The organism is Streptomyces sp. NPDC086989 (assembly GCF_044745505.1).
Classification (GTDB): Bacteria; Actinomycetota; Actinomycetes; order Streptomycetales; family Streptomycetaceae; genus Streptomyces.
In genome coordinates this window covers 1-221974 of record NZ_JBIVAL010000006.1, presented here as the reverse complement: position 1 = coordinate 221974, position 221974 = coordinate 1, and the positions used below count along the sequence as shown (strand labels likewise).

Genomic DNA, 221974 nt, shown 5'->3' with positions numbered 1-221974 from the left:
CGTGCCGGGGGATGCCGTCGGCGTACCCGGCGGGGATGAGGGCGAGGTTCGTCTCGGCCTCGGTGACGTAGTGGTGTCCGTAGCTCACCCCGTGGCCCGGGGGCACGGTCTTGACCAGGGCGACGGACGCCTTGAGGGTCATCGCGGGCCGCAGGCCGAGCTCCTCGGAGGTGCCGAGCTCGGGGGCCGGGGACACGCCGTAGAGGGCGAGGCCGCAGCGCACGAGGTCGTAGTGGCTCTCCGGCAGGGTCAGGGTCGCGGGCGAGTTGGCGATGTGCCGGACCTCGGGCTCCACGCCCTCCTTCTCGGCGTACGCCAGCATGTCGCGGAAGGCGGCCAGCTGGAGCGGGACGGAGGGGTGGCCCGGCTCGTCGGCGCAGGCGAAGTGGGACCACAGGCCGGTGATCCGGACGGTGCCCTCGGCCTGGGCGGCGACGGCCGCGCCGACGAGCTCGGCCCAGTCGGCGGGCTGGCAGCCGGCCCGTCCCAGGCCGGTGTCGGCCTTGAGCTGGATCCTGGCCGGGCGGCCGGCGGCGTGCGCGGCCTTGCGGACCTCGTCGAGGGCCCACATCGCGCTGACGGAGATGTCCAGGTCGGCCTCGACGGCCGCCTGCCAGGGCCCGCCGGGGGTCCACAGCCAGCACATGATCCGGCCGCCGATCCCGGCGGCGCGCAGGGCGAGCGCCTCTTCGGGGGTGGCGGTTCCGAGCCAGGTGGCACCGGCGTCCTGCGCCGCGCGGGCGCAGGGGACCGCACCGTGGCCATAGCCGTCCGCCTTGACGACGGCCATCAGCTCGGCACGGGGCGCCCGCGCGCGCAGTGCGCGTACGTTCGCCCGTACGGCGTCAAGATCGATCTCGGCGTACACGCGCGTCGGTGTCTCGTTCATCGCCCCCAGTCTCTCAGAGCCGGGCCGCGCGGCCTGCGCGACCGTCGCCCACACGGGGCATACCGGACTATTTACCCCTGATGGCATATCAATGTCACCTCAGGGACGGCGGATACCGCGCCACGCCTCCGGCAGGGACTCCGCGATCTGCTGGGCGAGCAGCGGTGCCCCGGAGGCCGCCCGGCGCCCCGCCAGACCGTGCAGGTACGCCGCGGCCGAGGCGGCGTCGCGCGCCGGCAGGCCGGAGGCCAGCAGGGAGCCCGCCAGGCCCGACAGGACGTCACCACTGCCCGCCGTCGCCAGCCACGGGGTTCCCGTCGGGTTGACCCGGACGGGGCCGCCGCCGTGCGACACCAGCGTCGTCGAGCCCTTCAGCAGGGCCGTCGCCCCGTACTGCGCCGCCAGGGACCGTACGGACGACAGCCGGGCCGACTCCACCGACTGCCGGTCCACGCCCAACAGCGCCGCCGCCTCCCCCGCGTGCGGGGTGAGCAGGGTCTCGGCCGGCCGGGCCCGCAGCACCCGCGGGTCCAGCCCGCGCAGCCCGTCCGCGTCCACCAGCACCGGCACCGGGTCCGCCAGGGCCTGCCCGACCTCCGCCGCCCGGCCCTCCCCCAGCCCCGGACCGACCACCCACGCCTGCACCCGGCCCCGCCCGATCAGCGTCTCGGGGAACCGCGCCAGCACCGCGTCCGCCGCGGGCCCGACGTAACGCACCGCCCCGGCGCCGCCGCGCAGCGCCCCCGCGACGGCGAGCACCGCCGCGCCCGGGTACTGCACCGAGCCGGCGACGACGCCGACCACGCCCCGCCGGTACTTGTCGCTCGACGCCTCCGGCTCCGGTAGCAGGGCCGCGACGTCGGCGTGCTGCAGCGCCTCCGCGTCCGGCTCCGGCAGCGACAGGCCGATGTCCACCAGGCGCAGCGCGCCCGTGCGCGAGGCCCCCGGGTCGATCAGCAGCCCCGGCTTGTACGCCCCGAACGTCACCGTGACGTCGGCCCGCACCGCGGCCCCGGCCACCTCGCCGGTGTCGGCGTCGACCCCGCTCGGCAGGTCCACCGCGACGACGACGGCGCCGGCCGGGATCCGCTCCACCAGCGCCGCCGCGGCCGGCCGCAGCCCGCCGCGCCCGCCGATGCCGACGAGTCCGTCCAGTACGAGGTCGGCCCGGCCGGGAACGCCCTGCTCCACGCGGCCCCCGGCGGCCAGCAGCGCCCGCAGCCCGCCCGTGTGCACCCGCTCCGGATCCATCGGCACCGCCGTCACCCCGGCGCCGCGCCGGGCCAGCCGGGCCCCCGCGTACAGCGCGTCGCCGCCGTTGTCCCCGGGCCCGACGAGCAGCACCACGCGCGCCCCGTACACCCGGCGCAGCAGCCCCGCGCAGACGGCGGCCAGCCCCGCCGCCGCCCGCTGCATCAGGGCGCCCTCCGGCAGCCGGGCCATCAGCTCCCGCTCGGCGGCCCGTACGGTCTCCACGCTGTAAGCAGTACGCATGGCACCAGCCTGCCCGAAAACCCCGCGGAGGCGGCCTATCCCTCGGCGATCACCACGGCGGAGGCGATGCCCGCGTCGTGGCTCAGCGAGACGTGCCAGGACTTCACGCCCAGCGCCTGCGCCCTGGCCGCGACCGTCCCCGACACCCGCACCCGCGGCTGACCGGTCTCCTCGACGTACACCTCGGCGTCCGTCCACAGCATGCCGCCGGGCGCGCCCAGCGCCTTGGCGAGGGCCTCCTTGGCCGCGAACCGGGCGGCGAGCGAGGCGGTTCCGCGCCGCTCGCCGCTCGGCAGCGTCAGTTCGGAGTCGACGAACAGCCGCTCGGCCAGTTGCGGCGTACGCGCCAGCGACGCCCCGAACCGCTCGATCTCGGCAACATCGATCCCCACACCGATAATCACAACGCCAACTCGCTTCGCTACTCCACGGTCACCGACTTCGCGAGGTTACGCGGTTGGTCCACCTCGTTCCCGCGCGCGGTCGCCAGCTCGCACGCGAAGACCTGCAGCGGCACGGTCGCCACCAGCGGCTGGAGCAGCGTCGGGGTCGCCGGGATCCGGATCAGGTGGTCGGCGTACGGGACGACCGCCTCGTCGCCCTCCTCCGCGATCACGATGGTCCGCGCCCCGCGCGCCCGGATCTCCTGGATGTTCGACACGATCTTGTCGTGCAGCACGGAGCGCCCGCGCGGCGACGGCACGACCACCACCACCGGCAGGTCCTTCTCGATCAGGGCGATCGGGCCGTGCTTGAGCTCGCCCGCGGCGAAGCCCTCGGCGTGCATGTACGCCAGCTCCTTGAGCTTGAGCGCGCCCTCCAGCGCCACCGGGTAGCCCACGTGCCGTCCGAGGAACAGCACGGTGTTCTTCTCGGCGAGGGAGCGCGCGAGTGCGCGTACCGGCTCCATCGTCTCCAGGACGGTGTCCACGGCCGCGGCGATGTCCGACAGCTCGCGGATCACCGCCTGGATCTCGTCGCCCCACTTGGTGCCGCGGACCTGCCCGAGGTACAGGGCGACCAGGTAGCAGGCCACCAGCTGCGTCAGGAACGCCTTGGTCGAGGCGACGGCGACCTCCGGACCGGCGTGCGTGTACAGCACCGCGTCCGATTCGCGCGGGATCGTCGACCCGTTCGTGTTGCAGATGGCCAGCACCCTGGCGCCCTGCTCGCGTGCGTGGCGCAGCGCCATCAGGGTGTCCATGGTCTCGCCGGACTGCGAGATCGCGACCACCAGCGTCCGCTGGTCCAGGATCGGGTCGCGGTAGCGGAACTCGCTCGCCAGCTCCGTCTCGCACGGGATGCGGGTCCAGTGCTCGATGGCCAGTTTCGCGATCATGCCCGCGTGGTACGCCGTACCGCACGCCACGACCACGACCTTGTCGACCTCCCTGAGCACCGAGACGGGGATGCGCACCTCGTCCAGGGACAGCGAGCCGCTCGCGTCGATCCTGCCCAGGAGGGTGTCCGCGACAGCCTTCGGCTGCTCGGCGATCTCCTTGAGCATGAAGTAGTCGTACCCCCCCTTCTCGGCTGCCGAGGCGTCCCAGTCCACGTGGTACGCCCGCACGGTCGCGGGCGCACCGCCGAAGTCGGTCACCGTGACCCCGTCCCGGCGCAGCTCGACGACCTGGTCCTGCCCCAGCTCGATCGCGGACCGGGTGTGGGCGATGAACGCGGCCACGTCCGAGGCGAGGAAGTTCTCCCCCTCCCCGACACCCACGACCAGCGGGGAGTTCCGGCGGGCGCCGACCACGACGTCCGGCGCGTCCGCGTGCACCGCGACCAGGGTGAACGCCCCCTCCAGGCGGCGGCACACCTGCCGCATGGCCTCCGCGAGGTCCCCGCACGCGTCGAAACGCTCGGCCAGCAGGTGGGCGACGACCTCGGTGTCCGTCTCGGACTCCAACCGGTGCCCGCGCTCGGCCAGTTCGGCGCGCAGCGCGGCGAAGTTCTCGATGATGCCGTTGTGCACGACGGCCACCCGGCCCGCGTTGTCGAGGTGCGGGTGGGCGTTGACGTCGGTGGGCCCGCCGTGGGTCGCCCAGCGGGTGTGCCCGAGCCCGGTGGAACCGGCCGGCAGCGGATGCCCGACCAGCTCCTTCTCCAGATTGACCAGTTTTCCGGCCTTCTTGGTGGCGGCGAGCTCCCCGTCGGCGAGCACGGCGACCCCCGCCGAGTCGTAGCCGCGGTACTCCAGCCGCTTGAGTCCGGCGATGACCACATCGAGCGCTGACTGCGCTCCCACGTAACCCACAATTCCGCACATACGGCGCAGCGTACGCCGTGATGGGCCGTCAGTCCGGTACGTGAACAAGACGAAACCCCGCCCCGGCGCATGTGCCGGAGCGGGGTTGACGGCCTATCCGGCCGGACTCAGCCGAGCTTCTTGACCTGGGCGTCGATCACGGTCTTGGGCTGCTCGGCCGTCACGCCGAAGGCGTAGAAGGTGGCCAGGACGTTGCCCTTGCGCGCCATGACGAGTGGTTGACGGACTTCTCGCCGTCGTCCAGGTCCATGGTCAGGGTGAAGGCCGCGGCCTCGTCCCCGGCGGTGACGGCGGCGCCCGGCTTGACGTCGAGGTACTTGACCTTCTCGCCGCCCTCGGTGACCGTGAAGCCGCCGGAGCAGGCCGCGGCCGCGGTCTTGAGGGAGGCGAAGGCCTCCTCGGCGCCCTTCGCGTCGTACGACTCGACGCTGACCAGCGTCTGCGTGGAGCCGAGCGCTTCCAGGCCCGCCTTCAGCTTGTCCTCGGGCGAGGCGTCGGCGGCCGCCTCCTTCGGCTTGGCCTTGGTCGTCGTACGGCCGATGCCGGTCGCGGCGCCCACCTTCTGGCCCGACTGGGCCTGCATCAGCGGCGTGCACTCGGCCTTGTCGACCGTGACCCCGGCCTGGGCGGCCTTGGCGACGCCCTCGGCGGAGACGATCTGGTCCGACAGGTCCGCCTGGGTGACGACCAGGGCCGTGACCTCGGCATCCGTCGTGCCCTTGGCCGCGGGTGCGGCCGGGGCGGAGGCGGCGGCGGACGGCTTGGCGTCGGCCTTCTTGTCGTCCGCCTTGTCGGAGCCGCAGGCGGTGGCCAGCAGGGCCAGGGACGCCGCGGAAGCGGTCAGGACGGTACGGCGGACAAGGGTGCTGCGCACGAAAGGTCTCCCCCGAAAAACACGACGAACGAAAACGGCGGCGCCGGTCCCCGCCGAGCCGCCTCGACCGGCAAATCTACGGTCCGAACCGATCAAGCCCGAACCATTTCCCCCGCGCGCCCCCGATCGTGACCGGGGTGAGATCCACCCGGGCCGGCCCGTCCGGCGCGCAGGCCGCCCGGAGGCGTCAGCCGAGCTTCCCGGCCTGCGCCGCCACGACCTCCTTCGGCTGCTCGGCCGTGGTGCTCGGGCTCTCTCCGACGAAGACCGCGAGGGTGTTGGCCCGGCGCACGACGACGAGCTCCAGTGTCATCCGGCCCGGCGCGGCCCCCTCCGTCTCCATCACCAGCAGGTGCGACTGCGATTCGTCCCCCGCCGCGACCTTCGCGCTGCCCTTCACCTGCGTGTACCCGAGGTTCAGCCCGAGCCCCTCGAAGCCCGAGGGTGTGAAGCCCTGCCTGCAGGCGAGGCCCGCGCGTTCGAAGGACCGGAAGGCCTCCCGCGCGCCCTCGCCGTCGTACGAGTACAGGGACACCTCCGTCTGCGTCACGTTCAGGGCCGCCAGCTCCTTCTCCTCCTCCGTGGCGCCCGAGTACGCGGGCCTCGCCTTGCTGAGGGTCGTGGTGACGGCCGTGCCCGTGGGCGTGCCGATCGGCGCCCCCACCATCGCCCGGAGCCCCGGGAGGCACTCGGACACGTCGCTGACGAGCTTCGCCGCGGCCCCCGCCGCCGCTTTGGCGGCGTCGGCAGCCACGGGCGTGACCGTGAGATCGGGCAGGTCCGCCTGCGTGACGAGGAGGGCGGAGAGCTCGGCGTCCGTCTTCCCCTTGGCCGGCGGGGCCGCCGGAGTCGACGCGGCCGCGGACGGCCCGGCCCCGGCCGTGCCACCAGTGTCGGACCCGCCCGCGTCCGGCCCGCAGGCACCTGCGAGCAGGGCCAGGGACGCGGCCGAGGCGGTCAGGACGGTACGACGGAGCAGCGCAGCGCGCACGGTGTTTTCCCCCCACAGGAAATGAGCGTGTGAAAGGCGGCGCGCGCGACACCTGCAGGGTGCCCCCGCGGGCGCCGCGGTGCTCCCCACAGTACGCAGCGGGTGTGACGGCCCCCGCACGTGACCGACCACACCACCCACAACCGCCGCCGAGCCACGACAATGGCCCTGTGATCACTTCGCCGCCACGAAGCACGCCGGACAGCGCGATGGAGCGCCCCGACCGGCCCGAGCGACCCCACCGCCGGGCCGAGGTCTCCCCGTACGTCGACCTCACCCGCGCCGAGTGGAGCGCGCTGCGCGAGCGCACCCCGCTCCCCCTGACGGCCGACGAGGTCGAGCGGCTGCGCGGTCTCGGCGACGTCATCGACCTCGACGAGGTCCGGGACGTCTACCTCCCGCTCTCCCGCCTCCTCAACCTCTACGTCGGCGCCACCAGCAACCTGCGCGGCACCCTCAACACCTTCCTCGGCGACGCCGGCAACGGACACGGCGCCCAGCAGGGCACCCCCTTCGTCATAGGGGTCGCCGGGTCCGTCGCCGTCGGCAAGTCCACCGTGGCCCGACTGCTCCAGGCGCTGCTGGCCCGCTGGCCGGAGCACCCGCGGGTGGAGCTGGTCACCACCGACGGCTTCCTCTACCCGATGAAGGAGCTCCAGCGGCGCGGGCTGACCTCCCGCAAAGGCTTCCCCGAGTCGTACGACCGGCGCGCGCTCACCCGCTTCGTCGCGGACATCAAGGCGGGCAAGGACGAGGTCAGCGCCCCTGTCTACTCGCACCTGATCTACGACATCGTCCCCGGCGAGAAGCTCGTCGTACGCCGCCCGGACATCCTGATCGTCGAGGGGCTCAACGTGCTCCAGCCGGCCCTGCCCGGCAAGGACGGCCGTACGCGCGTCGCGCTCGCCGACTACTTCGACTTCAGCGTGTACGTGGACGCCCGGCCCGAGGACATCGAGCGCTGGTACCTCAACCGGTTCCGGAAGCTGCGCGAGACCGCCTTCCAGAATCCTTTCTCCTACTTCCGCAAGTACACCCAGGTCTCCGAGGAGGAGGCCATGGAGTACGCGCAGACCATGTGGCGCACGATCAACAAGCCCAACCTCCTGGAGAACGTCGCCCCCACGCGCGGCCGCGCGACGCTCGTCGTGCGCAAGGGCCCGGACCACAAGGTGCAGAAGCTCAGCCTGCGCAAGCTCTGATCCCCTCGCGGCCAGGGTGCGGCCCTGCTGCACCTCCGGCTGATCACCCCGGCCGACCGGACCGAAGCCGTGGTCTCGGCCATCGAATCGACGGTCGGCACCACCCATCCGGTCGTACTGCCGCGGGCCGCCCGCGAACCGCGCGGCGACCTCGTGCTGTGTGACGTGGCCCGGGAGGCCGGGGACGAGCTGCTGCACGCGCTCCGGGAGCTGGGCGTCGAGCGGGACGGCCCGATCGCCGTCGAGAACATCGACCTGTCGCCGTCCCGGACGCAGCCCCGGCACGACCCCGGACGCAGCCCGGGCGCGGCCCCGCGCAGCCCGGGCGCGGCCCCCGGAAACGCGCCGGCCCCGTCCTCCCCGGGCAGCGGGGGGGCGGGGCCGTACGCGGTCCGGGGCCGGGGCCCGGTCTCAGCCGAGGGCCGACTTCACGACGTCCGCGAGACGCCCCGCGACCGCGCGGGCCTGCTCGATGTCGGCGGCCTCGACCATCACCCGTACGAGCGGCTCGGTACCGGACGGACGGAGCAGTACCCGGCCGGTGGTGCCCAGCTCGCGCTCGGCATCGGCGACGGCCGCGGCCAGCTCCGCGGAGGTCTTGACCCGGGACTTGTCCACGTCGGGGACGTTGACCAGCACCTGCGGCAGCCGCTGCATGACACCCGCGAGCTCGGCCAGCGAGCGGCCGGTCGCCGCGACGCGCGCCCCCAGCATCAGGCCGGTGAGCGTGCCGTCGCCGGTGGTGGCGTGGTCGAGGATGATCACGTGCCCGGACTGCTCGCCGCCGAGCGCGTAGCCGTGCTCCTTCATCGACTCCAGGACGTACCGGTCGCCGACGCCGGTCTGCACGACCTCGATGCCCTCGCCCTCCATGGCCAGCTTGAAGCCGAGGTTGGACATCACGGTGCCGACGACGGTGTTGCCGCGCAGGGAGCCCGCCTCGCGCATGGCCAGGGCCAGCACAGCCAGGATCTGGTCGCCGTCGACCTCGGCGCCCGAGGCGTCCACCGCGAGGCAGCGGTCCGCGTCGCCGTCGTGCGCGATGCCGAGGTCGGCGCCGTGCTCGACGACGGCCTGCTTGAGGAGACCCAGGTGCGTGGAGCCGCAGCCGTCGTTGATGTTGAGGCCGTCCGGCTCGGCGCCGATGGTGACGACCTCGGCACCCGCCCGGGTGAAGGCCTCGGGCGAGACGCGGGCGGCCGCTCCGTGCGCCTCATCCAAGACGATCTTGAGCCCGTCGAGGCGGTTGGGGAGGACCCCGATGAGGTGGGCGACGTACTTGTCGAAGCCCTCGTCGTAGTCGGAGACGCGGCCGACGCCGGCGCCGGTCGGGCGGTCCCAGGGGGCGCCGGTGCGGTGCTCGTCGTAGACGGCCTCGATGCGGTCCTCGAGCTCGTCGGCGAGCTTGTGGCCGCCCCGGGCGAAGAACTTGATCCCGTTGTCCGGCATCGCATTGTGGCTGGCCGAGAGCATCACGCCGAGGTCGGCGCCCAGCGCACCGGTGAGATACGCCACCGCCGGGGTGGGCAGCACACCGACGCGCAGGACGTCCACCCCCGCGCTCGCGAGGCCCGCGACGACTGCGGCCTCCAGGAATTCGCCGGAGGCACGGGGGTCGCGCCCGACGACCGCGGTCGCCCGGTGGCCCGCGAAGGTGCCCGCCTCCGCGAGTACGTGGGCGGCCGCCACGGAGAGACCGAGCGCGAGCTCAGCCGTCAGATCCGCATTGGCGACGCCGCGTACACCGTCCGTCCCGAAGAGTTGTCCCACCGTTGTCCTCCCGAGTTCACGCTTCGTTTGTGACCGCTTGTGACATGTATTTGCCGCTTGTGGCGGTAAACGAACCGCCCCGGCAGCACGGAGAGTGCTGCCGGGGCGGTTTGTTGCTGAACAGCAGGCGCAGATTAACGCTTGCTGTACTGCGGAGCCTTACGGGCCTTCTTGAGACCGGCCTTCTTGCGCTCGACCGCACGGTCGTCGCGGGAAAGGAAGCCGGCCTTCTTCAGCGCCGGGCGGTTGTTGTCGACGTCGGCCTCGTTCAGGGCACGGGCCACGCCGAGGCGCAGGGCGCCGGCCTGACCGGAGACGCCGCCACCCGCGATGCGGGCGATGATGTCGTAGCGACCGTCGAGCTCGAGGAGCTTGAACGGCTCGTTGACTTCCTGCTGGTGCACCTTGTTGGGGAAGTAGTCCTCAAGGGTGCGACCGTTGATCTTCCACTTGCCGGTACCCGGAACGATCCGGACGCGGGCGATGGCGTTCTTGCGACGGCCCAGGCCGGCGGCCGGCTGCGGGTCGCCGAAGCGGCCGGCAAGGGACTCGGAGGTGTAGTCGCCCTCGACGACGACCTCAGACTCGGTGGTGTACTCCTCGACGCCCTCGAACTCTTCGACGGGGGTCTCGGCGGTGGTCTCGGCCACGATGCTCCTCAGAATTTTCTACGTCTTAGGGGGTGGCCGGAACTACTGCGCGACCTGGGTGATCTCGAACGGCACCGGCTGCTGGGCAGCGTGGGGGTGCTGGTCGCCCGAGTAGACCTTCAGCTTCGAGAGCATCTGACGGCCCAGGGTGTTCTTGGGGAGCATGCCCTTGACGGCCTTCTCGACGGCCTTCTCCGGGTTGTTCGCCAGGAGGTCGTCGTAGCGCACGGAGCGGAGACCGCCCGGGAAGCCGGAGTGGCGGTACGCCATCTTCTGGGACGCCTTGTTGCCCGACAGGTGCACCTTGTCGGCGTTGATGATGACGACGAAGTCACCCATGTCCATGTGGGGCGCATAGGTCGGCTTGTGCTTGCCCCGCAGGAGGGCAGCGGCCTGGGTCGCCAGACGGCCGAGGACTACGTCCTGGGCGTCGATGACGAGCCACTGGCGCGAGATGTCGCCGGGCTTGGGGCTGAACGTACGCACGCGTATGCCTTCGCTTCTTCAGTGGTGGTATCCCAGGGGCGCAAGCCCCACGGGAAGGTCCTGACAGGGTCACCACGGACGATCACGACAGCCCTCGTTCACATCGGGGACGCAACCCGTGTGAACCGCTGGTCATCGGTCCGGTGGACCGGCGTAAGGCCCTTTCACGTGAGAATGAGAAAGCCAATACGCATAACAAACCAGCAGGATACCCAAGCAGACCCGTACGGGTCAAAACGCGGTCCGCGATGCCGATTCTGCTGGCGTCGCGGCGCACTCCGGTTCGGTCCTGGGTGGGGACCCCGCAGTTGTTACGGGCTCCAGAATAACCCGACCGGAGCGCAGTGCACGACGCGCCAGCATGATCGCCAGTCCGCACAGGGTGGCGCAGTCCTTGAAGGCGCGCCGCTTGTGGGCCAGCTCGGAGGGCCACGGCACCAGCGCCACCTGGGGCGTCAGGGCCAGCCAGAACCAGGGCGAGCGGGGCATCGAGCCCGGCCGCACCGCCGAGGCCAGCAGCAGCGGAAGCACCACCAGCAGGTAGTGGTCGAAGGACGGCCGCGAGACCAGGAATGCGGCGAGCATCACCATGCAGGCGGTCTCCGCGAGCCGCAGCTCTCCCCCGTCCCCGTCCCCCGGGCCGTCCGTACGCCGCCACCGCCGCCACGCCGCGACCAGTCCGCCCAGCGCCCCCGCCCCCGCGAGCAGCACCGCGACGGGCTCCGGCACCCCCAGCCGCGGCAGCACCGCGATCGGCGAGGCGTCCCAGGGCAGCGCGTACGCGTCCTGCCCCTGGAGCAGGAACGGCAGCGTCTTGGTGACGAACAGCGTCGGGCTCGGCATCATCAGCGCCCCGAGCAGGGAGAGGCCGAGCGGCACCAGCACGGCCACGGCCAGTCCGCGCCACCGCCGGGCCAGTACGAAGAGCAGCCCGATCGGCACCAGCATGGGCTTGCAGGCGATGGCCAGCCCCACCACCAGCCCCGCCGCGACCCAGGACCGCCGGTGCGCGAACAGCAGCGCCACGGGCAGCGCGGCCGCCGAGATGGCGGTCCAGTTGCCGATCAGCACGAGGTTCACGTACGGCTTGTAGGCCAGGGCCAGCGCGGCGAACCCGCCGACCGCGAACCGGGAGCGCGCCGGCACCGAGAACAGCCGCAGCGCGGCCCACCAGCCGACGGCCAGCAGGGCGGACATCGCCAGGGGGAGCACCCAGCGCAGCACCGGCTGCGGCAGCAGCGCCTCGGGCACGGCCATGATCACGGCGCTCGGCAGGTAGAGGAACCGCTTGTCCTCGTACGGGGACCCGCCCTCCAGCAGCGTCTGTGCGGCCTTGACCACGAAGGCGTTGTCCGAGCCCCAGTTCTCCCGCAGGCTGGTGGAGACCGCGATGCCGAGCACCACGGCCAGCGCCACCGCGTGCCAGGGCCCGGACGCGGGCCGCAGCAGCCAGTCCACCGGCCGGTGCCCGGCCGAGGGACCCCGTACGGTGTCCCGTCCCCTGAGCCAGTCACCAGGCCGCAGCCGCACAACGCCTCCCGATCACCGCTCGGGGGCACTCCCCCCAGCGCTTCCGCTCGACCCTACGACCGAGGGCCGAAGCCCGCTCAGCGCTTCCGCTCGACCCTGCGTTCGTCCCACACGGGTTCCTGAGTCTCTCGTACGACACCGTCCGAGCCGAAGACCAGGAAACGGTCAAATGTCCGCGCGAACCACCGGTCGTGCGTGACGCACAGCACAGTGCCCTCGTACGACTCCAGGCCCTCCTGGAGCGCCTCCGCGGACTCCAGGTCCAGGTTGTCCGTCGGCTCGTCCAGCAGCAGCGCCGTGGTGCCGGCCAGCTCCAGCAGCAGGATCTGGAACCGCGCCTGCTGGCCGCCCGACAGCTTCTCGAACGGCTGGTCGCCCTGGCGCTCCAGCTCGTAGCGGCGCAGCACGGACATCGCCGCGCCCCGGTCCTTTGCGCACTCGGACCACAGGATGTCGACGAGGGTCCGCCCGAACAGTTCCGGGTGGGCGTGGGTCTGCGCGAAGTGGCCGGGGACCACGCGCGCGCCCAGCTTCCAGGTGCCCGTGTGCTTGACGTCCTCACCGGCCAGCAGCCGCAGGAAGTGCGACTTCCCGGAGCCGTTGGAACCGAGGACGCCGACCCGCTCCCCGTAGAAGACCTCCAGGGAGAACGGCTTCATCAGGCCGGTCAGCTCCAGGTTCTCCACGGTCAGCGCCCGCACGCCGGTCCGCCCGCCCTTGAGCCGCATCCGGATCTCCTGCTCGCGCGGCGGCTCCGGCGGCGGGCCGGCCTCCTCGAACTTCCTCAGCCGGGTCTGCGCGGCCGCGTACCGGGAGGCCATCTCGTGGCTGACCGCGGCCGCCTGCCGCAGCGTGACGACCAGCTTCTTCAGCTGGGCGTGCTTCTCCTCCCAGCGCTTCTTCAGCTCCTCGAAGCGGGCGAAGCGCTCGCGCCGGGCCTCGTGGAAGGTGTCGAAGCCACCGCCGTGCACCCAGACGTCGGAGCCGTCCGGGCCGGGTTCCACCGCCACGATCTTCTGCGCGGCCCGCGACAGCAGCTCCCGGTCGTGGCTGATGAACAACACCGTCTTGCGGGTTGCCCGCAGCTGCTCCTCCAGCCACCGCTTGCCGGGGACGTCCAGGTAGTTGTCGGGCTCGTCGAGCAGCAGCACCTCGTCCGGCCCGCGCAGCAGCGCCTCCAGGACGAGCCGCTTCTGCTCACCGCCGGAGAGCGTGCGCACCTCGCGGAACTGCGCCTTGTCGTACGGGATGGCCAGCGCGGCCATGGTGCAGACGTCCCACAGGGTCTCCGCCTCGTACCCCTGGACGTCCGCCCAGTCGCTGAGCGCCTGCGCGTACGCCATCTGCGCGGCCTCGTCGTCCACCGTCATGATCAGGTGCTCGGCGTGGTCGACGGCCTTGGCGGCCTCCCGGATCCGCGGCTGGGCCACGGACACCAGCAGGTCCCGGACCGTGGTCTCGTCCCGTACGGAGCCCACGAACTGCGACATCACGCCGAGGCCGCCGCTGACGGCGACCGAGCCGCCGTGCGGCTGGAGCTCGCCGGAGATCAGCTTCAGCAACGTGGTCTTGCCGGCCCCGTTCGCCCCGACCAGGGCGACGACCGACCCCTCCCCCACGCGGAAGGAGACGTCGGGGAGCAGGACCCGCCCGTCGGGAAGGTAGTACTCCAGGTGGCTGGCTTCGAGATGTCCCATGCCGGGCATTGTCCAGGCCCGGCGCCCGTCGGCCCAAACGGATTAGCGCGCGGTCAGCAGCAGCCCTTGCCGGGCAGGGTGCGCATGTTCCGCGCCTCCTTGCTGCGGGCGGCCAGCAGCTCGTCCGCCGGGTAGCCGACCTCCTCCAGGGTGAGCCCGTGCGGCTTCACGACGTGCACCGAGGAGTCCCGTACGGCGGCCCGCAGGACCTTCCCCGGCCAGTCGGTGGGCCGGTGGCCGTCGCCGACGTGGAGCAGGGCGCCGACCAACGACCGGACCATGTTGTGGCAGAAGGCGTCGGCCCGGACGGTGGCGGTCACGATCCCGTCCTCGGCGCGCTCCCAGCTGAGCTGCTGGAGGGTGCGGATGGTCGTGGCGCCCTCGCGCTTCTTGCAGTACGCGGCGAAGTCGTGCTCGCCGAGCAGCGGGGCGGCGGCCTCGTTCATGGCGTCCACGTCCAGCGGCCACTGGTGCCACAGCACGTGCCCGCGGCGCAGCGGGTCGACGCCGCCCTGGTGGTCGCCGACGCGGTAGGCGTAGCGGCGCCAGACGGCGGAGAAGCGGGCGTTGAAACCCTCCGGGGCCTCGGCGGCCCTCCACACGCGGACGTCGTGCGGGAGGCGCCCGGCGAGGCGGCGCAGCAGCTTGTCGTGGTGCTCGGCCCACACCTCCTCGGCGATGTCGAACTGGGCGACCTGCCCGCGGGCGTGCACGCCCGCGTCGGTCCGCCCTGCGACGGTCAGCTCGACCGGGTACGGCAGGCGCATCACGGTCTGCAGGGCGGACTCCAGCTCGCCCTGCACGGTCCGCAGCGTCCGCTGCTTCGCCCAGCCGGAGAAGTCCTTGCCGTCGTACGACAGGTCCAGCCGTACCCGGACGTGCCCGGGCTCCACCTCGTCACTCACGTGACAGATCCTCTCAGCTGCGTCTTTTGAACGAATGCAGAACGGGCCCGCCCCGGGAAGGGGCGGGCCCGTTCAGAGCCGATCAAGCAAGCTCGATCCCGGAGCGGGATCAGGCCTCCTTGGTCTCCTCGGCGGCGGGAGCCTCGGCCACGGCCTCGGCGTCCTTGGCGGCGCGCTTGGTGGCGGCCTCGGCCTCACCAGTGGCCTGCTGGGCGACCGTGAGGGCCTCGACCAGCTCGATCACGGCCATCGGGGCGTTGTCGCCACGACGGTTGCCGATCTTGGTGATGCGCGTGTAACCACCGGGGCGGTTCTCGTAGCGCGGGGCGATCTCGGTGAACAGCGTGTGCACGATGCTCTTGTCCGTGATCGTCTGCAGCACCAGGCGACGGTTGTGGATGTCGCCCTTCTTGGCCTTGGTGACCAGACGCTCGGCGTAGGGACGCAGGCGGCGGGCCTTGGCCTCGGTGGTGGTGATGCGGCCGTGCTCGAAGAGCGCCTTCGCGAGGTTCGCGAGAAGGTGCTTCTCGTGCGCGGCGGAGCCGCCCAGACGGGCACCCTTTGCGGGACGCGGCATGGTGTTACTCCTTCATATCTGCACCGGCCGTGTCAGGTACCGGTGTCAGTTCCCCCGGGGCGGCCGCCCCGGGAAAGTCTCTTCTCAGTACTGCTCGGTCTCGACGAAACCGGCGTCCGCGTCGTCGTCGGCGCCGAAGGCGTCGGCGGCGGCGGTCGGGTCGAATCCGGGCGGGCTGTCCTTGAGGGCCAGGCCCATGCCGGCCAGCTTCGCCTTGACCTCGTCGATCGACTTCGCACCGAAGTTGCGGATGTCGAGCAGGTCGGCCTCGGAGCGGGCGACGAGCTCACCCACGGAGTGGATGCCCTCGCGCTTGAGGCAGTTGTACGACCGGACGGTGAGCTCGAGCTCCTCGATCGGCAGCGCCAGGTCGGCGGCCAGGGCGGCGTCCGTCGGGGACGGGCCCATGTCGATGCCCTCGGCGTCGATGTTGAGCTCGCGCGCCAGACCGAACAGCTCGACCAGGGTCTTGCCGGCGGACGCCATGGCGTCGCGCGGGCGCATGGCCTGCTTGGTCTCGACGTCGACGATCAGCTTGTCGAAGTCGGTGCGCTGCTCGACTCGGGTCGCCTCGACCTTGTAGGTGACCTTGAGGACCGGGCTGTAGATGGAGTCGACCGGGATGCGGCCGATCTCCTGGCCCAGCTGCTTGTTCTGGACGGCGGAGACGTAGCCGCGACCGCGCTCGACGGTCAGCTCCATCTCCAGCTTGCCCTTGCCGTTGAGCGTGGCGAGGACCAGGTCCGGGTTGTGCACCTCGACACCGGCCGGGGGCGCGATGTCGGCAGCGGTGACCAGGCCGGGACCCTGCTTGCGCAGGTACATCACGACCGGCTCGTCGTGCTCCGAGGAGACGACCAGCTGCTTGATGTTGAGGATGATGTCGGTGACGTCTTCCTTGACACCGGGCACGGTGGTGAACTCGTGCAGGACGCCGTCCACGCGGATGCTGGTGACAGCGGCACCCGGGATCGAGGACAGGAGCGTGCGGCGCAGCGAGTTGCCGAGGGTGTAGCCGAAGCCCGGCTCCAGCGGCTCGATCACGAACCGCGAGCGGTACTCGTCGACGACCTCTTCGGTCAGCGAAGGACGCTGAGCGATAAGCATGTGTGTTCCTTCAGTCGTGGACGCCCACTATTTGACGCCCGACGGGAAAAGCCAGGTACTGCAAGGGTACGGGCGGCACGTCCCCCCGAAGGGGTTCGTACCGCCCGGACACTCAAAGACGCACAGGTGCGTCCGCTGCGTCAGACGCGGCGGCGCTTCGGCGGGCGGCAGCCGTTGTGCGGGGTGGGGGTGACGTCCTGGATCGAGCCGACCTCGAGGCCGGTGGCCTGGAGGGAGCGGATCGCGGTCTCGCGGCCGGAGCCCGGACCCTTGACGAAGACGTCAACCTTGCGCATGCCGTGCTCCTGCGCGCGGCGGGCGGCCGACTCGGCGGCCATCTGCGCGGCGAAGGGGGTGGACTTGCGCGAGCCCTTGAAGCCGACGTGGCCGGCGGAGGCCCAGGAGATCACGTTGCCCGAGGGGTCGGTGATCGAAACGATGGTGTTGTTGAACGTGCTCTTGATGTGGGCGTGCCCGTGAGCGACGTTCTTCTTTTCCTTGCGGCGCACCTTCTTGGCAGCGCCCTGACGACCCTTGGGGGGCATCTAAATCTCCTACGGGAGGTGGTCGGTCCTACAGCGCAAGACCGCTGAACAGGACTACTTCTTGCCCGGCTTCTTCTTACCGGCGATCGCGCGACGCGGGCCCTTGCGGGTACGCGCGTTCGTGCTGGTGCGCTGACCGTGCACCGGCAGGCCACGACGGTGGCGGATGCCCTGGTAGCACTGGATCTCGATCTTGCGGCGGATGTCGCCCTGGATCTCGCGGCGGAGGTCACCCTCGGTACGGAGGTTGGCGTCCACGTACTCGCGGATCTTGACGAGGTCCTCTTCGGCCAGGTCACGAACGCGGGTGTTCGGGTTCACGCCGGTGGAGGCGAGGATCTCCTTGGACCGGGTGCGCCCGATACCGAAGACGTAGGTGAGTGCGATCTCCACACGCTTTTCGCGCGGGATGTCAACACCGGAAACGCGTGCCATTCAATGGCTCCTGTGTGTTCGGGGGTCTTCCGCAGAACCACTCCCGACCGCCGACCGCCCGAGATGGGAGGTGGTACGTCCGGGTCCCCGGCCCCCGCCGGAGGTGCCGCCGGCCCCGTGGGGCTGGGCGGGTTCTGCGTATGTACGTTTTCTTACGTCGCGCGAAGAACTGCGGAAGGCAGGTCGGTCGGCGTGCGTCAGCCCTGGCGCTGCTTGTGGCGCAGGTTGTCGCAGATGACCATGACCCGACCGTGACGGCGGATCACCTTGCACTTGTCGCAGATCTTCTTGACGCTCGGCTTGACCTTCATGTTGGTGAGGTTCTCCGGGTCAGTGCCACCACCCGCACCGGGACGTCCGCCCAGGCAGGAGTGAGGACAAGATCTACTTGTATCGGTAGACGATCCGGCCACGCGTCAGGTCGTACGGAGACAGCTCCACAACGACCCGGTCATCCGGGAGGATGCGGATGTAGTGCATACGCATCTTGCCGCTGATGTGCGCGAGGACCTTGTGACCGTTCTGCAGTTCCACCTTGAACATCGCGTTCGGGAGGGACTCGATCACGGTGCCCTCGATCTCGATGGCACCTTGCTTCTTGGCCACGCTTCGCCCTTCGAATCGGCTACCTTGATCAGCTCCCTGCTTCGCATGAGGACATGCGGGTGCAAAGGAGCCGACGAGTCAGTCTACGTCAGGGCACCCAGAAAGACGAATCCGGAAAGTTTGCCCATCACCCTAGATCATTAACCGGTGTCGTCCGTCGACCCGGCCCCGGCACACCCGCCAGGTCAGCCCAGCGGGTCCGGGGCCGTCGTCACGCCGTATTCCGCCAGCTTCGCCTTGCCGCAGTCCGGACTGGTCAGGACGATCGGGCCGGCCTCCGTCAGGGCGATCGAGTGCTCCCAGTGCGAGGACCACGTGCCGTCCGTCGTGATGACCGTCCAGTCGTCCGCCAGGACCTCCGTCTGGGGGGTGCCCAGGGAGACCATCGGCTCGATCGCCAGGCAGACGCCCGGAACCAGCTTGATGCCCTTGCCCCGCTTGCGCGAGACGTAGTTCAGCAGGTGCGGGTCCATGTGCATCTCGGAACCGATGCCGTGGCCGCCGTAGTCCTCGATGATCCCGTACTTGCCCGTCGCGGGCCGCGGCTGGCGGCGGATGTAGCCCTCGATCGCCTTGGAGATGTCCACGAGGCGGTTGCCGAGCTTCATGGCGGCGATGCCGGCCCACATCGACTCCTCGGTCACCCGGGAGAGCTCCAGGAGCTCCGGAGCGTGTCCGGTGCCCACGAACGCCGTGTAGGCGGCGTCGCCGTGCCAGCCGTCGACGATCGCACCGGCGTCGATCGAGATGATGTCGCCGTCCTTGAGCACCGTCTTGTCGTCCGGGATGCCGTGGACGACGACCTCGTTCACCGAGGTGCAGATCGTCGCGGGGAAGCCGCCGTAGCCGAGGAAGTTCGACTTCGCCCCGGCATCCGCGATGACCTTGCGGGCCACCATGTCCAGATCCCGCGTCGTGGCGCCCGGCACGGCCGCCTCACGGGTCGCCGCGTGGATCGCGGCGACGACCAGCCCTGCCTCGCGCATCTTCGCGATCTGCTCGGGGGTCTTGATCTGGACCATGGGAAGTGCCTTCCACCTTCGGATCTGCGTAATCAGGTCGTCTCAACAGTACGGCCGCGGGGTCCTGGGGACACCGCGGCCGTACTGCTCGAACAGGGGTACTACTTCTTGAGGGCGTCCATCGCGCGCTGCGTGACGTCCGCGACCTCACCGAGGGCCGGGATCGTCACCAGCAGGCCCTGGGCCTTGTAGTAGTCGATGATCGGCTCGGTCTGCGTGTGGTAGACCTCGAGCCGGTTGCGGACGGTCGCCTCGGAGTCGTCGTCACGCTGGTACAGCTCGCCGCCGCAGGTGTCGCAGACGCCCTCGGTCTTCGGGGCGGCGTACACGACGTGGAAGACGTGCGCGGAGTCGTTGCGGCAGATCCGGCGGCCGGCGATGCGCTTGACCACCTCGTCCTCCTCGACCTCCAGGTCGAGGACGGCGTCGAGCTTCATGCCCGCGGTCTGCAGCATCACGTCCAGCGCCTCGGCCTGCGAGACGTTGCGCGGGAAGCCGTCCAGCAGGAAGCCGTTCACGGCGTCCGGCTGCTCCATCCGGTCCTTGGCCATGCCGATGGTGATCTCGTCGGGGACGAGGTCACCGGCGTCCATGAACGCCTTCGCGCGCTGACCCAGCTCGGTGTTCTGGCTGATGTTGGCCCGGAAGAGGTCGCCCGTGGAGATGTGCGGGATCGACAGGTTCTTCGCAAGGAACGCGGCCTGCGTTCCCTTGCCCGCACCGGGCGGTCCGACGAGGACGATTCGCATCAGCGGAGGAACCCTTCGTAATTGCGCTGCTGGAGCTGGCTCTCGATCTGCTTCACGGTTTCCAGACCCACACCCACGATGATGAGGATGCTCGTCCCGCCGAACGGGAAGTTCTGGTTCGCTCCGAAGCCGGCCAACGCCATCGTCGGCACAAGAGCGATGAGACCCAGGTACAGCGACCCCGGCCAGGTGATCCGGTTGAGCACGTAGCTCAGGTACTCGGCGGTGGGTCGACCGGCACGGATACCCGGGATGAACCCACCATACTTCTTCATGTTGTCTGCAACTTCCTCGGGGTTGAAAGAAATCGCCACGTAGAAGAACGCGAAGAAGACGATCAGGAGGAAGTAGGCGGCGATGTAGTACGGGTGGTCGCCCTTGACGAAGTGCTTCTGGATCCAGGTGGCCCAGCCCGCGGTCGAGCCGCTGAACTGCACGATCAGTGCGGGGATGTACAGCAGCGACGAGGCGAAGATGACCGGGATGACACCGGCCTGGTTCACCTTGAGCGGGATGTACGTCGAGGTGCCCCCGTACGCACGGCGGCCGATCATGCGCTTCGCGTACTGGACCGGAATCCGCCGCTGCGCCTGCTCGACGAAGACCACCAGGGCGACCATCGCCAGGCCGACGAGGATCACCACGCCGAACTCGACCCAGCCGTCGGCGATCTTGCCCTGGAGCTTGATCTGCCACAGCGCGCCGATGAAGCCGGCGGCGATCGAGATGAACATCAGGATCGACATGCCGTTGCCGATGCCGCGGTCGGTCACGAGCTCACCGAGCCACATGACGACGCAGGTACCCGCGGTCATGGTGACGACCATGACGATGGTGGTGAAGATCGACCGGTTCGGGACGATCTGGCTGGCGACCTGGCAGCCCTGGAACAGGGCACCAGTGCGGGCAGTGGCGACGAGGCCGGTGCCCTGCAGGATCGCGAGTGCGACCGTCAGATAGCGCGTGTACTGCGTGATCTTCGCGGTGCCGGACTGACCCTCTTTCTTGAGGTTCTCCAGCTTCGGAATGACCACGGTCAGCAGCTGCAGGATGATGCTCGCCGTGATGTACGGCATGATGCCGAGCGCGAAGATCGTGATCTGCAGCAGCGCACCGCCGCTGAACATGTTGACGAGACCGAAGAGGCTGTTGCTGCTCCCGGCCTGGTCGACACAGATCTGAACGTTCTTGTAGCTCACGCCGGGTACCGGGATGTGGGACCCGAGCCGGAACAGCACGATGATGCCGAGCGTGAAGAGCAGCTTCTTGCGCAGGTCGGGCGTCTTGAACGCCCGGGCGAACGCGGTGAGCACGGTGCCTCCTGCGACCCCCGCGCTACTGCGTCAGAGGTGACGGTCTGAGGGATCGACGAATACGTACAAGCAAAGGTGCAGGCCACCTTACCGGCGACTGCGCCCCCCGTGGAACGACCAACCGGGGATGCCCCATATGTGAGGCATCCCCGGTCGGGTTTTACTCGCTATTTGTCACAAAGTTCGTCTTAGACGAGCTCGGTGACGGTGCCGCCGGCAGCGGCGATCTTCTCCTTGGCGGAGGCGGAGACGGCGTCAACCGAAACCGTCAGCGCCACGGAGATCTCGCCCTGGCCCAGGACCTTGACGAGGCTGTTCTTGCGCACCGCGCCCTTGGCGACCAGGTCGGCCACCGTGACCTCTCCACCCTCGGGGTAGAGAGCGCCGAGCTTGTCCAGGTTGACAACCTGGAACTCGGTGCGGAACGGGTTCTTGAAGCCCTTGAGCTTCGGCAGGCGCATGTGGAGGGGCATCTGCCCACCCTCGAAGCGCTGCGGGATCTGGTAACGGGCCTTCTGGCCCTTCGTACCACGACCGGCCGTCTTACCCTTCGACGCCTCACCACGACCGACACGGGTCTTCGCGGTCTTGGCGCCGGGGGCGGGACGGAGGTTGTGGGCCTTCAGCGGGCTGTTCTCAGCCATGATTAGTCAACCTCCTCAACCGTCACGAGGTGGCGGACGGTGTGCACCATTCCGCGGAACTCGGGGCGGTCCTCCTTGACGACCACGTCGTTCAGGCGCTTGAGCCCGAGCGAACGCAGAGTGTCGCGGTGGTTCTGCTTGCTGCCGATGTACGACTTCGTCTGCGTGATCTTGAGGCGAGCCATTACGCACCCGCCCCAGCACGCGCACGAAGCAGAGCCGCGGGGGCGACGTCCTCGAGGGGCAGACCGCGGCGGGCCGCGATCTCCTCGGGACGCTGCAGGCCCTTGAGGGCCTCCACGGTCGCGTGCACGATGTTGATCGCGTTGTCGGAGCCGAGCGACTTCGACAGGATGTCGTGAACGCCGGCGCACTCCAGAACGGCGCGCACCGGGCCACCGGCGATAACACCGGTACCGGGGGAAGCAGGCTTCAGCAGGACAACGCCGGCCGCCTTCTCGCCCTGGATCGGGTGCGGGATGGTGCCCTGGATGCGCGGAACCTTGAAGAAGTTCTTCTTGGCTTCCTCGACACCCTTGGCAATGGCCGCGGGAACTTCCTTGGCCTTGCCGTAACCGACACCTACGGTGCCGTCACCGTCGCCCACCACGACCAGCGCGGTGAAGCTGAAGCGGCGACCACCCTTGACAACCTTGGCGACGCGGTTGATCGCGACAACGCGCTCAACGTAAGCGGTCTTCTCGGCGGCAGGGCCACCGTCGCGACCCTTCCGGTCCCGCCGCTCGCCGCCACCGGCACCGCTTCCGCGGCGCTGGGGTCCAGCCATTGGATTACCTCTCTCTGTTACGTCCGTGAGTCCCGGAACCGGGGCTTAGAACTTCAGCCCGGCTTCGCGGGCGGCGTCAGCCAGAGCGGCAATGCGCCCGGCGTATCGGTTGCCACCGCGGTCGAACACGACGGTCTCGACACCCGCGGCCTTGGCACGCTCGGCGACGAGCGCGCCGACAGCCTGGGCCTGCGAGCTCTTGTCGCCTTCGCCACCGCGGATCGAAGCGTCCAGGGTCGACGCGGACGCCAGGGTGTGTCCCTGGAGGTCGTCGATGACCTGAGCAACGATGTTGCGGTTGGAACGCGTCACGACGAGGCGCGGACGCTCCGCCGTACCCGAGACGTTCTTGCGGATGCGGATGTGGCGGCGAGCCTTGGCAGCGCGCTTGTACGCGTCGCCCTTGGCGATCTTCACACCGTATGCCATGGCTACTTACCAGCCTTTCCGACCTTGCGGCGGATGACCTCGCCGGCGTACTTGACACCCTTGGCCTTGTACGGGTCGGGCTTCCGCAGCTTGCGGATGTTGGCGGCGACCTCGCCGACCTTCTGCTTGTCGATGCCCTCGACCGAGAACTTGGTGGGCGACTCGACCTTGAACGAGATGCCCTCGGGCGCCTCGATCAGGATCGGGTGGCTGTAACCAAGCTGGAACTCCAGAGCGGAGCCCTTCGCGGCGACGCGGTAACCGACACCGCTGATCTCGAGAGCCTTGACGTACCCCGTGGTCACACCGGTGATCATGTTCGCCACCAGCGTGCGGGACAGGCCGTGCAGGGCCTTGTTCTGACGCTCGTCGTTGGGGCGGGTGACGTTCAGAACGCCGTCCTCACCCTTGACGATCTCGATCGGCGCGGCGACGGTGTGCGAGAGGAGACCCTTGGGGCCCTTCACCGCGACCGTGCGGCCATCGATGGTGACGTCCACACCGGCGGGAACCTGGATGGGGAGCTTGCCGATTCGCGACATTGCTTTTCCTCCGTTCCCGACTACCAGACGTAGGCGAGGACTTCCCCACCTACGCCCTTCTTGCCTGCCTGCTGGCCGGTGAGGAGACCGTGGGACGTGGAGATGATCGCCACGCCCAGGCCGCCGAGCACCTTCGGCAGGTTGGTGGACTTTGCGTACACGCGCAGACCGGGCTTCGAGATCCGCTTGATGCCCGCGATGGAGCGCTCACGGTTCGGCCCGAACTTCAGCTCGAGGACGAGGTTCTTGCCGACCTCGGCGTCCTCGACCTTCCAGCCGGTGATGAAACCCTCCTGCTTGAGGATCTCCGCGATGTGCGACTTGATCTTGCTGTGCGGCATCACGACAGTGTCGTGGTACGCCGAGTTAGCGTTACGCAGACGGGTCAGCATGTCTGCGATCGGGTCAGTCATGGTCATGAAGTGGCCTTCGGCCTCTCTCGCCGGGGTTTCCTGTATGCGCCATCCCTCTCCCCACTCAGTGGCGGGACGGGTGCGGTGCGGGGACCTACGGCGTAGTAAGTCGTTATGGACGGCGGACGCCCAACCCCACAAGCCTACGGCATGCGGAGCAGGGCACCCACCGACCAGATGCTTACCGAGAGTCTCTGGAACTTCCCAAGTCCTTGCGGACGAGGGCGAATTACCAGGAGCTCTTGGTCACGCCCGGCAGCTCGCCACGGTGAGCCATCTCACGAAGGCAGACGCGGCACAGGCCGAACTTGCGGTACACGGAGTGGGGACGACCGCAGCGCTGGCAGCGGGTGTACGCACGCACACCGAACTTGGGCTTGCGGGCAGCCTTCGCGATGAGAGCCTTCTTCGCCATCTCGCTTACGCCTCCTTGAAGGGGAAGCCGAGGTGACGAAGGAGCGCGCGGCCCTCAGCGTCGTTGGTCGCCGTGGTGACCACGGTGATGTCCATACCCCGGGTACGGTCGATCTTGTCCTGGTCGATCTCGTGGAACATGACCTGCTCCGTGAGACCGAAGGTGTAGTTGCCACGGCCGTCGAACTGCTTCGGCGACAGACCACGGAAGTCACGGATACGCGGCAGCGCGAGCGACAGCGTACGGTCCAGGAACTCCCACATGCGGTCACCACGGAGGGTGACGTGGCAGCCGATCGGCTGACCCTCACGCAGCTTGAACTGCGCGATGGACTTGCGGGCCTTCGTGACGGCCGGCTTCTGACCGGTGATCGTCGTCAGGTCGCGGATGGCGCCGTCGATCAGCTTGGAGTCGCGGGCGGCGTCGCCCACACCCATGTTGACCACGATCTTCACGAGACCGGGGATCTGCATGACGTTCTCGTACGAGAACTCCTCACGCAGCTTGCCCGCGATGTCCTCGCGGTACTTCGTCTTGAGACGCGGAGTGGTAGCCATCAGATGTCCTCACCCGTCCGCTTGGCAACGCGGATCTTGTTGCCCTCGTCGTCGAAGCGGAAACCGACGCGGGTAACGACCTTCTGGCCGTCCTTCTCCACAACCAGCTGAACGTTGCTGACGTGGATCGGAGCCTCGGTGATCACGATGCCACCGGCCTGCGAGCCACCAGCGGTCTGACCGGCCTTGGTGTGCTTCTTGACCCGGTTGACACCCTCGACGAGGACACGGTTCTCAGCGGGGATGGCCTGGATGACCTTGCCCTGCTTGCCCTTGTCCTTACCGGTGATGACCTGAACCAGGTCGCCCTTCTTGATCTTCATGCTTACAGCACCTCCGGCGCGAGCGAGATGATCTTCATGAACTTCTTCTCGCGCAGCTCACGGCCCACGGGGCCGAAGATACGGGTGCCGCGAGGGTCGCCGTCGTTCTTGAGAATGACAGCGGCGTTCTCGTCGAAGCGGATGTACGAGCCGTCCTGGCGGCGGCGCTCCTTGACGGTGCGAACGATGACCGCCTTGACGACGTCACCCTTCTTCACGTTGCCACCGGGGATCGCATCCTTGACGGTGGCGACGATGACGTCACCGATGCCCGCGTAGCGGCGACCGGAGCCACCGAGAACACGGATGCAAAGGATCTCCTTGGCACCAGTGTTGTCGGCGACACGCAGTCGCGACTCCTGCTGGATCACGTCTATCTCCTGATTTGTCTGCCGGTTCCCGGCGGGGGCCTCTCACTCCGGAGAGCGGCGGCCCCCACCGAGCCTGGCGGAACGAACCTAAGGGAAACCCCTCAGGTAATTACTTGGCCTTCTCGAGGATCTCGACGATGCGCCAGCGCTTGCTCGCCGACAGCGGACGCGTCTCCATGATGAGGACGCGGTCGCCGACGCCGGCAGCGTTCTGCTCGTCGTGAGCCTTGAGCTTGTTCGTACGGCGGATGACCTTGCCGTACAGCGCGTGCTTCACGCGGTCCTCGACAGCGACGACGACGGTCTTGTCCATCTTGTCGCTGACGACGAGACCCTCACGGGTCTTGCGGAAACCGCGCTCGTTCGTCTCAGTCACGTTGTTCTCGCTCATCAGGCGTTCTCCACCGTCTCGATACCGAGCTCACGCTCGTGCATCAGGGTGTAGATGCGAGCGATGTCCTTACGGACGGACTTGAGCCGGCCGTTGTTCTCCAGCTGACCCGTGGCCGCCTGGAAGCGGAGCTTGAACAGCTCCTCCTTGGCCTCGCGCAGCTTGCCAACGAGCTCCTCGTTGCCGAGCTCACGCAGCTCGGACGCCTTGGTTCCCGTCGCCATCACGACTCACCTGCCTCGCGCCGAACAATCCGGCACTTCATCGGAAGCTTGTGAGCAGCGCGGGTGAGCGCCTCACGAGCAATCTTCTCGTTCGGGTAGGACAGCTCGAACATGACCCGGCCCGGGTGCACGTTCGCGATCCACCACTCGGGAGAACCCTTACCGGAACCCATGCGGGTTTCGGCCGGCTTCTTCGTCAGCGGACGGTCCGGGTAGATGTTGATCCAGACCTTGCCGCCACGCTTGATGTGGCGGGTCATCGCGATACGAGCCGCCTCGATCTGGCGGTTCGTCACGTAGGCGGGGGTGAGCGCCTGGATGCCGTACTCGCCGAACGAGACCTCAGTACCGCCCTTGGCCATACCGCGGCGCTTCGGGTGGTGCTGCTTGCGGTGCTTGACCCTACGAGGGATCAGCATGTCGGTCAGGCCTCCGTTCCGGTGCTCTCAGCCGGAGCGGCGGCGGGGGCGTCGGCCTTGGGGGCCTCGGCACCAGCAGCCTGCTGCGGCTTGCGGCCACCACGGCCGCCGCGCTCGCCACCACGGCCACCACGGCCGGCGGGACGGTCGCCAGCGCCGGCACCACGGGCCGGGCGGTTACCCGCACGGGCCGCAGCGTTCTCGGCGCGAACCTCGGCGATGTTCTTGACGTCGCCCTTGTAGATCCAGACCTTCACGCCGATCCGGCCGAAGGTGGTCTTGGCCTCGAAGAAGCCGTAGTCCACGTTCGCGCGCAGCGTGTGCAGCGGCACACGACCCTCGCGGTAGAACTCGGAGCGGGACATCTCGGCGCCGCCGAGGCGGCCACCGCACTGGATCTTGATGCCCTTGGCGCCGGCCTTCATGGTGCCCTGCATGCTCTTGCGCATGGCACGACGGAAGGAGACGCGGGAGGAGAGCTGCTCGGCAACGGCCTGAGCAACCAGCTGAGCGTCGAGCTCGGGGTTCTTGACCTCGAGGATGTTCAGCTGGACCTGCTTGCCCGTGAGCTTCTCGAGGTCGCCGCGGATGCGGTCGGCCTCGGCGCCACGACGGCCGATGACGATGCCCGGACGAGCGGTGTGGATGTCCACACGCACGCGGTCACGGGTGCGCTCGATCTCAACCTTCGAGATGCCGGCGCGCTCCATGCCGGACGTCATCATCCGACGGATGGCGACGTCTTCCTTGACGTAGTCCTTGTACAGCTTGTCGGCGTACCAACGCGACTTGAAGTCGGTGGTGATGCCGAGCCGGAACCCGTGCGGGTTTACCTTCTGGCCCATTACCGGGAACCTTCCTTGCTGCTGACGACCACGGTGATGTGGCTGGTCCGCTTGCGGATCCGGTAGGCACGGCCCTGGGCACGCGGACGGAACCGCTTCAGGGTCGGGCCCTCGTCCACGTACGCCTCGCTGATGACCAGCGTGGAGGCGTCCGGGTGGTTGTAGTTGTGTGCGGCGTTGGCAATGGCGCTGTCCAGCACCTTGCCAACCGGCACGCTCGCGGCCTGCGGGGCGAAACGCAGGACCGCCTGAGCCTCCGTGGCATCCATGCCACGGATGAGGTCCACCACGCGGCGGGCCTTCATGGGCGTGACGCGGATGTACCGCGCCTGGGCCCTGGCTTCCATGGTTGTCCCTTCGGTGTTAGTCATAGTCGTAACCACCCCGCGATTAGCGGCGCTTCGACTTCCGGTCGTCCTTGACGTGGCCGCGGAAGGTGCGAGTCGGCGAGAACTCGCCGAGCTTGTGGCCGACCATCGACTCGGTGACGAACACCGGGACGTGGGTCTTGCCGTTGTGCACCGCGATGGTGTGACCCAGCATGGCCGGGATGATCATCGAGCGACGGGACCAGGTCTTGATGACGTTCTTGGTACCAGCTTCGTTCTGAGCGTCCACCTTCTTGATGAGGTGTCCGTCGACGAAGGGTCCCTTCTTGAGACTGCGCGGCATCTAAACCCGCTCCTAGCGCTTCTTGTTCGTCTTGCGGCGGCGGACGATGTACTTGCTCGAAGCCTTCTTCGGCGAGCGAGTACGACCCTCCTTCTGACCCCACGGGGAGACCGGGTGGCGACCACCGCTGGTCTTGCCCTCACCACCACCGTGCGGGTGGTCAACCGGGTTCATCGCGACACCGCGGACGGACGGGCGAACGCCCTTCCAGCGCATGCGGCCGGCCTTGCCCCAGTTGATGTTCGACTGCTCGGCGTTGCCGACCTCGCCGACCGTCGCGCGGCAGCGCGCGTCGACCAGGCGGATCTCACCGGACGGCATACGAAGGTGGGCCATGGTGCCCTCCTTCGCCAGCAGCTGCACGGAGGCACCCGCGGAACGGGCGAACTTGGCGCCACCGCCGGGACGGAGCTCGATCGCGTGGATCGTGGTACCGACCGGGATGTTGCGCAGGGCCAGGTTGTTACCGGGCTTGATGTCGGCCGTGGGGCCGTTCTCGATCCGGTCGCCCTGGTTCAGACCGCGGGGAGCGATGATGTAGCGCTTCTCGCCGTCCGCGTAGTGCAGGAGCGCGATGCGCGCAGTGCGGTTGGGGTCGTACTCGATGTGCGCGACCTTGGCCGGCACGCCGTCCTTGTCGTGACGACGGAAGTCGATCACGCGGTAGGCGCGCTTGTGTCCACCACCCTGGTGGCGAACGGTGATCCGACCGGTGTTGTTACGGCCGCCCTTGCTGTGCAGCGGGCGAACCAGCGACTTCTCCGGCGTGGACCGCGTGATCTCGACAAAGTCGGCGACGCTGGAGCCACGACGGCCCGGGGTCGTCGGCTTGTACTTGCGGATACCCATTTCTCAGTCCTCGTCCGATTCCGGACGACTCAGGACTCCGTTAGGAGGCCTGGCCGCCGAAGATGTCGATACGGTCGCCCTCAGCGAGGGTCACGATGGCGCGCTTGGTGTCAGCACGCTTGCCGAAACCGGTCTTGGTGCGCTTGCGCTTACCCTGACGGTTGATCGTGTTGACCCCGGTGACCTTGACCGAGAAGACCGCCTCGACGGCCTGCTTGATCTGGGTCTTGTTGGCGCCGGGCGCGACGATGAACGTGTACTTGTTCTCGTCCAGCAGCGCGTAGCTCTTCTCCGAGACAACCGGCTTGATCAGCAGGTCGCGCGGGTCAGTGAAGGTCTTGCTGGTAACGGTCGCCTCAGACATCAGGCGTCGCTCCCTTCGGTCTCGTCGGCCTTGGGGCCAGACACGAAGGACTCCAGCGCGGCCTGGGTGAAGACCACGTCGTCAGAGACGATCACGTCGTACGTGTTCAGCTGGCCCGGCTCCAGGATGTGAACCTGGGGCAGGTTGCGGGCGGACAGCCACGCGGCCTCGTCGGCACGCTCGACGACCAGGAGCAGGTTCTTGCGCTCCGAGATCTTGCCGAACAGCGTCTTGGCGGCCTTCGTGGAGGCGGCACCCTCGACCACGCCGGTGACGACGTGGATGCGGGAGTGACGCGCACGGTCCGACAGGGCACCGCGGAGGGCGGCGACCTTCATCTTCTTGGGGGTCCGCTGCGAGTAGTCACGCGGCTGCGGGCCGTGGACGACGCCACCGCCGGCGAACTGCGGAGCGCGGGTCGAACCCTGACGGGCGCGGCCGGTGCCCTTCTGGCGGTAAGGCTTCTTGCCACCACCACGGACTTCGCCACGGGTCTTCGTCTTGTGCGTGCCCTGACGGGCAGCGGCCAGCTGAGCGACGACGACCTGGTGGATCAGCGGAACGCTGGTCTTCGCGTCGAAGATCTCCGCGGGGAGCTCGACGGTACCGGCCTTGTCGCCTGCCGGCGAAAGGATGTCAATGGTGCTCATTAACCTCAAGCCCCCTTGGCCGCGGTACGGACCAGGACGAGGCCGCCGTTCGGACCGGGGACTGCGCCCTTGATGAGCAGCAGACCCTTCTCCGCGTCTACCGCGTGGATGGTCAGGTTCTGGGTGGTGACGCGCTCGTTGCCCATACGACCAGCCATGCGCATGCCCTTGAAGACACGCCCAGGGGTGGCGCAGCCACCGATCGAACCGGGGGAGCGGTGCTTGCGCTGCACACCGTGACCGGCGCCGAGGCCCCGGAAGTTGTGCCGCTTCATGACACCGGCGAAGCCCTTGCCCTTGCTGTTGCCCGTGACGTCAACCTTGACGCCGGACTCGAACACCTCGGCAGTGATCTCCTGGCCGAGCGTGTACTCGCTGGCGTCGGAGGTGCGGAGCTCCACCAGGTGGCGGCGGGGGGTCACGTCGGCCTTGGCGAAGTGGCCCTTGAGGGGCTTGTTCACCTTGCGCGGGTCGATCTCGCCGAAGGCGATCTGGACCGACTCGTAGCCGTCGATGTCGTTCGTACGGACCTGGGTAACGACGCAGGGCCCGGCCTTGACGACGGTCACCGGGACGACACGGTTGTTCTCGTCCCAGACCTGGGTCATGCCGAGCTTCTCGCCCAGGACGCCCTTGATCTGCTTTGCCATCTTCTCGACGCCTCTCAGAGCTTGATCTCGATGTCAACGCCGGCCGGAAGGTCCAGGCGCATCAGCGAGTCAACGGTCTTGGGCGTCGGGTCGAGGATGTCGATCAGGCGCTTGTGCGTGCGCATCTCGAAGTGCTCGCGCGAGTCCTTGTACTTGTGCGGCGACTTGATGACGCAGTACACGTTCTTCTCAGTGGGCAGCGGCACCGGGCCTGCGACCGACGCACCAGTGCGGGTCACCGTCTCGACGATCTTCTTCGCCGAGGAGTCGATGACCTCGTGGTCGTAGGCCTTGAGCCGGATGCGGATCTTCTGTCCCGCCATGGCTACTCCGTAGTCCTGTCTGTTGTGGAAACGCTCTGGCCCTCGGTCGGCTGTGGATCCCTCCACCGCTTCTCTCCGACCCACGCGGTCGGGCGTGTCGCACTCCCTCTACAGAAAATTCCCATACGGAAATTCCCTCGTCCAAGGGGGTGCGGTCCCAAGACCGCGGTTCGGGGGAGAAACACCCACCGAGCGCCTGGCAGGCACCGTGCTGACGCTTCCCAGAAGATTCCCGTACGTCCGCCCCATTGCTGCCCCGAGAGGCAGATGAAGGCGACGAGTACTGTGGGACTCGCTTCCGGTCCTCCCGGCGGGAGGCGCGCAGCATCGGCACTCAGCCGAGCAACTTGATTAGTCTGCCATACAAGACACGTACTGCGCCAATCGGGCCGAAGAGAATACCCCTCCACGGTGTGTGGTCAAACCGCGCCGCGCAGCGGGGCGGCCCGGGCCCCCCTTGGGATCCGCCCCGGCCCGCCCCCGGACCCGCGACGGCCTTTCCGCGGCTCCGCGGCGGGCTCCCCGCTCAGGACCGCGAGAGACTGCCGCAGCCCTCCTGCCCCTGGGTGGCGATGGTCTTGCTGCGGTCGTAGGGGTCCACGGGCGTCCCGGAGGGGGTGGGCCCGGCCGGCGCGTCCTCGTCGAACACGGGATGCAGGAAGCCGTCGTGGACGTCGCAGGCGCTGTTGCCGAGGTTGACGTCGGTCCTCTCCAGCCAGAGCCTGCCCGCGGTGGCCTCCCACCTGCGCGGGTCGGCGATCGAGAAGGTCATCTCCCGCCGCACGATGGTGCGCTTGACCTGCTCGGCGCCCGGCCTCGCCTTCACGAACGGGTGGACGAAGGTGTAGTCGACGAGCACGTCGGCCCGGCCGGGCTCCTTCCCGGGTTCCACCCACATCCGGCCGCGGACCTTGACCACGTCGCCCACGGGCTTCAGCTCGGTCGGCCTGGCCCGAGTGAACAGGTGCAGCGGGTCGTTCTCCTTCGTCGGAGCCGTCAGCGACCGCTCCACGCGGCTGAGCTGCTCCGCGGGCTTCGGGTCGAGCAGCGCCAGAGCGGCTCCGGGCCGCTCACCGCGCAGGGTCGCGGGGTCCAGGTTGGCCGTGATCAGGAACTGCCTGACCTTCTCCAGCGCGTCGGCGACCTGCTCCTTGCTCATCCCGCCCACGGCCTCGGCCTCGGGGACCTCGATCCCGGCCGCCCCGTCGGCCCACTGCAGCGCCGGGGAGCCCTTGAAGGGCTCCTTCAGGGTGGGCTCGTCCGGATACAGGGCCGAGGGCGGGGCGCTGGGCCGGGCGGTCTCGGCCGGCAGCGGGGCGCGGGCCCCGTCCTTCTGTGCGGCCTTGCCGGTGATCCGGTCGATGACCAGCTCCGGGCGGACGGCGATCAGCGCGAGGGCGGCGATGAGGACGACGGCCGCCGCGGCCTTGAGGCGCCGCTTGCGCCTCCCCCGCCCTTCCCTCTCCTGCCAGGCCGGACCGGTGCGCCAGCCAGCCGGCCCGGCGGAGTCCTCGCGCAGCCGCGCGGCGACCATCCGCGCCCGGGCGGACGGCTCACGGGGAGCCTGGCCCGCACCCGCCTCGGCCTGCTCCATGAACCGGGCCCACTCCTCGTCGGAGACGGCCGGTATGTCGTCGTTCTCGTTCTTCCCCATGCCCCGCCCCTGGAAGTCCGGAGCCTGCGGGACCGAGGTCCGGCAGGCTCCGGGCCGCCCGATGGATCGGGACGGGCTCCCCGGCCCGTCCCCCGCTGCCGCGTACCGCGGCGGCACCGATGTCGAACGGATCTTACCGACCGGTTCGGCGGGTGGAGCCGGCCGGGAAGGGGGGCGCACTCATCCCGTACCGCCCCTCCTGGCCTTGGCCGCGAGCGCGGCGAACCCGGGGGTGGCCAGCGCCTCGGCGAGCTGCTCGCGCCAGTCGGCGAGCGGCGGCAGGCCCGCCTCCTCCTCCCAGGCCTCGTGCCCGAGCACGCTGAACGCGGGGCGGGCGGCCGGGCGGACGAACGCGGCGGAGGTGGTCGGCCGGATCCGCTCGGGGTCCAGGCCGCTCAGCCGGTACGTCTCGCGCGCCAGCCCCCTCCAGGTGGTCCGCCCGCTCGCGGTGCCGTGGTAAATGCCGCCCATGGCCCAGCCCTTCAGCGCGGCCAGGCCGAGCTCGACCAGCCGGCGGGCCAGTGCGCGGGACCACGTGGGCTGGCCGTGCTGGTCGTCGACGACGTCGAGGCTCTCGCGCCGGGCCGCCAGTTCCAGCATGGTGGCGACGAAGTTCGGGCCGTGCTCGCCGTACAGCCAGGCGGTCCGCACGATGTAGCCGTCCTGCGGCAGCAGTTCTGCGACGGCCTGCTCGCCGAGCAGCTTGGAGCGCCCGTACGCGTTGAGCGGACCGGTCTCGGCGTCCTCGGGGTACGGCTCGGTGGCATCGCCGGGGAGCACGTAGTCGGTGGAGACGTGCAGCAGGCGTACGTGCGCCGCGGCGCACGCCTCGGCGAGGACGCGTACACCCGTGCCGTTGACGGCGGTCGCGGCCTCCTCGGCGGTCTCGGCGCCGTCCACGTCGGTCCAGGCAGCGCAGTTCACGACCACGGTGACGCCCTCGACCGCCGCGCGCACCGCGACCGGGTCGGTGATGTCCAGGTCTGCGCGGCGCAGGCCCACGGCCTCGATCCGGGAGGCCTTCAGGGCGGCCAGGACGTCCTGGCCGAGCATGCCGCCGGCGCCGGTGACGAGCCAGCGGCCGGCGAACGAGTAGGTCCTCACTTCCGCAGGGCCGCCTTCGCCTTCAGCGGCTCCCACCAGGCGCGGTTCTCGCGGTACCACGCGATCGTGGCGGCGATGCCCTCCTCGAAGGTGACCTGCGGGACGTAGCCGAGTTCGGCTCCGATCTTGCCGATGTCGATGGAGTAGCGCAGGTCGTGGCCCTTGCGGTCTTCGACCTGCTCGACCATGTCCCAGCCGAGGCCGGCCGCTTCGAGGAGCACGCCGGTGAGCTCCTTGTTGGTGAGCTCGGTGCCGCCGCCGATGTTGTAGACCTCGCCGGCGCGGCCGCCCCGCATCACCAGGTCGATGCCGCGGCAGTGGTCGGAGACGTGCAGCCAGTCGCGGACGTTGCCGCCGTTGCCGTACAGCGGGACCTTCCTGCCGTCCATCAGGTTCGTGACGAACAGCGGGATGACCTTCTCCGGGAACTGGTGGTGCCCGTAGTTGTTGGAGCAGCGCGTGACGACGACGTCCATGCCGTGCGTCCGGGCGTAGGCCAGGGCCAGCAGATCGGAGGAGGCCTTGGACGCGGAGTACGGGGAGTTCGGGGCCAGCGGCCACTCCTCGGTCCAGGAGCCCTCGCTGATCGAGCCGTACACCTCGTCGGTGGAGATGTGGACGAAGCGGCCGACGCCGTGCTTGCGGGCGGCGTCCAACAGGACCTGCGTGCCGACGACGTTGGTCATCACGAACGGCCCGGCCCCGGCGATCGAGCGGTCCACGTGGGACTCGGCGGCGAAGTGCACCACGACGTCGTGTCCGGGCATGACCCGGTCGACGGCCTCGGCATCGCAGATGTCGCCCCGTACGAACGCATAGCCGGGGTGCCGTGCGACCGGGGCGAGGTTGGCCTCGACACCGGAGTAGGTCAGCTTGTCGAAGACCGTGAGCCGGGCCGACGGGTCTAAGAGGAGCTGTTGGCGAACGAATTCCGAACCTATGAAACCGGCACCGCCGGTGACGAGGATGCGCATGGAACGGGGAGTCTAGCCGCTGGTGCACGACCGTTCAGGGCCGAATCGCACCGCCCCTTCCACGCTCTCGCATACGGTGGCGCCCATGCGAGGAATCCTCTTATCCGGTGGGACCGGATCCCGTCTCTGGCCGCTGACCCGCGCCGTCTCGAAGCAGCTGCTGCCCGTCTTCGACAAGCCGATGATCTACTATCCGCTCTCCACCCTGGTCATGGCCGGGATCAGCGAGATCCTCGTCATCACGACGCCGGAGGACCGTGAGCAGTTCGAGCGGCTGCTCGGCGACGGCTCCCAGTTCGGCATCCGGCTGGAGTACGCGGTGCAGGAGCGCCCCGAGGGCATCGCCCAGGCGCTCGTGCTGGGCGCCGACTTCATCGGCGAGGACTCCGTCGCCCTGATCCTCGGCGACAACATCTTCCACGGCAGCGGCCTCGGCACCCGCCTGGCCGCGCACGCCGGTTCCAGGGGCGGCCGGGTCTTCGCGTATCCGGTGGCCGACCCGACGGCGTACGGCGTGGTCGAGTTCGACGAGAACGGCCAGGCCGTCTCCATCGAGGAGAAGCCGGACAAGCCCAAGTCCCGCTACGCGGTCCCCGGTCTGTACTTCTACGACAACCGCGTCGTCGAGATAGCCCGCAACCTGGTGCCCAGCGCGCGCGGCGAACTGGAGATAACCGCGGTCAACGACGCGTACCTGCAGGCCGGCGAGCTGAACGTGACCGTCCTCGACCGCGGCACCGCCTGGCTGGACACCGGGACGTTCGAGTCCATGGTCCGGGCCTCGGAGTTCGTCCGCGTGATCGAGGAACGCCAGGGCTTCAAGATCGGCTGTATCGAGGAGGCGGCCTGGCGGGCCGGCCTGATCGACTCCGTCCAGCTGCACGAACTGGCCCAGCCGCTGCTCAAGAGCGGTTACGGCGACTACCTGATCGGCCTCCTCGACGAGGAGGGCTCCCGGTGAAGTTCCGCGAGCTCTCCCTCGAGGGCGCATACGAGATCACCCCGCAGCTGCACGGCGACCCGCGGGGCCTGTTCACCGAGTGGTACCGCTTCGACAAGCTGTCCGAGGTCGTCGGCCACCCGCTGAACCTGGCGCAGGCGAACCTCTCGGTGTCCTCGCGCGGCGTGGTCCGCGGCATCCACTTCGCCGACGTACCGCGCGGCCAGGCCAAGTACGTGACCTGCGTGCGCGGCGCCGTGCTCGACGTCGTCGTCGACCTGCGGGTCGGCTCCCCGACCTTCGGGCGCTGGGAGGGCGTCCGCCTCGACGACGTGGACCGCCGTGCGGTCTACCTCCCGGAGGGCATGGGCCACGGCTTCTGCGCCCTGAGCGACGACGCCACGCTTTCGTACCTCTGCTCGGAGACGTACAACCCGACCGGCGAGCACGCGGTTCACCCGCTCGACGCGGATCTGGGCATCGAGTGGCCGGCCGGCGTACCGCTGCTGTCCGCCCGTGACAGGGCGGCGCCCTCGCTGGCCTACGCGCAGGCCTCGGGCCTCCTGCCGGCCTACGCCGCCTGCAGGGAGTTCACCGAGTCCCTGCGCGTGACCGGCTGACGACCGGCTGACGCGCACCCCCGCGGCGTCACGCCCGTACGACGAAGGGCCCCTCCCCCGCCGCCGAAGCGGAAGGGAAGGGGCCCTTCGGTCAAACATGGTGCCCGCTCGCGCGAGCTACCAGGTCAGAACACGAATTACTTCGTGATCTTGGTGACCTGGCCGGCGCCGACGGTGCGACCACCCTCACGGATGGCGAACTTCAGGCCCTCCTCCATGGCGACCGGCTGGATCAGCGCGACCGACATCTCGGTGTTGTCGCCCGGCATGACCATCTCGGTGCCCTGCGGGAGGGTCACGACGCCGGTCACGTCCGTGGTACGGAAGTAGAACTGCGGGCGGTAGTTGTTGAAGAACGGGGTGTGACGGCCACCCTCGTCCTTCGACAGGATGTAGGCCTGGGCCTCGAACTCGGTGTGCGGCGTGACCGAACCGGGCTTGATGATGACCTGGCCGCGCTCGACGTCCTCGCGCTTGATGCCACGGAGGAGCAGACCGACGTTCTCACCGGCCTGGCCCTCGTCGAGCAGCTTGCGGAACATCTCGATACCGGTGACCGTGGTGGTGGTCTTCTCTTCCTTGATACCGATGATGTCGACGGTCTCGTTGACCTTCAGGACACCACGCTCGATACGGCCGGTGACGACCGTACCGCGACCGGTGATCGTGAAGACGTCCTCGACGGGCATGAGGAACGGCTTCTCGGTGTCACGCGGCGGGGTCGGGATGGCCTCGTCGACGGCGGACATGAGGCCGAGGAGCTTCTCGCCCCACTCCTTGTCGCCCTCGAGGGCCTTCAGCGCGGAGACGCGGACGACCGGCAGGTCGTCGCCCGGGAACTCGTACTCGGAGAGCAGCTCACGGACCTCGAGCTCGACGAGCTCCAGGATCTCCTCGTCGTCCACCATGTCGGCCTTGTTGAGGGCGACGACGATGTAGGGGACGCCGACCTGGCGGGCCAGGAGCACGTGCTCCTTGGTCTGCGGCATCGGGCCGTCGGTGGCGGCGACCACGAGGATCGCGCCGTCCATCTGCGCGGCACCGGTGATCATGTTCTTGATGTAGTCCGCGTGACCCGGGCAGTCGACGTGGGCGTAGTGACGCGCCTCGGTCTGGTACTCGACGTGCGCGATGGAGATGGTGATACCGCGCTGGCGCTCCTCAGGAGCCTTGTCGATCTGGTCGAAGGCCGAGGCCTCGTTCAGGTCCGGGTACGCGTCGTGCAGCACCTTGGTAATGGCGGCCGTGAGGGTCGTCTTACCGTGGTCAATGTGACCGATGGTGCCGATGTTGACGTGCGGCTTAGTCCGCTCGAACTTCGCCTTCGCCACGGGGGTCCTCCTGGAGAGTGGTTCTGTACGCCTTACAGATCGGCGCCAGGTGATCTTTGCTGGAAAGCCGGCCGGTCCCCGGGGCAACGGGAGTGTTGCTCCTGTTGCCCCAGAGGCTGCCGGTGACAAGCCTAAAGCGTGTACTCGGAAGAGTTACTCGCCCTTGGCCTTCGCGATGATCTCCTCGGCGACGTTCCGGGGAACCTCGGCGTAGGAGTCGAACTGCATCGAGTAGCTGGCGCGACCCGAGGTCTTGCTGCGGAGGTCGCCGACGTAGCCGAACATCTCCGAAAGCGGCACGAGGCCCTTCACGACGCGAGCGCCGTGACGCTCCTCCATGGCCTGGATCTGGCCACGGCGGGAGTTGATGTCGCCGATGACGTCACCCATGTAGTCCTCGGGCGTGGTGACCTCTACGGCCATCATCGGCTCCATGAGCACGGGGGACGCCTTGCGCGCGGCCTCCTTGAAGGCCTGCGAACCGGCAATCTTGAAGGCGAGCTCGGAGGAGTCGACCTCGTGGTAGCCACCGTCGAGAAGCGTGACGCGGACGCCCGTCATCTCGTAGCCGGCGAGGATGCCGAACTGCATGGCCTCCTGCGCACCGGCGTCGACCGAAGGGATGTACTCCTTCGGCACGCGGCCACCGGTGACCTTGTTCACGAACTCGTACGCCGGGCCGTCGGCCTCGGTGATGGGCTCGATCGCGATCTGCACCTTGGCGAACTGACCGGTACCACCGGTCTGCTTCTTGTGGGTGTAGTCGTGACGCTCCACGGTGCCGCGGATCGTCTCACGGTACGCGACCTGCGGCTTGCCGACGTTGGCCTCGACCTTGAACTCGCGCTTCATACGGTCGACCAGCACCTCGAGGTGCAGCTCGCCCATACCGCCGAGGATGGTCTGGCCCGTCTCCTCGTCCGAGTGAACGTGGAAGGAGGGGTCCTCCTCCGCCAGGCGCTGGATGGCGACACCCAGCTTCTCCTGGTCACCCTTGGACTTGGGCTCGATGGCGACCTGGATGACCGGAGCCGGGAAGTCCATGGACTCCAGGATCACGGGCTGCTTGTCGTCACACAGCGTCTCACCGGTGGTGGTCTGCTTCAGGCCCATGACGGCGACGATGTCACCGGCGCCCACCGCGTCGATCTCTTCACGCTTGTTGGCGTGCATGCGGTAGATCTTGCCGATGCGCTCCTTCTTGCCCTTGACGGAGTTCAGCACCGAGGTGCCGGCCTCCAGGCGGCCCGAGTAAACCCGGACGAAGGTGAGCTTGCCGAGGTGCGGGTCGCTCATGATCTTGAACGCCAGCGCCGCGAGGGGCTCGTCGTCGGACGGCTTGCGCTTCACGACGACCTCGGCGTCGCGGACGTCGTGGCCCTCGATGGCCTCGATGTCCAGCGGCGACGGCAGGTAACGGACGACGGCGTCGAGCAGGGGCTGAACACCCTTGTTCTTGAACGCCGTGCCACAGAACACCGCGGTGATCGTGGGCTCGCCCTTGCCCTTGCCGGAGCCGAGGATGATGCGACGGACGGCGGCGTGCAGCTGCTCCACGGACGGCTCGTCGCCGTTCAGGAAGAGCTCCATGATCTCGTCGTCGTTCTCGGCGACGGTCTCGACCAGCTTGCCGCGCCACTCTTCAGCAGCCTCGGTGTGCGTGGCCGGGATGTCGACGATGTCGTACATCTCGCCCTTGGTCGCCTCGGCGGACCAGACGAACGCCTTCATCGTGACGAGGTCGACGACACCCTGGAAGTCGGCCTCGGCACCGATGGGGAGCTGCATGACGATCGGAACCGCACCGAGGCGGTCCTTGATCATGTCGACGCAGCGGTGGAACTCGGCGCCGGTGCGGTCGAGCTTGTTGACGAAGCAGATGCGCGGCACGCCGTAGCGGTCCGCCTGACGCCAGACGGTCTCGGACTGCGGCTCGACACCGGCGACACCGTCGAAGACGGTGACGGCGCCGTCGAGGACGCGGAGCGAACGCTCCACCTCGACGGTGAAGTCGACGTGACCCGGGGTGTCGATGATGTTGATGGTGTGGTCAACATCTTCGAGCGGCCAGTGGCAGGTCGTAGCGGCAGACGTGATGGTGATACCACGCTCCTGCTCCTGCTCCATCCAGTCCATCGTGGCGGCGCCGTCGTGGACCTCACCGATCTTGTACGACACACCGGTGTAGAACAGGATGCGCTCGGTGGTGGTCGTCTTGCCCGCGTCGATGTGGGCCATGATGCCGATGTTGCGCACCTTGGCCAGGTCAAGCGAAGTGGTAGCCATAAGGCTTCGGTCTTCTCTCGGTCTCGATGTGGGGTGGGACTACCAGCGGTAGTGCGCGAAGGCCTTGTTGGACTCGGCCATCTTGTGCGTGTCCTCGCGCTTCTTGACGGCAGCGCCAAGACCGTTGGAGGCGTCGAGCAGCTCGTTCATGAGGCGCTCGGTCATGGTCTTCTCGCGACGGGCGCGGGAGTAACCCACGAGCCAGCGCAGCGCGAGGGTCGACTGGCGGCCCGGCTTGACCTCGACCGGAACCTGGTAGGTCGCGCCACCGACACGGCGGGACTTGACCTCGAGGGACGGCTTGACGTTCTCCAGCGCGCGCTTCAGCGTGATGACCGGGTCGTTGCCGGTCTTCTCGCGGAGGCCTTCCATGGCACCGTAGACGATGCGCTCGGCGGTGGAGCGCTTGCCGTTCAGGAGGATCTTGTTGATGAGCGAGGTCACCAGAGGAGATGCGTAGACCGGGTCGATGATGACCGGGCGCTTCGGGGCGGGGCCCTTACGAGGCATTCTTACTTCTCCTTCTTGGCGCCGTAGCGGCTGCGGGCCTGCTTGCGGTTCTTGACAGCCTGGGTGTCAAGCGCACCGCGGATGATCTTGTAACGAACACCCGGCAGGTCCTTCACACGGCCACCACGCACGAGCACGATCGAGTGCTCCTGCAGGTTGTGTCCCTCACCCGGAATGTAAGCGGTGACCTCGATGCCGGAGGTCAGACGCACACGCGCGACCTTACGGAGCGCCGAGTTCGGCTTCTTCGGGGTGGTCGTGAACACACGCGTGCAGACGCCACGGCGCTGGGGCGAAGCCTCAAGCGCGGGCGTCTTCGTCTTCTCGACCTTGTCCTGCCGGCCCTTACGGACCAGCTGCTGGATCGTAGGCACTACTTCTCCGGTTTCTGTGTGCCGTGTAGTGAAGCTAACCTGGAACTTTGCCGACCCACGCGGTCGGGTGTGTCGGATCCGGCGCAGCTCCGCGCAAGCACGGAAACGCATGGATCGCGGTGGCCGATCCGGCTCTCGTGCGGTTGATGGACACGCGCGGGAGCCCAGGCACACCCCAGGCACAAGGTCTGAGCGTACCGACCGCATCCCATCCGGTCAAAACAAAGGCGCGGGCGGGACGGCCTCGACATCGCCGCCGGTCATGTGCCGCTTGGGCGAGGCCCCCGTGCGGCCGTGCCGACTCGCGCCTGTGGTAAAGGCGTGCTAAGCGGAGCCGGACGGGGCGTCCGGCCCCGCCAACTACACTGCCTCAGCGATTCACCCCAAACGGCACGAGCATCCACGACCATCAGGGAGCGGGACATTGCGGACGGTCACACCGGAGCCGACGGCGGCGGTCACCCCGGTCCACCCCCCGCCCCGCCCCCGGCGCCCGCGGTTCGCCCGCCTGTACGGGCCCCTGCTGGCGTTCCTCGTCACCTCGGCCGCGTTCTGCTCGGCCTGGGTGGCCCGCGGCACCTTCCCCTTCGGCACCACCGGCCGTGCCCTCAACGACCAGGCCAACCAGTACGTGCCCTTCCACCGCGCGCTGTGGGACCTGGTCCACGGGCAGTCCGCCGGCGACGTCCTGTTCACCTGGCGCGGCGGCTTCGGACAGCAGTTCCTGTCCGACTACTACACCTACCTCGGCAACCCGTTCTCCTGGCTGGCCGTCGTGGTCCCCCGCAACCACGTCGACCTCGCCGTCTTCGCGGTCACCCCGATCACCATGGGCACCGCCGCCGCCGTCATGACGGTCTACCTCGGCAAGCTCCACCCCGGGCCGTGGTGGCAGCGCGGGGTCCTCGGCGCCTGCTACGGCCTGTGCGGCTGGGCCCTCAGCGACGCCTCGTACATCCCCATGTGGCTGTGGGGCCTGGTCGCGCTGCCCCTCCTCGGCATCGCCGTCGAGTGGTGCCTGGAGGAACGCCGCTGGCCGGGGGTGGCGCTGTTCGTCGCGCTCGCCTGGCTCGGCAACTTCTACACCGCGATGATGGCCACGATGGCCGCCTGCGTCCTGCTCGCCATCCGCCTGATCACCCGGGACACGACCGGCCGGCCGGGGGTCCCCAGGGACGTGCTCCGGTGGAGGCTGCGCGCCCTGTGGCGGGCGTCGACCGGCGCCGCGACGGGCATCCTGCTCACCCTCCCCCTCCTGCTGCCGTCGTTCCTCTCCAGCGGCTCCGCCCAGCCCACCCGGGCCGGGGCGTTCGAGCCCGTACGGATCGAGCTCTTCCTGGCCGGGATGCTCCCGGCCACCCACCTGTGGGGCGGCCGGCCGCGGCTGTACGTCGCCTCACTGGGCCTGATCCTCGCCGGATCGTTCCTCTTCAACGCCGCCATCGGCCGTAGGGCCCGCCTGGTGTGGGCGGTGGCGACGCTGCTGGTCGCCGCCTCGTTCCAGTTCCCGCCCACCCAGTACGTATGGCACGGCCTGGCGGTGCCGAACGGCAATCCGTACCGCGAGGCCTTCGTCTTCAGCGGCATGGTGGTGATCCTGGCCTGGCTGGCCCTGGCCCACCGCCCGCGCCCCCTCCACCTGGCCCTGACGGCCGCCCTGCTGGTGGCCGCCACCTTCGCGCTCCGGCACACCGACGACTTCGGCGGCTGGACCTGGCCCGCGGTGCTCGTCGGCGGGGGCGTCTCGCTGCTCGCCCTGGTCCTCCTGGCCCTGGGCGAGAAGCGCCGGCACCTGATCCCCGTGGCCGCCGTCCTCATGGTCGGCGTGGTCCTCGCCGAATCCACCGTGGCCGCCGCCAACGCGGACGCCCGCCGCAGCCGCGAACGCTGGGCCAAGCCGGTCGCCACCTCGAACCGCTCGATCAACGCGCACTTCGACGCCGTCCGGCAGGTGGACGGCTGGCCCGCATACCGGACCGACTCCGGCGCGCCGCAGACCTCGTACAACGACGCCCTGGCCCTGCGCGCCGAGGGACCGCAGTACTACAGCAGCTACCTGCCGGAGGCCACCTACCGGGCCTTGGAGCCCCTCGGCTACGGCTTCAAGAACGACGGCCGGACCTTCTTCGGCGCCGACAGCCCGGTGCTCGACGCGATCTTCTCCATCGGTGCCCGCGTCCGCCCGGGGAGCGCCCCGGACAGCTGGACGGCGACCCGCTTCGCGGCCCCTCCCCTGGTCACGGTCCGCAGCTCCGGCTACACCTCGCCCAACCCGGCCGGCAGCGTCTACGCCCGCCAGGAGAACGTCCTGGGCGCGACCGTCTACCAGGTCCCGCAGGTTACCCGCGCCGGCAGCACCACGGAGCAGACGTACACCGCCCGCTGCACCCCGGGCTCCGAGGCGTACTGGTTCTCCCCCGAGCTCTACGGCACCCTCACCTCCGGCGGCTCGGCCCGCCCCCTGGAGGACCGGATGACCGGAGTCGCCAAGCTCGGCCCGGTCCCCGCGGACGGCACGGTCTCGGTCACGGTGAACACCGGCACGAAGGACGCCACGGCCGGCGAACACCCCGTCGGCTGCCTGGACCGCGCCGCCCTGGACACCGCCATCACCACCCTGAGGTCCACCGGCGCCACGAAGGTCACGGCGGGCGGCCACTCCATCGAGGCCACCCTCCCGAAGGGCGCCACGGGCACGGCGGTCTTCGCGATGACGGCCGTCCCGGGCTGGCAGTGCTCGGCCCCGATCCGCGACTTCCACGGCCTGGTCTCCGTGGACCTCCCCCCGGGCGCCGACAAGGTCTCCTGCACCTTCACCCCCAAGGGCCTCACCCCAGGCCTGGCAGCTGCCGCCCTGGCCCTCCTGACCCTGACGTCGGTAACCCTCACCACCCTCCGCCGCCGCCGCGCCTGACGGCCTCCCCGGGGTTCTGCCCCGGGGAGGCCGCAGCCCGGCGGCCTTGCCGCCCGCCCTGCCGCCCTGCGGTCCCGGGCAACGAAGAAGCCCCCCGCCGCTCCTCTCGGAGCGGCGGGGGGCTTCTTCTTACGAGCTCTTAGCCGTTGTACGGGCCGTAGTCGTAGTCCTCCAGCGGGACAGCCTGGCCGGAGCCGGTGCCGAAGGGCGAGTAGTCGATGTCGTCGTAGCCGACGGCCGAGTACATCGCGGCCTTCGCCTCCTCGGTGGGCTCGACCCGGATGTTGCGGTAGCGGGCGAGGCCCGTACCGGCCGGGATGAGCTTACCGATGATGACGTTCTCCTTGAGGCCGATGAGGCTGTCGGACTTGGCGTTGATCGCCGCATCCGTCAGGACTCGGGTCGTCTCCTGGAAGGAGGCGGCCGACAGCCAGGATTCCGTCGCCAGCGAGGCCTTGGTGATACCCATCAGCTGCGGACGGCCGGAGGCGGGGTGTCCGCCCTCGGTGACCACACGACGGTTCTCGGTCTCGAACTTCGAGCGCTCGACGAGCTCGCCCGGCAGGAGCTCCGCGTCGCCGGACTCGATGATCGTCACGCGGCGCAGCATCTGCCGGATGATGATCTCGATGTGCTTGTCGTGGATCGACACGCCCTGCGAGTTGTAGACCTTCTGGACTTCGCCGACCAGGTGGACCTGGACGGCACGCTGGCCGAGGATGCGCAGCACGTCGTGCGGGTTGGTGGCACCCGCGGTGAGCTTCTGGCCCACCTCGACGTGGTCGCCCTCGTGCACGATGACCTTGGCGCGCTTCGAGATCGGGAACGCCGTCTCGTCGCTGCCGTCGTCGGGCGTGATGACGATCTTCTTCGTCTTCTCGGTCTCCTCGATCCGCACGCGGCCGGCGGCCTCGGAGATCGGGGCGACACCCTTCGGGGTACGGGCCTCGAAGAGCTCGACGACACGCGGCAGACCCTGCGTGATGTCGTCACCGGCCACACCACCGGTGTGGAAGGTACGCATCGTCAGCTGGGTACCGGGCTCACCGATGGACTGGGCGGCGATGATGCCGACCGCCTCACCGATGTCGACCAGCTTGCCGGTGGCGAGCGAGCGTCCGTAGCAGAAGGCACAGGTGCCGACCGCGGACTCACAGGTCAGGACCGAGCGGGTCTTGACCTCCTCGACGCCGTTGGCGACCAGGGCGTCGATCAGGACGTCACCGAGGTCGACGTTGGCCGGCGCGATGACCTTGCCGTCGATGACGACGTCCTCGGCCAGCATGCGGGCGTAGACGGACGTCTCGACGTCGTCGGCCTTGCGCAGCACGCCGTCCTCGCCGCGGACGGCGATCTTCAGCTTCAGGCCGCGCTCGGTGCCGCAGTCCTCCTCGCGGATGATCACGTCCTGCGAGACGTCCACCAGACGACGGGTCAGGTAACCCGAGTCGGCGGTACGCAGGGCGGTGTCCGCCAGACCCTTACGGGCACCGTGCGTGGAGATGAAGTACTCCAGAACGGTGAGGCCCTCACGGAAGGACGCCTTGATCGGACGCGGGATGGTCTCGTTCTTCGCGTTCGACACCAGACCACGCATACCGGCGATCTGTCGCATCTGCATCATGTTTCCTCGGGCACCCGAGTCAACCATCATGAAGATGGGGTTCGTCTTGGGGAAGTTCGCGTTCATCGCCTCGGCAACCTCGTTGGTCGCCTTGGTCCAGATCGCGATGAGCTCCTGCGTGCGCTCGTCCTTGGTGATCAGACCGCGCTCGTACTGCTTCTGGACCTTCTCGTCCATCGCCTCGTAGCCCGCGACGATGGCCTTCTTGGCCTCGGGCACGACGACGTCGGAGATGGCCACGGTGACGCCCGAACGGGTCGCCCAGTGGAAGCCGGCCGCCTTCAGGTTGTCGAGCGTCGCCGCCACGATGACCTTGGGGTAGCGCTCCGCCAGGTCGTTGACGATCTCGGAGAGCTGCTTCTTGCCCACCGAGTAGTCGACGAACGGGTAGTCCTCGGGCAGCAGCTCGTTGAAGAGCGCACGGCCCAGCGAGGTCTTCAGACGGAAGCTGTCGCCCGGCTGGAACTCCTGCTCGCCCTCTTCGGCGACCGGCGGCACCCAGCCGCGCGGCGGGATGGTGCCCACCGGGAAGCGGATGTCGACGGACGACTGCAGCGCGAGCTCGCCGGCGTCGAACGCCATGATCGCCTCGGCCGTGGAGCCGAACGCGCGGCCCTCGCCCTTGGTGTCACGGAGCTCACCGTCGGTGGTCAGGAAGAACAGACCGAGGACCATGTCCTGGGTCGGCATCGTGACCGGACGGCCGTCGGCCGGCTTGAGGATGTTGTTCGAGGACAGCATCAGGATGCGGGCCTCGGCCTGCGCCTCCGCGGAGAGCGGCAGGTGCACGGCCATCTGGTCACCGTCGAAGTCCGCGTTGAACGCGGTGCAGACGAGCGGGTGGATCTGGATGGCCTTGCCTTCGACCAGCTGGGGCTCGAAGGCCTGGATGCCGAGGCGGTGCAGCGTGGGCGCACGGTTCAGGAGGACCGGGTGCTCGGCGATGACCTCTTCGAGCACGTCGTACACGACCGTGCGGCCGCGCTCGACCATGCGCTTCGCCGACTTGATGTTCTGCGCGTGGTTCAGGTCGACCAGGCGCTTCATCACGAACGGCTTGAAGAGCTCCAGCGCCATGGCCTTGGGCAGACCGCACTGGTGCAGCTTCAACTGCGGACCGACGACGATCACGGAACGCGCGGAGTAGTCCACACGCTTGCCGAGGAGGTTCTGACGGAATCGACCCTGCTTGCCCTTGAGCATGTCGCTCAGGGACTTCAGCGGACGGTTGCCGGGGCCCGTCACCGGGCGACCGCGACGGCCGTTGTCGAAGAGGGCGTCGACCGCCTCCTGGAGCATGCGCTTCTCGTTGTTCACGATGATCTCGGGCGCACCGAGGTCGAGAAGGCGCTTCAGGCGGTTGTTGCGGTTGATCACGCGGCGGTACAGGTCGTTCAGGTCGGAGGTCGCGAAGCGGCCACCGTCCAGCTGCACCATCGGACGCAGGTCCGGCGGGATGACCGGCACGCAGTCCAGAACCATGCCCTTGGGGCTGTTGCTGGTCTGCAGGAACGCGGAGACGACCTTGAGGCGCTTGAGCGCACGGGTCTTCTTCTGGCCCTTGCCGGTACGGATGATCTCGCGGAGGCGCTCGGCCTCCTCCTCGAGGTCGAAGGACTCCAGGCGCTTCTGCAGCGCCGCGGCACCCATCGAACCGTCGAAGTACGTACCGAAGCGGTCGCGCAGCTCGCGGTAGAGCAGCTCGTCGCCCTCGAGGTCCTGGACCTTGAGGTTCTTGAAGCGGTTCCACACCTCGTCGAGGCGGTCGATCTCGCGCTGGGCGCGGTCACGGAGCTGCTTCATCTCGCGCTCGGCACCCTCGCGCACCTTGCGGCGCACGTCGGCCTTCGCACCCTCGGCCTCGAGCTCGGCCAGGTCGGTCTCGAGCTTCTTGGCACGGCCTTCGAGGTCCGCGTCACGGCGGTTCTCGATCTGCTGGCGCTCGACGGAGACGTGGGCCTCCAGCGACGGCAGGTCGCGCTGGCGGCGCTCGTCGTCGACGAACGTGATCATGTACGCGGCGAAGTAGATGACCTTCTCGAGGTCCTTCGGCGCGAGGTCCAGCAGGTAGCCCAGGCGCGACGGGACGCCCTTGAAGTACCAGATGTGGGTGACGGGAGCGGCGAGCTCGATGTGGCCCATCCGCTCACGACGCACCTTGGCGCGCGTGACCTCGACGCCACAGCGCTCACAGATGATGCCCTTGAAGCGGACACGCTTGTACTTGCCGCAGTAGCACTCCCAGTCCCGGGTCGGACCGAAGATCTTCTCGCAGAAGAGTCCGTCCTTCTCGGGCTTGAGGGTGCGGTAGTTGATGGTCTCCGGCTTCTTGACCTCGCCGTGCGACCAGGTTCGGATGTCGTCCGCGGTGGCAAGGCCGATCCGCAGCTCGTCGAAGAAGTTGACGTCGAGCACTGTGCGTCAATCCCTCTTTCGGGGTCGAGTCTCAATCATGGTCTGAACGGTCCCGGGGATGACGGGGGGCTCTTGAGCGAGCCCCCCGTCAGGCCCGTCAGACCTCTTCGACGCTGCTCGGCTCGCGCCGGGACAGGTCGATACCGAGCTCCTCCGCCGCGCGGAAGACGTCCTCGTCGGTGTCGCGCATCTCGATGGACATGCCGTCCGAGGACAGCACCTCCACGTTGAGGCAGAGCGACTGCATTTCCTTGATGAGCACCTTGAAGGACTCGGGAATGCCCGGCTCGGGGATGTTCTCGCCCTTGACGATGGCCTCGTAGACCTTCACGCGGCCGGTGACGTCGTCGGACTTGATGGTCAGCAGCTCCTGGAGGGCGTAAGCGGCGCCATAAGCCTCGAGCGCCCACACCTCCATCTCACCGAAGCGCTGGCCACCGAACTGCGCCTTACCACCCAGCGGCTGCTGCGTGATCATCGAGTACGGACCGGTCGACCGCGCGTGGAGCTTGTCGTCGACCAGGTGGTGGAGCTTGAGGATGTACATGTACCCGACCGAGATCGGGTCCGGGAACGGCTCGCCGGAGCGGCCGTCGAACAGGCGCGCCTTGCCGGACGGGAGGACCAGGCGGTCACCGTCGCGGTTCGGGATGGTGTGCTCGAACAGGCCGGCGAGCTCGTCCTCGCGGGCGCCGTCGAACACCGGGGTGGCGACGTTGGTGCCGGGCTCGACGCGGTCGGCGCCGATGGCCTTCAGTCGCTCGGCCCACTCCTCCGCCAGGCCGGAGACGTCCCAGCCGCGGCTGGCGAGCCAGCCGAGGTGGATCTCCAGGACCTGTCCCGGGTTCATTCGGGACGGGACACCCAGCGGGTTCAGGATGATGTCGACCGGGGTGCCGTCCTCCAGGAAGGGCATGTCCTCGATCGGAAGGATCTTGGAGATGACACCCTTGTTGCCGTGGCGGCCGGCGAGCTTGTCACCGTCGGTGATCTTGCGCTTCTGGGCGACGTAGACGCGGACCAGCTGGTTCACGCCCGGAGGAAGCTCGTCGCCCTCCTCGCGGTCGAAGACGCGGACACCGATGACCTTGCCGATCTCACCGTGAGGGACCTTGAGCGAGGTGTCACGCACCTCGCGGGCCTTCTCACCGAAGATCGCGCGGAGCAGGCGCTCCTCCGGGGTCAGCTCGGTCTCACCCTTGGGCGTGACCTTGCCGACCAGGATGTCGCCGGCGACGACGTCCGCACCGATGCGGATGATGCCGCGCTCGTCGAGGTCGGCGAGGACCTCCTCGGAGACGTTCGGGATGTCCCGGGTGATCTCCTCGGGGCCCAGCTTGGTGTCACGGGCGTCGACCTCGTGCTCCTCGATGTGGATCGAGGAGAGGACGTCGTCCTGCACGAGGCGCTGCGACAGGATGATCGCGTCCTCGTAGTTGTGGCCTTCCCACGGCATGAACGCGACGAGCAGGTTCTTGCCGAGGGCCATCTCGCCCTCTTCGGTGGCCGGGCCGTCGGCGAGGACCTGGGCCTCGACGATCCGGTCGCCCTCGTTGACGATCACCTTCTGGTTGACCGAGGTGCCCTGGTTCGAGCGGGAGAACTTGGCGACGCGGTACGTGGTGTACGTGCCGTCGTCGTTGGCGACGGTGATGTAGTCGGCCGAGACCTCCTGGACGACACCGTCCTTCTCCGCCTTGATCGAGTCACCGGCGTCGACCGCACAGCGGTACTCCATGCCGGTGCCGACGAGCGGGGCCTCCGCCTTGATGAGCGGAACGGCCTGGCGCATCATGTTCGCGCCCATGAGGGCACGGTTGGCGTCGTCGTGCTCCAGGAAGGGGATCATCGCGGTCGCGACGGACACCATCTGGCGCGGGGAGACGTCCATGTAGTCGACGTCGCCGCCGGCGATGTAGTCGATCTCGCCGCCACGACGGCGGACCAGGACGCGGTTCTCGGTGAAGCGCATCTCGTCGTTCAGCGCGGCGTTCGCCTGCGCGATGACGAAGCGGTCTTCCTCGTCGGCGGTCAGGTAGTCGACCTCGTCGGTGACGACACCGTCGACGACCTTGCGGTACGGGGTCTCGACGAAGCCGAACGCGTTGACGCGGCCGTAGGAGGCGAGCGAGCCGATCAGACCGATGTTCGGGCCTTCAGGGGTCTCGATCGGGCACATGCGGCCGTAGTGCGACGGGTGCACGTCACGAACCTCGAAGCCGGCCCGCTCACGGGACAGACCACCGGGACCCAGGGCCGAGAGACGACGCTTGTGCGTCAGACCCGACAGCGGGTTGTTCTGGTCCATGAACTGCGACAGCTGGCTGGTGCCGAAGAACTCCTTGATGGAGGCGACGACCGGCCGGATGTTGATCAGGGTCTGCGGCGTGATCGCCTCGACGTCCTGCGTGGTCATGCGCTCGCGGACGACGCGCTCCATACGAGCCAGACCCGTGCGGACCTGGTTCTGGATGAGCTCGCCGACGTTGCGCAGACGACGGTTGCCGAAGTGGTCGATGTCGTCGGTCTCGACGACGATCGAACGGCCCGACTCACCGGTGGTCTCGGTCTCGCCCGCGTGGAGCTTCACGAGGTACTTGATCGTCGCGATGATGTCGTCGGTGGTGAGCACACCGGCGTCGAGCGGCTCGTCGGCGCCGAGCTTCTTGTTCACCTTGTAGCGGCCGACCTTGGCGAGGTCGTAGCGCTTCGGGTTGAAGTAGAGGTTCTCGAGCAGCGTCTGAGCGGCCTCGCGGGTCGGCGGCTCGCCCGGGCGCAGCTTGCGGTAGATGTCGAGCAGCGCGTCGTCCTGGCCCTGGGTGTGGTCCTTCTCCAGGGTGGCGCGCATGGACTCGTACTCGCCGAACTCCTCGAGGATCTGCTCGGTGGTCCAGCCGAGAGCCTTCAGGAGGACGGTGACGGACTGCTTGCGCTTGCGGTCGATGCGGACACCGACCATGTCGCGCTTGTCGACCTCCATCTCCAGCCAGGCACCCCGGGACGGGATGATCTTGGCGGAGAAGATGTCCTTGTCGGACGTCTTGTCGATGGAGGAGTCGAAGTAGACACCGGGGGAACGGACGAGCTGCGACACCACGACACGCTCGGTGCCGTTGATGACGAAGGTGCCCTTGTTGGTCATGAGCGGGAAGTCGCCCATGAAGACCGTCTGAGACTTGATCTCACCGGTCTCGTTGTTCGTGAACTCGGCCGTGACGAAGAGCGGCGCCGCGTACGTGAAGTCGCGCTCCTTGCACTCGTCGACGGAGTTCTTCGCCGGCTCGAACCGGTGGTCGCGGAACGTCAGCGACATGGAACCGGAGAAGTCCTCGATCGGCGAGATCTCCTCGAAGATCTCTTCCAGACCGGACTTGGTGGGAACGTCCTGTCCACTCTCGAGCGCCGACTCGACGCGAGACTTCCAGGCTGCATTGCCGAGCAGCCAGTCAAAGCTCTCGGTCTGCAGCGCCAGGAGGTTCGGAACCTCGAGGGGCTCCTTGATCTTTGCAAAGGAGATGCGCAGCGGGGCGGTGCTGGCACCGGTGTTCGTATTGGTCGAGGCGTTGCGCGAGGCGGCCAAGAGGGGGTCCTTCCGAGGGCTCGGACTCACTACGCGCGTACCGGTCCCAGCTGACACAGAAGACGGCCCGCCTGATTCGGCCTGAAAGGCCTGGTCAGGGCGTATCTATCAAGTGTGCTCGAGCGTGGGCATGCCCCTGGCGACGGGCAGGGGGCAGCTAACAGGCAGCGCAAAGGGTCAGTGTAGCCACTTGGCTCACTGATGTCCAGACCAGGTTTCCGGAAACCGGCAACAGGCCTTCCCCATGTCGTTTAAACCAACCCTGCGACCCTGCGTCCAACACGCGGATCCCGTGGCTCTCGCACACGGAGCGCGTATCAGTACTGCCCTCTTCGTAGTCGATCCATGCCTCGGATCCCCGATCCGAGCCTCGGATCTTCGATCGAACCGATCGATCCCACAACGGGACTGAGAATTGCGCGCCGCGTGCCGTTCGTCAAGGCCCCCTGCTCCGTGCGGATCAGCTCCGGACCCGGCCTCGGGGCAACGATGATCACCCTACTCCCCAACGAGACCAGGGCAAGTCAGGCACTGCGGGTACGCCAAAGGGCGACCACCCTTACGGGTGATCGCCCTTGGTTGGGGCCTCAGGAGGCCCCGGAGGTGTTACTTGACCTCGACGGCCGCACCGGCGCCCTTGAGGGCCTCGGCGGCCTTCTCAGCGGCGTCCTTGGCAACCTTCTCGAGGACGGGCTTCGGCGCACCGTCGACGAGGTCCTTGGCCTCCTTGAGGCCCAGGGAGGTGAGCTCGCGCACGACCTTGATGACCTGGATCTTCTTGTCGCCGGCACCGGTGAGGATGACGTCGAACTCGTCCTTCTCCTCCTCGGCGGCGGCGGCGTCGCCACCACCCTGACCCGGGGCGGCAACGGCGACGGCCGCGGCGGCGGTGACGTCGAACTTCTCCTCGAAGGCCTTAACGAACTCGGAGAGCTCGATGAGGGTCATCTCCTCGAACTGGGCGAGGAGGTCGTCCTGAGAGAGCTTCGCCATGATGGGCGATCCTTCCACTAATTCGGCAGGTGCCGATATGTCTATAGAGGCGGGCGTAACGGCCCGCTACGACCCACGCACTAGGCGGCGTGGATCAGTGCGCGAGCCGAATTACTCGGCACCGCCCTGCTCGGCGAGCTTGACGCGAAGCGCTTCCGCAGTGCGGACGAACTTCGACGGCAGCGCCTGGAAGAGCGAGGCAGCCTGGGACTGCTTGCCCTTGAACGCGCCGGCCAGCTTGCTGAGCAGAACCTCGCGGGACTCGAGGTCCGCAAGCTTCTTGATGTCATCGGCGGAGAGCGCCTTACCATCAAGGACACCCGCCTTGATGATCAGGTTGGGGTTCTCCTTGGCGAAGTCACGCAGGCTCTTCGCCGACTCCACCGGGTCACCGGTGATGAAGGCGACCGCGGTCGGACCAGCGAAGTGCTCGTCCAGCGCGGTGATCCCGGCCTGGTTGGCCGCAATCTTGGTCAGCGTGTTCTTCACCACGGCGTACTGGGCGTTCTCACCGAGGGAGCGACGCAGCGTCTTGAGCTGCGCGACGGTGAGACCCCGGTACTCGGTCAGCACGGCGGCGTTCGAGCTCTGGAACGCGTCCTTGAGCTCGGCTACCGATGCAGCCTTGTTGGGCGTCGGCATGGTGCGTTCGCCTCCTTCCGGGTGATGAGGACCGCTCAGAAGGGGCTGAAAAAACGAAACGCCCCGGCGCAGGCGCCAGGGCGTGGCTCAACCGGAACGAGTTCCGGGAACCTTCCACAGTCACCTACGCGGGTCGCCCGCAATCAGCGGATCCTTCGGCCACCGCACCCTTTCGGACACGGCAACGACCAGCGGTCTTTGGCTTCCTCGGAAGAGTACGTGAACCGGTCGACGCAAGGCAAATCGCCTCGGGAGGGGCGGGGAGCCCCGGGGGTGCCGGGGCTCCCCCGGGGCCCGGGAGGGGCTCAGGAGCCGTCGAGTCCGCCCAGCCCCGCGTCCTTCAGGGTGCGGTCAGCCTGCTTCAGGGTGTCGTCGACGCCCTTGAGCTTGTCGTCGATGCCCTTCATCACGTCGTCGAAGTCGGCGACCTGGTCCGCGGGCGGCGCGGTGACGGGCGCGGTCGTGCCGTAGCCGGAGAACTTCGCCGAGACCTTCGTCGTGCCGTCCTTGGTGCCCTGCACGGATTCGACGCGGACGGGGTAGCCGTCCTTGCCGATCCACAGGTCCACGTCCAGGGTGAGGTAGTCCTTCAGCGCCTCGTGGAGGTACTGCCGGTTCGCGGCCTCCATCACCTTGGTGGACTCGTCCGCCGCGATCAGGTCGGCGTTGGTCAGGCTGCCCTTGAAGTGCCGGGCCTCGCCGCCGTCGGCCTGCTCAGTGCCGACCAGCGTCACCTTCTGCTGGCCCAGGAGGACGGCGAGGTAGTCGGCCGGGTCGTCGTTGAACCGCGAGCGGGCCTTGCCGTCCTTGTTCAGGTTCATCTTCATCCAGGACTTGCCGTCCACGGGCTTGTCCGAGTGGGTGTAGATGACGTCGCCGATCATGACCTGGTTGTCGGAGCCGCCGCCCTTGGCATCGATGCCGGTGCTCGACGGGTACCAGCCCTTGGTCCCCGTGAGCTGCTCGGCCTTGCCGCTGCCCGGGGTGATGGTCATCTGGTACGTGGCGAACCTGGCGGCGACGGTCTTCGCGTAGGACGCCTTCACCGCGTCCGCCGGCGTCTCGGCCTTGGTCCCGGCCGCCGTCCGGCCGCCGGCCCTCCCCCCGGCCTCGTCCGTCCCGCAGGCGGTCAGGCCGCCCACGAGCAGCGCGGCCCCCGCCGCGGCGACTGCGGCGCGGGTCAGTGCAGCCGTGTTCATCGTGTGTCCCCCCATGGATGGTTCTGATGTTGCGTACGGCCTCGCGGCGGGTCAGGCGCCCGCCGCGGCGCCCTTGGCGCCCAGGTCCCTGAGCATCGCGAAGAGGTCGAGGGTCTCGTTCTCGGGCGGGGTCTGCACGGTCGCCGTCGTGGCGTAGTCCGAGTAGACGGCCTCCATGTCGAGGGAGCCCTCGGGCGTGCCGATGGCGACCTTCATGCGGGCCGGGTAGCCGTCCTCGGCGACCCAGACGTCCATGTCGTAGCCCTTGATGCCGGCCTTCCTCATGGCCTCGGTGAGCTTCGCGCGGTCGGCCTCGGGCAGCGCCTTGGAGCCCTCCTTCGCCGCGAGCATCTCCTCGAACGTCAGGGTGCCCTTGTAGTGCCGGGTGTCGGTGCCGCCGGCCCTCTCGGAGCCGACGAGCTTCACGTTGGGCGAGGCGAGCAGCAGGGCCAGCTGCTTGGCGGGGTCCTGGCTCCGGTCCGTCCCGGTCATGCCGCCCATGCCGCCGGCGCCGCCGAGTTTCTTCAGCACCTCGGCGTCTCCCGAGGCCTCGGCCGCGGCCTTCGTGTCGAGCTTCATCCAGCGCTTGCCGTCCATGCCCGCGGACAGCGGCGAGTCGGCCGGCATCTCCATGTACATGACGTCGTTGGACATGACCATGCGCAGGGAGTCGGCACCGGTGCGGCCGAGTCCGCCCTTCATGGTGATGTCCATGACCTGCGGATCCCACCCCTGCACGCCGGTCATCTCGACGCTCTCGCCGCCGAGCGCGCCGGGCATCTTCATCGTCATGTGCACCTTGGCCGACTTGGCGGCCGAGGTCTTCTTGTAGGCCGCGGCGAGGGCCTCGGTGGCGGAACCGCCCGCCACCGGCGCGCCGGGCTGCGCGGACGCCCCGGCCGCCTTGCCGGAGTCGTCCTTCTTGCCGTTCTCGCACGCCGTGGCCCCGCCCGCGAGCAGTACGGCGGCCAGCGCCGCGCCCGCGGCCTTCCTTCGGTATGCAGACATGGAGATCCCCGCCCCTGTGTGATCGCTCGATGTCCCACGACCCTACGTTTGTACGCCGGGCGTTCGCGCGCCGATTACCGCTCAGTACGGCACATGTGGTCCGAAACACGGAAAACGGGCCCCTCGCCGCCCTGTGAAGGGGGCGAGGGGCCCGTTCAGCCACTCAGGTGAGCCGGGGGCTCAGCGGAGCTCAGACAGCGGCCGGGTCTTCCTCGACGAGGAGGTTCCGGGTGCGGTTCGAGTCCAGCTGGATGCCGGGGCCCATCGTGGTGCTCAGGGCGGCCTTCTTGACGTAGCGGCCCTTGGCGGCGGACGGCTTCAGACGAAGGATCTCGTCCAGGGCCGCGCCGTAGTTCTCGACGAGCTGCTCATCGGTGAAGGAGACCTTGCCGATGATGAAGTGCAGGTTCGAGTGCTTGTCGACACGGAACTCGATCTTGCCACCCTTGATCTCGGTGACAGCCTTGGCGACGTCCATGGTGACGGTGCCGGTCTTCGGGTTCGGCATCAGACCACGCGGACCGAGCACGCGGCCGAGGCGGCCGACCTTGCCCATGAGGTCCGGGGTGGCGACAACCGCGTCGAACTCGTTCAGACGGTTGCCCTTGGCGATCTCGTTGATCAGCTCGTCGTCGCCGACGATGTCGGCGCCGGCGGCTTCCGCGGCCGCAGCACGGTCACCGGTCGCGAAGACCAGGACCCGGGCGGTCTTACCGGTGCCGTGCGGGAGGTTCACGGTGCCACGGACCATCTGGTCGGCCTTGCGCGGGTCGACACCCAGGCGGAAGGCGACCTCGACGGTGGCGTCGAACTTGGTCGTGGAGGTCTCCTTGGCGAGACGGACGGCCTCGAGCGGGGCGTACAGCTTCTCCCGGTCGACCTTGGCGTCCGCAGCGCGGAGAGTCTTGCTGCGCTTCACTTCTGCTCCTGTGTTTTGGCTTCAGGCATGGAGTCGTGGTGCGGACCAGCGCTTGGCCCTACCACTTGGTGGTGCTGGGGGGTGGCTGGATCAGCCCTCGACCGTGACGCCCATCGAGCGCGCGGTACCGGCGATGATCTTCATCGCGGCGTCGACGTCGTTGGCGTTGAGGTCGGGCATCTTCAGCTCGGCGATCTCGCGGACCTGGGCGCCGGTGAGCTTGGCGACCTTGGTCTTGTGGGGCTCGCCGGAGCCCTTCTCGATGCCCGCGGCCTTCAGGATGAGGCGCGCGGCCGGCGGAGTCTTGGTGATGAAGGTGAAGGTGCGGTCCTCGTAGACCGTGATCTCCACCGGCACGACCATGCCACGCTGCGACTCGGTCGCGGCGTTGTAGGCCTTGCAGAACTCCATGATGTTGACGCCGTGCTGACCGAGCGCGGGGCCGACCGGCGGAGCCGGGTTGGCCGCACCGGCCTTGATCTGGAGCTTGATAAGCCCCGTGACCTTCTTCTTCTTGGGAGGCATTGCTCTCTCCGGGTCCTAGTGAGAGTTTTTCGCCGCCAATCCGGTCATCCGGATGGAGGCATACCGCACCACGATAACGGGTATCAGGGCGGGGCTGAAAACCGAGCAGGTCAGACCACCCTTTGCGGGGCGATCTGACCTGTCCGGAAGCGTTGTCTCAGAAGATCAGTTCTTCTGGATCTGGTCGAAGCTGAGCTCGACCGGGGTCTCGCGACCGAAGATCTCGACGAGGCCCTTGACCTTCTTCGAGTCGGGGTTGATCTCGTTGATGGTCGCCTGCAGCGTCGCGAACGGGCCGTCGGTGACGGTGACCGAGTCGCCGACCTCGAAGTCCAGGACCTCGATGGTGCGCTTGACCGCGGGGGCCGGCAGACCGGCTTCCTCGGCGGCCTGCTTGGCGGCCTTCTCCTGCGCCTCCGGGGCGAGCATCTTGACGATCTCGTCCAGGGTCAGCGGGTACGGGTCGTACGCGTTGCCGACGAAGCCGGTGACACCGGGCGTGTTGCGGACGACGCCCCAGGACTCGTTCGTCAGATCCATGCGGACGAGAACGTAACCGGGCAGCTTGTTCTGCCGGACGTTCTTGCGCTCGCCGTTCTTGATCTGGACGATCTCTTCCTCGGGCACCTCGGCCTGGTAGATGAACTCCTCGACGTTCAGCGAGACGGCGCGCTGCTCCAGGTTGGCCTTCACGCGCTTCTCGTAGCCCGCGTAGGTGTGGATCACGTACCACTCGCCGGGCAGGACGCGCAGCTCGTCGCGCAGGGCCTGGATGGGGTCGACCGGCTCGGCGGGCTCTGCGTCCTCGTCGGCGGTCTCGACCTCGGCCTCGTCCTCGGCGTCGTCGGCCTCGGCCTCGGCGGCGTCCGCGTCGGCCTCCTCGGCCTCTTCGTCGTCCGCGACCTCGTCAGCCTCGTCCTCGGCGTGCAGCGCGGCCTCCTCGGCGGCGGCACCCGCCTCGGCGTCGGCGAGCTCGGCCTCGTCGGGGTCCACAGCGTCTGCCGCCTCGACGATGTCGAGCGCGTCCTCGACGGACTCGACGGAGTCGGGGCTCGCGTTCAGGTTCGGGTCAGACACGGTGGCTGCTTCTTCCTGGATACAAAAGGTGGTCGAACATGCGAAAACGGGCGGCACCCATCAAGGCGCCGCCCTCCGCGGGGATCAGCCGAAGACGAACTTGATGGCTTCCTGGAATCCATAGTCAATCACGGTCACCAGACCGATCATGATGACGACGAAGACAATCACCACGGTGGTGTACGTCGTGAGCTGATTGCGCGTCGGCCAGACGACCTTGCGGAGCTCCGCGATGATCTGGCGGTAGAACAGCGCGAGCCGGCCCAGAGGACCCTTCTTCCCGCGCTTGCCGCCCTTGCGGGCCTTCTTCTCGCGGGTGTCGTCCTCGGCGTCAGGCATGTCGATGGAGCCCAGGGCGTCCGTCACGTCTCTCACCTGAATCCGGGTCGTGGCCGTAGCCGCGCCCGGTTGCGCCGCACGGCGTTGCATCGAAGTACGTACCTGCGCACACGTCCGAGAAGGAGTGTGGAGCAGGGCCGGAGGGACTCGAACCCCCAACCGCTGGTTTTGGAGACCAGTGCTCTACCAATTGAGCTACGACCCTTTGTTGCGTCCCCAACCTACCGCATCCAGACGGGTGCACGGAGTGCTCGCGCTCTGGAGTGACCGGCGGGGTCCAACGACAGGTGAGTGTACGTGGTCCGGGCCCTGACGTCGAACAGAGCGCATTTTCGGCTGGTCCGTCCGATGACTGAAACGGTGTGCGGCGCCTCTGGGGCGTCTGGGACGATTGGCCGCATGACCTCTGCAACGCCTTCCTCCGAGCGCCGGGTGTCCGCCCGTATCGGCGCCATTTCCGAGTCCGCCACGCTCGCCGTGGACGCCAAGGCCAAGGCCCTCAAGGCCGCCGGGCGCCCGGTGATCGGCTTCGGTGCGGGCGAGCCCGACTTCCCGACCCCGGACTACATCGTCGAGGCCGCGGTCGAGGCCTGCCGCAACCCGAAGTACCACCGCTACACGCCCGCCGGGGGTCTGCCCGAGCTGAAGACGGCGATCGCCGCGAAGACGCTGCGCGACTCGGGCTACGAGGTCGACGCGTCGCAGGTCCTGGTCACCAACGGCGGCAAGCAGGCGATCTACGAGGCGTTCGCCGCCGTCCTCGACCCGGGTGACGAGGTCATCGTCCCGGCCCCGTACTGGACCACCTACCCCGAGTCGATCCGCCTCGCCGGCGGTGTCCCGGTCGAGGTCGTCGCCGACGAGACCACCGGCTACCGCGTGTCCGTCGAGCAGCTGGAGGCCGCCCGCACCGAGCGCACCAAGGTCGTCCTGTTCGTCTCCCCGTCGAACCCGACCGGCGCCGTCTACAGCGAGGCCGACGCGAAGGCGATCGGCGAGTGGGCCGCCGAGCACGGCCTGTGGGTGCTGACGGACGAGATCTACGAGCACCTGGTCTACGGCGACGCGAAGTTCACCTCGCTGCCGGTGCTGGTCCCGGCGCTGCGCGACAAGTGCATCGTCGTCAACGGCGTCGCCAAGACGTACGCGATGACGGGCTGGCGCGTGGGCTGGGTCATCGCCCCGCAGGACGTCATCAAGGCGGCGACCAACCTGCAGTCGCACGCCACCTCCAACGTCTCCAACGTGGCCCAGGTCGCGGCGCTGGCCGCCGTCTCGGGCAACCTGGACGCGGTCGCCGAGATGCGCAAGGCGTTCGACCGCCGTCGCCAGACCATGGTCAAGATGCTGAACGAGATCGACGGCGTGTTCTGCCCGACGCCCGAGGGCGCGTTCTACGCGTACCCGTCGGTCAAGGACCTGCTCGGCAAGGAGATCCGCGGCAAGCGCCCGCAGACCTCCGGCGAGCTCGCCTCGCTGATCCTGGACGAGGCCGAGGTCGCGGTCGTCCCGGGCGAGGCCTTCGGCACCCCCGGTTACCTGCGCCTGTCGTACGCCCTGGGCGACGCGGACCTGGTCGAGGGCGTGTCCCGCATCCAGAAGCTCCTCGCGGAGGCCAAGGCCTAGGCCTGCGGCGGTTGCGCCGGCCCGGAGCGGCGGCACCCCCGAGGGGGCGCCGCCGCTCCGGCGTTTTCGGGTCCGTCCGCCCCGTGCAAACTTTCGCGCAAGCCCCCGATCGGTAAAACCCCCTCCCGCCGGGCGCGGCGGTTTGGCAGGATCACCAGATGGAGCACCCACGCGATCTCACGCTTCTGCCGAAAGCCCATCTCCACCTGCACTTCACAGGCTCGATGCGACCGTCGACCCTGCTGGAGCTCGCCGACAAGTACGGCGTGCGCCTGCCCGACGCGCTGACCGCCGGGGAGCCGCCCAAGCTCCGCGCCACCGACGAGCGCGGCTGGTTCCGCTTCCAGCGGCTGTACGACGCCGCCCGCTCCTGCCTCCGTGAGCCCGAGGACATCCAGCGCCTGGTCCGCGAGGCGGCCGAGGAGGACGTACGGGACGGCAGCGGCTGGCTGGAGATCCAGGTCGATCCCACCTCGTACGCCCCGCTGCTCGGCGGCATGATCCCCGCCGTCGAGATCATCCTGGACGCCGTCGACACGGCGTCGCGTGAGACCGGCCTCGGCATGCGGGTCCTGATCGCCGCCAACCGGATGAAGCACCCGCTCGACGCCCGTACCCTCGCCCGCCTCGCCGTCCGCTACGCCGACCGCGGCATCGTCGGCTTCGGGCTCTCCAACGACGAGCGCCGCGGCATGGCCCGCGACTTCGACCGGGCCTTCGCCATCGCCCGTGAGGGCGGCCTGCTCGCGGCCCCGCACGGCGGGGAGCTGACCGGGCCCGCCTCGGTCCGGGACTGCCTGGACGACCTGCACGCCTCCCGCATCGGCCACGGGGTCCGGGCCGCCGAGGACCCAAGGCTGCTGCAGCGGCTCGCGGACCGGCAGATCACGTGCGAGGTGTGCCCGGCCTCGAACGTCGCGCTCGGGGTCTACGAGCGGCCCGAGGACGTGCCGCTGCGCACGCTCTTCGAGGCCGGGGTGCCGATGGCGCTGGGCGCCGACGACCCGCTGCTGTTCGGGTCCCGGCTGGCGGCGCAGTACGAGATCGCCCGCCGCCACCACGCCTTCACGGACGCGGAGCTCGCCGAGCTGGCCCGGCAGTCGGTGCGCGGTTCTGCGGCGCCGGGGGACGTACAGGACAAGCTGCTGGCCGGGATCGACCACTGGCTGGCCGCCTGACCGGTCGGCCTCGGGCGGTCAGCGGGTGAGCCGCAGGTCGCCTTCCCAGCAGTCGGCGCGGACCCGGTCGCCGTCCGGGAAGCCGATCTCCAGCTGGGTGCGCCCGGTCTCCGGTGCCGCGAACTCGGCCACGGTCGCCACGGTGTCCCCGAGGTGGCGCAGGAACGGGTGGTCGCCGAGGTCCTCGCCGACCTCGATCCGGCCCCACTCCCCCATGTCGTACGGCTCGTGGGGCGGCGCGGACTCGACGATGAGGCACCGGTCGGACCCGGTGCTGATCCTGGTGGAATCGCCCTCGCTGTCGATCAGCCAGACGTCGAGGGGCGCCTCGGAGCGTTCGCCGTCGCAGACGTGCCAGGACGCGACGATCCTGCTGATCGTGCGTCCCACCAGGCGGGTGGGGTCCGTACCGGCCCCGTGCAGTGGACAGAGCATGGCGGCCGGGACTCCTCAGATGCTGACGCCGACCGTCACCGGCTCGTTGACGAGGGTGACGCCGAAGGCCGCGTGGACGCCCGCGACGACCTCGCGGGCCAGGGCGAGGAGGTCCTCGGTGGTGGCCTCGCCGCGGTTGGTCAGCGCGAGGGTGTGCTTGGTGGAGATCCGGGCCGGACCGGTGCCGTAGCCCTTGGTGAAGCCGGCCTTGTCGATCAGCCACGCCGCGCTGGTCTTCGTACGGCCGTCACCGGCGGGGTACGCGGGCGGGGCGGCCTCCGGGCCGAGGCGGTCCTGGACGCGGGTGAGGAAGGCGGAGTACGCCTCGTCGCTCAGGATCGGGTTGTGGAAGAAGGAGCCGGCGGACCAGGTGTCGTGGTCGGCGGGGTCGAGGACCATGCCCTTGCCCGCGCGCAGGCGCAGCACGGTCTCGCGCGCGGCGGCGGCCGGGACGCGGTCGCCGGCCTCGACGCCGAGGGCGCGGGCGGTCTCGGGGTACTTGAGCGGCGCGGACAGGCCGCCCGCGTCCTCCAGGGCGAAGCGGACGCGCAGGACGACGTAGCGGTCGGGCTGGTCCTTGAAGGTGCTGTTGCGGTACCGGAACGCGCACTCGGCGGCGGTCAGCGTGACCGTCTCGCGCCGGGTGCGGTCGTACGCGACGACCTCGGTGATGGTGTCGCAGACCTCCTGGCCGTACGCCCCGACGTTCTGGATCGGGGTGGCACCGGCGGAGCCGGGAATTCCGGCGAGGCATTCGATGCCGGCCAGGCCCGCCTCGACGGTACGGGCCACGGCGTCGCTCCAGTTCTCGCCGGCGGCGAGCTCCAGGGTGGTGCCGTCCAGGTGGAACCCGGTGGTCGCGATGCGCAGGGCGGTGCCCTCAAAGCCGCGGTCGCCGATGACCAGGTTGCTGCCGCCGCCGATGACGAGGAGCGGTGTGCCGCTCTCGTCCGCGGCGCGGACGGCCTCGACCACCTCGGCGTCGGTGGTCGCGGTGACCAGACGGGTGGCGGGGCCACCGAGGCGGAAGGTGGTCAGGGGGGCGAGGGGGGCGTCGTGGAGTTCCTGCACGTGGACAAGAGTACGGTCCGTACCCCTCGCATCCCTGCGGGGCCACGGACCGTACGTCACGGGCGACCCTGCTGTTCGGCCAGCCGGCGCTCGGCCTCGGCCCAGGCGACCGGGAGCGCGGAGGCCGGGGCGGTCCAGAAGGTGAAGGCCGATTCCCGCATGAACGCGGCGGCGGCGCGGGAGCTGGAGCGGTGCGGCTCGCTGCCGGCGAAGCGGTACATCGCGTCGCGGTCCTGCCAGGCGGAGAGGGTCAGGAAGGTCCGGCGGAAGATCCGGGCCCGGAGGGCGACGCCGTGGGCGCCGGGCGCCGAGCGGACCTGGCGGATGATGCCGGGGGCCCTGAGGAAGAACCGGAAGGCTCCGAGGAGGGTCTCGGTCTCGAAGCGGGAGGCCATGACGTAGACCTCGGACCCGGGGGCGGGCGGGGTGGGCGTCGACCAGGGGACGTCGGGCATGGCGGATGTTCCCTTCCGTTCGTGTGCGGAGCCGGGTGGCGGTGCGGTCGCCGCCGGCGTCGCGGGGCCGGGGGCGGTGCCGTCCGCGGGTGTCGCGGAGCCGGGGGCGGTCGGTGGTCAGCGTGCGGCGGCCCTGTCGGCGAGGACGGGGCCGGCAGTGGCGGAGGCGGGGGCCGCGGGGGCGGGTGCCGGGCCCCCGGCGGCCCGCCTGCCCGGCACGAGGAGGGCGAAGGCGGCCGCCACGGCCACCGCGGCGGCGCCGATCCACAGCGCGGGCACGGTCCCGTCGGTGAAGGCCTGCGGGGACTCGTAGCCGCCCTGGGCGGAGAAGACCGAGGCCAGGACGGCGACTCCGAGGGCTCCGCCGACCTCGCGCAGGGCGTTGTTGGCGCCGGAGGCCTTGCCCTGGTCGGCGGGGCGGACGGTGGACATCAGCACGTTGGCGGCGGGGGCGAAGTAGAGGGCCATGCCGATGCCGCTGAGGATGAGCGCGGGCAGCTGGGCGGCGTACGAGACGTCCGCGTCCAGGATCATCGCGAACCAGCCGAGGCCGAGGGCCTGGAACGCCAGTCCGGCGGCGACGACGGGACGGCCGCCGATCCGGTCGGAGAGGATGCCGGCGACGGGGGCGACGATCATCGGCATGCCGGTCCAGGGGAGCATGCGCAGCCCGGCCTCGGTGGGCGAGTAGCCGGCGACGCCCTGGAGGAACTGGCTGAGCAGGAAGATCGAGCCGAACATGCCCAGGTACATCAGCAGGCTGGCCACGTTGATCCCGAGGAAGCCGCGGTGGCGGAAGAGCCGCATGGGAAGCATCGGGTTCGCACTGACGGTGCCGTGCCGGGCGAAGGCGAGGACGAGCAGGCCGCCGAGGATCAGGGAGCCGAGGACGGTCGTACTGGTCCAGCCGTCGGAGTTGGCGTTGACCAGGCCGTAGACGATGCCGAAGAGACCGCCGCTGATCAGGAGGGTGCCGGGGACGTCGAGACGGGCGCCGGGGGCGGTGGACTCGGCGAGGCGCAGACGGGAGAGCGGGATCAGCGCGAGGCCGAGCGGAACGTTCAGCCAGAAGATCCACTGCCAGGAGATGTGCTCGGTGAGGCTGCCGCCGATCAGGGGGCCGCTGGCGACGGCCAGGCCGGTGACGGCTCCGTAGATCCCGAGCGCCATGCCGCGGCGGGCGGCCGGGACGGCGGCCATGAGCAGGGTGAGGGTGAGCGGCATCATGACCGCGGCGCCGACGCCCTGGACGGCGCGGGCGGCGATGAGCGTGTCGATGCCGGGTGAGAGGGCGGCCACGGCGGAGGCGCCGGTGAAGAGGGCGAGACCGCCGATGAAGAACCGCCGACGGCCGAAGCGGTCGCCGAGGGCGGCGCCGAACATGAGGAGGACGGCGAAGGTGAGCGTGTAGGCGTTCACCGTCCACTCCAGGTCCTCCAGCTTGCCGCCGAGGTCCTCGCGGATGGCGGGCAGGGCCGTGGTGACGACGAGGTTGTCGAGGGCGGCCATGAAGCTGGCGGCCCCGGTGAGGACGAGCGCCCAGACGGCGGGCCCGCGCAGCGCACCGCCCTGCGCTTCGCGCGTCGCGCCGGTCGCTCCATGCGCCCCGGTCGCGCTGGTCTCTACGGTCGCGCTGGTCTCTACGGTCTCTCTGGTGCCTTGCGTGCCGTTCACGGTTTCCCCCTGAAGGTGAGAACTGGACTGCTAGTTATCACTTACTAACTTTGCGGCGCATAAAAATGCGCAGCAGCGCAGGGCCCTGATGCCCTACTCCGGTTCCGGCTGCTTCACGACGCGGGCGGACGGGTACAGCGCCTCCCACACCCGGTGCCCGGGCGGAAAACCCATGGCGGCCAGGGTGTTGATCAGCATTCCGTAGGCCATGAAGGTCGTGGTCTCGTGCACGTCTCCACCGAGGGGGACGTGCACGGTGTCCCAGAGCTCCATCCAGCCCTTGCGGACGAGCTCGCCGAGCTGGTGGTCGCCGGCCGCCTCGGCGGCGGCGACGGTGACGTACATCTGGAGCTGCATCTGGAGCTTGTCCGGATCCTCGGCGATGAGCCGGGCGTACGCGTTCGCCATGGCGAGTGTGGCCTCTTCGCCCTCCAGCCCCTCGGCGGCGTCGGCGAAGACCTCGCGGGTGTCCCGCAGGCAGCGCTCGGCGGCGGCGAGGAAGATGGCCGGCTTGTTGGGGAAGAGGCGGAACAGGTACGGCTGCGAAACGCCGACGCGCTTGGCGATGGCCTCGGTGGAGGTCCCGTAGTACCCGCCGCGGGCGAACTCGTGCATCGCCGCGCGGATGACGCTCTCGCGCCGCTCGTCTGCGCTCATCCTTGCCATGCCAGTAAGTTAGTACTCAATCACTAACTAGGTCAACCCCGGCCGGAGCCGTTCCCCGGCGCCGTGGCGGCCGGGGAACGGACGGGGTCAGGCCAGGGTCACCACGGCCCGGGACATGCCCAGGACCTTCTGGCCCGCGCTCATGGCCGTCAGGTCGACCCGCACCCGGTTGTCGTCGAGCTTGGCCGCGACCTTCCCGCTGACCTCGATCACCGCGCCCGTGTCGTCGTTCGGCACGACCACCGGCTTCGTGAACCGCACGCCGTACTCCACGACCGCCCCCGGGTCGCCGACCCAGTCGGTGACGACGCGGACCGCCTCGGCCATCGTGAACATGCCGTGCGCGATGACGTCGGGCAGTCCGACCCCCTTGGCGAACTTCTCGTTCCAGTGGATCGGGTTGAAGTCACCCGAGGCGCCCGCGTACCGCACGAGCGTGGCGCGCGTCACCGGGAAGGACGCCGCCGGCAGCTCGGTACCGACCTCGACGTCGGCGTACTTGATCTGCGCAGTCATCTCAGGCCTCCTCGGGGGCGCGGGAGACGAGCTTCGTCCACGCCGTCACCACGTGCTCGCCGGTCTCGTCGTGGACCTCGCCGCGGATGTCGATGATGTCGTTGCCGGCCATCGACTTCACGGCCTCGATGGTCGAGGTCACCGACAGCCGGTCACCCGCCCGCACGGGCCGCGCGTACGCGAACTTCTGGTCGCCGTGCACGACGCGGCTGTAGTCCAGACCCAGCTGCGGGTCCTCCACGACCTGGCCCGCCGCCGCGAATGTGATCGCAAACACGAAAGTCGGCGGAGCGATCACATCGGGGTGGCCGAACGCCTTGGCGGCGTCGGGGTCGGTGTAGACGGGATTCGCGTCACCCACCGCCACCGCGAATTCGCGGATCTTCTCCCGGCCGACCTCGTACGGATCGGTGGGCGGGTAGCTCCGCCCGACGAAGGACTGGTCGAGCGCCATGGCTCCCTACCTCCTGTTGAAAAAGTCGGTCACATCACGAAAACGATCAGTGAACCGATCGCGGAAACGACACGAGGCCGTCCCCCGATGAAGGGGACGACCTCATGACGGTGCCTGTATTCGAGACTTCGCTGGGGTCAGCGGGTCTCGCGGTGCGCGGTGTGCGAGTTGCAGCGCGGGCAGTGCTTCTTCATCTCCATGCGGTCCGGGTTGTTACGCCGGTTCTTCTTGGTGATGTAGTTCCGCTCCTTGCACTCCACGCAGGCCAGCGTGATCTTCGGGCGGACGTCGGTGGCAGCCACGTGAGTGCTCCTTGACGGACTATGGGACGGATGAACGCATAAAAGAGTAGCCGATCGGGAGACCGACCCCGCAATCGGCTACTGTGGGTAGCGGCGACCGGACTTGAACCGGTGACACAGCGATTATGAGCCGCTTGCTCTACCGACTGAGCTACGCCGCTTTGATGTGATCAGCTCCCCACCCGAGGGTGGGGAACCTCTCTCACCAGAGCCCCAATGCGGAATCGAACCGCAGACCTTCTCCTTACCATGGAGACGCTCTACCGACTGAGCTATTGGGGCGAGCGATGAAGACATTACACGGTTGCCCGCCCATCGCCCAAATCCTTTGCGGGGACTGGCCTCCGAGGGGGTCGGTGCGGCTTTCCGGATCAGGGCCGGGAAGCCCCTGGAGCCCATTTCGGGGCAGATTGTGGCCGGGCTCACACACCTGACGCCCCGTACGGCGCTCCCGGAGCCCTCCGCGACGGCCGGGCCGGGGTCGCGCACGCGGCGGCACCCGCGGGCGGCCCGGGGCACGCCTGCGCGCCGCGGCGCGCAGGCACACACCGGTACGACTATTGCGCTCCTCCGTGAACGGGAGAGCCCCGCACCCTAGGCTCTGAGCACGCTGCGTGATCTTGGGCCGCGGGCCGCGGCCACATGGCCCAGGAACCGCCCGAGCCACCGCAGGAGCGCGATGTCCGACAGCCAGCCGCAGCAGCCGTCCCCCTTCCCGCCGGGCGGCCGTGGCGAGGGCGGCGGCCAGGGGCCGCAGCGCCCCCCGGCCGGCAACCCGAACGCGGCCGCCGCCGAGCCCGCCACCACCCTCCTGCTCGCCGGGGCCCGCCTCACGGACGGCCGCACGGTCGACGTCCGGCTCGGCGGCGGCCGGATCCAGGCCGTCGGCACCGCGGGCAGCCTGCCCTCCCCCGCGCTCAACCGGGTGGACCTGGGCGGCTACCTGCTGCTGCCCGCCCCCGCCGAGCCGCACGCCCACGGGGACACCGCCCTGACCGCCGACGGCGAGGGGCCCGTCTCGTACGCGACCGACGAAGTGCAGCGCCGGGCCACCGAGGCCGCCCTGCTCCAGCTCGGGCACGGCGCGACGGCTGTGCGCTCACACGTCCGGATCGGCGACGTCCACGGCCTCGGGCCCATGGAGGCCGTGCTCCAGGCCCGCCGCTCGCTGCGCGGGCTCACCGACCTGACCGCCGTCGCCGTACCCCGTCTGCTGACGGGCACGGCCGGCGCCGACGGGCTCGCCATGCTGCGGGACGCCGTGAAGATGGGCGCCTCCGTCATCGGCGGCTGCCCGGACCTCGACCCCGACCCGACGGGCTTCCTCGAAGCCGTGCTGGAACTCGCCGCCGAGCACGGCTGCCCCGTCGACCTGCACACGGACGGTGACGATCCCGGCCGCGTGGCCCGGCTCGCGGCGATGGCCGGCGGGCTCCGGCCGGGGGTGACGATCGGCCCCTGCGGCGGGCTGTCGCGGCTCCCGCTGGACGTGGCGAACCGGGCCGCCGACCAGCTGGCCGCGGCCGGCGTACGGGTGACCTGCCTGCCCCAGGGCGACTGCGCGGCCCTGGAGCGGCGCGGCCTGCGCACCGCGCCCGTACGGCTGCTGCGGGCCGCCGGGGTCCGGGTCGCGGCCGGCAGCGGGGCGCTGCGGGACGCCGGGAACCCGGTCGGCCGCGGCGACCCGCTGGAGGCGGCGTACCTGCTGGCGTCCCAGGGCGGGCTGCGCGCGGGCGAGGCCTACGCGTCGGTCAGCGCCTGCGCCCGCGAGGCCATGGGGCTGCCGGAGGTCCGGGTGGAGGCCGGGTTCCCGGCGGAGCTGCTCGCCGTGCGCGGGGACCGGATCGCGGGCGTGCTGTCATTGGCGTACAGCCGGATCGTGATCCACCGCGGCCGGGTGGTAGCCCGGACGAGTGCCGTACGGGAGTACTGCGACTCCGCGGTCGCCGTGGCCCTGGACCTGCCCCGGCAGGGCCGTACGGAACCCGGTCCCTGACCGTTTCGCCCCGTTCGCCGGACCGCCCGGCGGGCCCGTTCGCGGGCGCGGGCGCCCGGCTCGTCGTACGGTCGGGGCATGCGCATCGTCATCGCGGGTGGACACGGTCAGATCGCGCTGCGGCTGGAGCGCCTGCTCGCCGCGCGCGGGTACGAGGTCGCGGGCATCATCCGCGATCCGGAGCAGGGCGACGACCTGCGGGAGGCGGGCGCCGAACCGGTGCTCTGCGACCTGGAGTCGGCGTCGGTCGAGCACGTGGCGGGCATCCTGCACGGCGCGGACGTGGCGGTGTTCGCGGCCGGCGCCGGCCCGGGCAGCGGCGTCGCCCGCAAGGACACCGTGGACCGGGGTGCGGCGGTGCTGTTCGCGGACGCGGCCGAACGGGCCCGGGTGCGGCGCTTCCTGATGGTCTCTTCGATGGGCGCGGACGCCCACCACGAGGGCGATGACGTCTTCGACGTCTACCTGCGCGCCAAGGGCGAGGCCGACGACCACGTCCGCACCCGCCTGGGCCTGGAGTGGACGGTCCTGCGGCCCGGCTCGCTGACCAACGACCCCGGGACGGGGCGGGTGCGGCTGGAGGCGCGGACGGGCCCCGGGACGGTGTCGCGCGACGATGTGGCGGCCGTGCTGGCGGAGCTGATCGAGACCCCGGCGACGGCCGGACTGACGCTGGAGCTGATCGAGGGGTCGACGCCGGTCCCGGTGGCCGTCAAGGGCGTCGCGGGCAACTGAGGAGCCCTCAGAACTCGGCGGTCACCTTGTCGTCGGAGCGCCCGACGGAGTCCTGCTGGTACTGCTCCTCGTAGGCCTGCCGGATGCGCTCGATGCGCGTGCTGCGCTCGTCGGCCTCCTTCTCCGGGTAGAGCAGCACCACCTCGTACGAGGCCTCGCGGATGACCTTGCCGCCCCGCTGCCACTGGCCGCGCCCGTCCAGGAGGGTGAGGCCCTCGGGGAAGGCGGGGGTGACCTCGCGGTCCAGGAACCGCATGAACTCCTGCTCCGCGACGGGGACCCGGCCGCCGGGGCGCTCGGTGCCGAAATAGAGCGTGGTCTCCTGGTAGGGCTCGCCCACGTGGCTGTGCAGTGCGGCCCCGACCAGGGCCGGGATGCTGGCTCCGAGGAGGGCGAGGAGCACGCCCCCGCCGACCTTCCCGCGCGTGTCAGAAGTGAAGTTCACGTCCGGAGAACGAACAGCGGACCAGGACGATGCGGCCGGCCACCGGCCCCGCGCCGAACGGCGGTATGCGGTCCGAACGGCGGTATGCGGGCCGAGGTATACGGGACGAGGTATACGAGAAGACCCCCGTCACTGCGCTTCCGCAGTAACGGGGGTCTCACATCGCGTGGCGGCGCCAGGGTTCGAACCTGGGTAGGCTGAGCCGGCAGATTTACAGTCTGCTCCCTTTGGCCACTCGGGCACACCGCCAAGAGCTGCTGCCATTTTTTCCGCCTTGCGGCGGCGCTCCCTGGCAACGACGTAAACGATACCTGATGCTCGGGGGTGCTTCACCACCGGATTGATCAGCCCTCCGGGTGGGCGCGGTGGCTAGGCTTTGCGGAGCGGTCCGGGGATGTCCGGCCGCGCCCTCCGGGGCAATGACAGCCGACTTCAAGGAGCCACAGCACATGGCCGACTCCAGTTTCGACATCGTCTCGAAGGTCGAGCGGCAGGAGGTCGACAACGCCCTCAACCAGGCCGCCAAGGAACTCTCGCAGCGCTACGACTTCAAGGGCACCGGCGCCACCATCGCCTGGTCCGGCGAGAAGATCCTGATGGAGGCGAACTCCGAGGAGCGCGTCAAGGCCGTCCTCGACGTGTTCGAGACCAAGCTGGTCAAGCGCGGGATCTCGCTGAAGGCGCTCGACGCCGGCGAGCCGCAGCTGTCCGGCAAGGAGTACAAGATCTTCGCCTCCATCGAGGAGGGCATCTCCCAGGAGAACGCCAAGAAGGTCGCGAAGATCATCCGGGACGAGGGTCCCAAGGGCGTCAAGGCTCAGGTGCAGGGCGAGGAGCTGCGCGTCAGCTCCAAGAGCCGTGACGACCTGCAGGCCGTCCAGGCGCTCCTCAAGGGCAAGGACCTGGACTTCGCGATCCAGTTCGTGAACTACCGCTGATCGCGGTCCTCCCCTCCCTGCCGTCCGGCGGCCCGGCGGTCCTTCCCAGGACCGCCGGGCCGCGGCTGTTTCCGGGGGCGTGCACGACATGTGCCCGGCGTGCGCGGCGCATGCGCCTCAGTGGCTCCCGATGACCACTTGGGCAGCGCTACGCGCGCCCACCACCCTGGGGACATCCATCACCGCAGGACAGGGGAGGTTCTCGGATGTCCGGTGCCGACACGTTTCGCGAAGACTTCGGGGCATCCCTCGTCGTCGCGCTCGTCGCTCTGCCGCTGTGCGTGGGCGTGGCCGTCGCCTCCGGGGTCCCCGCCGAGCTGGGCATCGTCACGGGGGTGGTGGGCGGTCTGGTCACCGGCTGGTTCCGGGGCAGCTCGCTCCAGGTGAGCGGGCCGGCCGCCGGGCTCACCGTGCTCGTCTACGAGGCGGTGCACGCGCACGGCGCCCGCGCGCTCGGCGTCCTGGTGCTCGCCGCCGGGGTGCTCCAGCTGGTCATGGGGGCGCTGCGGCTCGGGCGGTGGTTCCGGGCGATCTCCGTCGCGGTCGTGCACGGGATGCTCGCCGGGATCGGCCTCGTGCTGATCGCGGGGCAGCTGTACGCGATGGGCGGCGTACCGGCCCCCGGCGGCACGCTGGAGAAGCTGGCCGCGGTGCCGGCGCTCGCCGCGGAGGCCGACTGGGCGGCCGTCGCGCTCGGCGCCGCAACCATCGGCATCGTCGTGGCCTGGCGCCGGCTGCCGGCCCGGCTGCGGTTCGTGCCCGGCGCGCTCGTCGGGGTGGTGGCCGCCACCCTCGTGTCCTTCCTGCTGCGGCTGCCCGTCGACAAGGTGACGGTGACCGGCGTCCTGGGAGCCGTGGCCCCGCCCGGCTGGGCGGACTTCGGGCTGCTCGCCTCCGTCGGCGCCCTCGGGACCGTGGTCGCCCTGGCGCTGATCGCGTCCGCCGAGACGCTGTTCAGCGCGGCCGCCGTCGACCGGATGCACGACGGGCCGAAGACCCACTACGACCGGGAGCTCATGGCGCAGGGCGTCGGCAACGCCGTGTGCGGCATGCTCGGGGCCTTGCCGATGACCGCCGTCATCGTCCGCAGCGCCGCGAACGTGGAGGCCGGGGCGCGGACCCGGGCGTCCCGCGTGATGCACGGCGGCTGGCTGCTGCTGTTCGCCGTCGCGCTCCCGCAGCTGCTGCGGGTGGTGCCGCTCGCCGCGCTGGCCGGGGTGCTGCTGCACGCCGGGTGGAAGCTGCTGCCGGTGCGGGCCGTGGCCGGTCTGTGGCGCACGCACCGGGGCGAAGCGGTGGTGCTGGTGGCGACGGCGGGCGCGATCGTGGCCACCAACCTCTTCGAGGGCGTGCTGGTCGGGCTGGGGCTCGCCGTGGCCAAGGCGGCCTGGGAGACCTCCCAGGTGCACATCGAGGAGGTGTGGGAGGGCGAGGAGCTCCGCGTCCAGGTCATGGGGAGCGCCAGTTTCCTGCGGCTGCCGAAGCTGCTCGACGATCTGGACGCGCTGCCGGCCGGCCAGCCCGTACGCCTCGATCTGAGCGGACTGCGCCATCTGGACCACGCCTGTCTGACGGCCCTCCACGGCTGGGAGAAGAACCGCACCCCCCTGACCGGTCGCGAGGGTGTCATCTAGGGCGGTTACCCTCCGCCCGTGAACACCGGACTGAAGCGGTCTCTGGGCGTCTTCGACGCCGTCGTCGTCGGGCTGGGCGCCATGGTGGGGGCCGGTATCTTCGCCGCGCTCGCCCCGGCCGCGGGCGCGGCCGGCCCGGCGGGCGGTGCGCTGCTCGCCGCCCTCGCGGTGGCCGCCGTGATCGCCTACTGCAACGCGCACTCCTCGGCGCGGCTGGCCGCCCGGTACCCGGCCTCCGGGGGGACGTACGTGTACGGGCGGGAACGGCTCGGCCCGTTCTGGGGGTATCTGGCCGGCTGGGGCTTCGTCATCGGCAAGACCGCCTCGTGTGCGGCGATGGCGCTCACCGTCGGGGCGTACGTGTGGCCCGGGCGGCAGCATGCCGTGGCCGTCGCGGCGGTGGTGGCGCTGACCGCCGCGAGCTACGGCGGTGTGCAGAAGTCCGCCCGGATCGCCCGGGTGATCGTGGCGGTGGTCCTGGCCGTCCTGGCCGGGGTCGTGGTGGTGTGCCTGACGTCCGGGACGGCGGACGCGGACCGGCTCGGCGGTCTCGCCGGGGGAGGTTTCGGCGGCCTGCTCCAGGCGGCCGGGCTGCTGTTCTTCGCTTTTGCGGGGTACGCCCGGATCACCACACTGGGCGAGGAGGTGCGTGATCCGCAGCGCACGATCCCGCGGGCGGTTCCCCTCGCGCTGGGGATCGCCCTGCTCGTGTACGCCGCGGTGGCGGTGGCGGCGCTGTCGGTGCTGGGGGCCGAGGCCCTGGCGGCGTCGACGGCTCCGCTGGCCGACGCGGTGCGGGCGGCGGGCCGCCCCGGGCTGACCCCGGTGGTGCGTGCCGGTGCGGCCCTGGCGGCGCTGGGCTCGCTGCTGGCCCTGGTGCTCGGGGTGTCGCGGACCACCCTGGCGATGGCCCGGGACGGCCATCTCCCCCGCGCGCTGGCCGCCGTACACCCCAGGCACCGGGTGCCGCACCGTGCGGAGCTCGCCGTGGGTGCGGTGGTCGCGGTGCTCGCGGCGACCACCGATCTGCGGGGCGCGATCGGTTTCTCCTCGTTCGGCGTGCTGGCCTACTACGCGATTGCGAACGCTTCGGCGTGGACTCTCGATTCAGGTGTCAAGGGCCGGGCCGTGGCAGCGGTCGGGCTGTCCGGCTGTGTCGTGCTGGCCTGCGCGCTGCCGGCCGCGTCGGTGCTCGCGGGGGCGGCGGTACTGGCAGTGGGCGCGGTGGCCTACGGGGTGCGCGGCCGGCTCAGACGCGGGATCTGAACTCCGTCCAGGCGGCCATCTCCAGATCCGCGCCCTCCGAGTCGTCGCAGAACCAGGCGGTGCCGTCGAGCCGGCCGCGCAGCCAGTCGGCCAGGGCCGGCGAGTCGGCGTACCGGGCGAGGTCGGGATCGCCCGGGTTCTGCTGGAACAACAGGACTTGGGCACGCTCGGAGCGGCGTGAGCGCGAAGCCGAGTATGCCCTCGGCCCGGCGCACCGCGTCCGGGTCCACGGGGGCCGGCAGGGGCCCGGGCGCCAAGGTGCCCCCCTCGGGCCCGAAGCCGCGCGCGCGTCGGGCGACCTGCTCCGGCAACTGCTCGGTCTCGTTCATGCGTCCATGGTGACCCACACCACTGACAATCACCCCGACCTGCACCGGAGCTCGCCGAACCCCCGTCAGTCGCCGCTCTCCCCCGGCTCCTTGGCGCCGTCTTCGCGCGCCGAGTCGTACCCGATGAAGTAGGTGGGCCGGCGCTGTACGGCGGTGTAGATCCGGCCGATGTACTCGCCGAGCAGCCCGACACAGATCAGCTGCACGCCGCCGAGGAAGAGCATGGCGACGAACAGCGAGGTCCAGCCGGGCACGGTCTTGCCGAGCAGGAAGACGACCAGCGTCCAGGCGATCATCACCAGGCAGGTGACGAAGCTGATGACGCCGAGCCAGGTCGCGAGCCGCAGCGGGGCGGCGGAGAAGTTGGTGATGCCGTCCACGGCGAGGCGGATCATCTTGCTCAGCGGGTACTTCGTCTCGCCCGCCACGCGCTCGGCCCGCCGGTACGTGACCTGCCCGCTCGGGAAGCCGAGCCAGGGCACGAGCAGCCGGTAGACCTGCTGCTGGTCGGGCAGGGCCTTGAGGGCCTCCACTGCTTCGCGGCTGAGCAGCCGGAAGTCCCCGGCCTGTGCGGGCACCTGTTTGCCGACCATGCGGCGCATCAGCCAGTAGTAGGCGGCTGCGGTGCGGCGCTTGAAGCCGGTGTCGGTGCTGCGGTCGGAGCGGACGCCGTAGACGATGTCGAGGTTCTCGGACCGGGCGAGGTCCAGCATCTCCGGGATCTTCTCCGGCGGATCCTGGAGGTCGGCGTCGATGCTGGCCACGTACGCCCCGACCGCGCTGTGCAGACCGGCGCGCAGGGCGGCCTGGTGGCCGGAGTTCCCGCGCAGCCGGACGATGCGCAGCTCGGACCAGTCCGTGCGGAACTTCTCCAGGAGTTCGGCGGTCCGGTCGGTGCTGCCGTCGTCGACGGCGAGCACCTCGTACGGGACGCCGGTGTCGTCGAGCACGGGGCGCAGGCGGCTCACCAGGGCGGGGAGGGCGTCCTCCTCGTTGTACATCGGCACGATGACCGACAGGGTCGTGGCCGCGCTCGCACCCGACACAGGTCCTTTTCTCCCTACCGGGACGCGAACGGCGCGTCCGTGGGGACGATCTCGCGGCCCAGCGGGAGCAGGGACAGCGGGACCATCTTGAAGTTGGCGATGCCGAACGGGATGCCGATGATCGTCACGCACAGGGCGATGCCGGTGACGATGTGGCCGAGGGCCAGCCACCAGCCGGCCAGGACCAGCCACAGCACGTTGCCGATGCAGGACCCCGCGCCGGCGTCATGGCGCTCGACGGTGGTGTAGCCGAAGGGCCACAGGGCGTAGACGGCGATCCGGAAGGCGGCGATGCCGAACGGGATGCCGATGACGGTGATGCACAGGAGCACGCCGGCGAGGCAGTAGCCCAGGAACAGCCAGATGCCGCTGAGGACGAGCCAAATGATGTTGAGGATGGTCTTCACTGACTACGGCCTGCCATCTGTTCGAGCCGGGCGATGCGCTCGGCCATCGGAGGATGCGTGGAGAACATCTTAGAAAGGCCCTGACCGGGGCGGAACGGATTGGCGATCATCATGTGGCTCGCGGTCTCCAGTCGGGGTTCGGGGGGCAGCGGGAGCTGCTTGACGCCTGCGTCCAGCTTGCGCAGGGCGCCGGCCAGGGCGAGCGGGTCGCCGGTGAGCTGGGCGCCGGAGGCATCCGCCTCGTACTCGCGCGAACGGCTGATGGCCAGCTGGATCACGGATGCGGCCAGCGGGCCCAGGATCATGATCAGCAGCATGCCGAGGATGCCGGGCCCCTCGTCGTCGTCGGACCGGCCGACCGGGATCAGCCAGGCGAAGTTCACCAGGAACATGATCACGGAGGCAAGGGCTCCGGCGACGGAGGAGATCAGGATGTCGCGGTTGTAGACGTGGCTCAGCTCGTGGCCGATCACCCCGCGCAGCTCGCGCTCGTCGAGTATGCGCAGGATGCCCTCGGTGCAGCAGACGGCGGCGTTGCGCGGGTTGCGGCCGGTGGCGAAGGCGTTGGGCGCTTCGGTCGGCGAGATGTAGAGCCGGGGCATGGGCTGGCGCGCGGACGTGGAGAGCTCGCGCACCATGCGGTAGAGCTGGGGGGCCTCGAACTCGCTGACCGGGCGGGCGCGCATCGCGCGTAGAGCCAGCTTGTCGCTGTTCCAGTATGCGTAGGCGTTCGTCCCGAGGGCGACGAGGACGGCGATGATCAGGCCGCCCCGCCCGAAGAAGCTCCCGATGAGGATGATGAGTGCGGACAGCCCGCCGAGGAGTACGGCGGTCTTCAGCCCGTTGTGCCGGCGGTGCACGGTACGCCCTCCAAGTGGTGCGGCAGGGGGACCCGCGTCCAAGGTCGGTGGATCTGAGGGTCTACGGTCCAGTGGACCCTTCCTTCTCGGTCAACGCGAGGTGGGGGCTTCTGGTTCCCAGGGCGTGCCCGGCCCGCCGCCCGCACGGCGGGGGCGGCGGGCGTCCGGCGGGCGTTGCGCCGTACGGGTCACGGCATGCGGGCTACGGCGTGCGGGCCACGGCGTACGGGCTACTGCGGGAACAGGCTGCCGGAGGCGAAGCGCAGGACCAGCTGCGGGGCGCCGGAGAGGACCACGGCGGTGACGGCGGTGAGCGCGATCGCGGCGGTGAGCGGCCAGGGGGCCTTCGTACGGGTCCCGGCGGCGGCGTACTCGGCGGCGGTGTCCTCGGGGGCGCCCGCGGCGGCGGCCTCCGGGGCGCGGAAGAGCAGCGCCGTCCAGCGCAGGTAGTAGTAGAGGGCCATCACGACGTTGACCGCCATGACCGCGGCCAGCCACCCCAGTCCGGCGTCGACCGCGGACTGGAAGACGGTGACCTTGGCGAACAGGCCGATGATGCCCGGCGGCAGGCCGGCCAGGCAGAGCAGGAAGAAGGCCAGGGCGAGGGCGGCGGCCGGGCGCCGGGCGTACAGGCCGCGGTAGTCGCTGATGCGGTTCTGCGGCTTCGTGCGGGCGACGAGGGCGGCGACGGCGAAGGCGCCGAGGTTCACGGCGGCGTACATGAGGGCGTACGCGACGGTGGAGCCGATCTGGTCGCGGCCCGAGTACGCGGCGGCGGCGATCGGGACGAGCAGGTAGCCGGCCTGGCCGACCGAGGACCAGGCGAGCAGCCGTACGGCGCTGTGGTCGCGGTCGGGGGACTGGCGCAGGGCGGCGGCGTTGCCGAGCGTCATGGTGAGCGCGGCGAGGACGGCGAGGGCGGGGCCCCAGATGTCGGAGTACGCGGGGAAGGCGATCACGGTGACGAGGATGAGGCCGGTGAAGCCGACGGCCTTGCCGATCACGGAGAGGTAGCCGGCGATGGGCAGCGGGGCGCCGACGTAGGTGTCGGGGACCCAGAAGTGGAAGGGGACGGCCGCGGTCTTGAAGGCGAAGCCGACGAGGGTGAGGGCGACGCCGGCCATGGCGAGGGTGTCGAGCCGGCCGGGGACGTCTTCGAGCCGGTCGGCCACCTGGGTGAGGTGCAGGGAGCCGGTGGCGGCGTAGACGAAGCTGACGCCCATCAGCGACACGGCGGTGGCGGTGACGGACGACAGGAAGAACTTGAGGGCGGCCTCGGAGGAGAGCCGGTCGCCGCGGCGCATGCCGACGAGGGCGAAGGCGGGCAGCGAGGCGACTTCGAGGGCGACGATCAGGGTGGCGAGGTCGCGGGAGGCGGGCAGCAGGGCGGCGCCGGCCGCGGAGGACAGCAGCAGGAACCAGTACTCGCCGGCCGGCATGCGGGCGTCACGCACGGCGGTGACCGACAGGAGGGCGGTGACCAGGGCGCCGGCCAGCACCAGGAACTGGACGACGAGCGCGAAGTGGTCGGCGGTGTAGCTGCACGCGCCGGGGTCGGTGGTCAGGCAGAAGGTGGACCGGTCGCCGGCGCGCAGCGGCAGCAGGGCGGCGGTCGCGACGGCGAGGCCGGCGACGGAGAGCCAGCCGAGCAGCGGCTTGCGCCGTTGCGGTACGAAGAGGTCGGCGACCAGGACGACGAGGGCGATGGCGGCGGGGAGCACCACCGGGGTGATCGCGAGCCAGTCGACGCTCTGGACGACGCTCGCGGCGGGCGCGGGCGGGGCGGACAGGGCCGACAGGACCGGCAGGGCCGTCATGCGTTGCCTCCTGCGAGGAGCTTCTGGACGGCCGGGTCGGTGAGGCCGAGGAGGACAGCGGGCCACAGGCCGGCGAGGACGGTCAGGGCGACGAGCGGGGTCCAGGCGGCGAACTCGTAGCGGTGGACGTCCGCGAGTTCGAGCGCGGGCCCGGAGCCGGGCCGTGCCTTGGGATCTCCCATGCAGACGCGCCGTACGACGATCAGCAGGTACGCGGCGGTGAGCAGGGTGCCGAACGCGCCGAAGGCCATGTAGGTGAGGAAGGCGGGCCGGGACAGGCCCCGGGCCGGGTCGAACGCACCGAACAGGGCGAGCATCTCGCCCCAGAAGCCGGCGAGGCCGGGCAGGCCGAGCGAGGCGACGGCGGCGAACGCGAGGAGCGCGCCGAGGCGGGGGGCGCGGCCGTAGAGGGCGGCGCCGGTGACTCCGGCGAGGGTGTCGAGGTCGGCGGTGCCGTAGCGGTCCTTGAGGGCGCCGACCAGGAAGAAGAGGAGGCCGGTGATCAGGCCGTGGGCGATGTTCGCGAACAGCGCGCCGTTGATGCCGGTGGGGGTCATGGAGGCGATGCCGAGGAGGACGAAGCCCATATGGCCGACGGAGGAGTACGCGATGAGCCGCTTGAGGTCGCCCTTGTTGCCCTTGCGGGCGAGCGAGAGACAGGCGAGGGATCCGTAGACGATGCCGATGGCGGCGAAGGCTCCCAGGTAGGGGGCGAAGGTCGCCATGCCGTCGGGGGTGACGGGGATCAGGATGCGGACGAACCCGTACGTGCCCATCTTGAGCAGCACGCCGGCCAGCAGGACCGAGCCGACGGTGGGGGCGGCCGTGTGGGCGTCGGGCAGCCAGCTGTGCAGCGGCCACATCGGGGTCTTCACGGCGAGCCCGATGCCGATGGCGAGGACGGCCAGGAGCTGGGTGGTGCGGGTCAGTTCGCGCCCGTTGTCAGAGGCGAGTGCCACCATGTCGAAAGTGCCGCTGTTCAGTCCGATCAGCAGCAGTCCGAGGAGCATGACCACGGACCCGAGGAGGGTGTAGAGGATGAACTTCCAGGCGGCGGCCTGCCTCTGAGCACCGCCCCAGCGGGCGATGAGGAAGTACATCGGGATGAGGACCATCTCGAAGGCGAGGAAGAACAGCAGCAGGTCGAGTACGGCGAACGTCGCGAGGGTGCCGGACTCGAGGACGAGGAGCAGCGCGACGAAGGCCTTCGGGGAGGGGCCCTCGGGGAGCTTGAAGTAGCTGTAGAGCGCGCAGAGGAAGAACAGCAGCGCGGTCATCAGGAGGAGGGGGAGCGAGATGCCGTCGACGCCGAGGTGGATCCGGACGTTCAGCGCCGGGATCCAGCTGATGTCCGTGGTCGCCTGGAAGCGGGCCGGGGTGTCGCGGTCGAAGCCCAGGGCGAGGGCGACGGCCGCGGCGAGGATCACGCCGGTGACGGTCACGCCGTGGCGCAGCACGGCCTGTTCGGGGTTCCTGCCCTTGAGTCCGGGAGGGGCCGGCAGGAGGGCCGCGACGGCGCCGAGGAGCGGTGCGGCCACGACGAACGCCAGAAGGAACTGCATCACGGACGGGCTGATATCAATCACGGCTGACTCACGGCTCACGATCCGGCGTTGACGTTGGCGAGGACGGCGGTGGCGATCGCCAGGACCACGGCGCCGGCGAGCAGGGCGCTCAGGTAGCTCTGCACGTTGCCGGTCTGGGCCCGGCGTACGAGGCTGCCGAGCAGCCGGGGGCCGGCGCCGGCGCCGCGGACGTACGTGTCGACGACCTCGCGGTCGAGGAAGCGGACGAGGCTCGCGGCGCCGCGGACGGGGCGGACGAACAGCCGGTCGTAGACGGCGTCGAGGTGGAAGCCGTCCGCCGCGTGCGGGTGCAGGGGGCCCAGGAGGGCTCGGCCGGGGTCGGCGGCGGGACCCGCCGGGACGGCGGGGTGCTCGTGGGTGACCTCCGCGACCTCGGGGGTTTCGGCCGCGGACTCGGCGGCCGCGGTGGCCGCGGACACCGTGGCGGCCACGGCTGCGGGCTGTTCGGCCGCGGCGCCGGTGGTGGCGGGCGCGGGTCCGGCCGCGGGAGCCGCGGCGGCCTTGACCATGGCCCGCTGCCACAGGGCGTAGGTCAGGACCGCGCCGACGGCGGCGGCTCCGGTGCCGAGGACGGAGGTGGTGAGCGTCGGGGTGAGCGCGTTGCCGTCGAACCAGTCGGCGATCGGGCCGGCGGTCAGGCCGAGGCCGAGGGAGGGGATCGCGAGCAGCCACAGCACGCCGGTCATGGCGAGGGGCTCCTTGCCGTGGTCGGGGGCGGCGGCGCCCCGGCCGCGGAAGGCCATCAGCCAGAGCCGGGTGGCGTAGGCGGCGGTGAGCAGGGCGGTCAGCACGCCTGCGACGAGCACGACCCAGCCTGCGGCGCTGGGAGCGGACTCCGAGTGCCCGCCGGCGGCGTGCTCGGCCGCGACGAGCACGGCTTCCTTGGAGAAGAACCCGGCGAAGGGCGGGATCGCGGCGAGCGCGAGGAGCGCGATCGTCATGGTCCAGAAGGCGTCGGGGACGCGCTTGGCCAGGCCGTCCATCCGGGACATGGCGGCCAGGGAGTTCGTCCCGGCGGCGTGGATGATCACGCCGGCGCCGAGGAACAGGAGCGCCTTGAAGGCGCCGTGGGAGATGAGGTGGAAGACGGCGGCGCCGCGGTCGCCGACGGCCAGGGCCCCGGTCATGTAGCCGAGCTGGCCGATCGTGGAGTAGGCGAGGACGCGCTTGATGTCGTCCTGGGCGAGGGCGGCGAGGCCGGAGCCGACCATCGTGACGGCCGCCATGACGGCCATGACCACCAGGGCGGCCGCGGAGGCCGTGAAGACCGGGAGGAGACGGGCGATGAAGTAGACACCGGCGGCGACCATCGTCGCGGCGTGGATCAGGGCGGAGACCGGGGTGGGGCCCGCCATGGCGTCCGGGAGCCAGGTGTGCAGCGGGAACTGCGCGGACTTGCCGGCGACTCCGGCGAGCAGCAGGAGCGCGATCAGCGTGGGGTGGTCGAGTCCGCCCGCGGCGACGGTGCCCAGGACCTTGGGGATCTCGAAGGAGCCGGCGTCGGTGGCGAGCGCGAACAGGCCGATCAGGAAGGGGACGTCGCCGAGCTTGGTGACGAGGAAGGCCTTCAGGGAGGCGGAGCGGGCCGCCTCGGTCTCCCAGTAGTGGCCGACGAGGAAGTAGGAGCAGATGCCCATGACCTCCCAGCCGACCAGCAGCACCATGAGGTCGCCGGTGTAGACGACGAGCATCATGGCGGAGGTGAACAGGGAGACGAGCGCCGCGTACGAGGGGTAGCGCGGGTCCTCGCGGAGGTAGGCCGTCGAGTAGAGCTGTACGCAGGTGGCGACGACGCCGACCAGGACGGCGGCCAGCGCCGCGAATCCGTTCAGGTAGAGCGAGAGGTCGATCGGCACCGAGCCGGTCGGGGTCAGTTCGGTGGAGGCGACGATCGGCCTGCCGCCGCCCTGGCGGACGGCGACGAGCACGGCCAGCACGGCCGAGGCCAGCGCCGGCAGCACGGCGAGGGGCCGGACGAAGCCGGGGGCGCGGCGGCCGAGCAGCAGTCCCGCCACCGCGGCCAGGAAGGGCAGGAGCGGGACGAGGACCGCGAGGGTCGTGGTGCTCACGCGGTGACCTCGCTCTGGTGGGTCGGGGCGGGCTCGTGGCCCTCGGCGGTGTCGCGCAGCCGGTCGACGTCCGAGGTGCCGCGGTTGCGGTACACCATCAGCACGATCGCGAGGCCGATGCCGATCTCGGCGGCGGCGATGGCGATGGTGAAGAGGGTGAGGGCCTGGCCGGCGTGCAGGGCGTCGCGCAGCCAGACGTCGAAGGCCACCAGGTTGAGGTTGACGGCGTTGAGCATCAGCTCGACGGACATCAGGACCAGGATGGCGTTGCGGCGGGCGAGCACTCCGTACAGGCCCGTGCAGAAGAGGAGCGCCGCGAGTACGGCGGGGTAGGCGAGGTGCATCAGCGCTGCTGCCCCTTCGTGTCGTCGGGCCCGGCGGCGGCGTCCCTGCGGGAGAGGACGATGGCGCCGATCAGGGCCGCGAGGAGGAGGACGGAGAGCGCTTCGAAGGGCAGCACCCAGTGCTGGAAGAGGATCGCGCTGGTGACCTCGGTGGAGCCCTGGACGGGACCGTCGAGATCGATCCAGGTGGTGCGGAACGCGTCGACGACGACCCAGACGAGCGCGCCGGCCGCGACGAGGGCGACGCCGAGGGCGACCCAGCGGTTGTGGGAGTCGGCGTCCGGGGAGCGGCCGATGGGGGCCTTGGTGAGCATCAGCCCGAAGAGGAGGAGGACGACGACGGAGCCGAGGTAGATCAGGACCTGGACCCAGGCGATGAACTCGGCGGTCAGCAGCAGGTACTCGACGGCGATGCCGCCGAGCGTGACGACCAGCCACAGGGCGGCGTGCACGAGCTGCTTGGTGGTGACCGTGATGGCGGCCGCGCCGAGGGTGGCGAGGCCGACGAGGACGAAGGCGATCTCGACGCCGGTCGGGGAGAGGAACCCGTGGCCCGTCGCCGCGGCGGCCAGGGTGGCGGCCGCGGGGGTCAGGTCGCTCACGCGTCTCCCTCCGGGGTGGTGGTCGGGTCTTCGGTGCCGGGCGCGGCGGGCCCAGCGGCTTCGGCTTCGGCTTCGGCGGCTTCGGCGGCGGCTGCCGCTGCCGCGGCGGCCTCGGCCTTCTCCACCGCCTTGCGGGCGGCGGCGATCTCCTTGGGCTCCTCCGCCGCGGGGTCCAGGGCGGGCGGGGCGGGGACGGTCCACATCCACTCGCGCAGCTTGTCGCGCTCGTGGGTGAGTTCGAGGATGTCCGTCTCCGCGTACTCGAACTCCGGCGACCAGAAGAGGGCGTCGAAGGGGCACACCTCGATGCAGATGCCGCAGTACATGCAGAGGGAGAAGTCGATGGCGAACCGGTCGAGGACGTTGCGGCTGCGCTCGCGGCCGCCGGGGGTGGCCGCCGGGACCGTCTCCTTGTGGGAGTCGATGTAGATGCACCAGTCGGGGCACTCGCGTGCGCACAGCATGCAGACCGTGCAGTTCTCCTCGAACAGGCCGATGACCCCGCGGGTGCGGGGCGGGAGCTCGGGCTGCACCTCGGGGTACTGGGCGGTGTGCGCGCGCTTCGTCATCGTGCGCAGGGTGACGGCGAGGCCCTTGGCGAGGCCGGATCCGGGGATGGGCATCAGTTGATCGCCACCTTCACGATGCCGGTGAGCGCGATCTGGGCGAGCGCCAGCGGGATGAGTGTGGTCCAGGCGAGCTTCTGGAGCTGGTCCTCGCGCAGCCGGGGGTAGCTGACGCGGAGCCAGATCACGACGAACGCGAGGACCGCGGTCTTCAGGAGGGTCCAGACCCAGCCGTCGGCGATCGGCCCGTGCCAGCCGCCGAGGAACAGAACGGTGGTCAGGGCGCAGAGGACGACGATGCCGGCGTACTCGGCGAGCAGGAACAGCGCGAAGCGCAGGCCGGTGTACTCGGTGTACGCGCCGAAGATGATCTCGGAGTCGGCGACGGGCATGTCGAAGGGCGGCCGCTGGAGTTCGGCGAGGCCGGCGGTGAAGAAGACGAGCGCGCCGGTGATCTGCCACGGCAGCCACCACCACTGGAAGGCGTCGACGATGCCGGGGAGGGACACGGTCCCGGCGGCCATGGCGACGGAGGCGGCGGCGAGCAGCATGGGGAGCTCGTACGCGAGGAGCTGAGCGGCGGTGCGCAGGCCGCCGAGCAGGGAGAACTTGTTGGCGGAGGCCCAGCCGGCCATCAGGCTGCCGAGGACGCCGACGCCCATGACGGCGAGTACGAAGAACAGCCCGGCGTCGATGACCTGGCCGACGGCGCCTTCGCCCGGGCCGATGGGGATGGCGACGAGGACGAGGAGGTACGGCAGCAGGGCGACGGCGGGGGCGAGCTGGAAGATGCGGCGGTCGGCCTCGGCCGGGACGACGTCCTCCTTCTGCGCGAACTTCACGCCGTCGGCGACGAGCTGGGCCCAGCCGTGGAAGCCACCGGCGTACATGGGGCCGAGGCGGCCCTGCATGTGCGCCATCACCTTGTGCTCGGTCTGCCCGACGACGAGCGGGAGCACGAGGAAGACGGCGAAGACGGCGATGAGTCGCAGGGCGACGTCGAGGACGTCGTTCACGCGTCGCCTCCGTTGTCGGGTCGGGTTTCGGGGGTGTCGCCGGCCTCGGGCTCCGACTCGGGTGCCGGGTCCTGCGTGAAGGCGGGCTGCGGGTTGTGCCAGGGGGCGTCCGTGCTGCGGGGCGCGGGGCGCCGCCCGGGCGCGACGGTCCGCCGCGCCGGGCGCTGGGTCTCGGCCCCGGCGTCCGGCTCCGGCGCCGGGACGGCGGCCTGGCTCGCCGAGCCCTCCGCCGCCGAGCGGGTGCGCCGCGCCGGGCGCGGGGACTCGGCCCCGGCGTCCGGCTCCGCCGCCGGGACGGCCTGGCTCGCCGAGCCCTCCGACACCGAGCGGGTGCGGCGGGCCGGGCGGGGGGTGGTGGCTTCGGTTTCCGCGGCCTGGGTCGCCGAGCCCTCCGTCACCGAGCGGGTGCGGCGGACCGGGGCGCCCTCGCGCGGGGCGCGGGCGGTCCTGGCCGGGCGGGCCGGGGCCGGCGGGAGCTGACCCTTGAGCGGGCCCCAGTCGTTGGGGTCCGGGACGCCCGGCGGGAGCATCTGGCGGCGCTTGGGCGCATCGGGGTCGTGTGCCTCGCCCGGCTCCTTGGCTCCCGGCCATGCCTTCGCGACCCGTGCCGCGAGCACGAAGTCCTTGCGCAGCGGGTGCCCCTCGAAGTTCTCCGGGAGGAGCAGCGGGACCAGGTGCGGGTGGTCGGTGAAGACCACGCCGAACATCTCGAACGTCTCCCGCTCGTGCCATTCGGCGCCCGCGTAGACCGCGACCGCGGACGGCAGGGACGGCGCCGCGTGCGGGACCGTCGTCCGCAGCAGCAGCCGTCGTACGCGGTGGTTCTCCAGGGACACGACGTGCGCGCAGATCCGGAAGCCGGTGCCCGGCTCGTCGACCGCGCTCAGCCAGTCGAAGTACGTGCAGCCCAGCTTGTCCCGGGCGATCTCCAGCGCCGGGATCCAGCTGCCGACCGGCACGTCGACCGTCAGCACGTCGTACGCGCGCTCGGCCACCGCCTCCGCGCCGAAGACCGTCGCGGCGGCGTCGGGGAGGGAGTCGTAGAGGTTCATGCGCCCGCTCCTCCGGTCGTCGGCGGGGGCGGGGGCGTGACCAGGCCGCTGGTGAGCTGCGCGACCGACGGCCCCTGGGCGTAGCGGTCCGCCAGCGACTCCCGGGCGATCTTCTCCTGGAGCTTGAGGATGCCCTGGAGCAGCGCTTCGGGGCGCGGCGGGCAGCCGGGTACGTAGACGTCGACGGGGATGATCTGGTCGACGCCCTTCGTCACCGAGTAGGAGTCCCAGTAGGGCCCGCCGCAGTTGGAGCAGGCTCCGAAGGAGATGACGTACTTGGGCTCCGGCATCTGCTCGTACAGCCGCTTGACGGCCGGGGCCATCTTGTCCGTCACCGTGCCGGAGACGATCATCAGGTCCGCCTGGCGCGGGCCGGGCGCGAAGGGGATGACGCCGAGCCGGATGAAGTCGTGCCGGGCCATCGACGCGGCGATGAACTCGATCGCGCAGCAGGCGAGGCCGAAGTTGAACACCCACAGGCTGTAGCGGCGGCCCCAGTTCAGGACCACTTTCATGGGCTCCGGGGCGAGCCGGGAGAGGACCCCGAGCCTCTTGGGCTCCGGGAGCAGCTGGGGCTCGGCCGCGGTCCCGGCCGGTGTCACGTCCATTCGAGGACGCCCTTCTTGTACGCGTAGAGCAGGCCGACGGCCAGGAAGCCCAGGAAGACGAACATCTCCACGAGCGTCGTGGCGCCGTAGCCGGCGGCGGCGAACACGGTCGCCCACGGGAAGAGGAAGATCGAGTCGACGGCGAAGATGACGTAGAGGAACGCGTAGACGTAGTAGCGGACCTGGGTGTGCGCCCAGCCCTCGCCGACGGGGTCCACGCCGCACTCGTACGTCAGCAGCTTCTCAGGGGTCGGGACGACCGGTCTCAGCAGGCGGCCCGCGCCGAACGCGACGGCCACGAAGAGCACACCGAGGACGGCCAGCAGGCCGACGACCGAATAACTCCGGAAATAGTCCGCTGCGAGCACGGTTACGGTCGATACCGTTGGGTCGGGCACGTCCGTTCCTCGCTCCTTGGCCACTGTCGATGATCTGGTACGGACGGGAGTCTAGGCCCTGGCTCACACAGGGTGGGGTTATCCCCCGTTTACAACGGCCCGGCTGCCCCATGGCACCGGCCGGGCTGGATTTGGCAGGCTGGGCCGCATGACCGCGCCCTTTCAAGTCTCCCACCCGGGTTCCGATGACGACCGGCCTCCTCCCGTACGCCCGGCACTGGGGGCCGTGGCGTGGAAGGAGACCATCCATCTGCTGGTCAACCTTCCGTTCGCGCTCGTCGGTTTCGTCTACACCGTGACCATGGTGGCGGTCACGGGCGGTCTGTCCGTGACCGCGATCGGTCTTCCGCTGCTCGCGGCCGGTCTGCTCGCGTCTCGGCAGTTGGGACGGCTGGAGCGGGCGAGGGCGCGCGTGATGCTCGGTGTACGGGTGGAGGAGCCGACTCCGCTGCCGGGGCCGCGGCGGGCCGGCGGGTTCTTCCCGTGGCTGTGGGCGGGCGTGAAGGACCCGGTGGCCTGGCGGACCGTGCTGTACGAGCTGGTGCGGCTGCCGTGGGGGGTGCTGACCTTCACGGTGGCGCTGGTGGGACTGCTGGTGCTGTGGCCGGTGCTGCCGTACGTCACCCGCGCGCTGTCGAACGTGGACCGGCTGATGGTACGGGCGCTGTTGTCGCCCTCGGACGAGCTGGAGCGGCGGATCGCGGAGCTGGAGTCCGACCGCGGGGTGGTCGTCGACACGGCGGCGGCCGACCTGCGGCGCATCGAGCGGGACCTGCACGACGGGGCGCAGGCGCGGCTGGTGGCGCTGGCGATGGGGCTGGGCCTGGCCAAGGAGAAGCTGCTGGAGGATCCCGACGCGGCGGCGGCGATGGTGGACGAGGCGCACGGGGAGGTGAAGCTGGCGCTCCAGGAACTGCGGGACCTGGCGCGGGGCATCCACCCGGCGGTGCTGACGGACCGGGGCCTGGACGCGGCGCTGTCGTCGGTGGCGTCGCGGTGCCTGGTGCCGGTGAAGGTGCTGGTGGACCTGCCGGAGCGGCCCGCGGCCGCCATCGAGGGGATCGCGTACTTCACGGTGTCGGAGCTGCTGCAGAACGTGAGCAAGCATGCGGGGGCGCGCGGCGCGAGCGTGGAGATGTGGCGGACGGGGGCGGAGCCGGCGGGACGGCTGCTGATCCGGGTGTCGGACGACGGACGCGGCGGGGCCGGCCTGGACGGCGGGTCGGGCCTGGCGGGGCTGGCTGAGCGGCTGCGGGCCGTGGACGGGGTCTTCCTGGTGGACTCCCCCGAGGGGAAGGGCACGGTGGTGACGGCGGAACTGCCGTGGCGCTCGCGCTGAACGCAAGCCCGGCCCGGTCCTGGGTGACCTGCCCCCCGGCCCGGACCGGGCCGGCCCCTGGCCGGACCGTGGCCGGACCCGGCTCGCGCGTGACTCCGGTATGACTGGCCCCCGGCCGGACCTGCCCTCGGGCCGGACCCCGACCGGGCCTGGCCCGGGCCGCGCCCGGACCGTGCCCGGGCCGGACGGCCCGGACCTGGACACGGGCCGGACCTGGCCCCGGACCCGGACCCCGGCCGGACCCCGTTCGTACCCCGCTCGCGCGTGACTCCGGTGCGACCGGGCCCCGGCACCGGTCCGCGCCGCGGCTTCGGCCGCTGATCGGGACCCCCGCCCGGGTGAGGGCGGGGGTCCCGTCGGCATCCGGGCGGCCTCGTCCCGGGTGGGCAGGGTCGGGGCGCCGGGGGTGGGGTTATCCCCCCGGGGGAGAGGCCTACCTGCCCGATGGAACGGGGGCCGGGCGGGCGGCAGGGTTGGGGTGGGTCATCGGAATGCTCAAGGGGAGGTCGGGATCATGGATGCAGGTCGCGTGTTGCGCGCTCCGGTCGAGGGACGGACGTGGCGCGAGTTCGGGTACCTGCTGCTCGGGCTGCCGCTGAGCCTGCTGTACTTCTCGCTCGCGATCACGGGCGTCACCCTCGGCGCAGGGCTGCTCGTCACCTTCCTCGGCGTCCCGGTGCTCGCCGGGGTGCTCGCGATGTGCCGCGGTTTCGGGAAGGTGGAGCGGGCCCGGGTGCGCGGCCTGCTCGGGGCCGACATCGCGGAGCCGGCGCCGCTGCGGGCGAGGAAGCCGGGTCCGGTCGCCGCGATGGGCGCGCTGCTGAGGAGCGGCAGCGCCTGGCGGCACGCGCTGTACGCGGTGGTCCACCTTCCGTGGGCCGTCTTCGCCTTCACCCTGGCACTGGTGTTCTGGGCGTACGGATGGGCCTTCCTGCTGTACCCGGTGTGGTTCTGGGTCTTCCCCGCCTACACGGACATGCCGGGGCTCCAGCTGTTCCAGAACGGCGACTACACCTTCTACCTCGACTCCCCCGCGGAGATCGCCCTGACCTGCCTGGTCGGACTGGGCTTCACCCTGGCCACGCCGTGGGTGGTGCGGGCGCTGACCACCGTCGACCGGGTCCTCGTCGGCGGGCTGCTCGGACCTTCGCGCCTCGACCACCGGGTCACGGAGCTGGAGACCGACCGCGGGGTGGTGGTCGACACCGCCGCCGCCGACCTGCGGCGCATCGAGCGGGACCTGCACGACGGGGCGCAGGCCCGCCTGGTGGCGCTGTCCATGGACCTGGGGCTGGCGAAGGAGAAGCTCGGCGAGGACCCCGGCGCCGCCGCCCGGATGGTGGACGAGGCGCACGGAGAGGTGAAGATCGCGCTCCAGGAGCTGCGCGACCTGGCCCGCGGGATCCACCCGGCGGTGCTGACGGACCGCGGCCTGGACGCGGCGCTGTCCTCGGTGGCCTCGCGGTGCACGGTGCCGGTGCGGGTGTCGGTGGACCTGCCGGAGCGGCCCGCTTCGGCGGTCGAGGGGATCGCGTACTTCACCGTCTCGGAGCTGCTCCGGAACATCAGCAAGCACTCCGCGGCCCGTACGGCGGGTGTGGACGTGTGGCGGTCCGCGGGACGGCTGCTGATCCAGGTCACGGACGACGGGCGCGGCGGCGCGAGCACCGCGGGCGCCGTCGGGGGCACCGGGCTGGCCGGGCTCTCCGAGCGACTGGACGCCGTGGACGGGGTGCTGGTCGTGGAATCGCCCGCCGGCGGCGGCACGACCGTCACCGCCGAGCTCCCCTGGCGCTCCCGCTAGGGAGCGTGCGCACCAGGCCACTCTCCGCTAGGGAGCGTGCGCACCAGGGTCCGCCGGCCCGACGGGACCTTGACGACACGACCTGGCCCTCCCGCCGACGGGCCGGCCGATCCGCCGCCGGCCGACCCGCCGCCGACCGGGCCAGCCCGTCGGCACACCCCTGGCACCCGCTCCCGCTTCCACGTGATGATCGGACTCGCCTCCCCCGGCCCCTCGGGCTGGGATGCTTGGCTGGGTCAGGTACATCGGACGACGTGGACGCGGGAGCTGCTGGATCGTGGAAGACAGGGTGCGGGTGGTCATCGCCGAGGATTCAGTGCTGCTGCGTGAGGGCCTGACCCGGTTGCTGACCGACCGGGGGCATGACGTCGTGGCCGGCGTCGGGGACGCGGAAGCCCTGATCAAGACGGTGGCGGAGTTGGCAGCCGAGGACGCGCTGCCGGACGTGGTGGTGGCGGACGTACGGATGCCGCCGACGCACACCGACGAGGGGGTGCGGGCGGCCGTACGGCTGCGGCGCGAGCATCCCGGCATAGGCGTGCTCGTGCTGTCGCAGTACGTGGAGGAGCAGTACGCCACCGAACTCCTGGCCGGTTCCAGTACCGGGGTGGGGTACCTGCTCAAGGACCGGGTGGCCGACGTGCGGGAGTTCCTCGACGCCGTCGTGCGCGTGGCCCGGGGCGGGACCGCCCTGGACCCGGAGGTCGTCGCCCAGCTGCTCGGCCGCAGCCGCAAGCAGGACGTCCTGGCGGGGCTGACCCCGCGCGAGCGCGAGGTGCTGGGCCTGATGGCCGAGGGGCGGACCAATTCGGCCGTGGCCAAGCAGCTCGTGGTCAGCGACGGAGCGGTGGAGAAGCACGTCAGCAACATCTTCATGAAGCTCGGGCTGTCCCCGAGCGACGGGGATCACCGGCGGGTTCTGGCCGTTCTCACCTACCTGCGCTCTTGATCGGGAGATTCTGTCGATCAAGACGGGGCATTGATCAAAACCCTGATCAACTGACACCCTGTCAGGTGTGGCGGTACCGCGCCTGGCCGCTGGGGCTCGCACTATTTCTGCACGGCACGAAATCTCGGAATCTTTCGGAATCCCTTGGAATACCAAGGGATTCTCTCGACAGACCGCCGCAGACGACGGTCCGGAATACGAGCGTCCCCTGAGAAGGCCACTCCTACCGACGTAGGGTTGACCTTGGGAGCGGGAACGCAAAGCCTCGAAGGAGGTCCAGTTCAGTGACCAGCCAGGTCAGTAGTCCAGCCGAACAGGCCGACGGGGCCGAGGGGGCTGTAGTCGGCGAACAACGGACAGCCCCGGCCCCGAGCGGCAAGGAAGTACGCCGTCTCGACCGGGTGATCATCCGTTTCGCGGGTGACTCGGGTGACGGCATGCAGCTCACGGGTGACCGGTTCACCTCGGAGACGGCCTCCTTCGGGAACGACCTCTCCACGCTGCCGAACTTCCCGGCCGAGATCCGTGCCCCTGCCGGCACCCTGCCCGGTGTCTCCTCGTTCCAGCTGCACTTCGCCGATCACGACATCCTGACGCCGGGCGACGCCCCGAACGTGCTGGTGGCGATGAATCCGGCGGCGCTGAAAGCGAACATCGCGGACGTCCCGCGCGGCGCCGAGATCATCATCAACACCGATGAATTCACCAAGCGCCCGATGGCGAAGGTCGGCTATGACACCTCGCCGCTGGAAGACGGCTCGCTGGGCGCCTACAACATCCACCCGGTGCCGCTGACCACGCTCACCGTGGAGGCCCTGAAGGATTTCGGGCTCTCCCGCAAGGAGGCCGAGCGCAGCAAGAACATGTTCGCGCTCGGGCTCCTGAGCTGGATGTACCACCGGCCCACCGAGGGCACCGAGAACTTCCTGCGGCAGAAGTTCGCGAAGAAGCCGGACATCGCCGAGGCGAACGTGGCCGCGTTCCGTGCGGGCTGGAACTTCGGCGAGACGACCGAGGACTTCGCGGTCTCCTACGAGGTCGCCCCGGCGACCAGCGCGTTCCCGACCGGCACCTACCGCAACATCTCCGGGAACCTCGCCCTGTCCTACGGGCTGATCGCGGCGAGCCGCCTGGCCGACCTGCCGCTCTACCTGGGCTCGTACCCGATCACCCCGGCCTCGGACATCCTGCACGAGCTGAGCAAGCACAAGAACTTCGGCGTGCGGACGTTCCAGGCCGAGGACGAGATCGCCGGGATCGGCGCGGCGCTCGGCGCGGCCTTCGGCGGCGCCCTCGGCGTGACCACCACCTCCGGCCCCGGCGTCGCCCTGAAGTCCGAGACGATCGGGCTGGCGGTGTCGCTGGAGCTGCCGCTGCTGATCGTGGACATCCAGCGCGGCGGCCCCTCCACCGGCCTGCCGACCAAGACCGAGCAGGCGGACCTGCTCCAGGCCATGTACGGCCGCAACGGCGAGGCCCCCGTGCCCGTCGTGGCCCCCCGCACCCCCGCGGACTGCTTCGACGCCGTCCTCGACGCGGTGCGGATCGCGCTGACGTACCGGACCCCGGTGTTCCTGCTCTCCGACGGATACCTCGCCAACGGCTCCGAGCCCTGGCGCATCCCCGACGTCGCCGACCTGCCGGACCTGAAGGTGCAGTTCGCCTCCGGGCCCAACCAGCAGCTCGCGGACGGCACCGAGGTGTTCTGGCCGTACAAGCGCGACCCGCAGACCCTGGCCCGCCCCTGGGCGGTCCCGGGGACGCCCGGTCTGGAGCACCGGATCGGCGGCATCGAGAAGCAGGACGGCACGGGCAACATCTCGTACGACCCGGCCAACCACGACTTCATGGTCCGCACCCGCCAGGCCAAGATCGACGGCATCGAGGTCCCCGGCCTGGAGGTCGACGACCCGGACGGCGCCCGCACCCTCGTCCTGGGCTGGGGCTCCACGTACGGCCCCATCACCGCCGCGGTGCGCCGGCTGCGCACCGTCGGCGTCCCGGTCGCACAGGCCCACCTGCGCCACCTCAACCCCTTCCCGAGGAATCTCGGGGAGGTCCTGAAGCGTTACGACAAGGTAGTGGTGCCGGAGATGAACCTCGGGCAGCTCGCCACCCTGATCCGGGCGAAGTACCTGGTGGACGCCCGGTCGTACACCCAGGTCAACGGAATGCCGTTCAAGGCCGAGCAGCTCGCGAAGATTCTCAAGGAGGCCGTCAATGACTGAGGTGACCGACGCCCCCCACCTGCTCTCGCTGGTGCCCAAGGCCGAGGCCCGGCAGTCCATGAAGGACTTCAAGTCGGACCAGGAGGTCCGGTGGTGCCCCGGCTGCGGCGACTACGCGGTCCTGGCCGCGGTGCAGGGCTTCATGCCCGAACTCGGGCTGGCGAAGGAGAACATCGTCTTCGTCTCCGGGATCGGCTGCTCCTCGCGCTTCCCGTACTACATGAACACCTACGGGATGCACTCCATCCACGGCCGCGCCCCGGCCATCGCCACCGGCCTGGCCACCTCCCGCCGCGACCTGTCCGTCTGGGTCGTCACCGGTGACGGCGACGCCCTCTCCATCGGCGGGAACCACCTGATCCACGCCCTGCGCCGCAACGTCAACCTCAAGATCCTGCTCTTCAACAACCGGATCTACGGACTCACCAAGGGCCAGTACTCGCCCACCTCCGAGGTCGGCAAGATCACCAAATCCACGCCGATGGGCTCCCTCGACGCGCCCTTCAACCCCGTCTCCCTCGCCCTCGGCGCCGAAGCCACCTTCGTCGCCCGCACCGTCGACTCCGACCGCAAGCACCTGACCGAGGTCCTCCGGGCCGCGGCCGACCACCAGGGCACCGCCCTGGTGGAGATCTACCAGAACTGCAACATCTTCAACGACGGCGCCTTCGAGGTCCTCAAGGACAACGCGCAGGCCCAGGAGGCGGTGATCCGCCTCGAACACGGGCAGCCGATCCGCTTCGGCGCCGACGGGCACAAGGGCGTCGTACGCGATCAGGTCACCGGGGAACTGGAGGTCGTCACGGTGACCCCGGAGAACGAGTCCCGGATCCTGGTCCACGACGCCCACAGCGCCGGCCCGACCACCGCGTTCGCCCTGTCCCGGCTGGCGGACCCGCACACCCTGCACCAGACGCCCATCGGCGTCTTCCGCAGCGTGGAGCGGCCCGTCTACGACACGCTCATGGCGGAGCAGCTGGAGACCGCCGTCGACGCCAAGGGCAAGGGCGACCTCAGCACCCTCCTCGCGGGCAACGACACCTGGACGGTCGTCGGCTAGCAGCCGGCGTACGGCAGCGGCGACACCAGCGGCAGCGGCAGCGGGGCCCGGAGTTCCTCAGGAGCTCCGGGCTTCGTCGTACGCCGCGCGCGCCGCCTGGACCTCGGGGACGCGCCGCTCGGTCCAGCGGGCGAGGGCCCAGACCTGCTCGGCGGCCTCGCGCCCCAGCTCGGTCAGCGAGTAGTCCACGCGCGGCGGGATCACGGGCTTGGCGTCGCGCAGCAGGAATCCGTCGCGCTCCAGCGTCTGGAGGGTCTGGGCCAGCATCTTCTCGCTGACGCCGCCCACCTCCCTGCGCAGTTCGCTGAACCGGTACGAGCGCTCGACGAGGGCGGCCAGGACCAGGACGCCCCAGCGGCTCGTGACGTGCTCCAGGACCCCGCGGGAAGGGCACATCGGCGCGTTGACCCGCGGTGCGTCGACCATCGGCTGGTTACTCACCTTCATACCAGTACCTTACTTTGAAGTGGGTACTTACGAAAGGTTAGCGCTCTCCCTAGGGTGGTGACACACCCCGAAACGCAAGGAGCGCATCCCATGAGCATCGTCGTCACCGGAGCCACCGGAGCCCTCGGCCGTCTCGTCGTCGAGGAGCTGCTGAACCAGGTCCCCGCCGAGCGCCTCGCCGTCGTCGTCCGCAACAAGGAGAAGGCCGCCGACCTGGCCGAGCGCGGCATCGAGGTGCGCGTCGCGGACTACGACGCCCCCGAGACCCTGGCCTCCGCCTTCCACGCCGGCGACCGCGTCCTGCTGATCTCCGGCAGCGAGGTCGGCCGCCGGGTGCCGCAGCACCTCGCCGTGGTCGAGGCCGCGAAGGCCGCGGGCGTCGCCCAGCTCGCGTACACCGGGATCCTCGGCGGCCCGGAGGCCGACTTCGACCTGGCCGCCGAGCACAAGGTCACCGAGCAGGCCATCCTCGACTCCGGCCTCCCCCACACCTTCCTGCGCAACGGCTGGTACCACGAGAACTACACCGGCCACCTGGGCACCGTCCTGGAGCACGGCGCGGTGGTCGGCAGCGCGGGCGAGGGCCGCATCGCCTCCGCCGCGCGGGCGGACTACGCGGCCGCGGCCGCCGCCGTGCTGACCGGCGAGGGCCACCTGAACCGGGTCTACGAGCTCTCCGGCGACACCGCCTGGAGCCTGGCGGAGTACGCGGCCGAGGTCGCGGCCCAGACCGGCAAGGAGGTCGCGTACAGCGAGGTCCCGGCCGACACGCACCTGTCGATCCTGACCGGCGCCGGGGTCCCCGAGGGCTTCGCGGCGATCCTCGTCGACGTGGACGCGGCGATCTCCCGGGGCCGGCTCGCCCACACCGGCGGGGACCTGTCCCGGCTCATCGGCCGCCCGACGACCCCCGTGGCGCAGGCGATCGCCGCCGCCCTGGCCTGAGCCGGCGCCGGGGCCGGCCCCCACAAGGCCTCGAACGTGTCATGAGTATCTCGTGTCTACGGGCATGACATCCGGTCCCTCCGGCGCTACCTTCGTGAAGTTGGCCGGAATGTGACTGGAGGCTCCCGTGAAAGCGGAGAACGAGCAGCGCGCGGGTTTGCTCTACGGGTTCGGCGCCTACGGGATGTGGGGGCTGGTCCCCCTGTTCTGGCCGCTGCTCAAACCGGCCGGGGCGATCGAGATCCTGGCCCACCGCATGGTGTGGTCGCTGGGCGTGGTCGGGATGCTCCTGCTGGCCATGCGCCGCTGGGGCTGGATAGGGGAGCTGCTCCGGCAGCCCCGCAAGCTCGGCCTGACCGCACTGGCCGCCTCGGTGATCTCCGTGAACTGGGGCCTGTACATCTGGGCCGTCAACAACGGCGCGGTCGTCGAGGCCAGTCTCGGCTACTTCATCAACCCGCTGGTCACCATCGCGATCGGCGTACTGGTCCTCGGCGAGCGGCTGCGCCGAGCCCAGTGGGCGGCGGTCGGCATCGGCGTGGCCGCCGTGCTGGTGCTCGCCATCGGGTACGGCCGGCCGCCGTGGATCTCGCTGGTGCTGGCCTTCACGTTCGCGGCGTACGGCCTGATCAAGAAAAAGCTCAACATGGGCGGGGTCGAGTCGCTCGCCGCCGAGACCGCGCTGCTGTTCCCGCCCGCCCTCGGCTACCTGCTGTGGCTGGGGACGCAGGACCGGCTGAGCTTCGCCTCGGAAGGCCTCGGGCACTCCGCGCTGCTCGCCTCGACCGGACTGGTCACCGCGATCCCGCTGGTCTGCTTCGGTGCGGCGGCGATCCGGGTCCCGCTGTCCACACTCGGGCTGCTCCAGTACCTGGCCCCGGTGTTCCAGTTCGCGCTCGGGGTCGTGTACTTCCACGAGGCGATGCCGCCCGAGCGCTGGGCCGGGTTCTCCCTGGTCTGGGCCGCGCTCGCGCTGCTGACCTGGGACGCGCTGCGTACGGCCCGCAAGACCCGGGCCGAGGCGGCCCGGCTCGTATCGGCCCGCGCCGCCGGGCCGGCGGCGTCGCCGGCGCCCGCGCCGGAACCCGAACCGAAACCCGAGCCGGAGCCGGAGCCCGCTTAGGGCCACCGGCACCGCGCCGAGCACCCCGTACCTCTCACGGTCCCCGCCACGAACCCTCGTGGCGGGGACCGTCCGTTTTCCGAACGATCCTGACCGGATCGCGGTCTTGACGGGCCGTCACGCGTGCACTCAACATCAGGCTCGCACTGACGCACGATCGCTCACTTGCGCCACCCCGCACGTTCCGTTCAATCCCCAACGGAATCCCGGAGTCCCCCACATGAGCCTGTCCGTCTCCCGGCGTCTGGCCGCCGTGACCGCTATCGCGGTCGCCGGCCTGTTCGCCTCCACCGCCCCCGCCGCACTCGCCGCCCCCACGGCGGTGGCCGCCGCGCCCACACCGCCCGACATCCCGGTCGCCAACGTCAAGGCGCACCTCGCGCAGTTCCAGTCCATAGCCACCGCCAACGGCGGCAACCGCGCCCACGGCCGGGCGGGCTACAAGGCCTCGGTCGACTACGTGAAGGCCAAACTCGACGCGGCCGGATTCACCACGACCCTGCAGACCTTCACGAGCAGCGGCGCGACCGGCTACAACCTGATCGCCGACTGGCCGGGCGGCGACCCGGACTCGGTCCTGATGTCCGGCTCGCACCTGGACTCGGTGACCGCGGGCCCCGGCGTCAACGACAACGGATCCGGCTCGGCGGCCGTCCTGGAGACGGCACTGGCCGTCTCGCGCGCCCGGCTCCAGCCCACCAAGCACCTGAGGTTCGGCTGGTGGGGCGCGGAGGAGCTCGGCATGGTCGGGTCGAAGTACTACGTGAACAACCTGCCGAGCGCCGAGAAGGCGAAGATCTCCGGCTACCTGAACTTCGACATGATCGGCTCGCCGAACCCGGGCTACTTCGTCTACGACGACGACCCGACGATCGAGCAGACGTTCAAGAACTACTACGCGGGGCTCGGCATCCCGACGGAGATCGAGACCGAGGGTGACGGCCGCTCCGACCACGCGCCGTTCAAGAGCGCGGGCATCCCGGTCGGCGGTCTGTTCTCCGGCGCCGACTACACGAAGACGGCGGCGCAGGCACAGAAGTGGGGCGGCACCTCCGGGCAGGCCTTCGACCGCTGCTACCACGCCTCGTGCGACACCTCGTCGAACATCGACGACACCGCCCTGGACCGCAACGCGGACGCCATCGCGTACGCGGTCTGGAACCTGGGGGCGGCCACCCCGGTCCCGCCGGGCCCGTCGTTCGAGAACACCACGGACGTGAACATCCCGGACTCGCCCGGCGCCGCGGTGACTTCGCCCATCACGGTCTCCGGCGTCACGGGCAACGCGCCGGCCACCACCAAGGTCGACGTGAACATCGTCCACACCTACCGCGGTGACCTGGTGGTCGACCTGGTCGCACCCGACGGCACGGTCTACAACCTGCACAACCGCAGCGGCGGCAGCGCCGACAACCTCGTCCAGACGTACACGGTGAACGCCTCCGGCGAGGTGGCCGACGGCGTCTGGAAGCTCCAGGTCAAGGACGCGGCGGCGCAGGACACCGGCTACATCAACAGCTGGAAGATCACCTTCTAGGCCCTGCCCTGCCCCAGGACGCCGTCCGGCTCCGGGACGCCGTCCTCCCCCCGGACGCCGTCCGGCGCTAGGACGCCGTCCGGCCCTGGGGCGGCGGGACCGTCAGCGGCTCCTGTATGAGCGTGCGGAGCTCCTCGGCGACCGTTGCGATGTCGGCGCGGCCCAGCTTCGCCGCCTCCACCAGGTCGCCGAGGTCCTCCGGCGAAGGCAGTTGCCTGGCCCCCGCCACGCGCAGGTACGAGCGCGTGGCGGCGGCCGCGTAGAACTCGTTCATCGGCGATTCCAGCGCCGGGCACACCGCGAGGGTGTGCAGAAACGCGGCGGCCCGCCACGCGGTGTCCGGGGCGGGCTGTTCGGGCACCAGGACGAGGTCGTTCTGGTGCCGGGCGACCGCGGCGGCCACCCCGGAGGGATCCCACACGGCGGGATCTGACGGGAGATGGTGGGCCAGAGCGGTCCAGGCCCACTCCATGGTGATCTTCAATTGCCGAACCGCTCCTGGAAGTAGCCCCAGTGGTCCGCGAACTCCTCGATGCCGGAAAGGAAGTTCTTCCGGTCCTCGTCCAGCTCGCGTTCCGTCACCTCGGTGATCAGCGCGGTGACCGTCGTGCCCAGTGCCGCCGCGCGTGCCTTGAGGCGCTCGTGGAACTCTTCGTCCAGGCGGATGGTCACATGTCTCGACATGCTCTTCACCGTACAGCGGGCTTGCTGTACAGGGGGCCGGAACGGCCGAAGGGTGGGCAGGGACACAGTCCCCGCCCACCCTTCGGACGGTGCCGTTACTTGTTGGCGTCGGCCGCCTGCACCAGCGCGTCCTTGGTGACCGCGCCGACGTAGACCTTGCCGTCGTCCGTGATCAGGGCGTTGACCACGCGGGTCTTGAAGACCCGGCCCTGGCCGAACTTGCCGGTGACCTTGCCCCCGAGGGAGTCGAGGAACTGCTTGGCCTCCTTCGGTGCGTTCTTCTCGCCCGCCGCCTTGTCGAGGTCCTGGAGGCCCTTGCCGGCGCCCGTGTCGATGCGCGCGATGGCCGACCAGCCCTCGCCGAGGACCTTCATGTCGCCCTTGCCGTCCTTGCCGGCCGCGCCGCCGGTCAGGGCGTCGAGGCCGGGGAGGGACTCCAGGCCCTTGAACTGCTTGCCGTGGTCGCCGCCCTTGGCCCCCTGCGCCGCGCCCTCGGTCACCTTGGCGCCCTTGGGCGCGGTGAACGCGAACGTGTCGGCGGACGGCTTGCCGAAGTCCACCTTGGTGAACCCGGCGTCGACGATCGGCTTGCCGCCCTCGGTGGCCAGCACCTGCACGCGCAGCGGCACCCCGTTCTTGGCGTCCACCGCGATCTTGACCGAGGCGATCGTGGATCCGCTGTGCTTCGGCTTCAGCACCAGCTGGTAGGCGTCCCGGCCGGCCACCTGTGCGGTCTCGCCCACGCTGACGTCCGTGGTCGGGCCGGCGGCCTTGAGCACGTCCTGTGCGAGCTGCTGGGGCGAGGCGCCGCCCAGCCGGTCCGCGGTCTTCTTCCCGTCCTTGCCGGGGGCCGCGCCGTCGGGGTTCTTCTCGTGCCAGACCTCGTTGGCCTTGCTGTCGTACCCCCAGACGTCGGCTCCGTCGTGGATGAGGCTGTACTCGTCCTTGCCGTCCACGAACGTGAGCTTCTGGCGGTCCGGGCCGTCGGCAGCGACGCGCACGGTGTTCGTGCCGTTCGCCAGCTGCGCGATCTTGTCCTCGGGGTTGGCCGAGCCGCCGGTGACGCCCCCGCCACGGCCGAGGAGACCGCCCGCCAGGGTCGGCAGACCCAGGTCGGTGCTGATCTTCGCGCTGCCGGACAGCTGCTGCACGTCGGAGGCGGCCACCTTCTCGATGAGCTGCTGCGCCGTCACCTTCGGCAGGTCGGGGCCGCCGGAGTTCGCGAAGGCCGGGACCATCGCCACGGTCGCGGCGGCCACACCCGCCACCGCTACCGGTACGGCGTACCGGGCGGCCTTGCGGGTCTTTGCGTTCGTTGCCATGTCTGCCCTACCTCTTTGTCACCCGTTCTGGTGTGTCTCCATCTGACCAAAGGGGAGGGGGCCGGGGCGTCACTCCCCGGGCTCAACTCGGCGTACACCCCAGGGATGACACGACGAGGGCCCTGCATCCCCTACCCGTAGGGGATGCAGGGCCCTGGCCTCTGCCGTACGGCGTATCCGGGCCAATCGGCCCGTATCCGGCGCGCACCCGGTCCGTACCCGGGGCACCGTCCACACCCGGTCCGTACCCGGCGCGCGCCCGGCCGCGTCCTAGCCGGCGCGGTGCACCACCGCGTCGCACAGCTCTTCGAGCGCCGACTTCGCGAAGCACTCCGGCAGCGGCGCGAGCGTGGCCCGCGCCTCCTGCGCGTAGCGGATGGTGTCGCGGCGGGCCTGCTCCAGCGCGGGGTGCACCCGCAGCCGGGCGAGAACCTCCGCGTGCCGGGCGTCGTCCGTCAGGTCGCCGTCCAGGAGCTCCACGAGCTCCAGGTCGTCGGGGTCGCCGCCCTGGGCCGCCATCTGGCGCAGCAGCAGTACGGGCAGCGTGGGGATGCCCTCGCGCAGGTCCGTCCCCGGGGTCTTGCCGGACTCGTGCGAGTCGGAGGCGATGTCGAGGAGGTCGTCGGCGAGCTGGAAGGCGGTGCCGAGGCGTTCGCCGTACTGGGTGAGGATGTCGACGACCGACTCGTCGGCGCCGGACATCAGCGCGCCGAACCGGCCGGAGACCGCGATCAGCGAGCCGGTCTTGCCGGCGATGACGTCGAGGTAGTGGGCGACCGGGTCGCGGCCGTCGCGCGGGCCGGCGGTCTCCAGGATCTGGCCCGTCACCAGCCGCTCGAAGGCCTCGGCCTGGATGCGCACGGCCTCCGGCCCGAGGTCGGCCAGGATGTGCGAGGCGCGGGCGAACAGGAAGTCACCCGTCAGGACGGCCACCGAGTTGCCCCACCGGGCGTTGGCGCTGGCCACGCCGCGGCGCTCGTCCGCCTCGTCCATGATGTCGTCGTGGTAGAGCGTCGCCAGGTGGGTGAGCTCGACGACGACCGCGGCGGGCACGATTCCGGGCGCGTAGGGATCGCCGAACCGGGAGGCGAGCATCACGAGCAGCGGCCGGAACCGCTTGCCGCCGGCCCGGAGCAGGTGCTGTGCGGCCTCGGTGATGAAGGGGACTTCGCTCTTGGTGGCCTCCAGCAGACCCGCCTCGACGGCGGCCAGTCCGGCCTGGACATCGGTCTCAAGAGCCTGGTCCCGCACGCTCAGTCCGAACGGCCCGACGACGGTCACGAGGGGTACTCCTGTCTGCTGACGATCACGGTGACGATCACCTGGATTGTCGATGTGTCGCTGCCTTCACTCAAGCCAGCGTATCCGGTCTGTTTTCGATCACCGAGAGCGCCCGTCATGTCGCCACTCACGCGCTGCCCGATGCGCACCGGTATGTTCGGAAGGAGTCGAAACAACCGGAGAATGCGTTTTGTCCAAAACTGGGAGTGCAATCGACGAGCCGTCGGCGCCGGTCGGTCCGGAGGCGGGCCGGCCGCCGCCCTCCGACGGCCCCGCCTTCCCCGGGCATCCCCGGGGCCTCGCCACGCCGTCCGGACCGGACCTCCGGGAGGTTCACCGGACCCACCCCTCCGGCCGCCGTCGGGTGGCTGAGGCCGGGACGTTCCGTCGGCCTGCCGACGCCCGTCCCGGTGATCACGCCGGCGCCGTGGCCGCGGCGCACGATGCACCCCGTCCACTGAGGAGAACGAGGCGACGAGGCGGTTCCGCATGATCATCCGCACCGAGTTCCCGTACGCGACGGTCCACGAGGACGTCCGGATCCCCATGCCGGACAACGTGGAGCTGTACGCCCGGATCTGGCGCCCCGTGACGGACGAGCCCGTCCCGGCCCTGCTGGAGTACCTGCCCCACCGGCTGACCGACTGGACCGCGCCGCGCGACTGGCAGCGCCACCCCTGGTACGCGGGCCACGGCTACGCCTCGGTCCGGGTGGACGTACGGGGCCACGGCTGCAGCGGCGGCGATCCGGGCGACGAGTACGACGCGCGGGAACTGGCCGACGGGGTCGCGGTGGTGGAGTGGCTGGCGGCGCAGGAGTGGTGTACGGGGTCGGTGGGGATGTTCGGGATCTCGTGGGGCGGGTGCAACTCCCTCCAGATCGCGGCGCTCGCCCCCGAGGCCCTCAAGGCCGTCGTCACGGTCTGCTCGACGGACGACCGGTACGACAACGACGGCCACTACATGGGCGGCTCGGTGCTCGCCGTGGACATGCACGCGCGGGCGGCGGCCATGCTGGCCTTCGCGGCCCGCCCGCCGGACCCGCTGTTCGCCGGCGACGGCTGGCGCGAGCAGTGGCTGACCCGGCTGGAAGCCGTCGAACCCCTGGTCCACACCTGGCTGGCGCACCAGACCCGGGACGACTACTGGCGTCACGGCAGCGTCTGCGAGGACTACGGGGCGATCGGCGCGGCCGTGCTCGCGGTCGGCGGCTGGCACGACCCGTACCGGGACGCGGTCCTGCGGCTGGTCTCCCACCTGCCCGCCGACCGGGTCCGCGGGCTGATCGGCCCGTGGTCGCACCAGTACCCGGACCGGGGGCTGCCGCCCGGCCCGTCGATCGGCTTCCTCCAGGAGACCCTGCGCTGGTGGGACCACTGGCTGAAGACCGGTTCCGACAGCGCCTCCGGCGCGGGCGGCAACGGGGTGATGGACGAGCCCCTGCTGCGCTCGTGGATCTCGGAGTCCCATCCGCCGGCGACCACGTACGAGGAGCTGCCGGGCCGCTGGGTGGGCGACGCCGCCTGGCCCTCCCCCGCGGTCACGCCGGTCACGTACGCGCTCCAGGGCGCGCCCGTGGCCGTGGCGTCCCCGCAGCACACGGGGCTGGACGCGGGACGGTTCCTCCCGTTCGGCAACTCCGCGGACCTGCCGCCCGACCAGCGGGAGGAGGACGCGAAGTCCGCCTGCTTCGAGTTCCCGGTGGGCCGCGAACCGGTGGAGGTCCTGGGCCGCGCGCGGGTGACGGCCCGGCTGCGGATGGACGTCCCGTACGGCCAGGTGGTGGCCCGCCTGTGCGACGTGGCGCCCGACGGCTCCTCGACGCTGGTCACCCGGGGCGCCCTGAACCTCTCCGCCCGCCTGGGCCGGGACAAGGCCGTGCCGTGGCCGGTGGGCGCGTACGAGGACGTGGTCTTCGAGCTGAACGGCACCGGGCACCGCTTCGCGGCCGGCCACCGGATCCGGCTCGCGCTGTCCTCGGCGTACTGGCCGTGGATCTGGCCGCGCGCCGGCTCCGGGGCCGGCTGGACCCTGGACCCGGCCGGCAGCGCGCTGGTCCTCCCGGTCCGGTCGTCCGCGGGCCCCGAGGACGGCGACGCGATCACGTTCGGGCCGCCGGAGCAGTCGGAGCCGCTCGGCGTGTCGTACCCGGCGACCCTGGACGAGCCGCGGCCGGAGCGGCTGGTGGTGCGGGACGTCGCGCGCGGCCGGTGGCGGCTGGAGGTCGACCCCCGCTGCGGCGGGACGCGGATGTACCCGGACGGCCTGGAGTACGCCGAGGACGCGCTGGAGGTGTACGAGATCGACTCGGCGGACCCGCTGTCGGCGCGGACCCGCTCGGACTGGCGGATCCGGCTGCACCGGCCCGAGTCGGCCTGGGACGTACGGGTGGAGACCCGCTCGGAGATCTCCTGTGACGAGGGCGGCTTCGTGACGTCGAACGAGCTGGTGTGCCGCGAGGGCGAGGAGGTCGTCTTCCACCGGACGTGGGAGCGCCGCCTGCCGCGCGCCGCGGGCTGACCCGTCAGGCGAAGAGGCGTTCCAGGACGACCGCGATGCCGTCCTCCTCGTTGGACAGCGTCAGTTCGTCGGCCACGGCCACCAGCTCGCGGTGGGCGTTGGCCATCGCGACCCCGTGCGCCGCCCACGCGAACATCGGGATGTCGTTCGGCATGTCGCCGAAGGCGATCGTCGACTCCGGGCCGACGCCCAGCGCGTGCGCCGCCAGGGCCAGCCCGCTCGCCTTGCTGACGCCGGGCGGCTGGAGCTCCACCGTGTGCTCCCCCGCCATCGTCACGTTGACCATGTGGCCGACGACCCCGCGGGCCACCCGGGTCAGTTCGTCGTCGTCGAGCTCCGGGTGCTGGAGCAGCACCTTGTTGATGGGGGCGCTCCACAGATCGGACCGGCGCGGCACCCGCACCGTCGGCAGGTGCGGGTGCGGCATCCGGTACCCGGGCGCCATCAGCATCTCGGCGTCCACCCCTTCCCGGTCGACCGCCGCGTAGACCTCTCCGATCTCCGCCTCGATCTTCCCGAGCGCCACCTCCGCGAGCTCCCGGTCCATCTCCACGGAGTGCAGCAGGCGCCCGCGCGCCGTGTCGTACACCTGGGCGCCCTGCCCGCACACCGCAAGCCCTGTGTAGCCGAGGTCGTCCAGCACGTGCCGGACCTGTGGGACGGGGCGTCCGGTGACGATGATGTGCTGGGCGCCGGCGGCGCGCGCCGTCGCGAGCGCCGCGTACGAGCGCGCGGAGACGGTGTCTCCGGCCTGCAGCAGGGTCCCGTCCAGGTCAGTGGCGACAAGAGAAAAAGGGAGGGCCGAAAGCCGGGCGGAAGTCACGGCGCAAGGATACGGACCCCATTGGACAAGTCCTACAAATAGCGCCCGAATCCGGCCTCCCACAGGCCCCACTGGGCACGTAACGTATCAACCAGCCACCGGGACACCCCCGGACCGCGTCGAAAGCGAGGCAGTACCCCATGCCCCAGCAGAGCCCCCTCGATGTCCCCGAGGGCGACCCGTTCGGGCCGCACAACCTCCCGTACGGCGTCTTCTCCACTTCCGGGGAACCGCGCCGCCGCATCGGTGTGCGCATCGGCGGACACGTGCTCGACGCCGGGGCGGCCGCGGCCGCGCTCGGTTCCCCATACGCGGCGCTCCTCGGGCAGTCCTCGCTCAACCCGCTGCTGGCCGCCGGCCGCACCGCCTGGCGCGACGTGCGCCGCGCGCTGACCGCCTGGGTGACCGACCCCGGCCACCGGGAGACCGTGGAGCCGCACCTCCACCCGCTCGACGCCGTCACGCTGCACCTGCCGTACGAGGTCGCCGACTACGTCGACTTCTACGCGAGCGAGCACCACGCCACCAACGTCGGCAGGATGTTCCGCCCGGACGGCGACGCCCTGACGCCCAACTGGAAGCACCTGCCGATCGGTTACCACGGCCGCTCCGGCACGATCGTCGTCTCCGGCACGGACGTCGTCCGCCCCTCCGGGCAGCGCAAGACCCCCGCCGACCCGGCGCCCGTCTTCGGCCCGTCCGTGAAGCTCGACATCGAGGCGGAGGTCGGCTTCGTCGTCGGCACCCCCTCCGAGCTGGGCCGCCCGGTCCCGCTGGCCGAGTTCGAGGACCACGTCTTCGGGCTGTTCCTGCTCAACGACTGGTCGGCGCGCGACATCCAGGCCTGGGAGTACGTGCCGCTGGGCCCCTTCCTCGGCAAGTCCTTCGCCACCTCCGTCTCCGCCTGGGTCACCCCGCTGGAAGCCCTGGACGCGGCCCGGGTCGCCCCGCCCGCCCGCGACTTCCCGCTGCTGCCCTACCTCGACGACGCCGACGCCGACCGGCCCGGTGGCTTCGACCTGCACATCACCGTCTCCATCAACGGGCAGGAGGTGGCGCAGCCGCCGTTCGCGACGATGTACTGGACCGCCGCCCAGCAGCTCGCGCACATGACCGTCAACGGCGCCTCCCTGCGCACCGGTGACGTCTACGGCTCCGGCACGGTCAGCGGCCCCGAGGTCGCCCAGCGCGGCTCGCTGCTGGAGCTGACGTGGAACGGCCGCGACGCCATCGAGCTCGCCGACGGCAAGCGCACCTTCCTCGAGGACGGCGACACCGTCACCCTCACCGCCTGGGCGCCGGGCCCCGAGGGCACCCGGGTCGGCCTCGGCGAGGTCACCGGCCGCATTGTGGGATCCCGCTAGTCCGCCCCTCGGGACGAACGACCTCACCGGGGTGGCGGACCTTTCCGCCACCCCGGTGTCGTAGCAGGTCACAGCGGCGCGGCTGAGGGCTCGCGGTGGCGCGACACTGCGGCAACCACCGCCACGGACGCGGCCGCCGCGGACGCATCCGGCGCGGACGCGGCCGGCGCCGGCGCCGCAATGGCCACCGCGCCCTCGCCCCGGATCCTCGAACTCCTCGCCCTGGCCGAGGAGTCCCCGGACCTCGCGGTCCTGCGCCCGTACCTCACCGACGCCGATGCTGCGGTGCGGGCCGCCGCCGTCGGGGCGGTCACCGAGACCGTCCCGGCCGGTGCCGGCCCGGCACTGGCCGCCTCCCTGTCCGACCCGGAACCGGCCGTACGGGCGGCTGCCGCGGGCTCGCTGCGGGAGCTGCTGGAGGTCCTGCCCGGTGATCCGCAGCTCGGGGCCGTCCCGCGCGCGGCGCTCCCCGTAGCGGACCCGGTGGTGCGCGCCGCGGCCCTGGAGGCCCTGCGCGTGCGGCGCCTCGGAGACGCCCTGCTGTACGCGGAGTTCCTCGCGGACCCCGACCCGGAGATCCGGACCCACGGGGTGCGGGCGCTGGTCTCAGTGGACGCCGTCCCGGCCCTCGCGCGGGCCGCGGCGGACCCTGCGCGGGAGGTCCGGGTGGCGGTGACGAAGGGGCTCGCGGCGGTCCACGCCCCGGCTCCCGCCCCGCTGGACCCGCTCCCCGCGGACACGGACCCGCTGGCCCGCGCCGCGGCGCTGGCGGCGACGGACTGCCCGGAGGACTACGCCCACGGCCGTCGCCGCCCTCACGGACCCCGCCCGGCAGGTCCGCGCGGGCGCGGCGGCGGTCCGGCGCGGACCTGGACCCGGACGCCGCCGTACCCGCACTGGCGGCGGCCGTAGAGGACGATGACGCGGACGTCCGCAAGGCCGCGGACCTCTCCCTGCGCGCCCACCGCAGCACTCCGCAGGCCCGCACGGCCCTGGCCACGGCCACCTCGGACCCGGACGCGGACATCCGCGCATATACCGCCCGCCCGTGCGCTCACACGTGTGGGCGGTCCGGAGCGGACACCCGGCAATACGCTGAACGGACTGGCGAGACTCAGCTCATGGGAGCACTGATGAACCCGGACCACGGGTGGCCGATCCCGCCCGCGGAGGGCTGGACTGCCGATGACCTGGACACGCTTCCGAATCTGCCTCCGCACACGGAGCTGATCGACGGGAGCCTGGTCTTCGCGAGTCCGCAGACTCTCTTCCACTCGCGGGCGGTCACCTTCTTCGAGAGGCAGATCGAGTCGCTGGCCCCTGAAGGACTTGAGGTCCTGCGCGAGTTCACCATCGACATCGATCGCCATAACCGCCCCGAACCCGATGTCATCGTGTGCCGCGAGGACGTTGTCAACGATCTGGCCCAGACCCGCCTCCCGGCCGGGGCGGTCTCGCTGGTGATCGAGGTCGTGTCTCCGGAGTCCATCGACCGTGACCGCGAGACCACACCAGTGAAGTACGCCCGAGCCGGCATCCCGCACTACTGGCGCGTCGAGAACAAGGACGGCCGAGCGGTCGTCTACGTGTGCGAACGCGAGCCGGTGACAGGCTCCTACGTCGCGGCCGGCATTTTCCACGACCGGCTGAAGGTCTGCGACCCCTTTCCCATCGACCTGGACCTCACCAGGATCATGCCGAAGCGGCGGCCGGAGTAGTCCCGCACACGGCGCAGGGCCCGACCCCCGGGGGTCGGGCCCTGCGCCGTGTGTGACGGTCAGCGGACGAACGTGCTCGCCTGGCCCGCCAGGTCCAGGAAGTACTGCGGGGCCACGCCCAGGACCAGGGTGACGGCCACGCCGACCGCGATCGTCGTCATCGTCAGCGGTGACGGGACGGCCACCGTCGGGCCGTCCGCCTTCGGCTCGCTGAAGAACATCAGCACGATCACCCGGATGTAGAAGAACGCGGCGATCGCGGACGAGATGACACCGACCACGACCAGGACGCCCGCGCCGCCCTCCGCCGCCGCCCTGAACACGGCGAACTTCCCGGCGAAGCCGGAGGTCAGCGGGATGCCGGCGAAGGCCAGCAGGAACACCGCGAAGACCGCCGCCGTCAGCGGGGAACGGCGGCCCAGGCCCGCCCACTTGGACAGGTGGGTGGCCTCGCCGCCCGCGTCGCGCACCAGCGTGACCACGGCGAACGCGCCGATCGTCACGAAGGAGTACGCGCCCAGGTAGAAGAGGACGGACTGGACGCCCTGCGCCGACGTCGCGATCACACCGGCCAGGATGAACCCGGCGTGCGCGATCGACGAGTAGGCGAGCAGGCGCTTGACGTCGGTCTGGGTCACCGCGACCACCGCACCGGCCAGCATGGTCACGATGGCCACGCCCCACATCACCGGCCGCCAGTCCCACCGCAGGCCGGGGAGGACGACGTACAGCAGGCGGAGCAGCGCACCGAACGCGGCGACCTTCGTCGCGGCCGCCATGAAGCCCGTGACCGGGGTCGGGGCCCCCTGGTAGACGTCCGGGGTCCACATGTGGAACGGGACCGCGCCGACCTTGAAGAGCAGGCCCATCAGGATCAGCGCCCCGCCGATGAGGAGCAGCACGTCGTTGCCCATGGTGTCGGCTAGCGCGGGGTCGATCTTCGTGACCGTGCCGTCGACGACATCGGCGATGGCCGCGTACGAGACCGAGCCCGCGTACCCGTAGACCAGGGCGATGCCGAAGAGGAGGAAGGCCGAGGAGAAGGCGCCGAGCAGGAAGTACTTGACCGCCGCCTCCTGCGACATCAGCCGCTGGCGGCGGGCGACGGCGCAGAGCAGGTACAGCGGGAGGGAGAAGACCTCCAGGGCGACGAACAGCGTCAGCAGGTCGTCGGCCGCCGGGAAGATCAGCATGCCGGAGATCGCGAACAGGGCCAGGGGGAAGACCTCGGTGGTGGTGAAGCCCGCCTTGACGGCGGCCTTCTCGCTGTCGCTGCCCGGTACGGACGCCGCCTGGGCGGCGAAGGAGTCCACCCGGTTGCCGTGGGAGGCCGGGTCCAGCCGCCGCTCGGCGAAGGTGAAGACCGCGACGACCGAGGCGAGCAGGATGGTGCCCTGCAGGAACAGTGCCGGACCGTCGACGGCCACGGCGCCCATCGCCGCGATGTGCGCCTTGTCGCCGCCGTACCCGCCGGCGGCGAGGCCGACGACCGCCGCGAAGGCCGAGGCCAGCGCGGCGACGGCGAGGAACACCTGGACGGGGTAGCGGGACTTGCGCGGTACGAAGGCCTCGACGAGGACCCCGAGGACCGCCGCGCCCACCACGATCAGCGTGGGCGCAAGCTGGGCGTACTCAATGTGCGGGGCCGGGATCCGGTCGGCCGGTTCCGCGGCCGCCAGCGTCAGCAGCCCTTGGGCAGCAGCCATGGTGCTCACTTCGCCGCCTCCCCGTTCTTGGCCTCGACAGCCACTTCGGGCTTCGGGTCCTTCTGGTGTACGTCGGACATGGTCTGCTCCACGGCCGGGTTGACGATCGCGGTGAGCGGCTTCGGGTACACGCCCAGCGCGATCAGCAGCACGATCAGCGGGGCGACCACCAGCACCTCCCGCAGGTGCAGGTCCGGCATGGTGCGGACCTCCTCCTTGACGGGGCCGGTCATCGTGCGCTGGTAGAGCACCAGCGTGTAGAGCGCGGCCAGCACGATGCCGATGGTGGCGATGACGCCGATGACGGGGTACCGGGCGAACGTGCCGACCAGGACCAGGAATTCGCTGACGAACGGCGCGAGGCCGGGCAGCGAAAGGGTGGCGAGGCCACCGATCAGGAAGGTGCCGGCGAGGACCGGGGCCACCTTCTGCACGCCGCCGTAGTCGGCGATGAGCCGGGAGCCGCGCCGCGAGATCAGGAAGCCGGCCACCAGCATCAGCGCGGCCGTCGAGAGCCCGTGGTTGACCATGTACAGCGTCGCGCCCGACTGCCCCTGGGAGGTCATCGCGAAGATGCCCATGATGATGAACCCGAAGTGGGAGATCGAGGCGTACGCGACCAGCCGCTTGATGTCGCGCTGCCCGACCGCGACCAGTGCGCCGTAGACGATGCTGATCAGGGCGAGGACGAGGATCGCGGGCGTGGCCCACTTGCTGGCGTCGGGGAACAGCCCGAGGCAGAAGCGGAGCATCGCGAAGGTGCCGACCTTGTCGACGACCGCGGTGATCAGTACGGCGACGGGGGCGGTGGACTCGCCCATCGCGTTGGGCAGCCAGGTGTGCAGCGGCCACAGCGGGGCCTTCACCGCGAAGGCGAAGAAGAAGCCGAGGAACAGCAGCCTCTCGGTGTTGGTCGCCATGTCGAGGGTGCCGGCGGCGCGGGCGGCGGTGATCTCCTGGAGCGAGAAGTTCCCGGCGACCACGTAGAGCCCGATGACGGCGGCCAGCATGATCAGTCCGCCGACCAGGTTGTAGAGGAGGAACTTGACCGCCGCGTACGAGCGCTGCGCGGCCGCGTTCTCATCGGTCCCGGTGTGGGCCCGGTCCCCGAAGCCGCCGATGAGGAAGTACATCGGGATCAGCATGGCTTCGAAGAAGATGTAGAAGAGGAAGACGTCGGTGGCCTCGAAGGAGATCACCACCATCGCCTCGACCGCCAGGATCAGGGCGAAGAAGCCCTGGGTGGGCCGCCACCGCGAGGAGGAGGTCTCCAGGGGGTCGGCGTCGTGCCAGCCGGCCCCGATCACGAAGGGCATCAGCAGCGCGGTCAGCGCGATGAGCGCCACCCCGATGCCGTCGACGCCCAGTTCGTAGCGGACGCCGAAGTCGGGGATCCAGGCGTGCGATTCGGTGAGCTGGTAGCGGGCGCCACCGGGCTCGAAGCGGACCGCGACGAGCACGGCCAGGGCCAGCGTCGCCAGGGAGAAGAGCAGCGCCAGCCACTTGGCGGCGGTCCTGCGGGCGGCCGGGACGGCCGCCGTCAGGACGGCGCCGACCGCGGGGACCGCGGCCGTCACCGTCAGAAGCGGGAAACTCATCTCACACCGCCCTCATCAGCAGGGTCGCGGCGATCAGGACCGCCGTTCCCCCGAACATCGAGACCGCGTAGCTGCGGGCGTAGCCGTTCTGCAGCCTGCGCAGCCGGCCCGACGCGCCGCCGACCGCGGCGGCCGTCCCGTTGACCACCCCGTCGACCAGGGTGTGGTCGACGTACACGAGCGAGCGGGTCAGGTGCTCCCCTCCGCGCACCAGCACGACGTGGTTGAAGTCGTCCTGGTAGAGGTCCCGGCGGGCGGCCCGGGTGAGCAGGCTGCCGCGCGGGGCGACGACCGGGACGGGCTTCCTGCCGTACTGCGCGTAGGCGATGCCCACGCCGATGAGCAGGACCACGACCGTCGAGGCGGTGATGGCGGCGGCGCTCAGCGGCGGGTTCCCGTGCTCGAAGGAGGTGACCGGCTCCAGCCACTTCACGAAGGCTTCGTTCAGGCTGAACAGGGCTCCCGCGAAAACCGATCCGAAGGCCAGTACGACCATCGGGAGGGTCATGGACTTCGGGGCCTCGTGCGGGTGCGGCTCGTGGCCGTGCTCGTCGGGCTGCCAGCGCTTCTCGCCGAAGAAGGTCAGCAGCATCACGCGGGTCATGTAGTACGCGGTGATGGCCGCGCCCAGCAGGGTGACCGCGCCGAGGATCCAGCCCTCGGTGCCGCCCTTCGCGAAGGCCGCCTCGATGATCTTGTCCTTGGACCAGAAGCCGGACAGGCCCGGGAAGCCGATGATGGCGAGGTAGCCGAGGCCGAAGGTGACGAAGGTGACCGGCATGTACCGGCGCAGGCCGCCGTAGCGCCGCATGTCCACCTCGTCGTTCATCCCGTGCATCACGGAACCCGCGCCGAGGAAGAGGCCGGCCTTGAAGAAGCCGTGCGTCACCAGGTGCATGATCGCGAAGGCGTAGCCGATGGGGCCGAGGCCGGCGGCCAGGATCATGTACCCGATCTGCGACATCGTCGAGCCGGCGAGGGCCTTCTTGATGTCGTCCTTCGCGCAACCGACGATCGCACCGAAGAGGAGCGTGACCGCGCCGACCGCGACGACCGCGGCCTGCGCGTCCGGCGCCGCGTTGAAGACCGCGCCGGAGCGGGTGATGAGGTAGACGCCGGCGGTGACCATGGTCGCCGCGTGGATCAGGGCTGAGACCGGGGTCGGGCCCTCCATCGCGTCACCGAGCCAGGACTGGAGCGGTACCTGGGCCGACTTGCCGCACGCGGCGAGCAGCAGCATCAGGGCGATCGCCGTCAGCTTGCCCTCGGTGGCGTTGCCCACGGAGGCGAAGACCGGTCCGAAGGCGAAGGTCCCGAAGGTGGTGAACAGCACCATGATCGCGATCGACAGGCCCATGTCGCCGACCCGGTTGACCAGGAAGGCCTTCTTCGCGGCGGTGGCCGCGCTGGGCTTGTGCTGCCAGAAGCCGATGAGCAGGTACGAGGCGAGGCCCACGCCCTCCCAGCCGACGTACAGCAGCAGGTAGTTGTCGGCGAGGACCAGCAGCAGCATCGCCGCGAGGAACAGGTTCAGGTAGCCGAAGAAGCGGCGGCGGCGCTCGTCGTGCTCCATGTACCCGATCGAGTACACGTGGATGAGCGTGCCCACTCCGGTGATCAGCAGGACGAAGGTCATCGACAGCTGGTCCAGCTGGAAGGCGACGTCCGCCTGGAAGTTCTCGACCGGGATCCAGGTGTACAGCTTCTGGTGCAGGGTCCGGTCGTCGGCGCTGCGGCCGAGCATGTCGGTGAACAGGGCCACGCCGATGCCGAAGGAGGCGGCGGCGAGCAGGGTGCCGAGCCAGTGGCCGGCCTTGTCGAGGCGCCGGCCGCCGCACAGCAGCACCGCCGCTCCGAGCAGGGGCGCCGCGATCAGCAGCCCAATCAGATTCTCCACTGTGAGCGCCCCTTACAGCTTCATCAGGCTGGCGTCGTCGACCGAGGCCGAGTGGCGGGTACGGAACAGCGACACGATGATCGCGAGGCCCACCACGACCTCCGCGGCGGCGACGACCATCGTGAAGAAGGCGATGATCTGGCCGTCGAGGTTGCCGTGCATCCGGGAGAAGGTCACGAAGGCGAGGTTGCAGGCGTTGAGCATCAGCTCGATGCACATGAACAGCACGATCGCGTTCCTCCGGATCAGCACTCCGGCGGCGCCGATGGTGAACAGCAGCGCCGACAGGTACAGGTAGTTCACCGGGTTCACTTCGAGGCCTCCTCACGGCCGAGCCGCTCGGCCGACCGCTGTTCCAGCGCCTTCAGGTCCTCCAGTGCCTCGTTCGACACGTCCCGGATCTGGCCGCGGGCCCGCAGCGTCTTGCTGACGGTCAGCTCGGACGGGGTGCCGTCCGGCAGCAGACCGGCGACGTCCACCGCGTTGTGCCGGGCGTAGACGCCGGGCGCGGGCAGCGGCGGGACCTGCACGCCCTCGCGCACGCGCCGCTCGGCGAGTTCACGCTGCGTGGCGGCCCGCTCGGTGCGCTCGCGGTGGGTGAGGACCATCGCGCCGACGGCGGCCGTGATCAGCAGCGCGCCGGTGATCTCGAAGGCGAACACGTACTTGGTGAAGATCAGCGTGGCCAGCCCCTCCACGTGCCCGGCGGAGTTGACCCGGCCGAGTCCGTTGAAGTGGCTGAGCCCGGCGTGGGCGATGCCCGCGATGAGCAGGATGCCGAAGCCCAGTCCGCACAGGGCGGCCAGCCAGCGCTGCCCCTTGATGGTCTCCTTCAGCGAGTCGGCGGCGGTGACGCCGACGAGCATGACCACGAAGAGGAAGAGCATCATGATCGCGCCGGTGTAGACGATGACCTGGACGACGCCCAGGAAGTACGCCCCGTTGGCGAGGTAGAAGACCGCCAGGATGATCATCGTCCCGGCCAGGCTCAGGGCGCTGTGCACGGCCCTCTTCATCAGGATCGTGGACAGCGCGCCGACGACGGCGACGGTGCCGAGCACCCAGAACTGGACCGCTTCGCCCACGGAGGTCTGGGTGGCCGCTGCGAGGGCGCTCATGCCTGCACCTCCTCGGCGTCGGTCGCGGGGGCGGTCTCACCCTTGGAGACCGCCACCTGCCGGACGGTGCCGGGGGCCGCCCCGGTGACCAGACCGCGGTAGTAGTCCTGCTCGTCGGTGCCCGGGAAGATCGAGTGCGGTGCCTCCACCATGCCCTCGGTCAGGCCCGCGAGCAGCTGCTCCTTGGTGTAGATGAGCGATTCGCGGCTGGAGTCGGCCAGTTCGAACTCGTTCGTCATCGTCAGCGCCCGGGTCGGGCAGGCCTCGATGCACAGCCCGCACAGGATGCAGCGGGCGTAGTTGATCTGGTAGACCCGGCCGTACCGCTCGCCCGGCGAGTAGCGCTCCTCGTCGGTGTTGTCCGCGCCCTCCACGTAGATGGCGTCGGCGGGACAGGCCCAGGCGCACAGCTCGCAGCCGATGCACTTCTCCAGACCGTCCGGGTGCCGGTTCAGCTGGTGCCGTCCGTGGAAGCGAGGAGCGGTGGTCTTCTGCTGCTCCGGGTACTGCTCGGTGAGGCGCTTCTTGAACATGGCCTTGAAGGTCACGCCGAAGCCGGCCACCGGGTTCTGCCACTTGTCGTTCTGCTCCGCGTCAGGCATTCTCAGCACCCTCCTCTCGGTCACTGTCAGTATTCGTCCCGCCACTGACAATCAGCTCCCGCTCCCGGCGGGGCCGCCTGCGCGGTACGGGTGCGAGCTGCTGGCCGGGCTTGGGCGGTACGGGGAACCCACCCGCCAGCGGGTCGAAGGGCTCGGCCGCGGCGGCCTCACCGGCCCGGCCGGCGGCCGCCTTTTCCTTCCGGTCGCGGAACAGGTCCGCGACGAAGGACAGCAGCAGGATCGCGACGACCGCACCGCCGACGTACAGGACGATCTGCGAGAAGTCGTAGCGCTCGTTGCGCAGCGCCCGGACGGTCGCGACCAGCATCAGCCAGAGCACGGAGACCGGGATCAGGACCTTCCAGCCGAGCTTCATCAGCTGGTCGTAGCGGACGCGGGGCAGCGTGCCTCGCAGCCAGATGAAGAAGAACAGCAGCAGCTGGACCTTGATGACGAACCAGAGCATCGGCCACCAGCCGTGGTTCGCGCCCTCCCAGTACGTGGAGATCGGCGCGGGGGCCCGCCAGCCGCCCAGGAAGAGGGTGACCGAGACCGCCGAGACGGTGACCATGTTGACGTACTCGGCCAGCATGAACAGCGCGAACTTGATGGAGGAGTACTCGGTGTTGAAGCCGCCGACGAGGTCGCCCTCGGACTCCGGCATGTCGAACGGCGCGCGGTTCGTCTCGCCGACCATGGTGACGACGTAGATGATGAACGACACCGGCAGCAGCACGATGTACCAGCGGTCCGCCTGCGCCTCGACGATCGCCGAGGTCGACATCGACCCGGAGTAGAGGAAGACGGAGGCGAAGGCCGCGCCCATCGCGATCTCGTACGAGATCATCTGCGCGCAGGAGCGCAGGCCGCCGAGCAGCGGGTACGTCGAACCCGAGGACCAGCCGGCGAGGACGATGCCGTAGATCCCGACCGAGGCGACGGCGAGGATGTAGAGCATCGCGATCGGCAGGTCGGTGAGCTGCATCGTGGTGCGCTGCCCGAAGATCGAGACCTCGTCGTCGGCGGGGCCGAAGGGGATCACCGCGATGGCCATGAAGGCCGGGATCGCCGCGATGACCGGGGCCAGGACGTACACCACCTTGTCGGCCCGCTTGACGATGATGTCTTCCTTGAGCATGAGCTTCACGCCGTCGGCGAGCGACTGGAGCATGCCCCAGGGGCCGTGCCGGTTGGGCCCGATGCGCAGCTGCATCCAGGCGACGACCTTGCGCTCCCACACGATGGAGAAGAGCACGGTCACCATCAGGAAGGCGAAGCAGAAGACCGCCTTCAGCAGGACCAGCCACCACACGTCGCGGCCGAACAGGCTGAGGTCCTCGGCCGCGAGGACGTGCGGCTGCGGCTGGGCCGTGATCCGAGCGAGCTGGGCGATGTGGTTCAGCATGCCCGCACCTCCCGTACGGGGGCCGGGGCTTCGCCCGGCCGAAGGACATGGGTCGGCGGCGCCGGGTGCCGCGCAGCGCTCGCGTTCACGGCCGCACCTCCGCGTCCCCGCCGGCCGCCGGGCCGGTCCCGGCCGGGCCGATCCGCACGAGGGTGCCCGGGTGGGCCCCGGTGTCGGCGAGGACGCCGTGCCCGGTGGAGTTCAGCGGGAGCCAGACCACGCGGTCGGGCATCTCGGTGATTCGCAGCGGGAGTTCCACGGAGCCGGCCGGGCCGGTCACCGCGAGGGCGTCGCCGTCCTTGACGCCGGTCTCGGCGGCGGTGGCGGCCGAGAGCCGGGCGCTCGCCTCGTGCCGGGTGCCGGCGAGGGCGTCGTCGCCCTCCTGGAGCAGGCCCTGGTCGAGGAGGAGCCGGTGGCCCGCGAGGACGGCCTCGCCCGCGCCGGGGCGGGGCAGCGGCGCGGTGTCCGCGGACTGCTCGGCGGCGCGCTCCCCGGCCCACGGGCCGAGCGCGTCGAGCTCGCGGCGCACGGCGTGCACGTCGGGCAGCGCGATCGGCCGGTCTGCGGCGTCGGCCAGCATGTGCAGCACGCGGGCGTCGGCGGGGGCGAGCCGGCGGGTCATCTGCTCGGGCTTGAGCGCGGCCTCGAACGGCCGGACCCTGCCCTCCCAGTTGATGAACGCGCCCGCCTTCTCGGCGACGGCGGCGACCGGGAAGACCACGTCCGCATGGTCGGTGACCTGGCCGGGCCGCAGTTCCAGGGAGACGACGAAAGCCTCCTGGAGGGCGACGAGCGCCCGTGCGGGATCCGGCAGGTCGGCGATCTCCACGCCCGCGATCAGCAGGGCGGAGAGCTCGCCGCCGGCGGCGGCCTCGACGATCTGGCCGGTGTCGCGGCCGTAGCGGTGCGGGAGTTCGTCCAGCCCCCAGGCGGTGGCGACCTCGTCGCGGGCCCGCGGGTCGGTGGCCGGCCGGGCCCCCGGCAGCAGGGACGGCAGGGCGCCCGCCTCGACGGCGGCCCGCTCCCCGGCCCGGCGCGGGATCCACACCAGCCGTGCGCCGGTCGCGGCTGCGGCCCGTACGGCGGCGGTCAGCGCTCCGGGGACGCCGGCCAGGCGCTCCCCGACGACGATGACCGCGCCGGGCGCGCGCAGCGCGTCGGCGGCCTCGGCCCCGCCGGCCTCCAGTCCGGTCCGGGAGGCCAGGGCGTCGAGCCACTCGGGCTCGGTGCCGGGGGCGGCGGCCAGCAGGGTGCCGCCCGCCTTCTCCAGGCCGCGGGTGGCGAACGGGGCGAGGGCGAAGGTCCGCTGCCTGTGCTTGCGGTGGGCCTTGCGCAGCCGCAGGAAGACGCCGGGGGCCTCCTCCTCGGACTCGATGCCGGCGAGCAGGACGGCGGGCGCCGCCTCCAGCTTCGCGTACGTGACACCGCTGCCGTCGAGGTCCTTGCCGGTGCCGGCCACGGTGGCCGCGAGGAAGTCGGCCTCCTCCGCGCTGTGGATCCGGGCCCGGAAGTCGATGTCGTTGGTGTCGAGGACCACCCGCGCGAACTTGGCGTACGCGTACGCGTCCTCGACGGTGAGCCGCCCGCCGGTCAGGACGCCGGCCCGGCCGCGCGCGGCGGCGAGCCCGGCGGCCGCGGCCTCCAGGGCCTCGGGCCAGCTCGCCGGGGCGAGGACCCCGTCGGTGCCGCGCACCAGCGGGGTGGTGAGCCGGTCCGGGCGCTGCGCGTAGCGGAACCCGAAGCGGCCCTTGTCGCAGATCCACTCCTCGTTGACCTCGGGGTCCTCGGCGGCCATGCGGCGCAGCACCTTGCCGCGGCGGTGGTCGGTCCGGGTCGCGCAGCCGCCCGCGCAGTGCTCGCACACGCTCGGGGAGGAGACGAGGTCGAACGGGCGGGAGCGGAACCGGTACGCCGCCGAGGTGAGGGCGCCGACGGGGCAGATCTGGATGGTGTTGCCGGAGAAGTACGACTCGAAGGGGTCGCCCTCGCCGATGCCGACCTGCTGGAGCGCGCCGCGTTCCAGGAGCTCGATCATCGGGTCGCCGGCGACCTGGGTGGAGAAGCGGGTGCAGCGCGCGCACAGCACGCACCGCTCGCGGTCCAGCAGCACCTGCGTGGAGATGGGGACGGGCTTCTCGTAGGTGCGCTTCCTGCCCTCGAAACGCGAGTCGCTCTGCCCGTGGGACATCGCCTGGTTCTGCAGCGGGCATTCGCCGCCCTTGTCGCAGACCGGGCAGTCCAGCGGGTGGTTGATGAGCAGCAGCTCCATCACGCCGCGCTGTGACTTCTCGGCGACCGGGGAGGTCAGCTGCGTCTTGACGACCATGCCGTCGGTGCAGGTGATGGTGCAGGAGGCCATCGGCTTGCGCTGGCCCTCGACCTCGACGATGCACTGGCGGCAGGCGCCGACCGGGTCGAGGAGGGGGTGGTCGCAGAACCGGGGGATCTCGATGCCGATCTGCTCGGCGGCCCGGATGACCAGGGTGCCCTTGGGCACCGACAGTTCGACGCCGTCGATGGTCAGGGAGATCAGGTCCTCGGGCGGTACGGCGGCCTCTCCGCCACCGGTCGGAGCATGAGTGGTGACGGTCATGCGTTCACCTCCGTGTCAGCCCAGAGGGTCGACTTCCTGGGGTCGAAGGGGCAGCCCCGGCCCGTGATGTGCTGCTCGTACTCCGCGCGGAAGTACTTGAGCGACGAGAAGATGGGGCTGGCGGCGCCGTCGCCGAGCGCGCAGAACGACTTGCCGTTGATGTTGTCGGCGATGTCGTTCAGCTTGTCGAGGTCGGACATGACGCCCTTGCCCGCCTCGATGTCGCGCAGCAGCTGGACCAGCCAGTACGTGCCTTCGCGGCACGGCGTGCACTTGCCGCAGGACTCGTGGGCGTAGAACTCGGTCCAGCGGGTGACGGCCCGCACCACGCAGGTCGTCTCGTCGAAGCACTGGAGCGCCTTGGTGCCGAGCATGGAGCCCGCGGCGCCGACGCCCTCGTAGTCCAGCGGGACGTCCAGGTGCTCGTCCGTGAACATCGGGGTGGAGGAGCCGCCCGGGGTCCAGAACTTCAGCCGGTGTCCGGGGCGCATCCCGCCGCTCATGTCGAGCAGCTGGCGCAGGGTGATCCCGAGAGGGGCCTCGTACTGGCCGGGGCCCGCGACGTGACCGGAGAGCGAGTACAGGGTGAAGCCGGGGGACTTCTCGGTCCCCATCGCCTTGAACCAGTCCTTGCCCTTGTTCAGGATCGCGGGAACCGAAGCGATGGATTCGACGTTGTTGACGACAGTGGGGCACGCGTAGAGCCCCTCGACGGCGGGGAAGGGAGGACGCAGCCGGGGCTGACCGCGCCGGCCTTCGAGGGAGTCGAGGAGTGCCGTCTCCTCACCGCAGATGTACGCGCCCGCGCCCGCGTGGACCGTGATGTCGAGCTTCAGTCCGCTCCCGAGGATGTCCTCCCCGAGGTAGCCGGCCTCGTACGCCTCGCGCACCGCCTCGTGCAGGCGCCGCAGCACCGGCACGACCTCGCCGCGCAGGTAGATGAAGGCGTGCTCCGACCGGATCGCGTAGCAGGCGATGATCATTCCCTCGATGAGGGAATGCGGGTTGGCGAAGAGGAGGGGGATGTCCTTGCAGGTTCCCGGCTCCGACTCGTCCGCGTTGACGACGAGGTAGTGCGGCTTTCCGTCGCCCTGCGGGATGAACTGCCACTTCATTCCGGTGGGGAAGCCCGCGCCGCCGCGGCCGCGCAGACCTGAGTCCTTCACGTACGCGATGAGGTCGTCCGGGGTCATGGCGAGCGCCTTGCGCAGGCCCTCGTACCCCTCGTGGCGCCGGTAGGTCTCCAGCGTCCACGACTGCGGCTCGTCCCAGAAGGCCGACAGCACGGGTGCCAGCAGCTTCTCCGGGGCGCCGTTCTCGTGCATTTCGGCGGTCACCGTCATCACTCCCCCTCCTCGGTGGAAGCCGCAGCCTCACCACGCGGGTGCACGACCTTGCCGAGCTGCGGGGTCTCGCCGCGCGCGATGCGCAGGCCGATCAGGGACGCGGGGCCGGCGCCGCCGCTCGCCTCGACCGCGCCCTCGCGTTCGTCCGGGAAGCCGGCCAGGATCCGGGCGGTCTCCTTGTACGTGCACAGCGGCGCGCCCCGGGTCGGCGCGACGGGCCGGCCGGCGATCAGGTCGTCGACCATGGCCTTGGCGGATTCGGGGGTCTGGTTGTCGAAGAACTCCCAGTTGACCATCACCACGGGGGCGTAGTCGCAGGCCGCGTTGCACTCGATGTGCTCCAGCGTCACCTTGCCGTCGGGGGTGGTCTCGTTGTTGCCGACCCCGAGGTGCGCCTTGAGCTCATCGAAGATCGCGTCGCCGCCCATGACCGCGCACAGGGTGTTCGTGCACACGCCGACCTGGTAGTCGCCCGAGGCCTTGCGCCGGTACATCGTGTAGAAGGTGGCGACGGCGGTGACCTCGGCGGTGGTCAGGCCCAGCACCTCGGCGCAGAACCGGATGCCGGTGCGCGAGACGAAGCCCTCCTCGGCCTGCGTCAGGTGCAGCAGCGGCAGCAGCGCGGAGCGGCTGTCGGGGTAGCGGGCGATGACGTCCTTCGCGTCCGCTTCGAGCCGGGCGCGCACGTCGGCCGGGAAGTCGGGGGCCGGAAGCTGGGGCATGCCCAGACCCACCCCTTGACCGGTCGGATTGGCTGTCATCGGTCGACGCCTCCCATCACGGGGTCGATGGAGGCGACGGCGACGATGACGTCGGCGACCTGGCCGCCCTCGCACATCGCGGCCATGGCCTGCAGGTTGGTGAAGGACGGGTCGCGGAAGTGGACCCGGTAGGGGCGGGTGCCGCCGTCGGAGACGACGTGCACGCCGAGCTCGCCCTTGGGCGACTCGACGGCCGCGTAGGCCTGCCCGGCCGGTACCCGGAAGCCCTCGGTCACCAGCTTGAAGTGGTGGATGAGGGCCTCCATGGAGGTGCCCATGATGTTCTTGATGTGGTCGAGCGAGTTGCCGAGGCCGTCCGGGCCCATCGCGAGCTGGGCCGGCCAGGCGATCTTCTTGTCGGCGACCATGACCGGGCCGGGCTCCAGCCGCTCCAGGCACTGCTCGACGATCCGCAGGGACTGGCGCATCTCCTCCAGGCGGATCAGGAACCGCCCGTACGAGTCGCAGCTCTCGGTGGTCGGCACGTCGAACTCGTAGGTCTCGTAGCCGCAGTACGGGTCCGCCTTGCGCAGGTCGTGCGGCAGGCCGGCGGAGCGCAGGATGGGGCCGGTGGCGCCCAGCGCCATGCAGCCGGTGAGGTCGAGGTAGCCGACGTCCTGCATGCGGGCCTTGAAGATGGGGTTGCCGGTGGCGAGCTTGTCGTACTCCGGCAGGTTCTTCTTCATGGTCTTGAGGAAGTCGCGCAGCTGGTCCACGGCGCCCGGGGGCAGGTCCTGGGCGAGGCCGCCGGGGCGGACGAACGCGTGGTTCATGCGCAGGCCGGTGATCAGCTCGAAGATGTCGAGGATCAGCTCGCGGTCCCGGAAGCCGTAGATCATGATCGTGGTCGCGCCCAGCTCCATGCCGCCGGTGGCGATGCACACCAGGTGGGAGGAGAGCCGGTTGAGCTCCATCAGCAGGACGCGGATGACCGTGGCGCGGTCCGGGATCTGGTCGGTGATGCCGAGCAGCTTCTCGACGCCGAGGCAGTACGCCGTCTCGTTGAAGAAGGGCGTCAGGTAGTCCATGCGCGTCACGAAGGTGGTGCCCTGCGTCCAGTTCCGGAATTCGAGGTTCTTCTCGATGCCGGTGTGCAGGTAGCCGATGCCGCAGCGGGCTTCGGTGACCGTCTCGCCGTCGATCTCCAGGATCAGGCGGAGCACGCCGTGCGTGGACGGGTGCTGCGGGCCCATGTTGACGACGATCCGCTCGTCGTCGGCCTTGGCCGCGGACTGGACGATCTCGTCCCAGTCCCCGCCGGTGACGGTGTAGACGGTGCCCTCGGTGGTCTCCCGGGAGGCCGCGGGGTTCGAGGAGGCGTGGGACGATGCGTTCTGGGCGTTCATCAGCTGTACGACCTCCGCTGGTCGGGAGCCGGGATCTGGGCACCCTTGTACTCGACGGGGATGCCGCCGAGCGGGTAGTCCTTGCGCTGCGGGAAGCCCTGCCAGTCGTCCGGCATCATGATCCGGGTGAGGGCCGGGTGCCCGTCGAAGACCAGACCGAAGAAGTCGTACGTCTCGCGCTCGTGCCAGTCGTTCGTCGGGTAGACGGAGACGAGCGACGGGACGTGCGGGTCGGCGTCGGGGACCGACACCTCCAGGCGCAGCACGCGGCCGTGGGTGATCGAGCGCAGGTGGTAGACGGCGTGCAGCTCGCGGCTCTTGTCGTCGGGGAAGTGCACCCCCGAGACGCCGGTGCAGAGCTCGAAGCGCAGGGCGGGGTCGTCGCGCAGGGTGGAGGCCACCCGCAGCAGGTGCTCGCGCGCGACGTGGAGCGTCAGCTCGCCCCGGTCGACGACGACCTTCTCGATCGCGTTCTCGGGGAGCAGGTCCTGCTCCTCCAGCGCCCCTTCGAGTTCGTCGACGACCTCGTCGAAGTAGGAGCCGTACGGGCGCCGGCTCGCGCCGGGCATCGCGACCGTGCGGACGAGGCCGCCGTAGCCGCTGGTGTCGCCACCGCCCCGCGCTCCGAACATGCCCTTGCGGACGCCGATCACCTCGGGGCCGCCGGCGGAGTCCCTGGGGGCAGGAACGTTGTTCCCGTTGTCTGGGGAGGTCTCGCTCACCGGAGGAGCCCCTTCATCTCGATGGTGGGGAGGGCCTTGAGGGCCGCCGCCTCCGCCTCGCGCGCCGCCTCTTCCCGGTTCACGCCGAGCTTTCCGCCCTGGATCTTCTGGTGGAGCTTGAGGATCGCGTCCATCAGCATCTCGGGGCGGGGCGGGCAGCCGGGCAGATAGATGTCCACCGGGACGATGTGGTCGACGCCCTGGACAATCGCGTAGTTATTGAACATTCCGCCCGATGATGCGCAAACCCCCATGGAGATGACCCATTTGGGAGCGGGCATCTGGTCGTACACCTGCCGCAGCACCGGCGCCATCTTCTGGCTGACCCGCCCGGCCACGATCATCAGATCGGCCTGGCGCGGTGAGCCTCGGAAGACCTCCATGCCGAAGCGGGCCAGGTCGTACCGGCCCGCTCCGGTGGTCATCATCTCGATGGCGCAGCAGGCCAGGCCGAAGGTCGCGGGGAAGACGGATGACTTGCGCACCCAGCCCGCGGCCTGTTCGACGGTGGTCAGCAGGAAGCCGCTCGGCAGCTTCTCTTCCAGTCCCATGGGAATTCAGCCCCTCAGTCCCATTCCAGGCCGCCGCGGCGCCACACGTAGGCGTAGGCGACGAAGACGGTGAGCACGAAGAGCAGCATCTCGACGAGCCCGAAGATCCCCAGGGAGTCGAAGGTGACCGCCCAGGGGTAGAGGAAGACAACTTCGATGTCGAAGACGATGAAGAGCATCGCCGTCAGGTAGTACTTGATGGGGAAGCGACCGCCGCCGGCCGGCGTGGGCGTCGGCTCGATGCCGCACTCGTACGCCTCGAGCTTCGCCCGGTTGTACCGTTTCGGGCCGATCAGCGTGGCCATGACCACGGAGAAGATCGCAAACCCTGCGCCGAGGGCTCCGAGCACGAGGATGGGCGCGTACGCATTCACGCTCCTCAGCTCCTTCCAGTCGTCCTTGACCGTTGGACCGCCGTGCCGGCACCGAGCGAGCCGCCCCGCGAAGATCGCCCAACTTCGAGAGATCGCATGTGAGGCAGTTCACAAGCCGGACTGCTGCGCATCTTATGCCCGGCGGTCTGTGATCTGCGACACGGGTAACAACAACGAGTTTGTGATCTCCACCACCTGACGAACGATCATGAAGTCCGATGAGCCGTGATCTTCATACGCGAAGCATCCACATGATCACCAAAGGTGACATCCGACCCTGTTACCGCAGGTAGAAGGCGGATGGCACTATCAAACGATGTCGGGTGCAGGCAAATTTGCGGGATCAAGGCTTGCACGGTAAAGGGAATCGCCGTCGCCCGGTCGGGGGAGGTCCCGCGGACGGGAGTGGACGGGGATGAACGGGAGCGGGCGGGGAAGGGGATGCGTGCACGCGTTCACGAGCGCCGGCCTCCGGCCGCACGCCAAGTTCACGGCGAGGTCACGGGCGGAGCACAGCGCCCTCACAGCGAGACGTTCCTGTGACCTGCGCCACATCGAATTCACGCCTCCGAAAGAGGGCTTGGCCATCTGTGCGCCGGGATGGTAGTCCGTGGATCATTTCGGACTAATTACTGAAACCCCTTGATCACAGCCTTGTGAGGGCGTGTCCGATTCGCCCGTTACGGCGTCAATAAGACGCGCGGCGCGCCCGGTTAGCTCACTTTCCGCGCAACTGTGGCGCAGACCACGTTTCTTGAAGGGAACCCGGACCCCCTGATAGCGGTTGTCCTCATGTCCCACACCGCTCACATACCCAGCCACCGGAAGCCCCGCCGCTCCGCCTCGAAGCTCGCGGTCCGCGCCGGAGTTGCCGGTGGCGTCCTCAGCACCCTGGCGATGGCCGGCACGGCGAGCGCGTCCCCGTCCGAGCCCGTGACCGAGACGACGCTCGAAATGCCGGTCCTGAACCTGGACCTGGCCGCCGAGGTCTCCTCCGCCGTCACCACCGCCGCCGAGAACACGGCCGCCGCCGCCGTCACCGGCGAACTGCGCACTCAGGAGGAGCAGGCCCGCACGGGCGCTGCCGCCGAGGCGAAGAAGGCCAAGGAAGACGCCGAGAAGGCCGACGCCGAGAAGAAGGCGAAGGACGAGGCGGACCGCAAGGCCGCTGCCGAGCGCGCCACCCGCGGCTCCGACCGCACCTCGCTGAAGAGCACCTCCGCCGCCGCGTCCGACGAGCTGGGCTCGGGCACCGTCACCGCCCCGGCGACCGGCTCCGCCGCCGCCATCGTCAACTTCGCCCGTGCGCAGGTCGGCAAGGCCTACATCAGCGGCGCCACCGGCCCCTCCGCGTACGACTGCTCCGGCCTCGTCCAGGCGGCCTACCGCCAGGCCGGGATCTCCCTGCCGCGCGTGTCCCAGGACCAGTCCGCGCGGGGCAGCTCCGTCTCCCTGAGCGCCCTGCAGCCGGGCGACGTCCTGTACTGGGGCTCCCGCGGCAGCGCCTACCACGTCGCCATCTACGTCGGCGGCGGCAAGTTCGTGGGCGCCCAGAACTCCAGCACGGGCATCGTCGAGCGCTCGCTGAGCTACGACCCGCCGACGGGCGCCGTCCGCATCCTCTGAGGCTCCCAGGGGCCTCTGAGCCCCTCTCAGCACGGCCCGAGGGCCGGCACTCCCCCCCTCCCCCCGCTACCGCCGGGAGGTGCCCCCAGGGGCCGGAGTGCCGGCCCTTCGCGCTGGAACGGGCTCGGCGTACCGCTCCCGCCGGGTCCCTGAGAAGATGGCGGGACACGGTGTCCGATGCAGTCCGGGAGGTGGAGGACCGTGATGGCCGACGCGTACGAGGAGCACGGCTCCGGCGGTCCGACCGCCGGCCCCGGTGTCGACCCCACCGCCGCACCCGCCGCCATCGGGCTGTTCCTGCTCGCCGTCGGCGGCTGGCTGTTGAACACCGCCCGGCCGTGGCACAAACCCGGACATCCCGTCATTCTGGGGCTCGGCTGGGCCGTTGCGGTCGGCCTGCTGCTGTGCGGCACTGTCCTGCTGGCCCGCTGCGTCCGCGCCGTCCACGGCGCCGAGGAGTCCGCGTCGTACGCAGGCCCCGCAAGCGCCGAAACGGGCCGAACCGGCAAAAAGCCGACTCGACCCGCTCCCTGACGTCGGCCGTCAGGCCTTCGGGGCCACCTTGGAGAGGCCGTTGATGATGCGGTCCATCGCGTCGCCGCCCGCCGGGTCGGTCAGGTTGGCCAGCATCTTCAGCGTGAAGCGCATCAGCACCGGGTGCGTCAGGCCGCGCTGGGTGGCGACCTTCATCACCTTCGGGTTGCCGATCAGCTTCACGAACGCGCGGCCCAGCGAGTAGTAGCCGCCGTAGGTCTCCTTGAGCACCTTCGGGTAGCTGTGCAGGGCCAGCTCGCGCTGCGCCGGGGTGGCCCGGGCGTGGGCCTGCACGATGACGTCGGCCGCGATCTGGCCGGACTCCATCGCATAGGCGATGCCCTCCCCGTTGAACGGGTTGACGAGGCCGCCCGCGTCACCGACCAGCAGCAGGCCCTTGGTGTAGTGCGGCTGCCGGTTGAACGCCATCGGCAGGGCCGCGCCGCGGATGGGCTGCGTCATGTTCTCGGGGGTGTACCCCCAGTCCTCCGGCATGGACGCGCACCAGGCCTTGAGGACCTCGCGCCAGTCCAGCTCCCGGAAGGCGGAGGAGGAGTTGAGGATGCCGAGGCCTACGTTGGACGTGCCGTCGCCCATGCCGAAGATCCAGCCGTAGCCGGGCAGCAGCCGGTCCTGGGGGCCGCGCCGGTCCCACAGTTCCAGCCAGGACTCCAGGTAGTCGTCGTCGTGGCGCGGGGACGTGAAGTACGTCCGCACGGCCACGCCCATCGGCCGGTCCTCGCGCCGGTGCAGGCCCATCGCCAGCGAGAGGCGGGAGGAGTTGCCGTCGGCGGCGACGACGAGCGGCGCGTGGAAGGTGACCGGGGTCTTCTCCTCGCCGAGCTTGGCCTGCACGCCCGTGATGTGGCCCGTGCGCGGGTCCCGGACGGGCTCGCCGACGTTGCAGCGCTCGTACAGGCGGGCGCCGGCCTTCTGGGCCTGGCGGGCCAGGGTCTCGTCGAAGTCGTCGCGCTTGCGGACGAGTCCGTAGTCCGGGAAGGAGGCGAGTTCCGGCCAGTCCAGCTGGAGCCGCTGGCCGCCGCCGATGATCCGCAGGCCCTTGTTGCGGAGCCACCCGGCCTCTTCGGAGATGTCGATGCCCATCGCCACGAGCTGCTTGGTCGCACGCGGGGTCAGACCGTCACCGCAGACCTTCTCGCGCGGGAACGCCGTCTTCTCCAGCAGCAGGACGTCCAGTCCCGCCTTGGCGAGGTAGTAGGCGGTGGTCGAGCCGGCGGGTCCGGCCCCGACGACGATCACATCCGCGGAGTGTTCGGAGAGGGGCTCGGTCACTGCGGGGTCTCCCGAAGGCTCGATAAAGGGTGCCCAACGGCACAGGACATGTGCAGTCTATGCAGCGAGAGAGATCACGAACCCGAAGGGCTGCCCGATGACCACCTCGCTCCCTGCCGTAGAGCTGCGCGTGCCCACCCACGAGGATGCGCGGGCCTGGCACGGGGTCTTCGACGACCCCGACGTGATGGAGTTCCTCGGCGGTCCCGCCGAGCTGTCCCTGTACGAGGAGTTCACCGCGCGGCAGCGGATGCACGACGCACAGCTCGGCTACTGCCTGTGGACGCTGCTGGACGAGCAGGGCGCGGTGATCGGCTTCACCGGTGCGCAGCCGTGGCCGCAGGAGAAGGCGTGGGGCCCGGTCGGTGAGACAGAGATCGGCTGGCGCCTGGCCCGCTCCGCGTGGGGCCGGGGGTACGCGTACGCCGCGGCGCTGGCCACGCTGGAGCGGGTGCGTGCGGCGGGGGTGCCGCGCGTGGTGGCGATGATCAACGACGAGAACCTGCGCTCGATCGCGGTCGCGGAACGCCTGGGCATGACCCTGGCCGACCGCTTCCTCCTCCCGAACGGCCACTCCTACGGCCGCCGCTACGAACTCACCCTCCAGGCCGGGTGACCCGGGCGGGGCCGGCCGCCCGGCCCCCCGCCCCGCGCCGGGCCAGCACGGGGCCCGCACGGCGCCCGGGCCGCCCCTAGAAGACGGAAAGCCCCGTCAGGGTGGTGAAGCGGTCCAGGGCGGCGGCCGCGGCCACCGAGTTGCCGTGGGGGTCCAGGCCCGGGCTCCACGCGGCCAGCGTGCAGCGGCCCGGGACGACCGCCACGATCCCGCCGCCCACGCCGCTCTTGCCCGGCAGGCCCACCCGGTAGGCGAACTCCCCGGCCGCGTCGTACGTCCCGCAGGTCAGCATCACCGCGTTGACCTGCTTCGCCTCGCTGCGGGTGAGGAGCCGCGAGCCGTCCGCCCGCAGCCCGTGCCGGGCCAGGAACCGCGCGGCGCGCGCCAGGTCGGCGCAGCTCATCTCGATCGAGCACTGCCAGAAGTAGTGGTCGAGCAGCGCCGGCACGGGGTTGTCGATGTTCCCGTACGAGGCCATGAAGTGCGCGAGCGCGGCGTTGCGGTCGCCGTGCTCGCTCTCGGACGCGGCGACCTCCGCGTCGAACCCGAGGTCCGGGTTGCCACTCTCCTGCCGCAGGAACTCCAGGAGCTCGCTGCTCGCGTCGCCCGTCAGCGTCTGCAGCCGGTCGGTGACGACGAGCGCCCCCGCGTTGATGAACGGATTGCGTGGAATGCCGTTCTCGTACTCCAGCTGCACCAGGGAGTTGAACGGGTTGCCGGACGGCTCCCGCCCCACCCTCTCCCACAGGCTGTCGCCGCCCTCGGCCAACGCCAGGGCCAGGGCGAACACCTTGGTGATGGACTGCGCGGAGAACGGGACCCGCCAGTCCCCCACCCCGTACACGTTGCCTTCGAGATCGGCGAGGGCCATCCCGAACTGCCCGGCGTCCACGGACGCCAGCGCCGGGATGTACTCGGCGGGCGTGCCGCTGCCCACCAGGGGGGCGACGTCCGCAGCGATCCGCTCCAGGAGCTCCTGGTACTCCACCGGTCCTTACGCCTTGAAGCCGCGGTGCAGCGTGACGATGCCGCCGCTCAGGTTGCGCCAGGCGACCTTGGACCAGCCGGCCTTCTGCAGCAGCGCGGCCAGCGCCGGCTGGTCGGGCCACTCGCGGATCGACTCGGCGAGGTACACGTACGCGTCGGGGTTGGAGGACACGGCGCGGGCCACCGGCGGCAGGGCGCGCATCAGGTACTCCGTGTACACCGTCCGGAACGGCGCCCAGGTGGGCTGCGAGAACTCGCAGATGACGACCTGCCCGCCGGGCTTGGTCACCCGGTGCAGCTCGCGCAGCGCGGCGTCGGTGTCCTGGACGTTGCGCAGGCCGAAGGAGATCGTCACCGTGTCGAAGACGTCGTCCCTGAACGGCAGCCTGGTCGCGTCACCCGCGGTCAGCGGCAGCCAGCCGTGGCGCTTCTTGCCCTCGCGGAGCATGCCCAGGGAGAAGTCGCAGGGGACGACGTACGCGCCGGTCGCGGCGAACGGCAGCGAGGAGGTCGCGGTTCCGGCGGCGAGGTCCAGCACCTTGTGCCCGGGGCGCGCACCGACCGCCTTGGCGACCTCCTTGCGCCACAGGCGGGACTGCCCGAGGGAGAGGACGTCGTTGGTGAGGTCGTAGTTCGCCGCCACACCGTCGAACATGGAGGCGACTTCGTGCGGCTGCTTGTCCAGGGAAGCCCTTGTCACTGGCGTTCGCCCCTCGGTGTGCGATGCGGATCGGCGGTCAACGGAAACCATCCTCTCAGGCCCGGTCCGCCCTCCGGTCCGGGCCCCACGGACCGGGCCGCCCGGCCCGCTCACCCGGCGGAGCGGCCGCGGTACGGCGGGACAACTGGCCCGATGGACAGTTACGCGGGGCACGCGCGTCCGCGTTGACTGGCCGAAACGGTCCGACAAGGGCCGCCGAAACACGATATTCCCGAACAAAGGGCTCCATGTATGCCGGCAGGCCATCCCACCGGTCGAGACCGTTCCACCGGCCGAAGCTCCGGCCGCGGCTCCAGTCGCGGTGCGAGCAGCGCTGCGAGCAGCGGTGCGAGCAGCGGTGCCGGCCTCGGCCCCCGCGCCCGGCGCCGGGCCGAGCGGCGCAAGCGGCTGCACCGCACGCTCCTCGGCTCGGCCGCGCTGGTCGCCCTCGCGGCGACCGCGTACGCGGTCGTGCCGCTGGACGACGCCGAGACCGTCTCCGACAGCGTGGCTGCGCCGGCCGCCCCGCCGCCCGTGCAGGATCCCGTCGCCGCGCCCTCACCGTCGGGTTCCTCCGGGTCCCCCGAGGCCGGCAAGCCCTCCGAGGCGGCGCAGAAGCCGCAGCCCCCGGAGACCAGGCCGGGCGGCGGGTCCGGTTCCGCGGTACCGCAGTCCGGGCCGGGGGTGTTCTCGGCGTCCTCCCGGTCGGGGCAGCCGCAGGGCAGGGGGCCCGCCCGCAGGTGGCGGATCGAGGTCGAGGACGGCAGCGGGGTCGACGCGAACACCGCCGCCCAGTCGGTGGAGAAGATCCTCGGGGACCCGCGCGGCTGGATCAACGACCCGGCGTACGGGTTCCAGCTCGTCGGCGCCGGCCAGCCGGTGGACTTCACGGTGAAGATCGCCACACCCAGGACCACCGACCGGCTGTGCGAGGTGGTCACCCCCGAGCTCATCGGCGAGACGAACTGCCGGGCCGGCCACACGGTGGTGGTGAACCTCAAGCGCTGGCTGGAGGGATCACCGCAGTTCAAGGGGGCCGTGGAGGAGTACCGGGCGCTGATCGTCAACCACGAGGTGGGCCACGAGATAGGCCGCGACCACGAGACCTGTCCGGGCCCCGGAAAGCCCGCTCCCGCGATGATGCAGCAGATCAAGGGACTGCTCGGCTGCGTGGCCAACGCCTGGCCGTTCGACGGAAATGGAACCTACCTGTCAGGACCACCCGTCCCTTAGGGCACAGGCAGAGCCGATGCGTCGACCATCGCACCGGCCGGGGGCGAGGAGTGGAATCCATGCGTGTCGTCAGCTTCAGCGTCCCCGCCTGGTTCCCGCCCCGCACGGGGGAGGAGGTGCGGCGGGAGGTCCAGCTCACCGAACAGGAGTCGACGGTGTTCCTGTGCCTGGCGACCGGCGCCTCGAACGCGGAACTCGCCGGGGAGCTGCAACTGTCCGTCAGCACGGTCAAGTTCCACGTCCACAACATAAGAGCGAAGCTGGGCGGCATCAGCCGCCTCCAGGCCTGCCTCCTGGCCGCCCTGGCCCGCGAGCGCGTCCCCGGCCCGAAGACCGCGCACGCCCTCGACGCCCGCCGGAGCGCCTAGGAGTGTCGTCCCGGGACAGCCCTCAGGGCGTGTCCCTGGCCGGCGGGGAAGCCGGCGCGAGGGGCTGCACCGCGGCCGCGGCGACCGAGCCGCGCAGCAGTTCCGTCAGCTCGCGGGGGTGCGCCTGCTCGCCGGTGGGGGCCGCCGCCGCGATCCGGTCCAGCCGGAAGCCCCGGCCGGACCGCCGGGCGCGGCACCAGGCGATGAGGTACCAGTGGCCGCCGGCGGTGAGCAGCCCGGCCGGCTCCACCACGCGTTCGGATGCGCGTCCTGCCGCGTCGACGTACCGCAGGCCCAGCACCAGGTTGCCCGCGACGGCCCGCTCCACCGCCGCGCGGACCGCGGAGGGGGCCGGCGCCGGGAGGGCGACGATCCGGGCCGCCAGGGTCCGGGCCGCCGCGGAGGCGGGACCCGTCATCGACGCCGTGAGCTTCTGGTGGGCCGTGCGGGCGGCACCGGCGTAGGGGGCGCCGGCGCCGGCCGCGGCGAGCGCGGCGGTCAGCGCGGCGGCCTCCTCGGCCGTGAAGTGGACGGGGGGCAGGGTCATCGCCGGGTCGATCGTCCAGCCGCCGCCGCGCCCGGGGGTGGTGCGCACCGGGACGCCGGACTCCATCAGCGCCTGGAGGTCGCGCTGCGCCGTGCGCGTGCTGACCTCGAAGCGTGCGGCGAGCGCGGCGACCGTGACCGGTCGCGGCGCGTTCGCGCGCAGCTCTTCCACCAGTGCATAGAGCCGAGTCGTGCGGTTCACGGGGCCGACGCTACCGGCACGCGGCGGCCAGGAACTCCTGCTGGCGCTCCTGTTCCCGCTCGGTGACGGTCAGCGGGAACAGCGTGAAGCCGTGCATCGCACCGGCGACGACGCCGAGCCGTACGGGCGCGCCCGCCGCCTGCCAGCGCGAGGCCAGGAACAGCGAGTCGTCCAGCAGCGGGTCCTCGGTACCGACGACGATCCGGGCGGGCGGCAGGCCGGTCAGGTCGGCGAACAGCGGCGAGAGACCGGGGTCGCGGCGCTGCTCCGGGCCCGTCCCGGGTGTGAACAGCTCGTAGCTGCCCCGGAGGGAGTCGGTGTTGCTCAGCAGCCGCCGGGAGCCGAACGACCGCTGGCTCGGTGTCATCGACAGGTCGTACGGGCCGAAGAGCAGGTTGGCGGCCCGGAACGCGCCGGTGATGCCGTGCCGGTCGCGCAGGCGCAGCAGGGTCAGGACGCTCAGGTGGGCGCCGGCCGATTCGCCGCCGATCAGCAGCCGCCGGGTGCCGAACTCGGCTTCGGCGTGGTCGATCAGCCAGCGGGCGGCCGCTTCGCAGTCGTCGGGTCCGGCGGGGAAGGGGTGTTCCGGCGCGAGGCGGTAGTCCACGCTCACGACGGCCAGCCGTGCCTCGACGGCGAGCCGCCACAGCCTCTCGTCCTGGCCGTCGGCGGACCCGAACGCCCAGCCGCCGCCGTGCACGTGCAGGTACACGCCGTCGACGCGGTCCGCCGCGAAGGTCCGCAGCCGCACGCCGCCCGCGATGACGCGGTCCCGGCCGTGCGGCAGTCTCACGGGTGGTGTGTCGCCGCCGAGCCGGTTGCGGCGCAGTCCGGCCAGCAGGGAGGCGTCGAGGTGCTGTCCGCGGGCCGGGCGGTTCGCGGCGGCGGTCTCGAACTGTTCGTTGAACGCCAGGGTCTCGGCGAGGCAGTCCTGATCTGTGATCGTCATGTGCCGACGGTCGCAGCCTTCGGCGACACCACCGTGTCACCCTTTCCCGGTGATCCACGTCACGGCGCGGCGCGCCGGGCGCCGCTAGCGGCGGCGGTGGAGGAGGCGGCCCGCGATGACCGTGGCCACGCATGTGGTGGCGCCCTGTTCGAGGAGGGCTTGCGCGTCCGGGGCCGCGAACACCGCGAAGCGGGCCGGGGCGTTCGGTTCCAGGGTGCCGAAGAAGGCCTGCTCGGCCGTGTCCCGGCCGGCGAACGGGTCCAGGGAGGGCGGGGCCGGGGGCATCGCCGCCGTCGGCGGGAGGAGCGTCAGGCCGGAGCGGATCACCGCGGTGCGGACCGCGGGGACCGTGAGCCTCCCGGTCACCGCCACCACCCCGCGGGCCAGCAGCCTCTGCGTGGCCCGGCGGGCGCTGTTGCCCCAGCGGGACTCGGTCATCGCCAGCCCTGCCAGCGCCTCGGCCCCGCTCAGGGGCTCAGCGCCGAGTTCGGCGGTCTCGTACGGGTCGTCCGGGTAGTACGTGCGCTCCAGCAGCGCGTCCGCCCCGTGCACGAGCAGCCCCGGCGTCAGCACCCCGGGCCAGCGCCGGACCCGTGCGTGCGGCCAGGCCGCGCCGAGCTCCTCGTACGGGCCCACGCGGCTGATCCGGTCACCCTCGACGAGGACCGCCCCGCCGGGCAGCGGCGCGGCCCCTGGTCCGGCGAGGAGGAGGTCGGCGGTGTGAAGCGTCAGCACACGGCCTCAGTTCGTCGAGATGAGCTTCAGCTCGGGGTGCGCCGTGCCGCCCTCGATCGCGGTGGAGGAGATGTGCGAGACCACGCGGTCGTCGACGGGGTCGTTCGCCGGGTCCTCGTGCACGGCGAGGTGTTCGTACGTCGTCGCGCGCTGCGCGGGGACGCGGCCCGCCTTGCGGATCAGGTCGATGATCTCCTGCCGGTTCGAGCGGTGCTTGGCACCGGCCGAGGAGACCACGTTCTCCTCCAGCATGATCGAGCCGAGGTCGTCCGCCCCGTAGTGCAGCGAGAGCTGGCCCGCCTCCTTGCCGACGGTGAGCCAGGAGCCCTGGATGTGGGCGATGTTGTCGAGGAAGAGCCGTGCGATCGCGATCATCCGCAGGTACTCGAAGACCGTCGCCTGGGTCCGGCCCTTGAGGTGGTTGTTCTCCGGCTGGTACGTGTACGGGATGAAGGCGCGGAAGCCGCCCGTGCGGTCCTGGGTGTCGCGGATCATCGCGATGTGCTCGATGCGCTCGGCGTTGGTCTCGCCGGTGCCCATCAGCATGGTGGAGGTGGACTCCACGCCCAGCTTGTGGGCGATCTCCATGATCTCCAGCCACCGCTCGCCGGACTCCTTGAGCGGGGCGATCGCCTTGCGCGGCCGCTCCGGGAGGAGTTCGGCGCCGGCACCCGCGAAGGAGTCGAGGCCGGCGGCGTGGATCCGCTGGATGGCCTCCTCCGCGGAGACGCCGGAGATGCGGGCCATGTGGTCGACCTCGGACGCGCCGAGGGAGTGGATGACCAGCTGCGGGAACGCCTTCTTGATGGCGGAGAAGTGCTCCTCGTAGTACTCCACGCCGTAGTCCGGGTGGTGTCCGCCCTGGAACATGATCTGCGTGCCGCCGAGCTCGACGGTCTCCGCGCAGCGGCGCAGGATGTCGTCGAGGCCGCGGGACCAGCCCTTCTTGGTGTCCTTGGGGGCCGCGTAGAAGGCGCAGAACTTGCACGCCGTGACGCACACGTTGGTGTAGTTGATGTTGCGCTCGATGATGTACGTCGCGATGTGCTCGGTGCCGGCGTAGCGGCGGCGGCGCACCGCGTCGGCGGCCTGGCCGAGCGCGTGCAGCGGGGCGTGCCGGTAGAGGTCGAGCGCCTCTTCCCTGGTGATCCGGCCCCCTGCGGCGGCGCGGTCGAGGACAGACTGGAGAGCGGCCTGGTCGGTCACCGGTGCGTCACCTTTCGGCGGTGTGTCAAGAGGTACGGACCGATCCAGCCTACGCCAGGGCCCGGCCGCGGATTTCAGGGGATACGGGTGAGGTCGCCTTCGGGGTTTCCGGCCGGGGCGTCGCCCGACTTGTAGTGGAGTGTCCCGTTGGCGTTGAGGGTGAAGCGCTCGTCCGCGGAGCCGTTGGAGCAGATGCCGGGGGCCGGGTTGGGGCCGCCCGCGGTGTCCAGGACGAGGGAGCGGTCGGTGGCGGAGGCCAGCCTCCAGTCACCGCTGCAGTCGGTGCCGAGGACGGGCAGGATCGACTTGTCCCGGCCGACGACGTCACCGACCTTGCCCGTCGTTATGGTGATCTGGAATTCGCTGGCGAGGCCCGCGCGGGCGGTGGTGACCGTGCCCTTCCAGGTGCCGGTGAGCTCCGCGGGCACGTCGGTCCGGGTGCCGCTCGGCGCCGCCGAGGGGGCGGGGGTGCCGGCAGCCGAGGCCGCGCCCGAGGCCTTCGGGGGTGTGGCGGCGGAGTCGCCCGACGCGTGCTGGTCGCGGCCGCCTCCCGTGCCCGGCAGCAGCCCGAGCCCGTACAGGCCGCCCCCGGACAGTACGGCCAGCACGGCCGCCGCCGCGACGACCAGCGAGCAGCTGAAGCGCCGTCCGGCGGCGCTGAGGGTGACCTGGCGGGCCGCGTCGGGCGCCGTCCGCGGCTGCGGCACGCCGCCGCCCGCGGTCTCGGTGGGACCGCCGCGGCCGACGCCCGGCGGCGGCCCGTAGGGCCCGTACGGGTTCTGCCCGCGGCCCGCGGCGAAGACGTCGGCCCCGGGCCTCTCGAACCCGGCACCGCCGGTGCCGGCCGCGGACGGCGTGTCGAACGGGAGCCGTCCGTACGAGGGGTCGGCCGCGCCGAAGCCCCCACCGCCGGAGGCGCCCGCGCCACCGGCGGTGGCGAAGGGCACGGGCCCCGAAGCGCTCTCCGTGACGGCCCTGACGGGCCCGCCGGAGGAACCGGCCGCGGACGGGACGTCGTACGGGGACCGCCCGTACGACGGGTCGGGTGCCCCGAAGCCCGTGCCCCCGGGGGCATCCGCACCACCACCGGAGGGATCGGCCTCCAGGTCCAGCAGGGCGACCGCCGCGCGGCTGGCCTCCTCCACCAGGGGCGCGGGGAGCCAGCCCGAGCCGTGCAGGGAACCGGCGAGCTCCTGCGCGAGCGCCTCCGGGGCGGGGCGGTCGGCGGCCGACTTGGCGAGGCAGGCCCCGATCAGGGCGCGCAGCCCGCCGGCCGGGACCGCGTCGAGTTCCGGCGGTTCGTGGACCACCTTGTAGAGGAGGGTCGCCGAGTTGTCCCCGGTGAACGGCGGCTGTCCGGTCGCCGCGAAGGCCAGCACCGCGCCGAGCGAGAAGACGTCCGAGGCGCCGCTGATCCCCTTGCCGAGGATCTGTTCGGGGGACATGTAGCCGGGGGAGCCGATGGAGACGCCGGTGGAGGTGAGCGAGGCGGTCCCGTCGGTGGCCCGCGCGATGCCGAAATCGATGAGCCGGGGGCCGTCGAGGGTCAGCATGACGTTCGACGGTTTCACGTCCCGGTGGACGAGGCCCAGCCCGTGGACGGCCACCAGGGCGCGGGCCAGGCCTTCCCCGACGGCCCGTACGGAGGCTTCCGGAAGGGGCCCGTGCGCGGCCACGGCGCCGCCCAGCGAGGGCCCCGCCACGTACCCGGTCGCCACCCACGGCACGGTCGCCTCCGGGTCGGCGTCCAGTACGGGTGCGGTCCACTCGCCGCCGACGCGCCGCGCGGCCTCGACCTCGCGGCGGAACCGGGCGCGGAACTCCTCGTCGGAGGCGAAGTGCGGGTGCACGATCTTGACGGCGACGGTCCGGCCGCCCGCGCTGCGACCCAGGTAGACCCGTCCCATGCCGCCCGAGCCGAGCCGGCCGAGCAGCCGGTACGCGCCGATGGTCCGCGGTTCGCCCGCCTCGAGCGGCTGCATCACGTCCCCCTCCCCCGTTCGGTGGCTGATCGCCAAGAGCACCTTAGAGCCGTCGCCCGCCCGCCGGGGCGGATCCGCGGTGGCCGTTCCGGCGTGCCGGAGCGCGCCGGGTCGCGCTCCGCCGAATGGGGCTCTCCACATTCCTGCCCGCTGGTCCGGAAAGCGAAAAGAGGGGTAATTCTCGGGAAACGCCATATCCCCCGGGACCGGAACCCTGGCTACCGCCCGGTTTACCGATCACGGGAAGTGATCAGACGCGGGCGCCGTCCCCGTTCAGCAGCTCGACGGCGACATCCCCGGGATAGCCGGTCGTCGGTCCCGTTCGTCGGGCGAATTCCCTTACACCGGCCAACTGTTCGGGTCCGAAGCGGAAGTCGAGCGTCGTGAAGTACCGCTGGAGCAGATCGGCGTCGAAGGCCTCCCAGCGGGCCGCCTGCTCCGCCACCTTGGCGACTTCTTCCAAGGAGAGGTCACGGGAGTCGAGGAAGGCCTCGTGGACCCTCCGTACGACGACCGGCTCGCGGGCGAGGTAGTCCTTGCGGGCGGCCCAGACGGCGAAGACGAACGGCAGCCCGGTCCACTCCTTCCACATCAGACCCAAGTCGTGGACGTCGAGGCCGAGCCGCGGCGCGTCGTGCAGCGAGGCGCGCAGCGCGGCGTCCCCGATCAGCACGGCCGCGTCCGCCTCCTGCATCATCAGGCCCAAGTCGGGCGGACAGGTGTAGTAGTCCGGCTCGACCCCGTACCGCTCGGAAAGCAGCAGCTGGGCGAGGCGTACGGACGTGCGGGAGGTCGAGCCGAGGGCGACCCGGGCGCCGTCCAGCTGCTCCAGCGGCACCTGCGAAACGATCACGCAGGACATCACCGGGCCGTCGCAGCCGACCGCGAGATCGGGGAACGCGACGAGCTGGTCGGCGTTGCGCAGGAACTCCACGAGGGTGATCGGACCCATGTCGAGCTCCCCCTGGACGAGGCGTTCGCTGAGTTTCTCCGGGGTGTCCTTCGTCAGCTCCAGGTCCAGCAGCGTGCCGGTTCTGGCCAGCCCCCAGTAGAGGGGAAGGCAGTTCAGGAACTGAATGTGGCCGACACGGGGCCGGCTGCGATAGACGTCCACATCGCGAGACTAGCCGCCGGGTCCGCGTCAGCCTTCAGGCGGGTCTCAAACGTCCGGGTGACGTGATCTTTCCCTCTGGTCTCGGCCGCACTCTGCGTGCTAGGCTCGACGCAAGTTGCAGTTTGGTTTCCCTTGCAGTACGAGGCCTGCGGAGAATGTGACCCGCAGGCTTTTGTAGTTTTCAGACTTCTTAGCAGGTTCTGGAGCAGGGCGACCCTTTGGCCCATAGGAGGGCTCATGGCTACCGGAACCGTGAAGTGGTTCAACGCTGAAAAGGGCTTCGGCTTCATCGCCCAGGACGGCGGCGGCCCGGATGTCTTCGTCCACTACTCCGCGATCAACGCCTCTGGCTTCCGCTCCCTCGAGGAGAACCAGATGGTGAACTTCGACGTCACGCAGGGTCCGAAGGGCCCGCAGGCGGAGAACGTCACCCCGGCCTAGTCGCCTGGGCCAACCTAATCGCGGTTGGATAGCAGTACCCAAGGAGCCCTGCCTCCTCCGTTCACGCGGAGGTGGCGGGGCTCCTGCCTTTTCCCTCCCGGGTGGGGGGACGGGGCGAACGGCCTGTGGCCCGGCCACCGTTGCACGGTGACCGGGCCACAGGCCGTTCGCGGGCGGACCCGTGGGCCCGGGCCCCGGGCCCACGGCCCCGAAGTCCGGGAGCTGGGGCAGAGCCGGGCCCGGGCCCGTTACTGCTTGGCGGACGTCGTCGGCGTGGGCGTCGCCGGAGGCGTCGTCGGCGTGGGCGTCGTCGGGGGCGTCGTCGGCGTGGGCGTCGTCGGGGGCGTCGTGGGGGCAGGCGTGATCTTGAGGTCCAGGATCAGGACCACGTTGTCCTTGGTGATCAGGCGCAGGCGGTACGTGCCGGGGGCCACGTCCGTGGTGAACAGCTCCGGCAGCGCGATCTTGCCGTCGGCACCGGTCGGGGCCAGGAGCAGGCTGGTGACCTTCTTGCCGTCCTTGTCCTTGAACCAGGGGCCCTTGGACTTCTCCGGGTCCACCGGGACCCACGCGCCGGCCTCGTTCTGCTCGACCAGCCCGGCGGTGACCTGCGTACCCTCCACCGCCTTGTCCTGGGCGGTGGCCGTGACCTCCACTCCGGTGAAGCTCTTGCCCGCGACGACCTCCAGCGGCTTCGCCGCGCCGGCGTCGGTGCGGGTCAGCTTGTCCGCGACCGGGGCCGGCTTCGCCGTGACGGTGCCGGTGAAGCTGACGGTGAGCTGTGCCGAGGTGTTGTAGGCCGCGACGCGCAGGGTGAAACCGCCCGCCTTGGCTCCGGCCTTCAGGCCGGGCAGGGTGGCGACGCCCTCGGTGTCGGTGTCGACGACGAGGAACTTCTTGTCCTGCGCGCCGATGGACGAGCCCGTGGTGTCGTCCTTGAGCTCGAACAGGATCGGCTTGGCGGCGGCCGGCTTTCCGTCGCTGAGCAGCGCCTTGACCCGCGGGGCCGTCGCGAACGCAGACCCGGCCTCGGCCTTGAGCTCCGCGCTGCCGAGCAGTTCCAGCTTGGCCAGGGCCGGCGCCGGCGGCGTGGGCTTCTGCGGCTCGGCCGGCTTCGACGGGGTGGGCGTCGGGTTCGGCCGCGAGGTGTGCGTCGGCGTCGTCGGGCTCGGCGTGGGCAGCGTCGTGACGGGCGGCGTCGGGTAGTTGCCGACGGGCGGGTTCGGCACTCCGGCGGCACCGTTCTGGTACTGGTGCATGTACCCGACCACGGTGTTCACGTACTCGCGGGAGTTGTTGTAGCTGAGGATCGCCCGGTCGAGCTGCGCCTGGTCCGACAGGTTCCGGTCACCGGCGCACAGGTAGAGGCCCGCGCCGAGCGCCGCGTCGTAGATGTTGTTCGGGTCGCGCTTGGAGTCCCCGTTGCCGTCGGCGCCCCAGGTGGCCCAGGTCGACGGGATGAACTGCATCGGGCCGACCGCGCGGTCGTAGACGGCGTCACCGTCGAACTCGCCCTTGTCGGTGTCCTTGACCTCGGCGAAGCCGTTGCCGTCGAGGCGCGGGCCGCGGATCGGCTTCTCGGTGTAGCCGTCCGCCTTGAGGCCGTAGCCGGAGGCGTGCACGGACTCGACCCGGCCTATGCCGGCGAGGAGTTGCCAGGGCAGCTTGCAGCCGGGCAGCGCGGCGGCCACGGAGACCTCGGCGCGCCTGTAGGCGTCGAGTGCGGTCGCGGGTATCCCGCTGGCGCCCTCGGCCGCGCCCGTGGTGGGCGGTACGGCCGGGTCGGCGAGCGGGTCGGGCAGATCGAGGCGGGCGTCGCCTCGGTCGGTGGCCTGGGGGCTGTCCGGGGTCGGCTCGGACTCCCCCGCATCGGCGGCGGACGTGTTGGTCACCACGGCGGCGGTCGTCAGGCTGGCCGCGAGCGCGGCCGTGCACAGGACCTTGCGCGAGGTGTTGACGAGGTGACGGTGAAGCGGCTTCACAGTGCGGCGATCCCCCCAAGGCGGCCGACAAGGTACTACGGCGGGTCGAGCCGTGGATATCCACTGTCTATCAGGTATTCCGACGCGACTCGCCGCCAGCCCGGCAGATATGACACACCATTCGTCTCGGCTTCACCGGGTCCTCACGACCGAACGCACACCCGGCCCCGAAGGCCGCCGGAAAGACCCTGAAGACCCCCGGTTCGGCCCGGCTTGCCGCCTTGGCCCGGATTCACCCTCCCGCGTCCGTCTGCGCATGGGCGTGCACGCGCGCCAGGAGCGCGTGCAGAGTGGCCCGTTCGGCCGCGTCGAGCGGGGCCAGCAGATGCTCGCCGACACCCTCGGTGTCCGCCGCCAGTCCGTCCAGCAGCTCCCGGCCCGGCCCGGTGATGCTCGCCAGGACCCGCCGCCGGTCGGCCGTATCGCGCTCCCGGCCGGCGTACCCGAGCCGGGCGAGGCCGTCGAGGACCTTGACCACGTCACTGGGGTGCACGTCGAGCCGCTCGGCGAGGGCGCGCTGCGGCTGCGGCCCGTGATCGGCGAGGGCGGCGAGCACGGCCATGTCCCACAGCCGCAGCCCGCGCGCGGCGAGCCGGTCACCGACGAGGGTGCGGGCCTCCTTGCCGACCGTGGAGAGCAAGTACGGGGTGAGGGCGGTCAGTCGGGGCGTGGAGGGCGGCAGCATGAACACATTGTAGGGTGACACCAATCATTGGTTCACACCTACTGATCCTCCTGATTGACGGAGCCCCGTATGGACGCGCTGCACCCCCGACTCCTCGTCACCCGCTTCGGCGAGACCTTCCGCTTCTACGACGCCCTGCTCCCCGGCCTGCTCGGCGCGCAGCGCACGCGCGGCGGCGCCGACGGCCCGTACGCCTCCTGGGACGTGGCCGGCCAGGGCGTGCTCGCACTGTTCGACCGCACGGCGATGGCCGCCACGGTGCCCTCCCTCGGCGGCACCGCCGGCCCCGGCGACCGGACCGTGCTGGTCAGCCGCGTCCCCGACGTGGACACCGCGTACGCCGCCTGCCTGGCCCGCGGCGCCACCCCGGCGGCCCCGCCCGCCGATCGCCCGGAGTGGGGCCCGAGCCTGCGCAGCGCCCACGTCCGCGACCCCGAGGGCAACCTGTGGGAGCTCCAGTCGTACTAGCGGGACCGCCCCGCGTCGCACGCGCCCGCAAGGAGCCCCGGTCACTAGGGTCGTCGCCATGACCACCGATCCGATCCGTGTCCCCGACCTGTCGGACCGCCCCCACCGGCTGACCGTCGAGCGCTCGATGATCGCCGGCGAGCACACCCTGTACGCGGGCTGGACCGAGGAGTTCGACCGCTGGTTCGCCGCACCCGGCTCGGTCCTGATGCGGGCCGAGGTCAACGCGCCGTTCTTCTTCGAGACGGAGTTCACGCCCGAGCCGGGGGCCACGCCGGCCCGCCACCCGCACTACGGCCGCTTCCTGCGGCTGGTCCCCGACCACCTCGTGGAGCTGACCTGGGTGACGGGCCGGGGTGGCACGGAGGGCGCCGAGACCGTGGTCACCGTCGAGCTCCTCCCCCACCCCATCGGCACGCACCTGCGCCTGACCCACGCGGGTTTCCTCGACGAGACCGCCCGCGACCGGCACGAGGCAGCCTGGCAGCAGATCCTGGAGCGGCAGGACGAGGTCCTCACGGGCTCCGACTGACCACCCCCGGCCCCTCCCCCGGGCGGGGGAGGCACATCGCCCCGGCGGCGGACGTGCGGGCCGCCGCCGCTCGCGAGGATCGAGGGGACCGCACGGGACCGTGGACACACGGACCCGGCCCCTCCCCGATCCGGACGGAGCACCACCGCCATGCGCCGAAGGACCCTGCACGTCGCCGCCCTCCTCGCCCTGGCCGCGGCCCTGACCGGCACGACGGCCACCGCCTCGGCCGCGACCCCGCCGCCGCCCCCGGCCGCGGAGAGCACCGCCCGCCTGAAGGGCTCGGCCCACCTCGACTACCCCGTGGCCAACGAGGAGATCCGGGTCAGCGTCGACGCCCGCGCCACCTTCACCAAGGACAGCCCCTGGTACCCCACCAAGACCGAGGGCACCTTCCGCCTCTCGCACGCCATTCCCCAGCCGGACGGCTCGTCGCGCACCTACTGGGCCGAGATGGAGGTCGACTGCCTGACGACGGGTGGCCCCAACGCCACGGTCACCGGGCGGATCGTGGCCGCCAGCAACAATCCCGGCGATCCCTTCCCGGCCATGCTGAAGGACCACGTCCGCCTGGGCATGAGCTTCTACGTGCCCGGCAAGGGCGCCGCCGGACCCGCCCGCGTCGGACTGTCCGGTGCGGCGGACATGACCCTGTCCAAGTGCATGGCCCCGGCCCCCTTCGACAAGGTCCTGAGCGGTGGCTTCACCCTCAAGTCGTGATCTGACGGCCCCCCGGGTGCAATGTCACTGATTTCGGTCATCCCCTCACCGAGCGTGTCGGACCCGCCGTACGCTTTTCGGCATTGCGTGTACGGCCCGTACGGACGAGGGCGGTTCAGCCTGTGAACGACCTGTCAGACCGCGAGGAACAGCCGGAGCGGCCCGTGGAGGCCGACGGCACCACGTACCTCTTCAAAGCACTCGGCAAGATGATCAAAGCGCTACGGGAAGCGGCGGGCCTCCAGCAGAAGGAACTGGCCGCCCGGGTCCGGGTGAGCGAGGAGCTGATCTCCTCGATCGAGCGGGGAGTGCGCGTCCCCCAGCCCGACTTCCTGGAGAACGCGGACCGGGCGCTGGGCGCCAACGGGGTCCTGCTGGCGGCGATCCCGGAGGTGAAGGAGGCCCAGCGGCGGGCCCGGACCCGGCATCCGGACTGGTTCCAGGATTACGCGAAGGCGGAGGCGGCCTCCATCGCGATCCACGACTACAGCTGCCAGGGAATCATGGGCCTGCTCCAGACGGAGCGGCACGCACGGGCCGTCTTCACCAAGCGTCGACCGCTCCTGGACGAGGCGACGATCGAGAAGCGCGTGGCCGACCGGATGGCCCGCCAGCAGATCTTCGAGTGCTGGCCGTCACCCACCTTCAGTTTCGTCCTCGACGAGGGCCTGCTCATGCGTCCCGTGGGAGGCCGCGAGGTGCACGAGGAACAGCTGCGCCGCCTGATCGAAATCGGCAGCCGGCGGACTGTGGAACTCCAGGTGATGCCGTTCAGCCGGGGCGAACATCCAGCAATGGAGGGTTCGTTCAGCCTGCTCCACCCCAAGAGCCGCCAACAGGTGGCTTACACCGAGACCTACAACCGCCCTCACCTCATCACCCACCCGGAACAGGTAAGGATCTACGCCGAGCGTTATGGGATCATCCGGGCACAGGCGCTCACGCCGGACGAGTCCCTGACCTTGATCGAGAAAATGCTGGGAGAGAGATGAACACCACCGACCTGGCCTGGTTCAAGAGCAGTTACAGCGACGGCGAAGGCGGGCAGTGCGTCGAAGTCGCCTTCGACTGGCGTAAGTCGAGCTACAGCGGCGGCGAGGGCGGCCAGTGTGTCGAGGTGGCCGCCTGCGCAGACACCGTGCACGTCCGGGACTCGAAAGTGACCGCCGGTCCGGAGCTGGCCGTGGCGCCCGCCGCCTGGGCCGCTTTCCTGGGCGGGGTCACCCTCTGACGGGGTGGTGCGGCCCAGGGCACCCCCGTGGTCGCCCTGGGCCGGCACCGGCTAGATGTTCTTCAGGTAGCCGCTCTTGAACCCGTACGCGTTGGCCTTGACCTGGTGCCGCTTGTCGATCTCGATGCCGAAGCCCCGGTAGATGATCGAGCCCTCCCAGATCACCTCGCCGATGGCCGTACCGCTGGCCAGCTGCGCCTTCGGGACGCTGTGGCCGATGGACACGGCGGCGTTGTAGTTGCGCTTGCCGCAGTCCGCGTGGTCGACCTTCGTGATGGTCGAGCCGTTGGTGTAGTAGTTCACCCACAGGCTGAGCTTGGTGACCGTCACGCCGAAGATCTTCTGCTTCACCGAGTACGTGGTCTCCCACCAGCCGCGCGACAGCTTGCCGCCGGCCGCGACCCCGTCGGCATCGGCGTCGGGCTTGAAGGTGGCGTCGCTGTCGGCCTGGATCTGGACGTCGCCGTCCTTGAGGTTCACGAGCGAGTGCACGGACTTCCCGGCCTCGGGAACGTCGGCGGCCTCCTGGAGCAGCGCCTTGAGGTTCTCGGGGTCCTCGGTGTAGTCGAGGAACTTGATCTTCTTGTCGTGCGCCAGCGCGTCGAACTCCTTGAGGGTGGCCGCAGCCTCCGGCTCAGTGCTGTTCTTCAGGCTGTTCTCGTAGGAGGCGATGCGCATGCCGTCGCCGGAGATGATCGAGGCGTTGGCGGTTCCCGTACCCAGCAGTGCTGCGGCGGCGACGCCGACAAGGGCCGTGGTGGCGAGGCGGCGGGTGGTGGCCATGGACATGGGTGACTGACCCTCTCGGGGTTTGGGGGGTGGCTTGGCTTGGTGCGACGTCAGTCAAGCAGCGGACCAAGCGCTTCCGGCTCAAGGGTTCCTCAGACTTCGATCATGAAATGGAGCCTTTGCCTCCATCGCACATCCGGACGCCCCCGCGGAACCACTGCGTCCCAATAAGGCTTTCCTGCACACTTCATGAGGGTTCGTCAGACCTGGTCCCATGCCCGCCCCCAACTCGTGGAGCAGCCGGTGGAGTCTCAGGAAATCCCGATCACGATCACCCCGCAGCAGGCCGCCCACGGCGTGATCCTGACCATCGCGCTGCCGACCGGAACGACGCGGCTGAGGATCCCGCCCGCAGCGGACGGCGACCTCGTCCGGGCCCGGGTCGGCGACGGCGAGGTGCTGCTGCGCATACGGGTCGCACCCGGGCCGGCGCCCGTGTCTAACGCGCGGGGGTGCCTGGTGGCGCTCGGCGTCGCCGTCGCCGTCATCGTCGGAGTGGTCCTGCTGAACAGCGGGGACGACGGCGAGGGGCCGACCGCCTCCCCGCGGTCCACCCCCTCTTACAGCGCCTGGTCGCCGCCCCCGGTCCCGGCCGCTCCCCCGGTGGACACCTCGGCCGATCCGCTCACCCCGGCGCCCGAGGAGCCGGCCCCCAGCCCCTTCGACCGGGGCACCTGCCTCAACGGGACGCTCCCCGACTCGACGACCGCCCAGCGGGTCACCGGCGTCGAGGAGGTGCCCTGCTCGGCGTCCGACGCGCACTACAAGGTGATCGAGAGCATCCCTCTGACCTCGGAGCTGGAGCGCTGCAACGGCAATCCGAAGACCCAGTACGCGTTCTCGTACCGCTACAGCCGGGGCGGGGTCACCCTCAACGAGTACGTGTACTGCCTGGTCGGCCTCGGCTCGTACGCCCGCGACTGAGTACGGGCGCGGACGGCGCCCGCCCGGCTACGGCGCGGCGTCGGCCAGCACCTGCGCCAGTTCCGCCGGCTGCGAGAACATCGGCCAGTGGCCCGTCCCCATCCGCACCAGGCTCCACCGCTCGCCCTCCAGGAGCGCCGCCACCACCGGGCCCGTGTCCTCACCGTCCAGCAGGCACTTCACGTACACGGCCGGGAGCCCGGGCAGCGCGCCCGTGAGCTGCGCCGGCTCCGTGAGGGTGGCGCCCGGGTGCGGGGTCGCGCCCGACACGAGGCGGTCGATCTGCTCCGCGGTCAGACCCTGGCCTTCGAAGTCCCCGGCGGTCAGCGGGGGCCAGAAGCCGCCGTGGGCGGCGATCTCGGCCTGCACCGACCACGCGTCCTCGAAGGCCCGGCCGTCCACCGGGACGTTGGCGTCCACGAACACCACCCGGGCCAGCCGGTCGCCGATCCGCTCGGCGGCCTGGCCGACCGGGATGCCCGCGTAGCTGTGGCCGACCAGGACCACCTCGCGCAGGTCGAGGCGCTCGACCTCGGACACGATGTCCTGGACGTGCGTCTGCTGTCCGGCCGGTTCGCCCTGCCGTTCGGCCAGCCCGGACAGCGTCAGCGGGTGGACGCCGTGCCCCGCCGCGCGCAGCTGCGCGGCCACCTCCTCCCACGCCCACGAGCCGAGCCATGCGCCTGCCACCAGTACGTAGTTCGCCATGGCGGCACCGTAGCCCGGCCCACTGACAACGCCCCGGGACCGGTGCTGGGGGCCCGTGCCGGGGCCGTCGCCGCTCAGCCCCCGTACAGTGCGTCGATCTCCGCCGCGTAGCGCTGTGCCACCGCCGTGCGGCGCAGCTTCAGGGTCGGGGTCAGGGTGCCCGCCTCGACGCTGAAGTCCTCCGGCAGGACGTGGAAGGCGCGGATGCGGGCCGGCCGGGAGACCGTCCCGTTGGCCGCCGTGACCGCCTCCTCGACCAGGGCGCGGACCGCGGGGTGCGCGGCCGCCCGGGGCAGGTCCAGGTCGAGGCCCTCGCGCCGCGCCCAGGCCGTGACCTCCTCCGCGTCCAGGGTGATCAGGGCGACGGGGTGGGGCCGGTGGTCGCCGATCAGCACCGCCCGTGACACGTACCGGGAGCGCTGGACGGCGAACTCGACCTCCGTCGGGGTGATGTTCTTCCCCGCCGAGGTGATGATCAGCTCCTTCTTGCGGCCGGTGATCGACAGGAACCCGTCGGCGTCCAGCTCCCCCAGGTCCCCGGTGTGCAGCCAGCCCTGCGCGTCCAGCGCCCGCTCCGTCGCGGCCGGGTTCGCGTGGTAGCCCGGGAAGACCATCGGCCCGCGGACCAGGATCTCGCCGTCCTCGGCGATGCGGACCTCGCAGCCCGCGATGGGCTTGCCGACCGTGCCGTGGCGGGCGGCCTCCGCGTGGTTCATGCTGATCAGCCCCGCGGTCTCGGTCATGCCGTAGCCCTCGTAGATGGTGATCCCGCAGGCCCGCAGGAAGTCCATGGTCGCCGGGGCGATCGGCGCCGCACCGGTCATCGCCTGGTTCAGCCGGCCCCCGAAGGCCGCCCTGACCAGCGAGTACAGGTTCTTCTCCGCCTCCTCGTACGCCGGGCGGTCGGAGTCGGGCAGCCGTCCCTCCGCCGCGAGCAGCCCGATCCGGACCGCCTCCCGGAACCGCTCGGCGCCGCCCTCCTGGGACTCGGCCATCGACAGCACCACCGAGTGCACCTTCTCGAACAGGCGCGGCACGGACGGCAGATGGGTGGGCTTCGCCTCGCCCAGCTCGGACAGCACGTCCTCGATGCGGCCGCCGAAATAGCACAGCTCCCCGCCCTCCAGCAGGGTCGTGAACTGGATCAGCTGTGCCAGTACGTGCGCCAGCGGCAGGTACAGGTACGTGGAGTCGCCCGGCCCGCCGTGGATCAGCGGGCGCATCGCGTCCTGGATGGCGCCCGTGTTGCCGTGCGTGATGCGGCAGCCCTTCGGCAGGCCCGTCGTCCCCGAGGTGTAGACGATCGACGCGTCCGCGTCCGGGGTCACCCGCCGGGCCCGCTCCAGGAGTTCCGCCTCCGGGCCGGCTTCGAGCCCGGGAAGCGCGTCCATCCGTACGACCGCCCTCAGGGCCGGCAGTTTCGCCCGCAGCGCCTCCACCCGGTCCGCCTGCGCCGCGTCGTCGCAGACCACGACCACCGCCTCCGAGTCCGCGAGGACCCAGGCCAGCTCCTCGTCCCCCGCCGTCGGGTACACCGGCACGAGGACCGCACCCGCCGCCAGGATCCCGAAGTGCGTGTACGTCCACGCCGGCCGGGTATCGGCCAGCACCGCCACCCGCTCACCCGCCGCGACCCCCAGACCGAGCAGCGCCCGGCCCGTCCGCCGCACCGCCGCGCCGAGTTCCGCGTACGTACGGGTCTCCCACCCGCCGTCCGGCGACCGGAACCGCAGTGCGGTCTCCCGTCCGTACCTCTCCTCGGTCCACTGGGTGAACACCGCCAGCGTGTGCGGCCGACCGTCCATGGCTTCCCCTCCGGATGGGTGACCCCCGACGCACCCGACGCTAGGCACCCGCGGGCGCCGGCCGACATGACCGGAAGCGTCAGCACCGCTGACCCCAGCGCTCATTGGGGCTACCGTCGACCCCATGGGGAGGCGGACGATCACTGTGCACCATGTCCGTGCCGTGCTCGCGGGGGCGGCGCGCGGCGGCTTCGACACCGTGCCGCTGCTCCAGGAGGCACAGATCCCGCCCCTGCTGCTCGGCGACGACCGGGCGCGGATCACCCCGGCGCAGTTCGCCCGGCTGTTCCGGGCGCTGTACCGGACCACGCAGGACGAGTTCCTCGGCCTCTCGGCGGTCCCGAGCCGCCCGGGCACCTTCGCGATGATGTGCCACGCCTCGCTCGGCTGCCGTGACCTGGGCGCGGCCGTGGAACGGGCCGCGACCTTCTACGGCCTGTTCGCGGGCGGCCCCGAGCTCGCCCTCGAAGTGAGCGGGGCCGAGGCCCGGTTCACCGTCCGCAACGACTTCGTGCGCGACGAGGAGCGTTTCCTCACCGAGTGCGTGCTCGCCATCTGGCACCGGCTGAGCAGCTGGCTGGTCGGGCGGCGCATCCCGCTCGCGTACGCCGCGTTCGCCTACCCGCCGCCGCCTCACGAGGCGGAGTACGAGGTCCTGTTCGACTGTCCGGTCCGCTTCGGGGCCGACCGGACGGGCGCCGCCTTCGACGCCCGCTGGCTGGCCGCACCCCTCGTCCGGGACGAGGCCGAGCTGGACGGGATGCTGCGCCGGGCCCCCTTCGACCTGCTGTCGCGGCCGGAGTACGGCACGACGGTCTCGGAACAGGTCCGCCGGGCCCTCGCCCGGCAGCTGCGGACCTCGCCGCGGTTGCCGGCGCTCGGGGAGGTGGCGGCGCGGCTGGCGGTGTCCCCGGCGACGCTGCGGCGCCGGCTCCAGCAGGAGGGGACCTCGTTCCAGCAGCTGAAGGACCACGTCCGGCGGGACGCGGCGATAGCGGGCCTGGCCGAAAGCAGCGAACCGATCGCAGAACTGGCGGCCCGCCTCGGCTTCTCGGAGGACACCGCCTTCCACCGGGCCTTCCGCCGCTGGACGGGCACGACACCGGGCGCGTACCGCATCGCGTCGGGCGGGACCTAGCGCAGAGGCACCGACGCGCCGCCGGGGTGGGCGGCGAGGCCGGGTCGGCGGCGGGGCCGGCGCCGGTCCGACGGCGGGGCCGGGGTGGACGGCGGGGCCGGCAGGGCCGGGGGTGGACGGCGGGGCCGGGGCGGACGGCGGGGCCGGTCGCCACCGAGGCCAGCCGGGCCTGCCCTCGCGATCACCGCCGGATGGGAGGCGTGACGCAGGTCACTCTTCTCCACGTCCGCCGTTCTGTCACATCCGGGCCGCGCGCCGGGTCAGTGATGTGTAACGGTCGATACCCCAAGGAGTCCACGATGGAAGCTCGCCTCAACATCTACGGCAACGCGGTGGCCGGCAAGTTCGCCCGGTACATCAACTCGGCCGGCAAGGTCATCAGCGACTCGACCCTCCCGGCCGCCACGCAGGAACTGGTGAAGATCCGGGCCAGCCAGATCAACGGCTGCGGCTTCTGCCTCGACATGCACACCAAGGACGCCGCGCACGCCGGGGAGACGGCGCTGCGCCTGAACCTGGTCGCGGCCTGGCGCGAGGCGAAGGTCTTCACCGACGCCGAGCGGGCGGCCCTGGAACTCACCGAGCAGGGCACCCGCATCGCCGACGCGGCGGGCGGGGTCACGGACGAGGCCTGGGCCGAGGCCGCCAAGCACCACGACGAGGACCAGCTGGCGGCGCTGGTCGGGCTGATCGCCCTGATCAACGCCTACAACCGGATGAACGTGATCGTCCAGCAGCCGGCGGGCGACTACCAGCCGGGCCAGTTCGGCTGACCGGGCCGCCTCCCGGGCGGGCTCAGCGGGTGTGGACGGCCGACTCGCAACGGCGACGCCGGCCGTCCCGTCCTGGGGCCGCCCGGCCCGCAAGCGGACACTCCGCCGACTCCCGCCGGTTGCGCGTCGCGCGGGTGTCCGTCAATGGGCGGACGGAGGGGTTGTCGGCCCTCCTTCTTTGAACGCCTTCCAGATCGTGGCCAGCGCCACGAGCTGCGCCAGGCAGAACGCCAGCGAGGCGAAGCGCATCTGGTAGACGTACACGACGAGGCCGGCACTGGACGGCCAGTAGCGCCGTTCGCTCGCGAACGTCTGGAGGTCCATGACCAGACCGGTGCAGGTCATCACGGACGCGAATGCGGCGATCGCGGCGATCGTGCCCTGCATGGCGTCACCGGTGATCTGGGCGATGAGCTGGTGGAACCCGACCGGGACGGCGAAGGCGACGGCCACGTAGACGGCCTTCGTCGGCCCGTGTCGGCCAGGAAGGTCGCGCCACAACCCGCCCAGGAAGAAGCCTCCGCCCACCCATGTCGCATGCCAGTAGATGATCTCCAGGACCGCCTGGAGGAACCCCGTGGGGTTCTCCACCATCACGCCCCAGGAGTCACCCCGGACGAAGTCGATCCAGTACATCAGCCCGGTGGCGGGGAGGCCGATGATGCAGGCGATGAACGCACACCGGCAGGCGTTTCCCCACCACGTGGCCATGGGGCCGATGGCGAAAGGCAGGTCGACGGGTCTGACCCCTTCCGGCAGGCACTGGTCCAACCGGTCGATCTCCCGCTCGACGGCTTCCTGCGAAGCGGACTGTTCGGCCGCAGATCCCGGGCTGGGGTGGTGCAGCCGGGCCTGCAGCTCCCGGTAGTGGCGTGCCAGGCGCATCCATTGCGACCGGTCGGTCCGTGAAATGACCTCGCCCAGCGGGGAATCGCCCTCGGTCGGCTGTTCCAGCACGGACCTCGACTGCCCCATGGCCAGCAGGGCCCACGCCGCGGCAAGGCCCAGGACCAGCGTCGTGATGTAACCGGAAAACCCGAAATACCATGCGAAATTGGGCACCACGATGATGGCGAAAAAGATCACGAACACCGATCTCTCCACCGCGTTGGGCGTGAAGGAGTCGGCGTCGTGCTGTTCGGCCCGGCACACCCGCAGGGCGCCCACCAGTGCCAGCGGAGTCAGGAAGAGGGCGATGTCCGCCAGCACGGGCAGCGCGTTCGCCGAGAACCACCACCACCACGCGTCGTACGCCGTGACCCACGGCGATCCGACGGCGGCGGGCACGGGGTCGTTGAGCCAGGATCTGCGCTCCCAGCTGCGACCCAGAGAGACGAACGCCCAGAGCATGGCCATGGCCGTCGTCCCGGCCGCGACCCACACCTGCGCCCATGACGACAGGCCTCTGCCGCCGGGGATCAGGAGGCGCTGACCGCCGGCGATCATGCCCAGGCAGCACAGGAAGACCGGCAGGGAGTCGAGCAGCACCGCCAGCCCCAGACCGGCACCGTGGATCTCGAAGTCGCTGGTGGGAAGCAGCCCCGAACGGGACAGTTCGGCGGCCACGCAGAGGGCGGCCGCGCTGGCGGCGAGTGCGCACACGACGACGAGCAGTCGTCTCTTCAGCCGCCCGAAGAAGCACAGGACGATTCCGACGAACAGCGCCGAGAACAGGTCGACCGTCGGCTCGTAATCGCCCTTCCACCCGAATCGGCTCTGGAGGAGCCGGTAGAGGTCGTCGCCCATGTACGCGACCAGAGTGATCAGCGTCAGGACCAGGGACCATGAGCGTAGCCCCCCGAGAGCCTCCTCCTCCGCCGGAAGGGGATGGCGCCCCAGGCCCCGGCGCAAACGCCTGCCGGCGACGAAGGCCAGCACGGCGGTCGCGACCCCCCCGAACGCCCCCGATGCGCCGAAGACGCCCAGGGCTTGCCAGGCATCACCATCCGTCTGGGTCAGGGCCGCCCACTGCTGCGCCGCAGGCGGTCTGAAGGCGACGTCGGGTACGTCGGGGACGGCGATCTGCGTCCTGTTGTGCCAGCTCAGTTCCGTGCGGTCCTCACCGAACGTCGGCGGCGGCCAGGCCGACATCGCGGCCGGGCCGCCCAGCCGTACGCGTACGTTCTCCCAGGTGGCCTTGGCGAGACTCGGCGGAGCCCGCAGCCGGATCTCCCACTCGCCCTTCCCCGCCGTCAGGGTCCACAGGCCCACGTCGTAGGTGCCGAGTCCCTGGATCCAGTTGACGGCCTCGTAGTGAACCGCGACCCATGTGCCGGAAAGCTTCACCGAGAGCGGTTTCAACCGCCATTCGGCGTCCTCGTACGGCTTTCCGAGCAGGTACGCCTGGACGGGAGCCCCCTTTCCCAAGAGGCAGCGCAGCGCGTCGCGGTAGAGCGGCGCGTGCGTGTCGAGAAGCAGGTCGGAAGTCCGCTCCCAGCCCGCCGGAACCGTGATGTCCGTGACGCTGGTGAGCACGCTGGTGTCCTGGCCGCGGTGGACGAACTTCGCCGACGTGGTGACCTTCGCGCCGGCGAGCCGGTCGGGATCGCAGGAGTGGCCCCGAGGGGGATCCGCGGCGCGGGCGGGGCTCGGTGCGAACAGGGACAGGAGCAGCACGAGCACGGCGAGCAGCATGTGACGCCTGAGATGGATCACCGCTCCAGGATCTTCCCCGGTGGCCCCGCAGCGCCCCCGGCAGCGCGGCGGGGCACGCCCGGATTCACCCTCCCGGACGAGTGCGTGGCGGCCGTGCGTGCGAATCCCGGCCAGGAAAGGTGAGCTGCACGGTCAGCGACCTTCCGGCCGGCCGGTCACTACCTTCTCCTCACCCGCCCCCACACGAAACGTTCCGTTGGGAGAGCCCCCATGCGTTTCCGTACCCCCGCGCGCACCCGCAGGACCGTCGCCGCCGCCGTCACCGCTGCCGCCGCTCTGGCCGTGTCGGTGGGGACGCCGGTCACCGCCTCCGGCGCCCCCTCCGCCTCCGCCTCCGATGCCGGACGGCCCGGGGACATCGTCGGCTCCGCGACCTCCGCCTTCCATCCGCTGCCCGGCCAGCCGACCAACACCAGGGCCTGGAAGATCCACTACCGCTCCACCACCGCCGACGGCGCCCCGAACACCGTCTCCGGCACCGTGATCGTCCCCCAGGACGGCCGGACCGGCCCGCGCCCGCTCGTCACGTACGCCGTCGGCACCGTCGGCATGGGCGACTCCTGCGCCCCGAGCAACAACCTCCCCTACGGCACCGCCATGGAGGCCAACCTCATCCAGCAGCTCACGCTGCGCGGCTGGGCCGTGGTCGTCACCGACTACGAGGGCCTCGGCACGCCGGGGGTCCACACCTACACGGTCGGCCCCTCGGCCGGTCACGCCGTGCTCGATGCCGCCCGCGCCGCCGAGCGGCTCCCGGAGGCGGGGCTGTCGGCGGACACGCCGGTCGGCATCATGGGCTACTCCCAGGGCGGCCAGGCCAGCAGCTGGGCCGCCGAGCTGCAGGGCTCGTACGCACCGGAGTTGCGGGTCAAGGGCACGGCGACCGGTGGGGTCCCGGCGGACCTGATGAAGGTGGCCGAGTCCAATAACGGCTCGTACGGCTCGGGCCTCATCTTCATGGCGGCGGCCGGGCAGGACGCCGCCTTCCCCGAGCTCCGGCTCGACTCCTACCTCAACCCGGCGGGCAAGGCCCTGGTGGCGGGCATGAAGGACGGCTGCGTCGCCATCGACGCCATCGCCGGCTCCTTCAAGCGGATCTCCGACCTCACCACCCACAACCCCCTCGAACAGCCGGACTGGCAGGCCCGGCTGAATCAGAGCCGGCTCGGGCGGACGGCCCCGGCCGCGCCGGTGTACCAGTACCACGCGGTCGGCGACGAGCTCATCCCGTACGCCGTCGGGCGGCAGCTGCGCGCGGAGTGGTGCGCGAAGGGGGCGAACGTGGAGTGGGACACCGTCTGGGTCGGTGAGCACGTCAGCGGCGTGATCACCCACTCCCCGACGGCCGGCGACTGGCTGGCCGACCGCTTCACCAACCGCCCGACGCACCCCAACTGCTGACCGCTGACCGCCGACTGCCGACCGGCCGGCCCCTCGTCCCGCGCCTGCCCGCTGTCCCGCTCGGGGCCTGTCTCTCATAGCCGGCCTCCGGTTTGCCCGGGGTGGGCGTACCCGGGCGAACAGGAACTGGCCTCCGGGTGGTGCCGGAGGCCAGTTCGCCGTGGGTTCGTCGGCCGGGTGCCGGGTACCGGGTGCCGGGAGGTCAGTCGATGGCGTTCAGCATCGCTTCTTCGACGTGGTCGGCGGCGTTGCGGTGGCCGAGGGCGTTGGGGTGCACGAAGGACAGCTGGTCAGGGAGGGTGACGAAGCCTTCCACCCACTTGCTGTCGTCGCAGACGCTGTGGTTGCGGGAGGAGGCGTAGAGATCGACGAAGCTGGCGGCTTCCTGCGTGCCGGTCGAGTCGTCGATGGCCTTGTTGAGGGGTTCCAGAACGTCTTGGCGCAGCCAGGCCAGGTCACCCTGGGTGATCGTGCCGAACTGTGTCAGGTCGCCGAAGCCGCACTTCGAGGTGTCCTTGGGGATGACCGTGGGGTAGCCGACCGCCAGGATCTTCGCGTGCGGGGCGCGCTCGTGGAGCACGGCGAGCATCCGGTCGTACTCCTGGCGCACCTTCTTCAGCCGGGCAGGGATGCCGGCGCCCAGGGCGTCCTTGCACGGGGTGCCCTTGCCGCTGCTTTCGCCGCCCAACTGCGGGCACTTCATGAGGATGCCGGCGAAGCCGAGGGTGTTTCCGCCCACGCCGACGGTGATGACGTCGGTGTCGGGCCCCACGGTCTCGGACTGAGGGGGCACGGCGGGGAAGGGGTAGTCCGGGTCCTCGGAGATGGGCGGCAGGTGACGGCCGATCGGGTGCTGGGGTGCGTCCGTGACGTTCTCGATGGTGGCGGCGCCACAGCTGACGTTGGTCAGGGCGAAGAGACCGCCGAGGTCGCGGTCGATGACCTGGGGGTAGGACCGGTCGGTGCGGTCGCAGCCGTCACGGGGGACTTCGAATACGTCGCCCGCAGCCGGAATGACCCCGGCGGTGTAGGAGTCACCCAGGGCGACCCACTGGCGGTCCGCGGCGACGGCGGGGTGCGCCCCGGCGAACTGGGCGGGGACGAGAGCGCCTGCGGCGAGAGCTGTGGCCGAACCGAGCAGGGCCAGACGAGCGCGGAAGCGGGCCATGAATCCTCCAGGGATGCGGTGTTGGCGTCGCTTTGACCATAAAGAGACCGTCACTTAATGCACTAGATTCAATACGGTCAGTAGTCGACGCCGAGCGCGATGAGCCTGTGTGGGGGACACGGGTTCGACCTGTCGACCGGGCGCGCTCCCTTCGCGACCGCCTCGGCGCGACACTCGACCGCTCCATAGAGGCCCGTGACCGGCCTGGCGATCCCGACCTGAGGTGCACGTTCGCGGCGGCTGTCTTGTTCTCGATCACCGACCAGTCAAGCTCAGGCCGATCATGGCGGCGCAGGCTCCGGGCCGATGTGCCGAAGAGGCACGCCCTAGCGGCCGTTGGCCTCCGCGTTGCGGATGATCCGGGCGAGCAGGTCCCGTACGGCCGCCGTCTCGGCCTCGGAGAGGCCTTCGGCCAGCCTGGCGTCGAGCTTCGCCACGAGCGCGTCCGCGGCGGCGAACACCTCCGCTCCGCGCTCGGTCATCCGGATCTCGATGAGCGTGCCGTGGATCGGGTGCGGAGTGCGCGCGATGAGGCCGCGGGCCTCCAGCCTCCCGAGCAGGCTGTTCATCGTCTGCGGGGTGACCGAGAGGCGGCGCGCGAGCTCGGCGGCGTTGATGCCGGGGTTGTCGCTGAGCACGGCGAGCGCCGCCTGCTGGGCAGCGGTGATCCCGGCCTCGCGCACCGCGGCCTCCTTGGCGGCCTGCGTGATGCGTTCGGCCTGCTTGATGTGGATCAGCAGGCGCTCGGAGTAGTGCATGGGGTGAGTGTAGGAGCGGACGCCAGCCCCCACCAATGCGATCAGTACGCTTGCAGATACCTATCAGCATGCTGTTAGCTACAAGCGCACGAACAACTGGGCTTCGTGTCCTGCACTTCTCATCGAGGGGGTACCTCCATGTCTGCCGTCCCTGCCGTCCCTGCCGTCCCTGCCGTCCCTGCCGTCCGCACTCGCCCGGCCCTCGGCAACGACCTCGCCCGTGCGATCGTCGACGCGGCTCTGGCCGCCGCCCGGGAGACCGACCTGTTCTTCGCCATCGCCGTCGTCGATGAATCCGGCCACCTCAGCGCCTTCGCCCGGATGGACGGCTCAGGCCTGATGACCATTCAGATCGCCCAGGACAAGGCCTACACGGCGGCCGCCTTCGGCCTGAGCACGTCGGGCTGGCACGAGTTCGTCGAGAACGACGCGCAGCTTGCGGTGGGGGCCCGCACGGGGATCGACCGCCTGGTCACGTTCGGCGGCGGGCTGCCGATCGTCGTGGACGGCCACCTCGTGGGCGGTATCGGCGTCTCGGGCGGCCACTGGTCGGACGACGTCAAGATCGCCGAAGCGGGCCTGGCCGCGATCCCGGCGTAGGGCCGGTCCGGGCACAAAGTCGACCCGGGCACACAGCCGACCCGGCCGCAGGGTCAGCCGGCCGCAGGGCCGGCCAGGCACAGGGCCGGTCTCAGACGGGGGGCCGGTCTCAGGCGGGGGCCGGCGCGGGCCCGGGCGTTGACTCTCGGGTTACCCGAGACGGCACAGTCATCCCCGTGGACATGACGAACCTGCTGCCGATCGGGCAGTTCGCGCAGGCCAGCGGCCTCACGGTCACCGCCCTGCGGCATTACGACGCCAGCGGTGTGCTGCCGCCCGCCCATGTCGACCCGGACAGCGGCTACCGCTACTTCCGGCGCGACCAGGTCCGGACGGCCCAGCTGATCCGGGTCCTACGGCAACTCGACGTTCCGGTCGAGCAGGTGCGCGGCATGCTCGCGCGCGCCGAGGCGGGGGCCGACCTGGCCCCCGCACTGGCCGCGCACCTGGAGGCCGCGGAGCACCGCCTGGCCGTCCAGCGCGCGCTCGTCCACGGCCTGTTGACCCGCCTGTCCGAGGGAGCAGAGATGAACCACCGTGTCTACGTCCGCGAGGGCGACGCCGAACGCGTCCTCGTGCGCGCCGCGACCGTGCGGAACCGCGCCCTCGACGGGTTCCTGCGGACCGCGTTCCAGGACATGTACGCCGTCGCGGGCCGCGGCCCGCTGACCTTCACCGGTGCGGCGTTCGTCCGCTACCACGGGGTGTGCGACGAGGAGAACGAGACGCTGGTCGAGGCCTGCCTCCCGTTCTGGACGGACGGCGCCCAGCCCGCCGACCTGCCGGAGGGGATGTCCGTCCACGACCTCCCGGCGAACACCTTCGCCTGCACGGAGGTGTCCGGCCCGGCGGCCGGGTTCCCCGCGATCCTCACCGCGTACGACGCCGTCGCCGGCTGGATCAGCGCGCACGGCTTCGCCTTCGCCGGCCCGGTGCGGATGGTCTACCGCCGCTGGACGGGGGCGACGGACGACCCCGGCAATCGGTACGAGATCGCCTGGCCGATCGAGGACCCGGGCCGGGGTCAGAGGCCGTGGGGGGTCGGGCGGTAGAGGGAGTCGATCTCCCGCTCGAAGTCGCGGGCTATCGCCCCCCGCTTCAGTTTCAGGGACGGCGTCAGGTACCCCCGGGCTTCCGTGAACTCCCCCGGCAGCACCGCGAAGCGGCGTATCGACTCCGCCCGTGACACCAGCCGGTTCGCCTCGTCCACCGCCCGTTGGAGGTCCGCCCGCAGTTCCTCGTCCTCCACCAGCTCCCGCATCGGCACCGCCCTCTTCTTCCGCATCTGGCGCCAGTGCGCCAGCCCTTCCGGCTCCAGGGTGATCAGCGCCGTCACGTACGGCCGGTTGTCGCCGATCACCATGCACTGGCCGACGAGCGGGTGGGCCCGCAGCCAGTCCTCCAGGGGCGCCGGGGCCACGTTCTTGCCGCCGGAGGTGATGATCAGGTCCTTCTTCCGGCCCGTGATCGTCAGGTACCCCTCCGCGTCCAGCTCGCCGATGTCCCCCGTGGCGAGCCAGGCCCCGCCGCCCACCACCTCCTGCGCGGCGCTGTTCCAGTACCCCGCGAACACGTGCCGTCCGCGCAGCAGCACCTCCCCGTCCTCCGCGATCCGCACCGCCGTGCCCGGCAGCGGCCAGCCCACCGTGCCGAGCCTCGGCTGCAGCGGCGGGCTCACGGTGCTGGCGCCGGTCGTCTCGGTGAGCCCGTACCCCTCGAAGACCTCGATGCCGGCGCCGGTGTAGAAGGCGGCGAGGCGCCGCCCGAGCGGCGAGCCCCCGCTCAGGACGTACCGCACGCGCCCGCCCAGCGCCGCCCGGATCCGCCGGTAGACGAGCGGGTCGTACAGGGCACGCGCCGCGCGCAGGCCCATGCCGGGGGTCTTGCCCTCGGCCGTCTCCCCGAACCGCTGCGCGATCCGGGCGGCCCGGTCGAAGGAGGCGGCCCGGCCCATGCGTTCGGCGGTGGCACGGGCGGTGTTGTAGACCTTCTCCAGGACGTACGGGATGGCCAGCAGGAACGTCGGCTGGAACCCGGCGAGGTCGGCCAGCAGGTCCTCGGTCCGGATGCTCGGCGCGTGCCCGAGCTTCACGCGGGCCCGCATGCAGCCGACGGCCACCATCCGTCCGAAGACGTGCGAGAGCGGCAGGAAGAGCAGGGTGGAGGCCGGGTCCTTGCTGACCGACGTGAAGACGGGGTGGAGGAGTCCGACCGCGTTGTCGGCGTCGGAGAAGAAGTTGGCGTGGGTGATCACGCAGCCCTTGGGCTGTCCGGTGGTGCCGGAGGTGTAGATGAGCGTGGCCACGGAGTCCGGCGTACGGACGGACCGGCGCGCGTGGACGACGGCGTCGGGCAGGTCCTCACCGGCCTTGACCAGCCTCGACACGGCACCGGTGTCGAACTCCCACAGGTGCGCCAGCCAGGGCAGGTGGGCCCGTTCGGCGCTGATGAGACGGGCCTGCGCGGTGTCCTCGACGGCACAGGCCACGGCGCCGGAGTCGTGGATGATCCAGCGGGCCTGGAGTGCGGACGACGTCGGGTAGATCGGTACGGTGACCAGCCCGGCGGCCCATCCGGCGAAGTCGAGCAGGGTCCACTCGTAGGTGGTCCGGGCCATGATGGCCAGCCGGTCGCCCTCGCGCAGGCCCTCGGCGATGAGGCCCTTGGCGACGGCCATGACCTCGGCGGCGAACTCGGCGGCGGTCACGTCCCGCCAGCTCCCGTCCCGCTCCTTGCGGGCGAGGACCACCTCGTCGGGGTACTCGCGGGCGTTCTGGAACGGGACGTCCCCGAGCGAGCCGCTCACCGGCACCCCGGCCAGCGCGGGCACCTCCGCCTCCCGTACGACCCCGTCGACGACGGTCAACACGGGGCGGACCAGCCGGGGTTCGGCTCCCACTCCATCCACGGCGCTCTCCTCGGCTCGGCTCGACTCGGAGTTACCGCCGGTAATCTACGGACGGACAACCCCTCTGACCAGCCCTTCGACCGGTCCGACCCGAACCCACCCGACTCCTCCACACCCCGCGCACCACGACCCCCCGGGCGCCACAGGAGCCCCGGCTGCGCCGTTCGGGCGAGGACGGATCGATTCAGCGGCGGGTGACCGGTGACCGGGCCGCGCGGGGCGCGGAAAGGTGGTGCCTGCACGTTGTCGCTCTCCCGAGGGAAACCCTGATGCGTCTTCGCAATGCCGCCGTCGCCGCCTTCGGCGCCTTCACCCTTGCCCTGACCCTCCCGACGTCGGCCTCGGCCGCGACCGGCGAGTTCCGGTACTCGTACGTCGGCCTCGACGGCAGCCCTCAGCAGGCGGCGCTCGTCGACCCGGCGGACTGGGAGTGCATCACCCTGCCGGAGGTGGCTGACCCGAACGCCAGCGAACCGGCCTTCTCCCCGCGCAACCGGACCGACAGGCCGGCGACCGTCTTCACCGAACCGGGCTGCGAGGGCGCACACTTCACCCTGCGCGCATACACGGGCTACGGCTCGGAGCGACTCAAGCTCCGCTCGGTCGTCTTCACCGACTGACCTCCTGGCTCCGGCCTCCCGGCCCCGGCGGGGACACCGGACACCGCCCCCGCCGGGGCCGGGCCTCGACCGCTTCACGGCCCGCCTCAGGCGTGACGGGCCTGCATGCCGGTGAGACGGATCGCGAAGTGGGCCGCCGCAGCGGCCGCCGCGATGTGCAGGGCGTCGGCGGTCATGCCCAGCGTCACGGCGTCCAGGAAGGCGTCGAGGTCCGCCGCCGAGCGGTAGTTCAGCGTGGCGTACTGCTGGAGCAGGCTCGAACCGACGAACGAGCCCCACCAGAGGTTGACGGGCCAGAAGGAGCCGCTGCCGCCCGCATCGGCGGGCGACTGCCGTGCATCGGCGGGCGACTGCCGCAGGCCCTCCGACCACATGTCCACGGCCATCCGGTACGGGAGCCACAGGCAGGCGAAGGGGATGAACCAGGCTCCGATGCCCCAGCCCGGCCCCTTGCCGAAGCGGCCGGGCGCCTGCGCGCCGGCCGTGCGGCGCGCGCGGTGGAACCAGGTGATGAAGACCGCCGCGCAGGCCAGCAGCGTGATCGCGTGGATCTGGTCCGACACCTGGAACAGCCGATCGGTCTCGTTCAGGTGGTCCTGCGAGGCGAAGGCGAAGCCCTCGCCCCCGTCCACTCCCGCACGGGCGCGGATCCCGACGTACACGGAGAACGCGTCACCGGCGGCCACCGCCGCCAGCGCGGCGCACACGCCCGTGAGCAGGGCGTCCCTCCGGCCGGCCGCCCGGCCGGGGAAGGGTGGGCGTGGACGGAGAACACCGGAAGCGGACATGACGGTACGGACCCCCTGGGCACGGAAACGGAAGAGCGCCCACAGAAGGGGTGCGTGGGGAAGCTATGTCGGACCGGCCTCGGCTGTCCAGGGAAAACCGCAGGTCGCCGCCTGGCTCAGAGCCAGCGCCGGGCCGCCTCGACGCTGTCGCCGCCATTGGTGTTGAACGCGATGGCCGCCTGAGGGGCGTGGGTGCGGATCAGGTTCACGATCCGCTCGAAGAGGGCGAGCAGTTGCTCCGCCTTGCGGATCCCGCCTCCGACGACGACCACGTCCCACGGCCGTTCGCCCAGCGTCGCGACGAGCGCGGCCTCGGTCGACCCGTCGAAGACGACCAGCGCCATGGCCGCGTCGATGCCGTGCTCACCGAACCGGGCCAGCTCGGCGTCGAGGGCCGCGCGGAGCGCCGTCCCGTCGACACCCGGTATCGCCTGCGGGTCGTAACCGATCACCAGTACGGAAGCCATGCGGCCCAGGCTGCCACACCCGTGGCCCGGCGGGACGCGCGCCCTACGGCGACCAGGGTGCGTTCTGGATCAGCCCGAACCAGACCCGCAGCTACGTCTTCGCCGTCGGCGCCCGCGGCACCTGCCGGGCCAAGGTCATCGACCACACCTCGGGCAAGACCTTCTACTCCGACTACACGACCAAGCTCGGCTAAGCGACGGCTAAGCGGCCACCGCGGGCGGCGGCGGGCAGTCGCGGCAGCGGCCCGGATACGGGGAGCGGAAGGCGCGTTCGCAGCCGTCACAGGTCTGGAAGGGGTCCGGGCGTCTGACGGGCTTCGACGCCGAGGCCTGCGGCAGGTGGGGTGGGAGCAGCTCTTTGAGGCGGTACGCCAGTACCGCGGCGGGGCTGCGCATCGGCTCCGGGAGGTTCGTGGTCAGGGCCAGCCCGACCGCCTCGGGGTCCGCACCCCGGTCCAGCCAGGCCGCTACGCCGGGTGCGAGGCGCTCCACGTCGCGCGCGGCCAGGAGCAGGCGCGGGTCGAGGTGCCGCAGACCGGCGAGCAGATCGGCCGCCCCGGGGTGCAGGTGCCGCGGCGCGGGCCAGGATCCGGAAACCGGGCCCCAGCCCGTCCCGTGGCCCGGACTCCCACCGGGGTCCACCCCCGCGGCCGGTTCCCGGGCAGGATCCCGGCTCGGGCCGGAATCCGTGGACGGGCCGCAATCCGGGGACGGGCCGGAGTGCGACTCCCGGTCCGCGTCCGGGCACAAGGCCGGGTCCGGCGTCGGGTCCGGCGTCGGGGTCGGCTCCCGGTCCGCGTCCGGGCCCGGTGCCGGGCCCGGGGCCGGGGCCGGATCCGCGTCCGGCGTCGGGGTCCGCTCCCGGTCCGGGGCCGAACATGGGCACGGGGCCGGGTCTGGCGTCGGGTCCGCCGTCAGGGCCGGGTCCGCGCCCGGTCCCGGGTCCGCGTCAGCGTCCGGGCACGGGGCCGGGGCCGCGTCCGGAGCCGGGGCCGAAGCGGGCTCGCTGCGCGAGGGCGGAGGCGGAGGAGGCGGAGGAGGCGGCTCGTCCGGGCCGGTCCGCGGCTTGTTGTACGAGTACGTGCGGGTCACCACCCGGCCGGTGGCCAGCCGCTCGGTCCGGCGTTCCAGGTAACCGCACCGCTCCAGCTCGCGCAGGGCTGCGCTGATGCGCTTCTCGCCCTCCGGGAACCGGTCCATGAGCGCCCTGATGCCGACCGGGGCGCCGCCCGGCAGCGACTGGATGTGCCCCGCGATCCCGATGGCCGTCGCCGACAGCTCGCGGTGCTGGAGGAGGTGATTGCCGATCACGGTGTAGTGACTGGCGTGCCACGTGTTGACGTGGATGACACCGGATCGGGGCGTCCCGGCGGGAACCCGGGACGAGTCGCGCGAGGGCACGCTAGGCTGCCGAAGAGCCATGAGGAAGGTCTGCTTCCTACTTGGTCAGGCCCTCGACCGGGATGCCAGTCCCGCCGGGGGCCGTCTCATGTCTGTGGTTGTTGTCGGGGCCGAGCATATGCCCGCCAACCATCCCCGAATCCAGCCCGGTTGGCACAGTTCACCCGACCGGGCGACGGGGGTCCGACGGTGGTCGGGTGGGGTGGGTGGGTTGGTTCTTCCCACCGGTGCTTTGGTCTTTATGCGTCTAAGCGCGCCGGATCGCGACGCCCCGGGGGACGGTGGCGAGCGGCACCTCCGCCCACACCACCTTGCAGGGGGCCGGCCCTTCCCGTACGCCCCAACGGTCCGCGAGCGCCTCGACCAGCACGAGCCCCCGCCCCGGCTCGCGGATCTGCGGGATCCGGTCGCCCCGGGGGTCCGTCACCTCGATGAGCAGGGTGTCGGGGGTGACGGTGAGTGCCAGCCGGAAGTCCCGTCCGGGCACCCGCCCGTGGGTCACGGCGTTGGTGGCGAGCTCCGCGATGATCTGCGCGGGCACCTCCAAGGGCAGCCCCCAGGAGCGCAGTTGTTCGGCGGCGAGCACCCGGCCGAGTCGAGCCCCGCGCGGTGTGGCGGACAGCTGGACGTGAAAGTCGACGAGTTGAGGAATCACGTCACTCAGCGTGGCGGCCCGTGCGTGACGTGAGAAGCGGCACCGCCCGTACGTCCCGCGTCTGTCCGGTGGTTGTCCGGCCCTGTCCGGGCTGTCCGGACGGGGCCGCCGGGTACGGGGCGCGGAGGACATCGGCTCGTCGGAGGTGGGCGCGGCATGAGCGTGGACAGCAGTGACGGTACGGAAGAGCCCGGCTGGGACGTGGACCCGGAGGACGAACAGGGCGGGGCCGTGGTGGCCGCGCTGGGCCGCCAGCTCAAGGCCTGGCGCGAGGCCGCCGACATGCGGGCGGGAGAGCAGCTACAGCAGCAGCAACGGGGAGGACTGCGTCGAGGTCGCCTGGTTCAAGAGCAGCTACAGCGACAGCAGCAACATCAACGACTGCGTCGAGGTGGCTGCCACCCCCGACGCCGTCCTGGTCCGGGACTCCAAGGACATCCGGCGGGCCCACCTGACGGTCGGGCCCGGCGCTTGGGCCGGGTTCGTGGCCCACGCGTCCGGCATCTGACGAGGCCCTCAGGCACGGGTGCAGACGTGCACCGACTCGCTGCCGTGGCCGTCGTCGTGGACGATGCGCAGGACCTTGCCCTTGTAGGTCACCTTCAACTGCTGGCCGTCGCCCGTGCCGCTCGCGCCCGGCGGCTTCCACGGGAGGGCGAGCGAGACGGTGTCAAGGCCCGGGCCGCCACGCCGGGGGCGGACGGGGCGGGAGCCGGGGGCGCGGCGGGCGAGGCCCCGACCCCGATCGCCAGGTAGCGCAGTGCGTTGCGCCGTCCGATCACCCGGGCCGCCGCACACAACTCCCGTACCGTCACCAGTCCCCCGTAGCAAGCCAGTTGATCAACAACCGGCCGCGTCCAGCGGGGTGTCCGGGTGGCTGGGGGAGGGCCCATGGGCCGGTTCAGCTGGGCAGGTGGTGGACGCAGGTGTCGTAGATCCACGGTTCGAGGTCGTGGTCGTCACGGGCGATCCGGAGCATGGCCGCGCCGCTCTGCCTGCCGACCACGCCGTCGACCGACAGCGGGTAGTTGTACGGCGCCCGGCTCGCGCGGGCCTGGAACTGCTTGATCGCCGCCTGCGTCTCAGACCCGTAGCGGCCGTCTTCCCGGATGTGCCCCGAGTACCCGCCGTAGCGGTTGGCGAAGATCTGGGCGCACTTCACGCCCGGACCGGAGGTGGAGTAGCCGTAGCCGATGTAGGGGGCGGTGGAGGAGGCCTGCGCGGTACCGGAGAAGTCGGCCAGCAGGGTCACGGCGGCACCGAATCCGGCCAGCGCTCGCCGCGTGTTGCGGAACTCCATGTGCGATTTCCCCGTATTAGCATGGACATGACTACCGAATTCTAGCCATGTCCGACGTTCAACTCACCAGGGGACACATGTCGTTCGACACGGAATGGGCCCAGCACAAGGCCGCCGTACTCGCGCAGCAGTCACCCGCCATGCGCCTCAACCACGTGCCCGCCGACGCGAGCACGGCGGGGAGCCCGGCCGGGAGCCTCGTCGCCGGGGCGCAGTCCATCAACGGCAACGCCAACCTGCTGATCGAGATCGCCGCGCTCCTCCACGAGGGCCGCCCCGACGGCGACGCGAGCACCATGGCCCGCGCCCCGCGGGCCCACGCGGACGTCTCGGCGCAGGCCCTGCGCTTCGCCCGCTTCGCCGATGACCAGTTCAAGGACACGATCAACCTGTTCGCCGCCCTGGCCACCAAGCTCAAGACCACCGGCACGAGCTTCGCGCAGGTCGACGACAGCACCGCCCGCAACTTCCTCGACAACATCCTCGACGGGGGCCAGTACGTGAAGCCGGAGTCGAAGTGACCCTGAGCCACCGCAAGGACGTCCAGTTCCTGGAGGAGTGCCACCCCGCTCTGGTGGAACGCAACGCAGCCGAGTTCAAGCGGCTGCGCGACCTCCTGGTCCAGATCGAGGAGCCCGCCCGGCGCGCCGAGACCGGTACCCAGTGGCAGAGCGACGGCAGCCACACGTACACCGACCGCCTCTCGGAGGCCCGCCAGCTCGTCCTCCACATGGCCGAGGGGTACGACAAGGCCGCCAGCGCCCTGCACGCGTACGCCGCGGCGCTGACCACCGCCAAGTCGCACTACTCGAACGGCAAGCGCACCGAGCGCAAGCTCGCTGCGCTCATCGCCACCAAGGGCACCGCGATCACGCGCACGGCGCAGGAGGCGGAGCCGATGTGCCAGTGGGAGGACATGCGGGCGACGACCGGCGTCATGGACTTCTTCGCCGAGCTGACCATGGACGTGGACGACATCCGCGACGAGGCGAACCGGCTCCACGACGACGCGGGCGGCAGCTTCCACCAGGCCAAGACGGCCGAGGGTGAGGCCCGCAGCGTCTGCGTGCACGCGCTGAAGCAGGCGTACGAGCTGCTGCCCGAGTTCAAGGTCAAGAGCGGCGCCGGCGGCGGGGGCGGGGTCGACGTCTACGCGGCCATGGCCGACATCCGCCGCGAGGCGGCCGAGGCCCGCGCCAACCCCCTGACCCATCTGCCGGGCAGCGGCCCGAAGAAGGACATGACCGGGCCGGTCGGCAACGACCCGGTCTCCCCCGAGCTGCGCGACATCCGGATGCGGGTGGCGGGGCTGCCGGAGGCGGACGACAACTACTGGGACCCGCCGCAGTCGGACGAGGGGCGGGCGGAGTGGATCCGCAACAACAAGGAGATCCTGCGCGCGGCCGCGCAGCGGGCCGGGCTGCCGGAGGAGATGGTCGCCGGCATCGCGTGGAAGGAGGTCGGCGGCCAGCCGGGCATCTTCGACGACGGCGTCGACTTCTTCCGCCAGGCCGCCGACGCACCGTGGGGCCTGAGCCCGATCACGGCGGAGAACCTGCCGGACCGGGCGGGCGGCAGGCCGGACGAGACCTCCTTCGGCCCGATCGCCGTCCAGCTGCGGCGCGGGGCCGAGGTGCTCGGCTACGACCCGGAACACCTCACCGAGCAGCAGCGCAACGTGGTGAAGTCCGCGCTCCAGGACCCGAAGCAGAACGCGTTCATCGCAGCCGGCTTCCTGGCCCAGATCAAGGAGGAGACCGGCTACGCCGACGTCCCGGCGGACCAGCTGACCGAGGCCCAGATGCAGGAGATCGCCGCCCGCTACAACGGCGGACCGTACTGGGAGTCGAAGAAGGCCCAGGACTACGGCGATGATTTCCGCAACAACCTCGGCAACGTGAAGAAGGCCATGCAATGACGTACGGGCGCGAGAACATCGACCTGCCCGAGGACCGGGGCTGCCTCCAATGGGTCCTGGGCGTCCCGCTGGCCCTCATCTACCTGCCCGCGGCCTACATCTGCTTCCTCCTGCTGTCGGCGGAGCCGATCTCGCCCCTGGACCACCGCATGCGCGAGGACGCCCGCACGATGGGCGGGCTCGCGCTGTGCATCAGCTTCGCCGGCCTGCTCCTCTCCCTCCTCCCGGTCTACCGCCGCACGATGAACCGCTGGTGGTACGCCGTCCCCCTCGTCCTGGGCGCAATCGCCTACATCCGCGCCGCAACCCTGTGAGTGGTGTGCGGCGGGGGATGCGGCGGCCCGGTCTCGTGGGTGCCGTCGTCGGAGTCGTCGCCCTGCTCGGCGGGTGCTCCGGGGTGGGCGGGGGGCGTGACGTCCGCGATGCGCCGCACTGGGAGGAGGGGGCCACCGTGGTGTCCGTCGCGCAGACCCTTCAGGTGCAGGTGCCCGCGACGGCGACCGATGCCCGGGCCGCCCGCCACAAGGGCTTCCAGGACGACGGGCTGATCCTCGCGTTCGTCCTGCCGACGGACGAGGTGGACGGCTTCCTCGACCGGCTCCGGCCGGAGCGCCCCCTGCGGCTGGGCGAAAAGCCGTGGGCCGGAGAGGGGGAGCCGGCAACGCCCTTCGCGCACCTCGGGCTCCCGGAGCCCGAATCGCTCGCGAACGTGCGGGAGGGGCAGGTCTGTGCGCCCTGCAAGGACGAGCTGGACTGGTTGAAGGTCGCCGTGGCGCGGGCCGACGACCGCAGCAGCCGGGTCTATCTGCACGGGGTCGACTGAGCGCCGCCCGTCGCCGGACGCACCGCAGCCCCCGCCCGGGCGGGGGCGGGGGCTGCGGGGGCTGGAGCGGTCAGGCGGGGACGGGGACCGGGGTGGCCTCGTCCAGGGGGGAGGACGAGGCGGCCTCGTAGGCCTTCTTGTCCAGGATCCCCTCGCGGGCCGCGACCACGACCGGGACCAGGGCCTGGCCGGCGACGTTGGTGGCGGTGCGCATCATGTCCAGGATCGGGTCGATCGCCATCAGCAGGCCCACGCCCTCCAGGGGCAGGCCCAGGGTGGACAGGGTCAGCGTCAGCATGACGGTGGCACCGGTCAGGCCGGCCGTGGCGGCCGAGCCGACCACCGAGACGAAGGCGATCAGCAGGTAGTCGGTGATCGTCAGCTGGACGTCGAAGATCTGCGCGATGAAGATCGCGGCGAGCGCCGGGTAGATCGCGGCGCAGCCGTCCATCTTCGTGGTCGCGCCGAACGGGACGGCGAAGGAGGCGTACTCCTTCGGGACGCCGAGGCGTTCGGTGACCTTCTGGGTGACCGGCATGGTGCCGACCGAGGAGCGGGAGACGAAGGCCAGCTGGATCGCGGGCCAGGCGCCCTTGAAGAACTGGATCGGGTTGACCTTGGCGACCGTGGCGAGGAGCAGCGGGTACACGCCGAACATGACGAGCGCCGAGCCGACGTAGACGTCGGCGGTGAAGGTCGCGTACTTGCCGATGAGCTCCCAGCCGTACGAGGCGATGGCGGTGCCGATCAGGCCGACGGTGCCGATCGGGGCGAGGCGGATGACCCACCACAGTGCCTTCTGGAGGAGCTCCAGGACCGACTCGGCGACGGTCAGCAGCGGCTGCGCCTTGTTGCCGAGCTGGAGGGCGGCGATGCCGGCGACGGCGGCGAGGAAGACGATCTGGAGCACGTTCAGCTCGGTGAACGGCGTGACGATGTCCTTCGGGACGATGCCGGTCAGGAAGTCGAGCCAGGAGCCGGTGCGCTTGGGCAGCTTGCCGTCCTGCGGGGTGAGGCCGGTGCCGGCGCCCGGGTTGGTCAGCAGGCCGATCGCGAGGCCGATGCCCACGGCGATCAGCGAGGTGATCATGAACCAGAGCAGCGTGCGGGAGGCGAGCCGGGCCGCGTTGTTCACCTTCCGCAGGTTGGTGATGGACACCAGGATCGCGAAGAAGACGAGCGGCGCGACGGCCAGCTTCAACAGCTGGACGAAGATGTCGCCGATCTGCTCCAGGGTGGTGGCGAGCCAGCTGACGTCCTGGCTGCGGGCTATCCAGCCGAACAGGACACCGAGCACGAGGCCGGTGACGATCTGGGCCCAGAACGGGAACTTGAAAGAGGCCTTGGCGGGGGCCTGAGGGGTCGCGGACACGGACACACTCCGGGGGTGATGCGCAAAGAAGAGGGGGGAAGGGAAGAACGGCGTGGGCTCAGCGACGGCCACAACAGGCCGCGGTCACGCGGCGGCAGAGGTCGACGTGCAGGCGCGCCACGAGCGGGACGCTCGTGGTCATTTCGTGCGCAACTGTGGTCAACATGTTTAACACGCTAACACTTTCCCTTTGAGGTTCTCAAAGGTGCACTTTGAGCCAGTGGGGCGCAGGGCCCCCGGAAACGCCGAACGCCCCGGCACACGGGGGGAATCCCGGTGCAGGGGCGGTTCGGTGCGGTTCGGTGTGTGAGGAAGCTAACCCGGGGCCGGCTCAGGTGCGGGCGGCGTCGTCGGCCGCGTCCTCCTGGGAGCGGTTCGCGGCGAGCCGCTCCTTCGCACCCGCGACGCGTCCGGAGATCTGCGCGGACATCTCGTCGCGCTGCTTGCGCAGCAGTACGAAGGACAGCGGCGCGGAGATCACCAGGGCGAGCAGCACGACCCAGGCGGGGTTGGCGTCGCCGAGGCCGGCGGGCACCCAGCCCACGTTGACCAGGACGGCGACCAGGACGAGGCATCCGACGAAGATGCCCAGCCGCATCGCGGTGTAGCGGATCGTCGCGCTCGGCTTGAGGGACACGGTGACCCCTTCTCTCTCGTCGGTACGTCGTCACGTGCCCGTCCAGTGAAGCACGGCGCAGGTACGGACAAACCCGCCGGGGGTCAAACGAGCGGCAGCAGCATGGTGATGTCGTCGCGGTCGTCGCCCGGGGCCACCCGGATCGCGCCCGGGACACGGCCGACCTCCTTGTAGCCGCAGGCCGCGTAGAAGTGCTCCAGCCCGTGGCCCCCGCGGCAGCCGAGCCGCAGCGCGTCGAGGCCGCCCAGGGAGCGCGCCGCGTCGGCGACGGCCTCCATCAGGGCGCGCCCCGCGCCGCGGCCCTGGAGTTCGGGGCTGACCATGACGGTGTAGACCCAGGCCCAGTGCCGCTGCAGCGCGTGGCCGTTGTGCGCGAGGAAAGCGGCTGCGCACACCCGCCCGTCCGCGTCCCGCCCGACGACGAGCCGGTGGCGCTCCTCGGCCATGGCCACGAGGTGCTTGACGAGCTCGGGGCGGATGTCGCCCGCGGTCACCGGCGGGACGAAGCCGACCGCGCCGCCCGCGTTGGAGACGTCGGTCCACAGCCGTACGAGGCCGTCGCGCAGCTCCCGGTCGACCGTCGGCTCGAACGTGAAAGTAAGGGTCATGGGACGAGAGTATCTATTACACACCCTGGCGGGCAACGGAAAAGGCCCCGGTCCTCGTGGGACCGGGGCCTTCGTCGAGTCGGCCGGGCGTCAGACGCGCATCGCCTGCGGGGTCTCGCGCAGCGCCGCGTCCGGGCCGGGGTACTCGCGGATGATCTCGTACCGCGTGTTGCGCTCGACGGGGCGGAAGCCCGCCTCGCGGATCAGTTCCAGCAGATCGTCACGGCCCAGCTTGTTCGGCGTGCCGTAGTTGTCCGCGTCGTGCGTGATCTTGTACTCGACGACCGAGCCGTCCATGTCGTCCGCACCGTGCTGGAGGGCCAGCTGGGCGGTCTGCACGCCGTGCATCACCCAGAAGACCTTGACGTGCGGCACGTTGTCGAAGAGGAGACGCGAGACCGCGAAGGTCTTCAGCGCCTCCGCGCCCGTCGCCATCGTCGTGCGCGCCTGGAGCTTGTTGCGGACCTTGCCGTCCTGCATGTCCACGAAGTCGTGCTGGTAGCGCAGCGGGATGAAGACCTGGAAGCCACCGGTCTCGTCCTGGAGCTCGCGCAGCCGCAGCACGTGGTCCACGCGGTGGCGCGGCTCCTCGATGTGCCCGTAGAGCATGGTCGACGGGGTCTTGAGGCCCTTGGAGTGCGCCAGGCGGTGGATGCGCGACCAGTCCTCCCAGTGGGTCTTGTGGTCGACGATGTGCTGGCGGACCTCCCAGTCGAAGATCTCCGCGCCGCCGCCGGTGAGGGACTCCAGGCCGGCCTCGATCAGCTCGTCGAGGATGTCGGAGGCCGACATCCCGGAGATCGTCTCGAAGTGGTGGATCTCGGTCGCCGTGAACGCCTTCAGCGAGACGTTCGGCAGCGCCTCCTTCAGCGCGGAGAGCGAGCGCGGGTAGTACCGCCACGGCAGGCTGGGGTGCAGGCCGTTGACGATGTGCAGCTCGGTGAGGTTCTCGTTCTCCATGGCCTTGGCCAGGCGCACGGCCTCCTCGATGCGCATCGTGTACGCGTCCTTCTCGCCCGGCTTGCGCTGGAACGAGCAGTAGGCGCACGACGCGGTGCACACGTTCGTCATGTTGAGGTGGCGGTTGACGTTGAAGTGGACGACGTCGCCGTTCTTGCGCGTGCGCACCTCGTGGGCCAGGCCGCCCAGCCAGGCCAGGTCGTCGGACTCGTAGAGGGCGATGCCGTCCTCACGGGTCAGCCGCTCGCCGGAGCGAACCTTGTCCTCCAGCTCACGCTTGAGCCCAGCGTCCATTCCGGTCGTCTCCTCTACGCGTCCTGTGCTGCCTGCAACCGCCACCCACCGTACTCTTAGCGCTCTTCGGGCAGGTCCCCGACCCGGTTCTCCCACTTGGTGGAGAGCACGATGGTGGTACGGGTGCGCGAGACGCCCTTGGTGCTGGAGAGCTTCCGGATGATCCGCTCCAGGCCGTCCACGTCGCCGGCCCGCACCTTGAGCATGTACGAGTCGTCGCCCGCGATGAACCAGCAGTCCTCGATCTCCGCCAGGTCACGCAGGCGGCGGGCCACGTCCTCGTGGTCCGCGGCGTCGGAGAGGGAGATGCCGATGAGCGCCGTGACGCCGAGGCCGAGCGAGGCCGCGTCGACGGTCGCGCGGTAGCCGGTGATCACGCCGGCCGATTCGAGCCGGTTGATCCGGTCGGTGACGCTGGGACCGGAGAGGCCCACGAGCCGGCCCAGCTCCGCGTACGAGGCACGTCCGTTCTCACGAAGTGCCTGGATGAGCTGCCTATCCACCGCGTCCATATACCTGGAGCCTTCCATTATTCGGCGATCCCGCAAGTTTACGTATAGAATCAAAGGCGCACAGGGTCAACACCCTGTGAATCTTTCAACAGATCAGCGATGATCTCGATGATCTGACGACATCAGGAGTGGTTACCGTGTACACGATCGAGATGGCCTACGCACACATGCGACAGCTCCAGGAGCTGGCCAACCGATCCCGCACCGACCAGCCCGCCGCCGCCCACCGCGTCGACCGGACCCGCAAGCCGGGCCGCGCCAAGAAGCGCTAGCCACCGTTTGCCTCCCGGGGGCGGGAAGCCAGCGCACCACCGAGCTCCCCCTCCCACCGGCGGTACAGCCGGTGCGGCACCCCTGCCGCATCCAGCACCCGCCCCGCGACGAAATCCACCAGGTCCTGGATGTGCGTCGCACCCGCATAGAACGCCGGAGAGGCGGGCAGCACCACGGCGCCCGCCTCGTCCAGCGCCACCAGATGCTTCAGCGTCTGCCCGTTCAGCGGGGTCTCCCGCACCGCGACCACCAGTCGGCGCCGCTCCTTGAGCGTCACGCTCGCGACGCGCTGGAGCAGGTCCTTCGACAGCCCGAGCGCCACACCCGCCACGCAGGCCGTGGACGCCGGCACGATCAGCATCCCGTGCACGGGGTACGAGCCCGAACTCGGCCCGGCGGCCAGGTCGCCGGCGCCCCAGTAGCGGACGTCGTCCAGTTCCGGCCGTGCGTTCGTCCCCGGCTTGCCGTCCGCCCCCCGCTCCAGCCACGTGGCCAGATCGTCCCGCCAGTGCGCGTCGCGGAAGGCGATCCCGGTCTCGTCCAGCAGGGTCAGCCGCGAAGCCCGGCTGACCACCAGGTCCACGCTCTCCCCCGCCGCCAGCAGTCCGCGGATCACCGCCGCCGCGTACGGCGTCCCGGACGCCCCGGAAACCCCGACCACCCACGGGGTGCGCTTGCCGTCAGTCATACCTCCGAGACTATCCGGCCACCGCGGAGCGACGCTGAGTAAGGTGGCCCGAGCACCGACAGCGGGGGGGATCAGGACATGGCCGAAACAGGCGGGGGCGTACGGCTCGACGAGTGGCGCCAGGCGGACCGGGCCAAGGCCGCCGCACAGCTGATGCTGGGCTGGGTGGCACTGCTCTGGCTGATCGAGCTGGCCGACCTGGCCACCGGGCACGCCCTCGACGCGTACGGGATCACCGCCCGCACCGCCGACGGGCTGACCGGGATCCCGCTGGCGCCGTTCCTCCACTTCGGCTTCGACCACGTGGCGTCCAACAGCGTCCCGCTGCTGGTCCTCGGCTTCGTCGCCGCGCTGAGCGGGATCCGCCGCTTCCTCGCGCTGTGCGCGGTGGTCGTCCTCGTGGACGGGCTCGGCGTCTGGCTGGTCTCCCCGTCGGGCACCGTCACGGCGGGCGCCTCGGGCCTGGTCTTCGGCCTCTTCGGCTACCTGCTGGCCCGCGGCTTCGTCGAACGCCGGCCGCTGGGCGTGCTGGTCGGCCTCGCGATCGCCGCGTACTGGGGCACCGTCATCGTGACCGGCATCCTGCCGACCGACTCCGCCGTCAGCTGGCAGGCCCACCTCTTCGGCCTGCTGGCGGGCACGGCGGCGGCCTTCCGCTTCCGCCGCCCGGCCCCGCGGGGCTGAAACCCGCCGGTGCCTACGGCGTCAGGCCGCGGGCCACGAGGTCGGCCAGGGCGCAGGCGAAGAGGGCCATGCCGATGAAACCGTTCACCGTGAAGAAGGCCCGGTTCAGGCGGGACAGGTCGTGCGGCTTCACGATCGTGTGCTCGTAGAGGAACGCCCCCACGACCACCAGCAGGCCGAACCAGAAGAACGGGCCCGCGTCCGTCGCCACCGCGTACCAGGCCAGCAGGCCCGTCGTCACGACGTGCGCGCTGCGCGCGCCCCACAGGGCGGCCGGAACGCCGAAGCGCGCCGGGACGGACTTGACGCCGTCGGCGCGGTCGGCGGCCACGTCCTGGCAGGCGAAGATCAGGTCGAAGCCGCCGATCCACACGCCCACCGCGAGGCCCAGGATCACCGCGTCCCAGGACCACGTGCCGGTGACGGCCAGCCAGGCCCCGACCGGGCCCATCGCCTGGGCCAGGCCCAGGATGGCGTGCGGGAAGTTCGTGAACCGCTTGCCGTACGGGTACACCACCATCGGGATCACCGCGACCGGCGCCAGCGCCAGGCAGAGCGGGTTCAGCAGCGCCGCCGACCCGAGGAAGACGGCCAGCGCGATCCCGGCACCGGTCCAGGCCGACCGCACGGACACGGCGCCCGTGACAAGCTCGCGCCCGGCGGTGCGGGGGTTGCGGGCGTCGATCTCCCGGTCGATGATCCGGTTCGCGGCCATCGCGAACGTCCGCAGCCCGACCATGCAGACGGTGACCAGCAGCAGTTCGGCCCAGTGCATCGTGCGGTCGAGCCGGAACATGGCCGTCAGTGCCGCGATGTAGGCGAAGGGCAGCGCGAAGACCGAGTGCTCGATCATCACGAGCCGCAGGAACGCCTTGACCTTGCCGGGTGCCTGCGGCTCGGAACCGGGGCCGATGACCCCGTCGGCGGTGGTCATCATGCGAGGGCTCTCCGGAAGTCTTCGAGGTCGGCGCGGAGCGCGTCGGCGTCCACGGACGGGATCTCCAGCGTCACCGGGGACAGCTCCTCGCCCTCGGGCGGGGTGACGGTGCACAGGAAGCGGCAGTCCTCGCCGCCCTCGCCCGGGTAGGCCTGGAGGCGCAGCACCTCACCCGCCCCCACGATGAACGGCCCGCTCTCGAACGACAGCTCGGCCAGCAGGCGGTCGGCGAAGTCCTCGGCCTCCGCGTCCCGCAGGCCCGGCAGCTCGAAGCCGCCGCCCCCGCCGCTCCCGTCCTCCCACATCAGCGCCCAGACGTTGCCGGGGCCCGCGAACTCCTCCGGCGAGACGCCGGCCTGTACGGCCGCCTCGCGGACCTCGGGGTCCTCCGGGTCCAGGCGCGGGCGCACGACGGCCACGTACGCCGTGTCGGTGCCGATGAAGAGGGCGGGTCCGCCCATGGCCGTGCTCACAGTCCGTACTCCTTCCAGCGGCGGTCCACGAGGGCCGCGGTCGCCGGGTCGGACTCCACCATGTCGGGCCAGCCGCCGTCGCGGGTGTAGCCCTCCTCGGGGAGTTTCCTCGTGGCGTCGATGCCCGCCTTGCCGCCCCAGAACTGCTGGTACGAAGCGTGGTCGAGGTGGTCGACCGGGCCCTCCACGACCGTGAGGTCGCGGGAGTAGTCCGTGTTGCCGAGCGCCCGCCAGGACACCTCGTGCAGGTCGTGGACGTCGCAGTCGGAGTCCACCACGACGATCAGCTTGGTCAGCGACATCATGTGCGCGCCCCAGATGGCGTGCATGACCTTCTGGGCGTGCTTGGGGTACTTCTTGTCGATCGAGACGATCGCGCAGTTGTGGAAGCCGCCCGACTCGGGCAGGTGGTAGTCCACGATGTCCGGCACGATGATCTTCAGGAGCGGCAGGAAGAACCGCTCCGTGGCGCGGCCCAGCGGTCCGTCCTCGGTCGGCGGCCGGCCGACGACGATCGACTGGATCAGCGGGCGCCTGCGCATCGTCACGCAGTCGATCTTCAGCGCGGGGAACGGTTCCTGCGGGGTGTAGAAACCGGTGTGGTCGCCGAAGGGGCCCTCCGGCAGCATCTCGCCCGGCTCCAGCCAGCCCTCGATGACGACCTCGGCGTTGGCCGGGACCTGGAGCGGGACCGTCTTGCAGTCGACCATCTCGATCCGCTTGCCCGCGATGAACCCGGCGAACAGGTACTCGTCGATGTCGCCCGGCAGCGGCGCGGTCGAGGCGTAGGTGACGGCCGGCGGACAGCCGAAGGCGATCGCGACCGGGAGGCGCTCGCCGCGCTTGGCGGCGACGGCGTAGTGGTTGCGGCTGTCCTTGTGGATCTGCCAGTGCATGCCGATGGTGCGCTTGTCGTGGCGCTGCAGGCGGTAGAGGCCGAGGTTGCGCACGCCCGTCTCGGGGTGCTTGGTGTGCGTGAGGCCGAGGTTGAAGAAGGAGCCGCCGTCCTTGGGCCAGGTGAACAGCGCCGGCAGCTGGTCCAGGTCGACGTCGTCCCCGGTGAGGACGACCTCCTGGACGGGGGCGGCGTCGCCCTTCACCTTCTTCGGCGGCACGTGCACCATCGAGCCGAGCTTGCCGAAGGCCTCGCGTACGCCGATGAAGCCCTGCGGGAGCTCCGGCTTGAGCAGGCCGCCGATCTTCTCGCTGATCTCGCCGTACGACTTGAGGCCGAGGGCCTTCAGGAGGCGGCGGTCGGTGCCGAAGACGTTCATGGCCAGCGGCATCGCCGAGCCCTTGACGTTCTCGAAGAGGAGGGCGGGGCCTCCCGCCTTGTTCACTCTGTCGACGATCTCCCCGACCTCCAGGTACGGGTCGACTTCGGCCTTGATGCGCTTGAGGTCGCCCTCCCGCTCCAGAGCCCGGAGCAGCGAGCGGAGATCGTCGTAAGCCATAGGGGCCAGTATCCGTCACCGACTAACCTGGGACTGTCACCGGGGCCCGCGGGCGGGTCCCCCGTCACTGCTGGGGAGTCGGTCCCACACCGTGCTGCGCTATCTGCCGTTCCTGCTGATCATCGCGCTGACCATCTACGCCTTCATCGACTGCCTGAACACCCCGGAGGAAGAGGTCAAACACCTCCCCAAGGTGATCTGGGTGATCATCATCCTGCTGTTCTCGATCGTCGGCCCGGTGGTGTGGCTGTTCGCGGGCCGTCAGCGGTCCGCGATCGGCGGGGTCCGGGCGCGCCGGACGCAGTGGGTGGCGCCCGACGACAACCCGGAGTTCCTGCGCTCGCTCAGCGAGGACCGCGACAAGGACAAGGACTGACGGGTCGGCCGACCGGCCGGGCGGCGTGTGGCGCAACACACGATTGAACGCGTTCAAGGCGGCTGCGACAATGGCCTGATGCCGGTGCCGGAGAACAGCGGGGGCCCGCGGATCGTCGACACGGTCCTGCGCAATCTGCTCGCGTACGGGGTCGCCGTCGCGGCCCTGCTCGCCCTGGCCGGAGGCGATCCGCACCTCCACCGCGCCGTGCCCGCCGTCTACGACGCGCGCACCGACGAGATCGTCGGCACCTGGCGCTGCGTCGAGGGCACCGAAGTCGTCTTCCGGGCCGACGGGAGCGCCACCGTCACCGACCTCGACGGCCAGGAGCGGGACTGGGACCACGGCTGGCGGCTCTCCGGAACCGGCACCTGGAAGCTCCTCGGCCGGGAACCCGCCGGCTGGAACTACGGCCAGCACGTCCGCCTCCACCTGTCCGCCCCGACCGGCTCCGGCGCCCGCGGCGGCACGCCCCCGCCACCCGTCCCGCAGGCCGCGCCCGCCCGCTACGCGTGGACCTTCGAGCTGCGCCGCGACCGCAGGCAAACCCTGGAGCTGTACTTCTTCTACGGCGATCCGGGCGCGCGCAGCGCCTACGTCCTGGAGAAGGACGCGTAGGACGCCCGCAGCTGCGCCCAGCGGGCGTCGGTCCACCGGGACCAGTCGGCCGGATGGCCCTGGAGCGCTGATTCCAGGAGTTCGAAGTGGTGGTGCCAGCCCGCCAGGGAGTCCAGGCGGTCCTCCTGCGTGCCGTCCCGCTCGTTGAGGAAGCGGATCACGGTCGAGTCCGTACCCACCGCCTCCAGGTGGAAGCGCATCCGGCCGTGCCCCTCCACCGTGTACTCCACTACGCGCTCGACGTCCCAGGCCGTGACGCGGCCCGACACCGTCGCCCCGCCGTTCAGCCAGTGCAGGGTGACGGCTCCGCCGAGCCTGCGCTCCAGGACGTCCGCCGCGGCCAGCCAGCCGCGCAGGCCGTCCGCCGTGGTCAGGGCGGGCCACACGGCCTCGTACGCACTCGGCACGTGCACCTCGAAGCGCAGCAGCCAGCGGCCCTCGCCGCGGCTCTCGCTGGTGGCATGACTGACAGGTGCCATGCCACCAGCGTGCCACTCCTGCGGAGGGGACGCCTGCGGGTCACACGTCTGCCGTCCGCGGGTCAGACGCCCGCGTACGAGTGCTTGCCGTTGAGCAGGATGTTCACGCCGTAGTAGTTCCAGATCCAGCAGGCGAAGGCGAAGAGCGCGAGGTACGCGGCCTTGCGGCCCTTCCAGCCGGCGGTGGCGCGGGCGTGCAGGTAGGTGGCGTACGCCACCCACGTCACGAAGGACCAGACCTCCTTGGGGTCCCAGCCCCAGTAGCGGCCCCAGGCGTCGCCCGCCCAGATCGCGCCCGCCACGATGGTGAAGGTCCACAGCGGGAAGAAGGCCGCGTTGATCCGGTACGAGAACTTGTCGAGGGTGGCCGCCGAGGGGAGCCGCTCCATCACCGAGGTCGCGAAGCGGCCCGGGGTGCCGCCGGAGGCGAGCTTGGTCTCGTAGGAATCGCGGAACAGGTACAGCAGCGTGCCGCTCGCCCCGATGTAGAAGACCGCGCCGCAGATGATCGCGGTGGAGACGTGGATCCACAGCCAGTACGAGTGCAGCGCCGGGACCAGCTGGTCGCTGGCGGTGTAGAGCCAGGTGGTGGCGATGCCGAGGTCCAGCAGGACGGTGGTGACCAGGATCAGGCCCATCCAGCGGACGTTCTTCTTCAGCGCCAGCAGGATCAGGTACGCGCCGACGGCCACCGTGGAGAAGGTGAGCGAGAACTCGTACATGTTGCCCCAGGGGGCCCGCTGCACGGACGTCGCGCGGGACACCACTCCGGCCGCCTCGATGACGAAGGCCAGGGTGGTCAGCGAGATCGCGATCCGGCCGTACAGGTCGCCGTTCACGGTGCCGCCGGCCGCGCCGGGGCCGTCCGGGACGTCGCGGGTGCCGTTGGTGGAGCGGGTGACGACCTTCGGCTTGTCGAGGACGGCCGTACCCCCCTTGCCGCGCACCTGGACGGCGGGAGCGCCGGCGGCCGCGGCCTTGGTTCCGGTCAGCGCGGCGGCCGTACGGCCCACCTTGCTGCGGCTGCCGAAGATCCACTCGGCGATGTGGGCGAGGAAGGCGAGCGTGTAGACCGCCATCGACGAATAGACCAGGTAGTTACTGATCTGAGCCAAATTCTCGTTGACTTCGGCTGCGAGCGGCGTCATCCGCGCTCCCCTTCAACAGTTTCCTTGACAGGTTGGTCGGGCGCCGTGGGCGCCTGCTCGTGGAGGGCGGCGGCGAGCTGTCCCAGCTCCTCCGGGAGCCTGGCCGACTCGCTGCGGCCGAGGCCCGCCATCTCGACGACGGTCACGCCGTCCTGGCCGGCCACCGCGCGCACCCAGACCCGGCGGCGCTGGATGAACAGCGACCCGGCCAGGCCGCCGATGGCGGCGATCGCGCCCGCGAGCGCGAGGCCGCTGCCGGGCTGACGGGTGATCGTGAAGGTGGCCCAGCGCTCGATGCCCTCGAACTTCACCACGCCCGCGCCGTTCGGGAGCTCCATCGTCTCGCCGGGCAGCAGCCGCTTCTTGAACAGCTGCCCGTCGGCGTCCTTGAACTCCTGCATCTTCGAGGTGTTCAGCTGGTACACGTTCTGCGGCAGGCCCGAGTCCACGCCCAGGCTGCCGTGGTAGGCGCTGAGCGCGAGGACCGGGTACTTCAGGTCGGGGAACTGGGAGAGCATCGTTCCCTTGCCCTCGCCGGCGAAGGTCGGCACGAACATGGCGTTGAAGCCGAGCTGCTCCTTCTTGCCGTCCTTGTCGCTGTAGCCGTCCGGCACCTTGACCGCGCCGGAGGAGCTGAGGTTCGCGTCGAAGGGCAGCATCGGCACGGCGTCCTTGTAGATCACCTTGCCGGTCGGGTCGGTCACCGAGATGACCGGCGCGTAGCCGTGGCCGAGCAGGTAGACCTTGGCCCCGTCGACCTCCAGGGGCTTGTTGACCTGGATCTCGCGCTTCTGCGGTGCGCCGTCCACGCCGTCGCGGAAGGTGACGTGCGCCGTGAAGTCGCGCGCGGTGCCCTTCTGCGGGCCGCTCTCCTCGTAGGTGGCGTCGAACTTGTCGAGCGTGAAGGAGAACGGCGACAGGTCCTCGGGTGAGAAGAGGCTGCCGTACTTGAAGTCGTCGTACTGGGTGAGCGTGTTAGCGAAGCCCTTGCCGCGCAGGACGAGCTTGCCGCCCTCGGACTTGAACAGCTGGCCCCAGGCGAACGCGACCAGCATCACGATCAGGGCGATGTGGAAGACCAGGTTCCCGGCCTCGCGCAGATAGCCCTTCTCGGCGGCGACGGAGCCCGTGCCGGCCTCGGTGCGGAACCGCCGTCCGGCGAGGAGCGTCTTCGCCTGCGCGAGCACCTCGTCGGGCGACTTCTGCGTACGCCACGTCGCGTACGCGGGCAGCCGGTCCAGCCGCCTGGGGGCGCCGGGCGGGCGCCCGGTGAGCTGGCCGACGAACTGCCAGGTGCGCGGGACGATGCAGCCGATCAGCGAGATGAACAGCAGCAGGTAGATCGCGGAGAACCACACCGAGCTGTAGACGTCGAACAGCTGGAGCTTCTCGGCGAGCGGGACCCAGAAGGAGTGGTCCTTCTTCCACTGGGCCACCTTCATCGCGTCGACCTGGTTCTGCGGGACGAGCGAGCCGGGGATGGAGCCCAGGGAGAGCAGGAAGAGGAGGATCAGCGCCACCCGCATCGAGGTGAGCTGCCGCCAGAACCAGCGGATCCAGCCGATCACGCCGATGCCGACGGGGCCGCCGCCGTCCTGCGCGGGCGCGGTGGACAGCTGCGCTCCGGCGGCCGCCTCGGCGGAGTCCTCGGACGGGTTCGACGCCTCGGTGGACGTCCTGTCTGTCGTACTCATTCGTGTGTAGTCCTCAGATCCCCACCGTGAAGGTTTGGGTCCAGCTCTGCATGTCGTTGACGATGCCCGTCCACAGTCCCGTGACGAGCAGCAGACCGGTCAGGACCAGCATGCCGCCGCCGATCCGCATCACCCATGCATAGTGCTGCTTCACCCAGCCGAAGGCTCCGAGCGCCTTGCGGAAGGCGATCGCCGTGAGGACGAAGGGCAGGCCCAGTCCCAGACAGTAGGCGACGGTCAGCAGCGCACCCCGGCCGGCGCTCGCCTGGTCGAGGGAGAGCGTGGTGACGGCCGCGAGCGTCGGCCCCATGCAGGGGGTCCAGCCGACACCGAAGAGCACCCCGAGCACGGGCGCGCCGATCAGACCCGCCGTCGGCTTCCTGTGGAAGCGGAACTCGCGCATCGTCAGGCCCGGGATCAGGCCCATGAAGAAGAAGCCGAGAACGATCACCAGGCCGCCGAGGACCCGGGAGATGACCTCGTTGTTCTCCCGGAGCGTGGCCCCGAAGTAGCCGAAGAGCGCCCCGGTGGAGACGAAGACTGCCGTGAAGCCGGCGATGAACAGGAGGGCGCCCCCCAGCATCCGTCCGCGCCGCGCCTCGGCGAGGTCGGCTCCGCTGACGCCGGTGACGTAGGAGAGGTAGCCGGGGACCAGCGGCAGCACGCACGGCGAGAAGAAGGAGACGAGTCCGGCGAGGACCGAGATGGGCAGCGCCAGCATCAGGGCCCCGCCGAGGACCGTCGTGTTCACGCCGGTCGGCTCGGCGGCCAGGGTGAGGAGCTCGGGGACCACGAGGTCACTGCTCCGCGAGCAGCGGGTCGATCATCGAGCGCAGCTGCTGCTCGTTGATCGCGACGAGGGTGCGGGCGGCGATCCTGCCCTGCTTGTCGAGGACGATCGTGGAGGGGATGGCCTGCGGGTTGAGGGTGCCCGCGGGGAAGCGGAGCAGCAGCTTCCCGTCCGGGTCGTAGAGGCTCGGGTAGGCGATCTTGAAGTTCTCCTCGAACGCGGCCGCGTTCTGCTTGCTCGTGTCGCGGGTGTTGATGCCGACGAAGGCGACGTCCTTGCCGCCGTCGGCGAGCTCCTTGGACACCTTCGCGAAGTTCGGGGCCTCGGCGCGGCACGGCGGGCACCACGAGCCCCAGACGTTGAGGACGACGACCTTGCCCTTGAGCGCCGTGGTGTCGAGGGTCTTGCCGTCGACGGTTTCGCCGTCGAGCTTGGGGGCGTCGGTGCGCGCGTCCTTCGCGACGGTGGAGATGCCGCTTGCGCCCGTCACGTAGTTGCCGCCGCCGGAGCCGTTCGGCTTGCCGCTGTCGTCGCCGCACGCCGACAGGGTCAGGGCGCCCGCGAGGGTCACCGCGGTGAGCAGGAGAGCACGGCCGATTCTCATGTGAAAAGTTTCGCATGACTGATTTGGGGATCTTCCGCGCCCCCCGAAGGTGTGTTAAGCCGCTGGTCAGACAGTGGTGAGGTACGTGCGCCAGCCACCGGTCGGCGACTGGCCCGGAGCCAGCTCCTGGAGCCGGGCGAGCAGCTTGGGGTCCTGCACGTCGAGCCAGTCGGCGAACTGCCGGAAGGAGACGAGCCGTACATCCTTTTTGTCCGACATGCCCTTGAGGGCCTCCTCGACGGCGTCCATGTAGATGCCGCCGTTCCATTCCTCGAAGTGGTTGCCGATGAACAGCGGCGCGCGGTTCGTCTCGTACGCGCGCCGGAAGCCGCCGAGGTAGGAGCTGGTGGCCTGGGTGCGCCAGGCGGGGTAGTTGGAGGGCATGCCGCGGGTGGTGTTCTTCGACTGGTTGGCGAGGATGTTGTAGTCCATCGACAGCACCTCGAAGGAGTGCCCGGGAAACGGCATGGACTGCAGCGGCAGGTCCCAGACGCCCGACCTCTTCACGGGCCACGCCTGGACGCCGCCGGGCGAGGAGGCGTCGTAGCGCCAGCCGAGCCTCTGCGCGACCGGCAGCAGGTTGTCCTGGCCGAGCAGGCACGGGGTGCGGCCGCCGACCAGCTCCTTGCGGTAGTCGAAGGGCAGGGGTTCCAGGTCGGTGAAGCCGGTGTTGGTCCGCCAGTTGGTGACGAAGGACACGGCCTGGTCGATCTCGCTCTGCCAGTCGTCGGGGGTCCAGTGGGCCACGGAGCCGGAGCCGCCGCAGAAGTGGCCGTTGAAATGGGTCCCGACCTCGTGGCCGTCGAGCCACGCCTCGCGGACGCACTTCAGGGTGTTGCGGACGTTCTCGTCCTTGAGGTAGCCGATGTCGGAGGCCCCGACCGGGTTGTTCGGCGGCTTGTAGAGGTCCTTCTTGGACTCGGGCAGCAGGTAGATGCCGGAGAGGAAGAAGGTCATGGCCGCGCCGTGGTCCCTGGCCAGCTTGAGGAACTGCGGGAAGAGGCCGTTGCCGATCTCCCCCGCACCGTCCCAGCTGAACACCACGAACTGCGGCGGGGTCTCGCCCGGCTGGAGCGGCACCGGCTTGGCCGGCTGGTGGGGCTGCGGGCCGCAGTCGGCGGTGGAGCCGTCGCCGATCGGCCGGACGGCGGCTCCGGACGGGCCGGGGCCGCCGGGGCCGCCCGGACCGGGCCGCCCCGGCCCGGACGGACGACTCCCGCCGCCGCAGCCGGTGACCCCGGCGGCCACCGCGACGGCCGCGGCGCCGAGCCCGAGCAGTCCCCTGCGGGTGAAGTTCCGGGTGAAGTCACGCGTCGCTTCGCTCATGAATAGTCACATAAACGGACTTTTCAGCGAAGTCGAGGGGCAACGCGCAACACCCCGTACGACTTGTACGACTTTTTAGGCGCCGAAGGCCTTCGACTTGCCCTTCACCGGCTTCGCCCCCGCGAGGAGATGGGCCGGGACCAGATCCCGGGCCGGCTCGCTGTAGCCCACCGACACCAGCCGGTCCCCGTCGTACGTGAACGACGTCAGCGAGGCCAGCGTGCACTGCCGGCGCCGCGGGTCGTGCCACAGCCGGCGCTTCTCCGCGAAGCTGCGCACGATCCAGATCGGCAGCTGGTGGCTGACCGCCACCGCCTCGTGGCCGCGGGCCGCGTCGCGCGCCGCCTCGATCGCACTCGTCATCCGTACGACCTGCTCCACGTACGGCTCGCCCCACGACGGCCTGAACGGGTTCGTCAGGTGCTTCCAGTTCGCGGGCTTGCGCAGCGCGCCGTCCCCGACACCGAAGGTCTTGCCCTCGAAGACGTTCTCCGCCTCCAGCAGCCGCGCATCGCTCGCGACGACCAGGCCGTGGCTCTTGGCGACCGGCGCCGCCGTCTCCTGCGCCCGCTCCAGCGGGGAGGAGACCACGTACGTGATGTCGCGGTTCTGCAGGTGGTCCGCGACGCGCTCGGCCATCTCGCGGCCCAGCTCGGAGAGGTGGTAGCCGGCACGACGCCCGTACAGGACCCCGTCCGGGTTGTGCACCTCGCCGTGGCGCATCAGGTGGACGACGGTGATCTCGCTCATGCGGTGGCCTCCGGGGTGGCCTGCGCGGCGGCGCGGGCGGCAGCGGGCAGTGCGGCCGCGATCCGCTCGACCGCCCGCTCGTCGTGGGCGGTGGAGACGAACCACGACTCGAACGCGGACGGCGGCAGGTAGACGCCCTGCGACAGCATCGAGTGGAAGAAGCCGTTGAAGCGGAAGGACTCCTGCTTCTTGGCGTCGTCGTAGTTCCTGACCTCGTCCTCGGTGAAGAAGACGGAGAACATGTTGGACGCGGTCTGCAGCCGGTGCGCGACGCCCTCCTTGGCGAGCGCGTCCGTGACCAGGCCCTGGATCTGTGCGGAGACCGCGTCGACCTTCTCGTACGCGGCCGCGTCCAGCAGCCGCAGCTGCGCGAGACCGGCCGCCGTGGCGACCGGGTTCCCCGAGAGCGTGCCCGCCTGGTACACCGGGCCGGCCGGGGCCAGGTACCCCATCACGTCGGCGCGACCGCCGAACGCCGCGGCCGGGAAGCCGCCGCCCATGACCTTGCCGAAGGTCATCAGGTCCGGCTTGACCCCGTCGACGCCGTACCAGCCGGCGCGCGAGGTGCGGAAACCCGTCATGACCTCGTCGGAGATATACAGCGCGCCGTTCTCCCGGCACACGTCCGCGAGCCCCTGGTTGAAGCCGGGGGCCGGGGTCACCACACCCATGTTGCCGGGCGCGGCCTCCGTGATCACGCACGCGATCTCACCGGGGTGCGCCGCGAACGCCGCCCGTACCGCTTCGAGGTCGTTGTACGGCAGCACGATCGTGTCACCGGCCTGCGCACCGGTCACCCCGGGCGTGTCCGGAAGCGCGAAGGTCGCCAAACCGGAACCGGCGGCGGCGAGCAGCGCGTCCACGTGGCCGTGATAGCAGCCCGCGAACTTCACGACCTTGGCCCGGCCCGTGAAGCCGCGCGCCAGCCGGATCGCCGACATGGTCGCCTCGGTGCCCGAAGACACCAGACGCACCTGCTCGACGGGTTCGATGCGCCCGACGATCTCCTCGGCCAGCGCGACCTCGCCCTCACCGGGCGTACCGAAGGAGGTGCCGCGGGCGACGGCGGCCTGGATGGCCTCCACCACGGCCGGGTGGGCGTGGCCGAGAATCATCGGTCCCCACGAGCAGACCAGGTCGACGTACTCGCGGCCGTCGGCATCGGTCAGGTACGGACCGGTACCGGACACCATGAACCTGGGCGTTCCACCCACGGCGCGGAAGGCCCGCACGGGAGAGTTCACGCCGCCAGGCGTCACGAGGGACGCGCGGTCAAAGAGAGTCTGCGAGACTTTGGCTTCATACGGGTACGGGTAGCTCACACCAGCCATGGTCTCATCAGGCCGCGACTGACTTGCGGACGGGCGTTTCACCGCGCCGCCCCTGGGGAGGTCACTGCCATGATGATCAGGCTGCGTGGCGGGGGCCGCGGGGCCGGGGCAGGCAAGACCAGTCGGGTGGAGATATGCAACGCGGTGGTGGACCGGGCGAGGGTACGGACGGCCTCGACCCGCAGCGCGCCCGCGAGGCCCGCGAAGCCCGCCGACGGGGCAAGCACCGGCGCCGGGCCGCGGACGCGGCCGATCCGGTGCCGGGGCCGCTGGAATCCCCCGACGACGATGGCCTGCCCAAGGGCCGCGGCATGGGCGTGACGTACAAGTACTTCGGCGCGCCCGACGGCGCGACGGCCGCCCGGGTCCCCGTCACCATGCGGCCGGAGGAGCTCGGCGGCGACGAGCTCGGCATGGGCGGCCTGTTCACCAAGATCAAGCCGGAGACGGTGGCCGCGATGGTCCTGACCGGCATCGAGGGCATACCTCTGCACAAGGTGCCCCCGCTGGAGCTGGTCGTCCTCCACCCCGACTACGCGGTGGTCAAACTCCCGATGACGGTCGTCGACCCGCTGCGCGGCATCGGCGAGGAGTCGGTCGGCGCCGCGGCGTTCATCTGGTCCACGGTCCCCGACCGCGGCGGCCCGCGCGACGCCTTCAACGTCTACCAGCTGCTCCACGAGTGGCAGGACTTCAGCCATCGGCTGCACGAGGCGGGACACCAGCCGTACTGCCTCGTCTGGCCCTGACGGCTCCGGCGGGCCCGACCCGCGCCCCTGGACCTGGACCTGGGCGGGGAACCCGGAGCCCGGAGCCTCAGCCGACCGTTGAGGCCAGCGTCTTGAAGGCCCGCTCGCGCAGCGGCGCGATCCGGATGCGCGAGGCGGCGCCGTTGTGGACGGCGTTCGTCGCGATGACCACGTACCGGCCGGTGGCGGGAGCGAGGAACAGACTCGTTCCGGTGAACCCGTGGTGGTGGACCACCGCCCCGCCGGCCCCCAGGATCCAGCCCAGGCCGCGCTGCAGGCCGGGCTCGATCTCCGCCTGGGGGACGAGGCTCGCGTCGAACCACCGGCCGAGCGCGCTCCCGCGCCCGCCGAGCAGCCGCTCGGCGTACGTGGCGAGGTCGGCGGCCGGTGCGAACACGCCCGCGTGGCCGGCGACACCGCCCAGCAGGGCCGCGTTCTCGTCGTGGACGACACCCCAGACCCGGTCGTGCCCCTCGCACTGCTCGGTCGGCGCGACCCGTGGCGACTGTGCGAGGGGACCGTACGCGGTGGCGCCCATGCCCAGCTCGGCCCAGAGCGCGCCGGCCAGCCGCTCCAGCGGCCTGCCGTGGACATGGGCGAGGGCCAGGCCCAGCAGGATGTAGCCGCGGTTGACGTAGCGGTGGGTGCCCGGGAGGTTCTCCATCAGCTCCCGGCAGATCAGCTCGTGCAGCGGGCGCTCGGTCAGGTCGTACAGGTCGAGCCGGGTGGCCGCCCGCAGGCCGCCGGTGTGCGAGAGCAGCTGGCGCACGGTGGCCTCCGCACTGGGCATCGTCCCGTCCATGGCCGGCAGGAACTCCCGTACGGGACGGTCGAGCGCGAGCAGGCCCGCGTCGACGGCACGGCCGACGAGCGGCCAGGTCGCGGTGACCTTCGTCAGGGACGCGATGTCGTAGACGGTGTTCTCGTCGGGGGCGACCGGACCGGTGAACGGGGAGACGACCCCGGCCGACAGCACGGCACGGTCCCCGGCCGCCGTGCCGCACACGACGACGCCTCCCGGGGTGGCCCCGTCGGCGACGATCCCGTGCAGCGCGTCGTGCAGTGCGCCGGTCTCGGCGGCCGTGAACGGCACGCACACGGCGCGTTCCGCCGGGTGCGACTGGTCCACCGGGTGGGACTGGTCGGCCGGGTGCGACTGGTCGACCGGGTGGGACTGGTCGGCCGGGTCCATCGGGTGGACCGGGTTCATCGGGTGCGGCTGGCTCATCTGTGCCTCCGGCTCGGTGGTGGCCCCTGCTCTCACCACCCAGCGTGACCAAGCCGCCCCGCACCTGCCCGTAGCCGCGCCGCAATCACCCGCGGACCGCGACCCGTCTTCCGGATCACGCCGGCGGGATGTTCTGGTTGAGCCGGAACACGTTGCCCGGATCCCACTCGGCCTTCAGCGCCCGCAGCCGGTCCAGCTTCCGCTCCCGCGAGCCGTACGCCTGCCGGATCCGCTGCTCGCCCTCGTCCATCAGGAAGTTCACGTACACGCCCGCGTGGTACGGCTCCAGCGCCGACCAGAACTCCCGGACCCACGCGCACTCCCCCGCGAAGCCCTCGGACGTGTCCCTGATCCCGTTGATGTTGAGCATGTGGCCCAGCCCGCGCCCGCCCGCCGCCGTGTCGTCCTCGCCGACCCGGGCGACCGCGCCGCCCAGCTGGAACAGCGGGAAACCGCTCTGCGGGGAGACGATCCGCCCCGCGTACCGCGCCATCGTGTCCACGACCCCGTCGGCGAGCCGGTCCAGGCCGCAGCCCCGGAAGTAGTACCACCACCCGTGCGGGAACGACGCGTCGAACATCGCCTGGTGCGCCAGGTAGGGCTTCGGCCGGCACAGGTCCAGCAGCGGCCGCCCGAACTCCCGCAGCGGCCTCATCACGTCCTCGCCCGCCGCCACGTCACCCACCCAGCAGGCGATCACCATCACCACCGGCCTGCCGTGCAGCTCCGCCGGGATCGCCGCCGTCGGCGGGGCCTTGCGGTGCACGACGATCGTCGTCAGCTCGTCCGGAACACCTGTGATCCAGTCCCGGTAGAACCGCATCACCCGCGCCGACTCCTCCACCGGCCACAACACCGGCCCCGCGAGCACCGTCGGACCCACCGGGTTCAGCCGGAACGTGAACTCCGTGACGATCCCAAAGTTCCCGCCCGCCCCGCGCATGCCCCAGAACAGCTCCGGCTCGTGCACCGCACTCGCCGTGAGCCGCTCCCCGGACGCCGTGACCAGGTCCACCGACAGCAGCTGGTCCACGCTCAGCCCGTACTTGCGGCTCAGCCAGCCGATCCCGCCGCCCAGCGTCAGCCCCGCGACCCCCGTGTGCGTCACGATCCCGGACGGCACCGCCAGCCCGAACGGCTGCGTCGCCGCGTCCAGCTCGCCCAGCAGCACCCCCGCCTGGACCCGGACGGTACGGGCCTCCGGATCCACCCGGACCTCACGCATCGCCGACAGGTCGATCACCACGCCGCCGTCGCACACCGAATGCCCGGGGAAGCTGTGGCCGCCACTGCGCACCGCGACCGGCGCACCCGTCTCCACCGCCCACTTCAGCGCCGCCACCACATCGGACGAACCGGTACAGGGCGCGATCAGGGCGGGATGCCGGTCGATCGCACCGTTCCAGATCCGCCGGCGCTCCTCGTACGGGGCGTCCCCGGCCCGCACCAGACTTCCCCGGAAGGAACGCGCCAGCTCGTGGTACGCGGCGTCGTCCAGCCGCACCGCAGTCGGGACCGTCGAAGCACCCATGGGTCGCTCCTCGCCACTCCCCACCGAGTCTTCCACCGCGCCCACCGACCGGCCAGCCGAGGGGATCTCCCCCGCTCGGCGCAGGATCCACCCGGTTGCCGGCACCGCCGCCCCGACACGTCAGGCCCCCGCTGCCCGGCCCGTTCCCCTGAGACTGCGGACCGCACGGGCCGCCGGTTCCCCGATCGGCGGCCCTGCCCGTATGCGTACCTCCGGTCAGGAGGCCGTCAGGACCAGGCGGCCGCGGGTGCCCGGCTCGGCCAGCAGGGCGTGGGCCTTCGCCGCGTCGGCCAGGGCGATCGTCTGCGCCACCCTGAGGGTCAGCGCGCCGGCGTCCACCAGGCCCACCAGCTCCGCCAGGTGCGCGCCGTCCGCCGCGACCTCCTGCTCCACCACCCGGATCCCGCGCTCCGGGGCCGGGCCGGCGTGCGGGCGCAGGCCCACGTAGACCCCGCCGTCACGGACGAAGCCCAGCGCCGGCTCCCCGAGGACCGCCGCGTCCAGGACCCCGTCCACCGGCTCCGCCGGAGCCGAGCCCCGCGGGACGAAGCCCGTCGCGCCCAGCGACCGTACGAACTCCTCGTCCGCCTCGCCCGCCAGGGCCGTCACCACCAGCCCCGCCCGCACCGCCAGCTGCACCGCGAGCCCGCCGACCACACCCGCCGCCCCGGTGATCAGCACCGAGGAGCCGGGGGCCAGCCCCAGCAGCCGCACCGCCCGGCCCGCGGTCAGCCCGCTCAGCGGGAGCCCGGCCGCGGCGACCGCGTCCACCGTGGTCGGGGCGGCCGCCACCGCCGAGGCGTCGAGCACCGCGTACTCGGCGTGCGTGCCCAGCGGCTTGACCGGCCCGTAGTGCAGCCCCACCACCCGCTGCCCCACCGACCAGCCGGTGACCCCCGCGCCGACCTCGTCGATCTCGCCGGCCACGTCCCAGCCGAGCCCCAGCGTCTGCCCGGCGCCGCCGAAGACGCCCACGCGGACCGCGCCGTCCACCGGGTTCACCCCGGCCGCCGCGACCCGGATCCGGACCTGTCCGGCCTCCGGCCGCGGGACCGGCACCTGCACGACCTCCACCTGCTCGGGCCCGCCGAAGCCGTTCACGACGGCCGCCTGCATGGTCTCCACGGTCTGCACGTTCTCGTTCATGATGTCTCCCCGGCTTCCGGTTCGGTCTGGGTTTCGGTTTCGTTCGCTCGTTCCTGCTGAGCACTAACCTAGGGAGAGGTACTCTCCTTTCGTAAGTACGCACTTCAGGGTGCGTACCCGACCCGGAAGTGGGGTACCCATGGCCACCCGAACCGCCGCCGACCGCCGCGAAGACGCCCGCTACGCCTACGACGCCTTCCTCAAGGAGTGCCCCACCAGCCAGCTCCTGGCCCGCATCAGCGACAAATGGGTCGGCCTCATCGTCGCCGCCCTCGCCCAGGCCGAGGACTCCTCCATGCGCTACAGCGACCTCGGCCGCAAGATCCCCGGCGTCAGCCAGAAGATGCTCACCCAGACCCTGCGCTCCCTCGAACGCGACGGCCTCGTCACCCGCAGCGTCACGCCGACCGTGCCCGTCCGCGTCGACTACCGCCTCACCGGCCTCGGCAGCAGCCTCGCCTGCCTCCTCACCTCCGTGAAGCAGTGGGCCGAGAACCACTTCGACGAGGTCGACGCCCACCGCACCGCCTACGACGCCACCGCCGCGACCTCGTAATTCGGCCGCGCCGCCCCGCCCCCCGATGGCATGCTGACAGCGTGAACGGACCCGGCATTCAGCTCACCCTCGCCCCCGAACTACGCCTGTTCGCCCCGCCCAGCCGGCGCGCCGAACGCGTACCGACCGCCACCGACGGCGCCTCCAGCCTCGGCCACGTCGTCGAATCGGCCGGCGTCCCGCTCACCGAGGTCGGCAGGCTCCTCGTCGACGGCCGCGAGGTACCCGTCTCGTACGTGCCGCGCGCCGGACAGGACGTGGAGGTCCTCGGCGTCGAGCGCCCCCAGCAGATCGAGGGCGCACCCCTGCGCTTCCTCCTCGACGTCCACCTCGGCACCCTCGCCCGCCGCCTGCGCCTGCTCGGCGTCGACGCCGCCTACGAGAACGAGGACATCGGCGACCCCGCCCTCGCCACCCGCTCCGCCGCCGAACAGCGCGTCCTGCTCTCCCGCGACCGCGGACTGCTGCGCCGCCGCGAACTGTTCGCCGGCGCCTACGTCTACAGCGACAACCCCGACGAGCAACTGCGCGACGTACTGAGCCGGTTCGCCCCCGCGCTCACCCCGTGGACCCGCTGCACCGCCTGCAACGGGCCGCTGCGCGACGCGGACAAGGACAGCGTCGGCGACCGCCTCGAAGGCGGCACGCAGCGCTCGTACGACGTCTTCGCCCAGTGCACGGCCTGCGAACGGGTCTACTGGCGCGGCGCCCACCACGCCCGCCTGGAGCGGATCGTCAGCGAGGCCGTGGAGGAGTTCGGCGGCGTGGCCACCCCGTAGGACAGCCACGCCGCGGCCAGACGCCCTCGGCAGCCCGAGGTCAGAAGGCGTACGCGTCGCCCGTGTCCAGCGCCAGCACCGCGTGCTGGTTGTTGGACAGGTCCCGGTCGGACGCCCCGCCGTTCCACCACGTGTCGATCCGGACCACCACCTCCGGCACCGGCTCCTTCAGCGCCAGCAACAGCCCGATGTGCCGGCCCTGCCCGTGCAGCGGCAGCGCACCCGTCTCGCACATCACCTCGCGCAGCCCCGCCCGTACGCACCCCTCCGCCAGCTCCTGCCGGTCCGCGAGGTCCGCCGACAGCCGCACGCGCAGGGTCGCGTTCGGCAGCCCGGCCGGCCCCTCGTTCTGCGGCACCACCCACACCCGCAGCCGCCCCCGCTCCAGGGACACCCGCCCGTGGTACGCCACGTCCGCCTCGGGACCGCTGCGCCCCTTCCCGAAGACCGCCGGGGCCCCGGACGCACCGGAAACCCCGGACGCACCGGTCACCCCGAGCACCAGCAAGCCCGCCACCACCACACTCCGTACGGCACCACGGCGCACCGCCACCACCTCCACGCGCGGAGGCTAGCCAGCACCACCCCCGCCCGGTCGGACCATCACACGAACGAGGGCGAGCCCTCCCCCAACCGGCGGGCGGCCCCGGCCCGCCTGCGTACGCTTCGAGCCATGCTGATCGCCCGCTCCGCCGCCCTGTTCGCGCTCGCCGCCGTCCTGGAGATCGGCGGCGCGTGGCTCGTCTGGCAAGGCGTACGCGAACACAGGGGGTGGGCCTGGATCGGCGCCGGGGTCATCGCCCTCGGCCTCTACGGCTTCGTCGCCACCCTCCAGCCCCAGGGCGACTTCGCCCGGGTCCTCGCCGCGTACGGCGGCGTCTTCGTCGCCGGCTCCCTCCTGTGGGGCATGGCCGCCAACGGCTACCGCCCCGACCGCTGGGACATCGCCGGAGCCCTCGTCTGTCTCGCCGGCATGGCCGTGATCATGTACGCCCCGCGCGGCCGCTGAGCCCCGCCTATGCTGGCGGGTGATCGCCCGTACGAACGAACGCCCGAACGACCGAGGAGCACCGCAGATGAGCACGGCTGCCACCATCCGGACCGCCGTAGTCACCGGCGCGAGCAGCGGCATCGGCGCGGCCACCGCCCGGCAGCTCGCCGACGCCGGCTACCACGTCGTCCTCACCGCCCGCCGCAAGGACCGCATCGAGGCCCTCGCCGCCGAGCTGACGGCAGCCGGCCACTCCGCCGCGGCCCACGCCCTCGACGTCACCGACCGCCCCGCCGTCGACGCCTTCGCCGCCTCCCTCGACCGCTGCGACGTACTGGTCAACAACGCCGGCGGCGCCATCGGAGCCGAACCCGTCGCCACCGGCGACCCCGCCGACTGGCGCACGATGTACGAGGTCAACGTCATCGGCACCCTCAACCTCACCCAGGCCCTGCTCCCCGCCCTCATCGCCTCCGGCGACGGCACGGTCGTGGTCCTGTCCTCCACCGCGGGCCACGCCACGTACGAGGGCGGCGCCGGCTACGTCGCCGCCAAGAACGGCGCCCGCGTCCTGGCCGAGACCCTCCGCCTGGAGATCGTGGGCCAGCCGGTCCGCGTCATCGAGATCGCCCCGGGCATGGTCAAGACCGAGGAGTTCGCCAAGACCCGCTTCCGCGGCGACGCGGAGAAGGCCGAGAAGGTCTACGCGGGCGTGGCGGCCCCCCTCACCGCCGACGACGTCGCCGACACCATCACCTGGGCCGTGACCCGCCCCAGCCACGTCAACATCGACCTCCTGGTGGTACGCCCCCGCGCCCAGGCCTCGAACACGAAGGTCCACCGGGACCTCTGACCGCTTGGGCTGTCCCGTACGCACGGAGGGGCCCGGACCGTGAACGGTCCGGGCCCCTCCATTCCCCCGACAGCCGCACCCAGGGCTCAGCCCTTGATGCAGATGACCTGCCTGAGCTTGGCCACGACCTCGACGAGGTCCGTCTGCTGGTCGATGACCTGCTCGATCGACTTGTACGCGCCCGGGATCTCGTCGACGACGCCCGAGTCCTTGCGGCACTCGACGCCCTTGGTCTGCTCGGCGAGGTCCCGCGCCGAGAACCGCTTCTTCGCGGCCGTCCGGCTCATCTTCCGGCCCGCTCCGTGCGACGCAGAGTTGAACGACTTCTCGTTCCCCAGCCCCTTCACGATGTACGAGCCCGTCCCCATGGAGCCCGGGATGATCCCGTAGTCACCGCTGCCGGCGCGGATCGCGCCCTTGCGGGTGACCAGCAGGTCCATGCCCTCGTACCGCTCCTCCGCCACGTAGTTGTGGTGGCAGCTGATCTCGCGGCCGAAGGACACCTTCGCCTTCCGGAACTCCTTGCGGAGGACCTCCTTGAACAGACTCATCATCACGGCCCGGTTGTACTTGGCGTACTCCTGCGCCCAGAAGAGGTCGTTGCGGTAGGCCTGCATCTGCGGGGTGGCCGCGAGGAACACGGCCAGGTCCCGGTCCACCAGGCCCTGGTTGTGGTCCAGGCCCCGGGCCACGTTGATGTGGAAGTCCGCCAGCTCGTTGCCGATGTTCCGGGAGCCGGAGTGCAGCATGAGCCAGACCGAACCGGATGCGTCTATACAGACTTCACAGAAGTGATTTCCCTGCCCGAGGCTTCCCATCTGCCGCATTGCGCGGTCCCTGCGGAACTTCACGGCGTCCGCGATGTAGTCGAACCGCTCCCAGAAGTCCCCGTACCCCTCCGCCGGGAACCCGTACAGACGGTCCGGGTCCACCGGGTCGCGGTGCATGCCCGCGCCGACCGGGATGGCGCGCTCGATCTTCGAGCGCAGGCCCGACAGGTCTCCCGGGAGGTCGTTCGCCGTCAGGGACGTCTTCACCGCCGACATGCCGCAGCCGATGTCCACGCCCACCGCCGCCGGGCACACCGCGTCCTTCATCGCGATCACCGAGCCGACCGTGGCGCCCTTGCCGTAGTGGACGTCCGGCATGACCGCCAGACCCTTGATCCACGGAAGGGTGGCGACGTTGTGCAACTGCTGCATCGCGCCGGCCTCGACCGACGCCGGGTCGGTCCACATCCGGATCGGGACCTTCGCCCCCGGTACCTCTACATACGACATGACGCTTCAATCCCCCGGAAACCACAGAAAGTTCGTAATACGCAAAAAGCCTCGCTCTTAGCCCCAAAACAGACAGGGGACCGGCGCCAGCACCAGCGTGTGCGATAGACATTGTGTTCATCCGCGTCCAAAGCGCGGCAACGCATTTTTCCTGACCGCCGGGCCGCCGGCCGGTCGAAGGGGGCCAGTGGACGTGCAGCGCAAGGCGGTACGGCGAGGTGTCCTGCCGGGCATCGCGATGCTCACCGCACTCGTGGCCGGTGTGACCGGCCTGACCGGGTGCACGAGCGGGAACGGCGTCGGCTCCGACAGCGACTCCAAGGCGGGCGACAGCAGCCCCGCACCCGCACCGGCCGGCAAGTACCGCAGCCTGCCCTCGCCCTGCAAGGCCGCCGACGTCAAGCGCCTGCGGGCCATGCTCCCGGCCGGGGACAGCCTCACCGACGAGCAGCGCGTCCGGCTGTACGCCGGCACCGCGGACACCTCGTACGACGGCGACCGGCACGTCGGCTGCCGCTGGACCGCGCAGACGCCCGAGGAGACCCGGCTGCTGTCGGTCGGCTTCGAGCGCGTGGTCTCGTACGACCGGACCCTCATGAGCGACGACGACAAGGCGCGGCAGGTGTACGTGCGCCGGCTGACGGACGCGCACCTGCCCTTCCCCGGCCCCACGCCGAACCCGGCGACCAGCCCCGGCACCCCCGCGGCCAACCCGGCGGCCAACCCCACGGCCGGCGCCCCCGCGCCCGGCGCCGCCACCCCCGCGGCCACTGCTCCCCCGCCGGCCGGGCAGTCACCGTCACCGGCCGGCGGCAGCCCGTCCGCCCCGCCGCCCGAGCTCGGGTCCCGTGTTCTCGAAGGGCTCGGCACCGAGGCCTACATCGAGGACAAGCTCGGTGCGGCCGGTGCCAGTGCGGCGCAGGCGCGGACCGTGCGGATCGTGTTCCGCACCTCGAATGTGATCGTCACCGTCGAGTACAGCGTGCAGCCGTCACTGCCCGGTACGGTTCCCCCCAGCCCCGAAACCCAGGACAAGGCACGGCAGTTGGCGCAGGCGCTCGTCGAGCGGTTCAACGAGTGACAGAGGGCGCGGGGGGCTCGGCGTGACGGCGCGCACACCAGACGCGCGCCGGGTCGGGCTACCTTTGTTCGGGTCCCGCGCCCGCACCGCGTCCACAGAACGCGCCCCACAACGTACTGAAGGAACCATGCACCGATCAGCCTCGCGCCTCACTCGCGTTCTCGCCTGCGCAGCCGTCCCGGTGATCCTCACCGTCGCCGGCTGCTCGTCCGACTCGGGCAAGGACTCCGGTTCGGGCGGCGACAAGAAGCCCGGCGCGTCCGCGTCGTCCGCCAAGCCGAGCGGCAAGGCGTCGGCCGCGCTGGAGAAGCCGGCGTTCGCGACGCTGCCCGACCCGTGCAAGTCGATCCAGTCCGGGACCGTCGACACCCTCGTCCCGGAGGCGAAGGACAAGAACGGCACCGCGACCAAGTCGAACGACCTGACCACCCGCGCCAGCTGCTCCTGGAACGGCCTGGACGAGGACGGCCTGAAGGGTTCGCAGTACCGCTGGCTGTCGATCTCCATGGTCCGCTACGAGTCGCACGCCTCGCTCGGTGGCGCGAACAAGCGCGCCGAGGACCAGTACGCCAAGCAGGTCGAGACGGCGAAGGCGTCCGAGGGCGCGCACGACGTGAAGGTCGAGCAGGCCGGCGGCATCGGCGACCAGGCGACGTCGGTCGTGTACGGCGTGAAGAAGGACGTCGACTTCTTCAACACGACGATCGTGGCGCGCACGCAGAACGTGGTGGTCACGCTCGACTACAACGGTGCGGCGTACGAGGGCGCCGGCGCCCCGGATCAGGCCAAGCTGCTCCAGGACGCGATCGCCGCGGCGAAGGAGGCGGTCGGCTCGGTCGGCACCGCCAACCAGCAGCAGAAGCAGCCTGAGCAGCAGGCTTCTCCCTCCGCGCAGTAGGTCCGGGCGGATCCGGGCGGCTTAAGGGGAGGCTGACATTCAGTCACCTGTGCGGTCACCCGTACGCTGTGCCTGCCGTAGCTCGACAAGGGGAGGGGATCGCGGGTGGCCGCGATGCAGCTGACTCGTACGCACCGGATACTCATCGGCGTCGTGGTCGCAGGAGCCGTGGTGATCGCGGGGATCGGTTTCGCCGGTTCGTACGCCGCGGTGCGCGCGCTCGCCCTGCAGAAGGGGTTCGGGAACTTCTCGCTGGTGTTCCCGATCGGCATCGACGCGGGCATCTGCGTGCTGCTCGCCCTGGACCTCCTCCTTACCTGGATCCGCATCCCGTTCCCGCTGCTGCGGCAGACGGCGTGGCTGCTGACCGCGGCGACGATCGCGTTCAACGGTGCGGCGGCCTGGCCGGACCCGCTGGGCGTGGGCATGCACGCCGTGATCCCGATCCTGTTCGTGGTCACGGTGGAGGCGGCCCGGCACGCGGTGGGCCGGATCGCGGACATCACCGCGGACCGGCACATGGAGGGTGTGCGGATCACGCGCTGGCTCCTGTCGCCCGTGCCGACGTTCAAGCTGTGGCGCCGGATGAAGCTGTGGGAGCTGCGCTCCTACGAGCAGGCCGTCGGCATGGAGCAGGACCGGCTGATCTACCAGGCACGGCTGCAGGCCCGGTACGGGCGTGCGTGGCGGCGCAAGGCGCCGGTGGAGGCGCTGATGCCGCTGCGGCTGGCCCGGATCGGCGTTCCGCTGGCGCAGACGGCTCCGGAAGGGCTGGCGGCGGCGGGCATCGACCCGGTGCTGCTGCCTCCGGCGGCCGCGGCGGCCCCGGCCCCGTCGGCCCCGGCCCTGGAGGCGGGCGCCGCGGGCCAGGGGGGCGCGCCGGGCGCAGCCCAGGTCCCCGCCCAGGCCCCTGCCGCCGCCGTGCAGGGTGCGCAGGGCCCGTTCGAGGCCCAGGCGGCCCCGGCTCCGCAGGTCCCCGCTCCCGCCGCCGTGGCCGGGCCCGTGCCCGGTCATCACGCCCCGCCGCCGTTCGCGGTGGAGCCGACGGCCATGCCCGCGGCCCACGACAGCGCCTGGTTCGCCGCGCCGCTGGCACCGCAGGCCGCGTACGAAGGCGGCTACAACCCCCAGTACGTCGAGGGCCTGGAGCCGACTCCGGTGATGCCCCCGACCGGCCCGGAGGAGCCGCAGGAGCAGCTGCCCGGACAGCAGGAACTCCCGATCCCGGCGGCCCGCGCGGACGCCGGTGACGGATCCCTGGACGGGCTCGTGGACGGGTCCGTGGACGGGTCCGTGGACGAGGCGAAGTTCGCGGAGGCCGCGTACGAGGTGTTCCGGGCGTACATCGAGGAGAACGGCAAGGTGCCGAGCCCCGAGCAGATCGACATATACCTCTCGGACCGGCACGGGATAACGCACCCGCTCGCCTTCCGGACGATCAGCCGGCTGATGCCGGAACTGAAGCAGCGCTACCAGCGCGACCTGGAGAACGAGCACATCTCCTAGCCGCCGCGCCGACGGTACGCGCAAGGGCCCGCACCCCGGGGGGTGCGGGCCCTTGTGTGTCGTCGCGCGCGCGCCGCGTCAGGCGGCGAGCAGCTTGCGCACCCGGTCCGCCCCGACCGCGAGCAGCAGCGTGGGCAGGCGCGGCCCGGTCTCCCGGGTCACGAGCAGGCGGTAGAGCAGCGCGAAGAAGGAGCGCTGGGCGACCTTGAGCTCGGGCGTGGGCTTGGCGTCGGGCTCCAGGCCGGCCATCACCTTCGGGACGCCGTAGACGAGCGTGGTGAGCCCGTCGAGCGACCAGTGGGATTCGAGGCCCTCCACCAGCAGGCGCAGCGACTCGCGGCCCTCGTCGTCCAGGGAGGACAGGAGCTCGGTGTCGGGCTCCTCGCGTACGAGGGTGCGCTGGTCGGCCGGAACCTGGGTGCTGATCCAGTTCTCGGCGCGGTCCAGGCGCGGCCGTACCTCGTCGAGGGAGGTCAGCGGCTGCGACGGGTCCAGGTCGGTCAGGATGCGCAGGGTCTGCTCGTCGTGGCCGGCGGTGATGTCGACGACGGAGGCGAGCGTCCGGTACGGCAGCGGGCGCGGGGTGCGCGGCAGCTCGTGCGAGGCGACGCGGACGGCGCGGGTGTGCGCGGCGGCGTCGGCCGGGAGCACGGAGCCGTCGGCGACCTTCGCCTCCAGCTTGTCCCACTCGTCGTAGAGGCGCTGGATCTCCTGGTCGAAGGCGATCTTGAAGGACTGGTTGGGCCGGCGGCGGGCGTACAGCCAGCGCAGCAGCTGCGGCTCCATGATCTTCAGCGCGTCGGCCGGGGTCGGGACCCCGCCCTTCGACGAGGACATCTTGGCCATGCCGCTGATGCCGACGAACGCGTACATCGGGCCGATCGGCTGCTCGGCACCGAAGAGGTGCACGATCTGCCCGCCGACCTGGAAGGACGAGCCCGGCGAGGAGTGGTCGACGCCGGAGGGCTCGAAGATCACGCCCTCGTACGCCCAGCGCATCGGCCAGTCGACCTTCCAGACCAGCTTGCCGCGGTTGAACTCCGACAGCTTGACCGTCTCGGTGAACTCGCACTCGGTGCAGACGTAGGTCAGCTCGGTCGTCCCGTCGTCGTACGAGGTGACCTTGGTGAAGTCCTTGTTGCACGCGCCGCAGTACGGCTTGTACGGGAAGTACTCCGCGCCCTCGGCGCTCCCGTCGTCCTCGGCGGCCGCACCGGAGCCCTCGGCGGCCTCCAGCTCGGCCTCGTCGACCGGCTTCTGCTGGGGCTTCTTGCCGCCCGGCTTCTGCTTCGTGCGGTACTGGGCGAGGACGGCGTCGATGTCGCCGCGGTGCTTCATCGCGTGCAGGATCTGCTCGCGGTAGGCACCGGCCAGGTACTGCTCGGTCTGGCTGATCGGGTCGTACTCGACGCCCAGCTCGGCCAGCGCCTCGACCATGGCGGCCTTGAAGTGCTCGGCCCAGTTCGGGTACGAGGAGCCCTCGGGGGCGGGCACGGCGGTCAGGGGGCGGCCGATGTGCTGGGCGTGGGACTCCTCGGTGACACCGGGGATGCCCCTGGGCACCTTCCGGTACCGGTCGTAGTCGTCCCAGGAGATCACGTGCCGGACCTCGAAACCGCGGCGGCGGATCTCGTCGGCGACCAGGTGCGGGGTCATGACCTCGCGGAGGTTGCCCAGGTGGATCGGGCCGGAGGGGGAGAGTCCGGACGCGACGACGACAGGTTTGCCGGGTGCTCGGCGCTCCGCCTCGGCGATGACCTCGTCCGCGAAACGGGAGACCCAGTCGGTCTCGGTGCTGCTCTGAGCCACGACACGTCCTTCTATCTCGAATGCTGTCCAGCCATTCTCCCAGACGGAACAGGCCGCTCCGGGGTTGCTTCCGCCCCCGGGCGTCCCGCCCGATATCCCGCGATGGGAAGGGGCCTCACGTGGGATACTCGGCACTTGTCGGAACAACCAAGTGCAACCACCAGCACGACCTCACAGGAACGGCAGCTCATGGCCTCGGTCCCTTCCCTCGCTTCTTCCGTCAATCAGCGCGTCGCGGACGCCCTCGCCTCGGCCCTGCCGGAGGCCGGTGGCGCCGACCCGCTGCTGCGACGAAGCGACCGGGCCGACTTCCAGGCCAACGGCATCCTGGCGCTCGCGAAGAAGGCCAAGGCCAACCCGCGCGAGCTGGCGACGACCGTGGTCGACTCCCTGGCCTCCGGTGACCTGATCAAGGAGATCGAGGTCTCGGGCCCCGGCTTCCTCAACATCACGGTCTCCGACCGGGCGATCATCGAGACCCTCGCCGCGCGCGCCGGCGACGACCGCCTCGGCGTGCCGTACGCCGCGAACGCCGGCACGACGGTGATCGACTACGCGCAGCCGAACGTCGCGAAGGAGATGCACGTCGGCCACCTGCGGTCCGCGGTCATCGGCGCGGCGATGGTCGAGATCCTGGAGTTCACGGGCGAGAAGGTGGTCCGGCGCCACCACATCGGCGACTGGGGCACCCAGTTCGGCATGCTCATCCAGTACCTCCTGGAGCACCCGCACGAGCTGGACCACAAGTCGGAGGAGGTCTCCGGCGAGGAGGCCATGTCCAACCTGAACCGCCTGTACAAGGCCTCGCGGGCGCTCTTCGACTCCGACGAGGAGTTCAAGACGCGGGCGCGGGCCCGGGTCGTCGACCTCCAGGCGGGCGAGCCGCAGACCCTCGCGCTGTGGCAGCGGTTCGTCGACGAGTCGAAGATCTACTTCTACTCCGTCTTCGACAAGCTGGACATGGACATCCAGGACCGCGACGTCGTCGGCGAGTCCGGCTACAACGACATGCTGGTCGAGACGTGCAAGCTGCTGGAGGAGTCGGGCGTCGCCGTCCGCTCCAACGGTGCGCTGTGCGTGTTCTTCGACGAGTACAAGGGCCCGGACGGCAACCCGACCCCGCTGATCGTCCAGAAGTCGGACGGCGGCTTCGGCTACGCCGCGACCGACCTGTCGGCGATCCGCGACCGCGTCGGCAACCTGAAGGCCGACACCCTCATCTACGTGGTCGACGCCCGCCAGTCGCTGCACTTCAAGATGGTCTTCGAGACGGCCCGCCGGGCCGGCTGGCTGAACGACGACACCAAGGCCGTACAACTGGCCTTCGGCACGGTCCTCGGCAAGGACGGCAAGCCGTTCAAGACCCGCGAGGGCGAGACGGTCCGGCTGGTGGACCTGCTGGACGAGGCGGTGGACCGGGCCACGGCCGTCGTCCGCGAGAAGGCGGAGAAGGTCGGCCTGTCGGAGGCGGAGATCGTCGAGAACGGCCAGTACGTCGGCATCGGCGCCGTGAAGTACGCGGACCTGTCCACCTCGGCCGCGCGCGACTACAAGTTCGACCTGGACCAGATGGTCTCGCTGAACGGCGACACGTCCGTGTACCTCCAGTACGCGTACGCCCGCATCAAGTCGATCCTGCGCAAGGCGGGCGAGCGCACCCCGGTCGCGCACCCGGAGCTGGAGCTGGCCCCGGCCGAGCGGGCGCTGGGCCTGCACCTGGACGGGTTCGGCGAGCTGATCGCCGAGGCCGCCGCCGAGCACGCCCCGCACAAGCTGGCCGCGTACCTCTACCAGCTGTCCTCGCTGTTCACGACGTTCTACGACCAGTGCCCGGTCATCAAGCCGGAGCCGGAGCCCGTCGTCGCCGAGAACCGCCTGTTCCTGTGCGACCTGACCGCCCGGACGCTCTCCAAGGGCATGTCCCTGCTGGGCATCCGCACCCCCGAGCGCCTCTGACGGCTCCCGGTCACGCACGGCGGCCCCGCCCCCCTCACCGGGAGGCGGGGCCGCCGTCGTTCCAGGGGCGGGCGTCGGTCATGTACCGACGGGCTCATCAAGGGCACGGGCCGCGGGACGCGCGTCGCTCACGGACCGCTCCGGTCGTCACCGCCGGACTGCCTGATCCGGCTGTCGTCCCGGGCGGTGGCCTCCTGCTCCACCGGTCCCGCCGGACGGGCCCCGGCGGCCTGGCTGATCTGCGAGGTGCCCGACGCCGTGGCCTTCTGCCGTACGGGGCGCTCCGGGAGCGGCGTGGCCGCAGGGCCGGTGGGCGCCGTACCGGCCCACCAGCCGCCGGCCAGCCCGAGGGCCGCGGTCATGGCCCCGGCGAACCCGGCGGCCACGGCGACGGCGTCGGAGTCCTCCTGCGGCAGCCAGCCGAACGGGTCCGCCCGGGCAAGCCCGAAACAGACGAAGAACACCACCGCCGAACCCACGACGACGACAACCCACCGCAACGGACGCGACATCGGGCCCCCCAGCCGATCGATCCGAACGATCCGGACTTCAGAAGCTAGCAGCGCCGGCCCGGGGACGCACGGGTGCACGTGAGGGGTTTCCGGGCCCCCTCACGTGCACCTGCACGTCGTGGGTCAGTGACTGATGGGGTAAGAGTGCCGACCCGTGGCCTCGTCGATTTCCGAGTGGGCCTTCTGCAGCATCTGGGACGCGAGATCCATCAGCGCGCGAGCGCCTGCGATCTCTTCCCCGACCCGCAGCTGCTCCGGGTCGGAGGGGTGACGCATGGCGTAGCCGTGCGCCCTCATCTCGGAGCCGTCGCCGAGCCTGACCATGGCCGCCGCGCTGGTGCGATGGCCTTCCTCGGTGAATTCGAGCTCCACGTGCCACCCGACGAGTGTGGGCATGGTGCATCACCTCCAGGGGGTCACCCGTCCCTCCAGGGTGCGCCAGGGGCGCCGGAAGCGCGAGCGGGGAGAGCAGGGCCGGTCGGAGCCGGTTGGAGCAGGTCGGAGCCGGTCGGAGCCCGTCCGTTGAAGATTTTTCCGGCCGGCTGTCACACACGTGCGGCGCGGCGGGTCATGGGAGTGAAGAGCTCAACGAAGCCGCCCGATGAGGAGCATCCGATGTCCACCACCGCAACCGTCGTCACCGTCGTCGCCGCTGTCATGTCGGCCTTCTCGGGCGCCTCGGTCTTCCTCCGCGCCAAGTACGTCGTCGAGCCGCTGGCCGAGTACGGGGTCCCCCGGTCGTGGTGGAACCTGCTGGGCGCGGCGAAGACCGCGGGCGGCGTCGGCCTCCTCGTCGGCCTCTTCGTCCCGGTGATCGGCCTGCTCGCCGCCACGGGCCTGATCCTGTACTTCACCGGGGCCGTGATCGCCGTCCTCCGGGCCCGGGCCTTCGGTCACGCACCCTTCCCCCTCGTCTACATGGCCCCGGTCGTCGCCGCCCTGCTGCTCGGCTTCCCCGGCTGACCGGACCGGCCCCCGAAGAGCCCGCCCCCGCGAGCGTGATCGCCGTGGGAGCGGGTTCTTGCGTTGGCCCCGACCTGAGTATCCGCACTCATGTGCCGCCCCCTCCGCCACAGTTGACTGGGGTCATGAACCAGCACCACGGGCAGGACCACGACCCCGGCACCTCCCGCAACCGCCGCGCCTTCGTCGCACCGCTCGTCTCCACGCTGCTGACGCTGCCGATGGCCCTCGTCGCGTTCTTCTTCGCCGGGCTGTCCCCCATGGCCTGCGACTCCTGCGAGGACGCCGCGAGCGACCGGTTCGACGCCTCGTACGACATCGCCTTCCCCGTCTTCACCACCGGCCTGCTGCTCGTCCTGGCCGTGCTGGTGATCTGCTGGGCGCTCCCGCGGCAGCGGCGGTACTCCGCCCGCCGCATCGGGTTCGCGGTGCTCGCCCCCGCCCTCGTCGTCCTGGACCATCTCGTGTTCGCCGCCATCGTCGACTGGCCCTGAGCCGGCGGCCGTTGCCGTTCAAACCGGTTGCCCGGCCATCCGTGGCCGTGAAGGCTGAGGCGGGGGGAAACGCGTACCACCGCCCCGTTCACCGTCGACGGGACGGTGGTCGAGAGGAACGGACGCGGCGGCAGGTTCGAGGCCGTCCTCTCCGGCGGGCCCGCCGGGAACGGGACCGTGCGCTTCGGGGATCCGGGGCCCGTACTGGCGCGGCTCACGGCCGGCGAGCAGGTGACCGGCGTCGTCTGGCGCGGCACCGTCATGGCGCTCGTCAAGGACGGCCTCCGGCAGGGTTCCGCCGCCGAACCGCGCGACGAAGCGCAGATCACGGCCGGTCTCGGCACGTTCGCGGGCCTCTTGGCGGCCCTGGGGCCGTGCTTCGCCGTGGCGTATGCGGCCGGGCTCGGCGGGCGTCGGCCCTGGACCTGGCGGGCCCTCGGAAAGCCGCTGGTCATCGGCTCGGCGGTCACCTGCGCCGACGTGGCGATCCCCGCGTTCGTGATCGGTCTGCCGTGGTGGGTCGTGCCCGCGGTCGCCGTGCCGTTCGTGGCGTACACGTCCCGGCAGCTGTACCGCTACCGCCGGTCGGCCATGAACTCCGGCACCGCGGACTGACGGACTCCCGTCCCGCTCCGTGAGCTCCCGCCACGGCCCCGCCTACGCTGCCCCGCATGGGCGGAGCGCGGCGGGCGGTGGCGGGGCCGGGGTGGTGGTGGCGGGCGTGGCGGCGGCCGTGGTGGCGGGTCTGGCCGCGGGTCTGGCGGGACGGGCCGCCGGCCGGGTCCGGCCGGACCTGGCCCCTGCGCTGACCCGCCGGGGTCAGCGGGCTTCGCGGAGCCAGCCCGCGACCTCCGTGGCCCAGTAGGTGAGGATCGTGTCCGCGCCGGCCCGCTTGATGCCCAGCAGCGTCTCCAGGATGGCCCGGTCGCGCTCGATCCAGCCCTTCTCCGCCGCCGCCTCGATCATCGCGAACTCGCCGCTGATCTGGTACGCGGCCACCGGGACGTCGACCGCCTGCGCGACCCGGTACAGGATGTCCAGGTACGGGCCGGCCGGCTTGACCATCACCATGTCCGCGCCCTCCTCCAGGTCGAGCGCCAACTCGCGCAGGGACTCCCGGGCGTTCGCCGGGTCCTGCTGGTAGGTCTTGCGGTCGCCCTGGAGCGACGAGGCGACGGCCTCGCGGAACGGGCCGTAGAAGGCCGACGAGTACTTCGCCGTGTACGCGAGGATCGAGACGTCCTCGTGTCCGGTCTCGTCGAGCGCGTCGCGGATGACGCCGACCTGGCCGTCCATCATGCCGCTCGGGCCGACCACGTGGACGCCCGCGTCGGCCTGGACCTGGGCCATCTCGGCGTACCGCTCCAGGGTGGCGTCGTTGTCGACGCGCCCGTGCTCGTCCAGGACACCGCAGTGGCCGTGGTCGGTGTACTCGTCCAGGCACAGGTCGGACATGATCACCAGATCGTCGCCCACCTCCGCCTTCACGTCGCGGATCGCGAGCTGGAGGATCCCGTCCGGCTCGGTGCCCGCCGTGCCCAGCGCGTCCTTGTTCTCGTCGGCCGGGACACCGAACAGCATGATCCCCGCGACGCCCGCCTCGACGGCCTCGACCGCCGCCTTGCGCAGCGTGTCGCGGGTGTGCTGGACCACGCCCGGCATCGCGGAGATGGCCAGGGGCTCGGTGATGCCCTCCCGCACGAACGCCGGGAGGATCAGGTCCGACGGGTGCAGCCGGTTCTCCGCGACCATCCGCCGCATCGCCGGGGTGGTGCGCAGCCGGCGGGGCCGCGAGCCGGGGAAGGATCCGTACGCGCTCATACTCAGTCGCCTCTTCGAGCTTCGCTTCGAGAACAGTCGGGATCCAGCGTAGGCCGTGGCCCCGGCCGCCCCGGGCCGGGCCCGCCGCAGACGCGCCGAGTACGAGCCGGGGCGGGGCGAAGGGGCCGGGGGCCGGGCGCCAGCCGAAGGGCCGGGGGCCGGGCCCGGGCACGCGAACCGGGAGCCGGGGGACGGCCGAAGGGCCGGGGGACGGCTCAGGGCCCGGACGCGGGTGCGTCCGGGCCCTGTTGGATCTGCCCGCCGTCAGGTCGTACGGCGTCGCCGTGCGCCCGGCCGGCGTTCGCTCGGGCGGGACACCGACTCGCCGGCCTCCTTGGCCGCCTCGCGGCGCGCCGCGCCGTACTCGGCCAGCGCCTCGGCGAGCTTGCTCACGCTCGGCTCCGGCGACAGGACGTCGACCCGCAGACCGTGTTCCTCCGCCGTCTTGGCGGTGGCCGGCCCGATGCACGCGATGACGGTCACGTTGTGCGGCTTGCCGGCGATGCCGACGAGGTTGCGCACCGTCGAGGACGACGTGAAGAGCACGGCGTCGAAGCCACCGCCCTTGATCGCCTCCCGCGTGTCGGCCGGCGGCGGCGACGCGCGCACGGTCCGGTAGGCCGTGACGTCGTCGACCTCCCAGCCGAGCTCTATCAGGCCCGCGACCAGCGTCTCGGTCGCGATGTCGGCGCGCGGCAGGAAGACGCGGTCGATCGGGTCGAAGACCGGGTCGTACGGCGGCCAGTCCTCCAGCAGGCCGGCCGCGGACTGCTCGCCGCTCGGCACCAGGTCCGGCTTGACGCCGAACTCGACGAGCGCGGCGGCGGTCTGCTCGCCGACGGCGGCGACCTTGATGCCCGCGAAGGCCCGGGCGTCGAGCCCGTACTCCTCGAACTTCTCCCGGACGGCCTTCACGGCGTTGACCGAGGTGAAGGCGATCCACTCGTAGCGGCCCGTCACCAGGCCCTTGACCGCGCGCTCCATCTGCTGCGGGGTGCGCGGCGGCTCCACGGCGATGGTCGGCACCTCGTGGGGCACCGCGCCGTACGAACGCAGCTGGTCGGAGAGCGAAGCGGCCTGCTCCTTCGTACGCGGTACGAGGACCCGCCAGCCGAACAGCGGCTTCGACTCGAACCAGGCCAGCTCCTCGCGCCGCGCCGCGGCGCCCTGCTCACCGACCACGGCTATGACCGGCCGGGCGCCCTCGGGCGACGGGAGCACCTTGCCCTGCTTGAACACCTGGGCGATGGTCCCGAGGGTGGCGTTCCAGGTCCGCTGGCGCGTCGTCGTGCCGGCGACGGTCACCGTGAGCGGGGTGTCGGGCTTACGCCCGGCGGACACCAGCTCGGCGGCGGCGCTCGCGACGGTCTCCAGCGTCGCGGAGACGACGAGGGTGCCGTCGCTGGCCCCGACCTCGCTCCAGCAGCGCGCGGAGGCGTTGCGCGCGTCCACGAACCGCACGTCGGCGCCCTGGTCCCCGCGCAGCGGCACACCCGCGTACGCGGGCACGCCGACGGCGGTCGCGACACCGGGCACCACCTCGAAGGGGATGCCGCCGTTGGCGCAGGCGAGCATCTCCTCGGCGGCGTTCCCGTCGAGGCCGGGGTCGCCGGTGACGGCACGGACGACCCGCCTGCCGGAGCGCGCGGCCTCCATGACAAGATTGGCCGCGTCCCGGATCACCGGAACACCGGCGGCTGCTGACACTTCGTCAGCAATCGTCAGCTGAGGCGTGTCCACTCCCGCGCGCGCATGCGTGCGCACGACATCGAGCACCTCGGGCTCCGCGATCAGGACGTCCGCGGCGGCGAGGGCCTCGACGGCGCGCAGCGTCAGCAGACCCGGGTCACCGGGGCCGGCACCGAGGAAGGTGACGTGCCCGTGGGCCGCGACGGCCGCGAAGGCGGAGGTGGTGGGACGTGTGGGGTTCAAAGCGACCGCTCCCCCATCAGACCGGCCGCGCCCTTGGCCAGCATCTCGTCCGCGAGTTCGCGGCCGAGCGCCATGGCCTCGTCGTACGAGTGGGGCACGGGACCGGTGGTGGACAGCTGCACCAGCGTCGAGCCGTCGAGGGTTCCGACGACGCCGCGCAGGCGCATTTCATTGACAACCTGGCCGTCGGCCAGAAGATCGGCGAGCGCACCCACGGGTGCGCTGCAGCCCGCCTCCAGGGCGGCGAGCAGGGAACGCTCGGCGGTCACGGCGGCCCGGGTGTGCGGGTCGTCGAGCCTGCCGAGCGAAGCGATGAGCTCCGCGTCGGACGCGAGGCACTCCACGGCCAGGGCGCCCTGGCCCGGAGCCGGGAGCACGCAGTCCACGGAGAGCAGGTCGGTCGCCTCGTCACCGCGGCCGATCCGGTTGAGCCCGGCGGCGGCGAGGACGACGGCGTCCAGCTCGCCGTCGCGCACGAAACCGATCCGGGTGTCGACGTTCCCCCGGATCGCGACGGTCTCGATGCGCTTGCCGAGGCTGCGCGCGTAGTGGTTCAGCTGCGCCGTGCGGCGCGGCGAACCGGTACCGATGCGGGCGCCGTCGGGCAGCTGCTCGAAGGTCAGGCCGTCGCGGGCGACGAGCGCGTCGCGCGGGTCCTCACGCAGCGGCATGGCCGCGACGACGAGCTCCTCGGGCTGCGTGGTCGGCAGGTCCTTCAGCGAGTGGACGGCGAAGTCGACCTCGCCGCGCAGCAGCGCGTCGCGCAGCGCGGTGACGAACACGCCGGTGCCGCCGATCTGCGCCAGGTGCTCGCGCGACACGTCACCGTAGGTCGTGATCTCCACGAGCTCGACGGGCCGGCCGGTGATCGCCCGTACCGCGTCGGCGACATGGCCGGACTGGGACATGGCCAGCTTGCTGCGCCGCGTGCCGAGCCGGAGGGGCTGGTCGAGACGTGGATTCATGATGCCCGTCCTGAGTCGTCGTTCTGGTCGGCCTGGTCGGCCTGTCCCGCCTGGTCGACCTGTCCGGCCTGACCGGCCGCGTCCGCCCGGCTGACGGAGGCCACCGTCTGCGGGTCGAGGTCGAAGAGTTCGCGCAGCGCCTCGGCGTACCCGGCGCCGCCGGGCTCGCTCGCGAGCTGCTTGACGCGCACGGTCGGCGCGTGGAGGAGCTTGTCGACGACGCGGCGCACGGTCTGGGTGACCTCGGCCCGCTGGCGTTCGTCCAAGTCCGGGAGCCGTCCGTCGAGGCGTGCCACTTCCATGGCCACGACCTCGGCGGCCATCGCCCGCAGGGCGACGACGGTCGGCGTGATGTGCGCGGCACGCTGTGCCGCCCCGAAGGCCGCCACCTCTTCGGCCACTATCGCGCGTACGGCGTCCACGTCGGCGGCCATCGGCGCGTCGGCCGAGGCCTCGGCGAGCGATTCGATGTCGACGAGCCGCACGCCCGGGATGCGGTGCACGGCGGCGTCGATGTCGCGCGGCATGGCCAGGTCCAGCAGGGCCAGCCGCACGGGTGCGACGTCGACCAGGCTGCGGGCGCCCTTGCGGGGCTGGCGCTGCGCGGCCGCCTCGCCCTGGTCGGCCCACGTGCCGTGCAGTTCGAGGGAGCTGGCGTCGACGCCGGTGAGGGCGGCGCGCCCGTCGCCGGCCGGGACGTCGACGGGGCACCCGTCGCGGTCGGTACCGGCGGTGATGGTCCGCGCCACCCCGCCGTCGGCGAGGCGCATCCCGGCCTCGGCCGCGGCGACGAGCCGGGCCAGGACCTCGGCCTCGGCGGGCGCCGGGGTCGTCCGCGGTGCGGGGGCCGGCAGGGGTGCGGGGGCCAGGGGGGCGGGCCCGGCGGGGCCCTCCGCCACGGCCGCCGCCACGTCGTCGCCGGTGAGCACCAGCCCGGTGGCCCCCGTGCAGGAGACGACGACGTCGACTCGTGTCAGCTCGTCGGCCACCGAGGTCATCGGGACGGCGCGCGCGGCCACCCCAGTGCCTGAGGCAACCAGAATCTCGACCAAACGGTCCGCGCGCTCCGCAGTGCGGTTCGCCACGACGATCTCGGCGACGCCCACCCGTGCGAGCGTGGCGGCGGACAGCGAGGACATCGAACCGGCGCCGATCACCAGGGCCCGCTTGTCCTTGGCCCAGACGTCGACCGGCTCGCGCCCGGCGGTCAACTGTTCGAGACCGAAGGTCACCAGGGACTGCCCGGCCCGGTCGATCCCGGTCTCGGAGTGCGCCCGCTTGCCGACGCGCAGCGCCTGCTGGAACAGGTCGTTGATCAGGCGGCCCGCGGTGTGGAGCTCCTGCCCCAGCGCCAGCGCGTCCTTGATCTGCCCGAGGATCTGGCCCTCGCCGATCACCATCGAGTCCAGTCCGCACGCCACCGAGAAGAGGTGGTGGACGGCCCGGTCCTCGTAGTGGACGTAGAGGTAGGGGGTGAGCTCCTCCAGTGCCACGCCGCTGTGCTGCGCGAGCAGGGTCGACAGCTCGGCCACACCGGCGTGGAACTTGTCCACGTCCGCGTACAGCTCGATCCGGTTGCACGTGGCGAGCACCGTCGCCTCCGTCGCCGGTTCTGCGGCGAGGGTGTCGTGCAGCAGCTTGACCTTCGCGTCGGCCGACAGGGAGGCGCGTTCGAGCACGCTCACCGGCGCGCTGCGGTGGCTCAGCCCTACGACGAGCAGACTCATGCCGGCATCACCGCCGGAACGTCGCCCTCGGGGCCGTTCTTGCGTGCGACGGCGGCGGCGCGCCCGGCGGGCGGCTCGACGGCCGCGGAGGGGGCCGCACCGGAGCCCCCGGCACCAGCGGTACCGGCGGCCGCCTCGGCGACGTCACCGGCCGCGGAGGGCAGGGGGGCGGCGGAGCCGGCGCCGGCCGCGGCTTCCTCGCCCGCCTTGCGCTGCTCGTGGAACGCCAGGATCTGGAGTTCGATCGACAGGTCGACCTTGCGCACGTCGACGCCGTCCGGCACGGACAGCACGGTCGGCGCGAAGTTCAGGATGGAGGTGACGCCGGCGGCGATCAGCCGCTCGCTCACCTGCTGGGCGGCGCCCGCCGGGGTCGCGATGACGCCGATCGAGACGCCGTTCTCCTCGATGATCTTCTCGAGGTCGTCGGTGTGCTGCACCGGCATGCCCGCGACCGGCTTGCCGGCCATTGCGGGGTCGGCGTCGATGAGCGCCGCGACGCGGAACCCGCGCGCGGAGAAGCCGCCGTAGTTGGCGAGGGCCGCGCCGAGGTTACCGATGCCGACGATCACTACCGGCCAGTCCTGGGTCAGGCCGAGTTCGCGGGAGATCTGGTAGACGAGGTACTCGACGTCGTAGCCGACGCCGCGGGTGCCGTACGAGCCCAGGTAGGAGAAGTCCTTGCGCAGCTTGGCGGAGTTGACTCCGGCGGCTGCCGCGAGCTCCTCGGAGGACACCGTGGGCACCGATCGCTCGGAGAGCGCGGTGAGTGCGCGCAAGTACAGCGGAAGCCGGGCGACAGTGGCCTCGGGAATACCTCGGCTGCGGGTCGCCGGTCGGTGTGTTCGGCCAGTTGCCACGATGCTCCTGCGGGATGAGCGGGGCTGCAGGCGGTCACTTGTCCCAAGACCGCCCCGTCGAAAGCAGGCTATGTCTTTGTGAACGCGTGCACAAAGATTGTGTCCGCTTTGTCCGCGCAAAGTGACCGGGGTCACGCGGCCCGGGCGTGCGGGACGGGAACCCACAACACGCCGAACCCGTTCAAATCCCGAGGGGGGCAAAACGGTACACACTCCTCATCGATACGCCCCCGAGACCCCACAAATCGCCCATGATGGTAACCGGCAGGAGGCTCAGCCCTCCAACGCCCGCCGCAACCGGTCCGGGTTCACTCTCCAGAAGGTGTGCTGCTCACCGTCCACCAGCACCACCGGAATCTGCTCCCAGTGCAGCCGGTACAGCTCGGCGTCCTGCGAGATGTCCTTCTTCTCCCACTGCGCTCCGACTTCCGCGCAGACCTTTTCGATCACTTCCTCGGCGTCATCACACAGATGACACCCCGGCTTCCCGATGAGCGTGACCAACCGCTCGCCGGGCCGCTTCTTTTCCTTACGACGCAGCAAAGGGCTCATGCCCCCATTCTCCCGCGCCGCCCCGTAACACCAGGGCACCGAAGAGTTCACGCCCCCGGCATCCCTTCGGTTCGGGAACTCCCGAACACAGTGGCTATGCTCGCGTCATGGCCGCTCTGGGATGGCTCACCCCCCGTAGGCGCTCCGCCACCGCGCGGAGCGTGCTGGCAGGCGAGGCCTCGGCCGAGGCCGCCCGCAAGACCGCGCAGGCCCTCGAGGCGGACGCCGGACCACCGGACGGGCCCGCGGAAGCGGAACCGGCCGAGCCCGAGTTCCCCGTAGCCGGCGACGACCTCGCCGCCGCCTTCTTCGACCTCGACAACACCGTCATGCAGGGCGCCGCGATCTTCCACTTCGGCCGCGGCCTCTACAAGCGCGAGTTCTTCCACCGCCGCGAGCTCGCCCGCTTCGCCTGGCAGCAGGCCTGGTTCCGGCTCGCCGGGGTCGAGGACCCCGAGCACATGCAGGACGCCCGCGACAGCGCCCTGTCCATCGTCAAGGGCCACAAGGTCTGCGAGCTCATGGCGATCGGCGAGGAGATCTACGACGAGTACATGGCGGAGCGGATCTGGCCGGGCACCCGCGCCCTGGCCCAGGCCCACCTCGACGCCGGGCAGAAGGTCTGGCTCGTCACGGCCGCGCCCGTGGAGACCGCCACGATCATCGCCCGCCGGCTCGGCCTGACCGGCGCCCTCGGCACGGTCGCCGAGTCCGTCGACGGCGTCTACACCGGCCGGCTCGTCGGCGAGCCGCTGCACGGGCCCGCGAAGGCCGAGGCGGTCCGGGCACTGGCCGCCGCCGAGGGCCTCGACCTCGAACGCTGCGCGGCGTACTCCGATTCGCACAACGACATTCCGATGCTGTCGCTGGTCGGACATCCGTACGCGATCAATCCCGACACAAAACTGCGCAAGCATGCCCGGGCACACGACTGGCGACTGCGCGACTATCGGACCGGCCGCAAGGCCGTGAAGGTCGGCGTCCCCGCCGCCGCCGGGGTCGGGGCCATCGCGGGCGGCGCGGCCGCCGCCCTCGCCCTGCACCGCCGCCGCAAGTAGGACATCCCACCCCACCGCCCGGCCGCCGCCTGCGCCGGAGCCGCCCCGCGGCCCGCCGGGCGGCTTTGCGTGCGCCGTCGGCCCGCTGCGCCGCGGACATTCCCCCACCTCTACCCCTGCGCCCCACAGGGCACTCCCGTATGCGCGACTCGGTCGCGAGCCAGCGTGGAAGCGTCCATTCCGCGCGCCCAACCGATCAAGAACCGATCACCAATTGCGACCGAATATGCCTTGGACACGCAACGGAAGTGTCGGAATCGGTGATTTGAGCAACTGGGTGTAGCGCTGCCTGTACGAAGCGTTATTCTCCTCAAACGCATGCCACCGCCCATCTGTCGCCACGACGGGTGAACGGTCCCGCACTGCACGTGATGGAAGCTCTGCCTCTGGGAGTCCCGTGTACCCACCTGTCGGGGTTGACGCCTCGGGCCTGGCTACGCTGCGCGCAACGGTCCTCGACCACCTGCGCGGCTTCGTCCCCACCGCGTACGCCGTCCCCGCCTTCGCCGCCGCGGTCCCTGCCGGCCTCGGCCCGGCCGGTCCTTGCTATGCCCTGACCGACGGCGGAGCGACGGTGGGCAGACGCGGTCGCGCGGGAGGCGGCGGAGGCGGAACGGCCACCGGAACGAGCACGCCCGCCGCCCGCCGCCCCACCGCGGACAGCGACCAGGCCCGCATGATGGACCTGGTCGAACGCGCGCAGGCCGGCGAGGCCGAGGCCTTCGGCCGGCTGTACGACCAGTACAGCGACACGGTCTACCGCTACATCTACTACCGCGTCGGCGGCAAGGCGACCGCGGAGGACCTCACCAGTGAGACCTTCCTGCGCGCGCTGCGCCGCATCTCCACCTTCACCTGGCAGGGCCGGGACTTCGGCGCCTGGCTCGTGACGATCGCCCGCAACCTGGTCGCGGACCACTTCAAGTCCAGTCGCTTCCGCCTGGAAGTGACCACGGGCGAAATGCTGGACGCGAACGAGGTGGAACGATCCCCCGAGGACTCGGTCCTGGAGTCCCTCTCCAACGCCGCCCTGCTGGAAGCCGTGCGCAAGCTCAATCCCCAGCAGCAGGAGTGCGTGACCCTGCGCTTCCTCCAGGGCCTCTCGGTCGCCGAGACCGCCCGGGTGATGGGGAAGAACGAGGGCGCCATCAAGACGCTCCAGTACCGGGCGGTCCGCACCCTGGCCCGTCTGCTCCCGGACGACGCCCGCTGACCTCCGCCCGGCCCCGGACCGCCACCGGGCGCCTCCCCCTGCCCCACCCCCCGCACCCGCCCCGTCCCCCACGTCCCGCCCACCCCCCGCACCGTCCGACCCTCCTGACAATCCACACAACCGGTGACCCCTCGATGACGCTGTGGTCCGATCATCCTTCGTCCGTAACCCAAGTGCCGCGCCGCTCGTTGTGCGGAATGCAGGCTCCCTGTGGACACGCCCTGCCCGAAGCCGCTCACTCGAAAGTGTGGATGCGCTCAAGGAAGGCAACCTTCCGGACACCTTGGGGAGTCGATCGTCATGACGAGAGGAGGTGCCGCCAGTGATCGCGAACGTGACTCCGCACCGGCGGGCGAACGCCTTCGCCCAGGCCCTGGAGGATCGGACCCCATCCGACCTTTCGGAACCGGACCCGGCGGCCGAGCAGTCCGAGGCACCTGCCGAACCTGCCGACCACAACCGGTTGTTGGCCCTGGCGAGCGCGCTCGGCGAAAGAATGCCGCGCCCGGTGCTGGACCCCGAGGTCAAAGTGGTGCAACGAGCCCAGCTCGTGGCCGCCATGGAGGCCATGGTGATGGAAGAGAGGGCCGGGGGCGGTGCCGCCGCGGACCCTCAGGTGCCCGAGCAGCGGACCGGCCGCGGCGCCCACCGGGCGACCTCGCTCCGGAAATTGCGGCCCCGCTCCCGCTGGTCCAAGGGCATCGCAGCGGGCGGCCTCACCGTGGGTGTGGCCGCGGGGGCCTTCAGCGGCGTGGCCGCTGCCAGCACCGACGCCCTCCCGGGTGACTCCCTCTACCCGATCAAGCGGGGCATGGAGGATCTGAAGCTCGGGATGGCCGACGAGGACGCGGACCGGGGCGAGCTGTACCTCGACCAGGCCTCCAACCGCCTGTCGGAAGCCCGCAGGCTGATGGAACGAGGCCGGACGGGCGTACTGGACCACGAGTCGCTCGGCGAGATCCGCCGGGCCCTCGCGGGCATGAAGCACGACGCGGCGGAGGGCCACCGGCTCCTCCAGGCGGCCTACGAACGGGACGGCTCGCTCGGCCCGATCCAGACGCTGTCGTCCTTCTCCCGCTCCCACCGCGACGCGTGGGGCAGGCTCCGGGACAAGCTCCCGGCCCAGCTCACCGACGTGGGCGGAGAAGTCGAATCGGTCTTCCAGGCCATAGACGATGACGTGGCGCCGCTCCAGAGCATGCTCCCGAAGCCCCCTGAGCAGAGCCGCGGCTCCAGTGCGCCCGCGAAGCCGAGCGCTCCGGCCGGACAGCACCAGTCCGCACCGGCGGCGGGCGCGCCCTCGGCCAGCCCGGCCCCGCCGACGGCCACCGGCGGCAAGCCCTCACCCGCCCCCGGCGGCCTCCTGGGCGGCGCGGGCGATCTCCTCAACCCGCCCGCGGGCCAGAACACCCCGGCGCCCTCGTCCTCCCCGGAGCGCGTACAGCCGGACATCACCCTGCCGCCGCTCCTCCCGGGCCTCCTCCCGGGTCTGGGGCTCAAGGCGGAGGACGCCGAGTAGGACAGAACGGCCGCAGGCCCTCATCCCCGAGCGGGGGTGAGGGCCTGCGTCATGCACCTGGGTGTTCGCGGCCCCAGGGGGCCTCACGGGCTTCGCCCGGCTGCACCGGACTCCGTCCGGTGGACACCGGGTTGGGCCCCGAGCGGCCGGCGATCGCCCGCCGGCTCAGAAGAACACCGACCTCCGCTGCACCAGCAGCTTGTAGAGCGTGTGCTGGATCTGCTCGCGGACCTCGTCCGTCAGGTTGAACATCAGCATCGGGTCCTCCGCCGCCTCCGGCGGGTATCCGTCCGTCGCGATCGGCTCGCCGAACTGGATCGTCCACTTCGTCGGCAGCGGCACCGCCCCCAACGGCCCCAGCCACGGGAACGTCGGCGTGATCGGGAAGTACGGGATCCCCAGCAACCGCGCCACCGTCTTGGCGTTGCCGACCATCGGGTAGATCTCCTCCGCGCCCACGATCGAGCACGGCACGATCGGCGTCCCCGCCCGCAGCGCCGTCGACACGAACCCGCCCCGCCCGAACCGCTGGAGCTTGTACCGGTCGCCGAACGGCTTCCCTATCCCCTTGAAGCCCTCAGGCATCACCCCGACCAGTTCCCCGGCCTCCAGCAGCCGCTGAGCGTCCTCCGAGCACGCCAGCGTGTGACCCGCCTTGCGCGCCAGCTCGTTCACCACCGGCAGCATGAACACCAGGTCCGCCGCCAGCAGCCGCAGGTGCCGCTGCGCCGGGTGGTGGTCGTGGACCGCCACCTGCATCATCAGCCCGTCCAAGGGGAGAGTCCCCGAGTGGTTCGCCACGATCAGCGCCCCGCCCTCGGCCGGGATGTTCTCGATGCCCTTCACCTCGACCCGGAAGTACTTGTCGAACAGCGGCCGCATCAAGGACATCAGGACCTGGTCCGTCAGCTCCTTGTCGTAGCCGAACTCGTCGACCTCGTAGTCCCCGGTCACCCTGCGCCGCAGGAACGCCAGCCCGCCGGCGATCCGCCGGTCCCAGGCGGCCCCACCGGACTCCTCGGCGCCCGGCTCCGCAGCGGCCGGCTCCACGGCCTCCTCGACCAGCTCCGGAGCGGGGGCGGGCACCGCCCGTACCCTCCGGGTCCCGGCGCCCCGCCGGCGCGGCCGGTCCTCGTCGAACCGAATGACCTTGGCGTCCGCCACTATCGCTGCGCTCCCTCTTCGACTCCGGCAACCCCGACGTTCGAGCCGTCCACGTTCAGCACGGCCGCGACCCGGTCCACGGCCTGCCCGACGCGCGCCGGCGGCAGCAGCCCGCTCCCCCGGCTGCGCGCGAAATCGGCGAACGTCTCGGCGGTCGTGTACATCGGCTTGAATCCCAGCACCTCCCGCATCTGGGACGTCTCCACGACGCGCCCGTGCGTGAGGAGTCTGATCTGCTCCGGCGAGAAATCGGTGACGCCCACCGCCCGCAGCGCCGACCCCACCCACGTCACCGCGGGCAGCAGCAGCGGCACCGTCGGCCGCCCCAGCCGGCGCGCACACTGCGACAGCAGCAGCACCCCGTCCCCCGCGATGTTGAAGGTCCCGCTGTTCAGCGTCCCGCGCTGGGGCTCCCCCGCCGCCAGCCGCAGCACCTCCAGCACGTCGTCCTCGTGGACGAACTGCAGCCGCGGGTCGTACCCCAGCACCGTCGGCATCACCGACATCGAGAAGTACTCGGCGAGCGCGGAGTCCGCGTACGGCCCCAGGATGTTCGCGAAACGCAGCACGCACACCGCCACGTCGGGCCGCCTGCGCGCGAAGCCCCGTACGTACGACTCGACCTCGACGGCGTCCTTCGCGAAGCCCCCCGCCGGCAGCGACTTGGGCTGCGTGGTCTCCGTGAAGACGGCCGGATCCCGCGAGGCGCCCCCGTACACACTGGTACTGGACTTCACCACCAGCCGCCGCACCGTAGGCGACTTCTGGCAGGCCCCCAACAGCTGCATCGTGCCGATGACGTTGGTTTCCTTCACGGCACTGCCCGCACCGCCCGGCCCCGCCCCGCTCCCGGTCACCGCGAGGTGCACCACCGTGTCCACGGCGTGCTCGGCGAGCACCCGGGCGATGGACGACTGCCTGATGTCCAAACGGACGAACTCCGCCGACCCGAGCCGGTGCGGCGGCGCCACCGCGTCGACCGCGATGACCCGATCGACTTCAGGATCACGCTGGACGCGCCGCACGAAGCGGCCCCCCAGCTGCCGGGCTGCCCCGGTAACGAGCACGACCTTCCCCACGAGCTCAGCGCCTTCCTCGTCGTCCCCCGGCTACACCGCAGCCCCTCCACCAGGATGGTGGAGGGGCTGCGGAGAACACGTACAGCTGCCGTTTACTTCTTGTTACGGCGCTGGACGCGGGTGCGCTTGAGCAGCTTGCGGTGCTTCTTCTTCGCCATCCGCTTGCGCCGCTTCTTGATAACAGAGCCCACGACTACCCTCGCTCACTTCTTCTTCACTGGTGCGGGGCGTCTGGGCCCACACGACCTACGTCGGCCTAGCCTACCCGCCCGAGCTCCGAGCTTGTAATCCGAGGGACACCGCGGGTCAATCTCAGGCCGTCTCCACCCCCACATAGGAGTCTCGGAGGTACTCGTGAACCGCGTTCTCGGGGACCCGGAAGGACCGGCCCACCCGGATTGCGGGCAGATGGCCGTTGTGCACCAGGCGGTACACGGTCATCTTCGACACTCGCATCACCGAGGCGACCTCCGCCACGGTCAGGAACGCAACCTCGATAAGAGGCCTCTCGCCAGCAGCCATGACACACCTTGACCTTCCGCGCATGACGGGCACCGGCTTCCCCTCCGGTTACTCCTCGTCGTCGCACGCTCACTCCCCAGAGTAGGGGCGTGTGATACGAGTGGGGAAGAGGAGCTACGGCCACTCCTGTGCACCCGGCAGACTCGCCCGATCGAGTACATACCGAAGGAGCGGTCTGTAGTAGTCCGCGTGCACCGCGTCATCAAGCGGAACGGCCACCTCCACGCGCCCCTCCGCCTCGCCGACGAACAGCGCCGGGTCGTCCGTATCCGCCAGCCCGATCGCATCCACACCGAGCTGACCTGCACCGCAGACCCACCCGTGATCCCCCACCACCAGTTCCGGCAACGGCCCGCCGGCCTCCGCCAGCGCCCCGAGCGCGATCCGAACCGGCAGGGGTGAATGGGTGTGCACGCCGGTGGCACTCCCGGGGGGCCGCGCGCCGGGTTCCCGCACCAACGCGACTCCCCGTACGTAATCGATGCTGTGCCGGCGTACGCCGAACCGGGTCGCCATGTCGACACCGACCCCCTGCGCCGGGGTGAGCACAACACATCCCACCGCCGACAAGGCCCGCGCCAAACTGGCGTAGAACTCCAGGAGACGGTGCGGATGACCCGTCCCGAACAACACGGGCGACCGCGCCCCGGCCGCCTTCCGCAGCCGCTCCGCGAACGCCTCCAGACCAGCCAGCGTCAGCTCCGGATCGATCACGTCCGGCCCGCTGACGTGCGCCGGATCCGCCGAGACCCCGCACTTGGCCGCCATCAGCCCCAGCAGCTCACCCTCGCCCCAGCCCCGCTCCGGATCCAGCCCCAGCAGCACCCGCGGGTCCCGCGCGGCGAACAGCCGGTAGCTGCGCAGGCTCTCCTCCCGCGAGGTGGCGACGGGCCCGGCCAACCGGGCGGCCAGCAGATGCGCACGCAGCGCGCCGGTGCTCAACACCCTCCGATGCTGCCGCACCCGACCTGGCGGAGCATCAATTCCGGCGAACGGCCCCACCGTTGGAGTAACGATGCTTCACCGCAACCAGGCCTTACGTGAGCAGACCACGCAACGGGAACACCGCCCGCCGGGTCGCCAGAACGGCTTGATCGATCCGGTCCGCCGGGTCGTAACCCGCCTCCCAGTCCCGCCACGCGACCGTCCGCCCGTCCGTCATCCGCGCCGGCGCCGGCTGCCGCGTCCGCGCGTACACCTCGTCCCGCCACGCGTCCGGCACCGGCGACTGCGGATCGACCGGACGGTGCGCCGCGATCCCCACCAGGTGCGTCCACGAACGCGGTACGACGTCCACGACCGCGTACCCGCCGCCGCCCAGCGCCAGCCACCTGCCGCCCGCGTACTCGTGCGCCAGCCGGTGACAGGACTCCTGCACCGCCCGCTGCGCGTCCAGCGACACCGCCAGGTGCGCCAGCGGGTCCTCGACGTGCGTGTCCGCCCCGTGCTGCGTCACCAGCACCTGCGGCCGGAAATCCGCCAGCAGCTCGGGCACCGTCGCGTGGAACGCCCGCAGCCACCCCTCGTCCGCGGTCCCGGCCGGCAGCGCCACGTTCACCGCCGAACCCTCCGCGGCCGGACCGCCCGTCTCCTGCGGCCAGCCCGTCTGCGGGAACAGCGTCCGCGGATGCTCGTGCAGCGAGATCGTCAGCACCCGCGGATCGTCCCAGAACGCCGCCTGGACCCCGTCCCCGTGGTGCACGTCCACATCCACGTACGCGACCCGCTCGGCCCCCAGCTCCAGCAGCCGCGCGATCGCCAGCGCCGCGTCGTTGTACACGCAGAACCCGGCCGCCCCGCCCGGCATGGCGTGGTGCAGCCCGCCCGCGAAGTTCACCGCGTGCTGGGCCTCCCCGCGCCAGACCGCCTCCGCCGCCGCCACCGACTGCCCCGCGATCAGCGCCGAGGCCTCGTGCATGCCGTGGAACGCCGGATCGTCCATCGTGCCCAGCCCGTACGACCCGTCGGCCACCCCCGGGTCCGCGGACACCTCGCGCACCGCGGCCACGTAGTCCTCCCGGTGGACCAGCCGCAGCGTGGAGTCGCCCGCCGCGCGGGCCGCCCGCACCTCCATCTCCCGGTCCAGCCCGAAGGCACGCACCAGGCCCATGGTCAGCGCCAGGCGCACCGGGTCCATCGGATGGCTCGGTCCGAAGTCATACCTCGTTACCGCCTCGTCCCACATCAACAACCCGGTCACCGGCTCGCCGCTCATGCCGGACACCGTATCGGGCGGCCTCCGCCCCGAACGAACGGGCGTGGAGGAGCGTCACCAGCACCAGCGCCATCGGCACGAGCATCGCACCCCGGTAGCTCCAGGCGTCCCCGATCCCGCCGACGAGCGGCGATCCGATAAGGAAACCCACGTAGTTGAAGATGTTCAGCCGCGCGATGGCGGTGTCGGAAGATCCGGGGAAGAGGCGCCCCGCCGCCGCGAAAGTCTGCGGCACGATCACGCACAGCCCGACCCCCAGCAGCGTGAACCCGAGCATCCCCGTCCACGCCCCGGGCGCCGCCGCCACCACCGCGAACCCGCCGGCCGCGACCAGCGTCCCCGTCCGTACGACGGCCACCGCCCCGAAACGCCGCACACCCAGGTCGCCGACGGCCCGCCCGATCAGCGTGGTCACCATGTACACGTTGTACGGGACCGTCGCCAGCTGCTCCGAGCTCCCCAGCACGTCCTGGAGGTACTTGGCGCTCCAGTTCGACACGGTCGAGTCCCCGATGTACGCACACGCCATCACCAGGCACAGCGGCAGCAGCAGTCCGAACCCGCCGGCCCCCAGCCCCTGCTCCGCGCCCTGGTCCTCGCCGCCGCGCCCGCTCACGTAGAACCGGCTCCCGTAGAACGCGAGGGGCAGCAGCACGGCCACGGCCGGCAGGTACGACGTGAACAGCGGCAGGTGCCAGTGCGCCCCGGCCCACGCCGCGGACGCCCCGACGATCCCGCCCAGGCTGTACGCGGCGTGGAAGCCGAGCATGATGCTGCGCCCGTACGCCCGCTGGAGGCTGACGCCGAGCATGTTCATCGACGCGTCGAGCGCACCCACGGACAGCCCGAACGCCCCCAGCGCCAGCGCCGCGTGCCACATCCGGTCGCCGGCCCCGACGCCCAGCAGGGCGAGCAGTACCAGCGGCTGCGCCCACCGCAGTACGGTGCTGGGCTGGACCCGCTTCACCAGGTGCTCGGTGGCGACGCTGGACAGCCCGGCGAGGATCGGCACGGCGGCGAGGAAGGCGGGCAGCAGCCCGTCGGATATCCCGTACCGGTCCTGGATGGCGGGGATCCTCGTCACGAGGAGGGCGAAGGTCACGCCCTGCACGAAGAAGCTGAACCCCAGGGAGCCCCGGCCCCGGCGCAGCCGTACGTCTTCTGTCATGGCGGCACAGCGTAGGCCCGGGGGCTACCCGTGGGTAGAGAGATCACACGGGGAGTTCCAGAAGCCCCGTCAGCTCCTTCATGTCCCCGAAGAACCCGGTGGCTCCGGCCAGCCGTTCGGCGGGCATCATCCCGGTGAACCCGTACACGTCCATCCCTGCGGCGACGGCGGCCCGCACCCCTAGCGGGCTGTCCTCGATCACGACGCACCGCGAGGGTTCGACGCCCATGGTCCGGGCGGCGTGCAGGAACAGGTCGGGAGCGGGCTTCCCCTTCCCCACGTCCTGCGAACTGAAGATCCACTCCTCCTCGAACCACCCGTCGAGTCCGGCCGCCCGGTGTCCGACACGGATCCGCTCGTGACTCCCGGAGGAGGCCAGGCAGTACGGCACCCCGTGCGCGGTGAGCGCGCCGAGGACATCGACCACGCCGGCGACGGGGGTCAGCTCCCGCTCGAACGCGGCGAAGGTCCGCGCGTGCAGAACGGCGTCGAACTCGGCGGGAAGCCGCTCACCGGTCCGCTCGTGGACGAGATCGTGCACCCGGTGCACGGCGGCACCCATGTAGTCGCGCAGCGAGTCCTGGTACGAGGTGGGGTGCCCCAACTCGGTGAGGTACCCGGCGAGGATCGTGTTGGCGACCGGCTCACTGTCCACCAGCACGCCGTCGTTGTCGAAGATGACGAGGTCATAGCCCATGACTCAAACCTAAGGGCTCGGGTATGCAAGCCCCGTAAACGCAGAAAAGCCCCGCACCGAGCCGGTAAGGGCTGGTGCGGGGCTTTCCCACAATGATTGTTCGGCGGCGTCCTACTCTCCCACAGGGTCCCC

228 protein-coding genes, 4 tRNA genes and 2 pseudogenes (1 of these 234 cut by a window edge) are annotated in these 221974 nt (G+C 70.9%); 66 read left to right on the top strand and 168 right to left on the bottom strand.

The annotated features are described in order from the left end of the window. The 6 genes from alr to ACIPK4_RS16580 form a co-directional block, all read right to left on the bottom strand. Nucleotides 1-889: the 5' portion of an alanine racemase gene (gene alr / locus ACIPK4_RS16605; protein WP_402313262.1), read on the bottom strand. Its footprint begins 248 nt before the window's first position; only the first 889 of its 1137 coding nucleotides appear in the window; the start codon lies at nucleotides 887-889; the stop codon falls past the left edge of the window. A gap of 99 nt (nucleotides 890-988) precedes the next feature. Continuing rightward, nucleotides 989-2383, bottom strand: a complete 1395-nt coding sequence (locus ACIPK4_RS16600) for an NAD(P)H-hydrate dehydratase (protein WP_402313260.1) — start codon at nucleotides 2381-2383, stop codon at nucleotides 989-991. A 35-nt stretch (nucleotides 2384-2418) separates the two neighbouring features. Further along, entirely contained in the window at nucleotides 2419-2787 is a 369-nt protein-coding gene (locus tag ACIPK4_RS16595; RefSeq protein WP_385182442.1) for a holo-ACP synthase, read from the bottom strand. Between the two features lie 17 nt (nucleotides 2788-2804). Next, complete coding sequence (gene glmS / locus ACIPK4_RS16590) at nucleotides 2805-4652, bottom strand: glutamine--fructose-6-phosphate transaminase (isomerizing) (protein WP_402313258.1); 1848 nt, start codon at nucleotides 4650-4652, stop codon at nucleotides 2805-2807. A 160-nt stretch (nucleotides 4653-4812) separates the two neighbouring features. Further along, nucleotides 4813-5526 carry a hypothetical protein gene (locus ACIPK4_RS16585; protein ID WP_402313257.1) on the bottom strand — a complete coding sequence of 238 codons (714 nt, stop codon included), beginning with the start codon at nucleotides 5524-5526 and terminating at the stop codon, nucleotides 4813-4815. A gap of 187 nt (nucleotides 5527-5713) precedes the next feature. Next, nucleotides 5714-6517 (bottom strand): hypothetical protein, encoded by an 804-nt coding sequence (locus ACIPK4_RS16580; RefSeq protein ID WP_402313255.1) that lies wholly within the window; start codon nucleotides 6515-6517, stop codon nucleotides 5714-5716. A gap of 209 nt (nucleotides 6518-6726) precedes the next feature. Between ACIPK4_RS16580 and coaA the strand changes: the two genes are divergently transcribed. Further along, the gene (gene coaA / locus ACIPK4_RS16575; protein ID WP_376198830.1) at nucleotides 6727-7719 is read left to right on the top strand and encodes a type I pantothenate kinase; all 993 of its coding nucleotides are present in this window, start codon (nucleotides 6727-6729) and stop codon (nucleotides 7717-7719) included. 24 nt (nucleotides 7720-7743) lie between these two features. Beyond that, nucleotides 7744-8028, top strand: a pseudogene (locus tag ACIPK4_RS16570) (hypothetical protein); the annotation flags it as partial. Nucleotides 8029-8130: 102 nt separating this feature from the next. Here ACIPK4_RS16570 and glmM read toward each other — a convergent pair. From glmM to rfbB, 39 genes are all read right to left on the bottom strand, one after another. Further along, nucleotides 8131-9489 (bottom strand): phosphoglucosamine mutase, encoded by a 1359-nt coding sequence (gene glmM / locus ACIPK4_RS16565; protein WP_054222523.1) that lies wholly within the window; start codon nucleotides 9487-9489, stop codon nucleotides 8131-8133. Between the two features lie 134 nt (nucleotides 9490-9623). Further along, entirely contained in the window at nucleotides 9624-10139 is a 516-nt protein-coding gene (gene rpsI, locus ACIPK4_RS16560; RefSeq protein WP_030154718.1) for a 30S ribosomal protein S9, read from the bottom strand. 42 nt (nucleotides 10140-10181) lie between these two features. Continuing rightward, nucleotides 10182-10625: a 50S ribosomal protein L13 gene (rplM, locus tag ACIPK4_RS16555; protein WP_030154717.1), complete on the bottom strand. Its 444-nt coding sequence runs from the start codon at nucleotides 10623-10625 to the stop codon at nucleotides 10182-10184. Nucleotides 10626-10856: 231 nt separating this feature from the next. Then, nucleotides 10857-12155: a glycosyltransferase family 87 protein gene (locus ACIPK4_RS16550; protein ID WP_402313252.1), complete on the bottom strand. Its 1299-nt coding sequence runs from the start codon at nucleotides 12153-12155 to the stop codon at nucleotides 10857-10859. 77 nt (nucleotides 12156-12232) lie between these two features. After that, nucleotides 12233-13861 carry an ABC-F family ATP-binding cassette domain-containing protein gene (locus ACIPK4_RS16545; RefSeq protein WP_376205199.1) on the bottom strand — a complete coding sequence of 543 codons (1629 nt, stop codon included), beginning with the start codon at nucleotides 13859-13861 and terminating at the stop codon, nucleotides 12233-12235. 44 nt (nucleotides 13862-13905) lie between these two features. Continuing rightward, nucleotides 13906-14757, bottom strand: a complete 852-nt coding sequence (truA, locus tag ACIPK4_RS16540) for a tRNA pseudouridine(38-40) synthase TruA (protein WP_054222525.1) — start codon at nucleotides 14755-14757, stop codon at nucleotides 13906-13908. Between the two features lie 109 nt (nucleotides 14758-14866). Beyond that, entirely contained in the window at nucleotides 14867-15334 is a 468-nt protein-coding gene (gene rplQ, locus ACIPK4_RS16535) for a 50S ribosomal protein L17 (protein WP_030298228.1), read from the bottom strand. 84 nt (nucleotides 15335-15418) lie between these two features. After that, on the bottom strand, nucleotides 15419-16441 hold the full coding sequence (locus tag ACIPK4_RS16530; protein WP_007265920.1) for a DNA-directed RNA polymerase subunit alpha: 1023 nt from the start codon (nucleotides 16439-16441) through the stop codon (nucleotides 15419-15421). Nucleotides 16442-16581: 140 nt separating this feature from the next. Further along, nucleotides 16582-16986 (bottom strand): 30S ribosomal protein S11, encoded by a 405-nt coding sequence (gene rpsK, locus ACIPK4_RS16525; RefSeq protein ID WP_003956432.1) that lies wholly within the window; start codon nucleotides 16984-16986, stop codon nucleotides 16582-16584. A gap of 54 nt (nucleotides 16987-17040) precedes the next feature. Further along, on the bottom strand, nucleotides 17041-17421 hold the full coding sequence (rpsM, locus tag ACIPK4_RS16520) for a 30S ribosomal protein S13 (RefSeq protein ID WP_007265919.1): 381 nt from the start codon (nucleotides 17419-17421) through the stop codon (nucleotides 17041-17043). Nucleotides 17422-17618: 197 nt separating this feature from the next. Next, a complete protein-coding gene (gene rpmJ, locus ACIPK4_RS16515) occupies nucleotides 17619-17732 on the bottom strand; it encodes a 50S ribosomal protein L36 (RefSeq protein ID WP_003956441.1) in 114 nt (37 codons plus the stop codon). A 73-nt stretch (nucleotides 17733-17805) separates the two neighbouring features. Then, the gene (infA, locus tag ACIPK4_RS16510) at nucleotides 17806-18027 is read right to left on the bottom strand and encodes a translation initiation factor IF-1 (protein ID WP_003956442.1); all 222 of its coding nucleotides are present in this window, start codon (nucleotides 18025-18027) and stop codon (nucleotides 17806-17808) included. Nucleotides 18028-18212: 185 nt separating this feature from the next. Then, nucleotides 18213-19049, bottom strand: a complete 837-nt coding sequence (gene map, locus ACIPK4_RS16505) for a type I methionyl aminopeptidase (protein ID WP_054222526.1) — start codon at nucleotides 19047-19049, stop codon at nucleotides 18213-18215. A 101-nt stretch (nucleotides 19050-19150) separates the two neighbouring features. Then, on the bottom strand, nucleotides 19151-19798 hold the full coding sequence (locus tag ACIPK4_RS16500; RefSeq protein WP_402313248.1) for an adenylate kinase: 648 nt from the start codon (nucleotides 19796-19798) through the stop codon (nucleotides 19151-19153). After that, a complete protein-coding gene (secY, locus tag ACIPK4_RS16495) occupies nucleotides 19798-21111 on the bottom strand; it encodes a preprotein translocase subunit SecY (RefSeq protein WP_030298219.1) in 1314 nt (437 codons plus the stop codon). The genes ACIPK4_RS16500 and secY overlap by 1 nt, the downstream gene beginning before the upstream one ends. 188 nt (nucleotides 21112-21299) lie before the next feature. Continuing rightward, entirely contained in the window at nucleotides 21300-21755 is a 456-nt protein-coding gene (gene rplO / locus ACIPK4_RS16490; protein WP_030154704.1) for a 50S ribosomal protein L15, read from the bottom strand. 2 nt (nucleotides 21756-21757) lie between these two features. Beyond that, nucleotides 21758-21940, bottom strand: a complete 183-nt coding sequence (rpmD, locus tag ACIPK4_RS16485; RefSeq protein WP_005313525.1) for a 50S ribosomal protein L30 — start codon at nucleotides 21938-21940, stop codon at nucleotides 21758-21760. Then, nucleotides 21940-22542 carry a 30S ribosomal protein S5 gene (gene rpsE / locus ACIPK4_RS16480; protein WP_030008472.1) on the bottom strand — a complete coding sequence of 201 codons (603 nt, stop codon included), beginning with the start codon at nucleotides 22540-22542 and terminating at the stop codon, nucleotides 21940-21942. The genes rpmD and rpsE overlap by 1 nt, the downstream gene beginning before the upstream one ends. A 45-nt stretch (nucleotides 22543-22587) precedes the next feature. Beyond that, entirely contained in the window at nucleotides 22588-22971 is a 384-nt protein-coding gene (gene rplR, locus ACIPK4_RS16475; RefSeq protein ID WP_030008471.1) for a 50S ribosomal protein L18, read from the bottom strand. A gap of 2 nt (nucleotides 22972-22973) precedes the next feature. After that, nucleotides 22974-23513 carry a 50S ribosomal protein L6 gene (gene rplF / locus ACIPK4_RS16470; RefSeq protein ID WP_030154703.1) on the bottom strand — a complete coding sequence of 180 codons (540 nt, stop codon included), beginning with the start codon at nucleotides 23511-23513 and terminating at the stop codon, nucleotides 22974-22976. A gap of 20 nt (nucleotides 23514-23533) precedes the next feature. Continuing rightward, the gene (rpsH, locus tag ACIPK4_RS16465; RefSeq protein WP_007265911.1) at nucleotides 23534-23932 is read right to left on the bottom strand and encodes a 30S ribosomal protein S8; all 399 of its coding nucleotides are present in this window, start codon (nucleotides 23930-23932) and stop codon (nucleotides 23534-23536) included. Nucleotides 23933-24155: 223 nt separating this feature from the next. Next, nucleotides 24156-24341 (bottom strand): type Z 30S ribosomal protein S14, encoded by a 186-nt coding sequence (locus ACIPK4_RS16460; RefSeq protein WP_003956452.1) that lies wholly within the window; start codon nucleotides 24339-24341, stop codon nucleotides 24156-24158. Nucleotides 24342-24346: 5 nt separating this feature from the next. After that, complete coding sequence (gene rplE, locus ACIPK4_RS16455; protein WP_030154702.1) at nucleotides 24347-24898, bottom strand: 50S ribosomal protein L5; 552 nt, start codon at nucleotides 24896-24898, stop codon at nucleotides 24347-24349. Next, complete coding sequence (gene rplX, locus ACIPK4_RS16450; protein WP_054222530.1) at nucleotides 24898-25221, bottom strand: 50S ribosomal protein L24; 324 nt, start codon at nucleotides 25219-25221, stop codon at nucleotides 24898-24900. The genes rplE and rplX overlap by 1 nt, the downstream gene beginning before the upstream one ends. A 2-nt stretch (nucleotides 25222-25223) precedes the next feature. Further along, nucleotides 25224-25592 carry a 50S ribosomal protein L14 gene (rplN, locus tag ACIPK4_RS16445; protein ID WP_003956455.1) on the bottom strand — a complete coding sequence of 123 codons (369 nt, stop codon included), beginning with the start codon at nucleotides 25590-25592 and terminating at the stop codon, nucleotides 25224-25226. Between the two features lie 109 nt (nucleotides 25593-25701). After that, on the bottom strand, nucleotides 25702-25983 hold the full coding sequence (gene rpsQ, locus ACIPK4_RS16440) for a 30S ribosomal protein S17 (RefSeq protein ID WP_054222531.1): 282 nt from the start codon (nucleotides 25981-25983) through the stop codon (nucleotides 25702-25704). Continuing rightward, nucleotides 25983-26207 carry a 50S ribosomal protein L29 gene (gene rpmC, locus ACIPK4_RS16435; protein WP_054222532.1) on the bottom strand — a complete coding sequence of 75 codons (225 nt, stop codon included), beginning with the start codon at nucleotides 26205-26207 and terminating at the stop codon, nucleotides 25983-25985. The genes rpsQ and rpmC overlap by 1 nt, the downstream gene beginning before the upstream one ends. Continuing rightward, nucleotides 26207-26626: a 50S ribosomal protein L16 gene (gene rplP / locus ACIPK4_RS16430; protein WP_030026326.1), complete on the bottom strand. Its 420-nt coding sequence runs from the start codon at nucleotides 26624-26626 to the stop codon at nucleotides 26207-26209. Before rplP ends, rpmC begins: the two co-directional genes overlap by 1 nt. Nucleotides 26627-26631: 5 nt before the next feature. Further along, a complete protein-coding gene (rpsC, locus tag ACIPK4_RS16425; RefSeq protein ID WP_007265905.1) occupies nucleotides 26632-27471 on the bottom strand; it encodes a 30S ribosomal protein S3 in 840 nt (279 codons plus the stop codon). Next, nucleotides 27471-27818 (bottom strand): 50S ribosomal protein L22, encoded by a 348-nt coding sequence (gene rplV / locus ACIPK4_RS16420; protein WP_007265904.1) that lies wholly within the window; start codon nucleotides 27816-27818, stop codon nucleotides 27471-27473. Before rplV ends, rpsC begins: the two co-directional genes overlap by 1 nt. A gap of 43 nt (nucleotides 27819-27861) precedes the next feature. Further along, nucleotides 27862-28143, bottom strand: coding sequence for a 30S ribosomal protein S19 (rpsS, locus tag ACIPK4_RS16415; protein ID WP_043230274.1), 282 nt, complete (start codon nucleotides 28141-28143; stop codon nucleotides 27862-27864). A gap of 12 nt (nucleotides 28144-28155) precedes the next feature. Beyond that, nucleotides 28156-28992 carry a 50S ribosomal protein L2 gene (gene rplB, locus ACIPK4_RS16410; protein WP_030154695.1) on the bottom strand — a complete coding sequence of 279 codons (837 nt, stop codon included), beginning with the start codon at nucleotides 28990-28992 and terminating at the stop codon, nucleotides 28156-28158. Nucleotides 28993-29032: 40 nt separating this feature from the next. Beyond that, nucleotides 29033-29356 (bottom strand): 50S ribosomal protein L23, encoded by a 324-nt coding sequence (rplW, locus tag ACIPK4_RS16405; RefSeq protein WP_030298212.1) that lies wholly within the window; start codon nucleotides 29354-29356, stop codon nucleotides 29033-29035. After that, nucleotides 29356-30006, bottom strand: a complete 651-nt coding sequence (gene rplD, locus ACIPK4_RS16400) for a 50S ribosomal protein L4 (protein ID WP_030026322.1) — start codon at nucleotides 30004-30006, stop codon at nucleotides 29356-29358. The genes rplW and rplD overlap by 1 nt, the downstream gene beginning before the upstream one ends. Nucleotides 30007-30011: 5 nt before the next feature. Continuing rightward, nucleotides 30012-30656: a 50S ribosomal protein L3 gene (gene rplC, locus ACIPK4_RS16395; protein WP_007265899.1), complete on the bottom strand. Its 645-nt coding sequence runs from the start codon at nucleotides 30654-30656 to the stop codon at nucleotides 30012-30014. A 14-nt stretch (nucleotides 30657-30670) separates the two neighbouring features. Further along, nucleotides 30671-30979 (bottom strand): 30S ribosomal protein S10, encoded by a 309-nt coding sequence (gene rpsJ, locus ACIPK4_RS16390; protein WP_003948644.1) that lies wholly within the window; start codon nucleotides 30977-30979, stop codon nucleotides 30671-30673. A gap of 526 nt (nucleotides 30980-31505) precedes the next feature. Further along, nucleotides 31506-32633 carry a hypothetical protein gene (locus ACIPK4_RS16385; RefSeq protein WP_402313241.1) on the bottom strand — a complete coding sequence of 376 codons (1128 nt, stop codon included), beginning with the start codon at nucleotides 32631-32633 and terminating at the stop codon, nucleotides 31506-31508. A 180-nt stretch (nucleotides 32634-32813) separates the two neighbouring features. Further along, entirely contained in the window at nucleotides 32814-33737 is a 924-nt protein-coding gene (gene rfbD / locus ACIPK4_RS16380) for a dTDP-4-dehydrorhamnose reductase (RefSeq protein ID WP_402313239.1), read from the bottom strand. Then, nucleotides 33734-34711 (bottom strand): dTDP-glucose 4,6-dehydratase, encoded by a 978-nt coding sequence (gene rfbB, locus ACIPK4_RS16375; RefSeq protein ID WP_054222533.1) that lies wholly within the window; start codon nucleotides 34709-34711, stop codon nucleotides 33734-33736. The genes rfbD and rfbB overlap by 4 nt, the downstream gene beginning before the upstream one ends. Before the next feature lie 85 nt (nucleotides 34712-34796). Here rfbB and rfbA point away from each other — a divergent pair, with 85 nt between their 5' ends. Together rfbA and rfbC are read left to right on the top strand one after the other, a co-directional pair. Beyond that, nucleotides 34797-35672 carry a glucose-1-phosphate thymidylyltransferase RfbA gene (rfbA, locus tag ACIPK4_RS16370; RefSeq protein WP_402313238.1) on the top strand — a complete coding sequence of 292 codons (876 nt, stop codon included), beginning with the start codon at nucleotides 34797-34799 and terminating at the stop codon, nucleotides 35670-35672. Further along, complete coding sequence (gene rfbC / locus ACIPK4_RS16365; RefSeq protein WP_402313236.1) at nucleotides 35669-36271, top strand: dTDP-4-dehydrorhamnose 3,5-epimerase; 603 nt, start codon at nucleotides 35669-35671, stop codon at nucleotides 36269-36271. The genes rfbA and rfbC overlap by 4 nt, the downstream gene beginning before the upstream one ends. Before the next feature lie 137 nt (nucleotides 36272-36408). Here the strand turns inward: rfbC and tuf are convergent, their stop codons facing one another. From tuf to rpsL, 4 genes are all read right to left on the bottom strand, one after another. Beyond that, entirely contained in the window at nucleotides 36409-37602 is a 1194-nt protein-coding gene (gene tuf, locus ACIPK4_RS16360) for an elongation factor Tu (RefSeq protein ID WP_053788688.1), read from the bottom strand. 153 nt (nucleotides 37603-37755) lie between these two features. Then, on the bottom strand, nucleotides 37756-39888 hold the full coding sequence (gene fusA / locus ACIPK4_RS16355; RefSeq protein WP_054222536.1) for an elongation factor G: 2133 nt from the start codon (nucleotides 39886-39888) through the stop codon (nucleotides 37756-37758). A 39-nt stretch (nucleotides 39889-39927) separates the two neighbouring features. After that, nucleotides 39928-40398 carry a 30S ribosomal protein S7 gene (rpsG, locus tag ACIPK4_RS16350; RefSeq protein WP_007265894.1) on the bottom strand — a complete coding sequence of 157 codons (471 nt, stop codon included), beginning with the start codon at nucleotides 40396-40398 and terminating at the stop codon, nucleotides 39928-39930. A 2-nt stretch (nucleotides 40399-40400) separates the two neighbouring features. Beyond that, nucleotides 40401-40772: a 30S ribosomal protein S12 gene (rpsL, locus tag ACIPK4_RS16345; protein ID WP_007265893.1), complete on the bottom strand. Its 372-nt coding sequence runs from the start codon at nucleotides 40770-40772 to the stop codon at nucleotides 40401-40403. A 424-nt stretch (nucleotides 40773-41196) separates the two neighbouring features. On the opposite strand from rpsL, the gene ACIPK4_RS16340 reads away from it, so the two are divergent. Next, nucleotides 41197-43686 carry a YfhO family protein gene (locus ACIPK4_RS16340; RefSeq protein WP_402313233.1) on the top strand — a complete coding sequence of 830 codons (2490 nt, stop codon included), beginning with the start codon at nucleotides 41197-41199 and terminating at the stop codon, nucleotides 43684-43686. Nucleotides 43687-43825: 139 nt separating this feature from the next. Here ACIPK4_RS16340 and ACIPK4_RS16335 read toward each other — a convergent pair whose 3' ends face one another. The 11 genes from ACIPK4_RS16335 to ACIPK4_RS16285 form a co-directional block, all read right to left on the bottom strand. Continuing rightward, the gene (locus tag ACIPK4_RS16335) at nucleotides 43826-47725 is read right to left on the bottom strand and encodes a DNA-directed RNA polymerase subunit beta' (protein WP_054222538.1); all 3900 of its coding nucleotides are present in this window, start codon (nucleotides 47723-47725) and stop codon (nucleotides 43826-43828) included. Between the two features lie 97 nt (nucleotides 47726-47822). Next, nucleotides 47823-51305 (bottom strand): DNA-directed RNA polymerase subunit beta, encoded by a 3483-nt coding sequence (gene rpoB, locus ACIPK4_RS16330; RefSeq protein WP_376203075.1) that lies wholly within the window; start codon nucleotides 51303-51305, stop codon nucleotides 47823-47825. Between the two features lie 606 nt (nucleotides 51306-51911). Beyond that, the gene (gene rplL, locus ACIPK4_RS16325; protein WP_048474779.1) at nucleotides 51912-52298 is read right to left on the bottom strand and encodes a 50S ribosomal protein L7/L12; all 387 of its coding nucleotides are present in this window, start codon (nucleotides 52296-52298) and stop codon (nucleotides 51912-51914) included. A 111-nt stretch (nucleotides 52299-52409) separates the two neighbouring features. Continuing rightward, nucleotides 52410-52940: a 50S ribosomal protein L10 gene (gene rplJ, locus ACIPK4_RS16320; RefSeq protein ID WP_054222541.1), complete on the bottom strand. Its 531-nt coding sequence runs from the start codon at nucleotides 52938-52940 to the stop codon at nucleotides 52410-52412. A 305-nt stretch (nucleotides 52941-53245) separates the two neighbouring features. Further along, entirely contained in the window at nucleotides 53246-54139 is an 894-nt protein-coding gene (locus ACIPK4_RS16315; RefSeq protein WP_402313230.1) for a hypothetical protein, read from the bottom strand. Nucleotides 54140-54190: 51 nt separating this feature from the next. Continuing rightward, a complete protein-coding gene (locus ACIPK4_RS16310) occupies nucleotides 54191-55147 on the bottom strand; it encodes a hypothetical protein (RefSeq protein ID WP_402313228.1) in 957 nt (318 codons plus the stop codon). A gap of 190 nt (nucleotides 55148-55337) precedes the next feature. After that, nucleotides 55338-56066, bottom strand: coding sequence for a 50S ribosomal protein L1 (gene rplA, locus ACIPK4_RS16305; protein WP_030154662.1), 729 nt, complete (start codon nucleotides 56064-56066; stop codon nucleotides 55338-55340). Nucleotides 56067-56156: 90 nt separating this feature from the next. Beyond that, complete coding sequence (gene rplK, locus ACIPK4_RS16300; RefSeq protein ID WP_030154660.1) at nucleotides 56157-56591, bottom strand: 50S ribosomal protein L11; 435 nt, start codon at nucleotides 56589-56591, stop codon at nucleotides 56157-56159. Nucleotides 56592-56756: 165 nt separating this feature from the next. Continuing rightward, nucleotides 56757-57668: a transcription termination/antitermination protein NusG gene (gene nusG, locus ACIPK4_RS16295; protein WP_402313226.1), complete on the bottom strand. Its 912-nt coding sequence runs from the start codon at nucleotides 57666-57668 to the stop codon at nucleotides 56757-56759. Nucleotides 57669-57752: 84 nt separating this feature from the next. Beyond that, nucleotides 57753-58034, bottom strand: a complete 282-nt coding sequence (gene secE, locus ACIPK4_RS16290; RefSeq protein WP_030154653.1) for a preprotein translocase subunit SecE — start codon at nucleotides 58032-58034, stop codon at nucleotides 57753-57755. 105 nt (nucleotides 58035-58139) lie between these two features. Continuing rightward, a tRNA-Trp gene (locus tag ACIPK4_RS16285) sits at nucleotides 58140-58212 on the bottom strand. 194 nt (nucleotides 58213-58406) lie between these two features. Between ACIPK4_RS16285 and ACIPK4_RS16280 the strand changes: the two genes are divergently transcribed. Both ACIPK4_RS16280 and ACIPK4_RS16275 read left to right on the top strand, forming a co-directional pair. Beyond that, the gene (locus ACIPK4_RS16280) at nucleotides 58407-59633 is read left to right on the top strand and encodes a pyridoxal phosphate-dependent aminotransferase (RefSeq protein ID WP_054222546.1); all 1227 of its coding nucleotides are present in this window, start codon (nucleotides 58407-58409) and stop codon (nucleotides 59631-59633) included. Nucleotides 59634-59791: 158 nt separating this feature from the next. Continuing rightward, the gene (locus ACIPK4_RS16275) at nucleotides 59792-60811 is read left to right on the top strand and encodes an adenosine deaminase (RefSeq protein ID WP_402313224.1); all 1020 of its coding nucleotides are present in this window, start codon (nucleotides 59792-59794) and stop codon (nucleotides 60809-60811) included. Between the two features lie 18 nt (nucleotides 60812-60829). On the opposite strand, the gene ACIPK4_RS16270 is transcribed toward ACIPK4_RS16275, so the two are convergent. From ACIPK4_RS16270 to ACIPK4_RS16225, 10 genes are all read right to left on the bottom strand, one after another. Beyond that, entirely contained in the window at nucleotides 60830-61246 is a 417-nt protein-coding gene (locus ACIPK4_RS16270) for a hypothetical protein (protein ID WP_402313222.1), read from the bottom strand. 15 nt (nucleotides 61247-61261) lie between these two features. Beyond that, the gene (locus tag ACIPK4_RS16265; RefSeq protein WP_402313221.1) at nucleotides 61262-62377 is read right to left on the bottom strand and encodes a UDP-N-acetylmuramate dehydrogenase; all 1116 of its coding nucleotides are present in this window, start codon (nucleotides 62375-62377) and stop codon (nucleotides 61262-61264) included. After that, nucleotides 62374-62772: a DUF3291 domain-containing protein gene (locus ACIPK4_RS16260; RefSeq protein ID WP_402313219.1), complete on the bottom strand. Its 399-nt coding sequence runs from the start codon at nucleotides 62770-62772 to the stop codon at nucleotides 62374-62376. The genes ACIPK4_RS16265 and ACIPK4_RS16260 overlap by 4 nt, the downstream gene beginning before the upstream one ends. Nucleotides 62773-62889: 117 nt before the next feature. Further along, the gene (locus ACIPK4_RS16255) at nucleotides 62890-64332 is read right to left on the bottom strand and encodes an MFS transporter (RefSeq protein ID WP_402313655.1); all 1443 of its coding nucleotides are present in this window, start codon (nucleotides 64330-64332) and stop codon (nucleotides 62890-62892) included. A gap of 207 nt (nucleotides 64333-64539) precedes the next feature. Next, nucleotides 64540-65112, bottom strand: coding sequence for a TetR/AcrR family transcriptional regulator (locus tag ACIPK4_RS16250; protein WP_402313217.1), 573 nt, complete (start codon nucleotides 65110-65112; stop codon nucleotides 64540-64542). 87 nt (nucleotides 65113-65199) lie between these two features. Continuing rightward, entirely contained in the window at nucleotides 65200-65628 is a 429-nt protein-coding gene (locus ACIPK4_RS16245; RefSeq protein WP_402313216.1) for a MaoC family dehydratase, read from the bottom strand. 1 nt (nucleotide 65629) lies between these two features. Next, nucleotides 65630-66082: a MaoC family dehydratase N-terminal domain-containing protein gene (locus tag ACIPK4_RS16240; protein WP_054221727.1), complete on the bottom strand. Its 453-nt coding sequence runs from the start codon at nucleotides 66080-66082 to the stop codon at nucleotides 65630-65632. 137 nt (nucleotides 66083-66219) lie between these two features. Then, nucleotides 66220-66384, bottom strand: a complete 165-nt coding sequence (rpmG, locus tag ACIPK4_RS16235; RefSeq protein ID WP_007265873.1) for a 50S ribosomal protein L33 — start codon at nucleotides 66382-66384, stop codon at nucleotides 66220-66222. Between the two features lie 88 nt (nucleotides 66385-66472). Then, nucleotides 66473-66545: transfer RNA gene (locus ACIPK4_RS16230), tRNA-Met, on the bottom strand. A gap of 48 nt (nucleotides 66546-66593) precedes the next feature. Then, nucleotides 66594-66666: transfer RNA gene (locus ACIPK4_RS16225), tRNA-Thr, on the bottom strand. 397 nt (nucleotides 66667-67063) lie between these two features. Between ACIPK4_RS16225 and ACIPK4_RS16220 the strand changes: the two genes are divergently transcribed. Both ACIPK4_RS16220 and ACIPK4_RS16215 read left to right on the top strand, forming a co-directional pair. After that, nucleotides 67064-68380 (top strand): amidohydrolase family protein, encoded by a 1317-nt coding sequence (locus ACIPK4_RS16220; RefSeq protein WP_402313214.1) that lies wholly within the window; start codon nucleotides 67064-67066, stop codon nucleotides 68378-68380. Nucleotides 68381-68458: 78 nt separating this feature from the next. Continuing rightward, on the top strand, nucleotides 68459-69115 hold the full coding sequence (locus ACIPK4_RS16215; protein ID WP_402313212.1) for an SDR family oxidoreductase: 657 nt from the start codon (nucleotides 68459-68461) through the stop codon (nucleotides 69113-69115). A gap of 7 nt (nucleotides 69116-69122) precedes the next feature. Here ACIPK4_RS16215 and ACIPK4_RS16210 read toward each other — a convergent pair whose 3' ends face one another. Continuing rightward, a complete protein-coding gene (locus ACIPK4_RS16210; protein WP_402313210.1) occupies nucleotides 69123-69560 on the bottom strand; it encodes a DUF3574 domain-containing protein in 438 nt (145 codons plus the stop codon). 167 nt (nucleotides 69561-69727) lie between these two features. After that, nucleotides 69728-69809 (bottom strand) — tRNA-Tyr (locus ACIPK4_RS16205). 200 nt (nucleotides 69810-70009) lie between these two features. Here ACIPK4_RS16205 and ACIPK4_RS16200 point away from each other — a divergent pair. The 3 genes from ACIPK4_RS16200 to ACIPK4_RS16190 all read left to right on the top strand — a co-directional run bounded on the left by ACIPK4_RS16200 (nucleotide 70010) and on the right by ACIPK4_RS16190 (nucleotide 73398). Beyond that, nucleotides 70010-70498: a YajQ family cyclic di-GMP-binding protein gene (locus tag ACIPK4_RS16200; protein WP_030298135.1), complete on the top strand. Its 489-nt coding sequence runs from the start codon at nucleotides 70010-70012 to the stop codon at nucleotides 70496-70498. 206 nt (nucleotides 70499-70704) lie between these two features. After that, nucleotides 70705-72132 (top strand): SulP family inorganic anion transporter, encoded by a 1428-nt coding sequence (locus tag ACIPK4_RS16195; RefSeq protein ID WP_402313208.1) that lies wholly within the window; start codon nucleotides 70705-70707, stop codon nucleotides 72130-72132. A gap of 18 nt (nucleotides 72133-72150) precedes the next feature. Beyond that, the gene (locus ACIPK4_RS16190; RefSeq protein WP_402313207.1) at nucleotides 72151-73398 is read left to right on the top strand and encodes an APC family permease; all 1248 of its coding nucleotides are present in this window, start codon (nucleotides 72151-72153) and stop codon (nucleotides 73396-73398) included. Here ACIPK4_RS16190 and ACIPK4_RS16185 read toward each other — a convergent pair. The 14 genes from ACIPK4_RS16185 to ACIPK4_RS16120 form a co-directional block, all read right to left on the bottom strand. Continuing rightward, nucleotides 73382-73549, bottom strand: a complete 168-nt coding sequence (locus tag ACIPK4_RS16185) for a hypothetical protein (RefSeq protein ID WP_402313205.1) — start codon at nucleotides 73547-73549, stop codon at nucleotides 73382-73384. The genes ACIPK4_RS16190 and ACIPK4_RS16185 overlap by 17 nt on opposite strands. 243 nt (nucleotides 73550-73792) lie before the next feature. Beyond that, nucleotides 73793-74728, bottom strand: coding sequence for a glycosyltransferase family 2 protein (locus ACIPK4_RS16180; protein WP_402313653.1), 936 nt, complete (start codon nucleotides 74726-74728; stop codon nucleotides 73793-73795). A 59-nt stretch (nucleotides 74729-74787) separates the two neighbouring features. Next, nucleotides 74788-75180, bottom strand: coding sequence for a YccF domain-containing protein (locus ACIPK4_RS16175; protein ID WP_402313203.1), 393 nt, complete (start codon nucleotides 75178-75180; stop codon nucleotides 74788-74790). Continuing rightward, nucleotides 75177-76040, bottom strand: coding sequence for a zinc metalloprotease HtpX (gene htpX, locus ACIPK4_RS16170; RefSeq protein WP_054221733.1), 864 nt, complete (start codon nucleotides 76038-76040; stop codon nucleotides 75177-75179). Before htpX ends, ACIPK4_RS16175 begins: the two co-directional genes overlap by 4 nt. A gap of 230 nt (nucleotides 76041-76270) precedes the next feature. Continuing rightward, nucleotides 76271-77857 carry an NADH-quinone oxidoreductase subunit N gene (locus ACIPK4_RS16165; RefSeq protein WP_402313201.1) on the bottom strand — a complete coding sequence of 529 codons (1587 nt, stop codon included), beginning with the start codon at nucleotides 77855-77857 and terminating at the stop codon, nucleotides 76271-76273. Beyond that, nucleotides 77854-79419: a NuoM family protein gene (locus ACIPK4_RS16160; RefSeq protein ID WP_376195132.1), complete on the bottom strand. Its 1566-nt coding sequence runs from the start codon at nucleotides 79417-79419 to the stop codon at nucleotides 77854-77856. Before ACIPK4_RS16160 ends, ACIPK4_RS16165 begins: the two co-directional genes overlap by 4 nt. Nucleotides 79420-79457: 38 nt before the next feature. After that, entirely contained in the window at nucleotides 79458-81458 is a 2001-nt protein-coding gene (locus tag ACIPK4_RS16155) for an NADH-quinone oxidoreductase subunit L (protein ID WP_402313651.1), read from the bottom strand. A gap of 50 nt (nucleotides 81459-81508) precedes the next feature. Continuing rightward, complete coding sequence (gene nuoK, locus ACIPK4_RS16150; RefSeq protein ID WP_054221737.1) at nucleotides 81509-81856, bottom strand: NADH-quinone oxidoreductase subunit NuoK; 348 nt, start codon at nucleotides 81854-81856, stop codon at nucleotides 81509-81511. Next, on the bottom strand, nucleotides 81856-82449 hold the full coding sequence (locus ACIPK4_RS16145) for an NADH-quinone oxidoreductase subunit J (RefSeq protein WP_402313649.1): 594 nt from the start codon (nucleotides 82447-82449) through the stop codon (nucleotides 81856-81858). Before ACIPK4_RS16145 ends, nuoK (ACIPK4_RS16150) begins: the two co-directional genes overlap by 1 nt. 5 nt (nucleotides 82450-82454) lie before the next feature. Then, on the bottom strand, nucleotides 82455-83084 hold the full coding sequence (locus ACIPK4_RS16140) for a NuoI/complex I 23 kDa subunit family protein (protein ID WP_402313647.1): 630 nt from the start codon (nucleotides 83082-83084) through the stop codon (nucleotides 82455-82457). Beyond that, entirely contained in the window at nucleotides 83081-84040 is a 960-nt protein-coding gene (locus ACIPK4_RS16135) for an NADH-quinone oxidoreductase subunit H (protein ID WP_402313199.1), read from the bottom strand. Before ACIPK4_RS16135 ends, ACIPK4_RS16140 begins: the two co-directional genes overlap by 4 nt. Beyond that, nucleotides 84037-85092 (bottom strand): NADH-quinone oxidoreductase subunit C, encoded by a 1056-nt coding sequence (locus ACIPK4_RS16130; protein WP_402313197.1) that lies wholly within the window; start codon nucleotides 85090-85092, stop codon nucleotides 84037-84039. The genes ACIPK4_RS16135 and ACIPK4_RS16130 overlap by 4 nt, the downstream gene beginning before the upstream one ends. Then, nucleotides 85089-85700 carry an NADH-quinone oxidoreductase subunit B gene (locus tag ACIPK4_RS16125; RefSeq protein WP_402313195.1) on the bottom strand — a complete coding sequence of 204 codons (612 nt, stop codon included), beginning with the start codon at nucleotides 85698-85700 and terminating at the stop codon, nucleotides 85089-85091. Before ACIPK4_RS16125 ends, ACIPK4_RS16130 begins: the two co-directional genes overlap by 4 nt. Next, on the bottom strand, nucleotides 85691-86098 hold the full coding sequence (locus tag ACIPK4_RS16120) for an NADH-quinone oxidoreductase subunit A (RefSeq protein WP_030298105.1): 408 nt from the start codon (nucleotides 86096-86098) through the stop codon (nucleotides 85691-85693). The genes ACIPK4_RS16125 and ACIPK4_RS16120 overlap by 10 nt, the downstream gene beginning before the upstream one ends. 148 nt (nucleotides 86099-86246) lie before the next feature. On the opposite strand from ACIPK4_RS16120, the gene ACIPK4_RS16115 reads away from it, so the two are divergent. The 5 genes from ACIPK4_RS16115 (at nucleotide 86247) to ACIPK4_RS16095 (ending at nucleotide 93478) form a co-directional block, all read left to right on the top strand. Further along, nucleotides 86247-87437: a sensor histidine kinase gene (locus tag ACIPK4_RS16115; RefSeq protein WP_402313193.1), complete on the top strand. Its 1191-nt coding sequence runs from the start codon at nucleotides 86247-86249 to the stop codon at nucleotides 87435-87437. Nucleotides 87438-87951: 514 nt separating this feature from the next. Further along, a complete protein-coding gene (locus ACIPK4_RS16110; RefSeq protein WP_402313191.1) occupies nucleotides 87952-89241 on the top strand; it encodes a sensor histidine kinase in 1290 nt (429 codons plus the stop codon). Nucleotides 89242-89530: 289 nt separating this feature from the next. Continuing rightward, a complete protein-coding gene (locus ACIPK4_RS16105) occupies nucleotides 89531-90190 on the top strand; it encodes a response regulator transcription factor (RefSeq protein WP_030161942.1) in 660 nt (219 codons plus the stop codon). A gap of 284 nt (nucleotides 90191-90474) precedes the next feature. Next, nucleotides 90475-92418, top strand: a complete 1944-nt coding sequence (locus ACIPK4_RS16100; RefSeq protein ID WP_402313189.1) for a 2-oxoacid:acceptor oxidoreductase subunit alpha — start codon at nucleotides 90475-90477, stop codon at nucleotides 92416-92418. Then, the gene (locus ACIPK4_RS16095) at nucleotides 92411-93478 is read left to right on the top strand and encodes a 2-oxoacid:ferredoxin oxidoreductase subunit beta (protein ID WP_402313187.1); all 1068 of its coding nucleotides are present in this window, start codon (nucleotides 92411-92413) and stop codon (nucleotides 93476-93478) included. The genes ACIPK4_RS16100 and ACIPK4_RS16095 overlap by 8 nt, the downstream gene beginning before the upstream one ends. A 57-nt stretch (nucleotides 93479-93535) precedes the next feature. Here ACIPK4_RS16095 and ACIPK4_RS16090 read toward each other — a convergent pair whose 3' ends face one another. Next, nucleotides 93536-93925, bottom strand: coding sequence for a winged helix-turn-helix transcriptional regulator (locus ACIPK4_RS16090; protein WP_402313185.1), 390 nt, complete (start codon nucleotides 93923-93925; stop codon nucleotides 93536-93538). Between the two features lie 90 nt (nucleotides 93926-94015). Here ACIPK4_RS16090 and ACIPK4_RS16085 point away from each other — a divergent pair, with 90 nt between their 5' ends. From ACIPK4_RS16085 to ACIPK4_RS16075, 3 genes are all read left to right on the top strand, one after another. Further along, nucleotides 94016-94870 carry an SDR family oxidoreductase gene (locus tag ACIPK4_RS16085; RefSeq protein ID WP_402313183.1) on the top strand — a complete coding sequence of 285 codons (855 nt, stop codon included), beginning with the start codon at nucleotides 94016-94018 and terminating at the stop codon, nucleotides 94868-94870. Between the two features lie 127 nt (nucleotides 94871-94997). Continuing rightward, nucleotides 94998-95993, top strand: coding sequence for an EamA family transporter RarD (rarD, locus tag ACIPK4_RS16080; protein WP_402313181.1), 996 nt, complete (start codon nucleotides 94998-95000; stop codon nucleotides 95991-95993). 220 nt (nucleotides 95994-96213) lie between these two features. Next, nucleotides 96214-97530, top strand: coding sequence for a M28 family metallopeptidase (locus ACIPK4_RS16075; protein WP_402313179.1), 1317 nt, complete (start codon nucleotides 96214-96216; stop codon nucleotides 97528-97530). 67 nt (nucleotides 97531-97597) lie between these two features. Here the strand turns inward: ACIPK4_RS16075 and ACIPK4_RS16070 are convergent, their stop codons facing one another. The 4 genes from ACIPK4_RS16070 to ACIPK4_RS16055 form a co-directional block, all read right to left on the bottom strand. Continuing rightward, the gene (locus ACIPK4_RS16070; protein ID WP_376195085.1) at nucleotides 97598-98014 is read right to left on the bottom strand and encodes a hypothetical protein; all 417 of its coding nucleotides are present in this window, start codon (nucleotides 98012-98014) and stop codon (nucleotides 97598-97600) included. After that, a complete protein-coding gene (locus ACIPK4_RS16065) occupies nucleotides 98011-98214 on the bottom strand; it encodes a ribbon-helix-helix domain-containing protein (RefSeq protein ID WP_225884906.1) in 204 nt (67 codons plus the stop codon). The genes ACIPK4_RS16070 and ACIPK4_RS16065 overlap by 4 nt, the downstream gene beginning before the upstream one ends. A gap of 95 nt (nucleotides 98215-98309) precedes the next feature. Further along, the gene (locus ACIPK4_RS16060; RefSeq protein WP_054223355.1) at nucleotides 98310-99536 is read right to left on the bottom strand and encodes a hypothetical protein; all 1227 of its coding nucleotides are present in this window, start codon (nucleotides 99534-99536) and stop codon (nucleotides 98310-98312) included. Between the two features lie 270 nt (nucleotides 99537-99806). After that, nucleotides 99807-100817: a polyprenyl synthetase family protein gene (locus ACIPK4_RS16055; protein WP_054223354.1), complete on the bottom strand. Its 1011-nt coding sequence runs from the start codon at nucleotides 100815-100817 to the stop codon at nucleotides 99807-99809. 489 nt (nucleotides 100818-101306) lie between these two features. Here ACIPK4_RS16055 and ACIPK4_RS16050 point away from each other — a divergent pair, with 489 nt between their 5' ends. After that, entirely contained in the window at nucleotides 101307-103337 is a 2031-nt protein-coding gene (locus ACIPK4_RS16050) for a CocE/NonD family hydrolase (protein ID WP_402313176.1), read from the top strand. 4 nt (nucleotides 103338-103341) lie between these two features. Here the strand turns inward: ACIPK4_RS16050 and ACIPK4_RS16045 are convergent, their stop codons facing one another. Beyond that, nucleotides 103342-104160, bottom strand: a complete 819-nt coding sequence (locus ACIPK4_RS16045; protein WP_402313174.1) for a Cof-type HAD-IIB family hydrolase — start codon at nucleotides 104158-104160, stop codon at nucleotides 103342-103344. Nucleotides 104161-104300: 140 nt separating this feature from the next. On the opposite strand from ACIPK4_RS16045, the gene fahA reads away from it, so the two are divergent. The 3 genes from fahA to ACIPK4_RS16030 all read left to right on the top strand — a co-directional run bounded on the left by fahA (nucleotide 104301) and on the right by ACIPK4_RS16030 (nucleotide 107242). After that, entirely contained in the window at nucleotides 104301-105524 is a 1224-nt protein-coding gene (gene fahA, locus ACIPK4_RS16040) for a fumarylacetoacetase (protein WP_402313172.1), read from the top strand. Between the two features lie 180 nt (nucleotides 105525-105704). Further along, complete coding sequence (locus tag ACIPK4_RS16035; protein WP_402313170.1) at nucleotides 105705-106436, top strand: HEAT repeat domain-containing protein; 732 nt, start codon at nucleotides 105705-105707, stop codon at nucleotides 106434-106436. 209 nt (nucleotides 106437-106645) lie between these two features. Further along, complete coding sequence (locus tag ACIPK4_RS16030; protein WP_402313168.1) at nucleotides 106646-107242, top strand: Uma2 family endonuclease; 597 nt, start codon at nucleotides 106646-106648, stop codon at nucleotides 107240-107242. A 59-nt stretch (nucleotides 107243-107301) separates the two neighbouring features. Here ACIPK4_RS16030 and nuoN read toward each other — a convergent pair whose 3' ends face one another. From nuoN to ACIPK4_RS15960, 14 genes are all read right to left on the bottom strand, one after another. Next, nucleotides 107302-108948 carry an NADH-quinone oxidoreductase subunit NuoN gene (gene nuoN / locus ACIPK4_RS16025; RefSeq protein WP_402313166.1) on the bottom strand — a complete coding sequence of 549 codons (1647 nt, stop codon included), beginning with the start codon at nucleotides 108946-108948 and terminating at the stop codon, nucleotides 107302-107304. A 5-nt stretch (nucleotides 108949-108953) separates the two neighbouring features. Continuing rightward, nucleotides 108954-110546 carry an NADH-quinone oxidoreductase subunit M gene (locus ACIPK4_RS16020; protein ID WP_402313164.1) on the bottom strand — a complete coding sequence of 531 codons (1593 nt, stop codon included), beginning with the start codon at nucleotides 110544-110546 and terminating at the stop codon, nucleotides 108954-108956. 1 nt (nucleotide 110547) lies between these two features. Then, nucleotides 110548-112443: an NADH-quinone oxidoreductase subunit L gene (nuoL, locus tag ACIPK4_RS16015; protein WP_402313163.1), complete on the bottom strand. Its 1896-nt coding sequence runs from the start codon at nucleotides 112441-112443 to the stop codon at nucleotides 110548-110550. 12 nt (nucleotides 112444-112455) lie between these two features. Continuing rightward, nucleotides 112456-112755: an NADH-quinone oxidoreductase subunit NuoK gene (gene nuoK / locus ACIPK4_RS16010; RefSeq protein ID WP_401452223.1), complete on the bottom strand. Its 300-nt coding sequence runs from the start codon at nucleotides 112753-112755 to the stop codon at nucleotides 112456-112458. Next, entirely contained in the window at nucleotides 112752-113561 is an 810-nt protein-coding gene (locus ACIPK4_RS16005; protein WP_054223347.1) for an NADH-quinone oxidoreductase subunit J, read from the bottom strand. Before ACIPK4_RS16005 ends, nuoK (ACIPK4_RS16010) begins: the two co-directional genes overlap by 4 nt. Then, complete coding sequence (gene nuoI / locus ACIPK4_RS16000) at nucleotides 113558-114163, bottom strand: NADH-quinone oxidoreductase subunit NuoI (RefSeq protein WP_402313160.1); 606 nt, start codon at nucleotides 114161-114163, stop codon at nucleotides 113558-113560. Before nuoI ends, ACIPK4_RS16005 begins: the two co-directional genes overlap by 4 nt. Beyond that, nucleotides 114156-115568 carry an NADH-quinone oxidoreductase subunit NuoH gene (gene nuoH, locus ACIPK4_RS15995; protein WP_402313158.1) on the bottom strand — a complete coding sequence of 471 codons (1413 nt, stop codon included), beginning with the start codon at nucleotides 115566-115568 and terminating at the stop codon, nucleotides 114156-114158. The genes nuoI and nuoH overlap by 8 nt, the downstream gene beginning before the upstream one ends. 85 nt (nucleotides 115569-115653) lie before the next feature. Beyond that, a complete protein-coding gene (locus ACIPK4_RS15990; protein ID WP_402313156.1) occupies nucleotides 115654-118161 on the bottom strand; it encodes an NADH-quinone oxidoreductase subunit G in 2508 nt (835 codons plus the stop codon). After that, nucleotides 118158-119507, bottom strand: a complete 1350-nt coding sequence (gene nuoF / locus ACIPK4_RS15985; RefSeq protein ID WP_107095935.1) for an NADH-quinone oxidoreductase subunit NuoF — start codon at nucleotides 119505-119507, stop codon at nucleotides 118158-118160. Before nuoF ends, ACIPK4_RS15990 begins: the two co-directional genes overlap by 4 nt. Then, nucleotides 119504-120268: an NADH-quinone oxidoreductase subunit NuoE gene (nuoE, locus tag ACIPK4_RS15980; RefSeq protein WP_054223342.1), complete on the bottom strand. Its 765-nt coding sequence runs from the start codon at nucleotides 120266-120268 to the stop codon at nucleotides 119504-119506. The genes nuoF and nuoE overlap by 4 nt, the downstream gene beginning before the upstream one ends. Beyond that, entirely contained in the window at nucleotides 120265-121614 is a 1350-nt protein-coding gene (locus ACIPK4_RS15975) for an NADH-quinone oxidoreductase subunit D (protein WP_054223341.1), read from the bottom strand. The genes nuoE and ACIPK4_RS15975 overlap by 4 nt, the downstream gene beginning before the upstream one ends. Then, a complete protein-coding gene (locus ACIPK4_RS15970) occupies nucleotides 121614-122336 on the bottom strand; it encodes an NADH-quinone oxidoreductase subunit C (RefSeq protein WP_402313153.1) in 723 nt (240 codons plus the stop codon). The genes ACIPK4_RS15975 and ACIPK4_RS15970 overlap by 1 nt, the downstream gene beginning before the upstream one ends. Continuing rightward, nucleotides 122333-122887: an NADH-quinone oxidoreductase subunit B family protein gene (locus ACIPK4_RS15965; protein WP_030028258.1), complete on the bottom strand. Its 555-nt coding sequence runs from the start codon at nucleotides 122885-122887 to the stop codon at nucleotides 122333-122335. Before ACIPK4_RS15965 ends, ACIPK4_RS15970 begins: the two co-directional genes overlap by 4 nt. Before the next feature lie 14 nt (nucleotides 122888-122901). Beyond that, nucleotides 122902-123261 (bottom strand): NADH-quinone oxidoreductase subunit A, encoded by a 360-nt coding sequence (locus ACIPK4_RS15960; RefSeq protein WP_030028256.1) that lies wholly within the window; start codon nucleotides 123259-123261, stop codon nucleotides 122902-122904. A 792-nt stretch (nucleotides 123262-124053) separates the two neighbouring features. On the opposite strand from ACIPK4_RS15960, the gene ACIPK4_RS15955 reads away from it, so the two are divergent. Both ACIPK4_RS15955 and ACIPK4_RS15950 read left to right on the top strand, forming a co-directional pair. Continuing rightward, the gene (locus ACIPK4_RS15955) at nucleotides 124054-124887 is read left to right on the top strand and encodes a C40 family peptidase (protein ID WP_054223339.1); all 834 of its coding nucleotides are present in this window, start codon (nucleotides 124054-124056) and stop codon (nucleotides 124885-124887) included. A gap of 204 nt (nucleotides 124888-125091) precedes the next feature. Next, nucleotides 125092-125421: a hypothetical protein gene (locus ACIPK4_RS15950; protein ID WP_402313150.1), complete on the top strand. Its 330-nt coding sequence runs from the start codon at nucleotides 125092-125094 to the stop codon at nucleotides 125419-125421. Between the two features lie 9 nt (nucleotides 125422-125430). On the opposite strand, the gene ACIPK4_RS15945 is transcribed toward ACIPK4_RS15950, so the two are convergent. Continuing rightward, nucleotides 125431-126714 (bottom strand): geranylgeranyl reductase family protein, encoded by a 1284-nt coding sequence (locus ACIPK4_RS15945; RefSeq protein WP_054223337.1) that lies wholly within the window; start codon nucleotides 126712-126714, stop codon nucleotides 125431-125433. Between the two features lie 97 nt (nucleotides 126715-126811). On the opposite strand from ACIPK4_RS15945, the gene ACIPK4_RS15940 reads away from it, so the two are divergent. Then, nucleotides 126812-127330, top strand: a complete 519-nt coding sequence (locus ACIPK4_RS15940; RefSeq protein ID WP_054223336.1) for a GNAT family N-acetyltransferase — start codon at nucleotides 126812-126814, stop codon at nucleotides 127328-127330. Between the two features lie 76 nt (nucleotides 127331-127406). On the opposite strand, the gene ACIPK4_RS15935 is transcribed toward ACIPK4_RS15940, so the two are convergent. Both ACIPK4_RS15935 and ACIPK4_RS15930 read right to left on the bottom strand, forming a co-directional pair. Then, nucleotides 127407-128318, bottom strand: coding sequence for a glutaminase (locus tag ACIPK4_RS15935; protein WP_054223335.1), 912 nt, complete (start codon nucleotides 128316-128318; stop codon nucleotides 127407-127409). A gap of 6 nt (nucleotides 128319-128324) precedes the next feature. Further along, nucleotides 128325-129017, bottom strand: a complete 693-nt coding sequence (locus ACIPK4_RS15930) for a demethylmenaquinone methyltransferase (protein WP_402313148.1) — start codon at nucleotides 129015-129017, stop codon at nucleotides 128325-128327. A gap of 252 nt (nucleotides 129018-129269) precedes the next feature. Here ACIPK4_RS15930 and ACIPK4_RS15925 point away from each other — a divergent pair, with 252 nt between their 5' ends. Both ACIPK4_RS15925 and ACIPK4_RS15920 read left to right on the top strand, forming a co-directional pair. Then, nucleotides 129270-130250 carry a DUF3152 domain-containing protein gene (locus ACIPK4_RS15925; RefSeq protein ID WP_402313146.1) on the top strand — a complete coding sequence of 327 codons (981 nt, stop codon included), beginning with the start codon at nucleotides 129270-129272 and terminating at the stop codon, nucleotides 130248-130250. A 59-nt stretch (nucleotides 130251-130309) separates the two neighbouring features. Next, nucleotides 130310-130618 (top strand): response regulator transcription factor, encoded by a 309-nt coding sequence (locus tag ACIPK4_RS15920; RefSeq protein ID WP_402313145.1) that lies wholly within the window; start codon nucleotides 130310-130312, stop codon nucleotides 130616-130618. 22 nt (nucleotides 130619-130640) lie between these two features. Here the strand turns inward: ACIPK4_RS15920 and ACIPK4_RS15915 are convergent, their stop codons facing one another. From ACIPK4_RS15915 to ACIPK4_RS15890, 6 genes are all read right to left on the bottom strand, one after another. Further along, nucleotides 130641-131366, bottom strand: a complete 726-nt coding sequence (locus tag ACIPK4_RS15915; RefSeq protein WP_402313143.1) for a helix-turn-helix transcriptional regulator — start codon at nucleotides 131364-131366, stop codon at nucleotides 130641-130643. A gap of 10 nt (nucleotides 131367-131376) precedes the next feature. Next, on the bottom strand, nucleotides 131377-132315 hold the full coding sequence (locus tag ACIPK4_RS15910) for an alpha/beta hydrolase (protein ID WP_402313141.1): 939 nt from the start codon (nucleotides 132313-132315) through the stop codon (nucleotides 131377-131379). A gap of 84 nt (nucleotides 132316-132399) precedes the next feature. Continuing rightward, nucleotides 132400-133050, bottom strand: coding sequence for an imidazolonepropionase-like domain-containing protein (locus ACIPK4_RS15905; protein WP_402313139.1), 651 nt, complete (start codon nucleotides 133048-133050; stop codon nucleotides 132400-132402). 6 nt (nucleotides 133051-133056) lie between these two features. Further along, a complete protein-coding gene (gene mqnC, locus ACIPK4_RS15900) occupies nucleotides 133057-134256 on the bottom strand; it encodes a cyclic dehypoxanthinyl futalosine synthase (RefSeq protein ID WP_376195128.1) in 1200 nt (399 codons plus the stop codon). A gap of 74 nt (nucleotides 134257-134330) precedes the next feature. Beyond that, nucleotides 134331-136238, bottom strand: a complete 1908-nt coding sequence (locus ACIPK4_RS15895; RefSeq protein ID WP_402313645.1) for a serine/threonine-protein kinase — start codon at nucleotides 136236-136238, stop codon at nucleotides 134331-134333. A 250-nt stretch (nucleotides 136239-136488) separates the two neighbouring features. Continuing rightward, nucleotides 136489-137352 carry a menaquinone biosynthetic enzyme MqnA/MqnD family protein gene (locus ACIPK4_RS15890; RefSeq protein ID WP_054223327.1) on the bottom strand — a complete coding sequence of 288 codons (864 nt, stop codon included), beginning with the start codon at nucleotides 137350-137352 and terminating at the stop codon, nucleotides 136489-136491. Between the two features lie 237 nt (nucleotides 137353-137589). On the opposite strand from ACIPK4_RS15890, the gene ACIPK4_RS15885 reads away from it, so the two are divergent. Next, nucleotides 137590-137793, top strand: coding sequence for a cold-shock protein (locus ACIPK4_RS15885; RefSeq protein WP_030162033.1), 204 nt, complete (start codon nucleotides 137590-137592; stop codon nucleotides 137791-137793). Nucleotides 137794-138041: 248 nt separating this feature from the next. Here the strand turns inward: ACIPK4_RS15885 and ACIPK4_RS15880 are convergent, their stop codons facing one another. Continuing rightward, a complete protein-coding gene (locus ACIPK4_RS15880; protein WP_402313136.1) occupies nucleotides 138042-139775 on the bottom strand; it encodes a lytic transglycosylase domain-containing protein in 1734 nt (577 codons plus the stop codon). Between the two features lie 232 nt (nucleotides 139776-140007). Then, complete coding sequence (locus ACIPK4_RS15875; RefSeq protein WP_402313134.1) at nucleotides 140008-140460, bottom strand: MarR family winged helix-turn-helix transcriptional regulator; 453 nt, start codon at nucleotides 140458-140460, stop codon at nucleotides 140008-140010. 69 nt (nucleotides 140461-140529) lie between these two features. Here ACIPK4_RS15875 and ACIPK4_RS15870 point away from each other — a divergent pair, with 69 nt between their 5' ends. The 5 genes from ACIPK4_RS15870 to ACIPK4_RS15850 all read left to right on the top strand — a co-directional run bounded on the left by ACIPK4_RS15870 (nucleotide 140530) and on the right by ACIPK4_RS15850 (nucleotide 143411). Beyond that, entirely contained in the window at nucleotides 140530-140928 is a 399-nt protein-coding gene (locus tag ACIPK4_RS15870) for a VOC family protein (protein ID WP_402313133.1), read from the top strand. Nucleotides 140929-140986: 58 nt separating this feature from the next. Beyond that, nucleotides 140987-141460: an SRPBCC domain-containing protein gene (locus ACIPK4_RS15865; protein ID WP_402313131.1), complete on the top strand. Its 474-nt coding sequence runs from the start codon at nucleotides 140987-140989 to the stop codon at nucleotides 141458-141460. Between the two features lie 150 nt (nucleotides 141461-141610). After that, nucleotides 141611-142180 (top strand): hypothetical protein, encoded by a 570-nt coding sequence (locus tag ACIPK4_RS15860; RefSeq protein WP_402313129.1) that lies wholly within the window; start codon nucleotides 141611-141613, stop codon nucleotides 142178-142180. A 122-nt stretch (nucleotides 142181-142302) separates the two neighbouring features. Then, the gene (locus ACIPK4_RS15855; RefSeq protein ID WP_402313127.1) at nucleotides 142303-143172 is read left to right on the top strand and encodes a Scr1 family TA system antitoxin-like transcriptional regulator; all 870 of its coding nucleotides are present in this window, start codon (nucleotides 142303-142305) and stop codon (nucleotides 143170-143172) included. Next, entirely contained in the window at nucleotides 143169-143411 is a 243-nt protein-coding gene (locus tag ACIPK4_RS15850; RefSeq protein WP_402313124.1) for a DUF397 domain-containing protein, read from the top strand. The genes ACIPK4_RS15855 and ACIPK4_RS15850 overlap by 4 nt, the downstream gene beginning before the upstream one ends. Before the next feature lie 51 nt (nucleotides 143412-143462). Here ACIPK4_RS15850 and ACIPK4_RS15845 read toward each other — a convergent pair whose 3' ends face one another. Next, the gene (locus ACIPK4_RS15845; protein WP_376201315.1) at nucleotides 143463-144200 is read right to left on the bottom strand and encodes a hypothetical protein; all 738 of its coding nucleotides are present in this window, start codon (nucleotides 144198-144200) and stop codon (nucleotides 143463-143465) included. 243 nt (nucleotides 144201-144443) lie between these two features. Between ACIPK4_RS15845 and ACIPK4_RS15840 the strand changes: the two genes are divergently transcribed. Next, on the top strand, nucleotides 144444-145124 hold the full coding sequence (locus ACIPK4_RS15840) for a hypothetical protein (protein ID WP_402313121.1): 681 nt from the start codon (nucleotides 144444-144446) through the stop codon (nucleotides 145122-145124). Between the two features lie 27 nt (nucleotides 145125-145151). On the opposite strand, the gene ACIPK4_RS15835 is transcribed toward ACIPK4_RS15840, so the two are convergent. Together ACIPK4_RS15835 and ACIPK4_RS15830 are read right to left on the bottom strand one after the other, a co-directional pair. Beyond that, nucleotides 145152-145832, bottom strand: a complete 681-nt coding sequence (locus ACIPK4_RS15835; RefSeq protein ID WP_402313118.1) for an alpha/beta fold hydrolase — start codon at nucleotides 145830-145832, stop codon at nucleotides 145152-145154. A 74-nt stretch (nucleotides 145833-145906) separates the two neighbouring features. Next, nucleotides 145907-147637: an AMP-dependent synthetase/ligase gene (locus tag ACIPK4_RS15830; protein WP_402313115.1), complete on the bottom strand. Its 1731-nt coding sequence runs from the start codon at nucleotides 147635-147637 to the stop codon at nucleotides 145907-145909. 124 nt (nucleotides 147638-147761) lie between these two features. Here ACIPK4_RS15830 and ACIPK4_RS15825 point away from each other — a divergent pair, with 124 nt between their 5' ends. Further along, the gene (locus ACIPK4_RS15825) at nucleotides 147762-148775 is read left to right on the top strand and encodes an AraC family transcriptional regulator (protein WP_402313113.1); all 1014 of its coding nucleotides are present in this window, start codon (nucleotides 147762-147764) and stop codon (nucleotides 148773-148775) included. Between the two features lie 299 nt (nucleotides 148776-149074). Next, nucleotides 149075-149548 (top strand): carboxymuconolactone decarboxylase family protein, encoded by a 474-nt coding sequence (locus tag ACIPK4_RS15820; RefSeq protein WP_402313110.1) that lies wholly within the window; start codon nucleotides 149075-149077, stop codon nucleotides 149546-149548. 141 nt (nucleotides 149549-149689) lie between these two features. Here the strand turns inward: ACIPK4_RS15820 and ACIPK4_RS15815 are convergent, their stop codons facing one another. After that, nucleotides 149690-152203 carry a DUF6185 family protein gene (locus ACIPK4_RS15815; protein WP_402313107.1) on the bottom strand — a complete coding sequence of 838 codons (2514 nt, stop codon included), beginning with the start codon at nucleotides 152201-152203 and terminating at the stop codon, nucleotides 149690-149692. Nucleotides 152204-152413: 210 nt separating this feature from the next. Here ACIPK4_RS15815 and ACIPK4_RS15810 point away from each other — a divergent pair, with 210 nt between their 5' ends. Further along, nucleotides 152414-153604 carry a lipase family protein gene (locus tag ACIPK4_RS15810; RefSeq protein WP_402313104.1) on the top strand — a complete coding sequence of 397 codons (1191 nt, stop codon included), beginning with the start codon at nucleotides 152414-152416 and terminating at the stop codon, nucleotides 153602-153604. Between the two features lie 202 nt (nucleotides 153605-153806). On the opposite strand, the gene ACIPK4_RS15805 is transcribed toward ACIPK4_RS15810, so the two are convergent. Then, nucleotides 153807-154772: an SGNH/GDSL hydrolase family protein gene (locus ACIPK4_RS15805; protein ID WP_402313101.1), complete on the bottom strand. Its 966-nt coding sequence runs from the start codon at nucleotides 154770-154772 to the stop codon at nucleotides 153807-153809. Nucleotides 154773-155098: 326 nt separating this feature from the next. Further along, nucleotides 155099-155530, bottom strand: coding sequence for a MarR family winged helix-turn-helix transcriptional regulator (locus ACIPK4_RS15800; protein ID WP_402313099.1), 432 nt, complete (start codon nucleotides 155528-155530; stop codon nucleotides 155099-155101). A gap of 138 nt (nucleotides 155531-155668) precedes the next feature. Here ACIPK4_RS15800 and ACIPK4_RS15795 point away from each other — a divergent pair, with 138 nt between their 5' ends. Beyond that, nucleotides 155669-156130: a heme-binding protein gene (locus ACIPK4_RS15795; RefSeq protein ID WP_402313097.1), complete on the top strand. Its 462-nt coding sequence runs from the start codon at nucleotides 155669-155671 to the stop codon at nucleotides 156128-156130. 182 nt (nucleotides 156131-156312) lie between these two features. Further along, nucleotides 156313-157182, top strand: coding sequence for a MerR family transcriptional regulator (locus tag ACIPK4_RS15790; protein ID WP_402313643.1), 870 nt, complete (start codon nucleotides 156313-156315; stop codon nucleotides 157180-157182). On the opposite strand, the gene ACIPK4_RS15785 is transcribed toward ACIPK4_RS15790, so the two are convergent. After that, nucleotides 157155-159038, bottom strand: a complete 1884-nt coding sequence (locus ACIPK4_RS15785) for an AMP-dependent synthetase/ligase (RefSeq protein ID WP_402313094.1) — start codon at nucleotides 159036-159038, stop codon at nucleotides 157155-157157. The two genes, ACIPK4_RS15790 and ACIPK4_RS15785, sit on opposite strands and share 28 nt — an antisense overlap. 269 nt (nucleotides 159039-159307) lie before the next feature. On the opposite strand from ACIPK4_RS15785, the gene ACIPK4_RS15780 reads away from it, so the two are divergent. Beyond that, entirely contained in the window at nucleotides 159308-159658 is a 351-nt protein-coding gene (locus ACIPK4_RS15780; protein WP_376201342.1) for a hypothetical protein, read from the top strand. A gap of 86 nt (nucleotides 159659-159744) precedes the next feature. On the opposite strand, the gene ACIPK4_RS15775 is transcribed toward ACIPK4_RS15780, so the two are convergent. The 4 genes from ACIPK4_RS15775 to ACIPK4_RS15760 all read right to left on the bottom strand — a co-directional run bounded on the left by ACIPK4_RS15775 (nucleotide 159745) and on the right by ACIPK4_RS15760 (nucleotide 162969). After that, the gene (locus ACIPK4_RS15775) at nucleotides 159745-160446 is read right to left on the bottom strand and encodes a DUF4328 domain-containing protein (RefSeq protein ID WP_402313091.1); all 702 of its coding nucleotides are present in this window, start codon (nucleotides 160444-160446) and stop codon (nucleotides 159745-159747) included. A 116-nt stretch (nucleotides 160447-160562) separates the two neighbouring features. Then, entirely contained in the window at nucleotides 160563-160913 is a 351-nt protein-coding gene (locus ACIPK4_RS15770; protein WP_402313088.1) for a hypothetical protein, read from the bottom strand. 201 nt (nucleotides 160914-161114) lie between these two features. Further along, the gene (locus tag ACIPK4_RS15765) at nucleotides 161115-162224 is read right to left on the bottom strand and encodes a helix-turn-helix domain-containing protein (protein WP_402313086.1); all 1110 of its coding nucleotides are present in this window, start codon (nucleotides 162222-162224) and stop codon (nucleotides 161115-161117) included. A gap of 337 nt (nucleotides 162225-162561) precedes the next feature. Further along, nucleotides 162562-162969, bottom strand: a complete 408-nt coding sequence (locus tag ACIPK4_RS15760; protein ID WP_402313083.1) for an ATP-binding protein — start codon at nucleotides 162967-162969, stop codon at nucleotides 162562-162564. A 331-nt stretch (nucleotides 162970-163300) separates the two neighbouring features. On the opposite strand from ACIPK4_RS15760, the pseudogene ACIPK4_RS15755 reads away from it, so the two are divergent. Continuing rightward, nucleotides 163301-163477 (top strand): annotated as a pseudogene (locus ACIPK4_RS15755) (DUF397 domain-containing protein); the annotation flags it as partial. Nucleotides 163478-163870: 393 nt separating this feature from the next. Here the strand turns inward: ACIPK4_RS15755 and ACIPK4_RS15750 are convergent. After that, entirely contained in the window at nucleotides 163871-164269 is a 399-nt protein-coding gene (locus ACIPK4_RS15750) for a peptidoglycan-binding domain-containing protein (protein ID WP_402313081.1), read from the bottom strand. Nucleotides 164270-164316: 47 nt separating this feature from the next. Between ACIPK4_RS15750 and ACIPK4_RS15745 the strand changes: the two genes are divergently transcribed. The 4 genes from ACIPK4_RS15745 to ACIPK4_RS15730 are packed head-to-tail and all read left to right on the top strand — an operon-like array spanning nucleotide 164317 to nucleotide 167010. Further along, on the top strand, nucleotides 164317-164790 hold the full coding sequence (locus tag ACIPK4_RS15745; protein ID WP_402313078.1) for a hypothetical protein: 474 nt from the start codon (nucleotides 164317-164319) through the stop codon (nucleotides 164788-164790). After that, nucleotides 164787-166187 (top strand): hypothetical protein, encoded by a 1401-nt coding sequence (locus ACIPK4_RS15740; RefSeq protein WP_402313075.1) that lies wholly within the window; start codon nucleotides 164787-164789, stop codon nucleotides 166185-166187. Before ACIPK4_RS15745 ends, ACIPK4_RS15740 begins: the two co-directional genes overlap by 4 nt. Then, nucleotides 166184-166501 carry a hypothetical protein gene (locus ACIPK4_RS15735; RefSeq protein ID WP_376198688.1) on the top strand — a complete coding sequence of 106 codons (318 nt, stop codon included), beginning with the start codon at nucleotides 166184-166186 and terminating at the stop codon, nucleotides 166499-166501. Before ACIPK4_RS15740 ends, ACIPK4_RS15735 begins: the two co-directional genes overlap by 4 nt. 17 nt (nucleotides 166502-166518) lie before the next feature. Next, the gene (locus ACIPK4_RS15730) at nucleotides 166519-167010 is read left to right on the top strand and encodes a hypothetical protein (RefSeq protein ID WP_402313072.1); all 492 of its coding nucleotides are present in this window, start codon (nucleotides 166519-166521) and stop codon (nucleotides 167008-167010) included. Nucleotides 167011-167080: 70 nt separating this feature from the next. Here the strand turns inward: ACIPK4_RS15730 and ACIPK4_RS15725 are convergent, their stop codons facing one another. The 5 genes from ACIPK4_RS15725 to ACIPK4_RS15705 all read right to left on the bottom strand — a co-directional run bounded on the left by ACIPK4_RS15725 (nucleotide 167081) and on the right by ACIPK4_RS15705 (nucleotide 171393). Continuing rightward, nucleotides 167081-168388, bottom strand: coding sequence for a dicarboxylate/amino acid:cation symporter (locus tag ACIPK4_RS15725; protein WP_402313069.1), 1308 nt, complete (start codon nucleotides 168386-168388; stop codon nucleotides 167081-167083). A gap of 325 nt (nucleotides 168389-168713) precedes the next feature. Further along, entirely contained in the window at nucleotides 168714-168980 is a 267-nt protein-coding gene (locus tag ACIPK4_RS15720; protein WP_082410484.1) for a DUF4229 domain-containing protein, read from the bottom strand. A gap of 122 nt (nucleotides 168981-169102) precedes the next feature. After that, complete coding sequence (locus tag ACIPK4_RS15715) at nucleotides 169103-169627, bottom strand: GNAT family N-acetyltransferase (protein ID WP_054223296.1); 525 nt, start codon at nucleotides 169625-169627, stop codon at nucleotides 169103-169105. 90 nt (nucleotides 169628-169717) lie between these two features. Beyond that, nucleotides 169718-170881 carry an aminofutalosine synthase MqnE gene (gene mqnE, locus ACIPK4_RS15710; protein ID WP_054223295.1) on the bottom strand — a complete coding sequence of 388 codons (1164 nt, stop codon included), beginning with the start codon at nucleotides 170879-170881 and terminating at the stop codon, nucleotides 169718-169720. A gap of 56 nt (nucleotides 170882-170937) precedes the next feature. Then, nucleotides 170938-171393 (bottom strand): Lrp/AsnC family transcriptional regulator, encoded by a 456-nt coding sequence (locus tag ACIPK4_RS15705; protein ID WP_030302184.1) that lies wholly within the window; start codon nucleotides 171391-171393, stop codon nucleotides 170938-170940. 137 nt (nucleotides 171394-171530) lie between these two features. Here ACIPK4_RS15705 and ACIPK4_RS15700 point away from each other — a divergent pair, with 137 nt between their 5' ends. Next, on the top strand, nucleotides 171531-171665 hold the full coding sequence (locus ACIPK4_RS15700; protein WP_327284773.1) for a hypothetical protein: 135 nt from the start codon (nucleotides 171531-171533) through the stop codon (nucleotides 171663-171665). On the opposite strand, the gene ACIPK4_RS15695 is transcribed toward ACIPK4_RS15700, so the two are convergent. Then, the gene (locus ACIPK4_RS15695) at nucleotides 171662-172354 is read right to left on the bottom strand and encodes a UbiX family flavin prenyltransferase (RefSeq protein ID WP_402313064.1); all 693 of its coding nucleotides are present in this window, start codon (nucleotides 172352-172354) and stop codon (nucleotides 171662-171664) included. The genes ACIPK4_RS15700 and ACIPK4_RS15695 overlap by 4 nt on opposite strands. A gap of 78 nt (nucleotides 172355-172432) precedes the next feature. On the opposite strand from ACIPK4_RS15695, the gene ACIPK4_RS15690 reads away from it, so the two are divergent. Next, nucleotides 172433-173038 (top strand): rhomboid family intramembrane serine protease, encoded by a 606-nt coding sequence (locus ACIPK4_RS15690; protein ID WP_402313061.1) that lies wholly within the window; start codon nucleotides 172433-172435, stop codon nucleotides 173036-173038. A 13-nt stretch (nucleotides 173039-173051) separates the two neighbouring features. Here the strand turns inward: ACIPK4_RS15690 and mqnP are convergent, their stop codons facing one another. Genes mqnP through ACIPK4_RS15675 form a run of 3 tightly spaced genes read right to left on the bottom strand, consistent with a single transcriptional unit; the run spans nucleotide 173052 to nucleotide 175902 of the window. After that, complete coding sequence (gene mqnP, locus ACIPK4_RS15685) at nucleotides 173052-173975, bottom strand: menaquinone biosynthesis prenyltransferase MqnP (protein ID WP_402313058.1); 924 nt, start codon at nucleotides 173973-173975, stop codon at nucleotides 173052-173054. Beyond that, nucleotides 173972-174448, bottom strand: a complete 477-nt coding sequence (locus tag ACIPK4_RS15680) for a hypothetical protein (protein WP_402313055.1) — start codon at nucleotides 174446-174448, stop codon at nucleotides 173972-173974. Before ACIPK4_RS15680 ends, mqnP begins: the two co-directional genes overlap by 4 nt. Beyond that, nucleotides 174445-175902, bottom strand: coding sequence for a menaquinone biosynthesis decarboxylase (locus ACIPK4_RS15675; RefSeq protein ID WP_402313052.1), 1458 nt, complete (start codon nucleotides 175900-175902; stop codon nucleotides 174445-174447). The genes ACIPK4_RS15680 and ACIPK4_RS15675 overlap by 4 nt, the downstream gene beginning before the upstream one ends. A 91-nt stretch (nucleotides 175903-175993) precedes the next feature. Between ACIPK4_RS15675 and ACIPK4_RS15670 the strand changes: the two genes are divergently transcribed. Together ACIPK4_RS15670 and ACIPK4_RS15665 are read left to right on the top strand one after the other, a co-directional pair. Further along, nucleotides 175994-176278 (top strand): PLD nuclease N-terminal domain-containing protein, encoded by a 285-nt coding sequence (locus ACIPK4_RS15670; protein ID WP_402313049.1) that lies wholly within the window; start codon nucleotides 175994-175996, stop codon nucleotides 176276-176278. Nucleotides 176279-176356: 78 nt separating this feature from the next. Next, nucleotides 176357-176896: a hypothetical protein gene (locus ACIPK4_RS15665; RefSeq protein ID WP_402313046.1), complete on the top strand. Its 540-nt coding sequence runs from the start codon at nucleotides 176357-176359 to the stop codon at nucleotides 176894-176896. Here ACIPK4_RS15665 and ACIPK4_RS15660 read toward each other — a convergent pair. The 8 genes from ACIPK4_RS15660 to hemL all read right to left on the bottom strand — a co-directional run bounded on the left by ACIPK4_RS15660 (nucleotide 176872) and on the right by hemL (nucleotide 185018). Beyond that, complete coding sequence (locus ACIPK4_RS15660) at nucleotides 176872-177375, bottom strand: SRPBCC domain-containing protein (RefSeq protein WP_054223289.1); 504 nt, start codon at nucleotides 177373-177375, stop codon at nucleotides 176872-176874. The genes ACIPK4_RS15665 and ACIPK4_RS15660 overlap by 25 nt on opposite strands. Before the next feature lie 62 nt (nucleotides 177376-177437). After that, a complete protein-coding gene (ccsB, locus tag ACIPK4_RS15655; RefSeq protein WP_054223288.1) occupies nucleotides 177438-178523 on the bottom strand; it encodes a c-type cytochrome biogenesis protein CcsB in 1086 nt (361 codons plus the stop codon). Continuing rightward, the gene (locus ACIPK4_RS15650; protein WP_402313042.1) at nucleotides 178520-180217 is read right to left on the bottom strand and encodes a cytochrome c biogenesis protein ResB; all 1698 of its coding nucleotides are present in this window, start codon (nucleotides 180215-180217) and stop codon (nucleotides 178520-178522) included. Before ACIPK4_RS15650 ends, ccsB begins: the two co-directional genes overlap by 4 nt. 13 nt (nucleotides 180218-180230) lie before the next feature. Beyond that, complete coding sequence (locus ACIPK4_RS15645; protein WP_376198735.1) at nucleotides 180231-180938, bottom strand: cytochrome c biogenesis CcdA family protein; 708 nt, start codon at nucleotides 180936-180938, stop codon at nucleotides 180231-180233. Between the two features lie 76 nt (nucleotides 180939-181014). Then, entirely contained in the window at nucleotides 181015-181611 is a 597-nt protein-coding gene (locus ACIPK4_RS15640) for a TlpA family protein disulfide reductase (protein WP_402313040.1), read from the bottom strand. 66 nt (nucleotides 181612-181677) lie between these two features. Beyond that, entirely contained in the window at nucleotides 181678-182937 is a 1260-nt protein-coding gene (locus ACIPK4_RS15635) for a hypothetical protein (RefSeq protein WP_402313037.1), read from the bottom strand. Between the two features lie 75 nt (nucleotides 182938-183012). Next, nucleotides 183013-183687 (bottom strand): histidine phosphatase family protein, encoded by a 675-nt coding sequence (locus ACIPK4_RS15630; protein WP_054223283.1) that lies wholly within the window; start codon nucleotides 183685-183687, stop codon nucleotides 183013-183015. Beyond that, nucleotides 183684-185018: a glutamate-1-semialdehyde 2,1-aminomutase gene (hemL, locus tag ACIPK4_RS15625; RefSeq protein WP_402313035.1), complete on the bottom strand. Its 1335-nt coding sequence runs from the start codon at nucleotides 185016-185018 to the stop codon at nucleotides 183684-183686. Before hemL ends, ACIPK4_RS15630 begins: the two co-directional genes overlap by 4 nt. A gap of 311 nt (nucleotides 185019-185329) precedes the next feature. On the opposite strand from hemL, the gene ACIPK4_RS15620 reads away from it, so the two are divergent. Next, nucleotides 185330-185767, top strand: coding sequence for a hypothetical protein (locus ACIPK4_RS15620; RefSeq protein ID WP_030161262.1), 438 nt, complete (start codon nucleotides 185330-185332; stop codon nucleotides 185765-185767). Between the two features lie 67 nt (nucleotides 185768-185834). On the opposite strand, the gene ACIPK4_RS15615 is transcribed toward ACIPK4_RS15620, so the two are convergent. The 3 genes from ACIPK4_RS15615 to ACIPK4_RS15605 all read right to left on the bottom strand — a co-directional run bounded on the left by ACIPK4_RS15615 (nucleotide 185835) and on the right by ACIPK4_RS15605 (nucleotide 189642). Next, a complete protein-coding gene (locus ACIPK4_RS15615; RefSeq protein WP_402313032.1) occupies nucleotides 185835-186995 on the bottom strand; it encodes a serine hydrolase domain-containing protein in 1161 nt (386 codons plus the stop codon). A 115-nt stretch (nucleotides 186996-187110) separates the two neighbouring features. Further along, nucleotides 187111-188526, bottom strand: coding sequence for an FAD-binding oxidoreductase (locus ACIPK4_RS15610; protein WP_402313029.1), 1416 nt, complete (start codon nucleotides 188524-188526; stop codon nucleotides 187111-187113). A gap of 216 nt (nucleotides 188527-188742) precedes the next feature. Next, nucleotides 188743-189642, bottom strand: a complete 900-nt coding sequence (locus ACIPK4_RS15605; protein ID WP_402313640.1) for an NADP-dependent oxidoreductase — start codon at nucleotides 189640-189642, stop codon at nucleotides 188743-188745. 169 nt (nucleotides 189643-189811) lie between these two features. Here ACIPK4_RS15605 and ACIPK4_RS15600 point away from each other — a divergent pair, with 169 nt between their 5' ends. Beyond that, on the top strand, nucleotides 189812-190228 hold the full coding sequence (locus ACIPK4_RS15600; protein ID WP_054223280.1) for a helix-turn-helix domain-containing protein: 417 nt from the start codon (nucleotides 189812-189814) through the stop codon (nucleotides 190226-190228). Between the two features lie 41 nt (nucleotides 190229-190269). Further along, nucleotides 190270-191007, top strand: a complete 738-nt coding sequence (locus ACIPK4_RS15595) for a Mut7-C RNAse domain-containing protein (protein ID WP_402313027.1) — start codon at nucleotides 190270-190272, stop codon at nucleotides 191005-191007. Nucleotides 191008-191047: 40 nt separating this feature from the next. Here the strand turns inward: ACIPK4_RS15595 and ACIPK4_RS15590 are convergent, their stop codons facing one another. Next, entirely contained in the window at nucleotides 191048-191569 is a 522-nt protein-coding gene (locus ACIPK4_RS15590) for a hypothetical protein (protein ID WP_402313025.1), read from the bottom strand. Nucleotides 191570-191680: 111 nt separating this feature from the next. Here ACIPK4_RS15590 and ACIPK4_RS15585 point away from each other — a divergent pair, with 111 nt between their 5' ends. Together ACIPK4_RS15585 and ACIPK4_RS15580 are read left to right on the top strand one after the other, a co-directional pair. Then, the gene (locus tag ACIPK4_RS15585) at nucleotides 191681-192016 is read left to right on the top strand and encodes a YnfA family protein (RefSeq protein ID WP_402313023.1); all 336 of its coding nucleotides are present in this window, start codon (nucleotides 191681-191683) and stop codon (nucleotides 192014-192016) included. Nucleotides 192017-192083: 67 nt separating this feature from the next. Beyond that, on the top strand, nucleotides 192084-192851 hold the full coding sequence (locus ACIPK4_RS15580; RefSeq protein ID WP_376198732.1) for an SDR family NAD(P)-dependent oxidoreductase: 768 nt from the start codon (nucleotides 192084-192086) through the stop codon (nucleotides 192849-192851). 86 nt (nucleotides 192852-192937) lie between these two features. Here ACIPK4_RS15580 and ACIPK4_RS15575 read toward each other — a convergent pair whose 3' ends face one another. Further along, on the bottom strand, nucleotides 192938-194131 hold the full coding sequence (locus ACIPK4_RS15575) for an RtcB family protein (protein WP_402313021.1): 1194 nt from the start codon (nucleotides 194129-194131) through the stop codon (nucleotides 192938-192940). A gap of 193 nt (nucleotides 194132-194324) precedes the next feature. On the opposite strand from ACIPK4_RS15575, the gene ACIPK4_RS15570 reads away from it, so the two are divergent. From ACIPK4_RS15570 to ACIPK4_RS15560, 3 genes are all read left to right on the top strand, one after another. Continuing rightward, complete coding sequence (locus tag ACIPK4_RS15570; protein WP_402313019.1) at nucleotides 194325-195212, top strand: DUF3558 domain-containing protein; 888 nt, start codon at nucleotides 194325-194327, stop codon at nucleotides 195210-195212. A gap of 127 nt (nucleotides 195213-195339) precedes the next feature. After that, nucleotides 195340-196110, top strand: a complete 771-nt coding sequence (locus ACIPK4_RS15565) for a DUF3558 domain-containing protein (RefSeq protein ID WP_402313017.1) — start codon at nucleotides 195340-195342, stop codon at nucleotides 196108-196110. Between the two features lie 105 nt (nucleotides 196111-196215). Next, entirely contained in the window at nucleotides 196216-197616 is a 1401-nt protein-coding gene (locus ACIPK4_RS15560; protein ID WP_402313015.1) for a DUF2637 domain-containing protein, read from the top strand. A gap of 78 nt (nucleotides 197617-197694) precedes the next feature. Here the strand turns inward: ACIPK4_RS15560 and lysS are convergent, their stop codons facing one another. Continuing rightward, nucleotides 197695-199425, bottom strand: coding sequence for a lysine--tRNA ligase (gene lysS, locus ACIPK4_RS15555; RefSeq protein WP_402313013.1), 1731 nt, complete (start codon nucleotides 199423-199425; stop codon nucleotides 197695-197697). A 189-nt stretch (nucleotides 199426-199614) separates the two neighbouring features. On the opposite strand from lysS, the gene argS reads away from it, so the two are divergent. After that, nucleotides 199615-201381 (top strand): arginine--tRNA ligase, encoded by a 1767-nt coding sequence (gene argS, locus ACIPK4_RS15550; protein WP_402313011.1) that lies wholly within the window; start codon nucleotides 199615-199617, stop codon nucleotides 201379-201381. A 128-nt stretch (nucleotides 201382-201509) separates the two neighbouring features. Here argS and ACIPK4_RS15545 read toward each other — a convergent pair whose 3' ends face one another. Beyond that, nucleotides 201510-201893, bottom strand: a complete 384-nt coding sequence (locus tag ACIPK4_RS15545) for a hypothetical protein (protein ID WP_402313009.1) — start codon at nucleotides 201891-201893, stop codon at nucleotides 201510-201512. A 123-nt stretch (nucleotides 201894-202016) separates the two neighbouring features. Next, nucleotides 202017-202289, bottom strand: coding sequence for a DUF1876 domain-containing protein (locus tag ACIPK4_RS15540; protein WP_030864490.1), 273 nt, complete (start codon nucleotides 202287-202289; stop codon nucleotides 202017-202019). 219 nt (nucleotides 202290-202508) lie between these two features. Between ACIPK4_RS15540 and ACIPK4_RS15535 the strand changes: the two genes are divergently transcribed. The 3 genes from ACIPK4_RS15535 (at nucleotide 202509) to ACIPK4_RS15525 (ending at nucleotide 203965) form a co-directional block, all read left to right on the top strand. Next, the gene (locus ACIPK4_RS15535) at nucleotides 202509-202856 is read left to right on the top strand and encodes a DoxX family protein (RefSeq protein ID WP_054223270.1); all 348 of its coding nucleotides are present in this window, start codon (nucleotides 202509-202511) and stop codon (nucleotides 202854-202856) included. A gap of 125 nt (nucleotides 202857-202981) precedes the next feature. Continuing rightward, nucleotides 202982-203350 carry a hypothetical protein gene (locus ACIPK4_RS15530; RefSeq protein WP_402313006.1) on the top strand — a complete coding sequence of 123 codons (369 nt, stop codon included), beginning with the start codon at nucleotides 202982-202984 and terminating at the stop codon, nucleotides 203348-203350. A gap of 105 nt (nucleotides 203351-203455) precedes the next feature. After that, nucleotides 203456-203965, top strand: coding sequence for a hypothetical protein (locus ACIPK4_RS15525; RefSeq protein ID WP_402313004.1), 510 nt, complete (start codon nucleotides 203456-203458; stop codon nucleotides 203963-203965). 204 nt (nucleotides 203966-204169) lie between these two features. On the opposite strand, the gene hemB is transcribed toward ACIPK4_RS15525, so the two are convergent. The 6 genes from hemB to ACIPK4_RS15495 form a co-directional block, all read right to left on the bottom strand. Further along, nucleotides 204170-205171 carry a porphobilinogen synthase gene (gene hemB, locus ACIPK4_RS15520; RefSeq protein ID WP_402313002.1) on the bottom strand — a complete coding sequence of 334 codons (1002 nt, stop codon included), beginning with the start codon at nucleotides 205169-205171 and terminating at the stop codon, nucleotides 204170-204172. A gap of 264 nt (nucleotides 205172-205435) precedes the next feature. Next, entirely contained in the window at nucleotides 205436-207103 is a 1668-nt protein-coding gene (locus ACIPK4_RS15515; RefSeq protein WP_402313000.1) for a uroporphyrinogen-III synthase, read from the bottom strand. Next, a complete protein-coding gene (hemC, locus tag ACIPK4_RS15510; RefSeq protein ID WP_402312998.1) occupies nucleotides 207100-208068 on the bottom strand; it encodes a hydroxymethylbilane synthase in 969 nt (322 codons plus the stop codon). Before hemC ends, ACIPK4_RS15515 begins: the two co-directional genes overlap by 4 nt. Further along, the gene (locus ACIPK4_RS15505; RefSeq protein WP_402312996.1) at nucleotides 208065-209795 is read right to left on the bottom strand and encodes a glutamyl-tRNA reductase; all 1731 of its coding nucleotides are present in this window, start codon (nucleotides 209793-209795) and stop codon (nucleotides 208065-208067) included. The genes hemC and ACIPK4_RS15505 overlap by 4 nt, the downstream gene beginning before the upstream one ends. Then, nucleotides 209792-210655 (bottom strand): redox-sensing transcriptional repressor Rex, encoded by an 864-nt coding sequence (locus tag ACIPK4_RS15500; RefSeq protein WP_054223265.1) that lies wholly within the window; start codon nucleotides 210653-210655, stop codon nucleotides 209792-209794. The genes ACIPK4_RS15505 and ACIPK4_RS15500 overlap by 4 nt, the downstream gene beginning before the upstream one ends. A 273-nt stretch (nucleotides 210656-210928) precedes the next feature. Beyond that, nucleotides 210929-211207 (bottom strand): glutaredoxin family protein, encoded by a 279-nt coding sequence (locus ACIPK4_RS15495; protein WP_402312994.1) that lies wholly within the window; start codon nucleotides 211205-211207, stop codon nucleotides 210929-210931. Nucleotides 211208-211314: 107 nt separating this feature from the next. Here ACIPK4_RS15495 and ACIPK4_RS15490 point away from each other — a divergent pair, with 107 nt between their 5' ends. From ACIPK4_RS15490 to ACIPK4_RS15480, 3 genes are all read left to right on the top strand, one after another. Next, nucleotides 211315-212265, top strand: coding sequence for an HAD family hydrolase (locus ACIPK4_RS15490; RefSeq protein WP_402312991.1), 951 nt, complete (start codon nucleotides 211315-211317; stop codon nucleotides 212263-212265). A 397-nt stretch (nucleotides 212266-212662) separates the two neighbouring features. After that, nucleotides 212663-213478, top strand: coding sequence for an ECF subfamily RNA polymerase sigma factor, BldN family (locus ACIPK4_RS15485; protein ID WP_054223263.1), 816 nt, complete (start codon nucleotides 212663-212665; stop codon nucleotides 213476-213478). Nucleotides 213479-213800: 322 nt separating this feature from the next. After that, nucleotides 213801-214997 (top strand): DUF5667 domain-containing protein, encoded by a 1197-nt coding sequence (locus tag ACIPK4_RS15480; RefSeq protein WP_402312988.1) that lies wholly within the window; start codon nucleotides 213801-213803, stop codon nucleotides 214995-214997. 165 nt (nucleotides 214998-215162) lie between these two features. Here the strand turns inward: ACIPK4_RS15480 and ACIPK4_RS15475 are convergent, their stop codons facing one another. The 8 genes from ACIPK4_RS15475 to ACIPK4_RS15440 form a co-directional block, all read right to left on the bottom strand. Beyond that, nucleotides 215163-216161: a lysophospholipid acyltransferase family protein gene (locus tag ACIPK4_RS15475; RefSeq protein ID WP_402312986.1), complete on the bottom strand. Its 999-nt coding sequence runs from the start codon at nucleotides 216159-216161 to the stop codon at nucleotides 215163-215165. Further along, the gene (locus ACIPK4_RS15470) at nucleotides 216161-217240 is read right to left on the bottom strand and encodes an NAD-dependent epimerase/dehydratase family protein (protein WP_054223260.1); all 1080 of its coding nucleotides are present in this window, start codon (nucleotides 217238-217240) and stop codon (nucleotides 216161-216163) included. The genes ACIPK4_RS15475 and ACIPK4_RS15470 overlap by 1 nt, the downstream gene beginning before the upstream one ends. A 92-nt stretch (nucleotides 217241-217332) precedes the next feature. Beyond that, a complete protein-coding gene (locus tag ACIPK4_RS15465) occupies nucleotides 217333-217431 on the bottom strand; it encodes a 30S ribosomal protein bS22 (protein WP_003948845.1) in 99 nt (32 codons plus the stop codon). 121 nt (nucleotides 217432-217552) lie between these two features. Further along, complete coding sequence (locus tag ACIPK4_RS15460) at nucleotides 217553-217762, bottom strand: helix-turn-helix domain-containing protein (protein WP_159044166.1); 210 nt, start codon at nucleotides 217760-217762, stop codon at nucleotides 217553-217555. Between the two features lie 114 nt (nucleotides 217763-217876). After that, nucleotides 217877-218707: a phosphatase gene (locus ACIPK4_RS15455; RefSeq protein WP_402312983.1), complete on the bottom strand. Its 831-nt coding sequence runs from the start codon at nucleotides 218705-218707 to the stop codon at nucleotides 217877-217879. A gap of 91 nt (nucleotides 218708-218798) precedes the next feature. After that, nucleotides 218799-219947: an acetoin utilization protein AcuC gene (locus tag ACIPK4_RS15450; RefSeq protein ID WP_402313638.1), complete on the bottom strand. Its 1149-nt coding sequence runs from the start codon at nucleotides 219945-219947 to the stop codon at nucleotides 218799-218801. Beyond that, nucleotides 219919-221145 (bottom strand): MFS transporter, encoded by a 1227-nt coding sequence (locus ACIPK4_RS15445; RefSeq protein ID WP_402312981.1) that lies wholly within the window; start codon nucleotides 221143-221145, stop codon nucleotides 219919-219921. The genes ACIPK4_RS15450 and ACIPK4_RS15445 overlap by 29 nt, the downstream gene beginning before the upstream one ends. 43 nt (nucleotides 221146-221188) lie before the next feature. Then, nucleotides 221189-221842 (bottom strand): HAD family hydrolase, encoded by a 654-nt coding sequence (locus ACIPK4_RS15440; RefSeq protein WP_402312979.1) that lies wholly within the window; start codon nucleotides 221840-221842, stop codon nucleotides 221189-221191. Between the last annotated feature and the right edge of the window lie 132 nt (nucleotides 221843-221974).

Coding starts and splice junctions, on each gene's coding strand:
- ACIPK4_RS15705 (WP_030302184.1), bottom strand. CDS start 171,393: ATGGACGCGGTGGATAGGCAGCTCATCCAGGCACTTCGTGAGAACGGA.
- ACIPK4_RS15575 (WP_402313021.1), bottom strand. CDS start 194,131: ATGTCGTATGTAGAGGTACCGGGGGCGAAGGTCCCGATCCGGATGTGG.
- hemB (WP_402313002.1), bottom strand. CDS start 205,171: ATGAGCGCGTACGGATCCTTCCCCGGCTCGCGGCCCCGCCGGCTGCGC.
- hemC (WP_402312998.1), bottom strand. CDS start 208,068: ATGAATCCACGTCTCGACCAGCCCCTCCGGCTCGGCACGCGGCGCAGC.
- ACIPK4_RS15675 (WP_402313052.1), bottom strand. CDS start 175,902: ATGGCTTACGACGATCTCCGCTCGCTGCTCCGGGCTCTGGAGCGGGAG.
- ACIPK4_RS15810 (WP_402313104.1), top strand. CDS start 152,414: ATGCGTTTCCGTACCCCCGCGCGCACCCGCAGGACCGTCGCCGCCGCC.
- ACIPK4_RS16315 (WP_402313230.1), bottom strand. CDS start 54,139: ATGAACACGGCTGCACTGACCCGCGCCGCAGTCGCCGCGGCGGGGGCC.
- ACIPK4_RS16240 (WP_054221727.1), bottom strand. CDS start 66,082: ATGGCGCTCGACCAGTCCTTCGTCGGGCGGAGCTACCCGCCCACCGAT.
- rplL (WP_048474779.1), bottom strand. CDS start 52,298: ATGGCGAAGCTCTCTCAGGACGACCTCCTCGCCCAGTTCGAGGAGATG.
- ACIPK4_RS15530 (WP_402313006.1), top strand. CDS start 202,982: ATGAACCAGCACCACGGGCAGGACCACGACCCCGGCACCTCCCGCAAC.
- rpsH (WP_007265911.1), bottom strand. CDS start 23,932: ATGACCATGACTGACCCGATCGCAGACATGCTGACCCGTCTGCGTAAC.
- ccsB (WP_054223288.1), bottom strand. CDS start 178,523: ATGACGCCGCTCGCAGCCGAAGTCAACGAGAATTTGGCTCAGATCAGT.
- ACIPK4_RS15845 (WP_376201315.1), bottom strand. CDS start 144,200: ATGTCCATGGCCACCACCCGCCGCCTCGCCACCACGGCCCTTGTCGGC.
- ACIPK4_RS15925 (WP_402313146.1), top strand. CDS start 129,270: ATGCCGGCAGGCCATCCCACCGGTCGAGACCGTTCCACCGGCCGAAGC.
- ACIPK4_RS15745 (WP_402313078.1), top strand. CDS start 164,317: ATGTCCGACGTTCAACTCACCAGGGGACACATGTCGTTCGACACGGAA.
- ACIPK4_RS16180 (WP_402313653.1), bottom strand. CDS start 74,728: ATGTACAACGAGGAGGACGCCCTCCCCGCCCTGGTGAGCCGCCTGCGC.
- ACIPK4_RS15720 (WP_082410484.1), bottom strand. CDS start 168,980: ATGCGGCTGGGCATCTTCGTCGGATGCCTCGTCCTGGTCGCCGTCCTG.
- ACIPK4_RS15850 (WP_402313124.1), top strand. CDS start 143,169: ATGAACACCACCGACCTGGCCTGGTTCAAGAGCAGTTACAGCGACGGC.
- ACIPK4_RS16115 (WP_402313193.1), top strand. CDS start 86,247: ATGACCGCGCCCTTTCAAGTCTCCCACCCGGGTTCCGATGACGACCGG.
- ACIPK4_RS16250 (WP_402313217.1), bottom strand. CDS start 65,112: ATGGCAAGGATGAGCGCAGACGAGCGGCGCGAGAGCGTCATCCGCGCG.
- ACIPK4_RS15795 (WP_402313097.1), top strand. CDS start 155,669: ATGTCTGCCGTCCCTGCCGTCCCTGCCGTCCCTGCCGTCCCTGCCGTC.
- ACIPK4_RS16035 (WP_402313170.1), top strand. CDS start 105,705: ATGGCCACCGCGCCCTCGCCCCGGATCCTCGAACTCCTCGCCCTGGCC.
- ACIPK4_RS16165 (WP_402313201.1), bottom strand. CDS start 77,857: ATGACGGCCCTGCCGGTCCTGTCGGCCCTGTCCGCCCCGCCCGCGCCC.
- ACIPK4_RS15620 (WP_030161262.1), top strand. CDS start 185,330: ATGGGCGTGACGTACAAGTACTTCGGCGCGCCCGACGGCGCGACGGCC.
- ACIPK4_RS15660 (WP_054223289.1), bottom strand. CDS start 177,375: ATGGCACCTGTCAGTCATGCCACCAGCGAGAGCCGCGGCGAGGGCCGC.
- glmS (WP_402313258.1), bottom strand. CDS start 4,652: ATGTGCGGAATTGTGGGTTACGTGGGAGCGCAGTCAGCGCTCGATGTG.
- ACIPK4_RS15965 (WP_030028258.1), bottom strand. CDS start 122,887: ATGGGACTGGAAGAGAAGCTGCCGAGCGGCTTCCTGCTGACCACCGTC.
- ACIPK4_RS15825 (WP_402313113.1), top strand. CDS start 147,762: ATGGGGAGGCGGACGATCACTGTGCACCATGTCCGTGCCGTGCTCGCG.
- ACIPK4_RS16075 (WP_402313179.1), top strand. CDS start 96,214: ATGAGCCTGTCCGTCTCCCGGCGTCTGGCCGCCGTGACCGCTATCGCG.
- ACIPK4_RS16245 (WP_402313216.1), bottom strand. CDS start 65,628: ATGACTGCGCAGATCAAGTACGCCGACGTCGAGGTCGGTACCGAGCTG.
- ACIPK4_RS16020 (WP_402313164.1), bottom strand. CDS start 110,546: ATGAGTTTCCCGCTTCTGACGGTGACGGCCGCGGTCCCCGCGGTCGGC.
- nuoE (WP_054223342.1), bottom strand. CDS start 120,268: ATGACAGCCAATCCGACCGGTCAAGGGGTGGGTCTGGGCATGCCCCAG.
- ACIPK4_RS15870 (WP_402313133.1), top strand. CDS start 140,530: ATGGACGCGCTGCACCCCCGACTCCTCGTCACCCGCTTCGGCGAGACC.
- rpsJ (WP_003948644.1), bottom strand. CDS start 30,979: ATGGCGGGACAGAAGATCCGCATCCGGCTCAAGGCCTACGACCACGAG.
- ACIPK4_RS15975 (WP_054223341.1), bottom strand. CDS start 121,614: ATGAACGCCCAGAACGCATCGTCCCACGCCTCCTCGAACCCCGCGGCC.
- ACIPK4_RS15610 (WP_402313029.1), bottom strand. CDS start 188,526: ATGGGTGCTTCGACGGTCCCGACTGCGGTGCGGCTGGACGACGCCGCG.
- ACIPK4_RS16600 (WP_402313260.1), bottom strand. CDS start 2,383: ATGCGTACTGCTTACAGCGTGGAGACCGTACGGGCCGCCGAGCGGGAG.
- rpmC (WP_054222532.1), bottom strand. CDS start 26,207: ATGGCGACGGGAACCAAGGCGTCCGAGCTGCGTGAGCTCGGCAACGAG.
- ACIPK4_RS15585 (WP_402313023.1), top strand. CDS start 191,681: ATGCTGATCGCCCGCTCCGCCGCCCTGTTCGCGCTCGCCGCCGTCCTG.
- ACIPK4_RS16050 (WP_402313176.1), top strand. CDS start 101,307: ATGATCATCCGCACCGAGTTCCCGTACGCGACGGTCCACGAGGACGTC.
- rplB (WP_030154695.1), bottom strand. CDS start 28,992: ATGGGTATCCGCAAGTACAAGCCGACGACCCCGGGCCGTCGTGGCTCC.
- ACIPK4_RS16500 (WP_402313248.1), bottom strand. CDS start 19,798: ATGCGAATCGTCCTCGTCGGACCGCCCGGTGCGGGCAAGGGAACGCAG.
- rpsM (WP_007265919.1), bottom strand. CDS start 17,421: ATGGCACGCGTTTCCGGTGTTGACATCCCGCGCGAAAAGCGTGTGGAG.
- ACIPK4_RS15450 (WP_402313638.1), bottom strand. CDS start 219,947: ATGTGGGACGAGGCGGTAACGAGGTATGACTTCGGACCGAGCCATCCG.
- ACIPK4_RS15600 (WP_054223280.1), top strand. CDS start 189,812: ATGGCCACCCGAACCGCCGCCGACCGCCGCGAAGACGCCCGCTACGCC.
- ACIPK4_RS16160 (WP_376195132.1), bottom strand. CDS start 79,419: ATGCAGTTCCTTCTGGCGTTCGTCGTGGCCGCACCGCTCCTCGGCGCC.
- ACIPK4_RS16260 (WP_402313219.1), bottom strand. CDS start 62,772: ATGCCCGACGTCCCCTGGTCGACGCCCACCCCGCCCGCCCCCGGGTCC.
- ACIPK4_RS15650 (WP_402313042.1), bottom strand. CDS start 180,217: ATGAGTACGACAGACAGGACGTCCACCGAGGCGTCGAACCCGTCCGAG.
- rpsK (WP_003956432.1), bottom strand. CDS start 16,986: ATGCCCCCCAAGGGTCGTCAGGGCGCTGCCAAGAAGGTGCGCCGCAAG.
- rplK (WP_030154660.1), bottom strand. CDS start 56,591: ATGCCTCCCAAGAAGAAGAAGGTCACGGGGCTTATCAAGCTCCAGATC.
- ACIPK4_RS15820 (WP_402313110.1), top strand. CDS start 149,075: ATGGAAGCTCGCCTCAACATCTACGGCAACGCGGTGGCCGGCAAGTTC.
- ACIPK4_RS15750 (WP_402313081.1), bottom strand. CDS start 164,269: ATGGAGTTCCGCAACACGCGGCGAGCGCTGGCCGGATTCGGTGCCGCC.
- ACIPK4_RS15885 (WP_030162033.1), top strand. CDS start 137,590: ATGGCTACCGGAACCGTGAAGTGGTTCAACGCTGAAAAGGGCTTCGGC.
- ACIPK4_RS15460 (WP_159044166.1), bottom strand. CDS start 217,762: ATGGCTGCTGGCGAGAGGCCTCTTATCGAGGTTGCGTTCCTGACCGTG.
- ACIPK4_RS15990 (WP_402313156.1), bottom strand. CDS start 118,161: ATGACCGTCACCACTCATGCTCCGACCGGTGGCGGAGAGGCCGCCGTA.
- ACIPK4_RS16385 (WP_402313241.1), bottom strand. CDS start 32,633: ATGGGGAAGAACGAGAACGACGACATACCGGCCGTCTCCGACGAGGAG.
- ACIPK4_RS15640 (WP_402313040.1), bottom strand. CDS start 181,611: ATGAGAATCGGCCGTGCTCTCCTGCTCACCGCGGTGACCCTCGCGGGC.
- ACIPK4_RS15665 (WP_402313046.1), top strand. CDS start 176,357: ATGCCGGTGCCGGAGAACAGCGGGGGCCCGCGGATCGTCGACACGGTC.
- rplC (WP_007265899.1), bottom strand. CDS start 30,656: ATGGCAAAGCAGATCAAGGGCGTCCTGGGCGAGAAGCTCGGCATGACC.
- map (WP_054222526.1), bottom strand. CDS start 19,049: ATGGTCCAGATCAAGACCCCCGAGCAGATCGCGAAGATGCGCGAGGCA.
- ACIPK4_RS15690 (WP_402313061.1), top strand. CDS start 172,433: ATGGCCGAAACAGGCGGGGGCGTACGGCTCGACGAGTGGCGCCAGGCG.
- mqnP (WP_402313058.1), bottom strand. CDS start 173,975: ATGATGACCACCGCCGACGGGGTCATCGGCCCCGGTTCCGAGCCGCAG.
- rplV (WP_007265904.1), bottom strand. CDS start 27,818: ATGGAAGCCAGGGCCCAGGCGCGGTACATCCGCGTCACGCCCATGAAG.
- ACIPK4_RS15630 (WP_054223283.1), bottom strand. CDS start 183,687: ATGAGCGAGATCACCGTCGTCCACCTGATGCGCCACGGCGAGGTGCAC.
- ACIPK4_RS15780 (WP_376201342.1), top strand. CDS start 159,308: ATGCGTCTTCGCAATGCCGCCGTCGCCGCCTTCGGCGCCTTCACCCTT.
- coaA (WP_376198830.1), top strand. CDS start 6,727: ATGGAGCGCCCCGACCGGCCCGAGCGACCCCACCGCCGGGCCGAGGTC.
- ACIPK4_RS15490 (WP_402312991.1), top strand. CDS start 211,315: ATGGCCGCTCTGGGATGGCTCACCCCCCGTAGGCGCTCCGCCACCGCG.
- rpsE (WP_030008472.1), bottom strand. CDS start 22,542: ATGGCTGGACCCCAGCGCCGCGGAAGCGGTGCCGGTGGCGGCGAGCGG.
- ACIPK4_RS16545 (WP_376205199.1), bottom strand. CDS start 13,861: ATGCCCGGCATGGGACATCTCGAAGCCAGCCACCTGGAGTACTACCTT.
- ACIPK4_RS15805 (WP_402313101.1), bottom strand. CDS start 154,772: ATGGCCCGCTTCCGCGCTCGTCTGGCCCTGCTCGGTTCGGCCACAGCT.
- ACIPK4_RS15835 (WP_402313118.1), bottom strand. CDS start 145,832: ATGGCGAACTACGTACTGGTGGCAGGCGCATGGCTCGGCTCGTGGGCG.
- rplR (WP_030008471.1), bottom strand. CDS start 22,971: ATGGCATACGGTGTGAAGATCGCCAAGGGCGACGCGTACAAGCGCGCT.
- argS (WP_402313011.1), top strand. CDS start 199,615: ATGGCCTCGGTCCCTTCCCTCGCTTCTTCCGTCAATCAGCGCGTCGCG.
- rplD (WP_030026322.1), bottom strand. CDS start 30,006: ATGAGCACCATTGACATCCTTTCGCCGGCAGGCGACAAGGCCGGTACC.
- ACIPK4_RS15955 (WP_054223339.1), top strand. CDS start 124,054: ATGTCCCACACCGCTCACATACCCAGCCACCGGAAGCCCCGCCGCTCC.
- ACIPK4_RS15895 (WP_402313645.1), bottom strand. CDS start 136,238: ATGCAGCCGCTCGAGGCGGGCGAACCGCGGACCATCGGCGCGTACCGG.
- rfbB (WP_054222533.1), bottom strand. CDS start 34,711: ATGCGCATCCTCGTCACCGGCGGTGCCGGTTTCATAGGTTCGGAATTC.
- ACIPK4_RS15920 (WP_402313145.1), top strand. CDS start 130,310: ATGCGTGTCGTCAGCTTCAGCGTCCCCGCCTGGTTCCCGCCCCGCACG.
- ACIPK4_RS15875 (WP_402313134.1), bottom strand. CDS start 140,460: ATGCTGCCGCCCTCCACGCCCCGACTGACCGCCCTCACCCCGTACTTG.
- ACIPK4_RS16125 (WP_402313195.1), bottom strand. CDS start 85,700: ATGGACGTGACACCGGCCGGGACCGCGGCCGAGCCCCAGCTGCTCCCG.
- rplP (WP_030026326.1), bottom strand. CDS start 26,626: ATGCTGATCCCTCGTAGGGTCAAGCACCGCAAGCAGCACCACCCGAAG.
- ACIPK4_RS15580 (WP_376198732.1), top strand. CDS start 192,084: ATGAGCACGGCTGCCACCATCCGGACCGCCGTAGTCACCGGCGCGAGC.
- ACIPK4_RS16310 (WP_402313228.1), bottom strand. CDS start 55,147: ATGTCTGCATACCGAAGGAAGGCCGCGGGCGCGGCGCTGGCCGCCGTA.
- rpsG (WP_007265894.1), bottom strand. CDS start 40,398: ATGCCTCGTAAGGGCCCCGCCCCGAAGCGCCCGGTCATCATCGACCCG.
- mqnE (WP_054223295.1), bottom strand. CDS start 170,881: ATGGACGCTGGGCTCAAGCGTGAGCTGGAGGACAAGGTTCGCTCCGGC.
- fahA (WP_402313172.1), top strand. CDS start 104,301: ATGCCCCAGCAGAGCCCCCTCGATGTCCCCGAGGGCGACCCGTTCGGG.
- rpsS (WP_043230274.1), bottom strand. CDS start 28,143: ATGCCGCGCAGTCTCAAGAAGGGACCCTTCGTCGACGGACACCTCATC.
- ACIPK4_RS16110 (WP_402313191.1), top strand. CDS start 87,952: ATGGATGCAGGTCGCGTGTTGCGCGCTCCGGTCGAGGGACGGACGTGG.
- ACIPK4_RS16085 (WP_402313183.1), top strand. CDS start 94,016: ATGAGCATCGTCGTCACCGGAGCCACCGGAGCCCTCGGCCGTCTCGTC.
- ACIPK4_RS16460 (WP_003956452.1), bottom strand. CDS start 24,341: ATGGCGAAGAAGGCTCTCATCGCGAAGGCTGCCCGCAAGCCCAAGTTC.
- ACIPK4_RS16270 (WP_402313222.1), bottom strand. CDS start 61,246: ATGCTCTGTCCACTGCACGGGGCCGGTACGGACCCCACCCGCCTGGTG.
- rpsC (WP_007265905.1), bottom strand. CDS start 27,471: ATGGGCCAGAAGGTAAACCCGCACGGGTTCCGGCTCGGCATCACCACC.
- nuoN (WP_402313166.1), bottom strand. CDS start 108,948: ATGGCTGCTGCCCAAGGGCTGCTGACGCTGGCGGCCGCGGAACCGGCC.
- ACIPK4_RS15565 (WP_402313017.1), top strand. CDS start 195,340: ATGCACCGATCAGCCTCGCGCCTCACTCGCGTTCTCGCCTGCGCAGCC.
- rplO (WP_030154704.1), bottom strand. CDS start 21,755: ATGGCTGAGAACAGCCCGCTGAAGGCCCACAACCTCCGTCCCGCCCCC.
- rplX (WP_054222530.1), bottom strand. CDS start 25,221: ATGAAGATCAAGAAGGGCGACCTGGTTCAGGTCATCACCGGTAAGGAC.
- ACIPK4_RS15495 (WP_402312994.1), bottom strand. CDS start 211,207: ATGAGCCCTTTGCTGCGTCGTAAGGAAAAGAAGCGGCCCGGCGAGCGG.
- ACIPK4_RS15800 (WP_402313099.1), bottom strand. CDS start 155,530: ATGCACTACTCCGAGCGCCTGCTGATCCACATCAAGCAGGCCGAACGC.
- ACIPK4_RS15645 (WP_376198735.1), bottom strand. CDS start 180,938: ATGCTGGCGCTGCCCATCTCGGTCCTCGCCGGACTCGTCTCCTTCTTC.
- ACIPK4_RS16065 (WP_225884906.1), bottom strand. CDS start 98,214: ATGTCGAGACATGTGACCATCCGCCTGGACGAAGAGTTCCACGAGCGC.
- ACIPK4_RS16195 (WP_402313208.1), top strand. CDS start 70,705: ATGTCCGGTGCCGACACGTTTCGCGAAGACTTCGGGGCATCCCTCGTC.
- ACIPK4_RS15440 (WP_402312979.1), bottom strand. CDS start 221,842: ATGGGCTATGACCTCGTCATCTTCGACAACGACGGCGTGCTGGTGGAC.
- nuoI (WP_402313160.1), bottom strand. CDS start 114,163: ATGCCTGACGCGGAGCAGAACGACAAGTGGCAGAACCCGGTGGCCGGC.
- ACIPK4_RS15635 (WP_402313037.1), bottom strand. CDS start 182,937: ATGAGCGAAGCGACGCGTGACTTCACCCGGAACTTCACCCGCAGGGGA.
- ACIPK4_RS16090 (WP_402313185.1), bottom strand. CDS start 93,925: ATGAAGGTGAGTAACCAGCCGATGGTCGACGCACCGCGGGTCAACGCG.
- fusA (WP_054222536.1), bottom strand. CDS start 39,888: ATGGCTACCACTTCGCTTGACCTGGCCAAGGTGCGCAACATCGGCATC.
- ACIPK4_RS16005 (WP_054223347.1), bottom strand. CDS start 113,561: ATGAGCGCCCTCGCAGCGGCCACCCAGACCTCCGTGGGCGAAGCGGTC.
- ACIPK4_RS16030 (WP_402313168.1), top strand. CDS start 106,646: ATGGGAGCACTGATGAACCCGGACCACGGGTGGCCGATCCCGCCCGCG.
- nuoH (WP_402313158.1), bottom strand. CDS start 115,568: ATGCTGAACCACATCGCCCAGCTCGCTCGGATCACGGCCCAGCCGCAG.
- ACIPK4_RS15615 (WP_402313032.1), bottom strand. CDS start 186,995: ATGAGCCAGCCGCACCCGATGAACCCGGTCCACCCGATGGACCCGGCC.
- ACIPK4_RS15605 (WP_402313640.1), bottom strand. CDS start 189,642: ATGCAGGCGGCCGTCGTGAACGGCTTCGGCGGGCCCGAGCAGGTGGAG.
- ACIPK4_RS15445 (WP_402312981.1), bottom strand. CDS start 221,145: ATGACAGAAGACGTACGGCTGCGCCGGGGCCGGGGCTCCCTGGGGTTC.
- rplE (WP_030154702.1), bottom strand. CDS start 24,898: ATGGCTACCACTCCGCGTCTCAAGACGAAGTACCGCGAGGACATCGCG.
- ACIPK4_RS15860 (WP_402313129.1), top strand. CDS start 141,611: ATGCGCCGAAGGACCCTGCACGTCGCCGCCCTCCTCGCCCTGGCCGCG.
- ACIPK4_RS15910 (WP_402313141.1), bottom strand. CDS start 132,315: ATGACGATCACAGATCAGGACTGCCTCGCCGAGACCCTGGCGTTCAAC.
- hemL (WP_402313035.1), bottom strand. CDS start 185,018: ATGGCTGGTGTGAGCTACCCGTACCCGTATGAAGCCAAAGTCTCGCAG.
- rplF (WP_030154703.1), bottom strand. CDS start 23,513: ATGTCGCGAATCGGCAAGCTCCCCATCCAGGTTCCCGCCGGTGTGGAC.
- ACIPK4_RS16215 (WP_402313212.1), top strand. CDS start 68,459: ATGCGCATCGTCATCGCGGGTGGACACGGTCAGATCGCGCTGCGGCTG.
- ACIPK4_RS15535 (WP_054223270.1), top strand. CDS start 202,509: ATGTCCACCACCGCAACCGTCGTCACCGTCGTCGCCGCTGTCATGTCG.
- rpmD (WP_005313525.1), bottom strand. CDS start 21,940: ATGGCTCGCCTCAAGATCACGCAGACGAAGTCGTACATCGGCAGCAAG.
- rfbA (WP_402313238.1), top strand. CDS start 34,797: ATGCGAGGAATCCTCTTATCCGGTGGGACCGGATCCCGTCTCTGGCCG.
- ACIPK4_RS15730 (WP_402313072.1), top strand. CDS start 166,519: ATGCGGCGGCCCGGTCTCGTGGGTGCCGTCGTCGGAGTCGTCGCCCTG.
- rpsQ (WP_054222531.1), bottom strand. CDS start 25,983: ATGAGCGAGAACAACGTGACTGAGACGAACGAGCGCGGTTTCCGCAAG.
- ACIPK4_RS15940 (WP_054223336.1), top strand. CDS start 126,812: ATGACCACCTCGCTCCCTGCCGTAGAGCTGCGCGTGCCCACCCACGAG.
- ACIPK4_RS15545 (WP_402313009.1), bottom strand. CDS start 201,893: ATGTCGCGTCCGTTGCGGTGGGTTGTCGTCGTCGTGGGTTCGGCGGTG.
- ACIPK4_RS15540 (WP_030864490.1), bottom strand. CDS start 202,289: ATGCCCACACTCGTCGGGTGGCACGTGGAGCTCGAATTCACCGAGGAA.
- ACIPK4_RS16530 (WP_007265920.1), bottom strand. CDS start 16,441: ATGCTTATCGCTCAGCGTCCTTCGCTGACCGAAGAGGTCGTCGACGAG.
- ACIPK4_RS16280 (WP_054222546.1), top strand. CDS start 58,407: ATGACCTCTGCAACGCCTTCCTCCGAGCGCCGGGTGTCCGCCCGTATC.
- ACIPK4_RS15505 (WP_402312996.1), bottom strand. CDS start 209,795: ATGAGTCTGCTCGTCGTAGGGCTGAGCCACCGCAGCGCGCCGGTGAGC.
- ACIPK4_RS16095 (WP_402313187.1), top strand. CDS start 92,411: ATGACTGAGGTGACCGACGCCCCCCACCTGCTCTCGCTGGTGCCCAAG.
- rpmJ (WP_003956441.1), bottom strand. CDS start 17,732: ATGAAGGTCAAGCCGAGCGTCAAGAAGATCTGCGACAAGTGCAAGGTG.
- rplW (WP_030298212.1), bottom strand. CDS start 29,356: ATGTCTGAGGCGACCGTTACCAGCAAGACCTTCACTGACCCGCGCGAC.
- rplJ (WP_054222541.1), bottom strand. CDS start 52,940: ATGCCGACGCCCAACAAGGCTGCATCGGTAGCCGAGCTCAAGGACGCG.
- rplQ (WP_030298228.1), bottom strand. CDS start 15,334: ATGCCGCGTCCCGCAAAGGGTGCCCGTCTGGGCGGCTCCGCCGCGCAC.
- ACIPK4_RS16130 (WP_402313197.1), bottom strand. CDS start 85,092: ATGAACCTCTACGACTCCCTCCCCGACGCCGCCGCGACGGTCTTCGGC.
- ACIPK4_RS15830 (WP_402313115.1), bottom strand. CDS start 147,637: ATGGACGGTCGGCCGCACACGCTGGCGGTGTTCACCCAGTGGACCGAG.
- nuoK (WP_054221737.1), bottom strand. CDS start 81,856: ATGCACCTCGCCTACCCCGCCGTACTCGCGGCGCTCCTCTTCTGCACG.
- ACIPK4_RS15950 (WP_402313150.1), top strand. CDS start 125,092: ATGGCCGACGCGTACGAGGAGCACGGCTCCGGCGGTCCGACCGCCGGC.
- ACIPK4_RS16275 (WP_402313224.1), top strand. CDS start 59,792: ATGGAGCACCCACGCGATCTCACGCTTCTGCCGAAAGCCCATCTCCAC.
- ACIPK4_RS15770 (WP_402313088.1), bottom strand. CDS start 160,913: ATGGCTTCCGTACTGGTGATCGGTTACGACCCGCAGGCGATACCGGGT.
- ACIPK4_RS16060 (WP_054223355.1), bottom strand. CDS start 99,536: ATGGCAACGAACGCAAAGACCCGCAAGGCCGCCCGGTACGCCGTACCG.
- ACIPK4_RS15695 (WP_402313064.1), bottom strand. CDS start 172,354: ATGACTGACGGCAAGCGCACCCCGTGGGTGGTCGGGGTTTCCGGGGCG.
- ACIPK4_RS15775 (WP_402313091.1), bottom strand. CDS start 160,446: ATGTCCGCTTCCGGTGTTCTCCGTCCACGCCCACCCTTCCCCGGCCGG.
- ACIPK4_RS16200 (WP_030298135.1), top strand. CDS start 70,010: ATGGCCGACTCCAGTTTCGACATCGTCTCGAAGGTCGAGCGGCAGGAG.
- ACIPK4_RS15790 (WP_402313643.1), top strand. CDS start 156,313: ATGACGAACCTGCTGCCGATCGGGCAGTTCGCGCAGGCCAGCGGCCTC.
- ACIPK4_RS16220 (WP_402313214.1), top strand. CDS start 67,064: ATGTCCGACAGCCAGCCGCAGCAGCCGTCCCCCTTCCCGCCGGGCGGC.
- ACIPK4_RS15865 (WP_402313131.1), top strand. CDS start 140,987: ATGACCACCGATCCGATCCGTGTCCCCGACCTGTCGGACCGCCCCCAC.
- ACIPK4_RS15715 (WP_054223296.1), bottom strand. CDS start 169,627: ATGACCCTTACTTTCACGTTCGAGCCGACGGTCGACCGGGAGCTGCGC.
- ACIPK4_RS15735 (WP_376198688.1), top strand. CDS start 166,184: ATGACGTACGGGCGCGAGAACATCGACCTGCCCGAGGACCGGGGCTGC.